Annotated in this window: 233 protein-coding genes, 2 tRNA genes, 1 other RNA gene and 1 pseudogene (1 of these 237 running past the window's edge); 119 read left to right on the top strand and 118 right to left on the bottom strand. The window is 65.7% G+C overall.

The window, feature by feature from the left end:
• Positions 1-12: 12 nt before the first annotated feature.
• Entirely contained in the window at positions 13-744 is a 732-nt protein-coding gene (locus tag Q8M85_RS08305; protein ID WP_305542775.1) for an SDR family NAD(P)-dependent oxidoreductase, read from the bottom strand.
• Between the two features lie 116 nt (positions 745-860).
• On the opposite strand from Q8M85_RS08305, the gene argB reads away from it, so the two are divergent.
• From argB to Q8M85_RS08275, 6 genes are all read left to right on the top strand, one after another.
• Positions 861-1,760 (top strand): acetylglutamate kinase, encoded by a 900-nt coding sequence (gene argB, locus Q8M85_RS08300; RefSeq protein ID WP_305542773.1) that lies wholly within the window; start codon positions 861-863, stop codon positions 1,758-1,760.
• Positions 1,761-1,925: 165 nt separating this feature from the next.
• A complete protein-coding gene (locus Q8M85_RS08295; RefSeq protein ID WP_305542771.1) occupies positions 1,926-2,717 on the top strand; it encodes a sterol desaturase family protein in 792 nt (263 codons plus the stop codon).
• Positions 2,657-3,343 carry a ferredoxin gene (locus Q8M85_RS08290; RefSeq protein WP_305542768.1) on the top strand — a complete coding sequence of 229 codons (687 nt, stop codon included), beginning with the start codon at positions 2,657-2,659 and terminating at the stop codon, positions 3,341-3,343. Before Q8M85_RS08295 ends, Q8M85_RS08290 begins: the two co-directional genes overlap by 61 nt.
• Positions 3,340-3,843, top strand: a complete 504-nt coding sequence (locus Q8M85_RS08285; protein WP_305542765.1) for a histidine phosphatase family protein — start codon at positions 3,340-3,342, stop codon at positions 3,841-3,843. Before Q8M85_RS08290 ends, Q8M85_RS08285 begins: the two co-directional genes overlap by 4 nt.
• Before the next feature lie 309 nt (positions 3,844-4,152).
• Positions 4,153-4,812, top strand: coding sequence for an SDR family NAD(P)-dependent oxidoreductase (locus Q8M85_RS08280; protein WP_305542762.1), 660 nt, complete (start codon positions 4,153-4,155; stop codon positions 4,810-4,812).
• Entirely contained in the window at positions 4,806-6,329 is a 1,524-nt protein-coding gene (locus tag Q8M85_RS08275; RefSeq protein ID WP_305542760.1) for a cryptochrome/photolyase family protein, read from the top strand. Before Q8M85_RS08280 ends, Q8M85_RS08275 begins: the two co-directional genes overlap by 7 nt.
• A gap of 151 nt (positions 6,330-6,480) precedes the next feature.
• On the opposite strand, the gene Q8M85_RS08270 is transcribed toward Q8M85_RS08275, so the two are convergent.
• Positions 6,481-7,173, bottom strand: coding sequence for a helix-turn-helix domain-containing protein (locus Q8M85_RS08270; protein WP_305542757.1), 693 nt, complete (start codon positions 7,171-7,173; stop codon positions 6,481-6,483).
• A gap of 126 nt (positions 7,174-7,299) precedes the next feature.
• Here Q8M85_RS08270 and Q8M85_RS08265 point away from each other — a divergent pair, with 126 nt between their 5' ends.
• Positions 7,300-8,448, top strand: a complete 1,149-nt coding sequence (locus Q8M85_RS08265) for an acyl-CoA dehydrogenase family protein (RefSeq protein ID WP_305542754.1) — start codon at positions 7,300-7,302, stop codon at positions 8,446-8,448.
• Between the two features lie 39 nt (positions 8,449-8,487).
• Here the strand turns inward: Q8M85_RS08265 and Q8M85_RS08260 are convergent, their stop codons facing one another.
• The gene (locus Q8M85_RS08260) at positions 8,488-9,387 is read right to left on the bottom strand and encodes an EamA family transporter (protein WP_305542751.1); all 900 of its coding nucleotides are present in this window, start codon (positions 9,385-9,387) and stop codon (positions 8,488-8,490) included.
• Positions 9,388-9,390: 3 nt separating this feature from the next.
• Positions 9,391-10,419, bottom strand: a complete 1,029-nt coding sequence (hemE, locus tag Q8M85_RS08255; protein WP_305542748.1) for a uroporphyrinogen decarboxylase — start codon at positions 10,417-10,419, stop codon at positions 9,391-9,393.
• A gap of 93 nt (positions 10,420-10,512) precedes the next feature.
• Here hemE and hemC point away from each other — a divergent pair, with 93 nt between their 5' ends.
• On the top strand, positions 10,513-11,451 hold the full coding sequence (gene hemC, locus Q8M85_RS08250) for a hydroxymethylbilane synthase (RefSeq protein ID WP_305542746.1): 939 nt from the start codon (positions 10,513-10,515) through the stop codon (positions 11,449-11,451).
• 340 nt (positions 11,452-11,791) lie between these two features.
• Positions 11,792-12,502 carry a serine/threonine protein phosphatase gene (locus tag Q8M85_RS08245; protein ID WP_305542743.1) on the top strand — a complete coding sequence of 237 codons (711 nt, stop codon included), beginning with the start codon at positions 11,792-11,794 and terminating at the stop codon, positions 12,500-12,502.
• A gap of 127 nt (positions 12,503-12,629) precedes the next feature.
• Here the strand turns inward: Q8M85_RS08245 and lpdA are convergent, their stop codons facing one another.
• The 13 genes and pseudogenes from lpdA to sucC form a co-directional block, all read right to left on the bottom strand.
• The gene (lpdA, locus tag Q8M85_RS08240; RefSeq protein WP_305542740.1) at positions 12,630-14,018 is read right to left on the bottom strand and encodes a dihydrolipoyl dehydrogenase; all 1,389 of its coding nucleotides are present in this window, start codon (positions 14,016-14,018) and stop codon (positions 12,630-12,632) included.
• 83 nt (positions 14,019-14,101) lie between these two features.
• Complete coding sequence (locus Q8M85_RS08235) at positions 14,102-14,497, bottom strand: MAPEG family protein (protein ID WP_305542737.1); 396 nt, start codon at positions 14,495-14,497, stop codon at positions 14,102-14,104.
• Complete coding sequence (locus Q8M85_RS08230) at positions 14,494-15,423, bottom strand: glycosyltransferase family 2 protein (RefSeq protein ID WP_305542734.1); 930 nt, start codon at positions 15,421-15,423, stop codon at positions 14,494-14,496. Before Q8M85_RS08230 ends, Q8M85_RS08235 begins: the two co-directional genes overlap by 4 nt.
• Positions 15,420-15,821 (bottom strand): hypothetical protein, encoded by a 402-nt coding sequence (locus Q8M85_RS08225; RefSeq protein ID WP_305542731.1) that lies wholly within the window; start codon positions 15,819-15,821, stop codon positions 15,420-15,422. Before Q8M85_RS08225 ends, Q8M85_RS08230 begins: the two co-directional genes overlap by 4 nt.
• A gap of 245 nt (positions 15,822-16,066) precedes the next feature.
• The gene (locus Q8M85_RS08220; RefSeq protein ID WP_305542729.1) at positions 16,067-16,528 is read right to left on the bottom strand and encodes a hypothetical protein; all 462 of its coding nucleotides are present in this window, start codon (positions 16,526-16,528) and stop codon (positions 16,067-16,069) included.
• A gap of 82 nt (positions 16,529-16,610) precedes the next feature.
• A pseudogene (gene odhB / locus Q8M85_RS08215) lies at positions 16,611-17,861 on the bottom strand (2-oxoglutarate dehydrogenase complex dihydrolipoyllysine-residue succinyltransferase); the annotation flags it as partial.
• A 21-nt stretch (positions 17,862-17,882) separates the two neighbouring features.
• Entirely contained in the window at positions 17,883-20,852 is a 2,970-nt protein-coding gene (locus Q8M85_RS08210; RefSeq protein WP_305542727.1) for a 2-oxoglutarate dehydrogenase E1 component, read from the bottom strand.
• 66 nt (positions 20,853-20,918) lie between these two features.
• A complete protein-coding gene (sucD, locus tag Q8M85_RS08205; RefSeq protein ID WP_305542724.1) occupies positions 20,919-21,803 on the bottom strand; it encodes a succinate--CoA ligase subunit alpha in 885 nt (294 codons plus the stop codon).
• Positions 21,804-21,821: 18 nt separating this feature from the next.
• Complete coding sequence (locus tag Q8M85_RS08200) at positions 21,822-22,304, bottom strand: hypothetical protein (protein ID WP_305542722.1); 483 nt, start codon at positions 22,302-22,304, stop codon at positions 21,822-21,824.
• A complete protein-coding gene (locus Q8M85_RS08195; protein ID WP_305542719.1) occupies positions 22,301-22,780 on the bottom strand; it encodes a hypothetical protein in 480 nt (159 codons plus the stop codon). The genes Q8M85_RS08200 and Q8M85_RS08195 overlap by 4 nt, the downstream gene beginning before the upstream one ends.
• A gap of 17 nt (positions 22,781-22,797) precedes the next feature.
• A complete protein-coding gene (locus tag Q8M85_RS08190; RefSeq protein ID WP_305542717.1) occupies positions 22,798-23,853 on the bottom strand; it encodes a hypothetical protein in 1,056 nt (351 codons plus the stop codon).
• A 4-nt stretch (positions 23,854-23,857) separates the two neighbouring features.
• Positions 23,858-24,439, bottom strand: a complete 582-nt coding sequence (locus Q8M85_RS08185) for a hypothetical protein (protein WP_305542714.1) — start codon at positions 24,437-24,439, stop codon at positions 23,858-23,860.
• Positions 24,440-24,447: 8 nt separating this feature from the next.
• The gene (gene sucC / locus Q8M85_RS08180; protein ID WP_305542711.1) at positions 24,448-25,641 is read right to left on the bottom strand and encodes an ADP-forming succinate--CoA ligase subunit beta; all 1,194 of its coding nucleotides are present in this window, start codon (positions 25,639-25,641) and stop codon (positions 24,448-24,450) included.
• 267 nt (positions 25,642-25,908) lie between these two features.
• On the opposite strand from sucC, the gene Q8M85_RS08175 reads away from it, so the two are divergent.
• Positions 25,909-27,231 (top strand): aspartate aminotransferase family protein, encoded by a 1,323-nt coding sequence (locus Q8M85_RS08175; RefSeq protein ID WP_305542708.1) that lies wholly within the window; start codon positions 25,909-25,911, stop codon positions 27,229-27,231.
• 139 nt (positions 27,232-27,370) lie between these two features.
• On the opposite strand, the gene Q8M85_RS08170 is transcribed toward Q8M85_RS08175, so the two are convergent.
• The 5 genes from Q8M85_RS08170 to mdh form a co-directional block, all read right to left on the bottom strand.
• Entirely contained in the window at positions 27,371-28,552 is a 1,182-nt protein-coding gene (locus Q8M85_RS08170) for a hypothetical protein (protein WP_305542705.1), read from the bottom strand.
• A gap of 66 nt (positions 28,553-28,618) precedes the next feature.
• Positions 28,619-29,155, bottom strand: a complete 537-nt coding sequence (locus Q8M85_RS08165) for a class I SAM-dependent methyltransferase (protein ID WP_305542702.1) — start codon at positions 29,153-29,155, stop codon at positions 28,619-28,621.
• Between the two features lie 125 nt (positions 29,156-29,280).
• Positions 29,281-29,460: a hypothetical protein gene (locus tag Q8M85_RS08160; RefSeq protein ID WP_305542700.1), complete on the bottom strand. Its 180-nt coding sequence runs from the start codon at positions 29,458-29,460 to the stop codon at positions 29,281-29,283.
• 262 nt (positions 29,461-29,722) lie between these two features.
• Positions 29,723-30,931 carry a hypothetical protein gene (locus tag Q8M85_RS08155; RefSeq protein WP_305542697.1) on the bottom strand — a complete coding sequence of 403 codons (1,209 nt, stop codon included), beginning with the start codon at positions 30,929-30,931 and terminating at the stop codon, positions 29,723-29,725.
• An 83-nt stretch (positions 30,932-31,014) separates the two neighbouring features.
• Positions 31,015-31,977 (bottom strand): malate dehydrogenase, encoded by a 963-nt coding sequence (gene mdh, locus Q8M85_RS08150; RefSeq protein WP_305542695.1) that lies wholly within the window; start codon positions 31,975-31,977, stop codon positions 31,015-31,017.
• 156 nt (positions 31,978-32,133) lie between these two features.
• On the opposite strand from mdh, the gene Q8M85_RS08145 reads away from it, so the two are divergent.
• Positions 32,134-32,883, top strand: a complete 750-nt coding sequence (locus tag Q8M85_RS08145) for a sulfite exporter TauE/SafE family protein (protein ID WP_305542692.1) — start codon at positions 32,134-32,136, stop codon at positions 32,881-32,883.
• Between the two features lie 147 nt (positions 32,884-33,030).
• Positions 33,031-33,285, top strand: coding sequence for an Ada metal-binding domain-containing protein (locus Q8M85_RS08140; RefSeq protein ID WP_305542690.1), 255 nt, complete (start codon positions 33,031-33,033; stop codon positions 33,283-33,285).
• Here the strand turns inward: Q8M85_RS08140 and Q8M85_RS08135 are convergent.
• Positions 33,237-33,548, bottom strand: a complete 312-nt coding sequence (locus tag Q8M85_RS08135; RefSeq protein ID WP_305542688.1) for a hypothetical protein — start codon at positions 33,546-33,548, stop codon at positions 33,237-33,239. The genes Q8M85_RS08140 and Q8M85_RS08135 overlap by 49 nt on opposite strands.
• Positions 33,549-33,744: 196 nt before the next feature.
• Here Q8M85_RS08135 and Q8M85_RS08130 point away from each other — a divergent pair, with 196 nt between their 5' ends.
• From Q8M85_RS08130 to Q8M85_RS08060, 15 genes are all read left to right on the top strand, one after another.
• A complete protein-coding gene (locus Q8M85_RS08130) occupies positions 33,745-34,602 on the top strand; it encodes a CoA ester lyase (RefSeq protein ID WP_305542685.1) in 858 nt (285 codons plus the stop codon).
• A gap of 39 nt (positions 34,603-34,641) precedes the next feature.
• Entirely contained in the window at positions 34,642-35,187 is a 546-nt protein-coding gene (locus Q8M85_RS08125; RefSeq protein ID WP_305542683.1) for an NnrU family protein, read from the top strand.
• 76 nt (positions 35,188-35,263) lie between these two features.
• On the top strand, positions 35,264-35,467 hold the full coding sequence (locus tag Q8M85_RS08120) for a DUF1737 domain-containing protein (RefSeq protein ID WP_305542680.1): 204 nt from the start codon (positions 35,264-35,266) through the stop codon (positions 35,465-35,467).
• On the top strand, positions 35,464-36,486 hold the full coding sequence (locus Q8M85_RS08115; RefSeq protein ID WP_305542677.1) for a MaoC family dehydratase: 1,023 nt from the start codon (positions 35,464-35,466) through the stop codon (positions 36,484-36,486). Before Q8M85_RS08120 ends, Q8M85_RS08115 begins: the two co-directional genes overlap by 4 nt.
• Before the next feature lie 76 nt (positions 36,487-36,562).
• Positions 36,563-36,973 carry a hypothetical protein gene (locus Q8M85_RS08110; protein WP_305542674.1) on the top strand — a complete coding sequence of 137 codons (411 nt, stop codon included), beginning with the start codon at positions 36,563-36,565 and terminating at the stop codon, positions 36,971-36,973.
• A gap of 227 nt (positions 36,974-37,200) precedes the next feature.
• Positions 37,201-37,608, top strand: coding sequence for a succinate dehydrogenase, cytochrome b556 subunit (gene sdhC, locus Q8M85_RS08105; RefSeq protein WP_305542672.1), 408 nt, complete (start codon positions 37,201-37,203; stop codon positions 37,606-37,608).
• Between the two features lie 8 nt (positions 37,609-37,616).
• Entirely contained in the window at positions 37,617-37,988 is a 372-nt protein-coding gene (locus tag Q8M85_RS08100; protein ID WP_305542669.1) for a succinate dehydrogenase, hydrophobic membrane anchor protein, read from the top strand.
• A 10-nt stretch (positions 37,989-37,998) separates the two neighbouring features.
• Positions 37,999-39,801, top strand: a complete 1,803-nt coding sequence (gene sdhA, locus Q8M85_RS08095; RefSeq protein ID WP_305542667.1) for a succinate dehydrogenase flavoprotein subunit — start codon at positions 37,999-38,001, stop codon at positions 39,799-39,801.
• Entirely contained in the window at positions 39,801-40,121 is a 321-nt protein-coding gene (locus Q8M85_RS08090) for a hypothetical protein (RefSeq protein WP_305542665.1), read from the top strand. The genes sdhA and Q8M85_RS08090 overlap by 1 nt, the downstream gene beginning before the upstream one ends.
• Positions 40,122-40,128: 7 nt before the next feature.
• On the top strand, positions 40,129-40,980 hold the full coding sequence (locus Q8M85_RS08085) for a hypothetical protein (protein ID WP_305542662.1): 852 nt from the start codon (positions 40,129-40,131) through the stop codon (positions 40,978-40,980).
• Between the two features lie 11 nt (positions 40,981-40,991).
• The gene (locus Q8M85_RS08080; protein ID WP_305542659.1) at positions 40,992-41,288 is read left to right on the top strand and encodes a hypothetical protein; all 297 of its coding nucleotides are present in this window, start codon (positions 40,992-40,994) and stop codon (positions 41,286-41,288) included.
• Positions 41,288-42,088 carry a methyltransferase domain-containing protein gene (locus Q8M85_RS08075; RefSeq protein WP_305542656.1) on the top strand — a complete coding sequence of 267 codons (801 nt, stop codon included), beginning with the start codon at positions 41,288-41,290 and terminating at the stop codon, positions 42,086-42,088. The genes Q8M85_RS08080 and Q8M85_RS08075 overlap by 1 nt, the downstream gene beginning before the upstream one ends.
• 4 nt (positions 42,089-42,092) lie before the next feature.
• A complete protein-coding gene (locus tag Q8M85_RS08070) occupies positions 42,093-42,869 on the top strand; it encodes a succinate dehydrogenase iron-sulfur subunit (RefSeq protein ID WP_305542653.1) in 777 nt (258 codons plus the stop codon).
• Entirely contained in the window at positions 42,862-43,152 is a 291-nt protein-coding gene (locus tag Q8M85_RS08065) for a hypothetical protein (protein WP_305542650.1), read from the top strand. Before Q8M85_RS08070 ends, Q8M85_RS08065 begins: the two co-directional genes overlap by 8 nt.
• A 274-nt stretch (positions 43,153-43,426) precedes the next feature.
• Positions 43,427-44,293 carry a DUF1989 domain-containing protein gene (locus Q8M85_RS08060; RefSeq protein ID WP_305542647.1) on the top strand — a complete coding sequence of 289 codons (867 nt, stop codon included), beginning with the start codon at positions 43,427-43,429 and terminating at the stop codon, positions 44,291-44,293.
• Here the strand turns inward: Q8M85_RS08060 and Q8M85_RS08055 are convergent.
• From Q8M85_RS08055 to deoD, 4 genes are all read right to left on the bottom strand, one after another.
• Positions 44,284-45,264 carry an aldo/keto reductase gene (locus Q8M85_RS08055; protein WP_305542644.1) on the bottom strand — a complete coding sequence of 327 codons (981 nt, stop codon included), beginning with the start codon at positions 45,262-45,264 and terminating at the stop codon, positions 44,284-44,286. The genes Q8M85_RS08060 and Q8M85_RS08055 overlap by 10 nt on opposite strands.
• 49 nt (positions 45,265-45,313) lie before the next feature.
• Positions 45,314-46,633 carry a serine hydroxymethyltransferase gene (gene glyA / locus Q8M85_RS08050; protein ID WP_305542641.1) on the bottom strand — a complete coding sequence of 440 codons (1,320 nt, stop codon included), beginning with the start codon at positions 46,631-46,633 and terminating at the stop codon, positions 45,314-45,316.
• A gap of 67 nt (positions 46,634-46,700) precedes the next feature.
• Positions 46,701-47,135 (bottom strand): rhodanese-like domain-containing protein, encoded by a 435-nt coding sequence (locus Q8M85_RS08045; protein WP_305542639.1) that lies wholly within the window; start codon positions 47,133-47,135, stop codon positions 46,701-46,703.
• Between the two features lie 62 nt (positions 47,136-47,197).
• Positions 47,198-47,902 (bottom strand): purine-nucleoside phosphorylase, encoded by a 705-nt coding sequence (deoD, locus tag Q8M85_RS08040; RefSeq protein WP_305542637.1) that lies wholly within the window; start codon positions 47,900-47,902, stop codon positions 47,198-47,200.
• A 145-nt stretch (positions 47,903-48,047) separates the two neighbouring features.
• Here deoD and Q8M85_RS08035 point away from each other — a divergent pair, with 145 nt between their 5' ends.
• Positions 48,048-48,800, top strand: a complete 753-nt coding sequence (locus Q8M85_RS08035) for a hypothetical protein (RefSeq protein WP_305542635.1) — start codon at positions 48,048-48,050, stop codon at positions 48,798-48,800.
• On the opposite strand, the gene Q8M85_RS08030 is transcribed toward Q8M85_RS08035, so the two are convergent.
• Positions 48,801-49,160 (bottom strand): DUF6455 family protein, encoded by a 360-nt coding sequence (locus tag Q8M85_RS08030; RefSeq protein ID WP_305542632.1) that lies wholly within the window; start codon positions 49,158-49,160, stop codon positions 48,801-48,803.
• 131 nt (positions 49,161-49,291) lie between these two features.
• The gene (locus Q8M85_RS08025) at positions 49,292-51,271 is read right to left on the bottom strand and encodes a methylmalonyl-CoA mutase family protein (RefSeq protein ID WP_305543017.1); all 1,980 of its coding nucleotides are present in this window, start codon (positions 51,269-51,271) and stop codon (positions 49,292-49,294) included.
• A 161-nt stretch (positions 51,272-51,432) separates the two neighbouring features.
• Here Q8M85_RS08025 and Q8M85_RS08020 point away from each other — a divergent pair, with 161 nt between their 5' ends.
• The 5 genes from Q8M85_RS08020 to Q8M85_RS08000 all read left to right on the top strand — a co-directional run bounded on the left by Q8M85_RS08020 (position 51,433) and on the right by Q8M85_RS08000 (position 56,386).
• The gene (locus Q8M85_RS08020; RefSeq protein ID WP_305542630.1) at positions 51,433-52,791 is read left to right on the top strand and encodes a 1-acyl-sn-glycerol-3-phosphate acyltransferase; all 1,359 of its coding nucleotides are present in this window, start codon (positions 51,433-51,435) and stop codon (positions 52,789-52,791) included.
• Between the two features lie 106 nt (positions 52,792-52,897).
• On the top strand, positions 52,898-54,205 hold the full coding sequence (gene ccrA / locus Q8M85_RS08015) for a crotonyl-CoA carboxylase/reductase (RefSeq protein ID WP_305542627.1): 1,308 nt from the start codon (positions 52,898-52,900) through the stop codon (positions 54,203-54,205).
• A gap of 129 nt (positions 54,206-54,334) precedes the next feature.
• Positions 54,335-54,523, top strand: coding sequence for a hypothetical protein (locus Q8M85_RS08010; RefSeq protein WP_305542624.1), 189 nt, complete (start codon positions 54,335-54,337; stop codon positions 54,521-54,523).
• Positions 54,524-54,561: 38 nt separating this feature from the next.
• Positions 54,562-56,094, top strand: a complete 1,533-nt coding sequence (locus Q8M85_RS08005; RefSeq protein ID WP_305542621.1) for an ATP-dependent RecD-like DNA helicase — start codon at positions 54,562-54,564, stop codon at positions 56,092-56,094.
• Between the two features lie 55 nt (positions 56,095-56,149).
• The gene (locus tag Q8M85_RS08000; RefSeq protein ID WP_295076664.1) at positions 56,150-56,386 is read left to right on the top strand and encodes an Lrp/AsnC ligand binding domain-containing protein; all 237 of its coding nucleotides are present in this window, start codon (positions 56,150-56,152) and stop codon (positions 56,384-56,386) included.
• 56 nt (positions 56,387-56,442) lie between these two features.
• Here Q8M85_RS08000 and Q8M85_RS07995 read toward each other — a convergent pair whose 3' ends face one another.
• From Q8M85_RS07995 to Q8M85_RS07985, 3 genes are all read right to left on the bottom strand, one after another.
• Positions 56,443-57,504, bottom strand: a complete 1,062-nt coding sequence (locus Q8M85_RS07995) for a quinone-dependent dihydroorotate dehydrogenase (RefSeq protein ID WP_305542615.1) — start codon at positions 57,502-57,504, stop codon at positions 56,443-56,445.
• Positions 57,501-57,839 carry a DUF952 domain-containing protein gene (locus tag Q8M85_RS07990; RefSeq protein WP_305542613.1) on the bottom strand — a complete coding sequence of 113 codons (339 nt, stop codon included), beginning with the start codon at positions 57,837-57,839 and terminating at the stop codon, positions 57,501-57,503. Before Q8M85_RS07990 ends, Q8M85_RS07995 begins: the two co-directional genes overlap by 4 nt.
• A gap of 146 nt (positions 57,840-57,985) precedes the next feature.
• On the bottom strand, positions 57,986-58,585 hold the full coding sequence (locus tag Q8M85_RS07985; protein ID WP_305542610.1) for a hypothetical protein: 600 nt from the start codon (positions 58,583-58,585) through the stop codon (positions 57,986-57,988).
• A 229-nt stretch (positions 58,586-58,814) separates the two neighbouring features.
• Here Q8M85_RS07985 and Q8M85_RS07980 point away from each other — a divergent pair, with 229 nt between their 5' ends.
• On the top strand, positions 58,815-60,314 hold the full coding sequence (locus tag Q8M85_RS07980) for a bifunctional UDP-sugar hydrolase/5'-nucleotidase (protein WP_305542607.1): 1,500 nt from the start codon (positions 58,815-58,817) through the stop codon (positions 60,312-60,314).
• Positions 60,315-60,410: 96 nt separating this feature from the next.
• On the opposite strand, the gene Q8M85_RS07975 is transcribed toward Q8M85_RS07980, so the two are convergent.
• Positions 60,411-60,761, bottom strand: coding sequence for a VOC family protein (locus Q8M85_RS07975; protein ID WP_305542604.1), 351 nt, complete (start codon positions 60,759-60,761; stop codon positions 60,411-60,413).
• 141 nt (positions 60,762-60,902) lie between these two features.
• On the opposite strand from Q8M85_RS07975, the gene Q8M85_RS07970 reads away from it, so the two are divergent.
• Entirely contained in the window at positions 60,903-61,559 is a 657-nt protein-coding gene (locus Q8M85_RS07970) for an SOS response-associated peptidase (RefSeq protein WP_305542601.1), read from the top strand.
• A 7-nt stretch (positions 61,560-61,566) separates the two neighbouring features.
• Here the strand turns inward: Q8M85_RS07970 and Q8M85_RS07965 are convergent, their stop codons facing one another.
• A complete protein-coding gene (locus Q8M85_RS07965; RefSeq protein ID WP_305542599.1) occupies positions 61,567-62,493 on the bottom strand; it encodes a helix-turn-helix domain-containing protein in 927 nt (308 codons plus the stop codon).
• A gap of 170 nt (positions 62,494-62,663) precedes the next feature.
• On the opposite strand from Q8M85_RS07965, the gene Q8M85_RS07960 reads away from it, so the two are divergent.
• The 6 genes from Q8M85_RS07960 (at position 62,664) to Q8M85_RS07935 (ending at position 71,489) form a co-directional block, all read left to right on the top strand.
• Positions 62,664-64,736 carry an ABC transporter substrate-binding protein gene (locus Q8M85_RS07960; protein WP_305542596.1) on the top strand — a complete coding sequence of 691 codons (2,073 nt, stop codon included), beginning with the start codon at positions 62,664-62,666 and terminating at the stop codon, positions 64,734-64,736.
• Positions 64,737-64,833: 97 nt separating this feature from the next.
• Positions 64,834-65,862 carry an ABC transporter permease gene (locus tag Q8M85_RS07955; RefSeq protein ID WP_305542594.1) on the top strand — a complete coding sequence of 343 codons (1,029 nt, stop codon included), beginning with the start codon at positions 64,834-64,836 and terminating at the stop codon, positions 65,860-65,862.
• Positions 65,859-66,983 carry an ABC transporter permease gene (locus Q8M85_RS07950; RefSeq protein WP_305542591.1) on the top strand — a complete coding sequence of 375 codons (1,125 nt, stop codon included), beginning with the start codon at positions 65,859-65,861 and terminating at the stop codon, positions 66,981-66,983. Before Q8M85_RS07955 ends, Q8M85_RS07950 begins: the two co-directional genes overlap by 4 nt.
• Before the next feature lie 7 nt (positions 66,984-66,990).
• Positions 66,991-68,601 carry an ABC transporter ATP-binding protein gene (locus Q8M85_RS07945; RefSeq protein ID WP_305542588.1) on the top strand — a complete coding sequence of 537 codons (1,611 nt, stop codon included), beginning with the start codon at positions 66,991-66,993 and terminating at the stop codon, positions 68,599-68,601.
• A gap of 10 nt (positions 68,602-68,611) precedes the next feature.
• On the top strand, positions 68,612-69,979 hold the full coding sequence (locus Q8M85_RS07940; RefSeq protein WP_305542585.1) for an alpha-glucosidase/alpha-galactosidase: 1,368 nt from the start codon (positions 68,612-68,614) through the stop codon (positions 69,977-69,979).
• A 4-nt stretch (positions 69,980-69,983) separates the two neighbouring features.
• Positions 69,984-71,489: a tryptophan halogenase family protein gene (locus Q8M85_RS07935; protein ID WP_305542582.1), complete on the top strand. Its 1,506-nt coding sequence runs from the start codon at positions 69,984-69,986 to the stop codon at positions 71,487-71,489.
• Between the two features lie 80 nt (positions 71,490-71,569).
• Here Q8M85_RS07935 and Q8M85_RS07930 read toward each other — a convergent pair whose 3' ends face one another.
• On the bottom strand, positions 71,570-72,436 hold the full coding sequence (locus Q8M85_RS07930; RefSeq protein ID WP_305542579.1) for an AraC family transcriptional regulator: 867 nt from the start codon (positions 72,434-72,436) through the stop codon (positions 71,570-71,572).
• Between the two features lie 83 nt (positions 72,437-72,519).
• Here Q8M85_RS07930 and Q8M85_RS07925 point away from each other — a divergent pair, with 83 nt between their 5' ends.
• On the top strand, positions 72,520-73,617 hold the full coding sequence (locus Q8M85_RS07925; protein ID WP_305542576.1) for a hypothetical protein: 1,098 nt from the start codon (positions 72,520-72,522) through the stop codon (positions 73,615-73,617).
• On the opposite strand, the gene Q8M85_RS07920 is transcribed toward Q8M85_RS07925, so the two are convergent.
• Entirely contained in the window at positions 73,518-73,850 is a 333-nt protein-coding gene (locus Q8M85_RS07920; RefSeq protein WP_305542574.1) for a transcriptional regulator, read from the bottom strand. The genes Q8M85_RS07925 and Q8M85_RS07920 overlap by 100 nt on opposite strands.
• 105 nt (positions 73,851-73,955) lie before the next feature.
• Positions 73,956-74,564, bottom strand: a complete 609-nt coding sequence (locus Q8M85_RS07915) for a TetR/AcrR family transcriptional regulator (protein ID WP_305542571.1) — start codon at positions 74,562-74,564, stop codon at positions 73,956-73,958.
• Positions 74,565-74,659: 95 nt separating this feature from the next.
• Here Q8M85_RS07915 and Q8M85_RS07910 point away from each other — a divergent pair, with 95 nt between their 5' ends.
• Complete coding sequence (locus tag Q8M85_RS07910; RefSeq protein ID WP_305542568.1) at positions 74,660-75,124, top strand: (2Fe-2S)-binding protein; 465 nt, start codon at positions 74,660-74,662, stop codon at positions 75,122-75,124.
• 1 nt (position 75,125) lies between these two features.
• Positions 75,126-77,372: a xanthine dehydrogenase family protein molybdopterin-binding subunit gene (locus Q8M85_RS07905; protein ID WP_305542565.1), complete on the top strand. Its 2,247-nt coding sequence runs from the start codon at positions 75,126-75,128 to the stop codon at positions 77,370-77,372.
• Here the strand turns inward: Q8M85_RS07905 and arsJ are convergent.
• Genes arsJ through Q8M85_RS07890 form a run of 3 tightly spaced genes read right to left on the bottom strand, consistent with a single transcriptional unit; the run spans position 77,365 to position 80,460 of the window.
• On the bottom strand, positions 77,365-78,612 hold the full coding sequence (gene arsJ, locus Q8M85_RS07900) for an organoarsenical effux MFS transporter ArsJ (RefSeq protein ID WP_371135214.1): 1,248 nt from the start codon (positions 78,610-78,612) through the stop codon (positions 77,365-77,367). The genes Q8M85_RS07905 and arsJ overlap by 8 nt on opposite strands.
• Positions 78,609-79,616 (bottom strand): ArsJ-associated glyceraldehyde-3-phosphate dehydrogenase, encoded by a 1,008-nt coding sequence (locus tag Q8M85_RS07895; protein ID WP_305542562.1) that lies wholly within the window; start codon positions 79,614-79,616, stop codon positions 78,609-78,611. The genes arsJ and Q8M85_RS07895 overlap by 4 nt, the downstream gene beginning before the upstream one ends.
• 4 nt (positions 79,617-79,620) lie before the next feature.
• Positions 79,621-80,460 carry a metalloregulator ArsR/SmtB family transcription factor gene (locus Q8M85_RS07890; RefSeq protein ID WP_305542559.1) on the bottom strand — a complete coding sequence of 280 codons (840 nt, stop codon included), beginning with the start codon at positions 80,458-80,460 and terminating at the stop codon, positions 79,621-79,623.
• 739 nt (positions 80,461-81,199) lie between these two features.
• Between Q8M85_RS07890 and Q8M85_RS07885 the strand changes: the two genes are divergently transcribed.
• The gene (locus tag Q8M85_RS07885; protein ID WP_305542556.1) at positions 81,200-81,634 is read left to right on the top strand and encodes a DUF2231 domain-containing protein; all 435 of its coding nucleotides are present in this window, start codon (positions 81,200-81,202) and stop codon (positions 81,632-81,634) included.
• 15 nt (positions 81,635-81,649) lie between these two features.
• Positions 81,650-83,206, top strand: a complete 1,557-nt coding sequence (locus tag Q8M85_RS07880) for a sorbosone dehydrogenase family protein (protein ID WP_305542553.1) — start codon at positions 81,650-81,652, stop codon at positions 83,204-83,206.
• Here Q8M85_RS07880 and Q8M85_RS07875 read toward each other — a convergent pair.
• The 3 genes from Q8M85_RS07875 to Q8M85_RS07865 are packed head-to-tail and all read right to left on the bottom strand — an operon-like array spanning position 83,203 to position 86,560.
• Complete coding sequence (locus Q8M85_RS07875) at positions 83,203-83,505, bottom strand: hypothetical protein (RefSeq protein WP_305542550.1); 303 nt, start codon at positions 83,503-83,505, stop codon at positions 83,203-83,205. The genes Q8M85_RS07880 and Q8M85_RS07875 overlap by 4 nt on opposite strands.
• Positions 83,502-86,003 carry a cbb3-type cytochrome c oxidase subunit I gene (locus tag Q8M85_RS07870; RefSeq protein ID WP_305542547.1) on the bottom strand — a complete coding sequence of 834 codons (2,502 nt, stop codon included), beginning with the start codon at positions 86,001-86,003 and terminating at the stop codon, positions 83,502-83,504. Before Q8M85_RS07870 ends, Q8M85_RS07875 begins: the two co-directional genes overlap by 4 nt.
• Complete coding sequence (locus Q8M85_RS07865) at positions 86,000-86,560, bottom strand: cytochrome c oxidase subunit II (protein WP_305542544.1); 561 nt, start codon at positions 86,558-86,560, stop codon at positions 86,000-86,002. The genes Q8M85_RS07870 and Q8M85_RS07865 overlap by 4 nt, the downstream gene beginning before the upstream one ends.
• 195 nt (positions 86,561-86,755) lie before the next feature.
• Here Q8M85_RS07865 and Q8M85_RS07860 point away from each other — a divergent pair, with 195 nt between their 5' ends.
• The gene (locus Q8M85_RS07860; RefSeq protein ID WP_371135220.1) at positions 86,756-87,223 is read left to right on the top strand and encodes a DUF2231 domain-containing protein; all 468 of its coding nucleotides are present in this window, start codon (positions 86,756-86,758) and stop codon (positions 87,221-87,223) included.
• On the opposite strand, the gene Q8M85_RS07855 is transcribed toward Q8M85_RS07860, so the two are convergent.
• Positions 87,193-87,702, bottom strand: coding sequence for a CopD family protein (locus Q8M85_RS07855; RefSeq protein ID WP_305542538.1), 510 nt, complete (start codon positions 87,700-87,702; stop codon positions 87,193-87,195). The two genes, Q8M85_RS07860 and Q8M85_RS07855, sit on opposite strands and share 31 nt — an antisense overlap.
• Positions 87,702-88,397: a cytochrome c oxidase assembly protein gene (locus Q8M85_RS07850; protein WP_305542535.1), complete on the bottom strand. Its 696-nt coding sequence runs from the start codon at positions 88,395-88,397 to the stop codon at positions 87,702-87,704. The genes Q8M85_RS07855 and Q8M85_RS07850 overlap by 1 nt, the downstream gene beginning before the upstream one ends.
• A 281-nt stretch (positions 88,398-88,678) precedes the next feature.
• Here Q8M85_RS07850 and Q8M85_RS07845 point away from each other — a divergent pair, with 281 nt between their 5' ends.
• From Q8M85_RS07845 to Q8M85_RS07835, 3 genes are all read left to right on the top strand, one after another.
• On the top strand, positions 88,679-91,117 hold the full coding sequence (locus Q8M85_RS07845) for a heavy metal translocating P-type ATPase (RefSeq protein ID WP_305542532.1): 2,439 nt from the start codon (positions 88,679-88,681) through the stop codon (positions 91,115-91,117).
• Complete coding sequence (gene cueR, locus Q8M85_RS07840) at positions 91,117-91,542, top strand: Cu(I)-responsive transcriptional regulator (protein ID WP_305543014.1); 426 nt, start codon at positions 91,117-91,119, stop codon at positions 91,540-91,542. The genes Q8M85_RS07845 and cueR overlap by 1 nt, the downstream gene beginning before the upstream one ends.
• Positions 91,543-91,654: 112 nt before the next feature.
• Complete coding sequence (locus tag Q8M85_RS07835) at positions 91,655-92,170, top strand: flavin reductase family protein (protein ID WP_305542530.1); 516 nt, start codon at positions 91,655-91,657, stop codon at positions 92,168-92,170.
• Positions 92,171-92,173: 3 nt separating this feature from the next.
• Here Q8M85_RS07835 and Q8M85_RS07830 read toward each other — a convergent pair whose 3' ends face one another.
• Positions 92,174-92,770 (bottom strand): GNAT family N-acetyltransferase, encoded by a 597-nt coding sequence (locus Q8M85_RS07830; RefSeq protein WP_305542527.1) that lies wholly within the window; start codon positions 92,768-92,770, stop codon positions 92,174-92,176.
• Positions 92,767-93,177, bottom strand: coding sequence for a ketosteroid isomerase-related protein (locus tag Q8M85_RS07825; RefSeq protein WP_305542524.1), 411 nt, complete (start codon positions 93,175-93,177; stop codon positions 92,767-92,769). Before Q8M85_RS07825 ends, Q8M85_RS07830 begins: the two co-directional genes overlap by 4 nt.
• Before the next feature lie 222 nt (positions 93,178-93,399).
• On the opposite strand from Q8M85_RS07825, the gene Q8M85_RS07820 reads away from it, so the two are divergent.
• On the top strand, positions 93,400-93,810 hold the full coding sequence (locus Q8M85_RS07820) for a hypothetical protein (protein ID WP_305542522.1): 411 nt from the start codon (positions 93,400-93,402) through the stop codon (positions 93,808-93,810).
• Positions 93,811-93,921: 111 nt separating this feature from the next.
• Here the strand turns inward: Q8M85_RS07820 and Q8M85_RS07815 are convergent, their stop codons facing one another.
• Both Q8M85_RS07815 and carB read right to left on the bottom strand, forming a co-directional pair.
• Positions 93,922-94,551 carry a hypothetical protein gene (locus tag Q8M85_RS07815; protein WP_305542519.1) on the bottom strand — a complete coding sequence of 210 codons (630 nt, stop codon included), beginning with the start codon at positions 94,549-94,551 and terminating at the stop codon, positions 93,922-93,924.
• Between the two features lie 68 nt (positions 94,552-94,619).
• Positions 94,620-97,949, bottom strand: coding sequence for a carbamoyl-phosphate synthase large subunit (gene carB, locus Q8M85_RS07810; protein ID WP_305542516.1), 3,330 nt, complete (start codon positions 97,947-97,949; stop codon positions 94,620-94,622).
• Between the two features lie 167 nt (positions 97,950-98,116).
• Here carB and Q8M85_RS07805 point away from each other — a divergent pair, with 167 nt between their 5' ends.
• The 5 genes from Q8M85_RS07805 to Q8M85_RS07785 all read left to right on the top strand — a co-directional run bounded on the left by Q8M85_RS07805 (position 98,117) and on the right by Q8M85_RS07785 (position 103,025).
• Positions 98,117-99,253 (top strand): aminodeoxychorismate synthase component I, encoded by a 1,137-nt coding sequence (locus tag Q8M85_RS07805; protein WP_305542513.1) that lies wholly within the window; start codon positions 98,117-98,119, stop codon positions 99,251-99,253.
• Positions 99,211-99,822: an aminotransferase class IV family protein gene (locus Q8M85_RS07800; RefSeq protein ID WP_371135213.1), complete on the top strand. Its 612-nt coding sequence runs from the start codon at positions 99,211-99,213 to the stop codon at positions 99,820-99,822. Before Q8M85_RS07805 ends, Q8M85_RS07800 begins: the two co-directional genes overlap by 43 nt.
• Before the next feature lie 147 nt (positions 99,823-99,969).
• A complete protein-coding gene (aspS, locus tag Q8M85_RS07795; protein WP_305543012.1) occupies positions 99,970-101,766 on the top strand; it encodes an aspartate--tRNA ligase in 1,797 nt (598 codons plus the stop codon).
• Positions 101,766-102,233, top strand: a complete 468-nt coding sequence (locus tag Q8M85_RS07790; RefSeq protein ID WP_305542507.1) for a DUF1993 family protein — start codon at positions 101,766-101,768, stop codon at positions 102,231-102,233. The genes aspS and Q8M85_RS07790 overlap by 1 nt, the downstream gene beginning before the upstream one ends.
• 63 nt (positions 102,234-102,296) lie before the next feature.
• Entirely contained in the window at positions 102,297-103,025 is a 729-nt protein-coding gene (locus tag Q8M85_RS07785; RefSeq protein WP_305542506.1) for a GNAT family N-acetyltransferase, read from the top strand.
• Here the strand turns inward: Q8M85_RS07785 and Q8M85_RS07780 are convergent.
• Positions 103,014-103,694 carry a response regulator gene (locus Q8M85_RS07780; RefSeq protein WP_305542505.1) on the bottom strand — a complete coding sequence of 227 codons (681 nt, stop codon included), beginning with the start codon at positions 103,692-103,694 and terminating at the stop codon, positions 103,014-103,016. The two genes, Q8M85_RS07785 and Q8M85_RS07780, sit on opposite strands and share 12 nt — an antisense overlap.
• A gap of 135 nt (positions 103,695-103,829) precedes the next feature.
• Here Q8M85_RS07780 and mce point away from each other — a divergent pair, with 135 nt between their 5' ends.
• Positions 103,830-104,234: a methylmalonyl-CoA epimerase gene (gene mce / locus Q8M85_RS07775; RefSeq protein ID WP_305542504.1), complete on the top strand. Its 405-nt coding sequence runs from the start codon at positions 103,830-103,832 to the stop codon at positions 104,232-104,234.
• Positions 104,231-104,500 carry a DUF1467 family protein gene (locus Q8M85_RS07770; protein WP_305542502.1) on the top strand — a complete coding sequence of 90 codons (270 nt, stop codon included), beginning with the start codon at positions 104,231-104,233 and terminating at the stop codon, positions 104,498-104,500. The genes mce and Q8M85_RS07770 overlap by 4 nt, the downstream gene beginning before the upstream one ends.
• Before the next feature lie 71 nt (positions 104,501-104,571).
• Here the strand turns inward: Q8M85_RS07770 and Q8M85_RS07765 are convergent, their stop codons facing one another.
• From Q8M85_RS07765 to Q8M85_RS07755, 3 genes are all read right to left on the bottom strand, one after another.
• Positions 104,572-105,264 (bottom strand): EI24 domain-containing protein, encoded by a 693-nt coding sequence (locus Q8M85_RS07765; RefSeq protein ID WP_305543009.1) that lies wholly within the window; start codon positions 105,262-105,264, stop codon positions 104,572-104,574.
• Positions 105,264-105,842, bottom strand: coding sequence for a nitroreductase (locus tag Q8M85_RS07760; protein ID WP_305542500.1), 579 nt, complete (start codon positions 105,840-105,842; stop codon positions 105,264-105,266). The genes Q8M85_RS07765 and Q8M85_RS07760 overlap by 1 nt, the downstream gene beginning before the upstream one ends.
• A gap of 181 nt (positions 105,843-106,023) precedes the next feature.
• Positions 106,024-107,127, bottom strand: coding sequence for a class II histone deacetylase (locus Q8M85_RS07755; RefSeq protein ID WP_305542497.1), 1,104 nt, complete (start codon positions 107,125-107,127; stop codon positions 106,024-106,026).
• A gap of 147 nt (positions 107,128-107,274) precedes the next feature.
• Here Q8M85_RS07755 and Q8M85_RS07750 point away from each other — a divergent pair, with 147 nt between their 5' ends.
• Positions 107,275-107,523, top strand: a complete 249-nt coding sequence (locus Q8M85_RS07750) for a DUF167 domain-containing protein (protein WP_305542494.1) — start codon at positions 107,275-107,277, stop codon at positions 107,521-107,523.
• A 6-nt stretch (positions 107,524-107,529) separates the two neighbouring features.
• Here Q8M85_RS07750 and Q8M85_RS07745 read toward each other — a convergent pair whose 3' ends face one another.
• A complete protein-coding gene (locus Q8M85_RS07745) occupies positions 107,530-107,772 on the bottom strand; it encodes a hypothetical protein (RefSeq protein WP_305542491.1) in 243 nt (80 codons plus the stop codon).
• 112 nt (positions 107,773-107,884) lie between these two features.
• On the opposite strand from Q8M85_RS07745, the gene Q8M85_RS07740 reads away from it, so the two are divergent.
• From Q8M85_RS07740 to Q8M85_RS07715, 6 genes are all read left to right on the top strand, one after another.
• Positions 107,885-108,592: a M48 family metallopeptidase gene (locus Q8M85_RS07740; protein ID WP_305542488.1), complete on the top strand. Its 708-nt coding sequence runs from the start codon at positions 107,885-107,887 to the stop codon at positions 108,590-108,592.
• A gap of 66 nt (positions 108,593-108,658) precedes the next feature.
• Positions 108,659-108,907, top strand: coding sequence for a DUF6455 family protein (locus Q8M85_RS07735; protein WP_305542485.1), 249 nt, complete (start codon positions 108,659-108,661; stop codon positions 108,905-108,907).
• 111 nt (positions 108,908-109,018) lie between these two features.
• Positions 109,019-109,381 carry a YigZ family protein gene (locus Q8M85_RS07730; RefSeq protein ID WP_305542482.1) on the top strand — a complete coding sequence of 121 codons (363 nt, stop codon included), beginning with the start codon at positions 109,019-109,021 and terminating at the stop codon, positions 109,379-109,381.
• 98 nt (positions 109,382-109,479) lie between these two features.
• The gene (locus Q8M85_RS07725) at positions 109,480-109,854 is read left to right on the top strand and encodes a hypothetical protein (protein WP_305542479.1); all 375 of its coding nucleotides are present in this window, start codon (positions 109,480-109,482) and stop codon (positions 109,852-109,854) included.
• Between the two features lie 69 nt (positions 109,855-109,923).
• Positions 109,924-110,286 carry a diacylglycerol kinase gene (locus Q8M85_RS07720; RefSeq protein WP_305542476.1) on the top strand — a complete coding sequence of 121 codons (363 nt, stop codon included), beginning with the start codon at positions 109,924-109,926 and terminating at the stop codon, positions 110,284-110,286.
• Between the two features lie 119 nt (positions 110,287-110,405).
• Positions 110,406-110,735 (top strand): PRC-barrel domain-containing protein, encoded by a 330-nt coding sequence (locus tag Q8M85_RS07715; RefSeq protein WP_305543006.1) that lies wholly within the window; start codon positions 110,406-110,408, stop codon positions 110,733-110,735.
• A gap of 6 nt (positions 110,736-110,741) precedes the next feature.
• Here the strand turns inward: Q8M85_RS07715 and Q8M85_RS07710 are convergent, their stop codons facing one another.
• Positions 110,742-111,131, bottom strand: coding sequence for a thiol-disulfide oxidoreductase DCC family protein (locus Q8M85_RS07710; RefSeq protein ID WP_305542474.1), 390 nt, complete (start codon positions 111,129-111,131; stop codon positions 110,742-110,744).
• 346 nt (positions 111,132-111,477) lie between these two features.
• Positions 111,478-112,857: a 30S ribosomal protein S12 methylthiotransferase RimO gene (rimO, locus tag Q8M85_RS07705; protein WP_305542471.1), complete on the bottom strand. Its 1,380-nt coding sequence runs from the start codon at positions 112,855-112,857 to the stop codon at positions 111,478-111,480.
• Between the two features lie 144 nt (positions 112,858-113,001).
• Here rimO and Q8M85_RS07700 point away from each other — a divergent pair, with 144 nt between their 5' ends.
• A complete protein-coding gene (locus tag Q8M85_RS07700; protein WP_305542468.1) occupies positions 113,002-115,008 on the top strand; it encodes an AsmA family protein in 2,007 nt (668 codons plus the stop codon).
• A gap of 56 nt (positions 115,009-115,064) precedes the next feature.
• Here the strand turns inward: Q8M85_RS07700 and Q8M85_RS07695 are convergent, their stop codons facing one another.
• The gene (locus Q8M85_RS07695; protein ID WP_305542465.1) at positions 115,065-115,670 is read right to left on the bottom strand and encodes a GcrA family cell cycle regulator; all 606 of its coding nucleotides are present in this window, start codon (positions 115,668-115,670) and stop codon (positions 115,065-115,067) included.
• Positions 115,671-116,113: 443 nt separating this feature from the next.
• On the opposite strand from Q8M85_RS07695, the gene Q8M85_RS07690 reads away from it, so the two are divergent.
• Positions 116,114-117,250, top strand: coding sequence for a serine hydrolase (locus Q8M85_RS07690; protein ID WP_305542462.1), 1,137 nt, complete (start codon positions 116,114-116,116; stop codon positions 117,248-117,250).
• Here Q8M85_RS07690 and Q8M85_RS07685 read toward each other — a convergent pair.
• On the bottom strand, positions 117,247-118,167 hold the full coding sequence (locus Q8M85_RS07685; RefSeq protein ID WP_305542459.1) for a Hint domain-containing protein: 921 nt from the start codon (positions 118,165-118,167) through the stop codon (positions 117,247-117,249). The genes Q8M85_RS07690 and Q8M85_RS07685 overlap by 4 nt on opposite strands.
• Positions 118,168-118,501: 334 nt before the next feature.
• Here Q8M85_RS07685 and Q8M85_RS07680 point away from each other — a divergent pair, with 334 nt between their 5' ends.
• A complete protein-coding gene (locus Q8M85_RS07680) occupies positions 118,502-119,692 on the top strand; it encodes an aspartate aminotransferase family protein (RefSeq protein WP_305542456.1) in 1,191 nt (396 codons plus the stop codon).
• Positions 119,693-119,772: 80 nt separating this feature from the next.
• Positions 119,773-120,699, top strand: a complete 927-nt coding sequence (gene argF, locus Q8M85_RS07675; RefSeq protein WP_305542453.1) for an ornithine carbamoyltransferase — start codon at positions 119,773-119,775, stop codon at positions 120,697-120,699.
• Positions 120,700-120,720: 21 nt separating this feature from the next.
• Here argF and Q8M85_RS07670 read toward each other — a convergent pair whose 3' ends face one another.
• Positions 120,721-121,869 carry a sterol desaturase family protein gene (locus Q8M85_RS07670; RefSeq protein ID WP_305542451.1) on the bottom strand — a complete coding sequence of 383 codons (1,149 nt, stop codon included), beginning with the start codon at positions 121,867-121,869 and terminating at the stop codon, positions 120,721-120,723.
• A gap of 244 nt (positions 121,870-122,113) precedes the next feature.
• On the opposite strand from Q8M85_RS07670, the gene Q8M85_RS07665 reads away from it, so the two are divergent.
• Together Q8M85_RS07665 and Q8M85_RS07660 are read left to right on the top strand one after the other, a co-directional pair.
• Positions 122,114-122,608: a DUF1993 family protein gene (locus Q8M85_RS07665; protein WP_305542448.1), complete on the top strand. Its 495-nt coding sequence runs from the start codon at positions 122,114-122,116 to the stop codon at positions 122,606-122,608.
• Positions 122,605-123,147 carry a cysteine hydrolase family protein gene (locus Q8M85_RS07660; protein ID WP_305542445.1) on the top strand — a complete coding sequence of 181 codons (543 nt, stop codon included), beginning with the start codon at positions 122,605-122,607 and terminating at the stop codon, positions 123,145-123,147. Before Q8M85_RS07665 ends, Q8M85_RS07660 begins: the two co-directional genes overlap by 4 nt.
• Before the next feature lie 347 nt (positions 123,148-123,494).
• Here the strand turns inward: Q8M85_RS07660 and Q8M85_RS07655 are convergent, their stop codons facing one another.
• Positions 123,495-124,694, bottom strand: a complete 1,200-nt coding sequence (locus Q8M85_RS07655) for an MFS transporter (RefSeq protein WP_305542442.1) — start codon at positions 124,692-124,694, stop codon at positions 123,495-123,497.
• A gap of 416 nt (positions 124,695-125,110) precedes the next feature.
• A complete protein-coding gene (gene hrpB / locus Q8M85_RS07650) occupies positions 125,111-127,639 on the bottom strand; it encodes an ATP-dependent helicase HrpB (protein WP_305542439.1) in 2,529 nt (842 codons plus the stop codon).
• Positions 127,640-127,897: 258 nt separating this feature from the next.
• Between hrpB and meaB the strand changes: the two genes are divergently transcribed.
• The 3 genes from meaB to rpmB all read left to right on the top strand — a co-directional run bounded on the left by meaB (position 127,898) and on the right by rpmB (position 130,274).
• Positions 127,898-128,875, top strand: a complete 978-nt coding sequence (meaB, locus tag Q8M85_RS07645; RefSeq protein WP_305542436.1) for a methylmalonyl Co-A mutase-associated GTPase MeaB — start codon at positions 127,898-127,900, stop codon at positions 128,873-128,875.
• Positions 128,872-129,678 carry an alpha/beta hydrolase gene (locus Q8M85_RS07640; protein ID WP_305542433.1) on the top strand — a complete coding sequence of 269 codons (807 nt, stop codon included), beginning with the start codon at positions 128,872-128,874 and terminating at the stop codon, positions 129,676-129,678. The genes meaB and Q8M85_RS07640 overlap by 4 nt, the downstream gene beginning before the upstream one ends.
• A gap of 308 nt (positions 129,679-129,986) precedes the next feature.
• Positions 129,987-130,274, top strand: a complete 288-nt coding sequence (gene rpmB, locus Q8M85_RS07635) for a 50S ribosomal protein L28 (protein WP_305542430.1) — start codon at positions 129,987-129,989, stop codon at positions 130,272-130,274.
• A gap of 290 nt (positions 130,275-130,564) precedes the next feature.
• Here rpmB and Q8M85_RS07630 read toward each other — a convergent pair whose 3' ends face one another.
• Together Q8M85_RS07630 and arr are read right to left on the bottom strand one after the other, a co-directional pair.
• Positions 130,565-130,873 (bottom strand): hypothetical protein, encoded by a 309-nt coding sequence (locus Q8M85_RS07630; RefSeq protein WP_305542428.1) that lies wholly within the window; start codon positions 130,871-130,873, stop codon positions 130,565-130,567.
• Positions 130,874-131,287: 414 nt separating this feature from the next.
• Positions 131,288-131,686, bottom strand: coding sequence for an NAD(+)--rifampin ADP-ribosyltransferase (gene arr / locus Q8M85_RS07625; protein WP_305542425.1), 399 nt, complete (start codon positions 131,684-131,686; stop codon positions 131,288-131,290).
• Positions 131,687-131,851: 165 nt separating this feature from the next.
• Here arr and lepA point away from each other — a divergent pair, with 165 nt between their 5' ends.
• On the top strand, positions 131,852-133,651 hold the full coding sequence (lepA, locus tag Q8M85_RS07620) for a translation elongation factor 4 (RefSeq protein ID WP_305542422.1): 1,800 nt from the start codon (positions 131,852-131,854) through the stop codon (positions 133,649-133,651).
• A gap of 131 nt (positions 133,652-133,782) precedes the next feature.
• On the opposite strand, the gene Q8M85_RS07615 is transcribed toward lepA, so the two are convergent.
• Together Q8M85_RS07615 and Q8M85_RS07610 are read right to left on the bottom strand one after the other, a co-directional pair.
• A complete protein-coding gene (locus Q8M85_RS07615) occupies positions 133,783-133,983 on the bottom strand; it encodes a hypothetical protein (RefSeq protein WP_305542420.1) in 201 nt (66 codons plus the stop codon).
• 131 nt (positions 133,984-134,114) lie between these two features.
• A complete protein-coding gene (locus Q8M85_RS07610) occupies positions 134,115-134,249 on the bottom strand; it encodes an entericidin A/B family lipoprotein (RefSeq protein WP_305542419.1) in 135 nt (44 codons plus the stop codon).
• Between the two features lie 182 nt (positions 134,250-134,431).
• Between Q8M85_RS07610 and Q8M85_RS07605 the strand changes: the two genes are divergently transcribed.
• The 4 genes from Q8M85_RS07605 to dtd are packed head-to-tail and all read left to right on the top strand — an operon-like array spanning position 134,432 to position 137,147.
• Entirely contained in the window at positions 134,432-134,725 is a 294-nt protein-coding gene (locus tag Q8M85_RS07605; protein ID WP_305542417.1) for a hypothetical protein, read from the top strand.
• 50 nt (positions 134,726-134,775) lie between these two features.
• Positions 134,776-135,741: a phosphoribosylaminoimidazolesuccinocarboxamide synthase gene (locus Q8M85_RS07600; RefSeq protein ID WP_305542415.1), complete on the top strand. Its 966-nt coding sequence runs from the start codon at positions 134,776-134,778 to the stop codon at positions 135,739-135,741.
• Between the two features lie 42 nt (positions 135,742-135,783).
• Positions 135,784-136,707: a carbohydrate kinase gene (locus tag Q8M85_RS07595; RefSeq protein WP_305542413.1), complete on the top strand. Its 924-nt coding sequence runs from the start codon at positions 135,784-135,786 to the stop codon at positions 136,705-136,707.
• A complete protein-coding gene (gene dtd, locus Q8M85_RS07590; protein ID WP_305542411.1) occupies positions 136,704-137,147 on the top strand; it encodes a D-aminoacyl-tRNA deacylase in 444 nt (147 codons plus the stop codon). Before Q8M85_RS07595 ends, dtd begins: the two co-directional genes overlap by 4 nt.
• Position 137,148: 1 nt before the next feature.
• Here the strand turns inward: dtd and Q8M85_RS07585 are convergent, their stop codons facing one another.
• The 5 genes from Q8M85_RS07585 to Q8M85_RS07565 all read right to left on the bottom strand — a co-directional run bounded on the left by Q8M85_RS07585 (position 137,149) and on the right by Q8M85_RS07565 (position 142,443).
• Positions 137,149-137,316, bottom strand: a complete 168-nt coding sequence (locus Q8M85_RS07585) for a hypothetical protein (protein WP_305542408.1) — start codon at positions 137,314-137,316, stop codon at positions 137,149-137,151.
• A gap of 174 nt (positions 137,317-137,490) precedes the next feature.
• Entirely contained in the window at positions 137,491-137,670 is a 180-nt protein-coding gene (locus Q8M85_RS07580) for a hypothetical protein (protein WP_305542406.1), read from the bottom strand.
• Positions 137,671-137,779: 109 nt separating this feature from the next.
• Positions 137,780-139,672 (bottom strand): acyl-CoA synthetase, encoded by a 1,893-nt coding sequence (locus Q8M85_RS07575; RefSeq protein WP_305542403.1) that lies wholly within the window; start codon positions 139,670-139,672, stop codon positions 137,780-137,782.
• A 109-nt stretch (positions 139,673-139,781) separates the two neighbouring features.
• Positions 139,782-140,585, bottom strand: a complete 804-nt coding sequence (locus tag Q8M85_RS07570) for a class I SAM-dependent methyltransferase (RefSeq protein ID WP_305542400.1) — start codon at positions 140,583-140,585, stop codon at positions 139,782-139,784.
• Between the two features lie 76 nt (positions 140,586-140,661).
• Positions 140,662-142,443, bottom strand: a complete 1,782-nt coding sequence (locus Q8M85_RS07565) for an ABC transporter transmembrane domain-containing protein (protein ID WP_305542397.1) — start codon at positions 142,441-142,443, stop codon at positions 140,662-140,664.
• 123 nt (positions 142,444-142,566) lie between these two features.
• Here Q8M85_RS07565 and Q8M85_RS07560 point away from each other — a divergent pair, with 123 nt between their 5' ends.
• The 5 genes from Q8M85_RS07560 (at position 142,567) to Q8M85_RS07540 (ending at position 147,198) form a co-directional block, all read left to right on the top strand.
• Positions 142,567-143,394 carry an alpha/beta fold hydrolase gene (locus Q8M85_RS07560; RefSeq protein WP_305542395.1) on the top strand — a complete coding sequence of 276 codons (828 nt, stop codon included), beginning with the start codon at positions 142,567-142,569 and terminating at the stop codon, positions 143,392-143,394.
• Positions 143,391-144,356, top strand: coding sequence for a threonine/serine dehydratase (locus tag Q8M85_RS07555; RefSeq protein ID WP_305542392.1), 966 nt, complete (start codon positions 143,391-143,393; stop codon positions 144,354-144,356). Before Q8M85_RS07560 ends, Q8M85_RS07555 begins: the two co-directional genes overlap by 4 nt.
• Positions 144,353-145,132, top strand: a complete 780-nt coding sequence (locus Q8M85_RS07550; RefSeq protein ID WP_305542389.1) for an alpha/beta fold hydrolase — start codon at positions 144,353-144,355, stop codon at positions 145,130-145,132. Before Q8M85_RS07555 ends, Q8M85_RS07550 begins: the two co-directional genes overlap by 4 nt.
• Positions 145,125-145,826, top strand: coding sequence for an alpha/beta fold hydrolase (locus Q8M85_RS07545; protein WP_305542386.1), 702 nt, complete (start codon positions 145,125-145,127; stop codon positions 145,824-145,826). Before Q8M85_RS07550 ends, Q8M85_RS07545 begins: the two co-directional genes overlap by 8 nt.
• A 133-nt stretch (positions 145,827-145,959) precedes the next feature.
• Complete coding sequence (locus tag Q8M85_RS07540; RefSeq protein ID WP_305542383.1) at positions 145,960-147,198, top strand: mandelate racemase/muconate lactonizing enzyme family protein; 1,239 nt, start codon at positions 145,960-145,962, stop codon at positions 147,196-147,198.
• A gap of 67 nt (positions 147,199-147,265) precedes the next feature.
• Here the strand turns inward: Q8M85_RS07540 and Q8M85_RS07535 are convergent.
• Both Q8M85_RS07535 and Q8M85_RS07530 read right to left on the bottom strand, forming a co-directional pair.
• Positions 147,266-147,342: transfer RNA gene (locus tag Q8M85_RS07535), tRNA-Arg, on the bottom strand.
• A 31-nt stretch (positions 147,343-147,373) separates the two neighbouring features.
• Positions 147,374-147,838: a GNAT family N-acetyltransferase gene (locus tag Q8M85_RS07530; protein ID WP_305542380.1), complete on the bottom strand. Its 465-nt coding sequence runs from the start codon at positions 147,836-147,838 to the stop codon at positions 147,374-147,376.
• A gap of 135 nt (positions 147,839-147,973) precedes the next feature.
• Between Q8M85_RS07530 and Q8M85_RS07525 the strand changes: the two genes are divergently transcribed.
• Positions 147,974-149,170 carry a hypothetical protein gene (locus Q8M85_RS07525; RefSeq protein WP_305542377.1) on the top strand — a complete coding sequence of 399 codons (1,197 nt, stop codon included), beginning with the start codon at positions 147,974-147,976 and terminating at the stop codon, positions 149,168-149,170.
• A gap of 3 nt (positions 149,171-149,173) precedes the next feature.
• Here the strand turns inward: Q8M85_RS07525 and Q8M85_RS07520 are convergent, their stop codons facing one another.
• Both Q8M85_RS07520 and Q8M85_RS07515 read right to left on the bottom strand, forming a co-directional pair.
• Positions 149,174-149,485, bottom strand: a complete 312-nt coding sequence (locus Q8M85_RS07520) for an ETC complex I subunit (protein ID WP_305542374.1) — start codon at positions 149,483-149,485, stop codon at positions 149,174-149,176.
• Positions 149,486-149,692: 207 nt separating this feature from the next.
• Positions 149,693-150,547: a bifunctional 2-polyprenyl-6-hydroxyphenol methylase/3-demethylubiquinol 3-O-methyltransferase UbiG gene (locus tag Q8M85_RS07515; protein ID WP_305542371.1), complete on the bottom strand. Its 855-nt coding sequence runs from the start codon at positions 150,545-150,547 to the stop codon at positions 149,693-149,695.
• 138 nt (positions 150,548-150,685) lie between these two features.
• Here Q8M85_RS07515 and uvrB point away from each other — a divergent pair, with 138 nt between their 5' ends.
• Positions 150,686-152,869, top strand: coding sequence for an excinuclease ABC subunit UvrB (uvrB, locus tag Q8M85_RS07510; protein ID WP_305542368.1), 2,184 nt, complete (start codon positions 150,686-150,688; stop codon positions 152,867-152,869).
• A gap of 38 nt (positions 152,870-152,907) precedes the next feature.
• On the opposite strand, the gene Q8M85_RS07505 is transcribed toward uvrB, so the two are convergent.
• From Q8M85_RS07505 to Q8M85_RS07495, 3 genes are all read right to left on the bottom strand, one after another.
• A complete protein-coding gene (locus tag Q8M85_RS07505) occupies positions 152,908-153,414 on the bottom strand; it encodes a transposase (RefSeq protein WP_305542365.1) in 507 nt (168 codons plus the stop codon).
• Positions 153,415-153,475: 61 nt separating this feature from the next.
• Positions 153,476-153,610, bottom strand: coding sequence for a hypothetical protein (locus Q8M85_RS07500; RefSeq protein ID WP_305542363.1), 135 nt, complete (start codon positions 153,608-153,610; stop codon positions 153,476-153,478).
• A gap of 3 nt (positions 153,611-153,613) precedes the next feature.
• Positions 153,614-153,760, bottom strand: coding sequence for a hypothetical protein (locus Q8M85_RS07495; RefSeq protein WP_305542361.1), 147 nt, complete (start codon positions 153,758-153,760; stop codon positions 153,614-153,616).
• Positions 153,761-153,876: 116 nt separating this feature from the next.
• Here Q8M85_RS07495 and Q8M85_RS07490 point away from each other — a divergent pair, with 116 nt between their 5' ends.
• Together Q8M85_RS07490 and Q8M85_RS07485 are read left to right on the top strand one after the other, a co-directional pair.
• Positions 153,877-154,617, top strand: coding sequence for a DUF72 domain-containing protein (locus Q8M85_RS07490; protein ID WP_305542358.1), 741 nt, complete (start codon positions 153,877-153,879; stop codon positions 154,615-154,617).
• A gap of 37 nt (positions 154,618-154,654) precedes the next feature.
• The gene (locus tag Q8M85_RS07485) at positions 154,655-155,077 is read left to right on the top strand and encodes a hypothetical protein (RefSeq protein WP_305542355.1); all 423 of its coding nucleotides are present in this window, start codon (positions 154,655-154,657) and stop codon (positions 155,075-155,077) included.
• A 4-nt stretch (positions 155,078-155,081) separates the two neighbouring features.
• On the opposite strand, the gene Q8M85_RS07480 is transcribed toward Q8M85_RS07485, so the two are convergent.
• The gene (locus tag Q8M85_RS07480) at positions 155,082-155,399 is read right to left on the bottom strand and encodes an antibiotic biosynthesis monooxygenase (protein WP_305542353.1); all 318 of its coding nucleotides are present in this window, start codon (positions 155,397-155,399) and stop codon (positions 155,082-155,084) included.
• 52 nt (positions 155,400-155,451) lie between these two features.
• On the opposite strand from Q8M85_RS07480, the gene Q8M85_RS07475 reads away from it, so the two are divergent.
• Positions 155,452-155,640 (top strand): hypothetical protein, encoded by a 189-nt coding sequence (locus Q8M85_RS07475; RefSeq protein WP_305542350.1) that lies wholly within the window; start codon positions 155,452-155,454, stop codon positions 155,638-155,640.
• Positions 155,641-155,652: 12 nt separating this feature from the next.
• Here the strand turns inward: Q8M85_RS07475 and Q8M85_RS07470 are convergent, their stop codons facing one another.
• The 6 genes from Q8M85_RS07470 to Q8M85_RS07445 form a co-directional block, all read right to left on the bottom strand.
• Complete coding sequence (locus Q8M85_RS07470; RefSeq protein WP_305542348.1) at positions 155,653-156,789, bottom strand: primosomal protein N' (replication factor Y) - superfamily II helicase; 1,137 nt, start codon at positions 156,787-156,789, stop codon at positions 155,653-155,655.
• 3 nt (positions 156,790-156,792) lie between these two features.
• Positions 156,793-157,893 carry an SPFH domain-containing protein gene (locus Q8M85_RS07465; RefSeq protein ID WP_305542345.1) on the bottom strand — a complete coding sequence of 367 codons (1,101 nt, stop codon included), beginning with the start codon at positions 157,891-157,893 and terminating at the stop codon, positions 156,793-156,795.
• A 22-nt stretch (positions 157,894-157,915) separates the two neighbouring features.
• On the bottom strand, positions 157,916-158,842 hold the full coding sequence (locus Q8M85_RS07460) for a DUF2927 domain-containing protein (RefSeq protein WP_305542342.1): 927 nt from the start codon (positions 158,840-158,842) through the stop codon (positions 157,916-157,918).
• Positions 158,843-158,851: 9 nt separating this feature from the next.
• Positions 158,852-160,024, bottom strand: a complete 1,173-nt coding sequence (locus Q8M85_RS07455; protein WP_305542339.1) for a toxic anion resistance protein — start codon at positions 160,022-160,024, stop codon at positions 158,852-158,854.
• A gap of 16 nt (positions 160,025-160,040) precedes the next feature.
• On the bottom strand, positions 160,041-160,904 hold the full coding sequence (locus Q8M85_RS07450; protein WP_305542336.1) for a 5-bromo-4-chloroindolyl phosphate hydrolysis family protein: 864 nt from the start codon (positions 160,902-160,904) through the stop codon (positions 160,041-160,043).
• A gap of 425 nt (positions 160,905-161,329) precedes the next feature.
• A complete protein-coding gene (locus Q8M85_RS07445) occupies positions 161,330-162,382 on the bottom strand; it encodes a pseudouridine synthase (protein WP_305542333.1) in 1,053 nt (350 codons plus the stop codon).
• 54 nt (positions 162,383-162,436) lie between these two features.
• Here Q8M85_RS07445 and Q8M85_RS07440 point away from each other — a divergent pair, with 54 nt between their 5' ends.
• The gene (locus Q8M85_RS07440; protein ID WP_305542330.1) at positions 162,437-162,901 is read left to right on the top strand and encodes a nucleoside deaminase; all 465 of its coding nucleotides are present in this window, start codon (positions 162,437-162,439) and stop codon (positions 162,899-162,901) included.
• A gap of 497 nt (positions 162,902-163,398) precedes the next feature.
• Here Q8M85_RS07440 and Q8M85_RS07435 read toward each other — a convergent pair whose 3' ends face one another.
• Complete coding sequence (locus Q8M85_RS07435; RefSeq protein WP_305542327.1) at positions 163,399-164,094, bottom strand: metal-dependent hydrolase; 696 nt, start codon at positions 164,092-164,094, stop codon at positions 163,399-163,401.
• Positions 164,095-164,150: 56 nt separating this feature from the next.
• Between Q8M85_RS07435 and Q8M85_RS07430 the strand changes: the two genes are divergently transcribed.
• The 10 genes from Q8M85_RS07430 (at position 164,151) to Q8M85_RS07385 (ending at position 170,871) form a co-directional block, all read left to right on the top strand.
• Positions 164,151-164,813, top strand: a complete 663-nt coding sequence (locus Q8M85_RS07430) for a ceramidase domain-containing protein (RefSeq protein ID WP_371135212.1) — start codon at positions 164,151-164,153, stop codon at positions 164,811-164,813.
• 27 nt (positions 164,814-164,840) lie between these two features.
• On the top strand, positions 164,841-165,128 hold the full coding sequence (gene gatC, locus Q8M85_RS07425) for an Asp-tRNA(Asn)/Glu-tRNA(Gln) amidotransferase subunit GatC (protein ID WP_294974160.1): 288 nt from the start codon (positions 164,841-164,843) through the stop codon (positions 165,126-165,128).
• Entirely contained in the window at positions 165,125-166,603 is a 1,479-nt protein-coding gene (gatA, locus tag Q8M85_RS07420) for an Asp-tRNA(Asn)/Glu-tRNA(Gln) amidotransferase subunit GatA (RefSeq protein WP_305542316.1), read from the top strand. Before gatC ends, gatA begins: the two co-directional genes overlap by 4 nt.
• 32 nt (positions 166,604-166,635) lie before the next feature.
• On the top strand, positions 166,636-167,394 hold the full coding sequence (locus Q8M85_RS07415; RefSeq protein WP_305542313.1) for a hypothetical protein: 759 nt from the start codon (positions 166,636-166,638) through the stop codon (positions 167,392-167,394).
• Complete coding sequence (locus Q8M85_RS07410) at positions 167,391-168,056, top strand: N-acetylmuramoyl-L-alanine amidase (protein WP_305542311.1); 666 nt, start codon at positions 167,391-167,393, stop codon at positions 168,054-168,056. Before Q8M85_RS07415 ends, Q8M85_RS07410 begins: the two co-directional genes overlap by 4 nt.
• A gap of 10 nt (positions 168,057-168,066) precedes the next feature.
• Positions 168,067-168,506: RNase P RNA component class A (gene rnpB, locus Q8M85_RS07405), an RNA gene on the top strand.
• A 104-nt stretch (positions 168,507-168,610) separates the two neighbouring features.
• Positions 168,611-169,213, top strand: a complete 603-nt coding sequence (locus Q8M85_RS07400) for a hypothetical protein (protein ID WP_305542309.1) — start codon at positions 168,611-168,613, stop codon at positions 169,211-169,213.
• Between the two features lie 100 nt (positions 169,214-169,313).
• Complete coding sequence (gene rpmG, locus Q8M85_RS07395; protein WP_135448918.1) at positions 169,314-169,481, top strand: 50S ribosomal protein L33; 168 nt, start codon at positions 169,314-169,316, stop codon at positions 169,479-169,481.
• Positions 169,482-169,620: 139 nt separating this feature from the next.
• A complete protein-coding gene (locus Q8M85_RS07390; RefSeq protein ID WP_305542303.1) occupies positions 169,621-170,316 on the top strand; it encodes a VIT family protein in 696 nt (231 codons plus the stop codon).
• Positions 170,317-170,355: 39 nt separating this feature from the next.
• On the top strand, positions 170,356-170,871 hold the full coding sequence (locus tag Q8M85_RS07385) for a GNAT family N-acetyltransferase (RefSeq protein ID WP_305542300.1): 516 nt from the start codon (positions 170,356-170,358) through the stop codon (positions 170,869-170,871).
• A gap of 67 nt (positions 170,872-170,938) precedes the next feature.
• Here Q8M85_RS07385 and Q8M85_RS07380 read toward each other — a convergent pair whose 3' ends face one another.
• Entirely contained in the window at positions 170,939-171,673 is a 735-nt protein-coding gene (locus Q8M85_RS07380; RefSeq protein ID WP_305542297.1) for a Bax inhibitor-1/YccA family protein, read from the bottom strand.
• A gap of 130 nt (positions 171,674-171,803) precedes the next feature.
• Positions 171,804-172,025 (bottom strand): DUF1127 domain-containing protein, encoded by a 222-nt coding sequence (locus Q8M85_RS07375; protein WP_305542294.1) that lies wholly within the window; start codon positions 172,023-172,025, stop codon positions 171,804-171,806.
• A gap of 124 nt (positions 172,026-172,149) precedes the next feature.
• Here Q8M85_RS07375 and Q8M85_RS07370 point away from each other — a divergent pair, with 124 nt between their 5' ends.
• Complete coding sequence (locus Q8M85_RS07370) at positions 172,150-173,001, top strand: LysR family transcriptional regulator (protein WP_305542291.1); 852 nt, start codon at positions 172,150-172,152, stop codon at positions 172,999-173,001.
• Here the strand turns inward: Q8M85_RS07370 and Q8M85_RS07365 are convergent.
• Entirely contained in the window at positions 172,989-173,960 is a 972-nt protein-coding gene (locus Q8M85_RS07365; protein ID WP_305542288.1) for an NADPH:quinone oxidoreductase family protein, read from the bottom strand. The two genes, Q8M85_RS07370 and Q8M85_RS07365, sit on opposite strands and share 13 nt — an antisense overlap.
• A 368-nt stretch (positions 173,961-174,328) precedes the next feature.
• Here Q8M85_RS07365 and Q8M85_RS07360 point away from each other — a divergent pair, with 368 nt between their 5' ends.
• The 5 genes from Q8M85_RS07360 (at position 174,329) to Q8M85_RS07340 (ending at position 178,051) form a co-directional block, all read left to right on the top strand.
• Positions 174,329-174,691, top strand: coding sequence for a helix-turn-helix domain-containing protein (locus Q8M85_RS07360; RefSeq protein WP_305542285.1), 363 nt, complete (start codon positions 174,329-174,331; stop codon positions 174,689-174,691).
• A gap of 87 nt (positions 174,692-174,778) precedes the next feature.
• Positions 174,779-175,576: an inositol monophosphatase family protein gene (locus Q8M85_RS07355; RefSeq protein WP_305542283.1), complete on the top strand. Its 798-nt coding sequence runs from the start codon at positions 174,779-174,781 to the stop codon at positions 175,574-175,576.
• A 131-nt stretch (positions 175,577-175,707) separates the two neighbouring features.
• A complete protein-coding gene (locus Q8M85_RS07350; protein ID WP_305542280.1) occupies positions 175,708-177,048 on the top strand; it encodes an 8-oxoguanine deaminase in 1,341 nt (446 codons plus the stop codon).
• A gap of 73 nt (positions 177,049-177,121) precedes the next feature.
• Positions 177,122-177,706 carry a hypothetical protein gene (locus tag Q8M85_RS07345; protein WP_305542277.1) on the top strand — a complete coding sequence of 195 codons (585 nt, stop codon included), beginning with the start codon at positions 177,122-177,124 and terminating at the stop codon, positions 177,704-177,706.
• Between the two features lie 27 nt (positions 177,707-177,733).
• Positions 177,734-178,051 carry a ribonuclease E inhibitor RraB gene (locus Q8M85_RS07340; protein ID WP_305542274.1) on the top strand — a complete coding sequence of 106 codons (318 nt, stop codon included), beginning with the start codon at positions 177,734-177,736 and terminating at the stop codon, positions 178,049-178,051.
• A gap of 257 nt (positions 178,052-178,308) precedes the next feature.
• On the opposite strand, the gene guaD is transcribed toward Q8M85_RS07340, so the two are convergent.
• Positions 178,309-179,589 carry a guanine deaminase gene (guaD, locus tag Q8M85_RS07335; protein WP_305542271.1) on the bottom strand — a complete coding sequence of 427 codons (1,281 nt, stop codon included), beginning with the start codon at positions 179,587-179,589 and terminating at the stop codon, positions 178,309-178,311.
• A 178-nt stretch (positions 179,590-179,767) separates the two neighbouring features.
• On the opposite strand from guaD, the gene mgtE reads away from it, so the two are divergent.
• Positions 179,768-181,135: a magnesium transporter gene (gene mgtE / locus Q8M85_RS07330; RefSeq protein WP_305542268.1), complete on the top strand. Its 1,368-nt coding sequence runs from the start codon at positions 179,768-179,770 to the stop codon at positions 181,133-181,135.
• The gene (locus Q8M85_RS07325) at positions 181,132-181,677 is read left to right on the top strand and encodes a 5-formyltetrahydrofolate cyclo-ligase (RefSeq protein WP_305542266.1); all 546 of its coding nucleotides are present in this window, start codon (positions 181,132-181,134) and stop codon (positions 181,675-181,677) included. Before mgtE ends, Q8M85_RS07325 begins: the two co-directional genes overlap by 4 nt.
• A gap of 36 nt (positions 181,678-181,713) precedes the next feature.
• On the opposite strand, the gene Q8M85_RS07320 is transcribed toward Q8M85_RS07325, so the two are convergent.
• From Q8M85_RS07320 to Q8M85_RS07260, 13 genes are all read right to left on the bottom strand, one after another.
• Entirely contained in the window at positions 181,714-183,030 is a 1,317-nt protein-coding gene (locus tag Q8M85_RS07320; protein ID WP_305542263.1) for an ATPase, read from the bottom strand.
• A 63-nt stretch (positions 183,031-183,093) separates the two neighbouring features.
• Complete coding sequence (locus Q8M85_RS07315; RefSeq protein WP_305542260.1) at positions 183,094-183,588, bottom strand: prepilin peptidase; 495 nt, start codon at positions 183,586-183,588, stop codon at positions 183,094-183,096.
• The gene (locus Q8M85_RS07310; protein WP_305542257.1) at positions 183,589-184,446 is read right to left on the bottom strand and encodes a lipopolysaccharide assembly protein LapB; all 858 of its coding nucleotides are present in this window, start codon (positions 184,444-184,446) and stop codon (positions 183,589-183,591) included.
• Positions 184,447-184,483: 37 nt separating this feature from the next.
• Positions 184,484-185,041, bottom strand: a complete 558-nt coding sequence (locus Q8M85_RS07305) for a tetratricopeptide repeat protein (RefSeq protein ID WP_371135211.1) — start codon at positions 185,039-185,041, stop codon at positions 184,484-184,486.
• A 13-nt stretch (positions 185,042-185,054) separates the two neighbouring features.
• Positions 185,055-186,038 (bottom strand): type II secretion system F family protein, encoded by a 984-nt coding sequence (locus Q8M85_RS07300; RefSeq protein WP_305542255.1) that lies wholly within the window; start codon positions 186,036-186,038, stop codon positions 185,055-185,057.
• A gap of 7 nt (positions 186,039-186,045) precedes the next feature.
• Entirely contained in the window at positions 186,046-187,014 is a 969-nt protein-coding gene (locus Q8M85_RS07295) for a type II secretion system F family protein (protein ID WP_305542252.1), read from the bottom strand.
• A gap of 5 nt (positions 187,015-187,019) precedes the next feature.
• Positions 187,020-188,462, bottom strand: a complete 1,443-nt coding sequence (locus tag Q8M85_RS07290) for a CpaF family protein (protein ID WP_305542249.1) — start codon at positions 188,460-188,462, stop codon at positions 187,020-187,022.
• A 17-nt stretch (positions 188,463-188,479) separates the two neighbouring features.
• Complete coding sequence (locus Q8M85_RS07285) at positions 188,480-189,739, bottom strand: AAA family ATPase (RefSeq protein WP_305542247.1); 1,260 nt, start codon at positions 189,737-189,739, stop codon at positions 188,480-188,482.
• Between the two features lie 243 nt (positions 189,740-189,982).
• Positions 189,983-190,636 (bottom strand): OmpA family protein, encoded by a 654-nt coding sequence (locus Q8M85_RS07280; RefSeq protein ID WP_305542245.1) that lies wholly within the window; start codon positions 190,634-190,636, stop codon positions 189,983-189,985.
• A 4-nt stretch (positions 190,637-190,640) separates the two neighbouring features.
• Entirely contained in the window at positions 190,641-192,005 is a 1,365-nt protein-coding gene (locus tag Q8M85_RS07275) for a type II and III secretion system protein family protein (RefSeq protein WP_305542242.1), read from the bottom strand.
• A 210-nt stretch (positions 192,006-192,215) separates the two neighbouring features.
• The gene (gene cpaB / locus Q8M85_RS07270) at positions 192,216-193,076 is read right to left on the bottom strand and encodes a Flp pilus assembly protein CpaB (RefSeq protein WP_305542238.1); all 861 of its coding nucleotides are present in this window, start codon (positions 193,074-193,076) and stop codon (positions 192,216-192,218) included.
• Between the two features lie 363 nt (positions 193,077-193,439).
• Positions 193,440-193,643: a Flp family type IVb pilin gene (locus Q8M85_RS07265; protein WP_305542235.1), complete on the bottom strand. Its 204-nt coding sequence runs from the start codon at positions 193,641-193,643 to the stop codon at positions 193,440-193,442.
• Positions 193,644-194,074: 431 nt separating this feature from the next.
• Positions 194,075-194,275, bottom strand: a complete 201-nt coding sequence (locus Q8M85_RS07260) for a hypothetical protein (RefSeq protein WP_305542232.1) — start codon at positions 194,273-194,275, stop codon at positions 194,075-194,077.
• 343 nt (positions 194,276-194,618) lie between these two features.
• Here Q8M85_RS07260 and Q8M85_RS07255 point away from each other — a divergent pair, with 343 nt between their 5' ends.
• Positions 194,619-195,479 (top strand): lytic transglycosylase domain-containing protein, encoded by an 861-nt coding sequence (locus tag Q8M85_RS07255; RefSeq protein WP_305542229.1) that lies wholly within the window; start codon positions 194,619-194,621, stop codon positions 195,477-195,479.
• Between the two features lie 4 nt (positions 195,480-195,483).
• On the opposite strand, the gene Q8M85_RS07250 is transcribed toward Q8M85_RS07255, so the two are convergent.
• Genes Q8M85_RS07250 through Q8M85_RS07240 form a run of 3 tightly spaced genes read right to left on the bottom strand, consistent with a single transcriptional unit; the run spans position 195,484 to position 197,106 of the window.
• The gene (locus tag Q8M85_RS07250; protein WP_305542226.1) at positions 195,484-195,771 is read right to left on the bottom strand and encodes a GNAT family N-acetyltransferase; all 288 of its coding nucleotides are present in this window, start codon (positions 195,769-195,771) and stop codon (positions 195,484-195,486) included.
• Positions 195,764-196,402: a CoA transferase subunit B gene (locus tag Q8M85_RS07245; protein WP_305542223.1), complete on the bottom strand. Its 639-nt coding sequence runs from the start codon at positions 196,400-196,402 to the stop codon at positions 195,764-195,766. Before Q8M85_RS07245 ends, Q8M85_RS07250 begins: the two co-directional genes overlap by 8 nt.
• The gene (locus tag Q8M85_RS07240) at positions 196,402-197,106 is read right to left on the bottom strand and encodes a CoA transferase subunit A (RefSeq protein ID WP_305542220.1); all 705 of its coding nucleotides are present in this window, start codon (positions 197,104-197,106) and stop codon (positions 196,402-196,404) included. Before Q8M85_RS07240 ends, Q8M85_RS07245 begins: the two co-directional genes overlap by 1 nt.
• A gap of 119 nt (positions 197,107-197,225) precedes the next feature.
• Between Q8M85_RS07240 and Q8M85_RS07235 the strand changes: the two genes are divergently transcribed.
• Positions 197,226-197,771, top strand: coding sequence for a LuxR C-terminal-related transcriptional regulator (locus Q8M85_RS07235; protein ID WP_305542217.1), 546 nt, complete (start codon positions 197,226-197,228; stop codon positions 197,769-197,771).
• Positions 197,772-197,796: 25 nt separating this feature from the next.
• On the opposite strand, the gene Q8M85_RS07230 is transcribed toward Q8M85_RS07235, so the two are convergent.
• Positions 197,797-198,831 carry a hypothetical protein gene (locus tag Q8M85_RS07230; RefSeq protein WP_305542214.1) on the bottom strand — a complete coding sequence of 345 codons (1,035 nt, stop codon included), beginning with the start codon at positions 198,829-198,831 and terminating at the stop codon, positions 197,797-197,799.
• A gap of 101 nt (positions 198,832-198,932) precedes the next feature.
• On the opposite strand from Q8M85_RS07230, the gene Q8M85_RS07225 reads away from it, so the two are divergent.
• Positions 198,933-199,018: transfer RNA gene (locus Q8M85_RS07225), tRNA-Leu, on the top strand.
• Positions 199,019-199,093: 75 nt separating this feature from the next.
• On the opposite strand, the gene Q8M85_RS07220 is transcribed toward Q8M85_RS07225, so the two are convergent.
• From Q8M85_RS07220 to katG, 4 genes are all read right to left on the bottom strand, one after another.
• Positions 199,094-199,471 (bottom strand): response regulator, encoded by a 378-nt coding sequence (locus Q8M85_RS07220; RefSeq protein WP_305542211.1) that lies wholly within the window; start codon positions 199,469-199,471, stop codon positions 199,094-199,096.
• Positions 199,468-200,292, bottom strand: a complete 825-nt coding sequence (locus Q8M85_RS07215; RefSeq protein ID WP_305542208.1) for an HWE histidine kinase domain-containing protein — start codon at positions 200,290-200,292, stop codon at positions 199,468-199,470. Before Q8M85_RS07215 ends, Q8M85_RS07220 begins: the two co-directional genes overlap by 4 nt.
• A complete protein-coding gene (locus Q8M85_RS07210) occupies positions 200,196-200,969 on the bottom strand; it encodes a GAF domain-containing protein (RefSeq protein ID WP_305542205.1) in 774 nt (257 codons plus the stop codon). Before Q8M85_RS07210 ends, Q8M85_RS07215 begins: the two co-directional genes overlap by 97 nt.
• 197 nt (positions 200,970-201,166) lie before the next feature.
• On the bottom strand, positions 201,167-203,335 hold the full coding sequence (katG, locus tag Q8M85_RS07205; RefSeq protein WP_305542202.1) for a catalase/peroxidase HPI: 2,169 nt from the start codon (positions 203,333-203,335) through the stop codon (positions 201,167-201,169).
• Between the two features lie 154 nt (positions 203,336-203,489).
• Here katG and Q8M85_RS07200 point away from each other — a divergent pair, with 154 nt between their 5' ends.
• On the top strand, positions 203,490-204,380 hold the full coding sequence (locus Q8M85_RS07200) for a hydrogen peroxide-inducible genes activator (RefSeq protein ID WP_305542200.1): 891 nt from the start codon (positions 203,490-203,492) through the stop codon (positions 204,378-204,380).
• A 76-nt stretch (positions 204,381-204,456) separates the two neighbouring features.
• Here the strand turns inward: Q8M85_RS07200 and Q8M85_RS07195 are convergent, their stop codons facing one another.
• Entirely contained in the window at positions 204,457-205,524 is a 1,068-nt protein-coding gene (locus Q8M85_RS07195) for a dipeptidase (protein ID WP_305542197.1), read from the bottom strand.
• A 120-nt stretch (positions 205,525-205,644) separates the two neighbouring features.
• Here Q8M85_RS07195 and Q8M85_RS07190 point away from each other — a divergent pair, with 120 nt between their 5' ends.
• From Q8M85_RS07190 to Q8M85_RS07175, 4 genes are all read left to right on the top strand, one after another.
• Positions 205,645-206,007 carry a hypothetical protein gene (locus Q8M85_RS07190; protein WP_305542194.1) on the top strand — a complete coding sequence of 121 codons (363 nt, stop codon included), beginning with the start codon at positions 205,645-205,647 and terminating at the stop codon, positions 206,005-206,007.
• Between the two features lie 111 nt (positions 206,008-206,118).
• The gene (locus Q8M85_RS07185; protein WP_305542191.1) at positions 206,119-206,610 is read left to right on the top strand and encodes a copper chaperone PCu(A)C; all 492 of its coding nucleotides are present in this window, start codon (positions 206,119-206,121) and stop codon (positions 206,608-206,610) included.
• A gap of 62 nt (positions 206,611-206,672) precedes the next feature.
• On the top strand, positions 206,673-207,173 hold the full coding sequence (locus Q8M85_RS07180) for a TrmO family methyltransferase (protein WP_305542188.1): 501 nt from the start codon (positions 206,673-206,675) through the stop codon (positions 207,171-207,173).
• Between the two features lie 65 nt (positions 207,174-207,238).
• Positions 207,239-208,447: an FAD-binding oxidoreductase gene (locus Q8M85_RS07175; protein WP_305542185.1), complete on the top strand. Its 1,209-nt coding sequence runs from the start codon at positions 207,239-207,241 to the stop codon at positions 208,445-208,447.
• 7 nt (positions 208,448-208,454) lie between these two features.
• On the opposite strand, the gene Q8M85_RS07170 is transcribed toward Q8M85_RS07175, so the two are convergent.
• The 6 genes from Q8M85_RS07170 to Q8M85_RS07145 all read right to left on the bottom strand — a co-directional run bounded on the left by Q8M85_RS07170 (position 208,455) and on the right by Q8M85_RS07145 (position 213,460).
• Entirely contained in the window at positions 208,455-208,610 is a 156-nt protein-coding gene (locus Q8M85_RS07170; protein WP_305542182.1) for a hypothetical protein, read from the bottom strand.
• Between the two features lie 429 nt (positions 208,611-209,039).
• The gene (metG, locus tag Q8M85_RS07165) at positions 209,040-210,758 is read right to left on the bottom strand and encodes a methionine--tRNA ligase (RefSeq protein ID WP_305542179.1); all 1,719 of its coding nucleotides are present in this window, start codon (positions 210,756-210,758) and stop codon (positions 209,040-209,042) included.
• A gap of 61 nt (positions 210,759-210,819) precedes the next feature.
• Positions 210,820-211,362, bottom strand: coding sequence for a cytochrome b (locus tag Q8M85_RS07160; protein WP_305542176.1), 543 nt, complete (start codon positions 211,360-211,362; stop codon positions 210,820-210,822).
• Position 211,363: 1 nt separating this feature from the next.
• The gene (locus Q8M85_RS07155; RefSeq protein WP_305542173.1) at positions 211,364-211,933 is read right to left on the bottom strand and encodes a YceI family protein; all 570 of its coding nucleotides are present in this window, start codon (positions 211,931-211,933) and stop codon (positions 211,364-211,366) included.
• Positions 211,934-212,000: 67 nt separating this feature from the next.
• Positions 212,001-212,753, bottom strand: a complete 753-nt coding sequence (locus Q8M85_RS07150) for an SDR family NAD(P)-dependent oxidoreductase (protein ID WP_305542170.1) — start codon at positions 212,751-212,753, stop codon at positions 212,001-212,003.
• Positions 212,754-212,824: 71 nt separating this feature from the next.
• A complete protein-coding gene (locus Q8M85_RS07145) occupies positions 212,825-213,460 on the bottom strand; it encodes an ImuA family protein (protein ID WP_305542167.1) in 636 nt (211 codons plus the stop codon).
• 99 nt (positions 213,461-213,559) lie between these two features.
• On the opposite strand from Q8M85_RS07145, the gene Q8M85_RS07140 reads away from it, so the two are divergent.
• From Q8M85_RS07140 to Q8M85_RS07130, 3 genes are read left to right on the top strand one after another with little or no spacing between them, the layout of a single operon-like run.
• On the top strand, positions 213,560-214,600 hold the full coding sequence (locus tag Q8M85_RS07140) for an aldo/keto reductase (protein ID WP_305542164.1): 1,041 nt from the start codon (positions 213,560-213,562) through the stop codon (positions 214,598-214,600).
• A 57-nt stretch (positions 214,601-214,657) separates the two neighbouring features.
• A complete protein-coding gene (locus Q8M85_RS07135) occupies positions 214,658-215,233 on the top strand; it encodes a hypothetical protein (protein ID WP_305542161.1) in 576 nt (191 codons plus the stop codon).
• Entirely contained in the window at positions 215,221-215,709 is a 489-nt protein-coding gene (locus Q8M85_RS07130; protein WP_305542158.1) for a lipocalin, read from the top strand. The genes Q8M85_RS07135 and Q8M85_RS07130 overlap by 13 nt, the downstream gene beginning before the upstream one ends.
• Before the next feature lie 90 nt (positions 215,710-215,799).
• Here the strand turns inward: Q8M85_RS07130 and Q8M85_RS07125 are convergent, their stop codons facing one another.
• Positions 215,800-216,346, bottom strand: partial view of a helix-turn-helix domain-containing protein gene (locus Q8M85_RS07125; protein ID WP_305543002.1) — the 3' portion only. Its footprint extends 311 nt past the window's final position; 547 of the gene's 858 nt are visible here — the last part of the coding sequence; its start codon lies beyond the right edge, outside the window — the gene reads right to left on this strand; it ends in the stop codon at positions 215,800-215,802.

Here is a 216,346-nt window from a genome sequence, read left to right as displayed (position 1 = left end):
TGAGCGACCCGGTCACACGTGCTGCGCGCCGTTGACCTCGATCTCGGCACCCGAGATGTAGCTGGACTGGTCGGAACAGAGAAACCAGATCGCATCGGCCACTTCCTTGGGCTGGCCAAGACGTCGCATCGGCAGTTGCTCGACGATCTTGTCCGTGCCGGGTGACAGGATCGCGGTCTCGACCTCTCCCGGTGCGATGGCATTGACCCGGACACCCAAGGGCCCGAAATCATGCGCCATTTCCCGGGTCAGCGCGGCAAGGGCAGCCTTGGAGGTTGCATAGGCCGCCCCGGCGAATGGGTGGACCCGGACCCCGGCGATGGAGGTGACATTGACGATGGAGCCTTTGGTGGCCGTCAGTTCATCCTTCAGGCCCCGGGCCAGGATGACGGGGGCGAAGAAGTTGACGTGGAAGACGTGCCCCCAGGTCCGCAGGTCCGTGGTCATGGTGTTCAGCCGCGCCCCGCCGGGGCCTTTGGGGCTGATTCCCGCATTGTTCACAAGGGCATGGATGCGGCCGCCGACCTTCTCCTTGATTGTCTCGATGGCGGCGATGGTCTTGTTGGGGTCGGCGAGGTCGATCTCGATGTGGTTCCCCTCGCCCCCCGGCCAGGGGCAGCGCGGATCGAAGGGTTGGCGCGAGCAGGTGAGGACCCGCCACCCCTCGGCTGAAAACCGCTTGACGGTGGCGTGGCCGATCCCACGGCTTGCGCCGGTCAGAACGAGGGTCTTCTGTTCGGACATTGCGGTCTCCTTTGCGCGGAAGGCTAACCTTCCCTGCGGGGAAGGCAAGGCTTGGCCGAATGGTCTTGGCGGGGGGGCGGAAAAGGCTTATGGGGCGCGAAAAGATGGAGGTCCCGATGAAGCAGCAGACCCTGACCGCCGAGGATGCGAAAACGACCGCCAAGATGCTGTCCGAGGCGCTGCCGTACCTGCAGCGGTTCGAAGGTGCGGTGGTCGTCGTGAAGTTCGGCGGCAACGCGATGGGTGACGACGCGGCGATGGCCGAGTTCGCCCGCGACATCGTGCTGATGAAGCAGGTCGGCGTGCATCCCGTCGTGGTTCATGGCGGCGGGCCGATGATCAACGAGATGCTTGAAAAGCTTGGGATAAAGTCGGAATTTGTCCGTGGCAAGCGGGTGACGGACAAGGCCACCGTGCAGGTGGTCGAGATGATCCTGTCGGGCCTTGTGAACAAGCGGATCGTGCAGGCGATCATGGATGCGGGCGGGCGTGCGGTAGGCATTTCGGGCAAGGACGACGACCTGATGGTGTGTGAGGCCGATGACCCCGAACTGGGCTATGTCGGCCGCCCGGTCGAGATGAACGTCCAGGTGCTGCGTGACCTTTACAACGCCGGGATCATTCCCGTGGTCGCTCCGGTGGCGACGGGGATGAAGGACAACGAGACCTTCAACGTGAACGGCGACACGGCGGCGGGGGCGATTGCCGGGGCGCTGCAGGCTGACCGCTTGCTTCTTCTGACCGACGTGCCGGGGGTGAAGAACGCGGCGGGCGAGGTGATGACCAACATCACGCCCGAAGAGATTCGCCAGTTGACCAAGGACGGGGTGATCTCGGGCGGGATGATCCCCAAGACCGAGACCGCTCTGATGGCGATCGAAGAGGGCACGCGGGCGGTGACGATCCTGGATGGCAAGGTGCCGAACGCCTGCCTGCTGGAACTGTTCACCGACCACGGTGCGGGCAGCCAGATCCGGGCAACCGAACCACGGGTGAAGCCGCACGCCCGGCGCTGAAAGCGGCCTTCTGGCGGTCTGTGGGTTAACGGACTGAAATTGCGTCGTTTTATCCATCTGGAAACCGTCTGGATTCCGTCTGGTTCCGGTATGGGTCGCCGTCTGGCTGCACCACCCGCTGCACCCCCTTAACCATTGCACGCGAATCGGGTGTAAGATCGGCGCATGGAGCATGAACTTCTCTGGCGTGGCGGGGTTTTCCTGGCGCTCTTCGCCCTTTTCGCGGGGCTGGAGGCGCTGGTGCCGCGACGGCCTCGCGCGTTGACGCGGACGCGGCGTTGGTCGACCAATCTGGCCATCACGGTCTTGAACACCCTGGCGTTGCGGGGCCTGGCCTTTCTGCTGCCCCTTCTTGCCATCGGGGCGGCAGTTGATGCCCAGGCGCAGGGCTGGGGCCTGCTGAACGGGCTGGACTGGCCCTGGTGGGTCGAACTGGTCATCGCGGTCCTGATCCTGGACCTGGCGATCTGGGCGCAGCATCTGGTGACGCACAAGGTGCCGCTCTTGTGGCGCTTTCACCGGGTCCACCATGCCGACCGCGACATGGACGTGACCACGGGGTTCCGCTTTCATCCGGTCGAGATCCTGGCCTCGATGGGGCTGAAGATCGGGCTGGTCTATGCGCTGGGGCCGTCGGCGCTGGCGGTGCTGGTGTTCGAGATATTGCTCAACGGGACGGCGTTGTTCAACCATTCGAACCTTGCGCTGCCGGGACCGCTGGACCGGGTGCTGCGCATGGTGCTGGTGACGCCCGACATGCACCGGGTGCACCATTCGGTGCATCGCGTGGAGCATGACAGCAATTACGGCTTCTGCCTGTCGGTTTGGGACCGGATTTTCCGCACCTATGTGCCAGAACCGAAGGCAGGACACGACGGCATGACCGTGGGGTTGGAATGGCAGGACGAAAAACCGGCGCGGCTGGGGTGGGTGCTGGGGCTTCCCTTCCGGCGCTAGAGGCGCTGCTGGCCGAGGCGCGGCTGGAGGTGCTGGGCGGCTTTGCCGTGGCCGAGGAGGAGGAAGGGTTTCCAACGGGGACGCGGACGCTGCTGATGCTGGGGCCGAAGGAGCCGGGGTTCTGGGCGCATCTTCAGGCGCAGCCGGAGTGGGGCGGGGAAGACCCGGTGGACCGCTGGTCGCGCCGGGTGATCGGGCGGATCGCCTGTGATCTGGGGGCCAAGGCTCTGTTTCCTTTCGGAGGGCCGCCGTATCACCCGTTCTACCAGTGGGCGCTGCGGACGGGGCGGGTCTGGGACAGCCCGGTGCGGCTTTTGGTCCACGCCGGGCAGGGGCTGATGGTCAGCTTTCGCGGGGCCCTGGCGTTGCGGGAGGAGGTCGAGGTGCCGTCTGCGGCGGCCCGGCCCTGCGATGGGTGCCCGGCGCCTTGCCTGACCGCCTGCCCGGCGGGGGCGCTGACCGGACAGGGTTATGACGTACCCGCCTGCCATGCCTGGTTGGACCGGCCGGAGGGGGTGGATTGCCTGGGCGGCGGCTGCCGTGTGCGCCGCGCTTGCCCGGTGTCGCAAAGCTATGCAAGACTGCCCGAACAGTCGGCCTATCACATGGGGCAATTCCACAGATGAAGCGGTTGATCCTGACGCGGCATGCGAAATCCTCATGGGACGATCCGCTGACCCCTGACCATGACCGGCCCCTGAACGACCGGGGCAAGGCCGCGGCGGCGGACCTGGGGCAATGGCTGGCCAGCCGCGACTATGTGCCGGGCGAGGTCTTCTGTTCCGACGCAGTCAGGACGCGGAAGACCTTTTCGGGGATCGCGCCGGCGCTGCCGGGGGCCCCGGTGCTGGAGCTGAAGCCGGCGCTGTATCATGCCGGGCCGGATGTGATGATGGCGGTGCTGCGTCATGCGAAGGCGGACGTGGTGATGATGATCGGGCACAACCCCGGGATCGCCGAGTTCGCGGCGCGGCTGGTCGCGCATCCGCCCGCGAACCCGGAGTTCGCCCGCTATCCGACCGGGGCGACGCTGGTGGCGGATTTCGATGTGACGGACTGGGCTGAGGTCGCTTTCGGAAGCGGGGTTGCCGTCGATTTCATCGTCCCGCGCGAGATTGTCATCTGACACCGTCCACGCGGGACGGGATATTCCTTCAAGCAAGATCAATGCGTTGCCCGCCCGCGTTTGCGCGGTCTTAACCGTTTTTCGTGCAGCGGGGAGCCGTCTCGGGGGGCATCCGCTGCGGCGGGGAAACGCGCCACTGGCGCCTTTCCTTGTCCGCCTTGCACCCCGCTCGGCGGCGCTGCCCCGGAAAACGGCCTGGAGACTGTTGCGGCGGAGATGTCGCAACCTCCGGCGGGGATATTTGCAGAAGGGAAAGCATGGCCGGGTGCAGGCCGGGCACTATCTGACGCCTTCGGCTTTGGAGGCGAGATGCGGGTATTGGTGGTAGGAGCGTCGGGCGGGATCGGTTCTGCCTTGGTCGAGGCGCTGCGGGGGCGGGGCGCGGTTGTCGGACTGTCGCGGTCGGGCGATGGGCTGGAGGTGACGGACGAGGCGTCGGTCGCGGCCGCGCTGGGCAGGCTGGACGGGGTGTTCGACCTGGTGATCGTGGCGACCGGGGCGCTGGTGCTGGGGGGCGTCGGGCCGGAGAAGTCGCTGAAGTCGGTGACGGCGGAGGGGCTGGCGGCGCAGTTCGCGGTCAATGCCATCGGGCCGGCGCTGGTGATGAAGCATGCGCTGCGGCTGATGCCGCGGGACCGGGTGGCGCGCCTTGCGGTGCTGTCGGCGCGGGTGGGGTCGATCGGGGATAACGCACTTGGCGGCTGGTATGGCTACCGCGCGGCGAAGGCGGCGCTGAACCAGCTGGTGCGGACGGCGGCCATCGAGGCGCGACGGACGCATCCGCAGTCGGTTCTGGTGGCGCTGCATCCGGGGACAGTGGAGACGGGGCTGGCGCCTGAGTTGCGGGCGGGGCATGCCTCGGTTTCGGCGGAGGTGGCGGCGGGGAACCTGCTTTCCGTGCTGGAGGGGCTGGGACCGGAGGCGACGGGCGGGTTCTTCGACTGGAAGGGCGAGGTCGTGCCGTGGTGAGGCTGGTTCTGGTGCTGGGGGACCAGCTGACGCCGGAGGTGGCGGCGTTGCGGGCGGCGGACCGCGCGCGGGACGTGGTGGTGATGGCCGAGGTGATGGGCGAGGGGACCAGCGTCCCGCACCATCCGCAGAAGATTGCGCTGATCCTTTCGGCGATGCGGACCTTCGCCGGGGGGCTGGCGGCGGACGGCTGGCGGGTGGCCTATTCGCGGCTGGACGACCCGGAGAATTCGCAGACGCTGGCGGGGGAGTTGCTGCGGCGGGCCTCGGAGTTCGGGGCGCAGGAGGTGCTGGCGACGAAGCCGGGCGAGTGGCGGGTGCTGCGGGACCTGGAGGCGTTGCCGTTGCCGGTGCGGGTGCTGGAGGATGACCGGTTCCTGTGCTCGGAAGCCGAGTTCGCGGCCTGGGCCGAAGGGCGCAAGCAGCTGCGGATGGAGTGGTTCTACCGCGAGATGCGGCGCAAGACCGGGTTGATGATGGAGGGCGATCAGCCTGCCGGGGGGCAGTGGAATTTCGACCATGACAACCGGAAACCGGCCCGGGCAGACTTGCTGCGGCCGCGCCCAAGGGACTTTGCCCCGGATGCGGTGGTCGAGGAGGTGCTGGCGCTGGTCGAGGCGCGGTTTTCCCATTTCGGGCGGTTGCGACCCTTTCGCTGGGCGACGGACCGTGACGGTGCGCTGGCGGCGCTGGCCGAGTTCGTGGCGGAGCGGTTGCCCCGGTTCGGCGAGGAGCAGGATGCGATGCTGGAGGGGGAAGCCTACATCAGCCATGCGGTGATCTCGCCCTATCTGAACCTCGGGCTCTTGGGGCCGATGGAGGTGTGCCTTGCCGTGGAGGCGGCATGGCGGGCGGGCAGGGTGCCGATCCAGGCGGCAGAGGGGTTCATCCGGCAGGTGATCGGCTGGCGGGAATATGTGCGGGGGATCTGGGCGCTGACCGGGCCGGACTATCTGGAGCGGAACGCCTTGGGGCACCGCAGGGCATTGCCGGGGGTCTATTGGGGGGCGGAGACGGGGATGGCCTGCATGAAGGCCGCCGTCGGGCAGACGCGGGACCTGGCCTATGCGCACCACATTCAGCGGCTGATGGTGACGGGGAATTTCGCGCTCTTGGCGGGGGTGGACCCGGCCAAGGTGCATGAGTGGTATCTGTCGGTCTATGTCGATGCCTTCGAATGGGTGGAGGCGCCGAATACGCTGGGGATGAGCCAGTTCGCGGATGGGGGGCTGCTGGGGTCGAAGCCCTATGTCTCCTCGGGGGCCTATATCGACCGGATGTCGGATCACTGCGGGGGGTGCGCCTACCGGGTGAAGGAGAAGGTCGGCCCGCGGGCCTGCCCGTTCAACCTGCTTTACTGGCACTTCCTGGACCGGCATCGGGAGCGGTTCAAGGTGAACCCGCGGATGGGGCAGATGTACCGGGTCTGGGATGGGATGGACGAGGGCCACCGGGAGGCGGTTCTGGCGGGGGCGGAGGCGGTGCTGGGGCGGCTGGACCGGGGCGAGGTGGTCTGAGTGTCCACGGTGGACAAAACCAGATAAAATAGCAATTTCAAGGGGTTGAATTTTCGCGTTAGGGTGGTGTTAACATCTTGATCTGGCGTGCATCGCGTGACTTTCGGCGCCGCTGGCCACCCAGGTCAGGCAGCCAAGGACGGATCGGTGATCAGGCGACGCGGCGTTCGGCTGGCGCGAAGACGCTGAGTTTCAGCCAGGCCTGCATCGCGCGGCCAAGGGCAGGGTCGCCGTCAAGCTGGACGCGGCCTGCACTGATCTCGGTCTTGAGCGGGGTCAGGCCCATCCAGATCGAGGTCATGGTCCTGAGCGAACTGGTTACCAGAAGGTCGACCTCGAATCCCGGGTCGACGTGGCAGAGGTCGACCTGCCCCGATTCGATGACCAGCCAGTAGTTGCGCTGGGTGGGTGCAAGCTCGGGGTACTGAAACTGTATCGTGCAGCGCCGCGGCGGCAGGGGATCGGTGCTGAGGTTGCGGCGCATGTCCCACATCAGGAGCGTGGGGTCGAGGTTGCGGAGCGAGAGCCGGGATTCGACCCAGCGTTGACCCCAGAAGCCGATGCCAAGGACGATGGGGCGAAGCTCTTCCCCGGCCTCGGTCAGATGGTATTCGAAAGTGCCCGCTGCGGTGGGAACGGTGCGGATGACGCCGGACAGTTCCAGTTCTTTCAGGCGTTTCGACAAGAGGGTCGGTGACATGCGCGGCAGGCCCCGGCGCAGGTCGTTGAAGCGGGTGGAGCCGCAGAGCATCTCGCGCAGAAGGACGACGGTCCAGCGCGAACAGAGGATCTCGGCGGCCATGGAAACGGGGCAGAACTGGCCGTAGCTGGATGTCTCGGACATGGCGGCCTCTCGGGTTTGATGAGGCAGGGTAACACCGGGGGGGCTGGCGACCTAGTACAGTTCGTGGACTGGTCGGGGGCGGTTAAAGGGAGGACGATGGGACATTCATTGAAAGGGAGTGTTACCATGACTTTGACAGCAGAAATCCGGGCGAGCGAGACCCGGGATGCCGTAACGATTGCCGAGGGTTTGTCGGAAAAGATTGCCGCAGGTGCCGAGCGGGCGGATGCCGAAGATCGGTTTGTCGCGGAAAACTATGCGCTCTTGAAGGAGGCCGGTCTGGTCGAGGCCGGGGTTCCGCAGGAGCTGGGCGGTGGCGGCGCGGACGTGCGCGAGTTGGCCGGGATGCTGCGCGTGCTGGGCCGGGCCTGCGGATCGACCGCGCTGGCCTTTGCGATGCACACGCATCAGGTGGCGATCCCGGCCTGGCGCTGGCGGCATCAGAAAGTGGCGGCGGTGGAGCCGCTTTTGAAGCGCATCGCGGCCGAACGGATCGTGCTTCTGTCCAGCGGCGGGTCGGACTGGATCAACGGCTCGGGCCTCGCCCGCAGGGTGGAGGGTGGTTTCCGGGTGTCGGGGCGCAAGATCTTTACCTCGGCGGCGGCGGCGGGGGATGTGTTCATGACCGGCGCGGTGCTGGAGGAGGACGGCGAGCGTCACGTCCTGCATTTCGGGGCCTCGATGAAGGCGCCGGAGGTGCGTATCCTGGACACCTGGCATACGCTGGGGATGCGGGGCACCGGGTCGCATGACGTGGTGCTGGACGAGTTGTTCGTGCCGGATGCCGGCGTGGCGCTGAAGCGCAAGTCGGGCGAATGGCATCCGCTGTTCCACACCATTGCGACCATCGCGTTTCCGCTGATCTATGCGGCCTATCTGGGGGTCGCGGACAGCGCCTGCCGGATCGCGCTGGACATGGCGAAGGAACGCCCCGTCACCCATGACATGCGGGGCATGGCCGGGCGGATGATGACCGAATTGCGCGGAGCCGAAATGGCGCTTGCGTCGATGCTGGCGGCGGTGGACCGCAACGCGCCCTCGGCCGAGACCGTCAACGAGGTGATGACGGGCAAGGTGCTGGGGGCGGACCACATGATCCGGGCCGTGGAACTGGCGATGGAGCTTGCCAGCGGGGCCGGGTTCTACCGATCAGCCGGGCTGGAGCGGCGGTTCCGCGACATCCAAGGTGCGCGCTATCACGCGATGCAGCGCGGGCCGCAGGCGCAGTATGCCGGGGCGATGGCGCTGGGAGAGTCGGTGGCGACGGTGTTCTGAAGGATCGGGCGGGACGGTCGTCAGGGCCGCCCCGTACCCCTAGGGCTGGCTGCGCAAGAGAAGACCAACGCCAAGCACGACCACCGCCATGCCAAGCATCTGGCGCGGGCCGAGGCGCTGGCGAAAGACGAAGCGCGCAACGGCCTGGGCGAAGATCACCTCGACAAGGGCAAGGGTGCGGACATTCGCGGCAGAGGTCAGCGAAAAGCCGATGAACCAGAACTGCGAGGCAAAGGCCCCCAGAAAACCCGCGCCGAGCGAGGGTCTCCAGGCGCGGAGCGAGGCGACAAGGGCGGTTCGGTCGAAGGCCAGCAGCCACAGGGCGAGGACCGTGGCTTGCAGCGCAAGGCCAAGGGCAAGGATCGTGGTCGCGCGGATCAGGAAATCACCTTCGGGCAGGGCGATGATGGCGCCGCGAAACCCGATGGCGGAGAGGCCGAAGAGCCCGCCCGCGAGCAGGCCGGTCAGGGCGGGCCGGCTGTCTCGCCACAGGACAGCCCCGGTGCCGGGTTTGACCGACATCAGGATCACCCCGGCGGTGGCGATTGCGATGGCCAGAAGCATGGGCGGGGTCAGCGGGTCCCCCAGCACGGCAGCGGCGATCAGGGCGACAAGAACGGGTTCGGTCTTGAGCCAGGCGGTCGTGACGGCGAAAGAGTGCGACTTCATGATGAAGAGCATCAGCGCCGTGGCGGCAATCTGCGACAGCGCACCGAGCACGGTGAAACCAAGGGCCTTGAGTGTGACGGCTGGCACGGGTTGGCCGTGCAGGCCCGCGACAAGGGCCAGGAATACCAGCGCGAAGGGCAGGCCGAACAGGAAGCGGACCTGCGTCGCGCCGATGGTGCCGATGGCCTGCGTCAGGCTGGCCTGGGTCGCGTTGCGGGCGGTCTGGGCCGCGGCGGCGATCAGGGTGGCAAGGACCCAGCCGAAGCCCACGCTTTACGTCCCGCGCACCGTGTCGATCATCAGTTGCACGTTGTCGGGGTGCGCCTCGGGCGTGATGCCGTGGCCAAGGTTGAAGATGTGGGGCCCCTTGGAGAAGGCGCGGACGACATGCTGGGTGGCGGCGATCAGCGCCTGGCCGCCGGTAACCATATGTTCGGGCGCGAGGTTGCCTTGCACGCAGCCGTCGATCTGGACGTTGGCGGCGGCCCATTCCGGGCTGACCGAGTTGTCGATCGCCACGCAATCGGCCCCGGTGCGGTGGGCAAAGCCGATGTAGCCCTGGCCTGCCTCACGCGGGAAGGCGATGACCGGGATGCCGGGGTGGCGGGCCTTGAGCGCCGAGATGATCTGCGCGGTGGGGGCCTCGGCGAAGTCGCGGAAGTCCTGGCCTTTCAGCGACCCGGCCCAGCTGTCGAACAGCTTGACCACCTCGGCCCCGGCGTCGATCTGGGCGGAGAGGTATTCGATGGTGGCTTCGGTGATCCGGTCGATCAGGGCCTGGAAGGTCGGGCGGTCCTGGGTTTTCAGGACATGGGCGGCGGCCTGGTCCTTGGAGCCTTTGCCAGCGATCATGTAGGTGGCGACGGTCCAGGGCGCGCCGGCAAAGCCGATGAGGGTGGTTTCCTTCGGCAGTTCGCGGGCAAGGATGCGGACGGTCTCATAGACCGGCGACAGGGTTTCGTGGATCGCCTCGGTCGGCTTCAGGTTTGCGACCTGGCCGGGGGTGTCGGTCGTCTCCATCCGGGGGCCTTCGCCGGTTTCGAACCAGAGTTTCGGGCCAAGGGCCTGCGGCAGAAGAAGAATGTCGGCGAACAGGATGGCCGCGTCAAAGCCGTAGCGGCGGATCGGCTGCAGCGTGACCTCGGCGGCGAGGTCTGGATTGTAGCAAAGTTTCAGGAAATCACCGGCCTTGGCGCGGGTCTCGCGGTATTCCGGCAGGTAGCGGCCAGCCTGGCGCATCATCCAGATCGGGGGGGTGGGCAGCACCTCGCCCTTGAGCGCGCGCAGGATTGTCTTGGTCATGTCTTGGCCTCTTTGCTTCGCGTCATGGGTCGGCTGTGGGCGCGATGTTGTCAAGAGTTGTCAGGCGCGCGTGACACGGGTAAGCCTTGGCGCATGAGCGATGATCTGCCCACCCCCGCCCGCCCGCTGAAGATCGGCACCCGTGGTTCCCCGCTGGCTTTGTGGCAGGCGCATGAGACGAGGGCCCGGCTGATGGCAGCGTTCAGCCTGCCCGAAGCGGCGTTCGAGGTCGTGGTGATCAAGGTCACCGGCGACCAGATCCAGGACAAGGCCTTGCGCGAGATCGGGGGGAAGGGCCTTTTTACCCGCGAGATCGAGGAGGCGCTTCTGGACGGGGGCATCGACATCGCGGTCCATTCGATGAAGGACATGCCGACGTTGCAGCCCGAGGGGCTGGTCTTGGACTGCTACCTTCGCCGCGCGGATGTGCGGGATGCGTTTGTCTCGCCCCGCTTCGGGTCGATTGCGGAGTTGCCGCAGGGGGCGACGGTCGGGTCGTCAAGCTTGCGGCGGCGGGCGCAACTGGCCTTGCGGCGGCCGGACCTGAAGCTGGTGGAGTTCCGGGGCAATGTGCAGACGCGGATGCGCAAGCTGGAGGAGCGGGTCGCGGATGCCACGTTCCTGGCGATGGCAGGGCTGACACGGCTGGGGATGGTCGAGGTTGCGCGGTCGGCCATCGCGCCCGACGAAATGCTGCCGGCGGTGGCGCAGGGCGCGATCGGGATCGAGCGGCGGTCGGCGGATGCCCGGGTCGCGGGGCTGCTGGCGGCGATCCACGATCACGAGACCGGGCTGCGGCTGGCGGCGGAGCGGTCGTTCCTGGCCACGCTGGACGGGTCTTGCGAGACGCCGATTGCCGGGCTGGCGATTGTCGAGGGGTCGGAGTTGTGGTTGCGGGGGGAAATCCTGCGGCCCGATGGCTCGGCTTCGGTGGCCGGTGAGCGGCGCGGGCTGGTTGCCGAGGGCGCGGCGATCGGGCGGGCGCTGGCCGAGGAGTTGCTGGACCGCGCGGGGCCCGGGTTCTTCGACTGACCCGGTAGCCCCCCACCCCGACCCCGCCCCCCCCTGCGGGGAGAGGGGAGGCACCTGGCGCGGACGGCGGGACGGTTGGCATCGGCTATGCCTGGCGCGTGAAGGGACTGCCCTTGGCGCGCGTACCTGAAAGGCATGCGAGCCGGGGACTGTTGGCAACTGGTGCCCGTGCCTGTGTCCGTGTCCGTGCCCGTGCCCGTGCCCGTGCCTGTGCCCGTGCCTGTGCCTGGGCCTGGGCCCGTGCCGGGGTACGGTTTCCCGCGCGGCGCTGCCGGGGCTTTTGCAAATCCGACATACTGGCGTTACAGGGACGCGTGTGACGCACCCTTTGCCTGATCCCATGCTTGCAGCAGCCCTTGACGCTGCGCTCGCCGAGCCGCCGCAGCGGGTGCGGGCGCTGGTGTTGCCCGATGGGCGGCGGTTCTGGTTGAAGCGGGTCGAACGGCTGTCGGGGCGGCTGCGCGTGCAGAAGGGAGATCCGGCGAAGGCTTTCGCGGCAGAGCGGCAGGGGCTGCAGGCGTTGTCGGATGCCGGGCTGGCGGTTGCGGCGGTGGTGGCGGAGGGCGCGGACTGGGTGCTGATGCCGGACGCGGGGCCGGTGCTGCCAGAGGTGGTGGCGGACCCCGGTCGGGGTGATGCGGAGAAGCTGCGGGCCTTTGCCGAGGCGGGGCGGGCACTGGGTCGGCTTCACTGGGCCGGGATGGCGCATGGCCGACCTGCGGTGCGGGACGTCTGCTGGGACGGGGTTCAGGCGCGGTTCATCGACCTGGAGCGGTTCCGGCGGGCGAAGCGGGCGGGGTTCTGGCAGGCGGCGGATGTGGTGATGTTCGCGCAGACGGCGTTCACCGCCTGGCCCGAGGATAACCGCTGGCTGGAGGCTGCGCTGGAGGCCTATGCGGTCTCGGCCCCCGAGGGGGCGTTGGCAGCGGTCCGGCGACTTGCGGTGTGGCTGGTTCCGGTCGAGTGGCTGGCGGCGGGGCTGTGGCGGTTGCGGCCGCAGAGCCGGGAGTTGCGGGCAGTGGGGCTGACTCTGGCGCGGTTGCGGCGGTAAGGACGGCTCGTCGTGCGACTGCGTCTTCTCCTCGCAGGGGGAGCGGCGGCTCGTCGGGGACTACGTGCCTCCTCGCTGGCCGTGGGCCTTGCGAGGAGAAGACGCAGTCGCACGACGAGCGGGGTCGTCAGGCGTGGATTGCGCCGTCGCCGCAGGCGAGCGCGGCTTCGCGCACCGCTTCGCTGTAGGTCGGGTGGGCGTGGCAGGTGAGGGCGAGGTCCTGCGCTGACGCCCCGAACTCCATCGCAACGCAAACCTCGTGGATCAGGTCGCCCGCTGCCGGGCCGATGATGTGGCAGCCCAGGATGCGGTCGGTGGTGGCGTCGGCGATCAGCTTCACGAAGCCTTCGGCCTGGAAGACGGCCTTGGCACGAGCATTGCCCATGAAGGGGAACTTGCCGACCTTGTAGGCGCGGCCTTCGGCTTTCAGCTGTTCCTCGGTCTGGCCGACGTTCGCGACCTCGGGCGTCGTGTAGATCACGCCGGGGATGACGCCGTAGTTCACGTGGCCATGCTTGCCCGACAGCACCTCGGCCACGGCCATGCCCTCATCCTCGGCCTTGTGGGCCAGCATGGGGCCGGCAATGGCATCGCCGATGGCGTAGAGGCCGGGGATGTTGGTCTGCCAGTGGGCGTCGGTCTTGATGGTGCCGCGGGGACCCATTTCGACGCCAAGCGCTTCGAGGCCGAGGCCTTGGGTGTAGGGTTTGCGTCCGGTGGCGACGAGGACGATGTCGGCGTCGATCTTCGCCTCGCTATCGTCCTTCTTCAGCTTGTAGGTGACGGTCGCGCCCTTCTTGCCCTTGGTCACCGACTGGACGGCGGCCCCAAGGACGAATTTCAGGCCCTGCTTGGTCAGGATGCGCTGGAAGGTCTTGGCGACCTCGGCGTCCATGCCGGGGGTGATGACGTCGAGGTATTCGACCACGGTGACCTGCGCGCCGAGGCGGGCGTAGACCGAGCCCATCTCCAGCCCGATCACGCCTGCGCCGATGACGACCATGCTTTTCGGCACGGATTTGAGGGTCAGCGCGCCGGTGGAGGTGACGACGGTTTCCTCGTCGATCTCGACGCCGTTGAGGGAGGAGGCTTCGGACCCGGTGGCGATGACGATGTTCTTTGCGGAGTGGACCTCGTCACCGACCTTGACCTGGCCCGGCGCAGGGATGGTGGCCCAGCCCTTGATCCAGGTGACCTTGTTCTTCTTGAACAGGAACTCGATCCCCTTGGTGTTGCCGGAGACGACGTCATCCTTGTAGGCCTGCATCTTCGTCCAGTCGACTTTCGGCGCGGCGCCGATCAGGCCCATCTTCTCGAAGTTCTCGTGGGTTTCGTGCAGCATGTGGGTGGCGTGGAGCATCGCCTTCGAGGGGATGCAGCCGACGTTGAGGCAGGTGCCGCCCAGGGTCTCGCGCCCTTCGACGCAGGCGACCCTCGCCCCGAGCTGCGCGGCGCGGATCGCGGCGACGTAACCGCCGGGGCCGGCGCCGATGATGATGGTGTCGAAATCTGCCATGGGTTTGGTCCTTTGGTCTGGCCGGGAAGCGGGGGTTTCACACCCCCGCACCCCCGTGGGATATTTTCAGACAGATGAAAGGGTCAGATGAGGCTGGCCACGATCATCGTCAGGGTTGCGAAGAAGCCTACGCTCCAGATGACCGAGCGCCAAGGGCGCCAGCCGAAGGCATAGGCGGGGATGTAGAGGACGCGTGCGCCGAGGTAGGCCCAGGCGGCGGTCTGGGTGACGGGGGTGGACTGGTTGCCGAGAGTCACGACGACAACGGCGAGGGTGAAGAGGATCAGCCCCTCGAAATGGTTGTTCATCGCGCGCTGGAGGCGGCCGGTCAGGGTGGAGAGCTGCTGGGACGGCGGGCGGTCGCGGGGGCTGGAGGTGTAGCCGGTGCCAAGCTCCAGGTTCGCGGGGATGGCGAAGAGGGTGAACTGGAGGGCCTGCAGGAGGCCCGCGAGGGCGAGGGCGGTCAGCTCGGGGGTCATGCGGTGGTCCTTGCGAGGGAGTCGCGGATCTGGAGGAACCAGCTGTGGCAGGCGGCTTCGGCTTCGGTGACGCCGGGAAGGGCGCGGAGGCGGGCAAGTTCGGTCTCGACCTCGGGCCAGCGCCTAAGGATGGAGCGGTCCTGGGTGTCGTTCCGATTGGCGCGGCGGTGCCAGGTGGAGCCGGGGACATACTTGTCCCATGCCGGGCCCATGCCGCGGCCACGAGCCTGTTTCATGTGGAAGCTGTCGGTGGAGCGGATGGCGTAGTGGTTCACCACGGTGCCGCCCCTGAGAGCTGCGTCGACGGGATGGTAGCGGGCGACCGGCTTGCCGAAGAGGGGGGCGGAGGACAGGGGCTCGCCCAGGGAGTTGACGGCAAGCGGGGTTTCGACGCGGGGGGCGGTGGGCATGTGGTCGGAGGCGCTGGCAAAGGCGCGGTGGCGGAAGAGGGACTTGAACTTGACGGTATCCGGGTCGGGGGCGGCTTCGCAGGTGGTGAAGGCCCGCAGCGTTTCACCCGGCCAGGTCTGGTGGCCGTTGTCGCCGAACATGCGCCAGGGGAGCGCGATGGTGTGGGCATCCTCGGCGCGCGCGATCACGTCCTGGACGGGGCCGGCGCCGGGGGCGACGTTCAGGAATTCGTCGGAGTCGAGGTGGGCGAGCCAGTCGGCGGGGCTTTTGGACAGGTGGGCCAAGGCGCGGGCAATGCCGTGTTTCTGTGGGGGTTCGCCGGGTGGGACCGGGTTCGGCAGGTGGTCGATCTGGCCGTGGGTGGCGAGAAGGTCGAGCAGGCGGTCGGAGCCGTCGTTGCAGTCGTTCGAGCAGATCACGATGGGGCCGAAGCCGATCACGCGGTGATAGGCCAGCCATTCGAGGAGGTGGATGCCCTCGTTCCGCATGCAGGACATCAGCGCGACGGGAATCATTCCAGGACGCCCACCAGTTTCAGGTCGAGGATGACGCGGTCGAAGGTGTCATAGGCGGTCAGCCAGTCGGGGTGGGTGTCGCACAGCCCCTTGACCTCGGCCCAGGTGGCGTCGTCGGCGGGCATCAGGGCCTGGGGGTCGGCGGCACTGGTGAAGGCCGCGACGGTTTCGGGGGGGACATTGTGGGCGGCGAGGATCGCGGTGGCCGAGGCGATGTCGGCCTGCCAGCCGGCAAGGATGCGGGCGTGGGTCTGGGGGTCGAGGGCGGAGCAGGTCAGGAAGACGCGATGCTCGGCGATGGCCTGGGAGAGGAGGATGTCGGCGGCGGGGGAGCCGGTGGGGATGACTTGGGCTGACAGGGGGGTGGTGAGGAAAGTGAGGGCTGCCACAAGAAGCAAGGAAAGCCCGTCCCGGGCTTGACCCGGGACCTTGGGCGTTGCGAGCGACGTCGGGCGAGACCCCGGCGCGGGGCTGGGGTGGGGGGGGCTGGGCGGATGGCCCCCCACCCCCAACCCCTGCCCACGAGGGGGAGGGGAGGCGCTTGTCGCGGCGGTCGGGAGGGGGTGGGGCATTTAAGGTCCGGGTTTGGGGGTGGCGTAGGGTGCGCTACAGCGCACCGCCGGATGGTGCGCTTTAGCGCACCCTACGGGTCAAGTGGCAACTTGGGCGAAGTAATGAAATCGCGAATCAGATGCCATGACCCTCGGTATTCGTCCAGTGCGGCGATGTTTCCTACCCGTGCGATTGCCCAGCCATCCGTGCGGCGAACGGAGAGGACGGATGCGATTGGGAGGACAAAGAATTCGGGATCGGCCTTGGTGGCTTGGCTTGGGCCCTTCTTTGGTCCTCGGTTAAGGCGGACATAGACCACAAAGTCGCAGTCAGCATTCTTGATCGGAAATTGTTGCCGTGCATCGGTGGCCCATCTGCTCTTGACTTGGACGCGAGCAGAGCGACCAGAAGTCGGATCAATTGCGAGCACGTCGTAACCTGCCGTGCGCGTATAGGCTTTGTGTGCAACAATTCCCTCAATGAGCAAGTGACCGCAGACAAGGAATTCTGCACCTTCCGCCTCCAGACTTGTATCTCGTCGTCCTACTGCCATGACTCTGCCAAATGACACCAGTTTGGCTGGGCACGCCCTACCCTACGCCGGTTTCGTATGGTGGGTTTTCAACCCACCATCCTCACAAATCCATCAGCAAACGCCGCGGGTCCTCCAGCGCCTCCTTGACCCGCACCAGGAACGTCACCGCGCCTTTGCCGTCCACGATCCGGTGGTCGTAGCTGAGCGCCAGGTACATCATCGGGCGGATGACGATCTGGCCGTTTACCACAACCGGGCGGTCCTGGATCTTGTGCATGCCGAGGATGCCGGACTGCGGGGGGTTGAGGATGGGGGACGACATCAGCGAGCCGTAGACGCCGCCGTTCGAGATCGTGAAGGAGCCGCCCTGCATCTCGGCCATCGAGAGTTTCCCGTCGCGGGCGCGGAGGCCAAGCTCGGCGATCTTCTTTTCGATGGCGGCGAAGCCCATCTGGTCGGCGTCGCGGACCACGGGGACCACAAGGCCCGAGGGGGTGCCGACGGCGACGCCCATGTGGACGTAGTTCTTGTAGACGACGTCCTGACCGTCGATCTCGGCGTTGACCTCGGGGACTTCCTTCAAGGCGTGGGTGCAGGCCTTGACGAAGAAGGACATGAAACCGAGTTTCACTCCGTGCTTCTTTTCAAACGCGTCCTTGTATTCGTTGCGCAGGCCCATGATGCCGGACATGTCGACCTCGTTGTAGGTCGTCAGCATCGCGGCGGTGTTCTGGGCGTCTTTCAGGCGGCGGGCGATGGTGGCGCGGAGGCGGGTCATCTTGACGCGTTCCTCACGCGCCGCGTCATCCGCCGGGACGGGGGCGCGGGGGACCGAGGCCGGGGCGGGTGCTGCGGCGGGGGCCGGGGCGGGCGCGGGGGCGGCGACCGCCTTGGCCACGTCTTCCTTCATCACGCGGCCATCGCGGCCAGTGCCCTTGACGGCATCGGCGGAAAGTCCGGCCTCGGCCATCGCCTTCTTGGCGGAGGGCGCGTTTTCCACGTCGGCGCGAGGGGTGACGTCTTCCGTCCCGGCACCGGGGGAGCCGACGGCGGCGGCGGCCTCGATCTTCGGGTCCTCGGTCTTGGGCTTTTGCGCCGGGGCGGCTGCGGCCGCACCCTCGGTCACGATGGCGAGGCGGGCGTTGGCGGCAACGGTGGTGCCTTCGGGGGCGATGATCTCGGTCAGGACGCCGGTCACCGGGGAGGGAACCTCGACCGAGACCTTGTCGGTTTCAAGCTCGCAGAGCATTTCGTCCTGCTTCACCGCATCGCCGGGTTTCTTGAACCAGGTCGAAACGGTGGCCTCGGACACGGATTCGCCAAGGGCGGGAACCATCACGTCAGTCATTTTCAGTCTCCGGTCTTTCCGAGGTCAGTTCAGGCCAAGGGCCTGGGCGACGAGTTGCTGCTGTTCGTACTTGTGGCGGGAGGCGAGGCCCGTGGCGGGCGAGGCCGAGGGCTTGCGTCCGGCGTAGGACATGCGGGTGGGCTTGGCCCTGACCTTGGTCAGGACGGTCTCGATCTCGGGCTCGATGAAGGACCAGGCACCCTGGTTCTTGGGCTCTTCCTGGCACCAGACGAAATCGGCTTTCGGGAAGCGGGACAGCTCTTGCGTGAGTGAGATTGTCGGGACCGGGTACAGTTGTTCGACGCGGAGGAGGTAGACATCCTCCAGCCCCTGTGCGTCGCGTTCGGCCAGAAGGTCGTAGTAGACCTTGCCGGAGCACAGGACGACGCGCTTGATCTTGTCGTCGGCCTTGAGCTTCGCGGTCGAGTTGCCCTTCTGCGCATCGTCCCAGAGGACGCGGTGGAAGGTCGAGCCGTCGGTGAAGTCCTCGGCCCGGCTGATCGCCATCGGGTGCCGCAGCAGCGACTTTGGCGTCATCAGGATCAAGGGCTTGCGGTAGGTGCGGTGCAGCTGGCGGCGCAGGATGTGGAAGTAGTTCGCCGGGGTCGTGCAGTTGGCGACGATCCAGTTATCCTCGGCGCAGAGTTGCAGGAACCGTTCGAGGCGGGCGGAGGAGTGTTCCGGGCCCTGGCCTTCGTAGCCGTGCGGCAAGAGCATGACGAGGCCCGACATCCGCAGCCATTTGGATTCGCCCGAGTTGATGAACTGGTCGATCATGATCTGCGCGCCGTTGGCGAAGTCGCCGAACTGGGCTTCCCAGAGGGTGAGCGCGTTCGGTTCTGACAGCGAATAGCCGTACTCAAACCCGAGAACGGCGTATTCCGAGAGCATCGAGTCGATCACCTCATACCGCGCTTGCCCCGGACGGATATGGTTCAGTGGGTAGTGGCGTTCCTCGGTGGTCTGGTCGATCCAGCCGGAGTGGCGCTGCGAGAAGGTGCCGCGGGTGCAGTCCTGGCCCGAGAGGCGGACCGGGAAGCCCTCGATCTGAAGGGAGCCGAAGGCCAGCGCCTCGGCGGTCGCCCAGTCGAAGCCTTGACCTTTTGCAAACATTTCCCGCTTGGCGTCCAGCTGACGGGCCACCGTCTTGTGCATATCGAACCCGTCGGGCACGCGGGTCAGGGCGGCGCCGACCTCGGCGAGGGTCTCGGCCTTGATCCAGGTTTCGCCGCGCTGGTAGTTGTTCAGGTCCTTGGTCTGCAGGTTCTTCCAGCGGCCATCCAGCCAGTCGGCCTTGTTCGGGAGGAAGGCCTTCCCGGCCTCGAACTCCTCGTTGAGGCGGGCCTGGAAGGCGGCCTTCATGTCCTCAATCTCGCCTTCGGGGATCAGGCCGTCGCGGACCAGGCGGTCGGTGTAAAGCTGAAGCGTGGTCTTCTGGCGCTTGATGCGGGTGTACATCGCCGGGTTGGTGAACATCGGCTCGTCGCCTTCGTTGTGACCGAAGCGGCGGTAGCAGAAGATGTCGATGACCACGTCCTTGTGGAACTTCTGCCGGAACTCGGTCGCCACACGGGCGGCGTGGACCACGGCTTCGGGGTCGTCGCCGTTGACGTGGAAAATCGGGGCTTCGACCATCAGGGCGATGTCCGTGGGATACGGCGAGGTGCGGCTGAAGGCGGGTGCCGTGGTGAAGCCGATCTGGTTGTTGACGATGATGTGGATGCAGCCGCCGGTGCGGTGACCCTTGATGCCTGAAAGCTGCAGACATTCCGCCACGACACCCTGGCCCGCAAAGGCCGCGTCGCCGTGCAGCAGGATCGGCAGGCAGGCGGTGCGGTCGGTGGTGTCATTGAGCTGGTCCTGCTTGGCGCGGACCTTGCCCAGGACAACCGGGTTCACGGCTTCCAGGTGGCTGGGGTTGGCGGTGAGGGAGAGGTGGACCTTGTTGCCATCGAACTCACGGTCCGAAGACGCGCCCAGGTGGTATTTCACGTCGCCGGAGCCATCCACATCCTCGGGTTTGTAGGAGCCGCCCTGGAATTCGTGGAAGATGGCGCGGTAGGGCTTCATCATCACGTTGGCGAGGACCGAGAGGCGGCCCCGGTGGGGCATGCCGATGATCACGTCCTTGACCCCCAGCGCGCCGCCGCGCTTGATGATCTGCTCCATCGCCGGGATCAGTGCCTCGCCGCCATCCAGGCCGAAACGTTTGGTGCCCATGTATTTGACGTGGAGGAACTTCTCATAGCCCTCGGCCTCGACCAGCTTGTTCAGGATCGCCTTGCGGCCTTCGCGGGTGAACTGGATTTCCTTGCCGTAGCCTTCGATCCGCTCCTTCAGCCAGGACGCCTGCTCGGGGTCGGAGATGTGCATGTACTGCAGCGCGAAGGTGCCGCAGTAGGTGCGCTTCAGGATGTCCAGGATTTCCCGCATGCTGGCGTGGGTCAGGCCCAGCACGTTGTCGATGAAGATCGGGCGGTCCATGTCGGCTTCGGTGAAGCCGTAGGAGGCAGGGTCAAGCTCGGGGTGGCTGCCGCGTTCGGTCATGCCCAGGGGGTCGAGGTCGGCGGCGAGGTGGCCGCGGATCCGGTAGGCGCGGATGATCATCAGCGCGCGGATGCTGTCGAGGACGGCGCGCTGGATCTGGTCGTCAGAGAGCGCGACGCCCTGTTCGGCGGCCTTGGCGGCGATCTTTGCGCCTGCGGCCTTGGCTTCCCTGGCCGGAGGCGGGGCGGCCCATTCGCCGGTCAGGGCGGCGGTCAAGTCATCCAACGGCTGCGGCGGCCAGTCGGCACGGGCCCATGATGGCCCCTGAGCGGCGCGCTTGGCATCAAGCTCACTGTCGCCGAGGGCCTTGAAGAACTCGGCCCATTGCGGGTCGACGCTGGCCGGGTCGGCGGCGTGGCGGGCGGCCAGCTGGTCGACGTAATCGGCATTGGCCCCGTCAAGGAAGGACGAGGCGGTGAAGGCGGCGGTGGGGGATTGGTCGGTCATGATCTGCGCTTCCTTGTGGGGCGGGGCGTCCCCCGCCGGGAAAAGAGAGTCGGGGTGAACCCCGACCTACGCCTTGATTGCTTTCAGAACGGCTTCGCCCAATCCCGCCGGGCTGTCGGCGACAACGATCCCGGCGCTGAGCATGGCCTGGATCTTCGACTCTGCGTCGCCCTTGCCACCGGCCACGATGGCGCCTGCGTGGCCCATGCGGCGGCCGGGGGGGGCGGTGCGGCCGGCGATGAAGCCTGCGGTGGGCTTCCAGCGGCCGCGCTTCTTTTCGTCGGCAAGGAACTGGGCGGCGTCTTCTTCGGCGGCGCCGCCGATCTCGCCGATCATGATGATCGAGTGGGTCTCGGGGTCGGCAAGGAACATCTCGAGCACGTCGATGTGTTCGGTGCCCTTGATCGGGTCGCCGCCGATACCCACTGCGGTGGACTGGCCAAGGCCGACGTCGGTGGTCTGTTTCACGGCCTCATAGGTAAGCGTGCCCGAGCGTGACACAACCCCGACCGAGCCCTTGGAGAAGATGCTGCCCGGCATGATGCCGATTTTACATTCGTCGGGGGTCAGGACGCCGGGGCAGTTCGGGCCGATCAGGCGGGACTTCGAATTGATGAGCGCGCGTTTGACCTTCATCATGTCGAGGACAGGGATGCCTTCGGTGATGCAGACGATCAGCGGGATTTCGGCGTCGATGGCCTCCAGGATGCTGTCTGCGGCGAAGGGCGGGGGCACGTAGATCGCGGTGGCGTTGGCTCCGGTTTTCTCGACGGCGTCATGGACGCTGTCGAAGACGGGAAGGCCGAGGTGTTCGGTCCCGCCCTTGCCGGGGGTCACGCCGCCGACCATCTGCGTGCCATAGGCGATGGCCTGTTCGGAGTGGAACGTGCCCTGGCTGCCGGTGAAGCCCTGGCAGATGACTTTGGTGGCTTTATTGACGAGAACGGCCATCGGGGCCTCCTTTGAAGGTCAGTTCGGGAGCGAGAACCGCAGCGCGGCCCCCGTGTCGGATGTGCAGAGAGGGTCGTTGCCGGGGCCGTTGAGCGTGGCGATGACCCCGTTGTCATAGGTGTAGGTCGTGCAGCCATCGGCATCGGTGCCGATGTCGGGTGGGATGTTGGCAAGGCCGAGAAGGGTGTCGCTGAAGGCGGTGGTCCCGGCTTCCGCGTCCTCGACCATGCAGAAGCCGGGGACGGTCCACATCATGACGGTCAGGTTTTCAGAAGCGTAGCCCCAGCTGCCCTCGTCCTCGGCTTTTGTCCAGCCCGCGCCGGTCAGCAGGGCATCGGCGGCGTCGGGGTCCCGCACGCCCAGATCACAGGCCAGCATCGCCCCGGCCAGCGCCGTATCGCGGGTGGAAAGCAGGTCTGCGGGATTGAACGCCATCTCGGCCCCTGCGGGCAGCGACGCGGCGAAGAGCGCAAGGGCGGGAAAGAGGGCGCGTTGCATCATTCGCTGGCCTCGAAAGTGAAGCGGACGCCGCTGTCGGTGTCCGAGCCGCAAGTCGGGTCGTTGCCGCCCGAAGTGATCGTCGCCTGCACGCCGGTGTCAAAATCCAGCCGGGTGCAGCCCATGTCGTCCCTGGAATAGTCGAACGGCGCGCCCTCCTCTCCGCCAAGGGAGGCGGCGAGGATTTCCGAGGCGGTGGCGCTGTCGACGGTCAGGCTTTCGACGTGGCAGAAGCTGCCGTCGTCGGCCATGTAGACCACGGTGCTTTCGCCTGTGCCGGGGTAGAAGTTGATGAGGCCCATGTCGCTGTCATCCTGGCGCGTCCAGAACAGGGTATCGAGCATCTCGCCGGTCAGGTCGGCATCGCCGCCGCCGGACATGCAGGCCATGTAGCCTTCGACCAGCTGATTGCGCGGATCGGCGTCCTGGGCCGCGGCGGGCGTGGCCAGGAGAAGCGCGAGGGCAAGGCGGGTGAGCATCGGTATTCCTTGGGACTTCAGGTGGGGGTGGCGGACGAGGTGGCATCAGGCGACTGCCCGACGCGGAAGGTCGGGTTCCGCCGCACCAGGTTGCGCAGGATGTAGGCGAGGTTGAGGGTGCTGCCGAGCAACCCGATGGGCAGGCCGCGCAATGAGGGGCTGTTGGGGAACAAGCGGAGCATGATGCGGGAAAGAGCACCGTCCTGGGTGATCCAGGCGGTCTGGTCGGCGGGCAGATCGGCGCGGTGCGTCTTGGCCCAGTGCCGGTGCAGGCTGAGCTGGCTTTGCAGCGCGGTGGCATCCGCCGAGCCCGTAGCATAACGCCAGGTCTTGCGGCCCTGCGCGTGGACAAAGCGTGGCTCGCCGTGGCTAAGGGTCGCGATGCGCTGGAACGCCCCGAAGTCTCCGGGAAGCATGTCATGGGCGATGTCGCGGCCGGTCTGCAGTGCCGCGACCGGGAGCTGGCCGAACTCATCCGAGCCAAGGAGGCCGCCAAGCACGTCCTGGTCGCCGACAATGAAGCGGCGGTCGGCGGTCTGGTAAAGGTCCGAGCGCAGGAAGGATTTCCAGCGGTCCAGAAGCGGCTGGTGCTGGGCGGTCACGCTCACGACGCAGGAGTTGACGGTATACCCAAGCTCACGCGCGATGGTGCGGCCGATCGAAAGGGTGCGGCCCCCGGTCCCGGCGTTGCGGCTGCGGAAGCCTTCCTGCGCGACGAGGATGGTGTCGTTTTGCAGGGCGTCAAAGTAGCCTGAAGGGTCGGCGGTCAGCATCAGATCGGCATCAAGCCAGGTGATGCGGGGGATCCCACGGGCCAGCATCTGTTCCAGCAGGTAAGGCTTGATGTTCCAGAACGTATCCTCGGCCCAGAGGTCGCGGTGCAGGACGACGTTGGGCTGGCAGCCCATCCAGTCCAACGCCTTTGCGCCAAGGTCGCGGGCGGGGAGGTGGAGACGAGACCCCGGCGCGGTGCGTTGCAGGCTGACGGCCAGCAGCATCAGCGCCGGCAGGTCCTGTTCGCGATCCTCGAAGGTCAGGAAGTCCATCTGCTTGGGTTCCAGGGCGCGCTGCATTGCTTCAGACCGCCCGAGGCCCGCCGTGGGCCGACTGGTAGGCGCGGATCAGCGCCTGGAGGTCCTCAAGTTCCAGCAGGAGACCCTGCGGGAAGATGCACAGCATGTCGCGCGGGCGCAGGTTTCCCCGCCGGGCATTGAGCCGCAGGATCGCATGGGGGCGCACCAGCCGCGCATCCTGTCGGTCAAGGAACAACCGCAGGCAGGCGCCCCGGCCATAGGTGCGGTCAATGCCTGTGACTTGGGGCCAGGGGACGGGAGGAACCGACTGTTCGGGCAATGCCACGCCTTCCGGCGCAAGAACCAGCGCGACAGTGTCGCCGCGCCGCAGGCGGCGAACGCCCACGACAGTCATCGCAAGCGCACCGACAATTCCGGTCAGCGCGATGCCACCGGGCAGACTGAAAAGGATACCCGTCACGACCTGGCCGGTCCTCCCGACTGCCCAAAGACCAATCGCCAGAAACACGCCACAGAAACTGGCCAGGACAAGGCCCACCACGATCACCCCGATATTGGCCGAAGCCCGGCGCACGATCTTGTGGCGCTGGGTCGTGTCCGGGGTCTGTGGGGCCGCGCTGCGCATGGTCGGGTTCAGCCCTTCACGGCCTTGACGATCTTCTCGGCGCCGTCCTTCAGGTCGTCCGCAGCGATCACGTTCAGACCGGATTTGCGGATGATGTCCTTGCCAAGCTCGACGTTCGTGCCCTCAAGCCGGACGACCAGTGGGACCTTGAGGCCGACCTCTTTCACCGCGGCGATCACGCCTTCGGCGATGATGTCGCAGCGCATGATGCCGCCGAAGATGTTGACGAGGATGCCTTTGACCTGCGGGTCGGAGGTGATGATCTTGAAGGCCTCGGTCACCTTTTCCTTGGTGGCACCGCCGCCGACGTCCAGGAAGTTGGCGGGCTCGGCCCCGTAAAGCTTGATGATGTCCATCGTGGCCATCGCCAACCCTGCGCCGTTGACCATGCAGCCGATCTCGCCATCCAGAGCGATGTAGTTCAGGTCGAACTTGGAGGCGGCGAGTTCCTTGGGGTCTTCCTCGGTCTCATCGCGCAGGGCGGCGATGTCGGGGTGGCGGTAGATCGCGTTGCCGTCAAAGCCCATCTTGGCGTCGAGAAGCTTGAGTGAGCCGTCCTTGAGGACGCAGAAGGGGTTGATCTCCAGCATGTCCATGTCCTTGTCGACGAAGAGCTGGTAGAGCTTCTTGACGATCTGGACGCATTGCTTGACCTGCGCGCCGGTCAGGCCAAGCGCGAAGGCGACGCGGCGGCCGTGGAAATCCTGCAAGCCGGTGGCGGGATCGACGGTGAAGGTGTGGATCAGTTCGGGCGTGTCGTGGGCGACGTCCTCGATGCTCATCCCGCCTTCGGTCGAGGCGACGATCGAGATTCGGGAGGTCTGACGGTCGATCAGGAGGGCAAGGTAGAATTCGCGGTCGATGTCGCTGCCGTCTTCGATGTAGATCCGGTTGACCTGCTTGCCAGCGGCGCCGGTCTGGACGGTGACGAGCGTGCGGCCCAGCATCTGACGGGCGAATTCGGCGGCTTCACCGACGCTGCGCGCAAGGCGGACGCCGCCCTTTTCGCCGGCTTCGGGTTCCTTGAAGTGGCCCTTGCCGCGGCCCCCGGCGTGAATCTGCGATTTGACCACCCAGAGCGGGCCGTCAAGTTCCCCGGCGGCGGTCTTGGCGTCTTCGGCCTTGAGGACGACGCGGCCGTCGCTGACCGGGATGCCGTAGCTGCGCAGAAGCTCTTTCGCCTGGTATTCGTGGATGTTCATCGGGAGCCCCTTCGCGGCCGGGATTGGTCAGCGGCGTTTTGGCACGGCTTGGCCGGTGATCCAAACGGCAAATGCCTGAAATGCGGTGGAAATGCCCGGAAAGTGAAAGATGTGATCACAGGATGGAAAAGTGTGATCACACGATGGAAAAGCGTGATCACATGATTGCGGTAACGCCAGATGCAGGGGCGACTCACCCCGTGGGTGGTCAGATTGACAAGGTTCGGGGGGATTGCGAAGGCTGTGCGACAGATGAAGGAGTCCGCCATGCCCCGCCCAAGCGCCAACGACATCACCCAGGACACGTTGCCGAAGATCAGCCACGGGCGGGGGGTCTATCTTTGGGATGTCTCGGGCAAGCAGTACATTGACGGGTCCGGCGGCCCGGCGGTGTTCTCGGTCGGGCACGGCGATCCTCGGGTGAACGCGGCGGTGGCGCGGCAGATGGAGAAGGTGGCCTATGGCTATCGGTATCTGTTTTCGAGCGATCCGCTGGAGCAGATGAGCGAGATGCTCCGTCAGGCGACGGGGCTGGCGGACATGGTCTATACGACCAGCGGCTCGGAGGCGGTGGAAAGCGCGGTCAAGATCGCGTTGCAGTATCATTACGACCGGGGCGAGCCGGGCCGGGTGAAGTTCATCGCGCGGCAGCGGTCGTGGCATGGCAACACGCTGATGGCGACGGCGCTGTCGGGGTTCGAGGACCGGCAGCGGGCCTTTGCGGGGGCCTTGCCGATGGTGGGGCGGGTCAGTGCGGCCAATGCCTATCGGCTGCCCGAGGGGGTGAGCCGGGAGGGGTTGGTCGCGCATCTGGCGGCGGAACTGGAGGCGGAGATCCTGCGGCTGGGACCGGAGACGGTGGCGGGGTTCATCTTCGAGCCGGTGGTGGGCGCGGCGGGCGGTGCGCTGCCTGCGCCGGAGGGTTATGGGCGCGCGGTGGCCGAGGTCTGCCGGCGGCACGGGGTGCTGGTGATCTGCGACGAGGTGATGTGCGGGTCGGGCCGGACCGGGGTCTGGCGGGCATCGGAAGAGGACGGGATCACGGCGGACATCATCACCGTGGCGAAGTCGCTGTCGGGCGGCTACCTGCCGCTGGGGGCGGCGGTCTACAGCCGTGAAATCGCCGATGTGATGGAGGCGGGGCATGGCGGACCGCTGACCGGGCACACCTATACCGGGCACACGGCGTGCCTCGCGGCGGGCGTGGCGGTGCAGAAGATCGTGGCGGAGGAGGACCTGCTGGCGCGTATCCGGGACAAGGGGCCGCGCTGGCGGTCGGACCTGCGGGCGCGAATGGCGCATATCCGCCAGGTCGGCGATGTGCGAGGGCGGGGCTATTTCATCGGGGTGGAACTGGTGGCGGACCCGGAGACGAAGGCCCCGTTCGACGCTGGCCTGGGGGTGAACGGGCGCATCCGCGCGGAAAGCCTGCGGCGCGGGCTGATCTGCTATCCTTCGGGCGGGCATGTCGACGGGGCGGCGGGAGACACGGTGATCCTGGCGCCGCCGTTCAACGCGACGGATGCGGAACTGGACGAGATCGCCGACAAGTTGGTGGCGACACTGGAGACGGTGATCCGCGGGCTTTGAACGCCGCGCGGGTTGGGGCGGTTTTCAGATTGAGCGCCTTGGCAGGCGCGAAGACCCTTTGTCTCGCCTTTCTGCGTGAAGGACGCAGAAAGGCTCGGGATTGCCTCCGGCGGGGATATTTGCGGACAGATGAAATGGCTCAGTTCAGGAAGACGGCAAACAGCATCGCGTCGCCCTGGACGAAATCCTCGAAGTCGCGCCAGGACTGCATCGACATCTGGGGTCCCTTCTCGGCGTAGGGCAGGAGGCCTTCGCCCTGGATGAAGGTGACAAGGTCGATGGCGGGCGGGTCCTCGAATGCCTTTTTCAGGTTGATCCCGGCTTCGGCCCCGAAGCGCCAGTGCGGGATCAGGACTTCGCCTTTCAGCAGCTGCTCGGCGTCGGCAAGGACGGCCTGCCAGCGGTCGCCAGTGCCGGGGGGCATGGTCAGGCCAAGGCCGGAGACCTGGGCGTCGTTCGGCACCCATTCCCCGGTGTTGTCCGTTTCGAGCGCGACCAGGGACCAGAAGCGGCGGTTCTCGGTGATCATCGACAGGAAATGGCCGTAGGCGTCCTGGGCGAGGGTCCTGTCGGGGGTGTTCGAGAGCGCATGGAGGACCATCGCCGCACGGTCGACCTGGCGGCCGAACATCATGTCCATCGCATTGTGCGGCGGCGTGTCGCCCCAGAGGGCGTAGATCGCGGTTGAACTGTCGAGGACGCGCTGGATCGCCGGTTCGGGGTCGTAGGCGAGTGCGGTGGAGGCGAAGCCGGAGAGGAAGTGGGTGTAGGCGGCAAGCCAGGCGGCGTCGGCGGTGTCGAAGGTGATCACCGGGTCCTCGACCCGGACGCCGAAGCCCCGACCGCCGCCGAGGGCCATGCCGGTGACTTCGGCCAGATCCTCGCCGGGTTCCCGGGTGCCGTTGGCGTTGATGTCGAACCAGAGGTCGGCGACGCGGATCGGCAGGGCGAAGGGCTTGTCGCCGAGCTGGATAAGGGCCGCGCGGGAGGCGTCCATGTCGGCGTCGAGGTTGCGGATCAGCGCGGTGAAGTCGGCGGCCTGGAAGGGGATGGCGTTCGGGTTTTCCGGGATCGGCAGGCGGAGGATCGGAAGCTCGGACCAGTCGGCCTTGACGCCGGTCTTCCACCTCAGTTGCAGGGCCTGCTCGACGCCGCCCAGGAAACGCAGACCCGCGAGGGCGAAAAGGTCTTCGTTGGTGGGTGCGGGGAGGGCGGCGAGGCGGGCCTCGGTCGGGGCAAGGCCGGCGCGGGCGATTTCCTCTGAGATCGTCTCGGCGGCGGCGGGGCTGGCGAGGATGAGGGCGAGAGCGAGGGTGCGCATGGGGGCCTCCTTTGGGTCAGGCAAGTGTGGCGCTGCGTCGTGGGCGGCGCAAGGTCGGGAAAGCCGTCAGGTGGCCGACCAGAGGACCTGGCCGCGGGGGAGAAGGGTGGGGAGTTTCGTCGGGGCGAAGCCAGCGGCGGCGATGGTCTGCGCGACCTGGGCCTCGGGGAGATGGTAGGGCGGGCGGTCGGGATGGGTGACGACGCCGTCGGGCTGGCGGGTGGAGGTGGCGGCGTCCGAGAGGAAGACCGTGAAAAGGACGGCGCGGAGGTTGGGGAAGGGGCGAAGGTTGGTGAGGGCGGTTTGCAGGGCTTGGTGGGGGAGGTGGGTGAAGACGCCGAAGGCGATGGCAAGCGTGATGGTGTCGGGGATGCCGGGGAAGGCGAAATGCGCGTCCTCGATCAGGTGGTCTTCGGGGAGTTGGGTCGGGTCGGGCAGTTCGGTGAGCCGCCCGTGCCGCATCAGGGCGAGGGAGGCGTCGGTGCCCCAGTAGTGCCCGGGCTTGAGAAACGGGACGGCCTTGTGGCCGAGGCGAAGGGCGCCGCAGCCGATGTCGAGGAGGTGGTCCTCGGGGGTCATTCCGGCGGAAAGGAGGGCCTGCATCTGGACGCGGCCCGTCTCGTCCCAGCGGCCGCCGACGATGTCGCGGTGGCGGCCCTTCGCGATGGCGTCGTCATAGAAGCCGGGGGCGAGGTAGGGGGAGGCCAGCCCTTTGGTTGGGGGGCTGGTCAGGCCTTGTCTTCCTTCTGCGCGGCCTTCTTTTCGGCGGCGGCCTTCATCCGGGCGAGGAGCTGTTCCTTGGTCTCGCGGGGCGGGGTGGTCGCCTTGGGCGCGCCCTTCTGGGCATGGTCGGGGCCGCGCAGGGTGTGGCGGGTGCCTTTGGGGTTGCCGGATTTCGAGTAGTCCATGAGGGTCCCTCCGGGGATCGGGTTTGGGGGGTGGATGCCGGATTCCGGGTGGCGGGGCAAGGGGGTGGATATGTGTCCACGGTGGACAAAGCCTGGGATGTGAAGGATTTCAATGGGTTGATAGTTTTCGTTAGGGTGGTGTTAAGGTTTGTCGGACCGTGCTTTCTGGCCACATGGGGGGCGACCCGGGTTTCCATGCAGCGGCAGAAGCGGCGCCGATGTGCCGGTTCCCGGCCGGGTGATGCACAGCGAGTGGCCGGGATCAGTTCAGGAACACCATCATCAGCCCGGCATCACCGCCCATCAGCGCCTCGAACTGGCGCAGGCTGGTGGCATCGACCACGGGACCCTGTTGCAGATAGGGAACGGCGGCCCAGCCTTGGAACCAGCCGGTGACCGACATCGGCGCGGGGTCGTCGAACATCCGGCCAAGGTTGATGCCCTGGCCTTCGGGGCCGCGCCAGTAGGGGAGGAGGAGGCGGCCCTGCAGCAGCGCCTCGCCATCTGCCAGGACGCCAAGCCAGGTGTCGCCGGTGCCGGGGGGCAAGGTGAAGCCAAGGGCGGAGGTCTGTTTGTCGTTCGGGACCCATTCGCGGTCGTTGTCGGTTTCCTGAGCGACGAGGGTCCAGAAGCGGCGGTTTTCGGTGATCATGGCCAGGAAATGCTCCTTGGCGGCCTTGGCGCGGGAGGCGTCGGGTTGCTGGTTCACCGCCCCTTCCAACATGGCGAAGGCGTCGAGGAACTGGCCGAAGGAGGCGTCGAAGTTGAAGTCGTCGGACGAGGGCTGCGCGACCTTCAGCGCCGCGCGCGAGGCGATGACGCGGTCGATGCTGGCGGCGGGGTCATAGGCGAGGATCGTGTTCGCCACGCCCGACATGACATGGGTGTAGGCGGTGAGCCAGGCGGCATCGGCGGCGTCGAAGCGGACGGTCAGCGGCGGGGTGGCGGGGTCGGGGGCCTGCCATTGCCAGCCCAGAAGCTGCGGGCCAAGGATGGTCAGCGCATCTTCCTCGGCCTCTCGCGCGCCGTTCTGGTTCACGTCGAACCAGAGGTCGGAGAAGGTGAGGTCAAGCCCGAACGGCTCACCCTCAGGCAGGATGGCGAGGGCGGTGCGGGCAGCGGCCATGTCGGCGTCGATGTCGGCGAAAAGCCGGGTGATGAGCGCGCCGTTGAAGGGTTCCGGTGTGGGGTTCGGCGGCACGGGCAGGCGCAGGAAGGGCAGGCCCAAAGTGTCGCCCGCGTTGCCGGTGACCTGATCGGCCCCGGTGCGCCATTGCAGTTGCAGCGCGCGTTCGACGGCGCCGAGGAAGTGCAGCCCGCCGATGGCGAAGATGTCTTCCAGCGCGGGTTCGGGCTGGGCCTTGAGGCGCGCGAGGGTGGGGGTGATGCCGTTTGCGCCGATTTCCTGCGACAGATCTTGCGCGGCGGCTGGGGTGGCGAGGATCATCAGGGCGAGGAAGGGGGCTTTCACGGGCTACCTTTCACTGGGACTGAAAACAGAATACGCAGCCGGGGGCTGCGCATTCAAGTTCAGGTATGTCGCACCGAAGGGTGTCAGGCGAGCGTCGGGTCGATGCCCTTGCAGGCGGCGACAAGGCCCTTCACCGCGTCGACGGACTTGTCGAACATGGTCTTTTCGGAAGCGTCGAGTTTCACCTCGACCACACGCTCGACCCCGCCGGCGCCGATGATGACCGGGACGCCGACATACATGCCGTCCAGCCCGTAGGCGCCCTTGACGTGGGCGGCGCAGGGCAGGAGGCGCTTCTGGTCCTTGAGGTAGGCTTCGGCCATTTCCACCGCGCTGGCGGCGGGGGCGTAGAAGGCCGAGCCGGTTTTCAGGAGGCCGACGATTTCCGCCCCGCCATCGCGGGTGCGCTGGACGATGGCGTCGAGTTTCTCTTGCGTGGTCCAGCCCATCGCCACCAGGTCGGGCAGCGGGATCCCGCCGACGGTGGAATAGCGGACGGAAGGAACCATCGTGTCGCCGTGGCCGCCAAGGACGAAGGCGGTGACGTCCTTCATCGAGACGTTGAATTCCAGCGACAGGAAGTGGCGGAAGCGGGCGGCGTCAAGGACACCGGCCATGCCTACCACCTTGTTGTGCGGCAGGCCCGAGAATTCGCGCAGCGCCCAGACCATCGCGTCCAGGGGGTTGGTGATGCAGATGACGAAGGCGTTCGGGCAGTTGGCCTTGATGCCTTCTCCCACGGACTTCATCACCTTGAGGTTGATGCCCAGAAGGTCGTCACGGCTCATCCCCGGTTTCCTCGGGACGCCTGCGGTGACGATGCAGACGTCGGCCCCTGCCAGGTCGGCGTAGGTGTTGGTGCCGCGAAGCGAGGCGTCAAAGCCTTCGACCGGGCCGGATTGCGCCAGGTCCAGCGCCTTGCCCTGCGGCGTGCCCTCGGCGATGTCGAACAGGACGACGTCGCCCAATTCCTTCAGCGCGAGCAGATGCGCAAGCGTGCCACCGATCTGACCGGCGCCGATGAGGGCGATCTTGGGTCTGGCCATGAGAGCCTCCTGTTGGGATGAATCGGGGGGAGGGGTAGCGGCTTATCGGGCGTCTGTCCAGTCTCGCGGCGGGTTTGGTATACCATTGTATGCGAAAAATTCCGGCTTTAAGGGCGGCCTGGAAGGGGTTAGCGGTAACGCCAGGCGGAGGACGCGATGGAAGAGATCGGATTCTGGGTGGCGGCGGTGGTGGCAGCGGCGCTGGTGGGGATGTCGAAGGGCGGTGTTCCGGTGGTGGGGATGCTGGGGGTGCCGGTCCTGGCGCTGGTGATCAACCCGGTGGTCGCGGCGGGGCTGTTGCTGCCGGTCTATGTCGTCTCGGACATCTTCGGGCTGTATGCCTACCGCCATGCCTGGGACGGGCGGGTGCTTGGGATCGTGGTGCCGGGGGCTGTGGTGGGGATCGCCATCGGCTGGGCCACGGCGAGCGTCGTGCCCGAGGCGGCGGTGACGCTGTTGGTGGGCGTCATCGGGCTTGCCTTCGCGCTGAACATCCTGTTGCGCAAGCCCGTGGTGGTGGAGCCGAAACGGGCCGAGGTCGCGCCTGGCCTGTTCTGGGGCGGGGTGGCGGGGTTCACGAGCTTTGTAAGCCATGCGGGCGCGCCGCCGTATCAGGTCTATACCCTGCCGCTGGGGATGACGAAGGCGGTCTTCGCGGGGACGACGACGATTGCCTTTGCCATCATCAATGCGGTGAAACTGATCCCCTATTACGCGCTGGGCCAGCTGAACCCCGGCAACCTGAAGGCGGCGGCGGTGCTGGCGCTGCCGGCGGTGATCGCGGTGTTCGCAGGCGTGCGGCTGGTGCAGCTGATGCCGGAAAAGCTGTTTTTCCGGCTGGTGGTCTGGGCGCTGGCGCTGATCTCGCTGAAGCTGATCTGGGACGGCGCGCGGGGGCTGATCTGACCCGGTTCCTGCGGGTTCGGCGCAGAGGCGGGTGATCATTCTGACGCGATGTGCGAGGGTTTGGCGTGGCCCTCCTCACCCTGGCCCTCTCCCACGATGGGGAGAGGGGACGCCCGGGGCCAGCGTGGCACGACATGGGAGACGCCGATGCAGCCGGATGCCGATGCGATTTATGACAGCCTTGCCGCGCGGGATGGTCGGTTCGGCGGCCAGTTCGTCTGCGTGAAGACGACGGGGATCTTCTGTCGGATGACCTGCCCGGCGCGGACACCGTTGCGGCAGAACGTGGAATTCCGGGGATCGGTCGAGGCCTGCCTTGCGGCGGGGTTCCGGGCCTGCAAGCGGTGCCGACCTTACGCAGGCTTGCCCGGGGCGGGACGTTCCTCGGTCACGGGTTCGTAGTTCGAGCCCGAGGCCATCAGGCACATGCGTCCGTCGGGCAGGGTCATGGTGATCGACCACGTCCCGGTCGCATCGGAGGCGTAAAGCTCCATCACTGCAGCCTGACCCGCGATACCGACGGCGCGGCGGGTTTCGTTGTATCGTTCGGCGAGGAGTGCTGTCACCGCCTCGCACGTGTCGCATTGCGGGGCGCCGTGGGCGATGTCGGCGGCGGCGAGCATGCCGGCGAGGCCGAAGGAGAGAGCGAACATCTGTTGGGTCATGGGCGGGCCTTTCCGGCGTTGGACTGCGCGACAGGCTGCCGGGATGGGGCTGACAGGCGGTTAACGGTCCGCGCGGAACGCTCTGCGCGAGGTGCGCTGCGGGCGCACGATCTTTCTGCGCTGCGGCGGATTTGGGCTTGCCGTTTGTGTCCGATCCGTGCTTTCAAGCGCAAGAATATTGCGCGGAGGTGAGTCGATGGATAAGAACGGGGCGCGTCCCTATCGGTCGGTTCTGTATATCCCCGCGTCGCGCGAACGGGCGCTGGAGAAAGCGCGGGAGTTGGCGGCGGATGCGATCATCTTTGATTTGGAGGATGCTGTCTCGCCCGAGGAGAAGGTCCGGGCGCGGGAGTTGCTGACCCGGGTGCTGGCCGAGGCAGACTATGGCGCACGGGCGCGGATCGTGCGGGTCAATGGGCTGGGGACCGAGTGGGTCGAGGGGGACCTGGCGGCGTTCGGGGCGCATCCGGGGGTGGATGCTGTGCTGGTGCCGAAGGTGAATTCCGGGGCGGACCTGGACGCGGTGGCCGGCAAGGCGAAGGCGCCGCTTTGGGCGATGCTGGAGACGGCGAAGGGGTGCCTGCATGCGGGCGCGATTGCGGCGCATCCCCGGCTGGAGGGGATGGTCATGGGGACCAACGACCTGGGCCGCGAGTTGGGCGCGCGGTTCCGCAGCGACCGGCTGCCGCTGCTGGCGGGGCTTGGCGCCTGCGTGCTGGCGGCGCGGGCGGAGGGCAAGGTCATCGTCGACGGGGTGTTCAACGCCTTCAAGGACGAGGCGGGCCTGCGGTTGGAGTGCGAACAGGGGCGGGACATGGGGTTCGATGGCAAGACGCTGATCCATCCGGCGCAGCTGGACATCGCCAACGAGGTCTTTGCGCCCAGCGAGGCGGATGTGGAACTGGCCCGCCGCCAGATCGCGGCCTATGCCGAGGCCCGCACGCGGGGCGAAGGCGTGGCGGTGGTGGATGGCCGGATCGTCGAGAACCTGCATGTGGCGATGGCCGAGGCGCTGATCGGCAAGGCCGAGGCGATTGCGGCGGGTGCGGTTTAGGGGCAGGGTGCGCGCCGATGAACCGGCTGGAGGCCTGCGATGACGTTGATTGTTCTGGGATTGGCACTGTGGTGGGCGGCGCATCTGTGGAAGCGGCTGGCTCCGGGCTCACGCGACGCGATGGGCAATGCGGGCAAGGGGCTGGTCACGGTGGGCGTGCTGGCGGGCGTGGTGCTGATGGTGATGGGCTACCGGGGGGTCGAGCACATCGACCTGTGGTATCCGCCGTCTTTCCTGACCCATGTGAACAACCTTCTGATGTTCTTTGCGGTCTATCTTTACGCGGCCTCGGGCATGAAGACGCGGATCACCCGGGTCATCCGGCATCCGCAGCTGACGGCGGTGAAGACCTGGGCCATCGGGCATTTGCTGGTCAACGGGGACCTGGCGTCGGTGATCCTGTTTGGCGGACTTCTGGCCTGGGCGGTCGTGGAGGTGATCCTGATCAACAAGGCGGTGCCGCGTGGGCCGCTGCCCGAGCCTGCTCCGATGGGCAAGGAGAGCGGCGCCGTGGTGGGGGCCGTCGTGGTTCTGGTCGCCATCATGCTGGTGCACAACTGGCTGGGAGTGCCGCCCTGGGGCTGAGGTCGATGGGGGGTTTCACACCCCCCAAACCCCCCGTGGGATATTTGGGCAAAGATGAAAATGGGGAGATGGAGACGTGAAGCTCTATCGGTTTCTGAGTGCGGATGACACCTCAGCCTTCTGTCACAAGGTGACGGCGGCGCTGAACAAGGGGTGGGAGCTGCATGGCGGACCCACCTATGCCTTCGACGCGGCCAATGGCGTGATGCGCTGCGGGCAGGCGGTGGTGAAGGAAGTGGCGGGCGACTACCACCCGGATGTGAAGCTGGGGGAGCTATGAAGACGAATCCGGGGCGGTTCTTCGAGGATTACACCCTGGGCGAGGTGATCCGTCATGCGGTGCCCCGGACCGTTGGGCAGGGCGAGCGGGCGCTGTATCATGCGCTTTATCCGGCGCGGGGGGCTGTCTATTCCTCGGACGAATTCGCGCGGTCGGTCGGGCTGCGGGCGTCGCCGCTGGATGATCTGGTGGCGTTTCACACGGTGTTCGGCAAGACGGTGCCGGATATCAGCCTGAACGCGGTGGCGAACCTTGGCTATGCCGAGGGGCGCTGGCTGCGGCCGGTCTGGCCGGGCGATACGCTGCGGTCGGAGAGCGAGGTGATCGGGCTGAAGGAGACCTCATCCGGGGCGACCGGGGTGGTCTGGGTGCGGACGCGCGGGCTGAACCAGCACGGGGATGTGGTGCTGGAGTATGTGCGCTGGGTGATGGTGCGCAAGCGGCGGCGCGAGGTGGTGGTGCCGGTTTCGGTGCCTGACCTGGCGCCGGTGGTCTCAGTGGGGGCGCTGGTGGTGCCGGAGGGGCTGGACTTTTCGCGCTATGACTTTGGCCTGGCGGGGGAGCCGCATCGCTGGGGGGACTACGCGGTGGGCGAGGTGATCGACCATGTCGACGCGGTGACCGTTGAGGAGGCCGAGCACATGCTGGCGACGCGGCTGTGGCAGAACACGTCGAAGGTGCATTTCGACGTCAGCCAGCGCGAGGATGGGCGGCGGCTGATCTACGGCGGGCATGTGATCTCTCTCGCCCGGGCGCTGTCGTTCAACGGGCTGGCCAATGCGCAGATGATCGTGGCGCTGAATGGGGGCGCGCATGCCAACCCCTGTTTCGCGGGCGATACGGTCAGGGCCTGGTCGGAGGTGCTGGACCGGGCGGAGACCGGGGTGCCGTCCGTCGGGGCGTTGCGGTTGCGGCTGGTGGCGACGAAGGGGGCGGCAGGGGCGTTGCGGGGGGCGGAGGGCAAGTATCTTCCCGAAGTGCTGCTGGATCTGGACTACTGGGCGCTGGTGCCGGTTTGACCCCAGCCGGTTTGACCCCAGCCGGATTGCGCGTAGGGTGCAGCCACGAACAGGTTTCAGAAACAGGGGATGAACCATGAAAGCGTTGATTGTTGCGGGTCTTGTGTCCTTGGCGCCGACGGTCGCCCTTTCGGAAGGGTGCGTCTTGGAAGGCGGCACGGTCGTCGCCAAGGTCGAGGCGATGAACCAGATGATGCTGAATCTGGACGTCGCGGGCTTTGTCGGCGCGATCAAGGACGAGATCGGTCTGGACCTTGGGGACAGCCTGTCGGGCGTTACGGATATCTACGCTGCGGGCTTTGACGGTTGCGAGACGATCGCGCAGCGCAGCGACCTGGGCGGGATGGTGCAGAACGTCGTGATGTTCAACGGCAAGGTCGGGCCGCTGTTCGGCTACTGGCTGGCGGTTCCGCAAGGCGACGGTCACCGCGTGATCTCGTTCACGCTGGACACCGATCTGGAGAAGGTGATGGGGAACCTGCGCTAGGAGGCGTTCGGGCTGCGGCCTGGTCCCTGCGCCTTGAGGCGTGGAATTGTGATCACGCCTGAAAAAATCGTGATCACAAACTAAAGAAATGCAGGATTGATAGCGGCAACATGCTGCAATTGCGGCATTCGCCGCGTGACACAGACGAAATCCGCGCTATTCAGAGACTGAACGACAGCCTGGCGCTGGCCCATTCGGACCCGCGCCGCCAGACGTGAGGACCAAACATGGCAGACGCAAAGCGGGACGCGCCCGTAGCCGGTTCCGGGGGGCGCCCGCTCTCGCCACACTTGCAGATCTATCGCTGGCAGGTGCCGATGCTGACCTCGATCCTGACGCGGATCACCGGGCAGGCGCTAATGGCGGGCGTGCTGCTGGCGGTCTGGTGGCTTTTGGCGGCGGCGACCTCGGACGCGTATTTCGCGACGGCGAACGCGGTGGCGACCAGCTGGTTCGGAGATCTGGTGTTCACCGGGTCGCTTTGGGCGGTGTGGTATCACTACCTGGCCGGTCTGCGGCATCTGTATTACGACGCGGGCAAGGGTCTGGACATCCCGACGGCGGAAAAGCTGGGCTGGGCGGTCATCATCGGGTCGGTGGTGCTGACTGTGATCACAATTCTTCTGGTTCAGTGAGGCTGCCCATGCGCTATTTGACCCCCCGCAAGCGAGCCGAAGGTCGTGGAGCCGCCCATCATGGCGCGGAACACCACTGGGCGATGACCGTGTCCTCGGTCGGGCTGGCCTTCCTGGTGCCGCTTTGGCTTTACATCTTCGGGAGTGCCCTGGGCGGGACCCGCGAGGCGGTGCTGGAGACCTTTGCACGCCCCCTCCCGGCAATCCTGACCGCGCTGGTGCTGGTCGTGGGGATGCGCCACTTCGCGATGGGCGCGACCACGATGATCGAGGATTATGCCCGGGGAACCAATCGCAAGCTGCTGATCATCTTCGTGATCGCGCTTTCCTGGGTGATCGCCGCGACGGGGCTTTTTGCCCTGGCTCGCATGGCCTTGTAAGGACCTGATGATGACTGCCTATCCGTACGAGACGCATGAGTATGACGTGGTCGTGGTGGGGGCTGGCGGTGCCGGTCTGCGCGCGACGCTGGGGATGGCCGAGCAGGGGTTGCGGACGGCCTGCGTGACGAAGGTCTTCCCGACGCGGTCGCACACGGTTGCGGCGCAGGGCGGCATCGCGGCCAGCCTTGGGAACATGGGGCCGGACCACTGGCAATGGCACATGTACGACACCGTCAAGGGGTCGGACTGGCTGGGCGACACCGACGCGATGGAATACCTGGCGCGGGAGGCTCCGAAGGCGGTCTACGAGCTGGAGCATTACGGGGTGCCGTTTTCCCGCACCGAAGAGGGCAAGATCTACCAGCGCCCGTTCGGCGGGCATACGACCGAGTTCGGGAATGGCCCGCCGGTGCAGCGGACCTGCGCGGCGGCGGACCGGACGGGGCATGCGATCCTGCATACGCTTTATGGGCAGTCGCTGAAGAACAACGCGGAGTTCTACATCGAGTATTTCGCGCTGGACCTGATCATCACCGATGGGGCCTGCACTGGCGTTGTTGCGTGGAAGCTGGACGACGGCACGATCCATGTCTTCAACGCGAAGATGGTCGTTCTGGCGACGGGGGGCTACGGGCGCGCCTATTTCAGCGCGACCTCGGCCCATACCTGCACCGGGGACGGTGGCGGGATGGTGGCGCGGGCCGGGTTGCCGCTGCAGGACATGGAGTTCGTGCAGTTCCACCCGACGGGGATTTACGGCTCGGGGTGCCTTATTACCGAAGGCGCGCGGGGTGAGGGCGGGTACTTGACCAACAGCGCGGGCGAGCGGTTCATGGAGCGGTATGCGCCGCACTACAAGGACCTGGCGCCGCGCGACTATGTCAGCCGCTGCATGACGATCGAAATTCGGGAAGGGCGGGGGGTGGGGGCCAATGGCGACCACATCCACCTGAACCTGTCGCACCTGCCGCGCGAGGCGCTGGAGTTGCGGCTGCCGGGGATCACCGAAAGCGCCCGGATCTTCGCTGGCGTTGATCTGCACAAAGAGCCGATCCCGGTGCTGCCGACCGTGCATTACAACATGGGCGGCATCCCGACGAACTATTGGGGTGAGGTGCTGAACCCTACGGCGGACAGCCCGGATGCGATCTTCCCGGGCCTGATGGCGGTGGGCGAGGCAGGGTGCGCCTCGGTGCACGGGGCGAACCGGCTGGGGTCGAATTCGTTGATCGACCTCGTGGTCTTCGGGCGCGCGGCGGCGATCCGGGCGGGGCAGGTGGTGGACCGTGCCTCCAGCGTTCCGGCGACGAACAAGGCCGAGGTCGACAAGGCGCTGGACCGCTTCGACGGGTTGCGCAACGCCAAGGGCGCGGTGCCGACGGCTGAGCTGCGGCTGGAGATGCAGCGCACGATGCAGGCCGATGCAGCGGTTTTCCGGGCCGAGGAAACTCTGGCGGCGGGCGAGCGGAAGATGACGGTGATTGCGGGCAAGATGGGTGACCTGCACGTCACCGACCGCAGCATGGTCTGGAACAGCGACCTGATGGAGACGCTGGAACTGACCAACCTGATGCCGAACGCGCTGGCAACGATCTATGGCGCCCATGCCCGGACCGAAAGCCGGGGGGCGCATGCGCATGAGGACCATCCGCAGCGCGACGACGTGAACTGGCGCAAACATTCGCTGGCCTGGGTGGACGGTGCATCCGTGACGCTTGACTACCGGGCGGTCCACACCGAGCCTCTGACGACCGAAGCCCAGGGCGGGATCGCATTGACCAAGATCGCGCCAGCAGAAAGGAAGTTCTGATGCGCGTCGTGGTTCTTGCCTTGATGTCCGGCCTTGTGCTGGCTGGTTGCGACCCCGCCGAGCTGGTCGACTCCACGTTGAAGCGGACAGCTCATTCGGTGGTCTTCCCGGTGGTCAACATCGACATGCCGGCCGAACCGGCGCGGTTGGCGACGAAGTGCATCCTGGAAGCGGCAAGCCAGGAGGAGTTGCAGCTTCTGGCCCGCGATGTGGGGGTCGAGGCAGGAACGGCGACCAAGGCCACGATCCGGCAGATCGCGGTGCGGCCGGCGGCTCAGGCCTGCTTTGCCGCCAGTGGCGTGCCGCCGGTAGTGGGCTGACCGCACGATGGCAATGGGGGCCGCAGCGGGAGTTTCGGGGAAGGGGCGTCTCAGGTCGGACCTGAGGATTGCCGTCGTCTTCTTCGGCATCACCCGGGCCTTGCGGCTGACCTTGCCCGCGATCACCGCGCAGCTGATTGACCCGGCGCGGGCGATTGCGCGCGAGGTCCGGCTGTTCGGGCATTTCTTCCGGCAGACCGGGATCAGCAATCCCAGATCCGGGGAAATTGGCGAACTGGACCCCGAGGAATACCGTTTGCTGAACCTGGACGCGGTCGAACTGGAGGAACCGGGGGCGTGTCTTGATCTGTATCCGATGGCCGAGATGCAGGCGCGGGGGGATATCTGGCGCGATGATTTCGCCTCGTTCCGCAACCTGGTGCATCAGCTTCATTCGCTTAAGCGGGCGACGATGCTGGCCGAAGGGTTTCAGCCGGACATCGTGATCTTTGCGCGGCCGGATCTTCTATATCATGACAGCGCGGCCGAGCATCTGGACATGCTGGCCCGCGCGCATCGGTCCTTTGTCCTGGTGCCTGACTGGTCGCAATGGTTCGGCCACAATGACCGCTTCGCCCTGGTCAAGGGGGCCGAGGGTGTCGCGGCCTATGGCAGGCGCGCGGACCGGATGGGGGAATACTGCGCGCGGGGCAAGCGGCTTCATTCCGAGCGGTTCCTGAAATACGCGCTGGGCGGGCAAAGGGTGCGGACGATGCACATGCGCGCCTCGCGCGTGCGCGCGAACGGCTTGCAGGTGCTGGAGGATTTCACCCCCGGCCGTGGCCCAATGGGCCGGCGCGAGTTGGTGGCGCCGGGCACGATCCGGCCGGAGGCGCCCGCGATGGCGAAAAGCGCATGAGGGAAAGCGGGATGAAACGGTTCGCAGTGCTGCTGATGGTTCCTGCACTTCTGGCCGCCTGTGGTCCGATGTCCCTGGCTCAGGCCGAACGGCAGTGCTTCGAGCGCGCGCGTCTGGCCAAGCAGCCGCGGGGCGAGGTGTCGGTCGGGGCCGGGACCGGCGGGCGCACCTCGGCGGGGCTGGAGCTGAACGTGAGTTCGGACTTCCTTCTGGGTCGTGACCCGGCGGCGGTCTATGAGACTTGCGTCATGCAGAAAGCGGGCGAGCCGCCAAGCCGTCCGCTTTACATGCGACCGGACTGGCGCTGATGGCGACGGACGGCATCCCCACGCCCGACCCCCGGCAGCTGCGCTTTGCCAAGGCGGCGCTGGAGCGGATCCGGCGTCGTCGGGTGCGGGAATACGAGGCGATGGTGGCGACAGGTTTTACCCGCACCTGCCCGGTCTGCGGCTATGAGGGAGAGTTTGCGCCGGTGGGCGAGCCTCCGCGTCTGGACGGGCTGTGCCCTCTGTGTCGTTCGCGGGAGCGGCACCGATTGTTCAAGCTGTGGATCGACCGGCGGGGCGGCATCTCCGCCGAGATGGCGGTCCTGCATTTCGCGCCTGAACCGATGTTCGAACCCCTATTGCGCGGTCAGGCCGGGACCTATGTCACTGCCGATTTCATGCGGACGAAAGTCGACCGCAAGCTGAACATCGAGGCGCTGGAGATCGAGGACTCAAGCTTTGACCTGATCATCGCGCATCAGATCCTTGAACACGTGGACCACCACAAGGCGCTGGCTGAATGCTTCCGCTGCCTGAGACCAGGCGGGCGAATGGTGGTGACGACTCCGCTGATCGAAAGCTGGGCCGTGACCTACCAGAACCCGGCACTGGCGACCCCGCGTGACCGGATGCTGCATTTCGGCCAGAAGGATCACCTGCGCTATTTCGGGCGCGACCTGAAGGACCACATGCGCGCGGCTGGATTCACGCTACATGAATTCGTGGCGGTGGAGCCTGATGTTTCCACCTATTCCCTCACCCGGGGCGAGACGCTGTTCGAGCTGACAAAGCCGGCGGCCGCTCCGAAGAAATCCGTCAAGACGAAGACCCGGAAAGGTTGACCTCATGGTCCAGTTCACGCTGCCCAAGAACTCGAAGATACGCACCGGCAAGACCTGGCCGAAGCCGGACGGCAAGAACGTGCGCAAGTTCCAGGTCTACCGCTGGAACCCCGATGACGGGGAAAACCCGCGCGTCGACACCTATTTCGTCGACATGGACCAGTGCGGGCCGATGGTCCTGGATGCGCTGATCAAGATCAAGACCGACATCGACCCGACGCTGACCTTCCGCCGGTCCTGCCGGGAAGGCATCTGCGGGTCCTGCGCGATGAACATCGACGGGATAAACACTTTGGCCTGCATCTACGGGCTGGACGAGATCAAGGGCGACGTGAAGATCTACCCCTTGCCGCATATGGCGGTGATCAAGGACCTGATCCCGGACCTGACGCATTTCTATGCTCAGCACGCCAGCATCATGCCCTGGCTGGAGACGAAGACCAACCGTCCGGCGAAGGAATGGAAGCAGTCGATCCAGGACCGCTCCAAGCTGGACGGCCTTTATGAATGTGTGATGTGCGCCTGCTGTTCGACGTCCTGCCCGTCCTACTGGTGGAACAGTGACCGCTACCTCGGCCCTGCCGCGCTCTTGCATGCCTACCGCTGGATCATCGATTCACGCGATGAGGCGACGGGGGAGCGGCTGGACGATCTGGAAGACCCGTTCAAGCTGTATCGCTGCCACACGATCATGAACTGCGCCAAGACCTGCCCCAAGGGGCTGAACCCGGCCAAGGCGATTGCCGAGATCAAAAAGATGATGGTCGAGCGGGTTGTCTGACCCGCTTGCCCTGCCTGACTTCGGCTCGGGAGACGAGTTCGCCCAGGTGATGACCGGGCTGGCGGCCAAGCTGCACGCGAAGAACCGGATCTGGATGGACGAATCCGGCTATGCCTGGCACGTGGCGCAACTGCTGGCGGCGCTGGGGGAAGAGTTTCGCGCGGCCCAGATCGACCCCGATGTGGTGGCGGACTTCGGGGATGCACACCACAGGGCGCGGCTGGACGATGCGGCACAGGTGGATGCGCTGCTGGCACGGCTCAGGGACCGGCTGGTGCGCTGATGCCGGTTCTGTTGCTGGTCCTGGTCGTGTCGGTGTTTCTGTATCTGTGGATCAGCCGGCGCAATTCGACGCTGACGCGAAATTGCCGCTGGCGACTGGACCGGAGCGTGGCGCCGGATCATTGGCACTGCGTTGCCTGCGGGGCTGTGGCGCGGGGCGAAGAGCCGCGGGATTGTCTGCGGGCGGAGCGGTAGGTGCCTTCGAAGGCTCCGGTCGGGTTTCTTCGAAGAAATCGGCGCTTGCGGCAGGCGTGGTTTCTGGCAAGCCTCGGCGCATGAAGCTGGACCGTCCCGAACACTCCGCCCCGCCAGACGCCGTCGCTCGCAAGGGCATCCGTCCCGTCATCTGCTACCCGGTCGAGGGGCTGCCGCGCCCGGACTTGGCGGCCTACCGCGCGGCGCGCGTGGGGTGGAGCCTGGTCCATGAGGTGCTGGTGCCGCCGCGTGAGGCGCGGACGTTCGAGGTCCCGGCAGGCTGGTTCTTTCGCATCGTCAGCGTCGAGGGGCCGCAGGTCGGCGACCTTAACCTCTTCGCGGCAGGCAACCTGGGGGAGCGGTTCTTCAGCGGCAAGACCCGGGCGCTGCACGGGACGCACCTGAGCACCGGCGACCGGATGTGGTCCTGTCTGCCCTATCTGCGGCCGATGGCGACGGTGACGGACGACACGCTGGACTGGTACGGGTTCGATGCCTTCGGCGGCTCGGTCCATGACGTGATCGGAACGCGCTGCGATCCTTACACGCATGCGCTGCTGTCGGGGGGTGACCAGTATCACCACTGCTGTCATTCCAACCTGACGCGGGCGGTGGCGGCGCAGTCTGGTCTGCCGCTGGATGCGGCGGAGCTGCATGTGCATGATGTGCTGAACGTCTTCATGTGCACCGGCTTTACCCGCGACACGGGGCAGTATTTCATGAAGGCGTCCCCGGTCCGTCCCGGCGATTACCTGGAGTTCATGGCCGAGATCGACCTGCTGGGCGCGCTGTCGGCCTGTCCGGGCGGCGATTGTTCGGCGGAACATTCGTCAGATGTGGCGGTCTGCCATCCCCTGCTGGTGCAGGTGTTCCGCCCCAATGCGCCCCCGGTCGGATGGCTGCCCGCAGGGCCGAACCTCTATGACCGGAGCCACGGTCAGGAGTAGCGTTCCACCGTAGCCGCCTGAAGGTCGTCGTAGCGGTCGCCCCAGGCCCAGCCGATGGGGAGAAGGCGGTCGATCTCGGCGCGGTCGTCGTCGGTGAGGTCGATCTCCGGGGCCATTGTCCAGGCGTTCAGGTGCTGGGCGGAGCGGGTGCCGGGGATCGGCAGGATGTGGGTGCCGCGGTCAAGGAGCCAGGCCAGAGCCAGAGCGGCAGGAGAGTAGCCTTGGGTCTGGGCGAAAGCGTGGAAGGCGTCCAGCCGGGCCTTGTTGCGCGGCCAGTTTTCGGGATGGAAGCGCGGGATGCGGGTGCGGAATTCACTGGGCTGGAAGGCGGCGGGGTCGGCCATCGGCGTCCCGAAGGCCCCGCGCGCAAGGGGGGAGAAGGGGACGAAGGCGACCCCAAGGCTGGCGCACCGCTGGATCAGGCCCAGTTCGGGCTGCCGCGTCCACAGCGAGTATTCGCTCTGAACCGCCATGACCGGGTGGACAGCGTGGCAGCGTTCCAGCGTGTAGGGGCCGACCTCGGACAGGCCGTAGCCCAGGATTTTGCCTTCTTCGTGAAGGCGTTGCATGGTGCCTGCCAGGTCTTCGGCCGGGACCAAGGGATCGTGGCGGTGGGCATAGAAGAGCGTGACGTGATCCACCCCGAGGCGTTTCAGCGAGCCTTCCAGTTCGGCGCGCATGTGTTCCGGTCGGTTGTCGATGCGGCGGGCGGGGTCTTCGGTGAAGGCGGCCTTGGTGGCGATGTGGGGGCGGTGGCCGCGCGTGCGAAGCCAGGTGCCGATGACGGTCTCGCTGACGCCCTTGCCATAGCCGTTGGCGGTGTCGAGGAAGGTGATCCCGGCGTCCCAGGCGGCGTCGAGGGTGCGGAGGCTTTCGGCTTCGGTCGTCGGCCCGAACATGCCGCCGAAGGACAGACAGCCAAGCCCGAGGGCCGAAACCATCGGGCCATGTCCAAGTTTCCGCTGTCGCATCGCCGTCTCCTGCCGTTTTGCGGGAGAAGACGGGACGGGGCGGGGATGGTCAAGCGGTCATGTAGTGCAGGCCCTGGAACCGGGCACGCAGGGCCTTGGTGCGCGGCGCGACGGTTTCGGGCGCGTTCGAGCGCAGGCCCTCGGCGATCAGGGCAGCGAGGGCCGGGGCGTCGGCGGGGGTGACACCGCGACGGACAAGTTCCGGCGTGCCGATGCGCAGGCCGTTCATGTCGCCGGGGACGTCGGGGATCGGCAGGCCGATGCCGCAGGCGAGGAAGCCCGCCCTGCGCAGGGTCTTGGAAGCGGTTTGTCCGCCGCCGAAAGCTGCGGCCTCGATGGCGAACTGGTGCGAGGTGGTGGCGCCTTTGTCGGCGGCGAAGACAGGGAGGCCGAGGTTGGCAAGTTCCTGCGCAAGGGCGCGGGCGAGGTCGGTCATCGCCTTGGCATAGGCCGCGCCGTAGTCGCGCCAGTCGAGAAGGGTGTAGGCAAGGGCGGCAGATTTCGCGGCGTCGAAGTTGGCGGTGAGGCCGGGGAAGGCGATGGCATCCAGGCGTTCGGCGATGGCGGCGTCGTTCGTCACGATCAGGCCACCAGCGGGGCCGCCGAGGGATTTGTAGGTGCTCATCGTCATCAGATGCGCGCCTTCTTTCAGCGGGTCCGGGAAGGTGCCGCCTGCGATCATCCCGCACTGGTGGGCGGCGTCAAAAAGGACCTTGGCCCCGACCTGATCGGCGATCTTGCGAACCTCGGCCACCGGATGCGGGAAAAGGTTCAGGCTGCCGCCAACGGTGATGATCTTGGGTCGGATGGCATGGGCGAGGTCGTGAAGGGCTGCCAGATCAAGGGTATAGCCGTCGGCGTCAATGGGGGCGGCGTGGGTGGTCAAGCCGTAAAGGCCCGCGCAACCTGCCGCATGGTGGGTGACGTGGCCGCCGATGGTACCGGGGGGAGCGATGATGCTGTCGCCGGGCTTGGCCAGCGCCATGAAGCCGTAGAGGTTGGCCAGTGCGCCGGATGCGACGCGGATTTCGGCGTATTTCGCGTGGAAGATTTCGGCGGCGAGTTCGGCGGCGATGACCTCGATCTCCTCGATGGCCTCCAGCCCCATTTCGTACTTGTCGCCGGGATAGCCGAGGGACGGACGCGAGCCGATGCCGGAGGCCAGCGCGGCCTCGGCCCGGGGGTTCATCACGTTGGTCGCGGGGTTGAGATTGAAGCAGTCCTGGTCGTGGATTTCGCGGTTCCGCGCGATCAGGGCATCAAGGCGGGCGGCGACCTTGGGCGTGGTCTGTCCCGCATCGGTGGCGAGGCGCTGGATGTAGGTCTCGCACGCGGCGGGGACCCAGGGGCGGGGGGCGAGATGGGGCATGGTCGACTCCGGTCAGGTCCAGAGAGGAAAGCCTTCCGCACCACGGGATGCAAGCTGGAAGCGCGGATCAATCGGCGACGACGGGAAGGCCACGGGCGACCCAACCAGGTCCGGCAGAGGAGCCGAGCATACCCTCGGAGACGTCCAGGACGCTGGTGAAGCCCGCGTCGGACAGGGCGCGGGCGGTGCGGGCCGACCGGCCGCCGCTGGCGCAGATAAGCGCGATCGCGCGGCTGCGGTCGCCGCCCGCCAGATCGGAAAGCCGGTCGAGAAAGTCGGGGCTGCGCAGGTCGATGCGGTGGGCGCCCTTCGGGCTGCCGGTCTGGTCCCATTCTTCGGGCTGGCGGATATCGACAAGGATGATCTCGTCTGCCTTGGCGCGCTGGAAGGCGGTTTCGGCGTCAAGTGTCGGGCTGGCGAGAGCTGGTTGCAGCAGGGTATAGCCCGTCCCGGCGGCAAGGACTGCAAGGGGAAGGACAAGCGCAAGGCGACGTGAAAGCATGGAGCGACCCCGTTGATTTGCGCGGAAGATAGCGAACGGCCCACCCCTGGCAAGGGGATGTCTCAGGCGAAGGCGGCCTCTAGCGCGATCTCGACCATCGCGCCGAAGCTGCGTTCGCGCTGGTCGGCGGGCAGCGCCTCGCCGGTGGTGATGTGGTCGGAGACGGTAAGGATCGCCAGCGCCCGCGCGCCGTGTCGGGCGGCGACCATGTAAAGCTCGGCCGCCTCCATCTCCACCCCAAGGCAGCCGTGGCGGAGGAGCTGGTCCGACAGGTCCGGGCGTTCGTCGTAGAAGGTGTCCGAGGAATAGATCCCGCCGACATGGACAGGTGTGCCCTTGGCGGTGGCGGCCGCGTAAGCCTTTGACAGAAGGTCGAAATCGGCGCAGGGGGCGAAGTTCAGCTCCTTGAAGATGGTGCGCGAGGGCGAACCCACGGTCGAGGCGGTCTGGGCAAGGATCACGTCGCGGACCTTGACATGGGTCGGCAGCGCACCGGCCGATCCGATGCGGACCAGGGTCTTGGCGCCATAGTCGCGGATCAGTTCGTTGGCATAGATCGACAGGGACGGCATCCCCATGCCTGAGCCGTGGATGGTGACGCGGTGACCGTTCCAGGTGCCGGTGTAGCCAAGCATCCCGCGAACCTCGTTCACCAGGACCGCGTCTTCCAGGAAGGTCTGCGCCGCCCAGCGGGCGCGGTAGGGGTCCCCCGGCAGAAGCACGGTTTCGGCGATGTCGCCCGGTCTGGCGCCGATGTGGAATGTCATCCTGTCCCCCTGTGGCACGGAACCCAAGCGCATGCGCCCGCATTAATGGGCCGCGCGTTCCGATCCCGCAAGGGTCGAAAAATCGGTTGGTGGGATCGGCCCGCCTGCGCTATCCCGAGAGGGCTGCCAGAAGGGGCCCTGCGGATTGGACTATGATGTCACGCTGATTGCCGGACACCGCGAGGGGCTGCTGGCCCGGACCCTGGAGTCCTTCGCCCGCGACGTCTTTCCGAACTTCAGCATCCGGCGGCTGATTGCCAATCTGGACCCGTTCATGGGCGACAGGACCGAGGGGGACCGCTGCGAGGCTCTGATCCGGCGGCATTTCCCCGAGGCGCTGATCTTCCGGCCCGAGACACCGGATTTCGCCTCGGCGGTGATGCGGGCCTGGGCAGCGACGACGGCACCGCGCGTCTTGCATCTGGAGGATGACTGGCTGGCGCTGGAGCCGATCGGACCGGACCGGATCGAGCCTTTGTTCGAGCCGGACGTGGGCGCGGTGACCTTCATGTGCATCAACAAGCACACGCGGGGGCTGTATCACCAGACCTCGCGCCGGGTGGTGAAGCAGGGGCGCCGGATCGTCGAGGATGGCCTGGTCAACGCCTTCTCGACCTCGCCCGGAGTGTTCGACGGCGACTTCCTGCGCGAGGCGGCGCGGCGGATGAAGCCGGGGCTGGACCCGGAGAAGCAGTTTTTCCGGCAGATCAACCCGGAGCTTGAGGCCCACGCCCTGCCAAGGCGCTGCATGTTCCTGCGCGGGACCACCCGGCGCGAGCTGATCGTCGACATCGGCCGCGAGGCGCGTGCGGCGCAGGGGCTGGTGAAGCTTTACGAAAACGGCGCCTCGGTCTGGCGGCAGGCCGAGGCTGCACCGCCAGAAGCCCCGGAGGCCTGATCAGGCCGCGTAGGTAGCAAGGTCGGCGAAGGCCTCGCGGTTGCCGCAGAAGGTCGCCTCGGTCGGCTGGGCCTGGTCGCCTTTGGCCAGAAGCCTAGCGCAGGCACCCCGGTCGGCACAGTGGCCGCAGGTCGACAGGATCTCGACCCAAAGGCCGTGGTCACGCTTGAGTTCGGTCTCGGGCAGGCCGAAGATCGCCCCCATCGCTGTCACGCGGTCGTTGATGTCGCGCGGCATGCGCAGGAAGTCGAGGACCTGATCGCGGGTCATGCCAAGGTCATCGAGGTCTCGGTCAGAGAGTGCGTTGACTTCTTGCACGTCATGCAGGCGGTCGATCAGGGCGCGAATACGGGCGAACATTTCAGGCTCCAAACAGGTGTCTGGACTCTGGATAGGCGCGGTTGTGGGCTGCCGCCTTGATTTGCGTCAAGTCCTGCAGCGCGCGGAAGTTCCCGGAGGCGAGCCCGGCGAGGGACTGGCCCGCGATCCCGTTATTCAGCCGCGACCGGAGCCGGGTCGGCCAGCGCCACAAGGTCCAGCATGATGCGGTTCAGCTGGAAGTCCTTGGGGGTGTAGACTCGGGCGACGCCCATCGCGGTGAGGGTTTTCGCATCGTCATCGGGAATGATGCCGCCCACGACGAGAGGCTGGGTCAGGCCGGCCTTCTGCATCAGGTCAAGCGTCTCGCGGATCAGGGCCACGTGGCTGCCGGAAAGAATGGAGAGGCCGATCACGTCCGGGCCTTTCTCGGCGGCGGCGGCGACGATCTCTTGCGGGGTCAGGCGGATGCCGTCGTAGCTGATCTCCATCCCGCAGTCGCGGGCGCGGGTAGCGATCTGTTCGGCCCCGTTGGAATGGCCGTCAAGGCCGGGCTTGCCGAGGAGAAGGCGGAGCGGGCGGCCAAGCTTGGTGGCGACGGCGGCCACGGCATCGCGGACGGTTTCCAGCCCTTCGGTGCGGTTCGAGGGGTGCTGGGAGACGCCGGTCGGGGCGCGGTATTCGCCGTAAAGCGCCCGCATCGCCCCGCCCCATTCGCCGGTTGTGACCCCGGCTTTGGCGCATTGGATCGAGGCGGGCATGATGTTCTCGCCGGTCTGGGCGGCCTGCCGCAGCGCGGCAAGGGCTTCGGCCACGCGTTGCGGATCGCGCTGCTTGCGCCAGCGGGCGAGGCGTTCGCACTGGTCGGCCTCGGCCTGCGGGTCGGCCTGCATGATCGCGCCTTCGCCGGTGGCGAGCGGGGACGGTTCGGTGGTGGTGAACTTGTTGACGCCCACGACAGTGGTGGCGCCGGTTTCGATCCGGGCGAGACGGTCCGCATTGGAATCGACCAAACGGGACTTCATGTAGGCGATGGCGGCGACGGCCCCACCCATCGCGTCGATCTGGGCGAGTTCTTCCAAGGCCTGGGCCTTGAGTTCGGCGACCTTGCGGTCGACGGCGGGGTTGCCGTCGAAGAGGTCGTCATATTCCAGAAGGTCGGTCTCGTAGGCCAGGATCTGCTGCATCCGCAGCGACCATTGCTGGTCGAAGGGGCGGGGCAGGCCGAGCGCCTCGTTCCAGGCCGGAAGCTGCACGGCGCGGGCGCGGGCGTTCTTGGACAAGGTGACGGCCAGCATCTCGATCAGGATGCGGTAGACGTTGTTTTCCGGCTGCTGCTCGGTCAGGCCCAGCGAGTTGACCTGGACCCCGTAGCGAAAGCGGCGGAATCGGGCGTCGGTGATGCCGTAGCGGGTTTCGAGAAGCTCGTCCCAAAGGGCGGTGAACGCGCGCATCTTGCAAAGCTCGGTCACGAAGCGGATGCCGGCATTTACAAAAAACGACATTCTGCCCGCCATTGCGGGGAAATCTGCGGGTGATACTTTCACTTTCAGATCATCAAGGACCGCGCAGGCGGTCGCGAGCGCGAAGGCCAGTTCCTGTTCCGGTGTGGCCCCGGCCTCTTGCAGGTGGTAGCTGCAGACGTTCATCGGGTTCCACTTTGGCAGGTTCTTGCCGGTGTAGGCGGCGACGTCGGTGATGAGGCGGAGGGATGGTTCCGGCGGCAGGATATAGGTGCCGCGGCTGAGGTATTCCTTGATGATGTCGTTCTGGACCGTGCCTTGCAGGGCCGCGACGTCGGCGCCCTGTTCCTCGGCTACGGCGATGTAGAGCGCCAGAAGCCAGGGGGCGGTGGCGTTGATCGTCATCGAGGTGTTCATCTGGTCAAGCGGGATGTCCTGGAAAAGCGTGCGCATGTCGCCGAGGTGGGCGACGGGGACGCCGACCTTTCCGACCTCGCCGCGCGAGCGGGGGTCGTCGGAGTCATAGCCGGTCTGGGTCGGCAGGTCGAAGGCGACGGACAGGCCGGTCTGACCCTTGGCAAGGTTGGTGCGGTAGAGCGCGTTCGAGGCAGCTGCGGTGGAATGGCCAGCGTAGGTGCGGAACAGCCAGGGTTTCTCGGTCATCGGAGCCTCACGAGTCGGGCGAGTAATAATATTGCGTCAAGGATGGCATATGGGAAAGATCATGCCAATGTCAATCGCTGCGCTGCGGCGATGCTCCTCGTGCGCCTTCGGCTTCTCGTCGCGGGGGAGGGCGACCGAGGAGTGACGAAGTCATCGACGAGGTTTTCGCTTTCGGGCAGGGTAGGCCCATGTTCGGCACGGTTGCGGTTCCCGTCTGGCTGTTGGGTCTGATCCTGGGCTTTGCCGCGATCAGCTTTTCCACGCATTTCCTGTTCCCATCGGTGCGTTGGTTCTTCAGGCGGCGGGCGGAGAAGGCCCTGTCGCGACTGAATGCGCGGCTGGACCGGAAGATCGACCTGTTCAAGCTGGCGCAGCGGTCGGACATGGTGGCGCGGCTGGCCTATGACCAAAAGGTCGTCGAGGCGGCGATGGTCCATGCGGCCGAGACGGGGGTGCCCGGCGAGGTCGCTTTCGAGGAGGCGCGGCGCTATGCCCGCGAGATCGTGCCGGGGTTTTCGGCCACGGTCTATTTCGGCTTCGGGACGCGGGCGGCGAAGTGGCTTTCGCGTCTCTTGTTCCGGGTGAGGGTCGGCAAGGTGGACCAGGCCTTGCGGACGATCGACCCCAGGGCGGCCGTGGTTTTCGTGATGAACCACCGGTCGAACATGGACTACGTGCTGGTGACCTGGCTGGTCGCGGATCGTTCGGCCGTGTCCTATGCGGTGGGCGAATGGGCGCGGGTCTGGCCCCTGTCGGCGCTGATCCGGTCGATGGGAGCCTATTTCATCCGGCGTGGCAGCCGGAACGCTTTGTACCGCAAGGTGCTGGCGCGCTATGTGCAGATGGCGACCGAGGAGGGGACGACCCAGGCAATCTTCCCGGAGGGTGGCCTTAGTCTGGACGGACGCGTGGGGCCGCCGAAGCTGGGGCTGATCAGCTACATCGTCGAGGGCTGGTCGCCCCATTCCCGGGATGTTGTCTTCGTGCCGGTGGGGCTGGCCTATGACCGGGTGCTGGAGGACCGGGTGCTGGTCGAGGCTGCGAAGGCGGGCACGCGGCGGTTCCGCAACCGGCCGGTCAGGGTGGCGTGGCTTGCGGCCCGGTTTCTCTGGGCGCGGTTCCGGGGCCGGACCAAGGGCTTCGGTACGGCTGCGGCGGGGTTTGGTGCCCCGGTGTCGCTGCGCGAGCATCTTGGGGCCGGCGGCACCGTCGAACATCTGGGAGAGCGACTGATGGCGGCGATTGCGGAGGTGGTTCCGGTGCTGCCGGTGCCGCTGGTGGCCCGGGCCCTGGGCGAGGGGGCGGCCAGCCGTGAGGAGCTGGGCGCACGGGTCGAGGCGATGGTTGGGCGGCTGCGCGCGGCAGGGGCGGTCTTGAAGCTGCCGCCGGTTGGCGGGGCAACGGTTCTGGACGAGGGGCTGGAGCCGCTGATCCGGCGCGGGCTGGTCAGCGCTGACCTGAAGCCGGTGGCCGGGACGCGGGAGTTATTGGAGTTCTATGCGGCCTCGGTGCCGAACATCCACGTTGCTGCGCCGCCGCAGACATAAAATTTCAAGAAACACCGATCATACTATTGCAAAGTTGCGCGCAAGAATATTATCTGCCCGTAACGGCGCGGCGATTCTGCGGCGCGGCATCAGGCTGGAGGCTCAGTTGGCTTTGGATACGCAAAATGCTCCCGTGATCTACGACGCGCCGAAAAAGGACCTGTACGAGGTGGGAGAGATGCCTCCGTTGGGGCACGTGCCGAAGCAGATGTATGCCTGGACGATCCGGCGCGAGCGGCACGGGGCGCCGGAAGCGGCAATGCTGCAAGAGGTCGTCGACACCTGGGCCATCGACAGCAACGAGGTGCTGGTTTTGGTGATGGCGGCGGGGGTGAATTACAATGGCGTCTGGGCGGGGCTTGGGCAACCGATCAGCCCGTTTGACGGCCACAAGCAGCCCTTCCACATTGCCGGGTCCGATGCGGCGGGGATCGTCTGGGCCGTGGGCGACAAGGTGAAGCGCTGGAAGGTCGGCGACGAGGTGGTGATCCACTGCAACCAGGACGACGGCGACGACGAAGAGTGCAATGGCGGCGACCCGATGTTCAGCCCGACACAGCGGATCTGGGGCTATGAGACCCCCGACGGGTCATTCAGCCAGTTCACCCGGGTGCAGGCGCAGCAGCTGATGCCGCGGCCGAAGCACCTGACCTGGGAGGAATCGGCTTGCTACACGCTGACGCTGGCGACGGCCTACCGGATGCTTTTCGGGCATGAGCCGCATGATCTGAAACCGGGGCAGAACGTGCTGGTCTGGGGGGCCTCGGGCGGCTTGGGCTCTTATGCGATCCAGCTGATCAACACGGCGGGCGCCAATGCGATCGGGGTGATCAGCGACGAATCGAAGCGCGATTTCGTCATGGGCCTGGGCGCCAAGGGCGTGATCAACCGCAACGAGTTCAAGTGCTGGGGGCAACTGCCGAAGGTCAACTCGGAGGAGTACAACACCTGGCTGAAAGAGGCGCGGCGCTTTGGCAAGGCGATCTGGGACATCACCGGCCGAAATGCTCAAGGTGGGGGCGTGAACGTCGACATGGTGTTCGAGCATCCGGGCGAGGCGACCTTCCCGGTCTCGTCGCTGGTCTGCAAGAAGGGCGGTATGGTGGTGATCTGCGCCGGAACCACCGGCTTCAACTGCACCTTCGACGTGCGCTACATGTGGATGCACCAGAAGCGCCTGCAGGGCAGCCACTTTGCGCATCTGAAGCAGGCGGCCAGTGCCAACAAGCTGATGGTCGAACGGCGGCTGGACCCCTGCATGTCCGAGGTCTTCCCCTGGGCCGAAATTCCGCGCGCGCATACGCTGATGTGGAAAAACCAGCACAAGCCCGGAAACATGGCCGTTCTGGTGCAAGCTCCGCGCACGGGGCTGCGGACTTTCGAGGACACGCTAGAGGCGAGCAAATTGCCTTAAAGGCAACCTTTAACAACCAATTCACCCATCGCCCGGATATCTGTGTTTAAGTGAGTCGCCGTGGGCTCTGGCGTCTGAAGTCAGGCACCGGGGACCCAAGGCGGCACAGATTTCTGGCCGAGGGATTTCATGCGCCACGACTGGGTCTTCGACGTTCTGTCGGATCTTCTTACCTACGCGACCCAGAACGGCTTGCCCCGCCTGGCGGCAAAGGTGACTGAGACCATTGATGAGGCGCGGCGCGAGATCGGCGCCACCGATGAGGGGCCGGACGAACCGCCACAGTCGCCTCCGTCGACGGGCCGACAGATGCACTGACCCTACCGCTTGCGTCTTGTACCGGCTAAGGTCGCAGGATGCAGGCCCCGGCACTGACCTTTTCCGACGACCAGGCCGAGGCTTATGACCGCCTCGCCGCCGCCTTTCTGGGTGCGGGGATCGATCTGGCCGAAGGGGTGCTGCAGCCCGCCGCCGAGGGCCGGACTTCGGTGCTGGCTGTGGTGGGCAAGGCCGGGTCCGGCAAGACCATGCTTCTGGCCGAGCTTTACCGGGGCCTGAAGGCAGCGGGGCTTGACGTCGTGTCCGGCGATTACGAGGGGAAGAAGCGCAAGGACCGGCGGACACTGGCCATTCTTGCGCCGACGAACAAGGCGGCGAGTGTACTGCGGTTGCGGGGCGTGCCGGCGACGACGATCCACCGCATCCTTTACACGCCGGTCTATGACCCGGAATACGAGAAGATCGCCGAATGGCTGGCGGGGACTGGGACAAGGCCGGTGGTCGACAACCTGGCAATTGCAGGGCTTACCGACCTTGCGCTGGACCGGGCGCATGCGTTTTATCAACAGGTCGCATCGATCCCTGGCGCGCTGGCATCGGCTGGGTTGAAGGGGTCGGATTTCATCAAGGGCTGGAAGCGGCGGGAAGAGCCGCTGGACGTGGGGTTTGTCGATGAATCCTCGATGCTGGACGAGCGGCAGTTCAATGACCTGCAGGAGATCTTTCCGACCCTCGTGCTGTTCGGCGATCCGGCACAGCTGGCCCCGGTTCAGTCGGACCGCATGATGTTCGACACCTTGCCGGAAACGCGCAAGCTGGTCCTGCATCGCATCCACCGGCAGACCCAGGACAACCCGATCCTGGACCTGGCCCATGCGCTGGCGGACGACAGGATCGGTTTTGAAGCGTTCGAGCGGCTGGTTGAGGAAACTTCGCGGAAGGATGACCGGGTGGTCTGGGCCGAACGGGTCGAGGCGGCGCTGATGGCGCGCTCGCCCGTGCTGGTCTGGCGCAACGCGACGCGTGTGCGGCTGATCCAGGCCTTCCGCAACGCCTATGGCGCGCCGGAGGATGCACTTCTGCCGGGCGAACCCTTGATCTGCGACGGGATCGAGCTGCCGTTGAAGCACCGGCAGAAGCGGATCGATCTGGAGGCGCGCGGCCTGATCAAGGGCGCGCAGGTCATCTATCTGGGCGAGGGGAGCCGCGACGGTTTTGCTCGATTGCATGTCGTGGGGGCGGAGGAGCCTCAGGTCAGTGCGGCGTCGATCATCAAGATCGAGAAGCCGGACGAGGAAGAGCCGTTCATCCCCCACGCAGCGCGGATGGGGGCGGCCTTTCTGCACGGGGCGGCGGTGACGATCCACAAGGCGCAGGGCTCGCAGTGGGACGAGGTGCAGGTCTTTGCGCCCGATCTGCAGGCGGCCGCCTTTTCGGGACGGTCCGAGGCGGGGGTGCCCCTTTGGAAGCGGCTGGCCTATGTCGCGATCACCCGGGCGCAGACGCGGCTTTTCTGGGTGGTGCGCAACAGGCTGGCGCGGCCGACCGAGCCCTTGTCCATCGAGGACCTGAAGCGGGAACCGGCTCTGTTGGCCCTGGGCGAGGAGTGAGGCTTTTCCTTGGGCTTCCGGCGGGCTAGAGTCGACGCCAAGAATGGAGGCCCCGATGGCTTTGGTTTTCGTCCAGTTCCGCTGCACCCCCGGCCAGACCTATGAGGTCGCCAATGCGATCTGGGACCGGGAAGTGGTGAGCGAGCTTTATTCGACCAGCGGCGACTATGACCTGATCGCCAAGGTCTATATCCCCGAGGATGCGGATACCGGGCACTACCTGTCGTCGAAGCTGTTCGACATTCCCGGCATCCAGCGCACGCTGACCACAATGACGTTCAAGGCGTTCTGAGGGGATGCCCCGGGGCGCTGCCCCGGACCCCGGGATATTTGAGCAAAGATGAAAGGTCAGAGCCAGGCGCTGCGGCCGGTGCCGACAGCAAGGCCGACTTTCGCGAAGCCATCGCGTGCGAGGAGGGCATCGAGCCCCCTGGCGAGGTCCGGCACCATCGAGATGCCGCCGTAGACCATTGCCGTGTAAAGCTGCACGGCAAAAGCTCCCGCGCGGATCTTCTGGTAGGCCTCTTCCGCCGAGCTGATCCCGCCCACACCGATCAGCGGCAGCTGGCCTTGGGACAGTTGCGACAGTTGGGCGAGCACTCGGGTAGACTTTTCGAACAATGGAGCGCCGGACAAGCCACCTGCTTCGCCCCGATTTGCAGAATTCAAACCTTCGCGCGAGATGGTGGTGTTGGTGGCAATGATGCCCGAGATGCGGCTGGTGAGCGCGACGTCGACGATATCCTCCAGGTCCGAGGTGGTCAGGTCGGGGGCAATCTTCAGGAAGACCGGGATCGGCCGGGTCAAGGCAGCACGCGTTTCCATCACCCGGTCGAGAAGTGCGAGCAGCGCCGCGCGGCCTTGCAGGTCACGCAGGCGCTCGGTGTTCGGGGAACTGACGTTGACCGTGGCGAAGTCCACGTAGGGGCCGCAGTGGGCAAGGACCGTGGCGAAATCGGCGGCGCGGTTCTGGGCTGTCTTGTTCGCGCCAAGATTCAGGCCGACCGGCACGGGGCCGCGGGTGCGGGCGGCAAGACGGGCACCGATCGCTTCCATCCCCTGGTTGTTGAAGCCGAAGCGGTTGATGGCCGCGCGGTCCTGGGTCAGGCGGAAGAGGCGGGGCCTGTCATTGCCGGGCTGGGCCAGGGGCGTCGCCGCGCCGACCTCGATGAAGCCGAAGCCCGCGCGGGACAGGGGGGCCAGGGCCTCGGCGTTCTTGTCGTAGCCAGCGGCCAGGCCGACGGGGTTGAGAAGGGGCATCCCGGCGAGTGTCGTGTGCAGACGCGGCAGGTCGACCGGGCCGCGCAGGGGGGCCAGACCCGACCGGAGTGCCAGAAGCGAAAGGCCATGCGCCCGCTCGGGGTCGATGCGGTGCAGGAGGGCCAGGCCGAGCCGTTCGACGGTGCTCACCAGAGCCCCTCGGGGAAGATGTGGCCGGTCGCACCAAGCGGGAGCGACTTGTCCCAGACGACCTCGTCGATCCGCAGGGGCCGATAGAGGTGTGGAAAAAGCTGTCCGCCGCGCGAGGGTTCCCATTTCAGCTGCGAGCCCAGCTTGTCGGGATCGAAGGCCACCAGCACAAGGTCGCTTTCGGTGGCGAACCATTTGGCAGCGGTTTCGGCCACCTGGGCGGCGGTGGAGAAGTGGATGTAGCCGTCGGCCAGGTCGATGGGAGCGCCGCGCGTCTCGCCGGCAGCGCGGAAGGCATCCCATTCGGGGCGTCGGAAGATCTTGAGGATCAGCATGGGGGGCGAATAGCGAAGCTTGGCTTGTCTGGCAATGGCCCGCCGTTGTCCGCCTACCGGGGGGCATATACGGTAACACGGCGCGCAAGGGGGCGCGCCGTGTCTGCTGTCAGGAGTCGCAGGCCACGGGGAGCCTGCACATCAGGTCAGTTGGACGGTCCGCCTCTTGGGTTTCCGGCGGGATTGCTGCCACCGGGGGTGCCATTCGGGCCACCGGGAGTGCCGTTCGGGCCACCGGGGGTGCCATTCGTGCCACCGGGGGCGCCATTCGGGCCACCAGGGGTGCCGTTCGGGCTACCGCCCGGACTGCTGCCAGGCGCGGTGTTCGGACCAGCTGTGTCGGCCGGATTGGAGGGGTCGTAGCGACCCGGGTCGTTCCCGTGACCGTTGTTGCCGTCGTCCAAGGGCTGCTCGGGTTGCGGAGTTGGCGTCGGCTCTGGCTGCGGTTCCGGTTCGGGCAGTGGCCCCGGACCGGGTTCCTCATAGGGTTCCGGGGTCGGCCCAAGCGGCGGCGGAAGGTCGGGATCGGCCACCAGGATCGGCTGTGGTTTCGGTGTCGCAAGCGGTTTCGTCGCTGTGTCGCGACGCTCGGGCTTTTGGACTTCCACCGAGCAGCCGGGAATGGCTATCCGGTAGACCGTCAGGTTGCGGATCTCGACATAATCGCAGTCGGGGACCGCACTTGTTTCAGCATTGGCACTAAAGGCAACCGTTACGAAAGCGCACACAAGCAGAGGGAGTTTCATGGCTATGCCTTTCGGAGTTTGTACTCTCTTCTTGCGCGCCTGGCATGTTTCTGGCGGGACCAGAACAAGGTTAACAGAAGATTAATTTGTGTCCTTAATGAGGGGCACTTACCACAGGTTGTATCTCGTCAAGATTGTGGCAGGTCTCTGCGCAGGGGGCCTTGTTCCTTTGACAGGAAGGTCGCCCCGGGCGCAGTCTTGGAGTGCACACCGTCACAGGAGACTCGCGATGCACATGATTTCGAGACTTGCGATTGCCGCTGCCCTGGTTGCAACGACCGCTGATGCCGAGACCGTCAAGCTGACCTTGCTGGGCGTGGGTGACGTCTACAACTTCGAAGAGGAAGACGGACGTGGCGGCTTTGCACGGCTGAACGCGGTCGCCAGGGCCGAACGCGCGGCCAATCCGAACACGCTGTATCTGTTCAACGGCGACATGCTGAGCCCGTCGCTCGCCTCGGGGTTCGACCAAGGGCAGAATACCGTCGATTTCACCAATCTGGTGCCCTTCGATCTGGCGGTGCCTGGAAACCATGAGTTCGACTTCGGGCCGGAAAACTTCATGGAGAAGATGCAGGCGTCGAAATACCCCTGGGCGGCGATCAACATCACAAACGACGACGGGTCGGCCATCGAAGGGCTGGGCGGCGTAATGGTGAAGGAGGTCGGAGGTCTGAAGGTCGCGCTGATTCCGGTGGCGCAGGATACTTCGCCCGAAGTGTCGTCCACGGGCAGCTTGAAGTTCCTGCCGACGGTGGAAACCGGGGTCGCAGCGGCCCAGAAGGCGCGCGAAGAGGGCGCGGATATCGTCGTGGGGGTGGTGCAGACCAACATGGAGAACGACCGGGCCCTGATGGCAAGCGGAGCGTTCGACGTGATCCTGTCGGGCGACGACCATTCCTATGCCACGGCCTATGACGGGCGCACGGCCTATGTCGAGACGTCGATTGACGGGCAGTTCCTGTCGCCCATCGATCTCATGGTCGAGGTGGAGGCAAAGGATGACGGAACGCGCCAGATCAGCTGGGTGCCTGCGTTCCGATTCATCGACACGGCGACGGTGACGCCGGACCCGGAGTCGGTGGCGATGGCCGATGCCCTGCGGGCGACGATGGATGAAAACCTGAACGTCGAGATCGGGACGGTCGAGGCCCCCCTGGACAGCCGCCGGAATGTCGTGCGCGCAGAGGAGGCGACGATGGGCAACCTGATCACCGACGCTTTGCGCGATGCGACTGGGGCCGACATCGCAATCATGAACGGGGGCGGTATCCGGGGCGACACGACCTATGAGGCAGGCCGCAAGCTGACGCGGCGCGACATCCTGACCGAGTTGCCGTTCGGCAATACCACGGTGGTGACGGAACTGCCGGGGTCCCAGGTGCTGCTGGCGCTGGAGAATGGCGTCTCCCAGGTCGAGAAGGGCGCAGGTCGGTTCGCGCAGGTTTCTGGCCTGACGTTTGCCTTTGATGCTTCGGCCCCTGCGGGATCGCGGGTCAGCGAGGTGATGGTGGGTGGCGCGCCCCTGGAGGCGGACAAGCTCTACAAGGTGGCGGTGAATGACTACATCGTCGGCGGTGGTGATGGCTATGCCAGCTTGGGCGGTGGTCGGATCATCACGGATGGGCCGACGGGGCAGCTCGTGGCCAATGACGTGATGGCCTATGTCGAGAAGCTGGGGACGGTGAAGGTTGCCGTCGAGGGCCGGATCAGGAAGCTGGGGCAATGAAGCTGGGGCAATAGCGCCAGGGACTGCTCGTCGCTTCCTTCGGTCGCTCCTCGCGGGCAGGCGTGCGAGGAGAAGCCGAAGGCGCACGACGAGGGGTCAGCGAACCACGGAGTGAAACGCAAGGTCCCGGTCTTCGTCATCCTTGAAGAACGCCATCCATTCCTCGGCCCCGTCTGGATGCCTGTGGATCATGTGCGGGGTGCCGGTCGTCCGGGCGCCCCGTTCGTTCAGTGCGATATGTGCGGCGGCGATGTCGGGGGTGGCGAGGTAGAGGATATCGGCTTCCTCGCGATTGCCGGTTTCCCGCAGCATCAGTCGGACAGGTCCGAGGTCAAAGAAGGCAAGGCCGGGGAAGGCATACAGTTCGGTCATGCCGAGGGTGTCGCGCCAGAAGGCGCGGGCTCGGTCCAGGTTTTCAACGCGCCGGGAGACTTGCGACAGCGGCATGGTGGCCTCCAATAAGGTCAGAATAGCGCGGAACGGTGCGTCGGTCATCTGTCCGAGCGACGGTGTCGGGCGATCGGCGGCACCGCGCGGCTTGCCGGCCCCTGACTTGGTCTTTGGCCGGGGATCGCCTATCTTTGCGCCATGTGCGGACGCTTCACCATCACCCACCCGAACGAGGCGCTGGCCGCGTTGTTCGACGCCGTGCCGGGGAACGATCTGCCGGCGGGGCCGAACTTCAACGTGTGCCCCACCAACCCGGTCGTGGTGGTCACCTCCGAGGGCGGGGTGCGGCGGCTGCGGGCGATGCGCTGGGGGTTCATCCCGTCGTGGTACAAGGCGCCGAACGACGGGCCGCTGATCATCAACGCGCGGTCCGACACGGTGGCGACCAAGCCCGCCTTCAAGGCCGCCGTCCGCGAGCGGCGCTGCATCGTCCCCGCGAGTGGCTTCTATGAATGGAGCGAGGGCGAGAAGGGCGCGCGGCTGCCCTGGTATTTCACCCGCGCGGACGGCCTGCCGATGGCGCTGGCGGGCGTCTGGCAGCGCTGGGGCGACATGGACACGGTGGCCATCGTGTCAACCGAGGCAGGGCCCGGCATGGCAGAGATCCATCACCGCGAGCCGGTCGTGCTGGAGCGCGCGGCTTGGCCGCTCTGGCTGGGCGAGGCCGGGCATGGGGCAGCGGTGCTGATGCGCGCGTCGGAGGCCGGAGTGCTGACCACGCCCTACCGGGTCGGCGTGGCGGTGAATTCGAATCGGGCGTCGGGTCCTGCATTGATCGAGCCGGTCGCAGCCTGACACCGGGTCAGCGCAGGTCCATCTGCACATAATGCTGCCGCAAGGCCGCGGGCGGCATGCCGTAATTGGTGCGGAACTGGGCGTAGAACTGGGTCAGGGAACTGAAGCCGCATTGCTCGGCCACGTCCGAGACCGCAATCGAACTTTCGACCAGCAGCGCCCGCGCCCGCATCAGGCGCATCCGGTTGATGAACATCTTCAACGGCACCTGCATCGTCCGGGAAAACAGCGTCAGGGCGTAGTTTTCGTGCAGGCCGGTAACCTGCGTCACCTGGGCGTTCAAGAGCGGCTTGTCGAGGTTCTCCAGCACGAAGCGGACCATGTCGATGACGTGCCGGACATGGGCGGAGCTGAGGTTCCGGTCGGTGCCGATTTCGTGCTGAGGCGGGCGGAGGAAGTCGAAGCCGGTGATGGAGGCGCGGCGGAAAAGGGCGTTCAGCTCCATCTTTACGATCTCGGCCCGCTCGAAATCGCCTGACCGGTAGTCGAAATACCAACGCTGCATCAACCCAGCGTCGCAAAGCGATTCGGGCAGCATCACCATTCCGCGCCCGATCATGGCGGCCTGCAACGCCATGATGTGGCGCATCTGCAGGAAGCTGTCGAGCGGCAGGTAGATGTTGGCGAGTTTGACCGGCTGGTCGTCTACCGGCTGGATGGCGGTCAACTGGTGCGGCACGCCGGCCCAGAAAAGGATCAGCCGGTTTTCGGGCAGGATCAGCCGAGTGCCGTCGATGTCGTAGGCCATTCGGAAATTTGCGGCGAAATTCAACTCGATATGCCCGTGCCAATGCGGCTGCGGCATCACCACAGGTTCAAAGATACGGATGCCGAAACGGCCAAAGGCGCGGAGCTGCGAATAGAAGTGCCGGTCATGGCTGGGGACCGGCATAGGGTTCCGGCGCGCGCGCGCACTGTCCTTGAGGTCGTCCATCCTCTTCCATCCAATCTTAGAAAACCGGAAAACAATCTGACAAACCGATATTGCTGAACGGCGCCCAATTCCGCAACCTTGGACTGTGCCGGTCAGGGGGGAGGATATCTCTGCCCGGCAGTCGCAGCATAACGATCAACCGACTACACGTGTTGGCCAAGGGAGGAAACATGACGTTCCAGGTCCGGCGCGCCGCGATTGCGGCGCTGTTGCTGGGGGTATCTGCAGGGGCAGTGCAGGCCGAGATGGCTGCACCGACCGCTCCGCCAGAGCCACCGAAATTCGAGGCGCAGACCGAACCGGTCTACGTGAACCGCGCGGACATCTTCGAGTTCAAGGCCCTGCCGGCCTATTCCGAACCGGCCTGGGTCACGGCGTTTGTCGATGCAGGCAAGCTGCCTGCCGTGGCCGAGCGCCTGCCGAAGGAACCGCTGGTCTACAAGACTGCGAACATGCCCGACGGCCCTGGCGTTTACGGCGACGTGATGCGCCATGTGATTGGCGGGCGGCCCGAGGGCTGGAACTTCTGGGCGGGCCAGTCCTATGGCTGGGGCGGCATCGACATTGGCCTGGTCGAGTGTCTGACGCGGACGGGTCCCTTGTTCACCGTCAACTCGACCGATCTGCAACCTTTGCCGAACCTGGCGAAAAGCTGGGAATGGTCCGAGGACGGCAAGACCCTGACGATCAAGCTGATCGAGGGCGCCAAGTGGTCGGACGGCGACGCCTTCGACGTCGAGGACATCGAGTTCTACTGGAACGACGTGATCATGGACGAGAACGTCACTCCGCTGATGGGGGCCAGCCCGGCGACCTACAACGATGCGACCTTTGCGGCGGTGGACCCCTACACCTTCACGCTGACCTTCGCTGACGCCTTCCCCGAGCAGGTGCTTTACGCGATGGCCTACGGCAACTTCTGCCCCGGCCCGGCCCACGTGCTGAAGCCGAAGCATCCGAAGCACGGCGGCGAAAGCTATGAGGCCTTCCTGAACGCCTTCCCGTCGGACTTCATGAACTTCCCGACGATGGGCGCCTGGGTTGTGGTGGAACACCGTCCCGATGACATCGTGGTGAAACGCCGCAACCCCTATTACTGGAAGGTCGACGAGACCGGCCAGCAGCTGCCCTACCTGGACGAGATGCATTTCCGGCTGTCGACCTGGGGTGACCGCGACGTGCAGGCCGTGGCGGGGACCGGCGACTTCTCGAACCTTGAGCAGCCTGAGAACTACGTCGAAAGCCTGAAGAAGGCCGCCGATCCGGCAAGCCCGGCGCGTCTGGCCTTCGGACCTAGGTCGATCGGGTATCAGATGTTCTTCAACCAGTCGGCGAACGGCTGGGGAGAACCTGACGCCCGGGCGCAAGCGGTGCGCGAGCTGAACCGGAACCTCGATTTCCGCAAGGCCGTCACTTACGGGATGGACCGGCAGCGGCTGGGCGACAGCCTGGTGAAGGGTCCGTTCACGGCGCCCTATGCCGGGGGTCTGCTGACCTCGACCTCGTTCTATGATCCAGCCTCGACTGTGTTCTACGGCTTCGACCAGGCCAGTGCGACAGCGGCACTGGCGGCTGCGGGGCTGACCGACACGGATGGGAACGGGGTCGTGAACCTGCCCGAGGGCGGCGATCTTACCGTGACGCTTCTGGTCAATGCCGACTATGCCACCGACAAGAACCTCGCCGAAGGTGTCGTCGCCATGATGTCTGACGTGGGCATCAAGGTCACGCTCAACAGCCTGACGGGCAAGGACTATGACAACGCCCGCGATGCTGGCGCATGGGACTGGCTTGTCCGGCGCAATGATCAGGAGTTCGTCTCTGTGGTGCAGGGAACCGAGCGTCTGGCACCCGTTGGACCGATGACCGCGGTCTGGCACCGTGCGAACGGCGCCGGCGAGATGGACCTGCTGCCCTACGAACAAGAGCTTGTCGACGCGATCAAAGCCTTTACCGGCAGCCGTGATCCGGCCGCCAAGATCGAGGCGATGAAGACCTGGCAGAAGACCTTCACCGAAAACGTGGCGGCCGTCGGCCTGACCGCCTATCCGGGGGCGCTGATCATCAACAAGCGCTTCGCCAACATCCCGGCAGGGGCTCCGATCTTCATGTACAACTGGGCCGAGGACAACATCATCCGGGAACGGGTGTTCGTGCCGGCGGACCAGCAGATCGGGGCTGAATTGCATCCGCAGACCTTGCCGGGGGCGCCCGGCTCGGCCGGGCCGGTCGCGGCGAACTAAGGGTTTCCTCCCGAAGTCCGGGGGCGGCAGACGACCGCCGCCCCCGGACACTTCAGACTTCACCCGTTCCTTCCCCTCCACTGGCAGGTGACCCGCGATGCTGGGCTTTCTTGGCGTCCGCCTGATGCAATCGGTGCCGGTCCTGATCGTGATGAGCTTCATCACCTTCATGATCATCCAGGCCCCGCCGGGCGACTATGGCGACTTCATCCGCACCAACATGATCGTCCAGGGCGGCGCCTCGCCCGAGGCCGCTTCCGCTGCAGCCGAACAATACCGCGAGAAGCACGGGCTGAATGATCCCCTGCTTTTGCAATACGGCTACTGGATCTGGGGTATCGTCTCGCGCGGCGACTTCGGCCAGTCCTATGCCTACAACAAGCCGGTGGCCGAGATCCTGGCGCAGCGCCTGCCGCCGACCATCGCTATCGCGCTGATCTGTCACTTGCTGGCGACCGTCATCGGCGTCGGCTTCGGCATCCTGGCCGCGACCCGGCAATACACCTGGGTCGACACGGTGCTGTCCTTCGTCTCGTTCATGGGCATGACGATCCCGCGCTTTCTTCTGGCGCTGATCATCCTGTACATCCTGGTCTTCAAGCTGAACGTGCAGGAGATCGGGTCGTTCTACTCCTCGCGCTATGGCGGGCAGCCCTATTGGCAGGGCTTCCTCGACTTCAACTGGGAGAAGCTGTGGAACCTGATCCAGCATGTCTGGCCGGTTATCGCGGTGGCGACCTTCGGGGGGCTGGCCTACAACATGCGAGTGATGCGGGCGAACCTTCTGGACACGCTGAACGCACAATACATCGAGACGGCGCGGGCCAAGGGCCTGGGCGAAGGCGCGGTGATCATGCGCCACGCGGTCCCCAATGCGCTGCATCCGCTGGTCGCCTATCAGGGCGTCGTCCTGCCCTACATGCTGACCGGGGAGATCGAAGTGGCGATCGTCTTCGGCCTGGCGACCATCGGCCCGGCGATCGTGGGGTCTATGGCGATCGGCGATGTCTACGTCACCGCCACGCTGATGCTGGTCCTGGGGGCGACGCTGATCATTGGCAACATCATCGCCGACCTGTTGCTGGCGCTGCTTGATCCGCGCATCCGGGTGGGGGGTGACAAATGACCCTGGTCCACGAAGGCGAGGCCGCAGACGGGCGGCTGTCCACCGTTTCCTCGACCTCGCAAAGCTATCGGGCGCTGGTCTGGCGGCGGTTCCGCAAGTCGGTACCGGGGATGCTGGGGCTGATCCTCGTTGCGATGCTGTTCACCATGTCGATCTTCGCCGAGTTCTTCGCGCCGCAGAACCCCAGGGCCAACGGCGCCTCCTTTGCGCCGCCGGACCAGATCAGCTTTTTCACCAAGGATGGCTTCACCCTCTGGCCGGTGGTCTATTCCATCAACGAAAGCGAGGAGCTGGACCCGATCACCTTCCAGCCTCTGATGGGTCCCGACCTTGACAATCCGCGCCCGCTTGCCTTTTTCGTCGACGGGTGGGAGTACAAGTACCTGGGCTTCATTCCGATGAACACGCATTTCATCGGGCTGTCGGACGGCACTCCGCTGCGGCTTCTGGGGACAGACAAGCTGGGCCGCGATATCCTGTCGCGTGGGATCATTGGCAGCCGGATCACGCTGGTCATCGCGCTGACCTCGATCACACTTATCACAATTACCGGCACGCTTCTGGGCATCACCTCGGGCTATATCGGCGGTCGCTTCGACATGTGGTTCCAGCGCTTTGTCGAGATCGTCCTCGCCTTCCCGCAGCTTCCCCTTTACCTGACGCTGACAACCCTGATCCCGGTCACCGCGCCGTCCCCGGTTTTCATAGCCTTCGTGATCCTTGTCATCGCGGGCCTTGGCTGGGCGCAGCTATCGCGGGAGGTCCGGTCGAAGACGATGTCGATGGCGCGGATCGATTACGTGCGGGCGGCGCAAGCCGTGGGCGCCTCGGACACCCGGATCGTGACGCGGCACATTCTGCCGAACGTGATGAGCCATGTGATCGTGTCGATCACGCTGGGTATTCCGGCCATCGTGCTGCTGGAGTCGTTCCTGGGTTATCTCGGCTTTGCCGTGAAGCCGCCGCTGATTTCCTGGGGGCTGATGTTGCAGGACGCCTCGACCTTTTCGGTCATCGGGTCCTATCCGTGGATCCTTTCGCCCGTCGGTTTCATCCTGCTCGCAGTCTTCGCCTTCAACGCGCTGGGCGACGGCTTGCGCGATGCCATTGATCCGTATTGAGGGTGCCATGAACGATATCGTCATCGAGGCCCGCAAGATCGGCGTCACCTTCAAGGTCGACGGGGGCAGTATCGAGGCCGTCAAGGACGTCTCCTTCACGCTGAGAAAGGGCCAGACAATCGCCTTGGTGGGCGAATCCGGCAGCGGGAAGTCGGTGACGGCCCGGGCGATCATGCGGCTACTGTCGAAGCGCGCCACGGTCAACCCGCAGACCGAAATCCTGTATGCGGGGCGCAACATGGCGACCTTGTCGCCGGTCGAGATGCGGCGGCTGCGCGGCAACCGGCTGTCGATGATCTTCCAGGAGCCGATGTCTTCTCTTAACCCGGTCTACACCATAGGCAACCAGATCGCCGAGGTCCTGCGCATCCACAACCGGATGTCCAGGGTCGAGGCGAAGGCAAAGGCGCTGGCGCTTCTCAAGGATGTGCAGATCCCCGAGCCAGAGGCGCGGCTGAACCAGTATCCGCACCAGCTGTCCGGCGGGCAGCGCCAGCGGGTGATGATCGCGATGGCACTGGCGAACAACCCGGACGTCCTGATCGCGGATGAGCCGACGACCGCGCTGGACGTGACGGTGCAGGCAGAAATCCTGAACCTTATCCGGGCGTTGAAAGACAAGACCGGCCTTGCGGTGATTTTGATCACCCATGACCTGACGGTCGTGCGACAGTTTGCCGACCATGTCTATGTCATGCAGCACGGCGAGGTGCAGGAGTCCGGCCCGACCGAGCAGATATTCTCTGCGCCGACCCATCCCTACACGAAGCGGCTTCTTGGGTCCGAGCCGAAGGGTCAGGCTGATCCGGCGCAGGTCGGGACGGAAACCGTGCTGGAAGGCCGCAACATCCGCGTGACCTACAACCTGCGCAAGGGGGGGGCCTTCCGGGGCACCTGGTCCAAGCTGCAAGCTGTGGACGGCCTTTCCTTGCAGCTGAAACGTGGCGAGACGCTGGGCTTGGTGGGAGAAAGCGGTAGCGGCAAGACGACCTTCGGCCAGGCACTTCTGCGGCTGAACTCGCTGACCGAGGGCGAGGTCGATTTCCTGGGCCACCGTATCGACGGGCTGGACCGCAAGGGCATGAACCCGTTCCGCAATCGGATGCAGATCGTGTTCCAGGACCCGTTCTCCAGCCTGAACCCCCGCATGTCGGTGCGCCAGATCATCGAGGAAGGCCTGATCGTCAACCAGCTTGGCCGCACGCGCGCCGACCGCGAGGAGCGCGTGAAACAGGCGCTGCGCGACGCGGGGCTGCCGGACACGATACTCTCCCGCTTCCCGCATGAGTTTTCCGGCGGCCAGCGCCAGCGCCTTGCAATCGCCCGCGCAATCGCGCTGGAGCCGGAGTTCATCCTGCTGGACGAACCGACCAGCGCGCTGGACCTGTCCGTCCAGGCCCAGATCATCGAGCTTCTGCGCGGATTGCAGCGCGAGAAGGCACTGAGTTACCTGTTCATCAGCCACGACCTGAAGGTCGTCAGGGCGCTCTGCCACCGAGTCATCGTCATGCAGAACGGCCGGATCGTCGAGCAGGGCCCGGTCGAGGCCGTACTGGAACGTCCGACCACCGACTACACCCGCCGCCTTGTGAAGGCGGCCTTCGAAATCGCAGCCTAAAGGAACGACCATGCCCACCCCCGTCATCACCTTCATCGGCGCCGGATCGGCCGTCTTCACCAAGAATATCGCCGGGGACATCCTGTCGCGCCCGGCGCTTGCGGGGGCGGAAATCCGGCTGATGGACATCAACCCCGAGCGGCTTGGGGAATCCGAGATCATCGTCGGCAAGCTGGCCCAGACGCTGGGCGGGAAAGCTTCGGTCAAGACCTACACCAGCCAGAAGCGCGCTCTGACCGGGGCGGATTTCGTCGTCTGCTGCTTCCAGGTCGGCGGCTACGACCCCTGCACGATCACCGACTTCGAGGTGCCAAAGAAGTTCGGCCTGCGCCAGACCATCGCTGACACGCTGGGGATCGGCGGCATCATGCGCGGTATTCGCACCGTTCCGCACCTGTGGTCGATCTGCGAGGACCTGCTGGAGGTCGCCCCCAACGCGATCATGCTGCAATACGTGAACCCGATGGCGATCAACACCTGGGCCATCGCGGCGAAATATCCGACGATCCGGCAGGTGGGCCTGTGCCACTCGGTTCAGGGGACGGCCTATGAACTGGCGCGTGACCTGGAGCTTCCGGTTGACGAGATCCGCTACCGCGCGGCCGGGATCAACCACATGGCCTTCTACCTGACCTTCGAGCACCGTCAGGCGGACGGCACCTACCGCAACCTTTACCCCGACCTGGTCAAGGGCTACCGCGAGGGGCGGTTCCCGAAGCCCAGCCACTGGAACCCGCGCTGCCCGAACAAGGTGCGCTACGAGATGCTGACCCGGCTGGGGTATTTCGTGACCGAGTCTTCCGAGCACTTTGCCGAGTATACCCCGTGGTTCATCAAGCGCGACCGGCCGGACCTGATCGAGAGGTTCGGCATCCCGCTGGACGAATATCCCAAGCGTTGCATCGAACAGATCGCGCGCTGGAAGAAGGAAGCCGAAGCGTTGAAGTCGGCGAACACGGTCGAGGTGAAGGAAAGCCACGAATACGCATCCGAGATCGTGAACTCGGTCGTGACGGGCGAGCCTTCGGTGATCTATGGCAACATCGGCAACCGCGGCTACATCCCGCAATTGCCCGAGGGGTGCGCCGTGGAAGTGCCGGTGCTGGTCGACAGCAGCGGTCTGCAGCCGACCATCGTGCATGACATCCCGCCACAGCTGATCGGGCTGATGCGGACCAACATCAACGTGCAGGACCTGACGGTGCAGGCGCTGCTGACCGAGAACCCCGAGCACATCTATCACGCCGCCATGCTGGACCCCCACACCGGGGCCGAACTGGACCTGGACCAGATCTGGGCGTTGACAACCGAACTGCTGGAGGCTCACGGCGACTGGCTGCCGGAATGGGCGCGGGTCCCGGTACGGAAGGCGGGCTAGGGTAATGTGGCCGCGTCGCATCTGCGTGGTGGGGGGCGGCACGGCCGGCTGGCTGGCCGCCATGATGCTGGGCGACAGCGCCCGGCGTGCGGGCCACGCTTGCGACATCACGGTCATCGAGTCCTCGAAGATCGGGACCATCGGGGTGGGGGAGGGCACCACCGCCGTCTTCCGCCAGATGCTTCAGCACTTCGGGCTGGACGAGGCCGAGTTCCTGGCCGCCACCGGGGCCACGATCAAGTTCGGCATCCGCCACCGCGACTGGCGGAGGAAGGGGCACAGCTACGACGGCCCCATCGACGACCCGCACCGGGTGGCCGGGTTCGACGTCAACGCGTTGGACGTCTACCAGGTGAGCCAGGGCGAAAGCGTGGGCGAGACGCATCTTTTCCAGCACCTTCTGAACGCCAACCGCAGCCCCTTTGCGATGGTCGGCGGGCGGCGGGTGCCGATCGGCCCCTATCACCACGCCTTCCACTTCGACCAGGCGCTTGCGGGGAAATGGCTGCGGTCGAAGGCCAAGGCCATCGCGACGATTGATGACCAGGTGCAAAGCGTCGACCGGCACCCCGAGACCGGGCACATCATTGCCCTGGGGCTGGAGGGCGGCACGAAGGTCGAGGCGGACCTCTATGTTGATTGCACCGGCTTCCGCCGCGCCCTCATCGGGCCGATGGGGGCTGGTTGGGTCAGCTACCGCGGCACCCTGCCGGTGAATCGGGCGATTCCGTTCTGGCTGGACATCCCGGAGGGCGAGGAGATCGAGCCCTGCACTCTGGCCTGGGCGCAAGGGGCGGGCTGGATGTGGAAGATCCCGACGCAGGGGCGCTATGGCTGCGGCTATGTGTTCTCGGACGCGCACGTGACCCCGGATCAGGCCAAGGCCGAGATCGAGGGGGTGCTGGGGCACCCGGTCGAGGTCAGGAACGACATCAGGATCGACGCGGGCCGTCTGGAGAAGCAGTGGATCGGAAACTGTGTGGCGCTTGGCCTGTCGTCAAGCTTCCTGGAACCTCTGGAGGCGACCTCGATCCACGGCACGGTCGTGCAGCTGATGCTTTTGTCCTCGGTGCTGTCCAACCCGGACGACCGGGCGCAGTCTGCCTTCAACGCTGCAGCTGCCCGGCAGGTCGACGATTTCCGTGACTTCATCCGGCTGCACTATGTCAGCGAACGCCGGGACACGGCCTTCTGGCAGGACGTGGCGGGGTCCCTGCCCGACCCGCTGGCCGAACGTCTTGCGCTTTGGCGGCAGAAGGTGCCGGGACCCGAGGACTTCCAGCCCTTCCCGATGGGCCTGCCACATACCGACCACCATCTGCATGTCCCCGTGCTGGACGGGCTGGGCCTGCTGAACCCCCAGGCCGCGAAGGACTGGCTGGCCGAGCGCCCGAAGCTGCGCGCCAATGCCCGCCGGTCGGCGCGGTCGCTTGCCACCGAATACCGGCTGGCCGCGCGGCAGGCGATCCCGCACCGGGCCTTTCTGCAAGGGCTGGACGAACCCGCCTGAACCGCTCGTCGTGCGCCTTCGGCTTCACCACGCGGGGGCGACACCGACGAGACGCCGAAGGCGCACGAGGAGGCGGCCGATCAGACCGCCTCGTCCCGCATGGCGCGGAAGTCCCTTGGGGATATCCCACGATGGCGGCGGAAGGCTTTTGCCAGGTAGTTCGCTTCGGCAAAGCCGGTGGCTTGAGCGATCTCGGCGATCTTCATCTCCGAGGCGGTGAGGAGACGCTCCACCCGGTCCATGCGTCGGGCGAAGACGTGGTCCGAGGGCGGGACCCCGACCTCGGCGGCGAAGCGGCGGACGAAATGCGCGCGGCTCAGACCCGCGAGCTGGGCGAGGGCATCGACCCGCAGGTCGCCGCCAAGGTTGGCCTCGACATGTGCGAGGACCCGGGTCAGCTCGGGCGCCAGTGCCGCCCGAGGCACGGCGCCCTCGCCTGCAAAGGCCGTATCATGCAGGACGGCAAGCGCCTGGTACCCCAGAACTGCGGCCTGCGCCGGGCTGAAAGATCCGGTCAGCAGCGCGTGACAGGCTTCGGCCAACCTCGCCTCGCCCTCCGGTCCCGGTTGCAACACCGGCCCCGCGACGGCAAGGACCTCGCGCGCCAACCGCAGCGCCTCGCGGCCGGAAAGGATGAACCAGAAGTACTCCCAATGGCCGCCCCGCTCTAGCCAGTAGCGATGCGCGTGGGGCATTGTCACCAGCATGGTTTGACCCATGTGCAGCCGGTATCGCGCGCCTAAGAAGTCCAGCCGACCCTCGCCCAGGATGGTATGCTGGACCACCAGGAAGGGTTCGGTTCCCCGCTTCAGCCCATCCCAGCTGTACAGCTCGTTCCGGCGCTGTTCGTAGCCCACCGCCTCGGCCAGGACACCCAGCAAAGGGACCGATCCGCGCGGAGAAAGACTGCGGATGTCATGGCCGTGGGCAAGAAGGTTGGACAGCATGAAATTACCCTAATTGGCACAAGATTTCTCTACACCGCCTGGCCCCGCTGGCCTAGCCTTTTCGCAACAGGGGAGGCTGCACCATGCCATTCAAGCTTTGCATCATCGGCGCGGGCAGTGTCGGGTTCACCCGCAAGCTCTGCTCGGACATCCTGTCGGTTCCCGAGTTCGAGGGGATCGAGATCGCGCTTACGGACATCAGCCAGACGAACCTGGACATGATCGCGCAGATCCTGCGCAAGATGGTTCAGGTCAGCGGGCTGAAGACCAAGATCACCGCCACGACCGACCGGCGCCGTGCGCTGGAGGGGGCAAAATACGTGATGAACACGGTTCGCATCGGCGGGGTGGAGGCCTTTGCGACCGACATTGCGATCCCGTTGAAATACGGCGTCGACCAATGCGTTGGCGACACGATCTGCGCGGGTGGCATCCTCTATGGCCAACGCGGGATCGCTGCCATGCTCGACTTCTGCAAGGATATCCGTGAGGTTGCCACCTCGGACCACCTCCTTCTCAACTACGCCAACCCGATGGCGATGATGACCTGGGCGGCCATCGACCACGGTGGGGTCAACACAGTGGGTCTCTGCCACGGCGTGCAGAACGGCCACCGGCAGATCGCTGCTGCGCTTGGGGTGCCGATGGATGAGGTCGACATCGTCTGCTCGGGGATCAACCACCAGACCTGGTACCTCGACATCCGCCACAAGGGTCGGAAGATCGAAAAGGACGAGCTTCTGGCCGCCTTCGAACGCCATCCAGTCTTCTCGCGTCAGGAAAAGGTGCGGATCGACGTGCTGCGGCGGTTCGGGTTCTACTCGACGGAATCGAACGGGCACCTCAGCGAATACCTGCCGTGGTACCGCAAGCGCCGGGAGGACATCCCGAACTGGATCAGCACCGACGACTGGATCCATGGCGAGACCGGCGGCTACCTGCGCCACACGCGGGAGACGCGGAACTGGTTCGAGACCGAATTCCCGACGTTGCTGGCCGAGGCAGACAAACCCTTGTCATCGTGGAAGCGGACTGACGAACACGCCAGCCACATCATCGAAGCGCTGGAGACTGGCCGCGCTTATCGCGGGCATTTCAACGTGAAGAACCGCGGCGTGATCGGGGTCGGTTCCTTGAAGGCGATGAGCATTTCCGTGAAGGTCGAGGCGCAAATCTTCTGACTGCCCTTGCGGCCCTTCTCGGACCGTGTCTGGACCAGCCCGGCGTCCACAAGGATCTGCATGTTGGACGAGACCGTCGACTGCGGCAGGTCCAGTTCGTCGGACACCTGGTTGACGTTGCGTGGCCCCTTGCGCGTCAAGTGCTCAAGGATGCGAACCCGGACTTCGCTGGCGAGACTGCGTAGGATGTCCGGCCGCTCAAGTGGGTCGACGACAAGAATCTGGTTGGTCATGTGAGCACGCGGTTCTACTGACCCGTTCCGTATCAGGAATGTGGATGCAAATAAAGCCAGTCATGTTCGACAGCATGGTGTGGACTGCACGTGGCATGGTGCCGCTTAACTGCTAAGCGCCTTGCCGAAGATCGCGGCCACGCGGGCCTGCGCCGCGCGGTAGTCGGCGAAGCCCGTGGCGAAGGCCTTGATCCCGAACTTCGTCGCCATCACCGTCCGTGCAATCTCGTCGGCGGTGGCGTTCAGGCCGGTCAGAGTCATCCTGCCCTCGGCAACGCCATGCCGTATCCAGTCGGCCAGGTGGCTTGTGATGCGGGCATAGGCCGCTTCGACCGCAGGCTGCGTGAATGGCGAGTTCGACGACAGAATCTCGTCGGCGTGAGGCGAATTCAGCATGGCTTCCACTGCGTCGCCGTCGATGGCGTGGAAGGCGGCCAGCAGGATCTCTGCCGGGGGGCCGGGGCGGGCCAGAACCCGCTCAACCGCCTTTTCCGAGCGTTCGAAATGGATGCGGACCAAGGCGTTGAAGATGTGGTCCTTGCCCTCGTAATGCAGATAAAGTGCTGGACGCGACATGCCCGCGACCTTGGCGATGTCGGCCATCGAGGTCCGGCGCAGCCCGTAGCGGGCAAAACATTCGAAGGCCGCGCGCAGGATTGCGGCTTCCTTCGGATCAATGGGCGGTTCAACTTCGGCTGTCACGGCGGGTGTCATGGCGCCAGTCTAGGGAAGCCTAGCCGATAGGTCAAACAGGCGTTGACACAATGACACATAAAGTCCAAAGTGTCAGGAACCAAGGGAGTCCATCGATGAGCTTTACCCTGTCAATCAACGGCGTCGCGCGCCAGGTCGATCTGCCGGACGATGTCCCGCTGCTGTGGGCGCTGCGCGATGGTCTTGGGCTGACAGGGACCAAGTTCGGCTGCGGTGTTGCGGCCTGCGGGGCCTGCACGGTGCTGATCGACGGCCAGGCGGTGCGGTCCTGCCAGGTGCCGCTTTCGGATGCCGTGGGAGAGATCACCACCATCGAAGGGCTGGGCCAACCCGGCGCACTTGCTCCGCTGCAGGCGGCCTGGGTCAAGCATCAGGTGGCGCAGTGCGGCTACTGTCAGTCGGGGCAGATCATGCAGGCGGCGGCGCTTCTGGCGCAGGTCCCCGAGCCGACGGATCAGGACATCGACGACGCCATGCAGGGCAACCTGTGCCGCTGCGGCACCTACCCCCGCATCCGGGCCGCGATCCTGGATGCTGCGCAGATCATGAAGGCAGGCTGACATGGCAAGCTGGAAGACCATCACCCGCCGCTCGTTCCTGGTCCTTGGCGCCGCTTTCGTCGGTGGGGCCGCCTTCGGGGCCTACAAGGTTGCCGAAGTGCCCGCGAATCCGCTGGTGCCTGGCCCGGACGGGATGCCGCTGAACCCCTGGGTCATCATCAATGCCGACGGCATCACGGTCATCGCCCCCCGCGCGGAAATGGGGCAGGGGATTTCGACGACGCTCGCTGCGCTGGTGGCCGAGGAGCTGGATGTGGACTGGGACCAGGTCCGCGTCCTGCACGGGCCTCCGGCGCAGGCCTATTACAACGCGGGATTCGTCGAGCGGATGTCGAACGAGCCGGACTACCGGCTGTCGCAGCAACCCAGATCACACAACGCGATCCTGGCAGCTGTGCCGAAGATATTCTCGATGCAGATGACCGGCGGTTCAACCGGGGCCATCGGCGGCTTCGTTCAGATGCGTCTGGCCGGTGCCGGAGCGCGTGAGGCCCTTAAGGCCGCGGCGGCAAAGCGGCTGGGCGTAGCACCAGACACGCTGCGGACAGAAGGCGGCAAGGTGATCGGGGCGCAGACCTTCACCTATGCCGAACTTGCGGCCGAGGCGGCGGACCTGGTGCCCGACGATGTGCCCCTGCGTGACCCCTCGACCTGGCGCTATGTCGGCAAGTCGATGCCGCGGCTGGACATGGTGGCGAAGTCGACGGGGACCGAGACCTTCGGGATCGACATTGTCCTGCCGGGGATGAAGTTCGCCACTGTCCGAATGAACCCGCGGCGCGGGGGGGCGATGACCAGCTTCGACCCGGCTGCGGCTCTGGCACTGCCAGGGGTGGAGCAGGTGGTCGGACTGGGCAATGGCATTGCCGTCATTGCCAGCAACACCTGGACGGCGCTTCAGGCGGCGCAACAGGTGGATGTCCAATGGGGCGAAGCGGACTATCCCGCCGACTCTGCCGCCATGTTGTCCCGGATCGAGGCGGCCTTCACCACCGACCCGGACTCGCGTTTGCGGGATGATGGGGATGTCGAGGCAGAGCTGGCCAAGGGCGACGTGATCGAGGCGGAATACCGCATCCCCTTCCTGGCACACGCGTCGATGGAGCCGCTGAATGCGACCGCCTGGGTCAAGGCCGACGGCTCGGTCGAGGTCTGGTGCGGCAACCAGGCCCCGATCATGACCCGCGATGCCATCGCGTCGGCTTTGCGGATCGGGTCGGACAAGGTGACGCTGCACACGCCGGTCATGGGCGGGGGCTTCGGGGGTCGCACCGATCCAGTTCCCGCCGTGCTGGCCGCCCGTGTGGCGGCGGCGATGCCCGACACGCCGGTCAAGCTGACCTACAGCCGCGAAGAGGACATGGGCCAGGACTTCTACCGTCCGGCTGCCATCGCCCGGCTGTCGGGGCGGATCGAGAGCGGCAAGGCCACCGCGCTGTGGGGGCGCACAGCGGCGCCGTCGGCCACGCGAAGCGCGCTGGCGCGGTTGATCGGTTTTGCGCCCCCCGGCCCGGACCGCGCGACGGTCGAGGGCGGTTTCGACCAGCCTTACGGGCTGCCGCATTACCGCTACGACGGCCATAGTGCCGATCTGGCCGTGCCCCTGGGCTTCTGGCGGTCGGTGGGCAATTCGATGAACGCCTTCTTCCTGGAAAGCTTCATCGACGAGTTGGCCCATGCTGCCAAGGCCGACCCGCTGGCCTTCAGGCTGGAGCTGATGCAGGACACCCACGCGCCCTCGGCCATGTTGCTGGAAACCGTGCGCGAGATGTCGGGATGGGAGAGCCTGAACCGGCCCGGTTTCGGGCGCGGCGTGGCGTTCTGCTATTCCTTTGGCACTCCGGTCGCGCAGGTGATGGAGGTCCAGGAGACCTCTGCAGGGATCAAACTGACCCGCGCCTGGATCGCCTGCGACCCCGGCCTTGCGATGGACCCGTCGATCGTCGAGGCGCAAATGATTGGCGCGATGGTCTATGGCCTGTCGGCCGCGGTGCAGGAAGAGATCACCTTTGCCGATCAGGCGGTCGTGCAGCAGAACTTCCCGGACCATGACGCGCTGCGGATGCACACCACGCCGCGCTTCGAGGTCCGGGTTCTGCAGAACAACGGCAGCTTCGGGCACATTGGCGGCGTGGGCGAGCCGGGGACGCCCCCTGCCGCTCCGGCCTTGGCGAATGCGCTTTTCGACCTGACCGGCACCCGCGCGCGCGAACTTCCGCTGAACAGGACCTTCGACTTCGCTACCTAGGAAGCAGCCGGCGCGCGGCCAACCAGCTGGCAGCCGCCATGACCCCAGCGGTCGCCAGGCAAAGCGGCAGCCCGCCAAGCTGGTAGCTGAGGCCGGAAAGCAGGGTCCCGACCAGACGGCCAGCGGCATTGGCCATATAGTAGAACCCCACGTCCCGCGTGATCCTTTCGGCCGACCCGAAGGCGAGGATCAGGTAGGAATGGACCGATGAGTTGATCGCGAAGACAAAGCCGAAGACCAGAAGACCGCCAATCAGCGTGGCCGTCAGCCAGGGAGCAGGCCCTTCGGCGGCCCATGCGGCCCCGGCCAGCAGGAAGGGGATCGGCACCAGCAGACCGGCCCAGCTGACCGCCTTCCGAACCGTTTCAGCCTCGGGTTGGCCCTTTGCGCCCAGAATTCGGGGGGCGGCGGCCTGCACAGCGCCATAGGCGATGATCCACAGCGCCAGGAACCCGCCAATCAGAAAGAATGCCTCCCGCCGTCCCTCGGCAGTGCCGTCAGACAGGACGGACTGGAAATAGACTGGGATGCCGACCACGAACCAGACGTCTCGTGCGCCGAACAGAAACAAGCGCGCCAGCGACAGCCGGTTGACGCGCGCGTCCTTGGACCGCCAGCCGCCCCAGGCTTCGTCCGCCTTCATCCGCCCGGGCAGGCCCGAGGGCAGGAACAGAACCACTGCGATCAGAATCGCCGCCAGCACGCCCGCCATCGCCCAGACTGCCGTCGTGAAACCAAGCAGGGCCAGCAGGGCCGCCCCCAGGAAGAACCCCAGCCCCTTGACCGCGTTCTTGGACCCTGTCAGCACGGCGACCCAGCGGAAAAGGCCCCCGGCCTCGGTCGGGGCCAGAAGCTTGACCGCCGACTTCGACGACATCTTTGCCAGATCCTTGGCGACGCCTGACACCCCCTGGACCGCCATGACGAAGGCGACCGAGGCTGCTATGCTCCACCCTGGGTCCAGCTGCGCCAGGGCGATCAGCGCGCCAATCTGCAGCGCAAGCCCGCCGTAAAGCGTGGCCGCCAGACCGAAGCGGGCGGCAAGCCAGCCTGCGCCCAGATTGGTGACGATGCCCGCGACCTCGTACAACAGGAACAGCCAGGCCAGCTGGATCGGCGCGAAGCCCAAGGCGTTGAAGTGCAGGAGTACCAGCATCCGCAAGGCGCCGTCCGACAACATGAAGGCCCAGTAGGCCGCCGTGACAGCCGCATAGGCACGCAGGGGGGGTGCGGCGCTCACAGCGATCCGGCCACCATGCGGGCAATGTCGGCCAGGCGGCAGGAATAGCCCCATTCGTTGTCATACCAGGCGTAGATCTTCACCTGCGTCCCGTTGACCACCATCGTGGACTGCGCATCGACGATGGCAGAGCGCGGGTCGTTGGTGAAATCCGACGAGACCAGGGCCCGCGTCTCGTACCCCAGGATGCCCTGCAGCGGACCGTCCGCCGCAGCGGCGAAAAGCGCGTTCACCTCTTCGGCTGTGGTGGACCGCTCCACCTCGAAAACGCAATCGGTCAGCGAGGCGTTGAGGAGAGGCACCCGGACCGCATGACCATTCAGCCGGCCTTTGAGTTCGGGATAGATCAGCGTGATCGCCGTGGCGCTGCCCGTCGTCGTCGGGATCAGGTTCAGCAGCGCCGACCGGGCGCGGCGCATGTCCTTGGCCGGGCGATCCACGATGGTCTGGGTGTTGGTCACGTCATGGATCGTGGTGATCGAGCCATGACGGATGCCCAGAGATTCATGGATCACCTTGACCACCGGCGCGAGGCAGTTCGTCGTGCAGGAGGCCGCCGTCACCAGCGCCTGACTGCCGTCGTAAAGGTGATGGTTCACCCCGTAGACCAGGTTCAGCGCACCGCCATCCTTGACGGGTGCGCTGACGACGACCTTCTTCACGCCCGCCGCATAATAGGGCGCGACCTTTGCGGCGGTCTTGAAGACGCCGGTGCAGTCGATCACCAGATCTATTTCTAGCTCGGCCAGAGGCATAGCCTCGATGGTCTTGTGATGGGTCAGACGGATCGTCTGGCCGTTCAGGACCAGCGCGTCTGGCGCAGCCGCCACCGAAGTCCGCCAGCGACCGTGGACCGAGTCGAACTCCATCAGAAGCGCGTGCTGTTCGGCATCCCCGACGGGATCGTTCAGGAGGACGATGTCCCCTCCGGCCCCCGTGTCGACAAGGTCACGCAGGACCAGCTTTCCGATCCGGCCAAGGCCATTCAGGGCAATGCGGGGCATGGAATCAGGCCTTTGCGTCTTGGTCGGTCGCGATGGCGTCGACATGGGATTGCAGCGAGAGCCGCGTCAGCGACTCGAAGGGCAATTCGACGAAGGCCATGATCCGGCGGCGCAGGGCGGCGTAGGTCCGGGCGAAGACCAGCGCCTTTTCCGCATCGGTGCCAGTGGCCTTCACCGGGTCGGGCAGCCCCCAGTGGCCGGTGATCGGCTGGCCGGGCCAGGGCGGGCACTCCTCGGCCGCAGAGGTGTCGCAGACGGTGAAAACGAAATCCATGACCGGAACGCCGGGCTGCTGGAATTCTGAGACATGCTTGGACCGCAGGCCCGTGATGTCGTGGCCGTTGCGCCGCAGCACATCCAGCGCGAAGGGGTTCAGCTCGCTTCCCGGTCGGGTGCCAGCGGAAAAGGCCTGGAACCGGCCTTTGCCCAGATCGCGCAAAAGTGCCTCGGCAAAGATCGATCGGGCAGAGTTGCCCGAGCAGATGAAGAGCACGTCGAAATCCGTGTCGCGCATGGCGGCGTCCTTCCGGGAGATGAGAAGTCGGGACAATAGGTCGGGTCGCCCCCGACCGACATCGAGGGCGAGGTAGCCGATCAACGCTTCGGTGGCGTCCAGATCGACGGCATAGAACAGCGACCGTCCCTGCCGACGCGCCGCCACCAGACCCACGCTGGTCAGATCGGCCAGGTGGTGGGACAGGGTGTTCTGCTTCAGAGCCAGAGCGGCGGCGATCTCGGTCGGCCGCACACCCTGCGGAGCGAAGCGCATCAGCAGCCGGAAGACGGCCAGGCGGCCGGGATGGCCGAGCGTGGCAAAGGCGTGGGAAGCGGACATCTGTTCCATATTTCCCGAATATTGGAAATCAAATTCGACGTCCAGTGAACCTTTCATGACGCTTTGAATTTGGCCTGGCATCCGCAAAGCCCCGAAAGTGGCCACGTGCGTCCCGATCACCAGCCGGGAGTACCGCTTGGCGCTGGCCGGATACCGGTGGTCGGTCAGGGTGATGACATTCATCCCTAGGCCCAGACCCCGAGGCTGGCGGCCAGAAGATGCACCTTCGGGCGCAACCGGGCAAAGGGCAGACGGGCCAGCCGTGCAAGACCTGCCCTAGGCGCCAAAGCCCATGCACCAAATGCCCGGTGCCTTCAGGATCCGGTGCGCGGCATCAGGTCCGGGGGCATCACTTAGAAGCTGCGGGTCAGGTTCAGAAGCTCCAACTTCAGATGGTCGGCGATCAAGTGGCTGGCAACGGGGCGAGGGCTAGGGGAACCTTCTGAACCAGTCGCGCCGATACCTGGATTTCGGGATGATCTGGACCGTCGCCGTCGTCACCGTGATCATCTCGGTCGGCTTCAATGTTCTGGCTGGCGGGCCGGACCCAGGGTTCTGAGAAGAATGGGAATGACCTCGCAGGAATAGGCGGGGCCCGGGGCCTAGCTCTGCTGACCGGGTGGCGCAATGGCAGTCCGGGACCATCCGCGCCGCACGGTGGACGAACGTGTGGCATCGAGTTTTCCGGGAACCAATTCCTGACGCACCGGGTTTGCCACCAGTGTCCTGCGAAAGTGAAGGGGTTCAGATGGCCGTGCGCAACCTATCCTATTCCGCTTCTCCGCCCTGGGTTTCGATTCCCGGTCAAGAGACACTTAGGTCGTTTGCGGCGGCGTTCTTCACGCTGACCTTGCTGACTGACTGGGCGTATACGCAAACCATGATCCTGATGTGGAAGGATTTTTCTTCCTGGCTTCTGCTTGCGGGCCTAGTTGCGGGCGGATTGGCCGTCCTTCTGTGGCTGATCGGCCTGCTGATCTATCGCAGGCAACCTGTCTGGTTGGTGGTCCTCCTGAACGCCGTCGTGCTGGCAGTGGCGTTCGTCAACAGCCTGGTTCACGCCGGAGACGGCTGGACTGCCATCATGCCGTGGGGCATCGGTCTGTCCCTGGTGACCTGCGTGCTGATGCTTGTCTCGGCAACCCTGCGCCGCACGGCGTTTCTGCCCATGCGGCGTGCCTGAGAGGAGTACTTCAGAATGAAATCCGCGACCCTTTCCCTGCGAGCTGTCCTGATGACCGGCATCGCACTGGCTGCCGTCGTTCCCGTGTCGGCCCAGGCACAGGATGGCGACTTCGACATCTCCAGCCAGATCGGGCCCGACCCGGTACTGCCAGAGCCCGTCTACAGCGATCTCTGGCCGGGGATGAATGTCGGCGAGGTCATCGGCTGGGAAGAGGGCGAAACCCCTCTGGTCCCGGATGGTCTGACGATCACGGCCTATGCGACCGATCTGGTGAACCCGCGAACCCTGCATACGCTGCCGAACGGGGACGTGCTTGTCGTGCAGTCGCGGGCCCCGGAGGGCAAGCCCAAGTTTCGCCCGAAGGACTATATTCGCGGCTGGATCATGAAGATGGCGGCGGGTGGCGGTTCGGGCCCGGCGCCCGAGAGCAACCTGATCACCCTGTTGCGGGACCGGAACCGCGACGGCATGGTGGACGAACGTCATGACCTTCTGACCGGGCTGAACTCGCCCTTCGGGGTGGCCTGGATTGACGACACGCTTTACGTGGCGATGGCCGACGGCGTGGTCAGCTATCCCTATGCCCTGGGCGACACCGAAATCACCACCGACCCGGTCCTGGTAACCCTGCTGTCCGGCGGCCCGTTGAACCACCACTGGACCAAGGACCTGGCTCTCGGCCCGGACGGGACCAAGCTTTATGCCTCGGTGGGGTCGAACTCGAACGCGGGTGAGAACTCGATGGAACTGGAACGGGGACGTGCCGCGATCTTCGAGATCGACCGCGAGACCGGGGCTTCGCGGATGTTCGCGTCGGGCCTGCGCAATCCGAACGGGCTGATCTTCCACCCCGAGACGGGCGTGCTGTGGGCCGTGATAAACGAAAGGGACGAGTTGGGGCCGAACCTGGTGCCGGACTACATGACCTCGGTCGTCGAGAATGGGTTTTACGGCTGGCCCTACAGCTATTACGGCCAGCATGTCGATGAACGGGTTCGCCCGGCGCGACCCGATCTGGTCGAGGCGGCAATCAAACCTGACTATGCCCTGTCCAGCCACGTGGCCGCCCTCGGGCTGGTTTTCACGCATGGCACGGCGATGCCAGAGGACTACGCCAGTGGCGCCTTCGTCGGGCAGCGCGGCAGCTGGAACCGGGAAGAGTTCAACGGCTACAAGGTGTCCTATGTGCCGTTCCGCGACGGGATGCCGGACGGCATGATGCAGGATGTTGTGACGGGGTTCCTTCTGCCGGATGAGGAACAGGTGCGCGGACGTCCGGTCGGTCTGGGGATCGACGGGACCGGGGCGCTGCTGATCGCCGATGACGCGGGCAACACGGTCTGGCGTGTCGCTGCGGCAGATGGCCGGATCACCGACGCCCCTGTCGAGACCGACCGCGTGGCGACCGATCCGGCGGCCGGACCCGCGGCGAACGATGGCACTGCGCCTGAAAGCCCGACCCCCGAGATCCCCGCACCCGAAAGCCCTGCAGAGGACGCGGCCCCGGAAGAGCCCGCCCCGGCAGTTCCGGCGGAACCCACCGCGCCGGACTCCGCACCCACCGACTAGCCGCAGACCGTGATGGTCAGCACCGGCAAGACAGTCCAGAGCGCGGCCGCCAAGGCTGCGGTGCCCAGGATCGTGGCGGCGGTCTGCACGAAGCGCGACTGCGACTGCAGGGCGAGAAGCGCCGCAAGAGCCAGTCCCTGGATCACCACGAAAACGGCCGCCCCGCCGATCAGCGCCAGGCGCGGTTCCAGTTCCTCGGGCCAGTGGCGCGAGCAGGTCAGGCCCTGCAGCGCGTAGATCGCGCTGAAGCCGATCAGCCAGATCGTGAAGGGCAGCGCCAGACGCAGGATATTTGTCATGCGAAGGTCCCCGGCAACCAGGCTGCGGCCAGGGCCACCAGCCCGGTCGCAGCGGTGAAATCGGCCCAGAGCGAGACGATGCGCGCCTCGCCGACCCGCAGGCCATGCCCGGAGATCCGGCGCAATGCGAGGTACCCCAGCATGATTACCGCCAGCGCGGCATGGAAGCCGACATGCCCCGCCAGAAGCCAGAGCGCGGCGTCGTAGGCATGCCCCGCGGGATCTTGTCGGGCCAGCATGACCGAGGCGGCAGCGGTGGCAAGGGACAGCGCCCCGAACAGGCTCAGGACCAGCGCCAGTGCGGTCCGATGGCCGGTCGCTACAGCGCGGGCGGCCAGACGCGGCCCGGCGGCAAGTGCGGCCGCTCCGCCCAGGGCGAGGAGGACCGGAAGCAGCGTGGGGACAAGGTAGGACGGCGGGGGCCAGTTCGGGGCGACCGTCCAGAGGAAGGCATAGCCGAACATCAGCGAGCCGAAATGCACGCCGTCCGCCACCAGCAGGAACAGCGAGCCCCACCAGCCGGGCGGGTCCGGGCTTTCGGCAGCGACCGGCAGGCGCGCTCCGTGACCGGCATCGACCAGCCCTTCGCTCTGGCGGGGGGCGGTGGTCCAGACCCAGACCAGAGCCACGATGACCACGCCCACCAGCGCCAGGGCCGACAGCCAGTAGGCCTGGACCAGCGGGGCCAGGAACGAGGTGCTGGTGACGACGGCGAGCAGGATGGGCAGGGCCGAATTCCCCGGCATGACGGCCACCTGCAACGGCTTGCCCGTCGTGGTGGTGACGATCAGTGCTTCCCGCCTGTTGCGGGAAGTGTCGGCAAGGTAGCCCTCGCCCCTGGCGATCCGCTGCGGCAGGTCGGGGTCATCGGTCAGCGGGTAACGGCCCCGGACGATGGGGATCGAGGCGAAACCGTAGGCAGGCGAAGGCATCGGCGCGGCCCATTCCAGCGTGGTCGCACCCCAGGGGTTCCGCTTGCCGCGCAGCCCGGAGAAGGTGGTGATCCCGATGTCCAGGATGACCAGGGCAAAGCCGATGGCCATGACGAAAGAGGCGGTCGAGGCGATGAGGTTCAGAAGCTCCCAACCCTGCCCCTCGTCATAGGTCCAGGTCCGCCGACGCTGGCCGAGAAGGCCGACCACATGCACCGCCAGGAAGGTGATGTGGAAGGCGGGAACGACCAGCCAGAAGGCCACCGCTCCCAGGCGGAAGTAATGGAAGCGTCCGGTCAGCAGCGGCTGGAAATAATAGACTGCCGCGATCATCGGGAAGACATAGCCGCCGATCAGCACGTAATGCAGGTGGGCAACGACGAAGTGGGTGTCGTGGACCTGCCAGTTGAAGGGCACGATGGCCAGCATGACTCCGGTCAGCCCGCCGATCACGAAGGTCGCGAAGAAGCCCAGCAGCCAGAGCATCGGCAGCTTCATCTGTACCCGACCCTTCCACAGCGTGCCGATCCAGGAAAAGATCATGATCGATGTCGGAACGGCAACCAGCGTCGAGGCGGCCGAGAAGAAGGCAAGGCCAAGGTGCGGGATGCCGGTGGTGAACATGTGATGGACCCAAAGCCCGAAGCTGAGGACCGCCAGCGACACTGCCGCCGCCACGACCCAGCCGTAGCCCAACAGCGTCGTCCGAGCCATCACCGGCAGGATGGTGGCGATCATCCCGGCGGCGGGCAGGAAGATGATGTAGACCTCCGGGTGGCCGAAAAGCCAGAAGAGGTGCTGCCACAGGAGCGGGTCGCCGCCGTTCTCGACCTGGAAGAAGGGCCATCCAAGGGCGCGCTCGGTTTCAAGCAGCAAGGAGCCCAGGATCATCGGCGGGAAGGCGGTCAGGATCATCACCGCGACGACCAGAATGTACCAGGCGAAGATCGGCATCCGCGACAGGCTCATCCCGGCGGCGCGATAGCGCAGGACGGTCACGACGATCTCGACCGCAGTGGCGATGGCAGAGACCTCGATCGAGGTGATGCCCAGAAGCCAGACGTCGGCCCCGATCCCCGGCGAAAAGGCGGCCGAGCTGAGCGGTGGATACATGAACCAGCCGCCGTCCGGGGACAGCCCCATCAGCATGGCGACGATCACCGCGCTGCCGCCGAAGATGTAGACCCAAAGCCCGTAAACCCCAAGCCGGGGAAAGGCGAGGTCGCGGGTTCCCAGCATCCCAGGCAAAAGCAGGACCGCCAGCGCCTCGAAGAAGGGGATGGCAAACAGGAACATCATCACGGTGCCATGCATCGTGAAGACCTGGTTGTAGGCCTCGGGTCCCATGAAGGCCGAGCCGGGCGTTGCCAGCTGCGCCCGGATCAGCATGGCAAGAAGGCCACCGATCACGAAGAACAGTGTCGCCACGGCCAGGAAAAGCCGCCCGACATCGTTGTTGTTGTTCGTGGTCAGCCAGCCCCGGAAGCGGGGGTCGGGCGACCAGATGCGTTCAAGCTGACGGTGCAGGCGCAGGGCCGTGCCGCGGCGGGGGGGCTTCTGGGTCATGGCGGCCCCTCTTGCAGGAAGCGGACCCAGGCCGCCGGGTCGTGCGCCTGGACGGTGAAGACATGACCGGCATAGCCCGCGCCGTTGAACTCGGCGGTCTGGCCGGAATAGGTGCCTGGTGCGGGGGCCTCGATCCGCAGCACATTCACATGGCCGGGCAGGGCGTCCAGCTTGCCCGCAAGGCGCGGCACCCAGAAGGAATGAACGACATCGCGGCTGGTGATCTGCACATCGACAGGTCGTCCGGCGGGGATGTGAAGCACACCGTCGGTCGCAAGGCCGGGTGCATCGGGATAGCCGAAGGTCCAGGCCCATTGCCGCGCCTCGGCGGTCACTGTCACCAGGTCGGGGGTGTCGCGGGGCAGCAGCCGTTCGCCCATCTGCAGCCCGTAGACTGTCAGCGCGGCCAACGTCGTGAGCGGGAAGGCCAGGCCCAAGGTCCAGAGCCACAGCCCCGTCCCCCTCTCGGAGTCGTCGGACTGCGCCGGCCGGCGTAGCAGGGCGGCGATCAATAGGGCAAGGACGAGCACCAGGATAGCAAGGCTGCCCGCCAGCATGATCCACCAGATTTCCGCGATGGCTGCTGCTGCCGGACCGGCCGGATGCAGGGTCGAGAGCCGATCCTGGCAACCGGCAAGCCCCTGAAGCGTTGCCCCGCAGGCCAGAAAGCGAAGGAGTCTCCGGTGACGCAGAAAATCGATCCGCCGCGCAAGGAGCCCGAACCAGACGAGGCCGCCTCGGTCAACGATCCGATTGCCAGCCATCCCGACTTCGACAAGACCGAAAGCCGGATGGCCATCCTGGGCCATCCGCTGCATGCCATGACTGTCGCCTTTCCGGTCGCGCTGACCTTCTGCGCCTTCGGGGCGGACCTGTTCTACTGGTGGTCGGGCGAGGAGCGCTGGGCCTGGGCGGCGCTTTGGGCCTGCGGCACGGCCTTCCTCTTCGGACTGCTGGCAGGGTTCACTGGCACGATGGAGCTTCTGATGGTGCCGGGCATCCGCATCCGCGCGGCCGCCTGGACGCATTTCGTCATCGCGGTCATGCTGCTGTCGCTTCTGGGGCTGAACTGGGGCTGGCGGCTGACCGGCTACGAGACTGCCGTGCTGCCTTGGGGGCTGCTGCTTTCCGGCTTTGCGGTCCTGGTGGTAAGTGCGACGGGTTGGCATGGCGGCAAACTGGTCTTCGATTATCGGTTGGGAACGTCGAAGGGCAACTGACGGTCCAAGGGCGCCGTCAGCCAGGCGGGGACCGGCAGTTCCTCCAGCTCGGGTTTCCCCAGAACCAGCATCAGGACACCAATTACCAGACCCAGGGTGACAAGGCCCGGCATCAACGCTGCGGGAGGGTCATGGCGGCCGTCGGTCTCGGCCACGGCAATGATCGTGTGTCCGACCCAGGCGTGGACGGCGACCAGCCCGGCCACCAGGACCAGCTTGCCGAACAGCCAGACTGTGAAGACGTCGCGCAGGTAGATCAGCATGGTGCCGGTTACGATGGCCAGGACAGCGGCGGGGGTGACGGCCCAGACATAGGTGAAGTGGGTGGCGCGGCGGATCTGGGCGAATTCGGACTGAATCATCCCGGGTTCGTGCCGCGCCAGCATCTGCGGCAAAGCAAAAAGTCCGGCGATCCACAGCGCCAGTAAGCCCAGGTGCAGGGCCTTGATGTGCGGGGTCAGTGCCTCGGCCCAACTCATCAGGCTGTCCCTGTTGCGCGCCAGGCGCGGCGGGCCAGCATCCCGCCCCAGACCGCATAAGGCAGCCCGGCCGGCATCCACATCACCAGACCGCCCAGCTGCTGATCGGCAAGCGGTGTCATGCCCCACATGAGCGGCGCGGACGCGTGGGCCGCATAGAGGCCATTGGGGGCAAGGGTCAGGATGGCGCCCAGCATCCCCATACCAAGATAGCCAAGAAAGACCCAGACGACCCCCGCACCAGCGGGTTGCGAAAAGACGGCGCGCCAGAACATCCAGGCCAAGGCCAGAAGGCTTGCCTGCATCACCCAGTACACCGCCATGTCCGAAAGGGCGGCGTCATAGGCGACTGGCAGATGCCACAGCCAGAGTGCCGCCGTCGCCAGAAGGAACGGCAGTCCTGCGCCGGTGCTCCTGCGCGACGGTCGGGCCAGTGCCAGAAGGGGGGCCGCGATGGCCACCAGCAGGACGTGGTGCACGACTCGCGCCGAGAAAAGCGCCGCGGACAAGGCGCAGAGGGGCGACAGGAAGGTTATCGTCAGCACGACAACGGCGGCATATCCCGGCCTGCTTCGACCCGACAGCAGCGCCAGACCTGCAATGACTGCAAGCGCCCAGGGGTCGAGGTTCCAGCGCAGCAAGATCTCTTCCGGTGCAGGCGCAGGGCCGCAGTAGATGCCTTCCCACCCGGTCATGCCGCGACCCGCGCGCCGAACCGCAGCCGATTATCAAGGGCGTGCCGTAGGCAGGACGTCGTTGGATATGACGGGCCCATGCGGGAAGTCCTTGTCCAGATCGTCGATCAACGCAGAAGCTTGCGGTCCGTTCCACGTCCAGACGACGGTCGCGTCCCGACCGAGAACGTCGTGGGCGGCAGTTTTCCAGGGCATGTGAAAAAAAGCCGTCAGGGGCTTGACCTTGCCATCATGGGAAGGTCCATATGAGGAAGGTCCCGACCATCAAGGAGGATCGGACCATGACTGCTCCACGCATTGAAACCACCCTCGCTCTGCCTATCACCGGCATGACCTGCGCCTCCTGCGCGGGGCGCGTCGAACGGGCGTTGAAGGCCGTGCCCGGCGTCAGTTCGGCTGCGGTCAACCTGGCGACCGAAACGGCCGAGATCACCGGCATCGCCCTGCCCGACGCGCTGATCGGCGCGGTCGAGAAGGCGGGCTACCATGTCCCCGTCACCGCCCGGGACCTGACGATCGAGGGCATGACCTGCGCCTCTTGCGTGGCCCGCGTGGAACGCGCGTTGAAGGCGGTGCCGGGGGTGACGCTGGCCAATGTGAACCTTGCCACCGAAAGCGCGCGGGTCGAGGGGGCGGTTGATCCCGCGGCCCTGATCCAGGCGGTCAAGGCCGTGGGATACGAGGCGCACGTCGCCTCGGCCCAGGACGCGGAGACTCCGGCCGAACGCCGCGAGCGCGAGGCCGAGGGGCTGACCCGCGACGTGATCCTAGCGGCCGTCCTGACCCTGCCGGTCTTCGTGCTGGAGATGGGCGCGCATCTGGTTCCGGCGTTTCACCACTTTATCATTGGGACCATCGGGCAGGGCGCAAGCTGGCTGATCCAGTTCCTGCTGACCACATTGGTCCTGGCCGGTCCCGGTCGGCGGTTCTTCGTCAAGGGTATCCCGGCGCTCGTGAAGGGCGCGCCCGACATGTCGTCGCTGGTCGCCATCGGGTCCGGCGCGGCCTGGGCCTACTCGACGCTGGCGACCTTCCTGCCGGGGCTGCTGCCGCCGGGTTCGGTCGTGGTCTATTTCGAGGCGGCGGCGGTGATCGTGACGCTGATCCTGCTGGGCCGCCTGCTGGAGGCGCGGGCCAAGGGCCGGTCGTCCAGGGCGATCGAGCGGCTGGTGGGCTTGCAGCCCTCTGTCGCGCACCTGCGGCGTGACGGACAGGTCCGCGACGTGCCGGTGGCCGAGGTGCGCACGGGCGACCTGCTGGAGCTTCGCCCCGGTGAACGGGTGCCGGTGGACGGCCGGGTGGCCGAGGGCGCAAGCTGGATCGACGAGTCGATGGTCACGGGCGAGCCGCTGCCGGTGGAAAAGCACGCCGGCGACCGGGTGATCGGCGGCACGGTGAACCAGACCGGCGCCTTGGTGATGGAGGCGGTCTCGGTCGGCGCGGACACCATGCTGTCGCGGATCATCCGCATGGTCGAGGCGGCGCAGGGCGGCAAGCTGCCGATTCAGGCGCTGGTCGACAAGGTGACGCTGTGGTTCGTACCTGCGGTGATGGGTCTGGCGGTGGCGACCTTCCTGGTCTGGCTGGTGTTCGGTCCGGCGCCATCCCTGCCGATGGCCCTGGTCAATGCCGTGGCGGTGCTGATCATCGCCTGCCCCTGCGCGATGGGGCTGGCGACCCCGGTGTCGATCCTGGTGGGGACGGGCCGGGGCGCCGAACTGGGGGTCCTGTTCCGCAAGGGCGAGGCCTTGCAGGCGCTGCAAGGCGTGCAGGTCGTGGCGTTCGACAAGACGGGAACCTTGACCGAGGGCAAGCCGGTGCTGACCAGCTTTCAGCCCGCGGAGGGCGAGACGAAGGAGAGCCTGCTGCCGGTGCTGGCGGCGGTCGAGGCGCAATCGGAGCATCCCGTCGCCCGCGCCATTGTCGTGGCGGCTGTGGGAATGACCCTGCCCGCGGTCGAGGGGTTCCTGGCAAAGCCCGGCCATGGCGTCTCGGCCCGGGTCGGCGGGGCAGAGATCGCCCTGGGTTCGGCCCGTGAGATGGGCAATCGTGGCGTGGATATCGCCGCCTTCCTGCCCGAGGCCGAGCGGCTGGCGGATCGGGGCGAAAGCCCGCTTTATGCGGCGCGGGATGGCAAGGCCGTGGCGCTGCTGGCAGTCGCCGACACGGTGAAGCCGACGACCCCGGCCGCGATTGCCGCGATGAAGGCGATGGGGCTGAAGCTGGCGATGATCTCGGGCGACAACGCCCGGACGGCGCGGGCCATCGCGCGGGATCTGGGCATCGACGAGGTGGTGGCGGAAGTGACACCCGAAGGCAAGGTCGAGGTGATCCGCAAGCTGAAGGCCGAGGGCGCGCTGGCGTTCGCCGGGGACGGGATCAACGACGCCCCCGCCCTGGCCGAGGCGGATGTGGGGATCGCGATGGGCACCGGCACCGACATCGCCATCGAGGCGGCGGATGTGGTGCTGGTCTCGGGGCGGTTACCCGCGCTGGCCGATGCCATCGGGCTTAGCCGCGCGACGATGCGGAACATCAAGCAGAACCTGTTCTGGGCCTTTGCCTACAACGCCGCCTTGATCCCGGTGGCGGCAGGGGTCCTTTATCCGACCTTCGGCATCCTTCTGTCGCCCGTGCTGGCCGCAGGGGCGATGGCGATGTCGTCGGTCTTCGTCCTGACCAACGCCCTGCGGCTGAAACGCTATGGAGCCCGCGCATGATGAACATCGGTGAAGCCGCAGCCGCCAGCGGCGTCTCGGCCAAGATGATCCGCTATTATGAGGAGACGGGACTGATCCCGCCGGCCGGGCGCACCGCGTCCGGCTATCGGACCTATGGCCCGAAGGAGGTGCAGATCCTGCGCTTTGTCCGACGGGCGCGGGATCTTGGGTTCCCGATGGAAAAGGTGGCGGACCTGCTGGCGCTCTGGCGGGACCGCAGCCGGGCCAGTGCGGACGTCAAAGAGCTTGCCGAAGCGCAGGTCGCTGCCCTTGAGCTTCGCATCCTTGAAATGCAGGCGATGAAGGCGAGCCTGGAACATCTGGTCCATTCCTGTGCCGGGGATGCCCGACCGGACTGCCCGATCCTGGACGATCTGGGGGGGCGTCCCGCGCGCGCGGTGCCAGCCCGCTCACGCTATTCCTGAGCGCAACAAAAACCCTTCAGGCCAAGGCGTCCGCCATTTTCACGGCGCGTTTATGGCTTACATGGTCAGAAGGGCCCTCGCGGCCACCAAAGTCCGAACGCCGGGATACCAGATGCCTGAACTTGCCGACCTCCGCGCTGCCTTCGTCGAAGGCATGAGCCGCGCGGCCACTTTTGTCGCTGTCGCCACCACGGATGGCGAGGGCGGACGTGCGGGCGTCACCGTGTCCTCGCTCACTTCGGTCTCGGCCGATGGCGAACATCCGTCGCTGCTGGTCTGCATCAACCGCCAATCCCCGGCGGCGACCGCGATCCTGCAGAACCGCGCCTTCTGCGCCAACCTTCTGGCCGAGGACCAACAAGAGATCGCGAACCTGTTTGCCGGACGCAGTGCCGCCGACCGGGCCGAGCGTTTCGAGCAGGTGACCTGGTCTGCCGGCGACGCGGGTCAGCCCTTGCTTGCCGGGGCCACGGCCAGTTTCGAATGTCGCCTCGCCACCGCCCTCTTGTGGGAGACGCACCATGTCATCATCGGTCGCGTCAATACGGTGCGGCTGTCGGGCAGCGGGTCGGCCCTGCTTTACGGGCAACGGGCTTACCGGCGGGCGATCCACCTGGACGTGAAGTAGGCGTCAGAGCTTCCGCATCCAGAACTGCAAGGGCTTCTCGGTGTCGGCGCTGTCGCCAAGGTCCTTCCAGCTGAACCTTGCCAGCACGCCCGGCAGCGTCTCGTACCCCCGCCCCCGCCAGAAGGCGTCGTTGGTTCGGGCGGCTGCGGGTCGGGCCGGGTGGTCGTCGGGCCGGATCACCGAGCAGAAGGCGACATGGGTGCGGCCCAGGGCGCGTGCATGGGCCTCCCGAAGGTCGATGAAGCGGTGCCCGAGGCCGAGACCGCGGTAGGGGCGAAGAAGGACGGACTCCGCCCCGTAAAGGATGCTCTCGGGCGGGATGCCAAGGTTGCGGAACGGTGCCGCGAACTCTGGCGCGTGGTCCTCCATCGGGGTCGAGGTCGAGGCGCCGATCAAATGGCCGTCGTGGAACGCCCCGACCAGAAGCGCGCCCGGGTTGTCGCGGTAGGTGGCGAGGTATTCGCGTTCGTATTCGTGGGAGCCGTCGTAGAGGTAGGGCCAGTCCCGGAAGACGGTGATCCGCAGCTGGGCGACGCCGTCGAGGGCGGCTTCGAGGTCGGGGCCGTTCAGGGCGCGGACGTCGATTTCGTCAAGGTTCATCGGCTGACCTGCTGGGTCCAGTCGTTCAGGTTGTAGAAGGTGGTGATGCGGCAGATGAGGCCGTCCCTGACCTCGAAGAACCCCCCGGCGGGGAGGATGTAGGTCTGGCCCTTCGCTTCGGGCAAGCCGGGGTCGGTCTTCAGGTAAACCCCGTGGACCACGAATTCGGCGGCCCCCCGGGTGCCGTCGTCGGTGGCGAAGATGGTGAGGTCGCGGAGTTGCTCCCGGTAGCTGACCCCCATGTGGCCGCAGAATTCGGCGAACTTCGCCTTCCCGATCCGGTGCCCGCCCTCGTTCACCCGATGCTCGATGTCGTCGGCGAGACAAGCGAGCATCCCCTCGGGGTCGCCCGCGTTGAAGGCGTCGTAGTAGCGGCGGATCAGGGAAAGGGTCGTCTCGCGGGTCATGGGGGTCTCCTTTGGGGCCGGAGAGTAGCGGGCCGGGGCGGGGTTTCCAAGCCGGAGGGGACGGATTGGGGACGGAAAGCGACCTTGGGGGGAGGGGTGTCCACGGTGGACAAAACGGAGTCTGGGAGGGATTTCAGTGGGTTGGATTTTCTCGTTAGGGGATTGTTAAGGATCGGGCGGCTATGCATTAGTGGCAGAAAGTTATGAACAGGGGATTCTCCCGTGCGGAATTTCGTGGTTGTGTGTTCCTTTGTGGCTTTGGTCGGATGCGTCGAAACGAGTGTGCAGCCGCTGACGCAGACATCGTTCAAGATCTCGACCGAAGCCGAGGATATGTGCGGTGCCAAGGGTACGCGGGAGATTGCCTTCCGTGAGGCAGCCATCGAAGTCATCAAGCGTGGCGCTGACCGCTTCATCGTCGTGGGGGATCAGTCCAGGGCGGAGATTACTGGCGGGATGTTCACCACATACGGTGGCTTCCAAACCTACGGGACGAACACGCAGGACATGGTTATCCAGATCATCCAGAAGGGTGATGCGCGGATGAGGGATGCCTTGTCGGCGCGCCAAACACTTGGCCCGGATTGGCAGGCGATTGTAGCCAAGGGTTCTGCGGACAGTTGTCTGTCATAAGTCTTGCGAAAGATCACAACCGGCGCGGGCGTTAGCGTTTCTGGAGGGGTGGCTGGAATAGGCGCTTGCACTGAGGACAGCCTAGCGCAAGCCAGGCACTAAATACCCAATCTAGATGGAGGTTGTATCTGCAGAGCCGGACTCGGTCGGGAGTCGGTCCGCTGGAGTGGTCGTGGCGTTAAGCCTAGCCTCTGGACGAAATTCGCGAATGATTTCTGCGAACAATTGTGCTGGGCTAAGTCGCGCATGGAGAAGCAGTCCGACAAAAGCTGATAAGACCAAGACAAAGCCAAAGGGCCCCATTGCCGTGCCGATGTCCGTCGCCCTGACGACGACTGAGCCCAGCACCAGAGCCCAAGACAACCCCGCGATGCCTCGCATTCCTCCCCACGAAAGAACAATCGCCGCAGCCAAGAGGTAGTTCGAAATTGTTCCCCCTACGGCAAGAGAAATCAGACTTGCAAACACTGAAGTGAAAAGTGCGAAGGACAGAAGGCCGAATACAGACGAACTCCAGCGTAAAATTCCACGCAAGTACAGCGGCAAGACAAAAGCTATTGCAATGGGTGCGGATATCAGTCCCGGCGCTAAGGAGCATTCGTCTGTAAAAAACAGCCACTTTGTACAGGTGAAAGTCATGAAGCCAATTGTTGCTGCAATGACTAAGCAAACTAACGACAAAAGCTTTCTTGTTGAGTGACTGAACTCACGCTCGTCTACCAAATGCTTATAAGGCATCATTCACCGCTTCAGATCGCGCGTGCGCTAAGAAACTTTGTCTGATGCTCAAAGCTAAGCTTGTCAACGACTCATCCCTGCAACGTCCGCACGCCATACCCCTCGCCCCGGGCCTTCATCGCGGCCACGGCGGCCACACTCGCCGCAGCGGTGGTGAAATACGGGATCTTGTCCATCAGCGCGACGCGGCGGATATCCCGGCTGTCGGACACCGCCTGCGTGCCCTCGGTCGTGTTCATCACCAGCGCGATGTCGTTGTTCTTCAGACGGTCGACGATGTTCGGGCGGCCTTCGTAGACCTTGGCGACGGCCTCGGACGGCACGTCCTGCGAGGCAAGCCACTTCGCAGTGCCCTTGGTGGCGACGATCACGAAGCCCATCGCAACAAGGTCGCGGGCGGCATCAGCCAGCGCCGGGGTCTTGTCCATGTCCTTGACCGACAGGAAGACGCGGCCTTCGGTCGGCAGGATCGTCCCGGCGCCCATCTGGGCCTTGAGGAAGGCCAGGGCGAAGGTGCGGTCCCAGCCCATCACTTCGCCGGTTGACCGCATTTCCGGGCCAAGGACCGGGTCGACGCCGGGGAAGCGGGCGAAGGGGAGGACGGCCTCCTTGACGGAGAACCACGGGGTGTTCGGGTCGGCCAGCGTCAGCGGGTCGGCGAGCGGCAGGTCGGTGTCGGGGCCGACGCCGGCGGGGTAGGGGGCGCGCATCGGGAAGGCCGAGAGCGGCTCACCAGCCATCAGGCGGGCGGCGATACTGGCGATGGCGGAGTCGGTGGCCTTGGCGACGAAGGGCACGGTGCGGCTGGCGCGTGGGTTCACTTCCAGGACGTAGATCACGCCGTCCTTGATCGCGAATTGCACGTTCATCAACCCGACGACGTTCAGGGCGAGGGCCATGATGACGGTCTGGCGTTTGAGTTCCTCGACGGTCTCGGCGGAGAGCTGGTGCGGCGGGAGGCAGCAGGCCGAGTCGCCGGAGTGGACGCCAGCCTCCTCGATATGTTCCATGATTCCAGCGACATGCACGGCTTTACCGTCGCTTAACGCATCGACGTCAACCTCGACGGCACCGGAGAGGTAGCTATCGAGGAGGACGGGCGAGTCGCCGGAGACCTGGACGGCGGTGGTGATGTAGCGTTCCAGCTGGGCGTCGTCGCGTATGATCTCCATCGCGCGGCCACCAAGGACGAAGGAGGGGCGGATGACGAGGGGGTAGCCGACATCCTGCGCGACGGTGAAGGCCTCATCGCGGCTGCGGGCGGTGCCGTTGTGCGGCTGCTTGAGGCCAAGCTTGTGGAGAAGCTGCTGGAACCGTTCGCGGTCTTCGGCAAGGTCGATGGCGTCGGGCGTGGTGCCGAGGATCGGGATGCCTTCGGCGTGGAGCGCGTTGGCGAGTTTGAGGGGCGTCTGGCCGCCGAACTGGACGATGACGCCGTGGAGAGTGCCGTTCTCCTGCTCGACCCGCAGGATTTCGAGGACGTGTTCCAGGGTCAGCGGCTCGAAATACAGGCGGTCGGAGGTGTCGTAGTCGGTGGAAACTGTCTCGGGGTTGCAGTTGACCATGATGGTCTCGTAGCCCGCGGCGGTGAGGGCGTAGCAGGCGTGGACGCAGCAGTAGTCGAATTCGATGCCTTGCCCGATGCGGTTCGGGCCGCCGCCGAGGATGACGACCTTCTTCGCCTTGGTGGGGCGGGATTCACATTCCACGTCGCCCATCGCGGGGTGTTCGTAGGTGGAATACATGTAGGGGGTCTGGGCCTCGAACTCGGCGGCGCAGGTGTCGATGCGCTTGAAGACGGCGGTGACGCCGAGGCGCTGACGGGCGCGGCGGACCTGCGCTTCGTCGCGGCCCGTGAGTTTGGCGAGGCGGGCGTCGGTGAAGCCCATCATCTTCAGCTTGCGCAGGGCTTCGGGGTTGGTGGGCAGGCCGTCCTTGCGGATGGTGGCCTCGGTGTCGATGATCTCGCGGATGCGGGACAGGAACCAGGGGTCGAAGGATGTGATCTGGTTGATCTCGTCGTTGGTCAGCCCGTGGCGCATGGCCTGGGCGATGACGCGCAGGCGGTCGGGGGTGGCCTGGCCGAGGGCCTTTACGATGGAGGCCTTGTCCGGCGCGCCCGGGATGTCGATTTCGTCAAAGCCCGTCAGTCCGGTTTCCAGCGACGCGAGGGCCTTTTGCAGCGACTCGTGGATGGTGCGGCCGATGGCCATCGCCTCGCCTACGGATTTCATCGCGGTGGTGAGGTTGGGTTCCGAGCCGGGGAATTTCTCGAAGGCGAAGCGGGGGATCTTGGTGACGACGTAGTCGATGGAAGGTTCAAAGCTGGCGGGCGTGACCTTGGTGATGTCGTTGTCGAGTTCATCCAGGGTGTAGCCGATGGCGAGTTTCGCAGCGATCTTGGCGATGGGGAAGCCGGTGGCCTTGGACGCCAGCGCGGAGGATCGCGACACGCGGGGGTTCATTTCGATCACGACCATGCGGCCATCGGCGGGGTTGATCGCCCATTGCACGTTCGAGCCGCCGGTTTCGACGCCGATCTCGCGCAGGACGGCGATGCTGCCGTTGCGCATGATCTGGTATTCCTTGTCGGTCAGGGTCAGGGCCGGGGCGACGGTGATGCTGTCGCCGGTGTGCACCCCCATCGGGTCGACGTTTTCGATCGAGCAGACGATGATGGCGTTGTCGGCGCGGTCGCGGACCACCTCCATCTCGTATTCCTTCCAGCCCAGCAGCGACTGGTCGACCAGCACCTGTGCGACCGGGGAGGCCTCAAGCCCCGAGCGGACAATCGCCTCATAGTCGTCGCGGTTGTAGGCGACGCCGCCGCCGGTGCCACCCAGGGTAAAGGCCGGGCGGATGATGGCGGGCAGGCCGACATATTCGATGGCGGCGACGGCTTCGGCGACACCGGCGGCGATGTCGTATTTGCCGTCGGCCTTCTTCGGTGCCGCGATGATGGTGGCCTTGGGGTTTTCCAGGCCGATCCGGTCCATCGCCTCACGGAACAGCTTGCGGTCCTCGGCCATCTCGATGGCCTCGCGCTTGGCCCCGATCAGTTCGACCCCGAACTGGTCCAGCACGCCCATGTCGGCCAGCGCCAGCGCCGTGTTCAGGCCGGTTTGCCCGCCCATCGTCGGCAAAAGCGCGTCGGGGCGTTCCTTTTCGATGATCTTGGCGACGACTTCGGGGGTGATCGGCTCGATGTAGGTCGCATCAGCAAGCCCCGGGTCGGTCATGATCGTCGCAGGGTTCGAGTTCACCAGGATGACCCGGTAGCCTTCTTCACGCAGGGCCTTGCAGGCCTGGGCGCCGGAGTAGTCGAACTCGCAGGCCTGGCCGATGACGATGGGGCCCGCGCCGATGATCATGATCGACTTTATATCGGTCCGCTTCGGCATCGTAGCCCCCACCTATTGCGCAAAATTGTGCGGGTTATAGACAGAAGCCGGACCGGCGCAAGGGGCAAACCGGCGGGTCGCAAACCCCCTTAAGCCTGTCGGGAAAGCCACTGGCGCGGGGTGCAGGATCGGCCTATCTCGGACGGCAGGACAGTAAGGGTGCGCGGGTGATCCTTCTTGAACATGGGCCAGACGGGGCACCGGCGCTTTTCGACGCGCCGCGCGAGGTCATTGCGGCCCATACGCAGAAAGACGTCGCGCCCGCCCTTGCCCGGGCCGAGGCGTTGCGGGCACAGGGGGCCTGGCTTGCAGGCTATGTCGCCTACGAGGCAGGCTATGCACTGGAGCCGAAGCTCGCCCGCCGGATGCCCCGCAAACGCCCCGGGCCGCTGCTGGCGCTGGGCGTCTATGACGCGCCCCGTCCGGCGGTCGAGGCGCTGGAGCGTGCGGCCCGGGATTCAGGTGCCACTCGCATGACCGCGCCCGCGCCGCTGGTCAGCCGCCGCGCCTATGGCTATGCGGCGCGCAAGGTTTTCGACTATATCGCGGCGGGTGACTGCTATCAGGTCAACCTGACCTTTCCCATGGCGGCGCACCTGGTTTCCGGGACCGCGTTGGGCCTTTATGGCGCGTTCCGTCGCACCGGAGCGGTGGGGCACGGCGCCTATGTCGACCTGGGCGTCGGACCCATCGTCGTTTCCCGCTCTCCTGAACTGTTCTTCATGGTTCAGGGCAGCAAGATCGTCACCCGTCCGATGAAGGGCACGCGGCCCCGCGGCAAGGATGCGGCCGAGGATGCCGCGATCATCGCGGATCTGCGCAGCGACGAGAAGGACCGCGCCGAGAACCTGATGATCGTGGACCTGCTGCGCAACGACATCTCGCGGCTGTCGAAGGTGGGAACGGTGCAGGTCCCGGCGCTGTATGCGATCGAAAGCTATGCGACGGTTCACCAGATGACCTCGACCGTTGAGGGGGTGCTGGACGGACCGGCGACCCTGCCGGGGCTGATGGCGGCGCTGTTTCCCTGCGGATCGGTGACCGGCGCGCCAAAGATCAGGGCGATGGAGATCATCCGCGAGGTCGAACCGGATGCCCGTGGCGTCTATTGCGGCGCGGTCGGCTGGATGTCTCCGCAGGGCGATGCGGATTTCTCAGTCGCGATCCGCACGCTGTCGGTTGACGGGGACCGGATCACGATGAACGTGGGCGGCGGGCTGACGCATGGCTCGACGGTCGATGGCGAATGGGAGGAGGCGCTGTGGAAGGCGCGCTTCGTGAATGCGGCGGTGAGCCGGGACTGAAGCTGATCGAGACGGTGCTGTGGGACGGTCGCGCCGCGCCGCGCTGGACCCTGCATGAGGCGCGGTTGCGGCGGTCGGCTGAACTGCTGGGCTGGCGGTGCCCCGGGGTGATGCCGGACGGCCCGGGTCATCCGGCGCGGCTGCGCCTGACGCTGGATCGGGACGCAAGCGTGGATTGGACGGTGGCCCCGCTGCCCCCTGCCAAGGCCGAATGGCGGGTCGGGCTGGCGCGCGCGCGGTTGCGCTCGGACGATCCCTGGCTGCGGGTCAAGTCGACGCGGCGCGAAGCCTATGACCGCGCGCGCGCGTCGCTGCCGGCGGGGGTGGACGAGGTGATCTTCCTCAACGAGCGCGGCGAGGTCTGCGACGGGTCGATCACCAGCGTCTTCTTCGACCGGGGGCAGGGACTGCGCACGCCGCCCCTGTCTTGCGGCCTTCTGCCGGGTGTGTTGCGCGCGGAACTCGGCTGCCCAGAAGAACTGCTGCGGGCCGAGGACCTGCCCGAGGTGCGGCTTTGGGTCGGCAACGCGCTGCGCGGCCTGATCCCCGCCGTTTTCATCTTTGGATAAATATCCCCGCCGGAGGCCCTTGCGACCAGGGTCGGCTGCCTCCGGCGGGGATATTTGGGCAAAGATGAAAGGGCGCGGGCTTGACTTCGGGCAGGGGGCAAGGTGTATCGGCGCGATGGAATTGAGGCCCTGGAAAGGGGAACCATGATGCACGCCTATCGCAGCCACACCTGTGCCGCGCTGAACAAGGAACATGTGGGGCAGTCTGTCCGCCTGTCGGGCTGGGTCCACCGTGTGCGGGACCATGGGGGCGTGCTGTTCATCGACCTGCGCGACCACTACGGGATAACCCAGGTCCTGTGCGACGGGGATTCGCCCGCCTTCCCGGCACTGGAGAAGGTGCGTAGCGAGTGGGTGATCCGGGTCGATGGCAGGGTGAAGGCGCGGGACGCGTCGCTGGTCAACGGCAAGATCCCGACCGGCGAGATCGAGGTCTATGTGACCGAGGTCGAGGTGCTGGGCGCCTCGGAAGAGCTGCCGCTGCCGGTCTTCGGCGATGCCGAATACCCTGAGGAAACGCGGCTGACCTACCGCTTCCTTGACCTGCGCCGTGACACGATGCACCAGAACATGATGCTGCGCTCGAACGTGGTGCGCTGGCTGCGCAACGCGATGTGGGACCAGGGCTTCACCGAGTTCCAGACGCCGATCATCACCGCCTCCAGCCCCGAGGGCGCGCGCGACTTCCTGGTGCCGTCGCGGCTGCATCCGGGCAAGTTCTATGCGTTGCCGCAGGCACCGCAGCAGTTCAAGCAGCTTATCCAGGTCGCGGGTTTCGACCGCTATTTCCAGATCGCCCCGTGTTTCCGGGATGAAGACCCGCGCGCGGACCGGTCGCCCACCGACTTTTACCAGCTGGACATCGAGATGTCCTTTGTCACCCAGGATGACGTCTTTGCCGCCGTCCAGCCGGTGTTGCAGGGTCTGTTCGAGGCGTTCGGGAAGGGGCGGAAGGTTCATGCGGACTGGCCGCGCATCGCCTATCGGGACTCGCTGAAGTGGTACGGCTCGGACAAGCCCGACCTGCGCAACCCGATCAAGATGCAGGACGTGTCGGAGCATTTCCGCGGTTCGGGCTTTGCGATCTTCGCCAGGCTGCTGGAGCAGGAAGGCAACGAGATCCGCGCCATTCCGGCACCCAAGGGGCCGTCGGGCGAACCCGTGGGCCGCAAGTTCTGCGACCGGATGAACGCCTTTGCGCAACAGCAGGGGCTGCCGGGGATGGGGTATATTTTCTGGCGTGAGGCCGAAGATGGGTCGGGCATGGAAGCCGCTGGCCCCCTGGCCAAGAACATCGGACCCGAGCGGACCGAGGCGATCCGGGTGCAGCTGGGCCTCGACAAGGGCGATGCGGCGTTCTTCCTTGGCGGCAAGCCGGAAACTTTCGAACCCATCGCCGGCCGGGCGCGGAACGTGATCGGCGAGGAATTGGGGCTGACCGACAAGGACAGCTTCCGCTTTGCCTGGATCGTCGATTTCCCGATGTACGAGAAGACCGACGAGGGGAAGATCGACTTCAGCCACAACCCCTTCTCGATGCCGCAGGGGGGCCTTGAGGCGCTGAACGGCGACCCGCTGGAGGTTTTGGGCTATCAGTATGACTTGGCCTGCAACGGCTATGAGGTGATCTCGGGCGCGATCCGCAACCACAAGCCCGAGATCATGTACAAGGCCTTCGAGGTGGCGGGCTATCCGGCGTCGGAAGTCGACAAGCGGTTCGGCGGAATGGTCAAGGCGTTCAAGTACGGGGCGCCTCCGCATGGCGGCTGCGCGGCTGGGATCGACCGGCTCGTGATGCTGCTGGCCGACACCCAGAACATCCGCGAAGTGATCATGTTCCCGATGAACCAGCGCGCCGAGGACCTGTTGATGGGCGCGCCGTCAGAGCCGATGAACGAACAGTTGCGCGAATTGCGCCTGCGCGTCTTGCCCAAGGAGGCGTGATGTACCAGGCCTCGGTCCCCGTCTTCCGGCACTACCTCGCCCGCGTGGCGGCGATGGCCGAGAAGGCGGGACCGGAGGCCCTGGCCGCGCGGATTGCCGACAGTTTTCCGGCCAGCCAGCAATTCGCCACGGCGGCGGGGTTCGCGTTGCGGATTGCCTGTCCTCTGGCCGGGCGCGAGGTGCCGGACCTGCCGCAGGCCCTGGGGCCGCGGCTTGCGGTGGCGCGGGCGATGCTGGGGGCGATGCAACCGGCCGATTTCGAGGGCGCCGAGACGCGGGTGATCCGCCACCAGGCAGGCTTTGCCGTGCTGGAGCAGACGGGGACAGAGTTCCTGCACCTTTACGGTCTGCCGAACTTCTTCTTTCACCTGACGATGGGCTATGCCGCCCTGCGCGCTGCCGGGGTGCCGCTTGGCAAGGCGGATTTCGACGGGTTCCATTCCTATCCTGCGGATTTCCACTTCTAGCCAGCGACTTGCCATGCCCCGCCGCCAAGCCTAGCGTGAGGCGGGGTCAGGGGAGGGCGCGCCATGTCCGATGCACGGCTGGGAGAGATCGTGTCAGGATGGACGCCGCCCCGGCGCCCGGACTTCCCGGCGCTGGAGGGCCACCTGGCAAGGCTGGAGCCGCTGGTGGCAGATACCCATGCCTTCGATCTGCACCAGGCGTTCCAGGGCCATGACAGCTTGTGGGACTACATGCCCTATGGCCCGTTCGCCTCGGGCTCGGCCTATCACCGTTGGGCGCGGGAGCGGGAGGCGGGCGAGGACCCGCGCTTTCTGGTGCTGCGCGACAGGGAAACGGGGCAGGCGGGCGGGATCGCGAGCTACCTGCGGATCGCGCCAGAGGCGGGGTCGATCGAGGTCGGGCACATCTGCATCGCTCCGCCAATGCAGCGGGGTGCGGCCTGGACGGAAGCCATGTTCCTGATGATGGACTGGGCGTTCAGGGCGGGCTACCGGCGATACGAGTGGAAGTGCAACGCGCTGAACCTTGCGTCGCGCCGGGCGGCGCAACGGCTGGGGTTCAGCTTTGAAGGGGTGTTCCGCAACCACCTGATCGTGAAGGGACGGAACCGCGATACGGCCTGGTTCAGTGTAATCGACAGCGAGTGGCCGGCGCTGGCCGAAGCCTATGCGGCCTGGCTGTCGCCCACGAATTTCGACGCGAAGGGACGGCAGAAAGAGCGTCTGTCCGACCTGACGCGGCTGGTGCGGGCGGCAAGCGATCCGGCGCTGGGCCCCGAGTCACGCCAGTGAACTGAGGGCGGCGAGCCGGTCCTCGATCATGCGGGCCAGTTTGGCGCGGTCGAAGGCGGTGTGGGTCTCTTCCACCGCCGCCGCAAGCGCCGTATCGCCCGCCGCGCGCGCGAGGCTGCGCAGGAAACCCTTGGCATAGACTGGATCGCCCGGTGCGGTGATCAGGCTGACGCCGCGCATAAGGTCATCGCGCAAGGCCAGCGGATCGCCCAGGGGGGCGGGGGCGTCATCCCCTTTCTCGACCGGACCCGCTCCGGTGGCAAGCTGGCGAATCAGCCGGACCAGCCCTGCTGCGGAGCCGAGCGGCTTTTCCAGAAACTCCGTCGCCCCGGCATCCAGCGCCGCCTCGCGCCCGTCGGGGTCGCCGGAAAGACCCAGGACGGGAAGCCCCTCGGATGCAAGCTCGGCGATCAGGTCTTCCCCCCTGCCATCGGGCAGGCCAAGGTCGACAATCGCCAGGTCCGGTCGGTGGAAGGCCAAGTGAAGCCTTGCTATTTCAAGGCTTTCCGCACGCCGAAGCCGTGCGCCTGCCCGCTGCAGGATCAGGCGCAGCGCGTCGCAGGTGAAGCGGCTGTCGTCAACGATCAACAGCGACAGGCCCTGCAGCGGCAGACGACCGGGCCCGTGCGAGGGAGGCTGGGGGATCATCGGATCGGGCGGAAATGGCATGAGCTACCTCGTCTTCTTCAGGCCGAGTGTCCTCAATCGCCGTAAAGTCCGGGTTAACGCCTGCGACCCAAAGCCCGCTTGCATGCCAGGGGGCCGGGTCGCATAAGCGGGTCGAGAGCTTGCAAGGGGACCCCCATGATCGGACGCCTGAACCACGTCGCCATCGCCGTGCCCGACCTTGAGGCGGCAGCGGCGCAATACCGCGCGACGCTGGGCGCCAAGGTCGGCGCGCCGCAGCCAGAGCCTGACCACGGGGTGACGGTGGTTTTCATCGAATTGCCGAACACCAAGATCGAGCTTCTTTATCCCCTGGGCGAAAACTCCCCCATCGCGGGCTTTCTGGAGAAGAACCCCTCGGGCGGCATCCACCATATCTGCTACGAGGTCGACGACATTCTGGCCGCGCGGGATCACCTGAAGGCGTCCGGCGCGCGGGTGCTGGGGTCGGGCGAGCCGAAGATCGGGGCGCATGGCAAGCCGGTGCTGTTCCTGCATCCCAAGGATTTCAACGGCTGTCTGGTGGAGCTGGAACAGGCATGACGATCACCGCGGCACTGGTTCTGTACTCGATCACCTGGTTCATGACGCTGTTCTGCGTACTGCCCTATCGCACGGTGTCGCAGGACGAGGCAAAGCACATTGTCCCCGGGACGCCGCCAGGTGCCCCGGCCGGTGAAGTGATGAAGCGCAAGGCCTGGATCACGACGCTGATCGCGACACCGATCTGGGCGGTGATCGCGGGGGTGATCCTGTCGGGCTGGATCACGATGGAAGATCTGGACTGGTTCGGCCGCATGACGCCCTGAGGCTGAGGCCGGGGACAAAATCCTTGAGTAAGGATTTTGACAAATTTCTTGCTCAAGAAATTTGGGTCGCGTTACCGCCCGGCGCTGGCAAGTTGATGATAAAGGTGCGTGAAGGTCGCAACCCCCAGAACTGGGATCACCAGGTTCAGGATCGGGACTGACAGCGGCGCCGCCATCAAGGTGCCCGCAGCCCAAAGCGTCCAGCGGTTGCGGCGGCGCATCGCCTTCACCTCGGACGGCGGCAGGCGGCGAAGTGCGACGAGAGTGAAGTACTCCCGCCCCAGCAGGAAACCGTTCAGCGCCCAGAAGGCCAGTGGGATCGACGGGCCGAGGAAGGGGTAGACGAACAGCGCGCCGATGTTCACCGCAAGTACCAGTCCCAGGAAGTTGACGGACTGGCGCAGCCCTTCGAAGAAACCGGGCGGCGTGGCGGGTGAGAGCTGCGGGTAGTGCCGGTCCTCGACGGCGTCGGCCACGTCCTCCAGGAACAATCCCGTGAAGGCCGTGGCGACGGGGACCATCAGGAAGACCGAAAGCCCGATCATGAACAGGACCGAGGTCCAGCCCAGAAGCGTGTCCATTCCGGTGACGGGGCCGATCACCGGCAAGTCGATCTGGTCGGGCGACAGCCACCAGACCAGTTGCAGGAACAGCGCGTAGACCGCGAAGAGCAGCGCGAGGGCGAGCAGGACACCCAGGATCGCGACGCGGCGGAAACGGCGGTCTCCCAGCTGGCCAACGGCCTTGAAGAAGGCGGCGAAGATCACGCCTCGACCCAGGTGACGATGCGGCTGAGATCCGGGCGCGGCCGGTCGGGTCCATCCTCGGGCGGGGTGGCAATGTGGATGACGCCGGCGACGTACTCGCCGTCAGTACAGCCAAAGGCGCGGGCGGCGAAGGTGGCGTCATGTGCGGTCCAGCCTGTCAGCCATGACGCACCCCAGCCCGCAGCCTCGGCGGAATTGACGATGCCAAGGCAGAGCGCGCCTGCGGACAGGAGTTGCTCTGTTGCCGGGATCTTGGGCGAGGCCTTGGGCGAGGCGATCACCACGACGGCGAGCTTGCCCAGATCGTACTGGCCGCGGCCCTTGGCGATCTTCTCGTCATCGCCTCCCTGTTCGCGGGCGCGCGCTTCGGCCAGGTCGGCCAGCCGCCGGAAAGCCGCGCCCTGAACCACGACCAGCCGCCAGGGTTCCAGCTTGCCATGATCGGGCACGCGGGTGGCGGCGGTCAGGATCTCTTCGACCTCGTCGCGGCTGGGGACCGGGAAGGAGAACAGCTTCGCGGGCCGCGATCGGCGGGACTTAAGGAAGACGAGGGCGGCGTCGTTGCGGGTGGGCATGTCGGACCTTCGGGCAGGATGTCGACCGGAAGGATAGGGGTTTCCACGGCTGCCCGCCAGAGCACCCGGAGACGTCAGCCCTCGACGGCCGAGCGGGCACGCGGTCGGCGGTTTCTGGGAGAATGACGTCCTCGCAGCGTTGGGTATGGACCAACGGCCGGGCCGGACGCCTGTTCCCGGCTCAGAGGCCCAGGGCGGTTGCCGCCTCGTCGATCCAACCCCGCACAAAGGCATCAAAGCGGGCGTCGGGCTGGCGTTTGGCGAGCGTTGCGGCAAGGGGGTCAGCTGCGGCGATGTCCGAGCCGCTGAGTTCCTCCAGAACGGCATGGCCGCAAAAGGGGACATAGACCTCGGAATAGCCGCCCTCATGGACAAGCGTCAGGCGGCCGTCGCACAGCGCGTCGGCTGCGTCCATCGCCATCCGGGTCAGGGCGCGGAACGTGTCGGCGGTACACAGCATCCGGCCCAGAGGATCGACAGCGGCGGCATCGAAGCCGCAGGCGACGATGATCGCGTCGGGCCTGAAGCGGGAAAGTGCGGGCAGGACCACGCGCTTCATCGCATAGAGATAGCTTGTGTGCCCGGTGCCGGGCGGCAGGGGCAGGTTCACGTTTGCGCTGCGGGCCTTCGGACCACCCGTCGCTTCCACCCCGCCAGTGTCGAGCGGATAGTTCCGCTCCTGATGCAGGCTGATCGTCAGGACATCGGGGTCGTCCCAGAAGATCGCCTCGGTTCCGTTGCCGTGATGGACGTCCCAGTCGATCACGGCGACGCTGCGGACCAGCCCTTCAGCCTGGGCAGCGCGGATGGCAATGGCGATGTTGTTCATCAGGCAGAAGCCGTTCGGAAAATCGGCGGTGCAATGGTGGCCGGGGGGACGCGACAGGGAATAGGCGTTGCGCACCTCGCCCGTCAGCACGGCCAGCAGGGCAGCCTTCGCCAGACCGGCCGACAGCGCCGCGATCTCGTAGCCGCCCGCTCCGAAAGGTGTGCGCAGACCAAGCTCGCCCCCGCCCGCGTCCGATGCTGCCTTGAAGGCCGAAAGATAGCTCTCGGGGTGGACGCGGAGAAGGTCCTGCCGCGTGGCAGGTTCGGCCCCGCGCATCGACAGATGGCGGGTCAGTCCCGTGACCTCGATCAGGTTGCGCAGGCGGCGCTTGGTCTCGGGGTTCTCCGGCAGACCGCCGGGCGTCGGTTGCACCAGGCCCGCGACGGGAAGCGTGAAGGCATAGTTGCCGCCGCCATGCCAGAAGCAGCGTTCGTCCCAGAAAAAGGCGGTGGTCATGGGCGTCTCCCTTTGGGTCAAGATTAGGGGCGGCGGGGGTGATTGGCCAGACGGTGCGGCCGGGCGCCAAGATCCTTCGAAGGATTTTGAAGATCTTTTGAAAAGATTTGCCTTGCCCCGACCCGCGCGCCCGGATTTCAAGGCGGCATGACCGAGCTTTCCCACCTGGCCCAACCCGGTGCCACAATCGCGATCCGTGTCACCCCGAACGCCCGCCGCGCGGGAGTGGAGCTCATCGACGGCCAGATCCGTATTGCCGTGACCGAGACGCCCGAGGCCGGCAAGGCGACCGAGGCCGCACGGGCGGCCTTGGCCAAGGCGATTGGGGTTGCGAAGACGCGCCTTACCCTGGTCCGCGGTGCGACGGCGCGCGACAAGCTGTTCCGACTGGATTAGCCCCGATTACGGGACCTTCCGCTCAAGCCGGTAGCTGCCCTCGGGCAAGTTCAGGGCAGCGGCAAGATCACGAAGCTGGGTCGTCGAGAAGGTGATGCGCAGTACCTCGTCGGTCTGGGGGTCGACCTGTTCAAGCGTGACGCAATCCTCGAAGGCATTGATCACGATGTCTTCCAGCAGGGGGGCATCCTCGCCCTCGTCGACCAGGGTGATGACCGTTGCGTCGAATTCGTGCTCGATGGTGAACATGACCGCAGGCTAACCCCAAGGCCGGGCCGCCGCAAGCATGACGCTTGCGTGAGCCGCCCTTTCCCCCGCCCGCCGATTTGCTACCCTTGCCAAAATCCGCTCGAGGTCCCCCATGCGTCTTCCCCTGCTTGCCGCCCTGCTTCTGGCCCTGGGCGGCTGTGTTGCGACCTATCCCGCGCCTCCGGCCCTGCCGCCCGCACCCGTCGGGCAGGTCCAGCCCGCCCGCGCGGCGGCGGAGAATTTCCTGACCGTGCTCAGCCGGGTCGAACCCGTGGCAGAAAGCTACTGCCGTCAGCGCAGCGTGGCAGCGAACTGCGACTTCCGCATCGTGGTGGATGACCGGCCGGGCCAGCCGCCGAACGCGTTCCAGACCCTGGACCGGACGGGTCGCCCAATCATCGGCTTCACTCTGGCGCTGATCGCGGATGCCCGGAACCCTGACGAGCTTGCCTTCGTCCTTGGCCACGAAGCAGCGCATCACATCGCGGGCCACATCCCCAAGCGCAATGATCAGGCGCTGTCGGGCGCGCTGCTTGCCGGAGTCCTCGCGCAGGCCAGCGGCCTGTCACCCGACGAGATCCGCGCCGCGCAGAACATGGGCGCCGAAGTCGCAGCGCGGAGCTATTCCAAGGAGTTCGAACTGGAAGCCGATGCCCTGGGCGCCGAGATCGCCTTCTTCGCGGGCTATGATCCGATACGCGGGTCCGGCTTTTTCGACCGGCTGCCCGACCCCGGCGACAAGTTCCTGGGCAGCCATCCCCCGAACGCGCAGCGCAAGGCGCTGGTCGAGGCGACAGTGCGGCGGTTGCGGGGCTCTTGATCTGGGTCAATGCGGACCGACGCGACCTTGGGCAGCATGGCTTGGTGTCGACCAGGAGGTTTTGCGATGATCGGGTATCCAGAGGCACCGAAGGCATGGTGGCTGACCCGCGGCATGGCGCGGATTTCCGGGGTGAACCTGCCGCGCGCCGTGGTTGAAGGTTGGCTGCAGCGCGATGAGCTTGAACATCTGATCACCCGCTGCGCCGCCTGCGGTCGTGGCGAGGAGTGTGAACGGTGGTTGGTCCGGTCCGGGCCAGCCCATGCGATGCCGGACTTCTGTCCGAACAAGGCCGGGATCGAGGCCCTGGGTTAAGGTCCGGCGCAGGAATTCACTCTGCGGCCTGCCGACGCGGACGTCGGGTGAACGGGGCGGTGGACCATCCCCTCTGGTCCGCTGCCCCATTTTTCCTTACGACGTCTGTCGATGATTGTTCTGGAAGACATCCTGCGGGACCGTGGGTCGCGTTATGCCGCCGCAGCTGGCAGGGTGCGGTCGAAGTCAGACATCGACACTTTTCTGACAACCCTTCGTGGCCGGCGCAAGTTCGGCAAGGCAACGCATCATTCCTGGGCGGCGCTTCTGGCCGACGGCGGCCCGCTGAAGCATGACGATGGCGAGGCCGGGGCGGGCGCGGTCATCCTGAAGATGCTGGAACGCGAGGCCGTGCCGGATTGCATCGTCGTGGTCACGCGATGGTATGGCGGAGTCAACCTGGGCGGCGACCGCTTCGCCCATATCGTGACCTGCACCCGTGCGGCTTTGGCGGCGTTGCGCGACCAGCGCTGATACATTCCAATCCCTGCATCAATTTCTTGGCCCCGCAGTGGGCGATCTGCTAATCTTCGACCACGGGCCAAAAGAGCCCGGTCAACGAGGGAACGGACATGAACATCTCGCGCGGGTTCCTGGTAATGGGTGCGGTCTACCTTGTGGTGGGCATTGTTCTGGGCTCCTACATGGGGGGCAGCGGCGATCACTCACTGGCGCCAGTCCATGCCCATATCAACCTGCTGGGCTTCACGCTGATGACCGTTTTCGGCATCGGTTACCGCTTTGTCCCGGCCTTGGCTGACGGTGCGCTGCCCAGGGTGCATTTCTGGCTGCACCAGGTGGGCGCACTGGGGCTTCTGGTCGGTCTTTTCCTGATGATGTCGGGCCGGGTGGCCGGGGAAGCGATCGGGCCGATCTTCCCGGTCCTTGAAGGCGCGATCCTTCTTGGGGCCGTGCTCTGGCTGGTGGGCATCCTGCGCCGGGGGTGAAACGGCTCTCCCTGGGTGCTTGGCGCATTGGGCATCCGGGGCTAACCTCCGGCGAAAACGGGGGGACACATGCGGGATATGTTGCGGGGCGAGGCGCGTCGGCTGGCAAATACGGTGATCTGGTCCTGGCAAGGCTTCCGCGCAGCCTGGGCCACGGAAAAGACTTTGCGGCAGTGGACCTTGGCCAATCTGATCTCCGCCGCGCTGGCCTGCACGCTGGACCTGACCCCCGGAGAACGTGCCCTGATCCTGGCGCTGGGCCTGTTGATCCTTGCGGCCGAACTGATCAACACCGCCGTCGAGGAAGTGGTGGACATGGTCTCGCCGGGCCCGGACCCGCGGGCGAAGAAGGCCAAGGACTGCGGCTCGGCCTGCGTGGCGCTTGCTGCCATCGCGGCGGGGGTGGCCTGGGGCGTGGTCCTGCTGGGCTAGGGAACAAACGCTGTCTGCGGCGGTTGTGTGGAAAACCCCCAATGCAGAGAGGCTTCCCCATGCAAGACGCCCCCTTCGCCGACCGTGTCCCCGCGTCCGGCCACAGCTCCACCTCCTCGATGGTCTCCAGCGCCGATGTGAACGGCACTTCGGTCTATAGCCCCAGCGGTGATCATCTGGGCCACATCGACCACCTGATGATCGACAAGGTTTCCGGCCAGATCGCCTATGCGGTCATGGGCTTCGGCGGTTTTCTCGGAATTGGCGAGGGCCACCATCCGGTGCCGTGGAAGAAGCTGAGCTATGACACCGATCTGGGCGGGTTCGTCACCGACATCACGCAAGAGCAACTGACCGGTGCCCCGGCATGGAGCGACGACTGGTATGACGACCGCGACTACCAGCGGCGCAACTACGACTACTATGGCGTCCCGCCCTACTGGGTGTGATCGTTGTCACGGGGTCCCGGCCGGATCGGTCGGGGCCTGCTTGCGTTGCCGACGCAGATGCGCCTTGTACAGAAGCGGCGCGGCTATGCGGTCATACAGGACATCGGTAAAGGGCCGGACCAAGGGCCAGTCCGTCACCCTGGCAAGCCAGCGCCACCGCGGCATCGCGGACCAGAGCGCGCGGAACGCGGGCATCCCTGACAGCACCCGTCCGTCCTGCCAGACATGCAACTGCCGGGCAGCACGGTCCGCCGTCAGCCCCCAATCTTCGGCCCGGTCGATCTTGTCGAAACGGATCGGCAGCCCCTCCGTCACAGAGCGGCGGCGATAGGCGTCGATCTCGAACCGGCAGACCGGGCAGGTTTCATTGTAAAGGACGCGGGTTTCCTGGGTCATGGGCCGAAGGTAGTCCGGCGTGGACCGGATGGAAGGCGTCAGGCTGCCGCAGAGATTGGAAACTAACTTGGGCTTCCAAGTGTTTCGATGACTTTCTCTGCCACCAGGACGCCGAAGACAGCAGAAAGGTTTCCGCTTTCGTCTTTTGTCATGCTGGCCATTTCGTTGACGGGTCGAAACTCAGCCAGATCAAGTGCCAAAGCCGCCAGTGCGTAAATGTGTGTTCCCAGCAGGTGCCGTGCGAACTGCTCGTCGAATGAATGGTCTGTGTTACCGATTTCTGGGTTGGTTACATGTCAGTAGATCGTGCGTCGAAAGATGCGCCAAACCCGCGGGCCGAGATCGCTCACACCAGCCGACCCCAGAGGTCATACTCCCCGGCCTCGTCCACCATGACCTGGACGAGGTCGCCGGGGGTCAGTGCCTCGAAGCCCTCGTCGATGAAGAGGTTGCCGTCGATCTCGGGCGCGTCGGCCTTGGTGCGGCAGGTGGCGCCGTCCTCGTCGACCTCGTCCACGATCACCTCTAGCACTTTTCCAACCTTTGCAGCCAGTTTCGCCCCGGAAATTGCTTGGGCCTTTTCCATAAAGCGATCAAACCGATCCTGCTTCACCTCGGCAGACACGTGGTCGGGCAAGTCGTTCGACCTTGCCCCTGCAACGTTCTCGTACTGGAAGCAGCCGACGCGATCGAGCTGCGCCTCGTCCAGCCAGTCGAGAAGGGTCTGAAACTCGGCCTCGGTCTCGCCGGGGTAGCCGACGATGAAGGTCGACCGCAGGGTCAGGTCCGGGGCAATGGCGCGCCAGGCGGCGATTTCGTCCAGGGTCCGCGCGGCGGCGGCGGGGCGGGCCATGCGCTTCAGCACCTCGGGGTGGGCGTGCTGGAAGGGGATGTCGAGATAGGGCAGCACAAGCCCCTCAGCCATCAGCGGGATCAGGTCGCGCACATGGGGGTAGGGGTAGACGTAGTGGAGCCGCACCCAGGCGCCAAGCTTGCCCATCTCGCGCGCGAGGTCGGTGACATGGGCGCGCACCTCGCCCCCCTTCCAGGGCGAGAGGTCGTGCTTGCGGTCGACACCGTAGGCGCTGGTGTCCTGCGAGATCACCAGCAGCTCTTTCACCCCGGCTTCGACCAGCTTTTCCGCCTCGCGCAGCACAGCATGGGCGGGGCGGCTGACCAGTCGCCCGCGCATGTCGGGGATGATGCAGAACTTGCACTTGTGGTTACAGCCTTCGGAAATCTTCAGATAGCTGTAGTGGCGCGGGGTCAGGCTGACGCCCGTCGCGGGCAGAAGGTCGATGAACGGGTCGGGCGCGGGGGGCACTGCGCTGTGGACGGCGTCCAGCACCGCCTCGTATTGATGCGGGCCGGTCACTGCCAGCACCTTGGGATGCGCGCCGGTGATATATTCGGGTTCCGCCCCCAGGCAGCCCGTCACGATCACCCGGCCGTTTTCTTGCAATGCCTCGCCAATGGCTTCCAGGCTTTCGGCCTTGGCGCTGTCAAGGAAACCGCAGGTGTTCACGATCACCGCGTCGGCCCCCTGGTAGTCGGGGCTGATCGCGTAGCCCTCGGCCCGCAGGCGCGTCAGAATCCGCTCGCTGTCCACAAGCGCCTTCGGGCAGCCAAGGCTGACCATGCCGATGGTCGGTTGGCCGGAACGCCGGGTATCTGGCACCAGGGCGCGGGCAAGGTCGGGGCGGAGGAGCGGCGGGTTCTCGGACATGGCTTCGCCCTATACTCTGCGCCGACCTCTGTGGAAAGCCCGCCCTCTCGGCCATTTGATGCCAGTCCGGTCCCCCCGACTTGGCATCCCGCCGCCGGGGGGCTTAGACTTCGGCAAAACAAGAAAATCTCCGAGGAGTTGAGCATGCGCTGGATCGTCCGGGTCGGGGTTACTCTGGCTGTGCTTCTGGTCCTGGGCCTGGGGCTTGGCGCGATGGTGCCGGCCGAGCGGGTGGCCCAAGCGGTTTCCTCGCAGTTCGAAGCGATGACCGGGCGCAAGCTGCAGTTGCAGGGCGAGGTCTCGCCCCGGCTCTGGCCCTCGCTGGGCGTCTCGACCGGGCCGGTCAGCATCGCCAATGCCGAATGGGCGGAGAGCGACCAGCCACTGTTTCAGGCGCAGGGCCTGTCGATCGACGTGAACTTCGGTGCGCTGTTCGGGGGCGAGGTGAAGATCCTCGGTCTGGCCGCCGACCGGCCCGAGATCAACCTGGAACGCAACGCCGAGGGCGAGGCGAACTGGGCCTTTGCCGCCGGAACCGGGGGCGGCGCAGGCTCGGTCCCGGCCCCGGCCACGGGCTTCACGCTGGACGAAGGCACCATCAGCGGCGGCACCATCCGCTATGTCGACCGCCAGTCGGGCCGCAAGATCGCGCTGGACGAGGTGGATGCGACCCTGTCGATCCCGGATTTCTCGGGTCCATTCGCACTGACGGCCAGGGGCCTCTCCGGTGGGCAGGCGGTGGCGCTGGATTTGTCGGGCGGGGTCTTCTCTGCCTTTGCGCTGGGCCGGGTGGTGCCGGTCACGGCGACACTGACGGCGGGCGGCACAAAGCTTAGTTTCGACGGTCGCGGGGGCTATGCGCCGGTGGTTGCCGAGGGCGCGCTTGTCGCTGACCTTGCCGATCTGCCAGCCCTGGGCGCGCTGACGGGATCAGAGCTGTCGCGCCCGCACCCCGGTCTGGGGCAGGACAAGCTGCAGATCACCGGCACCTTGACGCTGGACGGCACCGGCGCGGCCTTCCTGCGCGGGGCCGAGATCGTGGCTGACCAGAACCAGCTGAAGGGCGACCTCGATCTCCTGCCCAGGGAGGCGCGACCGCTGCTTAAAGGCACGCTGGCTGCGGGTCCCCTCGCAATCGGCACTGGCCCCGAGGGCGAGCTGGGCGGCGGCAAGGCCGGCGGGATGGAGGCCGCAGGCTGGCCCGAGGGCGAGATCGACGTTTCGGCGCTGGGCGCTCTGGACGCCGAGGTCGCACTGTCGGCACCCTCGATCGATCTGGGCGTGTTGAAACTGGGCCAGACCCGCGCGCTGGTGACGGTGGACCGCGCCCGCGCAGTGATCGACATCCGCGAGATGCAGGCCTACGACGGCCAGATCACGGGCGATTTCGTTGTGAACGGGCGCGGTGGGCTGTCGGTCGGCGGCAGGCTTGTCTTTGCCGGCCTGCAGACCCAGCCCCTGCTGACCGACCTTGCAGGCTGGGACCGGCTGGTCTCGACCGCCGATGTCGAGCTGGAGTTTCTTGGCGTGGGCAATTCCGTCGACGCGATCATGAAAAGCCTTGAAGGAAAGGGTGCGCTGGAACTGGCTCGGGGCGAGCTACGCGGGCTGGACATCGCCGGGATGCTGCGGACCCTGGACCCCGGTTTTGTCGGCGAAGGTCAGAAGACCGTGTTTGACGGCCTTGCCGGAACCTATTCGATTGCGCGGGGCGTACTGTCCAATAGCGACCTCAAGCTTGTCGCGCCCTATGTCACGGCCTCGGGGTCTGGCGAATTTGGCCTTGGTGAACGCAGGCTGAACTACCGGCTTCGCCCAACCGCGCTGGCGGCCGAGGATGGCAGCGGCGGGGTGATGGTGCCCTTGCTCATCACCGGACCCTGGGCTGACCCCAGCTTCCGGCTGGACCTGGAATCCATCGCCCGCGAGAAGATGGAGGCCGAGGCCAAGGCCGTGGCTGCGCGTCTGGAGGCCGAGGCCAAGGCCGCCGAAGCCGCCGCCAAGGCCGAGCTGGAGAGGCGCCTGCGCGAGGAACTGGGCGTCGAAGTCGCACCCGACAAAAGCCTGGGCGATGCGGCCAAGGACGCGGCGACGAAGGCGCTGGAAGACCAGGCCGTGAAGGCGCTGGAAGAGATCCTGAACGGGAACTGACCCAAAGAAAAAGCCGGTGCCCTGCGGCACCGGCTTTCACGTCCGTCCGGGCGGGCCTAACGGCGACGGTCGCGACGGGCGCTCATCGGCTGGAAGGCGACGCCGACATGGGCCTCGCAGTAAGGTTTGCCGGGCAGGCTGGGCAGGCCGCAGAACCAGAAATCGTCGGTTGCCGGGTCGCCAATCGGCCATTTGCAGGTCCGTTCCGTCAGCTCCATCAGCGTGAGCTTCCGCGCGCGCTTTTCCACTTCGCGGACAGACGCCAGTGCCTCTGGGCTGATCTCGTTCAGGCTGGGCTGCGGTGGCAGCGGCTGGCCGGCCGGGACAATCGCCTTGCGGACCGGAAGCGGCGTCACATTCGAGGCCGAAGCTGCCGGAGCGGCGGGCGCAGCCGCACGCGGCGCTTCGGCGCGAGGGGCGGCAGGTGCCGGGTCCGGTCGCGGCGCAGGCTCTGCCTTGGCGGCCTGGGCCGGAGCGGGGGCCGCTCCGCCCTCTTCCTCTTCGTCCTTGCCGCCAACCCGGTTCGACAGGCCAAGGCGATGGACCTTGCCGATCACCGCATTGCGGGTGACTCCACCCAGCTCCTTGGCGATCTGGCTGGCCGACTGGCCCTCGTTCCACATGCGCTTGAGCGTCTCGACACGCTCGTCCGTCCAGGACATCCCGATCTCCGCCTGTCTTGAATATCCGGGCATTGTATCCGTCCGGGGCAGGGGGCCGCAAGGGTGGCTCTTGCGATTGCGCGTTACGCCTCGGCTTCGCCCCATTCCACCATCACGACGCCTGTCGTCTCCTGCCCGCCCACCACCGCATAGGACCCCCGTCCAGGACCCCCGTCCGGGGCCCCGTGCAAGACCTTGGTCCGCCTCTGTCCGCCCCCAGGTCGCGCTGCAGCCCCTTCGGCGGCCTTCGTCGCAGACCGCGGCAATCAGCGCCGGGCGATCCCCTGGCGTCGGGCATCCCGTTTCGGGCATCCTCGTTCACGCCGGGCTTCTGCACGAAAAGCGCCCACAAGGTAACGCAGCCGTGCGCCGACGTCAGGCCCGCCTGACTTGCTCCCTCTCGGCCCGCCTCCCACTCTTTGTGTGATGCAGGAGTTCCCCCCATGCCGCTTACCACCCATCCGACCCCCGATCTTGCTGTCGGTCCCGACCGGCACCCGCACTGGAATTCGGCCCCCAACCGGCGGCAGGGCTTCCACAGCCTGCACCGGGTCGCCCGCTACACCCAGACCTTCCGCGCGGCCCGCGTCCTTGACCTGCGCCTGTCCGCCGACCTCTCGATCCCCCAGCGCGCCGATGTGTGCCGGCTGACCGCGCTGCCCTGGTTTTCCGCGATGGCGGTGACCGAGGGCAACCGCCTGCTCTACGAATCCTATGCCCCCGACTTCGCGCCAGACCAGCCACACGCGATCATGTCGATCTCCAAGCTGGTCGCGCACCTGATCCTGGGCCGCCTGTGGGAGGACGGGCGGATCGGCATGGATGAAACCCTGGGCGACATCCTGCCCCGGATCGGCCCAGGCTATCACGGCGCCACGGTGCAGGACGTTGCCAACATGAACGTCCATAACGCCTATGACGAGGATTACACCAACCCTGACACCACCGCCTTTCTGCATGAGGAGGCGATGGGCATGCGGCTGCCCAAGGGGCCGGAACCCGCGATCCGCGACTTGCTGGCGGCCATCGGCCTTGCGGAAGGGGCCAGCGACACCCGAAACCCGACGGGCACCAGTCTTTACAAAAGCGCCAACACCGATGTCCTGATGCTGGCCGCCGAGGCGCGCGGCGGGCGGCCGCTGCGGCTCTGGCTTGCTGACCTGGCGGATGCGGCGGGGATCGAGGGGGCCTTGCACATCGGGACCGACCGCCAGGGGATGCCAATCTTCAGTGGTGGGATCTGCCTGACCGCGCGGGACCTCTGCCGCTACGGCGCGCTGATCGCACGGAAGGGGCAGGGGGCGGATGGTCAGCCCTTCGGCTCTGCCGCCTTTCTGGAGTCCACACGTCGCGGCGGTGTCACGATGCCCGCCCCCCGCGCGCATCTGCGCTATTCCAACCAGACCAATACCGACGGCATCTGGGTTGGCCACGGCGGTTATGGCGGGCAGTACCTGGTGGCCAACCCTGAAACGGGCCGCGTCGCCTGCTTCCTGTCGGTCCTGCAGAATGAAGCCGGCTTCGACGCCGCCTATTACCCACCGATCATTCGGATGCTGGCCGCGGTCTGCGCCGGCTAAAGTCGAAGCGCCCGCGCTTCGGCGTTGCGCACGATGGGGAATGCCGCCCGCCGCCGCAGAAGCTCGGCCTCCGGGATCACTGCCTCGACCTCGGCCCGCTCTGCCGCAGTCAGGCCCGACAGCCCCATCTCGCCCGCATGAAAGCTTTCGGACAGCGCCCCTTCGGCCAAAAGCAGCTCGTGCCGGTCGCACAGCAGGACCACGTATTCGACACCCTCTGCGGGCAGGACCACCCGCGCCGCCTGGTCATCGACCAGCGCCTGAGCGGCGACAAGCACCCGGTCCTCGCCAAAATAGACCTCGGCCCGCCAGTCGTCGATCAGCATCCGCTGCTGCGGCGACACCACCAACGGCCGCGTGTTGCCCACGGTCCCTGCTGCAAATTCCACCGGCCGCAGCGCGGGATGGGCCAGCAGTTCCAGCGCCGAGACCCGCCGCCGCCCCACCCAGCGCAGCGGCCTCGAGCCATTGGCCAAAGTGGTCACCACGTCGCCCACAACCAAGGTCTCGACCGCGCGGGGTCTGTCCGGCGTGTCGATCAGCGTGCCTGCGACATAGGCCGCAACCGCCTCGGCCTGCACCTCTCCGGGCAGCAGGGCCGACTGCCAGCTTCCGGCCACTGCGACTGCCACGGGCTTCGGGCCGACCCTGACCAGATACAATCCCGTACGACCGGGAACCGGCTCGATGGCGACCCGCAGTCCTGCCGCATGGCTTGCCGTCGCAAGCGCCGCAGGCTCTGCCAGGGCCAGCCCCTCCGCCGTGACCTCAAGGATCAGGTCGAACCTCTTGGCTCCGGGGGCAAGCGCCGGGTCCTGGTCGGCCAGGCGAAGCGGCCAGCCCTGACCGGCGGCCGCCCGTGGCAGCAGCACATCGTCCAGCGCATAGACGCCGACAATGATGCGTTCCGCAACCATGCCCGCCCGAAATCTCCGGTGTTGCTGTCGCCCTGTTCCCGAGACCGTCGGCCCCTTCGTCCCCCAATCCTGCCTTGCCAGCCTTTACAGGTCATTTCCAGCGAAAACGCCAGTCAGTCACCCCCTCGAATCGGCTTTACCCACCGGCGACTTCCGGCTATCGCTCAGGCATGAAGACCGGGACCCTCCATATCTTCGCCGCGCGCCGACGCCGTAGCGTCTGACGCCGCATCCCGCTGTCCCCGGCGCCCCGCTCGCGTCATCCGCCTTCCCCTTCGTTGACTCCCGGCCAGCCGTCAGGCACCCATTGGCCTTCACCTGCAAGGACATGCCCATGATCCCGTCCGTTCTGCCGACCTACAACCGCGCGCCGCTTGCCTTCGTGAAGGGCGCGGGCAGCTGGCTCTGGACCGACGACGGCCGCCGATACCTCGACCTCGGCTCGGGGATCGCCGTGAACGCGCTGGGCCACGCGCATCCCGCGCTTGTGCAGGCGCTGACGGACCAGGCACAGAAGCTGTGGCACGTCTCTAACGTCTACACGATCCCCGAGCAGGAGCGGCTGGCGAAGCTACTGACCGAGTCCACTTTTGCCGACACGGTCTTCTTCACCAACTCCGGCACCGAAACCGCCGAGCTGGCGATCAAGATGGCGCGCAAGTTCCACCATGACGCCGGCCAGCCCGAAAGGATCGAGATCATCGCCTTCGAGGGCGCTTTCCACGGGCGGTCCACCGGGGCCATCGCGGCCGCCGGGTCCGAGAAGATGGTCAAGGGCTTCGGCCCCCTGATGCCCGGATTCAAGCATCTGAAATGGCCCACGTCCGACGCCGACCACGCCGCCATTCGTGCTGCGATCACCGACCAGACCTGCGCCGTCATTATTGAGCCGATCCAGGGCGAGGGCGGTATCCGCGTCGTCCCCGATCAGTGCCTGAAGGGGCTGCGCGACCTCTGCGACCAGACCGGCACGCTTCTCATCTTCGATGAGGTGCAATGTGGGATGGGCCGGACCGGCCGCCTTTTCGCGCATGAATGGGCGGGCGTCACCCCCGACATCATGATGGTCGCCAAGGGCATCGGCGGCGGCTTCCCCCTGGGCGCGGTCCTGGCCACCGAACACGCCGCTTCGGGCATGACCGCCGGAACCCACGGCTCGACCTACGGCGGCAATCCGCTCGGCTGCGCCGTCGGTGCCAAGGTCGTCGAACTCATCTCCGACCCCGCCTTCCTGGCCGAGGTTGCCCGCAAGGGTGCGCTGATGCGCCAGGGCCTTGAAAGCCTCGTCGCCCGCCACCCGCAGGTCTTCGAAGGCGTGCGGGGCGAGGGCCTGATGCTTGGCCTCAAGTGCAAGCCCGCCCCGACCGAGGTGGTCAAGGCCGGCTACGAGGCCGGTGTCCTCACCGTGGCCGCCGCAGATAATGTCCTGCGCCTTCTCCCGGCGCTCAACATCCCCGACGCCGACATCGCCGAGGCCCTCAACCGCCTCGACCAGGCCGCCACCCGCCTGGAACAACCCGCCTGAATTCATCTTTGCCCAAATATCCCGCGGGGTTCGGGGGCGGCGCAAGCCCCCGATCCCACGGGCCCAAAAAGCGAAACAAAATGAACCACTTCCTCGACATCCACAAGACCGACCCCGCCCAGCTTCGGGCCATGATCGACAGCGCCCAGGCGATGAAGACGGCGCGCAATGGCCGCCCCAAGGGCTCGCCCGATGACGAGACCCCGCTCAAGGGCCGGATGGTCGCGCTCATCTTCGAAAAACCATCGACCCGCACCCGCGTCTCCTTCGACGTGGGCGTCCGCCAGATGGGCGGCGAGACGATGGTCCTCTCCGGCAAGGAAATGCAGCTCGGTCACGGCGAGACCATCGCCGATACCGCGCGCGTCCTGTCGCGCTACGTCGACCTGATCATGATCCGCACCTTCGAGGAGGCGACCCTGCTGGAGATGGCCGAACACGCCACCGTGCCGGTCATCAACGGCCTGACGAACCGCACCCACCCCTGTCAGATCATGGCCGACATCATGACCTACGAGGAGCACCGCGGTCCCATCGCCGGCAAGAAGGTCGTCTGGTGCGGCGACGGCAACAACGTGGCGGCCAGCTTCCTGCACGCCGCCGGCCAGTTCGGCTTCGACTTCACCTTCACCGGGCCGGAAACGCTGGACCCCGAAGACAAGTTCGTCGCTTTCGCCCGCGACAGGGGAAGCAAGGTGACGATCCAGCGCGACCCTTTCACCGCTGTCGAAAGCGCCGACCTTGTCGTCACCGACACCTGGGTTTCGATGCATGACCCCGAATCCGCCAAGGAACGCCGCCACAACCAGCTGCGCCCCTACCAGGTGAACGAGCAGCTGATGTCCCGCGCCAGGCCCGACGCGCTTTTCATGCACTGCCTGCCCGCCCACCGCAACGACGAGGCGACCAGCGCGGTGATGGACGGTCCCCATTCGGTGATCTTCGACGAAGCCGAAAACCGCCTGCACGCCCAGAAAGCCATCATGCGCTGGTGCCTGGGGGTCTGACCCAAGGCCAACAGCCCGGGATCACCGCCGGAACGGCCAGGTCAACTGCCGCAGGAACTCGGGCGGGACCGGATCGCCAGCGATCCCGGTCTCGGGCGGCCAGTCGCGCTGGGGCAGGTGGAAGGTCCCGAACAGCCGGTCGATCCAGGGGAAATGCACGGCAAAGTTCCGGTCGATCGGCTCCACCGCGTGGTGCCAGTGATGAAAGCGCGGCAACACCAGTAGCTGGTTCAGGCCCGGCACGTCAAAGCGGATGTTCACGTGGTTCAGCGTCGCCTGCACCGCGATGATCACCAGCCAGATGTACAGTGCCTGCTGCGAAAAGCCGATCACCAGAAGCGGAGTCAGCGTCAACCCCCGGGTGACGATGATGTCCACCACATGCAGCCGCGACCCGGCAATCCAGTCCAGCTGCCGCGACGAATGGTGGATCGCATGGAACGGCCAGGCCCAGCGGATCCGGTGAAACCCCCGGTGGACCCAGTACTGCGCCAGATCGGCGACCAGCATCACACAGAAGACCTCGACGACCAGCGGCAGCCGGTCCGGGTTCAGGCCTGAAACCTGGGCGTGGACGGTCTGCGCCACCACTGTCGCTGGCAGGAGCGTGAAGAAGGTCATCAACTCGACCGCGATATGGCTGGACAGGAAATAGATCCCGTCCGTGGTCCATCCGGGACGGAAGATTCCCTGGTCCCGGTGCAGGGGCAGCGCGCGCTCCAGCGGCACGAAGATTAGCGCCAACAGGACGATGTTCAGGATGAACCAGTCGATGCCAACCCGGAACAGCGCGTCGCCACTCCCGACCTCGACATTGCTGCCACCGCCCAGGACCGCCGCCAAGCAGAAGACAAGGCCCGTCAGCCCCAGCCGTTTCGACGGGCGCAGAATCACGTTGATCGCCGAAAACAGATAGCCGGCCATGATCGCCAGCGCGAGAAGCGCGCGCATCGTCTCGACCGGATAGCGGGGGGCGGTTTCGGACAGCGTCAGCCACTGGGGAAAGTGGAACACCAGAACCGCCAGGAAGCTGCCGACCGACAGGAAAAGACCCAGCAGGCCAGAATACCAGCCGGTGCCAAAGTGCTTCGGCAGCCGGTCGCCCAGCAGGTCCTCGGCCACCTGGTCAAGCCAGGTCCGTTGCGATTCAGGTGGCTGGGTCTCGTTCATGGCACACCCGGGCAAGTTGCGGTACGCGAATGCGGGTCTTCTGCTCATCGCCAAATGATCCAGACTGTAGGCCCGGACCGTTTGGCGTTGCAAGTGGACTGATCCGTCAGATCCGTGGATCCGGAACCGGCCCGGTAGATGCCATACCAGCCCAATCCAACCAGCTTTCCAGTCTACCAGTACCGCCACTCGACGATTGCCGGCCGTCCGGCTAGGGTTTGCGGGATGCTTAAGGGAGCCCCAAATGCACCGTCGTTCCGTCGCCGTCTTCGACCGCTTTCTTTCCGCCCTCGCCACGATCCTCGACAAGGCCGACTCGCATTGCGAGGCGAAGAAGATCAAGCCCGAGGTGATCCTTGCGGCCCGGCTCTTCCCTGACATGTTTCCCTTCACCCGCCAAGTCCAGCTGGCCTGCGACTTCGCCGCCCGCGGCACCGCGAGGCTGGCGGGGCAAGAGCCGAAAGGCTTCCCCGACACCGAGACCAGCTTTGCCGAGCTGAAGGACCGCATAGCCGCAGCGCGCGGCTACATGGGCAGTTTCCAGGCCGCCGACTTCGCCCATGCCGACACCCGCGAGGTGCATTTCAAGGCTGGGGGCCGCGACATGGTGCTGAAGGGTGACGAGTTCCTGTCCTTCTACGCCCTGCCGCAGTTCTTCTTCCACATCACCACCGCCTACGACATCCTGCGCCACAACGGGATCGACCTTGGCAAGCGCGACTACATGGGTGCGCCATGAGAGCGGTCCTTGTCATCGACATGCAGCAGGGCATGGCCGACCGTATCCGCGAGGGCCGCCCCACCGCGACGCCGGATGCGCCCGACCGCATCGAAGCACTTTTGTCCCAGGCCCGCGCGACCGGCACGCCGGTGATCCATGTCCTGCATGACGACCCCCGCGTTGACTCCCCGTTCCGCAAGGGCTTGCCGGGGGCCGAGCCGATGCCCTGCGCCGTCCCCCAGGCCGGTGAGATGGTGGTGTGGAAACATGGCTCTTCGGCCTTCCACGGCACCGGCCTTGATGCCCATCTGAGGGGGCAGGGTATCACCGAGCTTGTGGTCGCCGGGGCGGTTGCCGCGTTCTGCGTGACCTCTACGGTCCGGCAGGCCTCGGACCTTGGCTACACGGTCCTTTTGCCGCAGGACGCCCTTCTGGGCTTCGACCTGCCCGCCCATGACGGAGGCCAGATCGACGCGGGCACCGTATTGCGGGTAACCCTGTCGCTTCTCGGGGCCGATTTCGCGACGCTGACGACGGTCGAGACGCTCGCGGCCTGAGGCGCCTGTGGGCGGGCGATTCGCCCGCCTGCGTCCGGGCCGGGTCTCGAAACACGCGCCGCCGCGCCGGTCCAGGTCAGGAGCCGGAGGTGCAGGCCTGACGTCCCGCCTCGGCTCCCCGCATCGCGGCAACGCAGCCGTCCAGACCGTCAAGCTCCTCCGCGTCGAAACCCGGTGTCAAAGCCCGGTGCCGAAGCTGGTGTAAGGGCCGGTGTCCCGGCCGGTGTCTCAGCTTATGTCAAAGATGGACCGGGGCAGGCTTCGCGCCCGCGAGCGGTTCGCCCCCGCGACCGGGGCCACTCCGGCCCACACCGAACCGGCCGCGGCGCAAAGCGCGGCAGCCAACCTTACGCCGGCTGCCCCTCTGCCGGGGTCAGCACTTTCGCGCCATCCGCATCCGCCGCCCGCATTGCCAGCAGTGCCACCAGGATCAGGATCAGCGACAGCCCGGCATAGGTGGGACGGAAACCCACATGCTCGGCCACGAAACCGATCGTCGACGGTGCGACAAGGATGCCGCAGTAGCCGACCATCGTGACGATAGAGATCGCGCTTGCCGCCGGCAGCCGCGGATGGTTCCCGGCAGCCGAGAACAGGATCGGCACCATGTTGGCGATCCCCAGGCCCGCAATGAAGAAGCTGACGATGACCATCCAGTCTTGCGTGGCCACCGCCCCGCCCATCATCCCCGCCGCCCCGAGCCAGCCCGAGATCCGCAATGTGCGCACCGCTCCGAACCGGTTCCTGACCGTATCGCCCAGAAAGCGCATCAGTGCCATCGCCCCGGCAAAGAACGCGAAGCCAAGGCCCGACACGAAGACATCCGATCCCAGTTCCTTCTGCATGTAGATCGCCGCCCAGTCGAGGATCGCGCCTTCTGGCACCATCGAGGCCAGCGCCAGGAAGCCCAAAAGCCAGACGTGGAAATCCTTCGGGAACAGCTTGGTCTTCGGTGTGGGCGCAGCATCAAGCACCACCGGCCTCGACTCTTCGGGCAAGAGGAAGGGCATCGCCGCAACGACGATCATCGCAACCAGGCCTGCAGTCAGCAGCGACTGCACCTCGGACCCCCAATGGGCGATGACCCAGGCCCCGGCCGAACCGCCGATGAAGCCGCCCAAGCTCCAGAACCCATGCGACGACGACATTATCGCCCGGTTCAGCCGCCGTTCGATCACCACGGCCTGTGCGTTCATCGCCACGTCCATGCAGCCCGCCATCGCGCCGAATATCGCCATGAACAGTGCAAGCAGCCACAGATTCGGCGAAAAGACGACCATCGGCAGCACCGGGATCAGCGCCAGAGAGAACAGCGACAGCACTCGACGCCCGCCATAAAGGCTGATCAACCGCCCGGCAAAGAGCATCGCCGAAACCGCGCCGAGGCCCAGGACCAGAATCAGAAGCCCCAACGCCGACTCGGTCACGTCGTGACGCGGCATCAGCAGCGGGATCTGCGGCGCCCAGGCACCCATGACGAAGCCGTTCGCCAGGAACATCGCCGCCACCGCCCACCGCGCGCGCCGCGCCTGCGTATCCACCTGCATCATCTGCCCCTGTGATTGTTAGCGCACGTCATATTCCACGCGCCAAGCCGGGGAAAGGCCGCAGCGATCAATCCGTGTTGCAAGCCTGAAAGGAAGGCCGGCCCCCAACCCGCAAAACGAAATCCGCCCGGACGACGCCGTCGACCCTTTCCCAGCCCGGACGCAGAACTGCAATCCAGTTGCCCAAGCCCGGCCAGGGCGGGGGTGTCGCCCGGAAACGGCACGGTCATCGGGACGGGCGAACAACTCTCCAGCCGCCAGTAAGGGAAAAAGCCGCAGAAGGCCGGGACTGGGGCAGCCAGGGGGACCGCGCCACGCAAGAACCGGGCCCGCCAACGCATCGGCGCCTTCCATCCGCAAGACCCAAGCGGGCACTCCGCGCCTCCTGCTCTGGTCGGGATCACTGCCCGACCGCCTCAGGTCCCCCGCGGCTTTGCTCGCAGTGTCGGTTCCGCCTGGGTCGGGTCCTCGGGCCAGGGGTGCCGCGGATAGGCCCCGCGCATGTCTTTGCGAACATCGGCGTAGGAGGTCGCCCAGAACCGGGGCAGGTCGGTCGTCACCTGCACGGGCGCGCGAGCGGGCGACAACAGCGTCACCCTGACCGGCATCCGCGCGGCACCCACCACCGGATGCACCGTTACCCCGAACATTTCCTGCAGCCGCACTTCGATCGCCGGCACTTCGCCCTGATAATCAATCGGGATCTTCCGCCCCAGCGGCGTCTCGAAACTGCCGGGCACCAGACGGTCCATTTCGGCCAGCCGGTCCCAGCCGAGCAGCCCCTGAATGGCCGGAACCAGGTCGAAGCCCCGGATATCCGCCTCGGTGCGCAGGCCCGCCAGATGCGGCAGAAGCCAGTCCTCGGCACTTGCCAGAAGATCGGCATCGTCCAGCCCCGGCCAGGTCTCGCCCCGCGCCAGTTGCGCCCGGGCCCGCAACCGCCGCGCGGCGGGCGACCAGGGCAGCCCCAGCAGGCGCACCCCGTCCAGCGCCGCACGCGCAACCGCTTCGGCCTCAGCGTCCCAATGCCGGTCGTCCAGCACCAGCGCCCCCAGCCGCTCTTGCCGCCGCGATACGACACGGCTCTCACGCCTGGACCATTCACAGACCTCGACCCAGGCGATGCGATCCCCGTAAAGCCCCCGCAGTTCGGCCTCGCTGATCGCAACCGCCTGCCGCACCGTGGCCTCCCGCGCATCGCCATCAAGATCCGTCGCCACGATCATCCGCGCCCCCGAGAGGCCAAGCCCCGCCGCCATCACGGCCCCCTTGCCCGACGACAGGACCCAGCGCGGCGCTTCGCCCTTCCGCCGCAGCCCGATCCGGTCCGGGTACGCCAGCGCCGCCATTTCCGCCAGGCTTGGGCCGGAAGTGCCGTCCCTTTCCATTTCGTTCCCAGAATGGGGAAGTGGCCGACCACCCGCAGGCCCATGACCATCGCCGCTATGCTTCAAGCCCGCCCGATGCAACGGCGATGGCGAAGCTCTGCCCCTTTCCAGCCGAAAGGCCGCCGCCGCCAGCCGCTTTGCTTCGGCCCGGACGCGTTCCACCACGCCACGGTCCGCCTGCGGTCCCGGTCGCGCCACGGCCTGCATCCGCAAGGCCAGGTCCGGCCCCGCCCCCCGCAGCGGATCGCGCTCGGCCAGCAAAGCGGCCAGGGTCGCCGCCTCGGGTCCCGCGACCGCAAGCATGTGCCCAAGCCGGGGATGCAACGGCAGCTCTGCCAGCACGCGTCCGTGGGCCGTGATATGGCCCTTCTCATCCAGCGCCCCCAACCCGATCAGCAGACTCCGCGCCTCGGCCAGGGGTCCTGCAGGCGGCGGCGTCAGGAAGGGAAGCTCCGTCCCGCCCCACAGCGCCAGTTCCAGCGCCAGGCCTGCCAGGTCCGCCACCTCGATCTCGGCTGGCGGGTAGGGCGCCAGGCCGCCCTCCTCCCCCTTCGTCCACAGCCGATAACACACTCCAGCAGCAACCCGCCCCGCCCGGCCCCGGCGCTGCTCGGCCTCGGCCTTTGTCACTCGCTCCGTCACCAGCCGGGACATGCCCGAGTTCGGGTCGAACCGCGCCCGCCGCGCCCGGCCCGCATCCACTACGACCCGGATATCCGGCAGCGTCAGCGAGGTTTCGGCAATGGACGTGGCCAACACCACCTTCCGCCCCTCGGCGGGGGCCAGAGCCGCCCGCTGCGCCGCAAAATCCATTGCCCCGAACAAGGTCCGCACCGCGACCCCCGGCAAGCCGCGCAACAGCCCTTCCACCCGCCGGATCTCGCCTTCGCCTGGCAGGAAGACCAGCACGCCGCCTTCCGTCTCTGTCAGCGCCGCCTTCACCGCCCCGGCCACCACACCCTCCAGCCGCTGCGAGGCCTCTGGCGGACGTGGCAACCAACGCGTTTCCACGGGATACGCCCGTCCCTCCGATGTCACCACCGGCGCGTTCCCCATCAGTGCCGCCACCGGCCCCGCATCCAGCGTTGCCGACATCACCAGAAGCTTCAGGTCCTCGCGCAGCGCCCCCCGCACCTCCAGGCACAAGGCGAGCCCAAGGTCCGCATTCAGCGACCGCTCATGGAATTCGTCGAAGATCACCAGCCCGACGCCCGCCAGCTCTGGATCCGACTGCAGCATCCGCGTCAGGATGCCCTCGGTTACCACCTCGATCCGCGTCGTGGCCGTGACCTTCGCCTCCCCCCGGATGCGGTAGCCGACCGTCCGCCCCACCGGCTCGCCCAAGGTCTCCGCCATCCGCTCGGCCGAAGCCCGCGCCGCCAGCCGCCGCGGCTCCAGCATCAGGATTCGGCCCCGAACCACCCCGCGCGTCAGCAGGTCCAGCGGCACCAGCGTCGTCTTTCCCGCCCCAGGAGGCGCCTGCAATACCGCCATCCCGCGCAAGGCCAACGCCTCGGCAAGGTCAGGCAACACATGGGATACCGGCAGTTCAAGCATCCCCCGCTTATCGCAAGGGTCCCCGGCCAAGACCAGACCCGGCCGCGCCCCTATTCCCTTTCACTTTTGCCCAAGTATCCCCGCCGGAGGCAATCCCGAGCCGATCTGTGCGTCCTTCACGCGCAGATCGGCGAGACAAAAGGCCTTCGCGCGGCACGCGCTCCATTCAAAACCGTCCCGACAAGCAGGTCGCTTGCCTACACTCCCCCTCGCCAAGCCCGGTTCCTTCCGGCAATAAGGCACAAACGAGGGGGGACAATGGACATCCAAGAACGCGCCCGCCTGATCCGCGCCGGGGACCGCCGGGCGCTTGCCCGCGCCATTACGCTGGTCGAAAGCGCCCGCCCCGACCACCGGGCCGAGGCGCTGGCGCTTCTTGACGCGCTTCGCTCGGGCCCGCAGGCGCTTCGCATCGGACTCTCCGGCACGCCGGGGGTGGGCAAGTCCACCTTCATCGAAACCTTCGGCCTGATGCTGACCGCAAAGGGCCTCAAGGTCGCTGTTCTTGCCGTCGACCCCTCCTCCTCCCGCTCCGGCGGCTCGATCCTTGGCGACAAGACCCGGATGGAGCGCCTGTCCCGCGACCCGAACGCCTTCATCCGCCCCTCGCCCAGCCAAAGCCAGCTTGGCGGCGTTGCCCGACGCACCCGCGAAGCCGTGGCCCTTTGTGAAGCGGCTGGCTTCGACATCGTCCTGATCGAAACCGTCGGTGTCGGCCAATCCGAAACCGTGGTCGCGGAACTTTCCGACCTCTTCGTCCTCCTCCTCGCCCCTGCCGGTGGTGACGAGCTGCAAGGCGTCAAGCGCGGCATCATGGAGATGGCCGACCTTATCCTCGTCAACAAGGCCGACGGCGATCTGAAAGCGGCCGCGATGCGCACCGTGGCCGACTACGCCGGGGCGCTCCACCTCCTTCGCCGCCGCCCGCAGGACCCCAAGGGCTTCCCGAAGGCGCTGCCCGTCTCCGCCCTTGCCGACGAGGGTCTGGCCCAGGCCTGGGACGAGATCCAGATCCTGACCGCCTGGCGCAAGGAGCACGGCCACTGGGACCGCACCCGCGCCACCCAGGCCCGCCACTGGTTCCAGGAAGAGGTCCGCCAGGGCCTTCTCGCCGCTCTGATGCGCGAGCCGCAGAAGGGCCTGATGACCAGCCTTGGCGACCGTGTCGCAGCCGGGGACCTGACGCCCGAGGCCGCCGCCACCCGGATGCTCGAACTTCTCGGTCGCGGGCGTTGAAGGGGGCTTACCCGACCGAAACCCTGTTTGACGGCGACCGACTGCGCGCGCGTCTCACCCGCCCGCTGGGCGGCGGCGCGGTCCTCTATGTCACCTTTCGTCAGCGGCTGGACGAGCCGGGCAGCTTCTCGGACGACCCGCCCGTCCGGCAGGCCCTGGCCTTGGGTCTGGCGCACCTGCACCTGCAATCGCGCTGGAACGACTGGTATCTGAACTCCGAGACCGCTGCGCTGGAAGCCGCGCTGCGCCGCCTGCGGCAAGACTTCGTTCAGGCGCGGGCGGTGGGCTACTCGATGGGCGGCTACGCGGCCCTGCGGTATGCGGCGGCGCTCGACCTGACGCAGGCGCTGGTGATCTCGCCGCAGTTCACTCTGGACCGGACGATCCTGCCCACGGAGCGCCGCTACCGGGAAGCGGCAGATTTCGACCGGGTGCTCGGCGACCTAGCCCGCCACGGCAAGCCCGACCTCTGCGGCGCCGTGGTCTTCGACCCCAGCCACCCGCTTGACCCGCTGCACGCCCGCCTGATCCGCCAGACCATGCCCGGAATGGCCCCGGCGCCCTGCATGTTCGGTGGCCATCCCGCCACGCAAGGACTCCGTGCCGGGGGCGGGTTTCGACAGCTCCAGGCGCTTGGCCTGAATGGAGCCCTGTCGGCCCCCGCCATCGTCCGGCTCCACCGAGGGCTTCGCACAACCTCCAGCCGCTACTGGCATTTCCGCGCCAAGGCCTGCCTTGCCCGCGGCAGGACCGCCGAGGCGGAACGCGCGCTCGCCCGCGCCGAAAGGCTTGCGGACGTGTAGGGTGGGCGATACCGCCCACCCTACACTGATGCGTCAAGATCAGCGCCAGCCCCAGGACCGGCAAAGCCGTCCCCGCCCAGTTGGTCAGCGCCACAGCCACGTCGATCAGCGACAGCCCAATGTGCCGCCGTCTCTGATCCGGTCCTGGCACGATTGCCGGGCTGGCCAACGCCGCGCCTGTCCGGCGCCTTTCCTCCCGCCTGACCGCTTGACGCCGCGCAGGATTCCCCTTACACGCCCTCAATCGAATTCGAGGGCTGGGGATTCCCCGCCTTCTCCCGCTTTTGACGAACCGAAGGAACACCAGAATGTCGCGCGTCTGCGAACTTACCGGCAAGGGGCCGATGTCGGGCAACACCGTCTCCCACGCCAACAACAAGTCCCGTCGTCGGTTCCTCCCGAACCTGAACGAAGTGACCCTGATCTCCGACGTGCTTGGTCAGTCGTTCAAGCTGCGTGTCACCGCTGCGGCGCTGCGCTCGGTCGACCACCGCGGGGGCCTTGATGCCTATCTGGCTAAGGCCAAGGACGATGAACTGTCGACCGCCGCGCAGAAGATCAAGAAGGACATCGCCAAGGCACAAGCCGCGGCCTGATCCCTTTGGCACCATCGAAAAGGCCCCGCCTTCGTCAGGAAGGCGGGGCCTTTCGCATTTGATCTGGACGATTTGGTCTGGACGGTGGGCAAATTGCCCACCCTACGCCTGCGCAATGCGGGCAAGCGGTCTGGACGGCGACACCTGCGAAAGGCGGGCGATCCGCCCTGCCTATGGATCATCCGGCGCGGTCGTCAGTGCAGGGGTGTCAAATCCTGTATTGATCACCTCACGCCCCACGTCCGCGCTGGAGCAGGGTGGGCGATCCGCCCACCGCCACCTGCCCAGGATCACCCGGCGCAATAGGCCTGGGCGGTCTGGCCGAAGCTCTTGTAGCGGTCCCAGAACGCATCGTCCGATTTGGATTGCGACACCCAGGTCGAGTGTGCGGCCTCTGGGTCCTTGAAGAATTTCGCCGCCCGCCGCTGGTCTCCGCCCGAAAGCGTCATGTCCGCTGCCTGCTGGATGCAGCCGCAGAGTGACCGGTTGCCACCCCGGTCCGAGGCCATGCAGGCCCGCTCGATCGGGCCGGCATTGGCCACACCGGACATAGCCGAAAAAGACACCGCCGCAACGGTCGCAAACAAGATGGATTTCATTTCGCTCTGCCTCATTCGCCGGGCATGTCGGGTTTACCCGTTCCAATGCCGGTCATTGTGTAAGCGGAATAATGCCAAGTCCAAGCAAAATTTTCAAGCCGTTTCAGATAGTTGCCGCTCTCAGCGGGATTCCGCAACACTTCGTGGGATTGTCCATGCCCCACCACAACATCGGGTATCTGGCTGGAACGGGGCGGGTTCCCCGATCCCGTCTTGCCCGTCCGCCGATTCATGTCCGACCCGCCCGATGCAAGCCGTGGTGCCTGACGTCTTGCAGCACAATCTTGCGGTAAGGGCAAAGACACCCATCAGCTTTCGGTCGCGAACAGGAGACGAGAAGTGAAACCCTCTGCCCGGCCGCTGCCCAAGGCCGCACAGGCGCTGCGGACGGACCTGGCCCGACGCATCGCCGGGTCATTCGATTGGTTCGATCCCCTCGGCCCGGGTTCTCGCCGAAAAGGCGCGCAAGGCGGCCAGCCGCTCGGTCGGTGTCCGAGCCCAGCCCGTGACCTCACCCAGAACCCGCAACGGCGCCTTCGTCCGGTAGGACCGCGTCGGATTGCCGGGGAACTTCTTGTCCGTGACGTTGGGATCGTCCTCAAATGCCGCCTCGGGCGCGACGACATAGACCCGTGCCTCGCCACCCTCGGCCGCAAGCTCTGCCGCCAGGACTGCGATCTCCAGGCGCGCGGTCATGTAGACCCACCCCGCCGGCCGCCCCGCGCCATAGTTCGACCTGTGCCCCGGCACGATCCGGTCGCCCTCGCACAGCGCCACTTTCGTCCCGTGAAAGAAATGCTCTGGTCCGTCCATCCCTGCCGCTCTCCTTCTGCCAAGGCTTGCAAGACTGCCGAAGACTGCGTCCGCTGCCCAGACTTGAACGGAATTCCCTTCTCCCCACATCAGTGCAAAGCGCCCGGGCTTTTCCCTTCCGCATAAGCCCTTCCCGCCTCCCGCGCCCTAAGCTATATGCGGCGCATGACCGAGCTTTCCCAGATCCGCAACTTCTCCATCGTGGCCCACATCGACCACGGCAAATCCACCCTCGCCGACCGGCTCATCCAGATGACCGGCACGGTGGCTGCGCGCGACATGAAGGCGCAGATGCTGGACTCGATGGATATCGAACGCGAACGCGGCATCACCATAAAGGCCAACACCGTTCGGATCGAATATCCGGCCAAGGACGGCAAGACCTACATCCTGAACCTGATCGACACCCCCGGCCACGTCGACTTCGCCTATGAAGTCAGCCGGTCGATGCGCGCCGTCGAAGGCTCGCTTCTGGTGGTGGACGCGTCGCAAGGCGTGGAAGCCCAGACGCTTGCCAACGTCTACCAGGCGCTCGACGCAGGCCATGAGATCGTGCCGGTCCTGAACAAGATCGACCTCCCCGCCGCCGAACCCGAACGCGTCCAGCAGCAGATCGAGGACGTCATCGGGCTCGACGCCTCGGACGCCATCATGATTTCGGCCAAGTCCGGCCTCGGCATCCCCGACGTGCTGGAGGCGATCGTCACCCGCCTGCCGCCTCCGAAAGGCGACCGCGAGGCCCCGCTGAAGGCCATGCTGGTCGACAGCTGGTACGACGCCTACCTCGGGGTCGTCGTGATGATCCGGGTGATGGACGGCACCATCCGCAAGGGCGACCGCGTCCGCATGATGCAGACCAACGCCGTCTACGGCATCGACAAGCTGGCGGTCCTGAAACCCCAGATGGTCGACATCCCCGAACTTGGCCCCGGCGAGATCGGCATCTTCACCGCCTCGATCAAGCAGGTCCGCGACACCCGCGTCGGCGACACCATCACCCACGAACGCAAAGGCTGCGCCGAGGCGCTTCCCGGCTTCAAACCCGCGCAACCCGTGGTCTTCTGCGGCCTTTTCCCCGTCGATGCGGCTGATTTCGAAAACCTCCGAGACGCCATCGAAAAGCTCTCGCTCAACGACGCCAGCTTCAGCTCCGAGATGGAAACCAGCGCGGCCCTCGGCTTCGGCTTCCGCTGCGGTTTCCTCGGCCTTCTGCACCTTGAAGTCATCCGTGACCGGCTGGAGCGCGAGTATAACCTTGACCTTATCACCACCGCCCCCTCGGTCGTCTTCCACGTCCACATGAAGGACGGCGAGGTGCGCGATCTGCACAACCCCGCCGACATGCCCGACCTGACCTACGTCGATCACATCGACGAGCCGCGGATCAAGGCAACCATCATGGTCCCTGACGAATACCTCGGCGACATCCTGAAGCTGTGCCAGGACCGCCGCGGCATCCAGCTGGACCTCAGCTACGCCGGCAACCGCGCGATGGTGGTCTATGACCTGCCCTTGGCCGAAGTGGTGTTCGACTTCTACGACCGGCTGAAATCGGTGACACAAGGCTACGCCAGCTTCGACTACACACTCTCGGAATACCGCGAGGACCATCTGGTCAAGATGTCGATCCTGGTGAACGACGAACCCGTCGACGCCCTGTCGATGATGGTCCACCGCGACCGGGCCGAGGCTCGGGGTCGATCGATGGTCGAAAAGCTGAAAGACCTGATCCCCCGCCACATGTTCAAGATCCCGATCCAGGCCGCCATCGGCGGCCGGGTGATCGCCCGCGAGACCCTCTCTGCCATGCGCAAGGACGTGACCGCGAAGTGCTACGGCGGCGACGCGACCCGGAAGAAGAAGCTGCTGGAGAAGCAGAAGGCCGGCAAGAAGAAGATGCGCCAGTTCGGCAAGGTCGAGATCCCGCAGGAAGCGTTCATCGCGGCGTTGAAGATGGATGGGTGAGGAAAGCGGGCCGTCTCTGTGCAACTGTGGGGACCGAGCAGTTGTTGATGGCGAAGTGGTTGGCGCGCTTGATCAGCATACGCGGCCCACTAACGCCTGACCCGGGAGTCCTTCAAACAGACTCTCCTTAATTACCTGCAAACCCCAAGGTCATCACAGAACACCCCTGCAGCCCCGCCGATCACTGCTCCGGTAATCGCGTTTCCGCCCGTCACGTCGGCGATCACCGCGCCACCTGCTGCACCCGCAAGGCCGCGCTCGGTGTCGGTGTTCAGGCACCCCGACAGGGCCACGGCGCAGGCCAGCAGGCCGAAAAGCTTCACAGTCTTCATCACATTACCCTCCAAGGTTGCGGCCCTGATCCTGCCCGCTCGCTGCGCGCTCTGCATCGGGGAACGCCGCAGACAGCGCCGGGTCGGCGGCGCTCCTCCCACCCGGCACACCGAAACCGGCGGTGATCTGCTTACATTTCGGACTGTGTCTCCTGCGCCTCGTCCTGGATCACCTCTCCGGCCGCCTCCAGATCGCGCCCGGCCCCCTGGACCGTCTCACAGGCGACAAGGCCCAACAGGGCGAGAAGTGCGATGGCTTTGGTCATGGGGTCAGTCCTTCTTTGCTGCTCCCTCCAACAACCCGCCAATCCGCGTCTCGTTCCCGTGGCTGCCACAGCAAGGTTGACGTTCGACGATCTGGCCGTGCGTATGGACGCAATCCATACCGCATCCATACCGAAGCCAGACGCTTAACCCCCTGTTAACCAACCTCTGCCACCCTGACCCGATGAAAGCCCTCATCCCCCTTGTGTTCCTCGCCGCCTGCGGTGCCTCCCCCGCGCCGGAGTTCTTCGGGGCCAGCCGCACCGATGTCACGCTAAATGGCAGGGATTACACGGTTTTCCAGAAAGGGGAGCGGGTCGAGGTCATCCGCCTTGGCTACGCCACCCGCGGCGAACATCAGGAAATCCGCGCCACGATGATCGAACTGATCCCGCGTGTCACGGGCTGCAAGCTCAGGGAGTCAACGTTAACCGGCGACAGTGGAGAAATGCGCGGCTCTCTGGACTGTCCGGCTTGACTTGAAGGCCTGAAAAGCCAAGAAGCAGGCACCAAAACCGGGGGCCTGCCATGCGCCAGATCGACCTTTCCCGCACCCTGCCGCACGCAAGGATTCCCGAACTTCCGAACCCCTATTTCGGCAAGGTCCGCGATTGCTACGATCTGCCCGACGGGACCCGGCTCCTGATCTCCTCCGACCGGATTTCGGCCTTCGACCAGATCCTTGCGGTCATTCCGTGGAAGGGCCAGGTCTTGACCCAACTTGCCCGCTACTGGTTTGAAAAGACAGAAGATATCGCCGCGAACCACGTCCTGTCCTACCCCGATCCGAACGTCGTCCTTGGCAAGAAACTGACCATCCTTCCGGTCGAAATCGTGGTCCGCGGCTACCTGGCCGGCACCACCTCCACCTCGATCCTGACGCAGTACAAGGCCGGGGCGCGCAGCATGTATGGCCACACTCTGCCCGACGGCCTGACGCCCAACCAGGCCCTGCCGCATGCCATCATCACGCCCACGTCAAAGGCCTTCGACGGTGGCCATGATGTGCCGCTGACGGCCGACCAGATCATCGACACCGGGCTGTTGACGAAATCCCAGTGGGACGAGGTTAGCCATAAGGCCCTTGCCCTCTTCGCCCGGGGTCAGGAAATGGCCGCCGAGCGTGGCTTGATCCTGGTCGACACGAAATATGAATTCGGCACCGACGCGGATGGCAACATCCTTCTTGCCGACGAAATCCACACGCCGGACTCCAGCCGCTACTGGATCGCTGATGGCTACGCGAAGGCCTTCGAAACTGGCGACCGTCCGCCCAGCTTTGACAAGGACGTGATCCGGTCGTGGGTCGTGGCGCGCTGTGATCCCTACAAGGATCAGATACCGGATATCCCATTGGAAATGATAGAGAAAACGGCAAGAATCTACATTGATGCCTTCGAGGCGATCACCGGCCAGCCCTTCGTTCCTGACACGTCGGGCGCGACCCCGCTGGACCGCGTCCGGGCCCACCTGACGCCGTTCTTCACGACCTGACCTGTTTGCGCTAACAGTAGCGAAACCCAAGGGGGGACGACCATGATTCTCAGCTGTGGCGAAGCGCTTATCGACATGCTGCCCAGGACCTCCACCGCAGGAGAGCCCTGCTTTGCCCCCTACGCCGGGGGGGCGGTCTTCAACACCGCCATCGCCTTGGGGCGCCTTGGCGCTCCGTCGGCGTTTTTCTCGGGCGTTTCCAATGACATGCTTGGAGAAATCCTGGCCGACACCCTAACAGCATCCAAAGTCGACACCCGCTATCTGGCGCGGTCGGACCGGCCGACCACGGTGGCCTTCGTCAAGCTGGTGAACGGCCAGGCCACCTATGCGTTCTACGACGAGGCGACGGCCGGGCGGATGCTGTCAATCGATCAACTGCCCGACCTTTCGGCGGACACTTCGACGCTGTTCTTCGGTGGGATCAGCCTGGTGAACGACCCCGCTGCCAGCACTTACGAGGCGCTGCAGGCGCGCGAAAGCAGCATGCGCGTCACCATGATCGACCCGAACATCCGCCCCGGGTTCATCGCGGGAAAAGAGGTCGAGTACCGTGCCCGGATCGAGAGGATGGTTGCGCGGGCGGATATCGTGAAGCTGTCGGACGAGGATCTGCACTGGCTGGAAGGGCAGGGTGACCTGACCAATCTGGCGCGCGGGATTCTGGCGAAGGGACCGAAGGTCGTTTTCGTTACAGAAGGCGCAAGCGGGGCGCGGGCAGTGACTTCAACGCAGGATATTTTCGTCGCTGCCCAAAAGGTTACAGTCGTCGATACCGTCGGCGCGGGGGATACGTTCAACGCCGGGGTCCTGGCCGCCCTGCATCAGGCGGGGGCGCTGAGCAAGGCCGGGGTCACCAGCCTTTCTGACGCCGCTCTCACGTCCGCGCTGACGCTTGGCACCCGCGCGGCGGCGGTCACCGTGTCTCGCGCGGGGGCCAATCCGCCCTGGATCGCTGAACTGTGAGAGCGGTCCTTCAAAGGGTCACCAAGGCCCAGGTCCATGTGGCTGGGGAACTTGTTGGCGAGACGGGAAAGGGCTTTCTGATCCTGATCTGTGCGATGGGCGGCGACACTGAAGTGCAGGCCGAAAAGCTGGCGGCCAAGGTCGCCAAGCTGCGCGTCTTCAAGGACGAGCCGGGCAAGATGAACCTGTCGATCCGCGACATTGGCGGCTCAGCCCTTGTGGTCAGCCAGTTCACCCTTGCGGCTGACCTGCGCGGCAACCGACCGGGTTTTTCCACCGCAGCACCTTCGGCAGAGGGCGAGAGGCTGTACCTGCACTTCAGTCAGGCCCTTGAAAACGAAGGCGTTCCTGTCGCGCATGGGCAGTTTGGCGCGGATATGGCGGTCAGCCTGGTAAACGACGGGCCGGTGACCATCTGGATGGACACCGACCAGCTTTAGCCTAGTTGAACGGATTGCTCGGGGTCGGGTCCGTGATCACTTCTCCGCACTCCACCAATGCGCCGATCGAGGCGCTGGAGCCGGCCAGTGAGTAGTTCTGCACGTCCGTCCCATCGGCATCCCGCAGGAACAGTCGGCTGCCACGGGCAACCTCGGTTATGAAGTTCACCCCTGCCTGGTCGTCGGGCAGGTAAAACAGGACCGAGTTCTGGTACAGTTCGGCACCCGTAAGGTTCCAGGGCGCGCGGCGGTCGATCTGGACGCCCAGATCGGCGGTCTGTCCCTCCCCGAAGGACCAGGCGCTTGAATAGAACTGCAGCTGGACCGCTCCATTCGGGAACGTTCATATCGAGAAACTTTCACCCGGCGCCGTCACCTCGGCCACGCAACCGATCGAGCCGTCATCCCAGCCGACGACCGAGACCTGCCAATGCTTGTGCGAAAACAGCACTTCGCTTTCCTGCGCGTTTGCTCCGCCCACAGACGCAGCGAACAATGCCGCCAGACTCCAACGAAAGTTCATATTCCGATCCCTTGAAACGATCCCTTCGCGCCTGTCTTCGCGCCACCGCGCGATTCAGGCAAATGAAACTTGCAGTCATCCGGGCGACAGTGTGCGCCCTGTTGCGGCTTCAGGCGACCCACTCCCACGGGTTCGAGAACTGGCCCAGCACCGACTGCACCGCCGCATCCTCGACCGGAGCGGCCTTCTGCAGCTGTGCGACCAGCCCGTGCTTCTTGTCCTCGACCACAGCGGCCACCCGGGCGGGGACCCCAGCCTCGGCCAGGGCCGCGTCGAAGGTCCGGGTGATCGCCATCCGGCGCAGGTCGGGCTTGAAGACCTTGCCCACGGCGGTCTTCGGCAATTCCGGCAGGATTTCCAGATGCTTGGGCAGTGCCGCCCGTTCACTGATGTGTTTCGTGGCATAGGCCATCAGGTCATCCACCGTAGCCGAGGACCCCTTGACCAGTTCGACATAGGCGCAAGGAAGTTCACCGGCATGGGCGTCGGGCTGCCCGATCGCGCCAACAAAACCCACCGCCTCGTGACCCATCAGGGCCTCTTCGATGATCGCCGGGTCGATATTGTGGCCGCCGCGGATGATCAGGTCCTTGGCCCGCCCGGTGATGTAGAGATAGCCGTCGGCGTCGATCCGGCCCAGGTCGCCTGTGCGCAGGAAGCTGCCCTCGGCGAAGAGTTCGCGGTTCTTGTCAGCCTCGGTATAGGTCGAGCCTTCAAAGACCCCGGGGTTCGAGATGCAGATCTCGCCCACCTCGTCGACGGCACATTCGCGGAACTCGGTAGCGCCCTGCTTGGTCAGGATGCGAACGTTGCAATAGGGGAACACGAGGCCGACCGAGCCGATCTTCTTTTCGCCCTCGGGCGGGTTGATCGAGACAAGGCAGGTCGCTTCGGTCAACCCGTAGCCTTCGATGATCTCGATCCCGGTTTCCTTCTTGAAGCGGTTGTAAAGCTCGACAGGGAGCGGCGACGAGCCCGAGAAGGCACTCCGCAGGCTGGAGATATCGGCATTGACCGGGCGCTGCATCAGGGCGGCAAGGGCAGTGGGCACGGTGATCATGTAGGTCACCTTGTAGCGTTCGATCAGCTTCCAGAAGTTGTCGAACACGCCCTCGCCGCGATAGCCCTGCGGGGTCGGAAAGACCACATGCGCGCCCGAGCCGATCATCGACATCAGGATCGGGTAGCAGGCAAAGACATGGAACAGCGGCAGCGGGCACATCACGACGTCCGTGGGCTTGAACAGCAGCGTCGAGCCAAGCCAGCCGTTGTAGACCATGCCGCTGACCTTGTGCTGCGCGACCTTGGGCATACCCGTGGTCCCGCCGGTGTGGAAATAGGCGGCAACCCGGTCCTCAAGCGTGTCCGCGAAGGTCAGCTTGTCCGCCGGCATCCGCGCAAGCTCGACGCTGAAGTCCTTGATATTCGCGGTATGCTGCGCCGGGTTCTTCGGGCGGACCCAGGGCACGATGATCTTCTTCAGGCCCGACAGGTAGGGGACGAGGTCCACCTCCAGCACGGTCTTGACGTTCGGCGCGAATTGCACCGCCTCGGAGACCTTCTGCGGCAGGTCGGTCTTGGGGAAGGCCTTCAGGGTGACGACGACCTTGGCATTGGTCTCGCGCAGGATGGCGCTGATCTTTTCCGGCTCAAGCAACGGGTTGATCGGGTTGACGATCCCGGCAACAGCCCCGCCCAGCAGGGTGACCGCCGTCTCCATCGCGTTCGGCATGATGAAGGCGACCACGTCTTTTTCGCCGACGCCCAGGCTGCGGAACAGGTTGGCGGCCTGGGTGACCTTGGCATGCAACTCGGCCCAGGTGAGGGTCTGCTTCTTGGTCTCCGGCCCCGACAGCAGCTGGTAGCTGATCGCCGGTCGGCCGCCGTGGGCGGCCTTGGCGCGGCTGAGGTATTCGTACATCGATCGTGCCTGGCCGCGGTCGGCCCAGGGCATTTCCGCTTCTATGGCCTTCAGGTCCGCAGCCGTGGCGAAAGTGGTCATGGTTTCCTCCCCTGATGCCCGCTTATCGCGCAGGCTTGGGACGAACATGGGGATCGAAAACGCATTTGTGAAGTCAGTTTGTCCCGACCCCTGCCGCCGGGACGTGACGTCAGGTTCGGGCCTGAAGGGCCCAGGCGCGAAGCGGCAACGTGATCGCGCCATCCGAGCCAGGGGTAAGGTCCGCAGCCAGCCGCTGCCGCAAGCGGTCGCGGATGTCCTCCGGCAGGGTGGCACAATAGCCTGGCGCGGGGCCAGCCCCCAGCGTGAAGGGCCGCCAGAAGTCTGCGAAGTCCGGGAACCTTGCCTCGTCCGTGATGGCCGTGACCGTTATGTCCCTGAAGCCCGCTGCACTGACCATCTCGGTCAGGCCCTCGGGCGTGCAGAATGGAAAGCGCCCGGTTTCGGTCAGGTCGGCTGCGCCCGGGTCAAGTGCGACGGCCGCCGTCCAGAAGGCCCGGATGAACCCGACACCGCCGCCCGGATAATCCCAGACGTAGACGGCCAGCCTGCCCCCTGGACGCAGGACCCGGTGCATCTCGGCCAGCGCCCGCGCCCGGTCCGGGATGAAGTTCAGGACCAGCCCCGCCGTCAGGATGTCTGCGCTGGCGTCGGCAAGGGGCAGCGCCTGCGCGTCGCCCGCAACGAAGCTGGCGCGCGGATCGGCGATGGCTGCCCGCGCGGTGGTCAGAAAGGCCGCCGAAGGCTCGACCGCAGTCAGGCGCGCAGGCGCGGCCCGGCTCAGGATCGCCGACGACAATGCGCCGGTGCCGCAGCCAACCTCGACCCAGTCCTGGCCGGGCCTTGCTGCGACAAGGTCGAGGAACCGATCGGCGATCCGGCGGCTCCAGCGACCCATGTAAAGCTCATAGCTGTTGCCCGAAGACCAGGCGTCGTGTCGGGCAGTGTCCACCATGACCAGCCCCCCGCTAGCGAAGACCCGAAGGATACGCGCGAATCGGCCAGGGACCGAGAGAAAACCCCAGGTCCGCCTAGACCCGGCCGTCGGTGAACTGAAGTCGGGCAAGCCGGGCGTAAAGGCCATCCTCGGCGACCAGCTGGTCATGCGTGCCAAGCGCCACGATCCGGCCCTGGTCGAACACGACAATCCGATCGGCACGCTTCACCGTCGCCAGCCGGTGCGCCACGACCAGCGTCGTCCGCCCCTCGGCGAGCTTTTCCACCGCTGCCTGCACCAGCCTTTCGCTTTCGGCATCCAGTGCGCTGGTGGCTTCGTCCAGCAGCAGGATCGGGGCGTCGCGCAGGATCGCCCGGGCAATGGCCACCCGCTGCTTCTGCCCGCCCGACAGCATCACGCCCCGTTCGCCAAGATAGCTGTCGTAGCCCTGCGGCAGGGTGGTCAGGAAGTCATGCGCGGCTGCGGCGCGGGCGGCGGCTTCGACTTCGGCGTCGGTGGCATCCAGACGGCCGAAGCGGATGTTCTCGCGCGCCGAGGTGGCGAAGATCACCGGGTCCTGCGGCACCAGAGCGATGGCTTGACGAAAATCGGCGCGCGCCATGTCGGGCAGGGCGATCCCGTCCAGGGTGATGCGTCCCGACTGCGGGTCATAGAAGCGCATCAGCAGTTGCAGGATCGTGGTCTTGCCAGCGCCCGAAGGGCCGACCAAGGCGACCGTCTCTCCCGGTTTCACATGCAGGCTGACCCCGTTCAGCGCCGAAGCCTCGGGCCGGGCCGGATAGCGGAAGGTCACGTCCTCGAAGGCGATCTCACCGCGCACCGGGCGGGGGAGGGCGATGGGACGCACCGGGTCCTGCACCGAATCTTCGGTGCCCAGCAGTTCCACGAGCCGTTCGGTCGCGCCGGCGGCCCGTTGTAACTCGCCCCAGATTTCCGACAGCGCCCCCACCGAACCCGCGACCATCACCGCATAGATCACGAACTGGATCAGCGCGCCGACCGACATCTGGTCCGCCCGCACGTCCCGCGCCCCGACCCACAGGACGCCCACAATCCCGGCGAAGGTCAGGAAGATCACGATCACCGTCATCACTGCCCGCGTCTTGATCCGCGTCTTGGCCGAGGCGAAACTTTTCTCGGTCACCTCGGCGAACTGGCCGCGCGTCGCACCCTCATGGGTGAAGGCCTGCACCGTCTGAACCGAGGACAGTGCCTCGGATGCCGACCCCGACGAGGCGGCGATCCAGTCCTGGTTCTCGCGCGACAGCGCCCGCAAGCGGCGGCCCAGGACCACGATCGGCACGATGATCGCGGGCACGATCAGCAGCACCAGCCCGGTCAGCTTGGCCGAGGTCAGGAACAAAAGCACCAACCCGCCCAGCAGAATCAACACGTTGCGTAGCGCGACCGAGACCGACGAGCCGATCACCGACAGGATCAGCGTGGTGTCTGTGGTGATGCGGCTGAGCACCTCGCCAGTCAGGATACGCTCGAAGAAGGCGGGCGACATGCCCAGCACCCGGTCGAACAGCGCGCGGCGGATGTCGGCCACCACGCGTTCGCCCAGCCGGGTCACAAGGTAATAGCGCAGGCCCGTCCCAACCGCGAGCAGGGCCGCGATGATCAGGGCCGCACCGAAATACTGGTCCAGAAGGGCGGCATTGGCATCGTTGAACCCGTCCACGACCCTGCGGACGGCCAAGGGCAGGATCAGGCTGACCGAGGCGGTCAGGATCAGCGCCATCAGCGCCAGCCCAAGCAGGCCCCGATAGGGCCAGAGGAACGGCACCAGCCCCCGCAGCGCGCCCACCTGTTTCGACTTTGGCCGATCCTCAACCGCTGATGTGTCTGCCATCCGACCTGCCTCACCACTACCGGGCATGGGTTTAGTCTGCCGGGGACGCAGGGACAAGCGCCGCGGGCCAAAGGCCGCAGACAGCCCCTTCCGCCGGCCCGCGCCGCGTGCCACCTTGAGGGGATGACCCAGATCTCCCGTTTTCGCGCCCCGGACGGCGCCTGGCTTGCCTACCGTGACGACGGCGCGGGCCTGCCGCTTCTGTGCCTGCCAGGACTGACCCGCAGCATGGCCGACTTCGACTACCTGGCACCGCATCTGCCGCCGCTGCGGCTGATCCGAATGGACTACCGCGGTCGCGGCGCCAGCGACTGGACCGGACCTGCCACCTACACGGTCGAGCAGGAGGGGCGCGATGCCCTGACTTTGCTCGACCATCTCGGCGTCGGCAGGGCTGCAATCCTTGGCACCTCGCGCGGGGGGCTGATCGGCATGGTGCTTGGTGCGGTGGCGCGGGACCGGGTGCTGGGCCTTTGCCTCAACGATGTGGGGCCCGAGATTGCCCGCGACGGGCTGACCCGCATCTTCGACTACGTCGGCCGCAACCCGGCTGGCCGCACCATCGAGGGCTATGCAGAGCGGCTGTCCCGCACCCCCGGTTTCCAGGGCGTGCCGATGTCGCGCTGGCTGGACGAGGCCCGGACGCTTGCCGTCGAGACGCCCGAGGGTCTGCGCATTCCCTACGACCCCGCCCTGCGCGACGCGTTCCTGGCCGCGTTCGACGGCCCGCTCGTCGACCTCTGGCCGCTGTTCGACGCCTTGGCCGGTCTGCCCCTGGCGCTGATCCGGGGCGCGAACTCGGACCTTCTCGCTCCCGAGACCGTGGCAAAGATGCACGCCCGCCGCCCCGACATGGGCTTTGCTGAAGTCCCCGGCCGCGCCCACATCCCCTTCCTGGACGAGCCCGAATCCGTGGCGCTGATCCTGGATTTCCTGAAGAGGCTGGCATGAACCCGGCAATGATCGAAGCCGCCGCCGTGCGAATGGCAGGCCATGTGCGCCAGACTCCGCTTCTGAACGCGCCGCTTCTGGACCGGATGGCCGGTCGAAGGGTTTTCGTCAAGGCCGAATGTCTGCAGGTGACGGGCAGCTTCAAGGCGCGCGGCGGCTGGTCCGCCGTCTCGGCCCTGTCACCCGATGCCCGGGCGCGCGGGGTGATCGCCTTCTCCTCCGGCAATCATGCGCAGGGCGTGGCCTATGCCGCCGCCGCCCACGGCGCGCCTTGCGTGATCCTGATGCCCTCGGACGCGCCCGCCGTAAAGATCTCCAACACCCGCGCCTATGGGGCCGAGGTGGTGCTTTACGACCGTGCCACCGAAGACCGTGATGCCATCGGCGCGCGGCTGTCGGAAGCGCGGGGCCTGACGCTGGTCAAGCCTTACGACGACCCGCAGGTCATCGCCGGGCAGGGGACCGTGGGACTGGAGCTTGCCCGTCAGGCCGCCGAGGTCGGCATCACCCATGCCCCCGTCTTTGTCTGCTGCGGCGGGGGCGGGCTCGCCTCTGGCATCGCCCTTGCGCTTCAGGCGCAAGCCCAAGGCCTTCAGGTCCGCACCGCCGAGCCGGAAGGCTTCGACGACATGGCCCGCTCGCTGGCATCTGGAACGCGGCAAAGAAACCCGGCCCTTAGCGGCTCGATCTGCGACGCGATCCTGACGCCCGTGCCGGGTGAATTGACCTTCCCGATCCTTACCCGCCTTGCCGGGCCAGGCGCGGTGGTCAGCGACGCGCACGCCCTGCGGGCGATGGTTCTGGCCTTCACTCACCTGCGCATTGTGCTGGAACCGGGCGGCGCGGTTGCGCTTGCCGCAGCGATTTTCGGCGAAGGCTTGCCTGACACGGTCATCGCCGTCGCCACCGGCGGCAACGTCGACCCCGTAACCTTCGCCACAGCGCTGGATCATTCTGCGTGACGCTGGTCTGGCTGGAGGACCTGCGGCTGAATGTTGGCCTCTCCGGCCCGGAGGGTGCGTCGCCAGTGGTGCTGATCCACGGACTGGGGTTGGACCTGCGGGTCTGGGATGCCCTGCGTCCTGCTATGCTGCGCCACCGAGTCCTCCGCCTGGACTTGCGCGGGCACGGATCCTCTGACGCGCCGCCCCCTCCCTATGGCATGGGCAGCCTGATCCGCGACGTTGAACGGCTGATGACCCATTTCGCGCTGAGGGATGCAGTCGTGGTCGGCCTGGGCGAGGGCGGACTTGTCGCGCAAGGGTTGGCGGTCAAGCGGCTGGACCTGGTGCGCGCCCTGGTGCTGACCGGCAGTGCGACGCGTTTCGGGAACCCCACGCTCTGGCAGGCCAGGCTGGCCCGCCTTGCCGAGCAGGGGCCTGACCTTGATGCGGAAACTGCAGCCCTTCTTGGCCCGCGCTGGCGGACCTCTCCAGCGCTGGACGCGGTCCGGGTCATGCTGTCCTGCACCCGCAGCGAGGGCTGGCAGGGCGTTGCCGCCGCCACCGCCACGGCGGATTTCTACCAGACCACCGCCACGCTGCGCCTGCCGACGCTGGTCCTCGCCGGGTCAGAGGATCGCAAATGCCCCGCCGACATGCAGCGCGAACTGGCGGATCTGGTCGCAGGCTCTAGCTTCCACATCCTGCGTGGCGGCAGCCATCTGCCGATGCTGACCCACCCCGAGGCCTTTGCCGAGGCGCTGACCACTTTCATGACCCGGATTGCCCATGCCTGAGCTGCTTCTGATCCACGGCACCTGCCACGGCGCCTGGTGCTTCGACCGCCTGCTGCCCGAACTGACGCAGCGCGGCATCCCCGCCCGCGCCATCGACCTGCCCGGCAGGGATGGCCGTCCTACGACCCTGGACGATTACGCTCAGACCATCCTGGCCGCCGCCGCACCGAATGCGATCCTCGTCGGCCATTCCGCTGGCGGCTATGCCATCACCGCAGCGGCCGAGGTCGCGCCCGACCGCTTCCGCGGCCTGATCTACCTTTGCGCCTATCTGCCCGCCGTCGGCCAAAGCCTTGCCGACATGCGCCGCGCCGGGCCGTCGCAACCGCTGATGCCTGCGATCCGCCTGGCCGGGGACAAGCAGAGTTTCACCATCGACCCTGCCCTTGCGCCCGCCGCTTTCTACCAGGATTGCCCGCCTGACCTGGCGAAATGGGCCACCGCGCGGTTGTGCCCGCAGCCGGTCACGCCGCAACAAACTCCGCTCTGGCCCAAACAGGCCGAAACCCTGCCGCGGCACTTTATCGTTTGCGAAACCGACCAGACCATCCCCCCGGACTACCAGCGCCAGATGGCCGCTCGCTTGCCGCAGGAGTGCCGCCACAGTCTGCCCTCTGGCCATTCGCCCTTCCTTGCCATGCCTGTCCAGTTGGCCGATCTGCTGGCGCGGCTGCGTCAGAGCATCCTGGAATAGCAGCTTTGCGTCAAACTCAGGTCGCTTTTCAACGACCGCGTTCAGCGATCCCTCACTAGCTTTCCCTGCACCAAGGTATCCTCGGGCGTTGGGCCTCACCCCACGCTCCTCGGCCAGACAAGGGGCGCGACGCATGAAACTCAAGGACCTCGAAATCTTCGTCGTCGCCCCGCCTTTCCCCGGCTGGGGCGGGCGCTACTGGATCTTCCCGAAGCTGACCACCGACACCGGTATCGTCGGCTACGGCGAATGTTACGCCTCGACCGTCGGTCCCAAGGCGATGCGCGCCGTCATCGAAGACGTGTTCGAGCGCCACATGCAGGGCGAGAACCCGGAAAACATCGAACTGATGTTCCGCCGTGCCTACTCCTCGGGCTTCACCCAGCGCCCGGACCCAACGGTGATGGGGGCCTTCTCGGGGCTGGAAATCGCCTGCTGGGACATCCTGGGCAAGGCGCGCAACCGGCCGGTCCACGCACTGCTGGGCGGCAAGATGAACGACCGCATCCGCAGCTACACCTACCTTTACCCCGAACCCGGCCAGGAATCGGCCGCGTTCTGGGTTGACCCCGACGCTGCCGCCGAAGCCGCCGTCCGCTTCATGAACCTTGGCTTCACCGCCGTCAAATTCGACCCCGCCGGTCCCTACACGATCCGCGGCGGGCATGAGCCCGCGATGTCCGACATCACCCGGAGCGTCGCCTTCTGCAAGGCGATCCGCGCCGCCGTGGGCGACCGCGTCGACCTTCTGTTCGGCACCCACGGCCAGTTCACCACCCCAGGCGCGATCCGCATGGGCCGCGAGTTGGAACCTTACAACCCGCTCTGGTACGAAGAGCCGATCCCGCCCGACAATCTCCTGGAATTCGCCGAGGTCGCAAAATCCGTCCGGGTCCCGTTGGCCACAGGTGAGCGGATGACGACGAAGGCCGAATTCGGCACCCTTCTTCGTGCCGGGGGCGTCAAGATCCTGCAACCCGCCTTGGGCCGGGTCGGCGGCATCTGGGAGGCCAAGAAGATCGCCGCAATGGCCGAAATCTTCAACGCCGAGATGGCGCCGCACCTTTACGCAGGCCCCGTGGAATGGGCGGCAAACGTCCATTTCGCCGCCTCGATCCCGAACCTTCTGATCGCCGAAACCATCGAAACCGGTGGGGCGTTCCACCAGAAACTGATCAAGAATTCGATCAAATGGGAAGACGGCTACATCATCCCGCCCGAAGCCCCGGGCCTTGGCATCGACTTCGACGAGGACGTTGCCCGCGCGCATCCCTTCACCGGAACGGGCCTGCACTTGCAGATGCAGGAAGCGCCCTGCGACTACCGCCACGGCAACCGCTTCGAGGGCGGTGCCCCGTCGACACCCACCTGACTGCCATCCGCGGCAGCGCCGTCCGAGGGGTTCGATGCCCCGAGGACGGCACTCTGTTCTGAAAAGATGGCGGGCCCAGAAGGACTCGAACCCTCAACCTCGGACTTAGAAGGTCCTTGCTCTATCCAGTTGAGCTATGAGCCCGCGCCCCCTGCTTTTGCGACACGGCAAAAGATCAGGCAAGCACCTTCGTCATGAAGACCGAGTTCGGGTCTGGCCCGTAACCCTCGAACGGGGCGCATTCGTCGAAGCCCGCCCGCGCATAAAGCGCCCGCGCCGCGACGAAGGTGGGCTGCACCCCGGTCTCCAGGCTCAGCCTGGAAAACCCGTCTGCCCGCGCAGTGGCGACCAGATGGTCAAGCATCGCCTTCGACAGCCCCCGCCCGCGCGCTTCGGTCAGGACATGCATCGATTTGATCTCGGCATGGGCAGCGTCTATCCGCTTGAACGCCCCCATCGCCAGGGCCTGCTCGCCGTCCCGCAGCACAAAAAACCGGATTCCCGGCGCAGCCAGCGCCGACTTGTCCATCATGTGAATCGACTCCGGCGGGGTATCTGCGTGCATGTCCGCGGTGTGTCGCTGGAACAGCAGCTCCAGATCCGGGGTCAGAGGGTGTTCTTCGGTGATCGTGATCGGCATCCTGGTTCCTCCGCGCCTTTCCTGCCCCGCAGCTGCCCGAGAGGCAAGCAAAACTCCGCTGTCCGGTTGGCGGCATGGTATTCCCCACTTCCAACGCTGGTCCGCTGTGCAACTCTGCCGAAAACGGAGGCCTGTATGCGTCCTTGTTTCTATGTCTTCCTGTTTGGCCTCCTGGGTACTTCGCTTGCTGCGGAAACGCGTCAGCACGGGAACCTGATCTTCGATCTCCCCAGGGGCTGGGTAAGCGGCGGAACACGTGACGGCATCCTGACTCTTCGGTCCGAGCTGCCGGGGGACGAGTGTGAGTTCTGCGCGATCCGTGTCACCCCGGGTACATTGACGGGTGGGCGGGTGGATACCTGGCTGAACCAGCAAACCAGGCGCTTCGTCGATCCCGACGAGACCGATCCGCCAAAGATCACGCAGATCGTGGCGCCCGAGGTCTTCAACCTGAAGGGTCGACCCGGCGCCATCCTGGGCCAGACCGTCGACGGCGATCTTCAGATCCTGTTCGCCGTGCAGCTTTTCGGCCGAATGGAACTGGTCGCCTTCACCGCGCCGGCCTCTGACCCCGAAGACATCCCTCCGGCCATGACCGTCTTCCAACGAGATGTCGTCCCCATGCTTGAAAGTGCGCGGTTCGTCTCGGAAGGGGCTGAACCGCTGATGCCGCCACCGGAGCCGGGCAACCTGAAGGGCGTCTGGTGGGGTACGTCAACGTGGTGGACGATAGGGATCGACGGGATGATGACCATGCAGATCGACCACCACTGGCTGACCTTCCATCCCGACGGCACCTTCTACGACGGCACCGCTCCGACCGGCACCGCGCCTTTCGCCCAGGCGGAGTTGTTGGCCCAGGGCGACATGGATTGGGGCAGTTACAGGTTGAAGGGCGACAGCCTCATGCTGCACTACGCCTCGGGCGAGGTCGAAAGCTATGAGGTCACCGACGACACGTTCCACAAGGGTGATCGCCGGATGGATCCCATCGACCTGCTGGCCGATGGCGCGAAAATCAACGGAGTTATTTCGACCATCTTCGCCTCTGGTTTCACGCCGGGACTCGGCATGTCGGGCGGCGTGACGCGAATGACCGACACCACCTATCGCCCCGATGGAACCTGGGTCTATGGTGCCTACGCCGGGGCCTCGGCCACGTTCGACAATGGCAGCGGGTTCGCGAGCGGCTCGGAGCACTCCGAATCCGGGCGCTATTTGGTGAAGCATGGTTTGGTGGTGCTTTCCGACGAAGAGGGCAGCTTTGTCCGGTCGGACTACATCTTCAAGGCCGGAGACACGATCTGGATCGGATCGGACATCCTGAAATAGCGGTCAGTGCGTCCAGGCACCCTTGCGGTCGGTGGCGAAATTCTCGCCATAGCCGCGGGCGCGGATGATCGGCTTGCGCGGCTTCGGCTCGACCAGGTCATACGCGATGCCATTCTCGGCCGCATAAGCTTCGGCAGCCTCGCGGGTTTCGAACTTCAGCCGCACTTGGCTCTGGGTGTCGCTGGATGAGGTCCAGCCCATCAACGGGTCCACCTCACGTTCGGAAGCCGGAGCAAACTCCAGCACCCACTGGTGGGTCTTGGCAGAGCCGGACTGCATGGCGGTCTTGGCGGGCTGGTAAATGCGGGCGCGCATGGGAATCCTCCGAACGTGTCCCGTATATCTCAATGCTTTGGGGAAAGCGCAAGCGTTTGAAAGGACTGTCGGCCGGCGTCTGGGAGTGTGGGGTGGGGTAGGGTCGACGCCGACCGACAGCTTCAGTTGCTGCTTGCCAGATCAGTCTTGCGCAAGTTGCGAGTCAAATCAACCTAAAGTTGTGCGCCTGAGGCAGAATCTTGCGGATCAATCCTGCCGCAGCCGGATGATCCGATAGCTGTTGTAACGCCGGAACGCTTCAGATGTGCGGCTGGCGCCGGTCAGGCGCTGCATCAGGTTCTCGCGCCGCTTTCGCGACAGGAAAAGACCGATGGCTTTGCCCAGTGCCCAGTGCGCGGTGGGCCGCTTGCCGCGAATCTCGTCCGAAATGCGTGTGACTCCATGCCCCAGGACGTGAAACAGCCGCTGCTCCAAGTCGATCGACGGGGCCACGGCTTCGGTGATCTCCTCCTCGGCATCGACCGTGAAGGCCGAACCGTCCACTGCGGCCCGGAACGCCGCCAGCGGATGACCGCCGCCGGGCTGCGGTCCGTGGACATGGCGTCCCTGATAGGCCTCGGTTCGAAAGCAGTCGGCGATCAGCACCTGGCCGCCGGGCACCAGAAGCTGCGCACATTTCGGCAAGCTTTCGGCAAGGGGAATATACTGGAAGCTTTCCGAAAACAGACACAGGTCAAAGGGACCCTGCCCCGGGAACGCCTCGAAGGTGCATTCGTGGACCGTGGCACCCTTCGCCGTCTCGCGGCAGCGCGCCGCAAGGAACGGGGAGGGGACGACGATCTCGACACGGTGACCAAGGGCCAGCAGTTTCTTCGCCGTCTCGCCGGCGCCCCCACCAATGTCCAGGATGCGCAGCGGGCCTTCAGGCAGGTAACCGAAAAGCTTCGCCGTATAGGCGTCCTGCGCCGCTCGCAGGTTGCCCGCCGTCACCTCCAGCCCGGACCAAAGCCCGTAGTGCAGGTTCTCGGCCCCGGTCAGCCAGCGGATGAACGCCAGCCCCACATCCAGCCCCACGGCCTGCGTGTCGATCTTGTCAGCCATCTGTCACCTCTGGCGGCGAGCCTTAGCCGCTTGGGCCACTTTCGGCAACGGTTTCGCCCGCTGGTGCCGGATCACCGCTTGAACTGGAACAAAAACGGATCAAATCTGTCTCTTCTCCGACTCCCCGAGAGGCGCGCAATGCCGCACAACAACTTCAACGCCCTGACCGAGCGGCCGGACGTGCTGACCAAGCCCAAGCTGGAAGGCGGGCGCCGCTTCATTCTGTCCACGCCCTTCCAGCCCGCCGGTGACCAGCCAACCGCGATCAAGGAACTGACGACCGGCGTACTGGCGGGCGACCGTGATCAGGTGCTGCTGGGCGCGACGGGGACCGGCAAGACCTTCACGATGGCCAAGGTGATCGAGGAGACCCAGCGCCCGGCGATCATCCTGGCTCCCAACAAGACGCTGGCGGCCCAACTCTACGGAGAATTCAAGGGCTTCTTCCCCGAGAACGCTGTCGAATACTTCGTCAGCTACTACGACTACTACCAGCCGGAAGCCTATGTCGCGCGGACCGACACCTATATCGAGAAGGAATCCCAGATCAACGAACAGATCGACCGGATGCGCCACTCGGCCACCCGGGCTCTGCTGGAACGCGACGACGTGATCATCGTGGCCTCCGTCTCTTGCATCTACGGTATCGGCAGCGTCGAGACCTATTCGGCGATGACGCAGGATCTGGTCGTGGGTCAGCTTTACGACCAGCGCAAGGTGATGGCGGAACTGGTGGCCCAGCAATACCGGCGCCTGGAAGCGGCCTTCCAGCGCGGAGCCTTTCGTGTGCGGGGAGATTCCCTGGAAATCTGGCCTGCCCACCTGGAAGACCGGGCCTGGCGGTTCAGCTTCTTCGGCGAGGAACTGGAATCGATCACCGAATTCGACCCGCTGACCGGCGCCAAGACCGACAGTTTCAAGCAGATCCGCATCTACGCCAACAGCCACTACGTCACCCCGCGTCCGACGCTGGCGCAGGCAACCAAGGGCATCAAGGACGAGTTGTTCCACCGCCTGAAGCAGCTGACCAGTGAGGGCAAGCTGCTGGAAGCGCAGCGCCTGGAGCAGCGCACGAACTTCGACCTCGAAATGCTTGAAGCCACGGGCAGTTGCGCCGGGATCGAGAACTATTCGCGCTACCTGACCGGCCGGGCGCCGGGGGAACCGCCGCCGACGCTGTTCGAATTCATCCCCGATAACGCCATTGTTTTCGCGGACGAATCCCACGTCTCGGTCCCGCAGATCGGCGGCATGTACAAGGGCGACTTCCGGCGCAAGATGACGCTGGCCGAGCACGGCTTCCGTCTGCCCAGTTGCATGGACAACCGCCCCCTGAAGTTCGAGGAATGGGACGCGATGCGCCCGCAATCCGTCTTCGTCTCGGCCACCCCCGCGGCGTGGGAGATGGAGCAGACCGGCGGCGTCTTCACCGAACAGGTCATCCGCCCGACCGGCCTGATCGACCCCCAAGTCGAAATCCGCCCGGTCGAGATGCAGGTCGACGACCTTCTCGACGAGATCCGCAAGGTGGCGGCCCGGGGCCTACGGACCCTGGCCACCGTCCTGACCAAGCGGATGGCCGAGGACCTGACCGATTACCTGCACGAACAGGGCATCCGGGTGCGCTACATGCACTCGGACATCGACACGATAGAACGCATTGAAATCCTTCGGGATTTACGCCTTGGGGCCTTTGATGTGCTGGTCGGGATCAACCTTTTGCGCGAAGGGCTCGATATTCCAGAATGTGGACTGGTTGCCATCCTGGACGCCGACAAGGAAGGTTTCCTGCGGTCCGAGACCTCGCTGATCCAGACCATTGGCCGGGCCGCGCGGAACTCGGAAGGTCGGGTGATCATGTATGCCGACCGGATGACAGGGTCGATGGAACGCGCCATCGGCGAGACCAACCGCCGCCGCGAAAAGCAGATCGCCTACAACGTCAAGCACGGGATCACACCCGAAACGATCCAGAAGAACGTCGAGGATGTTCTGTTCGGAACTTGGGTTGGCGATACCGACCAGGCGCGGATCACGACGAAGATAGACAAACCGATGGTCGGCAAGAACCTTGCCGCCCACCTCGACGCGCTGCGCCTGCAGATGCGCAAGGCGGCCGAGAACCTGGAGTTCGAGGAAGCCGCCCGCCTGCGCGACGAGGTCAAGCGGCTGGAGGCCGTGGAACTGGCCGTAGCTGATGATCCGTTTGCCCGGCAGGAGGTGATCGAAGAGGCGGTGGAAGAGGCGGTGAAGATGGCCGGACGGTCTACTGCAGGCCGGGCGGGCCAGCGCGGTGGAAAGCGGTCGCGACGAGGTCGGTAAGGCGCCGGGATGACTGGAGGGTGGGCGAATCACCCACCCTACGCCACCGCCTGTAGGGTGGGCGATTCGCCCACCTTCGCCCGCAGATCGCGGTGAATTGTGGAAAAGGGCCACTCCTCGGGTCGGGTGACCAGCCCATGCCGCACCGGGTCGGTCAGGCAGTAGGCGATGGCGCGACGCTCTTCTTCGGCATCGCGGAGCATGTGCTCCCAAAACCGCCTCTGCCAAAGTCCGGCTTCCCTCTTGCCCGCTATGCTGCGGGACTGCGTCCCGCGCAGCCCCGACGCATGTGTGAAACGTCCCTTTATCTTCTGCCAGCGGCGCGAGAAATCGGCATCCCCTGGCGGCAGGGTCCAGACGGCATGAATATGGTCAGGCAGGATCACCATCGCCTCGCAGCGGATGGGCTGCTCAGTCGTTGTCACCCGATACGCCTCGCGCAAGAGGTCGATGTGGTCGACCAGCGCGGCACCGCCGCGCTCTGCCAGGTTAACGGTAAAGAAATACGTCGCACCGGGAACGCGCAGGCGGCGATAGTTCGACATGGGGATTGCCTCTGAAGGTTTGGTCCAGGCGTAGGGTGGGCGATGTCGCCCACCCTGCGGGTCACTCGATAAGGACGAGATCTTCGTCCTCGTTGGCGCGGTGCAAGGTGCGGCAGGTGACCACCTCGCTTTCCCTGTCGTCCCAATAGCGCGGGTCGGCCAGCACGGCTGCGGGCAGGCGGTCCTTGTTGAACACCCATCACTTCGGGCGCTTGACGGTGATCTCGAACCGGTTCGACTGCAGCCGTGCGCCGGGCTTCAGGAACCCGTCCCGCAGGGCATCCGCCCGGTCCTGCAACTGCCGGATCTCGGCTTTCAGTCGCGCGAATTCGTCCACCGGGTCCATCGGCACCTCCGCTCTTTCCGGCAGTCTCGCCGCAAGGAATTTCGTCTCGGTTAACGCGTCAGGGAACAGGTCGCGCCCACCAGCGTTGACCCGGGAAACGCAGCGCAGGAGACCTCATGCCTCACCCCATCCGCACCGGAGTCGGCGGCTGGACCTTCGATCCCTGGCGCGGGACCTTCTTCCCGGACGATCTGCGCCAAGCCGACGAGTTGCGCTTTGCCGCCCGCGCGCTGACCGCGATCGAGGTCAACGGCACCTTCTACCGCACCCAGGTCCCCGCCACTTTCCGCAAGTGGGCACGCCATGCGCCCGAGAGTTTTGTCTTCACTTTGAAGGCCCCGCGCTATGTTTCGACCCGCCGGAAGCTCGCAGAGACGGGCGATCAGGTCCGTCGGTTCCTGGGGTCTGGGCTGGAGGAACTGGGGCCGAAGCTTGGCCCGATCAACTGGCAGCTTCCGCCGAACAGGGTTTTTGACTGCGCTGACTTGGCGGGGTTCCTGGATCTTCTGCCCGACAGCCTCAACGGACTGCCCCTGCGCCACGCCATCGAGGCCCGTCACGACAGCTTCCGATCCCCCGCCTTTGTGGCGCTCCTGTCCGACCGCAAGATCGCCATTGTCCGGGCGACGGACGGCCCCTATCCCGAAATCGACGCTCACACGGCGCCTTTCGCCTACCTCCGCCTGATGGGCACGCGTGAGGGCGAGCCTATGGGCTACCCGCAGGATGAGCTTGACCGCTGGCCTGGTCGCCTGCGCCGGATCGCCAAGGAGCGCGAGGTCTTCGCCTTTGTCATCTCGGGCCACAAGGTCGCGAATCCGGTCGCCGCGCAGGCCCTCTTGCAACGGCTGGCTTGACGCGGCACCGTTGCGGTCCATTTCCCCGACCATGCGCATGCTGATCGCCCTTGTTCTTCTTGCCGCCCCTGCCTCTGCCTGGGAGTTCACCGCGACTCCGGTCTGCACGATCACGCACGAGACGCCCGATCTCGCCCTACGCATCACCTTCGACCCTGCGCAACCGCAGCCCTATGCCATCGCTCTGACCCGGACGAGTCCCTGGGAAAAGACCGATAGCTTCGGCCTCCGCTTCGAGGGACCTGCAGCACTGACAATCGGCACCGGGAGGCACGAGCTTTCCGCCGACAAGATGACATTGACCGTCACGGACACGGGATTTGGCAATGTCCTGGACGGGCTGGCCTACAACGCCTTTGCCACGGCGCTGGCCGGTACGACCGAAGTTCCCTTCGATCTGACCGGCGCGCGCCCGGTTGTCGAGGCGTTCCGAGCCTGCGATGTTCTGCCTTCGGCCTGAGGCGTCAAAAGACCCCCGTCACCTCGTACATCACCGGCTCGAAGCCCCGGCAAAGCTCGTTGATCTTGCGGTTCCGCTCCCGCATCTCGGGGGTCCGCAGCATCGCCTGGTAGTCCTCGCGCCGCTGCCATTGGCTGTAGTTGCAGATCCGCGTCCGTGCGTCGTTCATGTGCAGACCTGCCGCGATGAAGCCGTGCTGGTGGCTGATGCAGTCGCGGTAGGCGGCCTCCAGTGCCTCGACAAGGTCGAAGGCCATTGCTGGCGTCGTCTCGAAGGTGGTGATGACGGTTTGTCCTTGGAAATCCTTGACAATCTGCGGCATGTCGGTCCTCCCTCTTTCGCGATCAGGATGCCACGAACGGGGATGAAGAACCATGAAGTTTCTCGATCCGAATGATCGCTTCTTCCGCCATGCCTGGGTGCGGTGGCTGACGGTTCTCATGCCCATCGGCTGGGGCTTGTTCGAGCTTCTCTACGTCGGCTCGCCGTTCTGGGGGATACTGTTCCTTGCCACCGGGGGCTATGCCGGATGGATGCTGTTCTTCCAGCGCGATAAGGGCTGAGCCGGAGGTTGATCAGTCCATCCACTCGGGCTGGTCAAGGCCCAGGGCCTGCGGGTCGGACAGATAGACCGCCCCCAGCGCGATGACGGCCACCAGCAGCACCGCAAAGGCAATCTTCCACACCGACCACGGGCGCTCGCCCTGCACCTCGCCGGTCTGGCCGTTCACCAGAAAACGGTAGCTTTTGCCGTTGTACTTGTAGGCCGCCATCCAGACCGGCAAGAGGATGTGCTTGAAGGTCTCGTCCGACCAGGCGGTGTCCACGTCATTGACCCGCTGCTCGTCGCCGCCAATGTCGCGGCGCACGTCCTGAAGGATCACAGCGGACATGCGCTGGCGTGCCTCGTCATGGCCGTCCGCCAGGCCAACCGTATAGCCCTCGGCCTGAAAGCCGGCCAGGTATTCAGGCCCATAGGGCACCAGCGCGCCCATGTCCCAGGGCGTCAACTCGTTGCCAAGTCGCGCGGGCAGGCTGCGCGAGGCCATGATCAGAACGTCATCGAAATCCCGCGCCACGCGGCCCGAAGCCGGATACCAGCGCGTGTGGCGGACCTGTTCCTGCCGGGTCTGCATCCGGCCGTTGACCCGGACCTGAACTGTCCGCGTCTCATAGTAATACTCGCCGCGCTGGCCCGTGTAGCGGCTGGCGGTATCGGCGTCGAACGTCCAGAACGGGACATAGACACCATTCATCGCGCGCCCCTTGCGGGCGTACTCCAGCAGCGTGTTCGGCGCGAACCACAGGCTGCCCATCCAGGCGGTCATCGCCTTGCGCGCCTCTCCCTCCGTCAGGACGAAGGGGATCAGCGCCTGCGGCTTGATGTGGCGCGTTGTCCCGGTGTCCAGCACCACGGGCGTTGCACAGAACGGACATTCGGTCGCGTGGGTCGCGCCGGTGATTTCCACCTGCGCGCCGCAGTTCGGGCAGGATGTCGTCCGCACCTCGACCATGTCGCGGTCGGCAAGGTCGTCCTGCAATCCCTTTGCAAGATCAAGCTCCTGCAGCGCCCGCGCCTTGGTCCGGGGAGCCTTTGCGGGGATGTCCTGCACATGTCCGCAGTGGTCGCAGACCAGCCGCGTCTGGCCCGGCGCGAAGCGCAGTTGCGCCCCGCATTGTTCGCAGGGCCAGCGATATTCGTCCTGCGGCATGGGTCAGGGTTTCGGCGGGGGTGGAGGCACCTGGTCCAGAAGCCGCGCCAGATCCGTCTCGGCGGCCATCTTCCAGCCGTCCTGTCCGGCGGTCCAGACCATCGTCGCGCGGGTCAACCGGCCCTCGGCAGCGGCCGTCGCCAGATCGCCCTCACCGAACGGTCCCGAGGTGGACCCATCCACCGCCAGATGCCACACCTTCGCCGCCGGCGGCGGGGGGGGCGGCGGCGGTGGCGAAGCCGCCACACCAGGCTGCCCACCCCAAGGCCCCATGTTCTGCGCCATTGACGCACCCATCCCCATGCCCATCCCGGCCCCCATTGCCGATCCCATCGCACTGCCGGGCTGTGACATGCTCTCGGCGGCGTTGTACTGCATGTAGCGGTTCAGGTCGCCCACCACGCCCATCGAGGTGCGCTTGTCCAGGGCCTTCTCGACGTCTTCCGGCAGGCTGATGTTCTCGATGTAGAATTCCGGGATCGAAATCCCGTACTCCCCCACCTGCGGCGCAATGGCGTTGGCAATGATTTTGCCCAGGTCCGCCAGGTTCGCGGCCATGTCCAGGACCGGGATTCCCGACTTTGCCAGAACCTGACTGACGGATTGCACGATTATGTTGCGGATCTGGAAGCTGATCTCGTCCGCCGTGAACTCGCCATCGGTGCCAACGATCTCGGTCATGAACTTGCCGGGATCGGTCACCCGCATCGAATAGGTCCCGAAGGCGCGCAGGCGCACGGGGCCGAACTCGGGGTCTCGGGCCATGATCGGGTTCTTGGTGCCCCACTTCTGGTCGTTGAACCGGGTGGTGTTGACGAAGTAGACCTCGGACTTGAAGGGCGACTGGAACCCGTGATCCCAGTGCTGCAACGTGGTCAGGATCGGCATGTTGTTGGTCTCAAGCATGTAGAGACCAGGCTGGAACACATCCGCCAGCTGCCCCTCATGGATGAAGACCGCCGCCTGGCCTTCGCGCACCGTCAGCTTGGCGCCCATCTTGATTGCCTGACCCCGGCGGTCAAACCGCCAGACCATCGTGTCGCGCGTATCGTCGAGCCACGAGATAACGTCGATGAATTCGCCTTTGAGGAAATCGAAGACCATTTGGCCACCCTCCGTTTGGGGACTAACTTTCGCCGCCGACCAACCGGCGTGCAAGGGATTGAACAATCGGCCGGGCTTCCTCGGCGGTCATGCCGGGGCGTAGCTCGGGGCTGTAAAGGATGCGCAGCATCAACTCGTCCTGGTCGGTCAGCAGGGCAAATTCCTCGTCATCGTTGAAGATCGACGGGCGCGCGCGGGGCGAATCGTTCGGCAGGCCAAGGCCTTGCGCGATTTCCTCGTGGAAGCAGGACAGGCGCAGAAGGTCGGGGTTTTCGGCCCGGATGACCGCAACGGCGTTACGGTGCAGGTGGCTTTCCGATCCCGATATTGCAAAGACACTGCAATAGGTCGTCTGGCCCATCTGCGTCACCGCCTGGATCACGTCGGGGGCGATGCCGATCCGCAGGCTTTGCAGATCCGGCCCCAGCGCGACGCGCTCGTCCTCGGAGACGATATAGACCCAGAAGTTCGGTGCCGCATCCGTCAGGCCGATCGGGTGGCCGGTGATCTGGGACAGCCGGGCCAGGTAACTGGCGATCCGCGCCCGGTCGGTGGCCTGCCTGTCCGCAGGCACCGAGGCTCCGAAGCGGATCGCAACGCGCACCGGGTCGCGCCAGCGAGTCAGGGGCGATGCGGTCTCGGTCCGCGAGATCCCGCCACGTCCACGGGTAAACTCCTGATACAGCGCGATGCGTAGGAAATTCTCGGTCAGCCGATCTGCGCTGACCGGGATCTCCGCGCCCGGGTCGGTGCGCAGCATCCCCTCGCGCAAGAGCGCCTGCTGGACCTGGGCGTAGTAGGCTGCAGCCGCCACGCTTTTCGCGGTGGGTTCGGGCGGTGCCACCGGCACCACCACGGGCGGCGGCACGGGCGCGGGCGTGCCAATGCAGCCGGTCAAAGCCAGACAGGCGGCCCCGGTCAGAAGGAACTTTATCCGCACCCGCCCCATGTCGTCCTTTCAGGCCGTTGCCGACGGAGCGGTCTGCCGCGCCTTGGCCGAGGCCAGCGTGTCACGCAGTTCGGCCTCCATCTTCACCAGTTCGGCCTCGGCTGTTGCGCGACGCGCCTTGCCCTCGTCGGCGATGGCCAGGCTTTCGTTGATCGTGGCGATCAGCGTGGCGTTGGCCGCCTTGATCGTTTCGATGTCGAAGACGCCACGCTCCATCTCTTCGCGCACCACCTTGTTGGCTTCCTGCAGGTTCTCGGCATTGGCCTTCAACAGCTCGTTGGTCAGGTCATTGGCATCGCGCACCGCTTCGGCGGCTTCCTTCGACCGCTGGATCGTCACCGCCTGGGCCAACTGCGTCTCCCACAGCGGCACGGTATTGACCAAGGTCGAGTTTATCTTGGTGACCAGCGACTTGTCATTCTCCTGCACAAGCCGGATCGACGGCAGCGACTGCATCGTCACCTGCCGCGTCAGCCGCAGGTCATGCACCCGACGCTCCAGATCGTCCCGCGCCGCCCGCAGGTCGCGCAACTCCTGAGCCTTCATCACTTGATCCGCTTCGGGGGCCGCCGCAACCTCGGCCTCCTTGGCCGGGATCACGGTCGCCTCCACCTCGGCCAGCTTCGCCTCACCCGCCGCAATGTAGAGGGCCAGCTCGTTGTAGAAGCTCAGGGTCTTTTCATACAGGACATCCAGGCTTTTGATATCCTTGAGCAAAGTGTGCTCGTGCGTCAGCAGTTCGGACGTGATCTTGTCGATCTGACCCTGCACATCCTCGTACTGCGCGACGAATTCGGCAAACGGCGCCGCCCGACCCAAAAGCTTTTCCCACCAGCTAGCATCGCGCCGCAGGTCCAGCTCATCGACCGCAAAGCCGCGGATCGTGGTGACGATCTTGCGCAGGGAATCCCCCGCCGGCCCCACGTCCTTGTTCTTGACGTCCTGCAACATCGCCTGGCTGATCACCTGCAACTCGGCCTGCGCGGAGGACCCGAAGGCGATGATCGACTGGGTGTTCGACAGGTCCACCTCGGACATGCGTTTCTTGATTGCCTCGGCCTTGTCCGCCGGAGCGGCCTCCAGCGGGACGACCTCTGCCATCGGTTCGGGCAGGATCACGGCAGTCACCTTCTCGACCTCGGTCAGGAAGGCCTGGGCATCGGCTTGGACGGTCGTGGACATGGGTATCCCCCTGGGTTCAATGGTCAAGCTTCAGACGGTCGCGGAGCACGGCGATTTCCACGTCCAGATCGGTGCGGTTGTTCGAAAGAAAAGCCGTCGTCTTCTGCGCGAAGGTGGTCTCAAGATCGGTCAGCAGCGTCTCGTAATCTGCCCGCGCCCCGGCGTCGCGGGTCTGGGCATAGTGATCGGCAAATTTGACAGTCGCATCACGGGCGCCCATCAAATAGACCGACAGATACTTTCGCGCCGCGGTCAGGTCGCCCGGATCGCCCTCGATCGTGCGGAACAGGCCCCGGGCCACGCCTGCGAACTGCGCGACCCGCCGTTCCAGACTGCGGTCCTTGGCTCGCAGGATCGCATCCTGCATTGCGCCCAGATGCGCCTCGCCCTCCTCGACCGCCTTTGCGACGCGGCCGGTCTGGAAGGCATCAATCCCCTCCATGCCCTTGTCGGCCATCGGGTCCAGTCCGAAGGCTCCCAGATGCAGGCCCCCGCCGACCAAAGCGTAAAGCACCGGATAAACAAGGCCCTGGTCCGCGATCACGCCGCCTACGGCAAGTGCCGCGCCGGTCGCCACGGCCCCTGCCGCCTTGCGTGGGAAGGCCGGGCGCCGCGCCAGCTTGCGGGCGTTGAAGGCGGCTTCGGCCACCATCCCCTCCCGCGTCAGCCAGGCGGCCAGGACGATCAGCCCCCCTGCGAGCAGGCCCAGCAGCATCTCGCGCGGGCCATCACCGAAGGCGGGAAACAGGAACAGGAAGGCGGTCAGGAACAGCACCGTCGTGCGCCATTTTCCCGCCACCTTCGGCGCGGCAGGCGGCGTTGCCACCGGGCCCGCAGACCCGCCACCCGGAGAATACTTGCCACCGAAACGCTCGGCCATCACGCGCCTCCCGACCAGGCGACATAGGCCACCAGAAAGACCAGAAGCACCAACGAGAGCGTCCGAATTCCGCCGCCCGACATGCCTCACGCTCCCCTTGCTGCCGCTTTGCCCGACCTTAGCCGAAGCCCCCGGCCCATGCCAGTCACGGCACGGGTCAATAGGCGGCAATCTTCATCCCACCCGTGCGGATGGTTCACCCTTTGCAACGGCCATCTGGCCGCACGGTTCCCGCACCGGGAAGGACCGCCGCAGCACTGGTCCGGGCGCGACCCACCCGCACCGAAACCACCAGCAGGAGGGCGGGCCCCGGCTGGACCTGAAACATGGTGGCGTTGGCGGCCAAGTCTCACCGGTGTCCGCCCCAGGCCCCCTCGTGCCGATCCGCCCGGCTGGACGCGGGGACTAGAGGCGAAAGGCCAAATCTAGCCCTTCTTCGGGCCGCCTGACCGCGGCCCGGACCTGGGCATGGGGCCCGGCGGTCGGGAGGAGCGCCCTGTGGCAGGCCGGTCGCCCTTGCTGGCCGGTGCGCGCGTTGCCTTCTGCCAGGTGTCCGACAGCTGCTTCAGCCCTTCGCCCGGCTTCAGCGTCCGGGTCGCAGGCTTTGCCCGGTCCTCGCCCGGCCCCGGGGCGCGAGTGCCCGTCTTGCCGGGTCTGGGGGCCAGCTTGCGGACAGGCTTCGGGGCTTCTTCCGGGTCTGCCAGACCCAGTTGCTCCCGCAGCACGCGGGGTTTCAGCTCTTCGACCTCGCCGGGTTGCAGCTCGTTCAGGCGAAAGGGGCCGTAGGAAATGCGGATCAGCCGGTTAACGGTCAGGCCGATGTGGTTCATCGCCCGCCGGATCTCGCGGTTCTTGCCCTCGCGCAGGCCTACGGTCAGCCAGGCGTTGGCCCCCTGGTGACGGTCGATCTTGACCTCCATCGGCTGGAAGCGGTCGCCGTCGACGGTGATCCCCTTCCGCAAGGGTTCGATCTCGGGCTCGGTCGGGTTGCCCTTGACCCGCACCCGGTACTTGCGCAGCCAGCCGGTCGATGGCAGTTCAAGCTTGCGCTTCAGCTCGCCATCGTTGGTGAGAAGGAGGAGACCCTCGGAGTTCAGGTCAAGCCGCCCGATCGACATCACACGGGGCATGTCCTCGGGCAGGTGGTCGAAGACGGTGTCGCGGCCTTTTTCGTCCGAGGCGGAGGTCACAAGGCCCTCGGGCTTGTAGTATAGCCACAGACGCGGCGGTTCGGGCTGGCCGACCGGCTCGCCCCGGACGGTGATCTTGTCCTTCGGCGTCACGTTCAGCGCGGGGGAGGTGATGGTCTTGCCGTTGACCTTGACCTCGCCCAGTTCGATCAGCCTTTCCGCCTCGCGGCGTGAGGCGATGCCGGCGCGGGACAGGACCTTGGCGATGCGCTCGCCTTCCGGGGTGTCGGCCGCCGAGGCGTCTTTGGCCGCAGTCTTCGGGGCGGGGGGCTTTTCTTTTCCGGGCATGGCCATCATCCTTCGGGCCTTGGTGGCCGGGGGCGGCAGGATAGTGATGCGGGCATGAAAGAGCAACGCGAAGGGTTCCGGTCGTTCATGGGGCTGGCCTTGGAAGAGGCACAGGCGGCTGCTGCACGCGGCGAAGTGCCGGTGGGCGCGGTGGTCGTGCTGGGCGAGCGGGTGCTGGCCCAGGCGGGAAACCGGACGCGTGAGTTGTCGGACCCCACCGCCCATGCCGAGATGCTTGCGATCCGCGCGGCTTGTGCGGCCCTCGGTTCGGAACGGCTGGTCGGCTGCGATCTTTACGTGACGCTGGAGCCCTGCCCGATGTGTGCCGCGGCGATTTCGGCGGCGCGGGTGGGGCGGCTATACTACGGGGCGGCGGATCCGAAATCGGGCGGGGTCGCCGTGGGCGCGCGGGTCTTCAGCCACGCGCAGTGCCACCACGTGCCCGAGGTCTATGACGGGATCGGGGCGGGGGCGGCGGAAACGCTGCTGAAGGCGTTCTTTGCGGGCAGGCGCGGATAGTGTCCACGGTGGACAATCGTGGATGGTCCAGGGATTACAACGGCTTGCTTGCGGGTGTTAAGGATTTGGCAAGACTTGACCGGGGGGGCCTTCCGGTCGAGACCCCGTCCCATCCCACGCCATGAATAGGGGGAAGGGAGCGTCCGCCGGGGCCAGGCCGTGCGAGATGCGCACCGCCTGCGCTGCCCTGACGCCATCGCCCGACAAAGAGAGTGGGCAGCCGGAGCCTTCCCTGCGGCGTTCTGCTCAACGGCGTGGACTGGAAATGAGGCGCCTTCGGCGGGGCTATCTGCCCCGGCATGGAAGCGATCCGTCGCGCCCCGGACCCAAGTCGGATGCCTCCGGCGGGGATACTTGGACAAAGATGAAACGGGGGGAGCCTTGCGGACGCTGGTCGCCGGTTCTTCGGGTGATCCTGCTTGACAATGGGTAAATGTCCACCGTCAAGCCATTGATTTTGTGAACACCTCGGACCCCGTCCAGTGTGGACAGCCGGCCTAGATTCGGATCGGATCAAGGACGTCATGCTCGATAACCTCGATCCCCGGCGGCAGGCCCGCACGCAGGGCGGTCGCATCCTGGGCAAGGATCGGGAAGGTCTTGTAGTGGCAGGGGATCACCCAGCGGAAGTTGAACCACTTTCGCGCGGCCCAGGCAGCGCGCTCCATGTCCATCGTGTAGTGTCCGCCACAGGCCAGGATGCCGATGTCGGGCTGGTGATACTCGGCCATCCAGGCCATGTCGGCCATGATGTCGGTGTCGCCGGACAGGTAGATCGTGTGGCCTTCGCCGGCGATCATGAAGCCAGCGGCGTCACCTGCGGGCAGAAGGCCCTGGTCTGCGAAGTCGATCGAGGCGGAATGGACGGCGTGGACCATCGTCACCTTGGCGCCATTCAGGTTCAGTGTGCCACCCTTGCCGAAGCCGACGGTTTCGACGCCCTGGCCGTTCAGCCATTCGGACAATTCGTGGATGCAGTGGACCTTGATCCCCAGCTTCTTGGCCAGCCGCCCCGCGTCGGAGGCGTGGTCGCCGTGGGCGTGGGTCAGAAGGATATGGGTCGCGCCGGACACCGCCTCATCCTCGCGCCCGGCGGGGAAGAGGGGGTTTCCGGTCAGCCAGGGGTCGACGAGGAGAATGGCGTCTTCGATTTCGATGCGAAAGCCGGAATGGCCAAGCCACGTGATCTGCATGCGTGTTCCTTCACTATATGTCCGGGAGGCGCATACCATCTAGGACTGACGGCAGGATGACAACCATGTTCAACCCCATCGACGCCTATTGCGAGCGGACGAGTGCTGCCTACTGGGCCGAGCCGGTCAACGCGGTGACGAACCTGGCCTTCCTGCTGGCGGCCTGGGTGATGTGGCGGCGGACGGCAGGGCTGCCGCTGGGCCGGGCGCTGAGCGGGGTGCTGGCGGCGATCGGGGTGGGGTCGTGGCTCTTCCACACCCATGCCAACGGGCTTACGGCGGCGCTGGATGTGGCACCGATCCTGGGCTTCATCCTGATCTACATCTTTGCGGCCACGCGGGATTTCCTGGGCTTGGGCGGCTGGCGTCCCTGGGTGGCGGTACTGGCCTTCCTTCCTTATGCCGCGCTGATGGTTCCGGTCTTCGCGGCCATGATGCCGGTCCTGGGGGCCTCGGCCGCCTATGCGCCGGTGCCGCTGGTGATCCTGATCTATGCAGCGGTGCTGTGGCAGCGGGCACCCGCGACGGCCCGGGGGATGGCGCTGGGCGCGGTGATCCTGGTGGTCAGCCTGGCCTTCCGCACGCTGGACGGGCCGGTCTGCGATACCCTGCCGCTGGGGACGCATTTCCTGTGGCACATCCTGAACGCGCTGATGCTGGGCTGGATGATCGAGGTCTGGCGGCGCCACATGCTTGCGGGGCGGGGCGCGGGCCGCTAAACGAGGCCAAACCTCTAGGAGAGCCCGATGGCGATTGACATCGATACCGCCCGCAAGGTGGCAAAGCTGGCCCGCATCCGGGTCGAGGAAGCCGATCTGCCGAAGCTGGCGGGTCAGCTTTCCGGCATCCTTGGCTTCATGGAAGAGCTGAACGAGGTCGATGTGACCGGGGTCGAGCCGATGACCAGCGTCACGCCGATGCGGCTGAAGCGTCGCGCCGATGTGGTGACGGATGGCAACATCCAGGCCCAGGTGCTGAAGAACGCGCCGGACGCGCGTGAGGGGTTCTTTGCGGTGCCGAAGGTGGTGGAATGAGCGCGAACAGCTGGACCATCGCGGCGGCGCGGGATGCGTTGCAGAAGGGCGAGATCTCGGCGGTCGATCTGACGATGTCCTGTCTGACCGCAATCGACGCGGGCGATACGCTGAACGCATTCGTCCACAAGACGCCCGAGATTGCGTTGGAGCAGGCGCGCGCGGCGGATGCTCGGCTGGCTTCGGGAGAGGCCCCGGCGATGTGCGGGATCCCGCTGGGGATCAAGGACCTGTTCTGCACCAAGGGGGTGCCGTCGCAGGCCGCGTCGAACATCCTGAAAGGCTTCAAGCCGGAGTATGAGTCCACCGTCACCGCAAAGCTGTTCGAGGCGGGCGCGGTCATGCTGGGCAAGCTGAACATGGACGAATTCGCGATGGGCTCGTCGAACGAGACCTCGGCCTATGGCAATGCGGTGAACCCGTGGAAGGTCGATGACCGGAAGCTGACGCCGGGCGGGTCCTCGGGTGGCTCGGCGGCGGCGGTGGCGGCGGATCTGTGTCTGGCGGCGACGGGGACGGACACCGGCGGGTCGATCCGGCAGCCGGCCGCGTTCACCGGGATCGTCGGGATCAAGCCGACCTATGGCCGGGTTTCGCGGTGGGGCATCGTGGCGTTCGCCTCGTCCTTGGATCAGGCGGGGCCGATGACCAAATCGGTCCGCGATGCGGCGATCATGTTGCAGGCGATGTGCGGGCATGACCCGAAGGATTCGACGTCAGCCGATATTCCGGTGCCGGATTTCGAGGCCGCGCTGACCGGGGACATCCGGGGCCGCGTCATCGGCATCCCCAAGGAATACCGGATGGACGGGATGCCGGAGGAGATCGAGGCCTTGTGGGCGAAAGGCATCGAGATGCTGCGCGACGCGGGGGCCGAGGTGCGGGATATTTCCCTGCCGCATACCAAATACGCGCTGCCGGCCTATTATGTGATCGCGCCTGCCGAGGCGTCGTCGAACCTCGCGCGGTACGACGGGGTGCGCTATGGGCATCGGGCCAAGCTGGCGCAGGGCGATGGCATCACCGAGATGTACGAAAAGACCCGGGCCGAGGGCTTCGGGGTGGAAGTCCAACGCCGGATCATGGTCGGGACCTATGTGCTGTCGGCAGGGTTCTACGACGCCTACTACAACCGCGCGCGGAAGGTGCGGGCGCTGATCAAGCGCGACTTCGAGACGGTGTTCGCGGGCGGGGTGGATGCGATCCTGACCCCTGCAACTCCGTCCGCGGCTTTCGGGCTGGGCGAGATGGCGGATGCGGATCCGGTCCAGATGTATCTGAACGACGTCTTCACTGTGACGGTGAACCTGGCGGGCCTGCCGGGGATCGCGGTGCCGGTGGGGCTGGACGCGCAGGGCCTGCCCTTGGGGCTGCAGCTGATCGGGCGGCCCTGGGACGAGGCAGAGTTGCTGAATTACGCACATGTGTTGGAAAGCCGCGCCGGGTTTGTGGTCAAACCGGCGAAATGGTGGTAATGGGCCGCAAAACATACCCATCGAGGCAGTGAATGAGCCGTACCTTTCTTCCCGCCGCTGGCGCAGCTCTTGCTGCCCTTCTGGTGGCCGCCTGCACGCCGACGACCACCGAGACCGGCCCCGGTGTGGGTTTCCAGGACTATGGCAGCTATGTTCGGGGCGCCGCTCCGGGCCCTGCGGGCACGCCGGTGACGGTGCCGCCGCCGGGTGGGGCGTTCGACCCCGCTGCGGCAGCGGCGGCGATCGACCGGGCGCAGGGTGTGGCGCCGATGGCCACAGCCTCGGTCACGCCGACCCCGCTGCCGACCCCGGTCACACCGATCATGGCGGGCAGCGCGGATCGACCCAGGGGGGGAGCCCCTGCCGGGATCAAGGAAGAATCGGGCGAGGTCGCGCCGAACAACACGGGCATTTCGGACGAGCAGGACTTCAACGCCGTCGCGGCGCGCGAGACCATCGAAAGCGACGCCGAGCGGATCGCACGGAACCGGGCGGAATATGTGGTGGTCCAGCCGAAGGACCTGCCATCGCGGCCGGGCGATACCGGGCCGAACATCGTGGAATTCGCGCTGGCCACCAAGCATGCCCCGGGCGTCCAGATGTTCAAGCGCTCTGGCATCGGCATCCGCGATGTGAACTCGGCCTGCGCGAAATACGCGTCGCCCGACCAGGCACAGCAGGACTTCCTGGCCAAGGGCGGCCCTGAGCGTGACCGGATGGGCGTCGACCCGGATGGCGACGGCTTCGCCTGCGCCTGGGACCCGCGCCCGTTCCGCACCGCCCTGCAGTGAGTCTGACGCATCCCTCGCCGAACTTTGGCGAGAGGCGGGGCAGGGGCCGGATCGAGCTGGTCGTCCTGCACTACACCGCCATGCCCTCTTGCGCCGCGGCGCTGGAGCGGCTGTGCGACCCTGAGGCCGAGGTTTCGGCGCATTACCTGATCGACGCTGACGGCACGGTCCTTTCCCTGGTGGAGGAAGCCGCCCGCGCGTGGCACGCGGGGGCGGGGGAATGGGCTGGCGCGGGGGATGTCAATTCCCGGTCCATCGGGATCGAACTTGCCAATACCGGGCGCGAACCCTTTGCCGAGCCGCAGATGGCCGCGTTGGAGCGGCTGCTGGCGGGCCTTCTGGATCGCCACGCACTGTCGCCCGAAGCCGTGATCGGCCACAGCGACATGGCGCCCGACCGCAAGGGCGACCCCGGCCCGCGCTTTGACTGGCGGCGGCTGGCTGTGCAGGGACTGGCGATCTGGCCTGAGCCTGCAGAGCCTGGCGACTTTCTGGCCGACCTTCGTTTGTTCGGCTACCCGGACGCCGCGCCGGAGACGCTGCTTTCAGCCTTCCGACAGAGGTTTCGGCCCTGGGCCTGCGCGCCCTTTGACGACACCGACCGGGCGCTGGCAGCTGGGTTGCGGCGCTTTGCTGTTGACGGACGGTCCAGCGATGCCTAACTGACCCCGCGCGGAGGGCTGGATGACCGCGGGCCCCGGACTTGATCCGGGGTTCGAGGAAAGTCCGGACTCCCGTTGGCAAGGGTGCCGGGTAACGCCCGGCGGGGGTAACCCCAGGGAAAGCGCCACAGAGAAGAGACTGCCACGACCCGCAAGGTTCACCTTCGGCAAAGCGTGGTAACGGTGAAACGGTGGGGTAAAAGCCCACCGCGGGACTGGCAACAGGACCGGCACGGCAAGCCCCACCCGGAGCAATGCCAAATAGGGGCCTCGCGGCAGGTCAGGTCTCGGATTTCGGTCCGGGATACCGCTCGCCAGGGATGCCAACGCCCGAGAGGCCCGGGTTGGCAGCTTGACCGCCGTGGTAACACGGTCGGCAGAGGAATGGTCATCCAGCCTCGGGTCACGGCCCGGGGGGGACAGAATCCGGCTTACAGGCTCTCCGCGCAATCGCTTCACGATCCCGTGCCGTTGACGTGGGTCAAGGCATGCCGCCCGTTTCGGGCGCTTTCTGTCTGCATGGGGCGTTTCCGCCCCGCAACAGGAGGCTTGCGATGTTCAAGTTGATCGGTGTCGTTGCTGTCGTGGGACTTGGTGCGGCCACTCCGCTGCTGGCCCAGGGGCAGTCGGGCTGGGGCACGGGCTGGGGTTGGGGTCAGGGACCGGGCTGGGATATGGGCCAGGGCTGGGGTCCGGGTCAGGGCTGGGGCATGGGTCCCGGATATGGTGCGGGCCCCGGATATGGCGGGGGACCCGGCTGGGGGATGGGGCCAGGTGGCGGCATGGCTGGCGGCATGGGTCAGGGACGCGGAATGATGATGGGCAGCCTTGACGCCGACCAGAGCGGCGACATCTCGGCCGAGGAGGCTGCCGCCCACGCCGAAGCGATGTTCGCCCTGATGGACGGCAATGCCGATGGTACCCTGGAAGCAGGCGAGTTCGGCGCGGGCCGCATGGGCATGATGAGCCCCTGGGGCATGATGCCAGGCATGCAAGAGCGCCATGCCGCGCGCTTTGCCGGCAAGGACGGCGACGGGGACGGCAAGGTCACGATGGCCGAATTCCTGGCCGCCGAGAAGGCGCAGTACGATGCCGCCGATGCTGATGGCGACGGCAAGGTGACCCCCTGGGAGCTGCGCGCCGCCATGTGGGAATAACCCGCCCGATTGCGGTTGACTCTGCCACGAAGACGGATAAAAGGCGGGCTTCAAGGATTTCACCGGGGGATACGGATTCCCCGATGCAGAGGAAACGACCATGGCAAAGCCCGCCACCATCAAGATCCGCCTGAACTCGACCGCGGGCACCGGCCACTTCTACGTGACCAAGAAGAACGCCCGTACGATGACCGAAAAGATGGTCATCAAGAAGTACGACCCCGTCAAGCGGGAGCATGTCGAATACAAGGAAGGCAAGATCAAGTAAGATCTGCCTTTGTTCCAGGATAGGGGGCCGTGTCCGATGGGGCGCGGCCCTTTTCCTTTGTCGGTAAGCCGGCGCTGACGGCGTTTTCCTTGACCCCTGCGCGTTGCGGCGCGAGGAGGGGGCAGCAATGGAGGCCGTCATGGAACGAAATCACCGGGAAGAGCACTATGTCGCGCGTGTGGGCTGGCTGCGGGCCGCTGTGCTGGGGGCCAACGACGGGATCGTCTCGACCGCCTCGCTGATCGTCGGCGTCGCGGCGGCCTCGGGCCGGGCCGAAGTGCTGATCGCGGGGGCCGCGGGACTGGCGGCCGGGGCGCTGTCGATGGCGGCAGGGGAATATGTCAGCGTCTCGTCGCAGTCGGACACCGAGGCGGCGGACATCACGCGAGAGCGGGCCGAGATCGCCGCCGACCCCGAAGAGGAGTTGCGGGCGCTGGCCGGCATCTACGAGGACCGGGGCGTCCCGCCGGCACTCGCGCGGCAGGTGGCCGAGGCGCTGCACGCCAAGGACCCGTTGGCGGCGCATGTGCGCGACGAGCTGGGGATCTTCGAGCATACCGAGGCGCGACCACTGCTGGCCGCCGGGGCCTCGGCCCTGACCTTTGCGGTGGGGGCCGCACTTCCCTTGGCGGCAGCGGCGCTGGCGCCCGAGCCGCAGCTGTCGCTCTGGGTGACAAGCTTGTCGCTGGTGTTCCTCGCGCTTCTGGGGGCGGTGGGTGCGCGCGCCGGGGGCGCAGGCATCTCGCGTGCGGTCCTGCGTGTCACCTTCTGGGGCGCGGTGGCGATGGCGGTGACGTGGGCCGTGGGCCGGGTTTTCGGGGCAGTGATGGTCTAGCCCTTTCCTTTCCGGCGCAATGCTCCATCATCTCGTCGCATGGCCCAGACACTCACGCTTCGCCGCGCTGCTCCGTCCGATCTGGCCGGGATCGACCGGCTTTTGATGCGCAGCTATCCCCGCCTGCTGGCGGCGGACTATCCGCCCTCGACCCTGGTGCTGGCGGTGCCCCGCTTTGCGCGCGCGCAGCCCGAGTTGCTGGCCTCGGGCCGCTACTTCGTGGCCGAGGACGCGCAGGGCCGTATCCTGGCGGCGGGAGGCTGGTCGCGGCACAGCCCCTCCGGCGGGCCGGTTGCCGAAATGACGGGGCATGTGCGCCATGTGGCGACCGATCCCGACGTGGTGCGGCAGGGCCTGGGGCGGATGGTGATGGAGCGGGTGATGCAGGAGGCGCGCGAGGCGGGGGTGCGCTGGCTTGACTGCCTGTCGACCCGCACAGCGGTTCCGTTCTATCGGTCGCTGAAATTCCGCGCCTTGAACGCGCAAGAGCTGGTCCTCGGGCCGGGGATCGCCTTTCCGGTGATGCGGATGGTGGCCGACCTTACCCGAGATTAGCGGCACAAAAGAGAAGGGCCGGTCTTGCGACCGGCCCTTTGGCTTCGTGGTGCCTGCGGTGCCTGAGCTATTCGCGGTTGCCCATGAATTGCAGCAGGAACATGAACATGTTGATGAAGTTCAGGTAGAGGTTCAGCGCGCCCATGATCGCGGACTTGCCAAGCCATTCCTGATCCATCGACTGCGCATGAGCGATGTAGTCCGTCTTGATGCGCTGGGTGTCGAAGGCGGTCAGGCCTGCGAAGATCAAGAGACCGATCACCGAGATCGCGAAGGCCAGGGCGCCGGAGCCCAGGAACATGTTCACGATCATGGCGACGATCAGGCCGATCAGACCCATCATCAGGAAGGTGCCCATGCCGCTGAGATCACGCTTGGTGATGTAGCCGTACAGCGACAGGCCCGCGAAGGCGATCGATGTCACGAGGAAGGTCTGCGCAACCGAGACGCCGGTGAAGGCCTTGAAGATCCAGGCGATCGACAGACCCATCGCGGCGGCGAAGACGTAGAAGAACAGCTGCGCGCCAGCCGCCGAAAGCCGGTTGATCAGCGCACCGAAGGCGAAGACCAGCGCCAGGGGCGCGAACATCGCGACCCAGCCAAGGATCGTCATCCCGCCTTCGGGGGTGCGGAAGATCGACAGAAGCGCGTCGGACGTGCCGACGGCCCAGGCGACACCGAACGTCACCATCATTGCCACGGACATCAGTCCGTAGACCTTGTTCATGTGGGCGCGAAGCCCTTCGTCGATCTGCGCGCGGGCACCAACGCCTGCGCTGCGGACCGTATCAAACTGAGCCATAGAAGCCTCCGATGTTGTCCCTAAGGGCAACGCCGGGGGGACCGGCGCGACCTCGTGCACAGAATATTGGGAACCCTATACAGCATTTCAAGCGTCTTGACCGCAGAGAAGTGGCGAAAATGTAAAGGTTTCAGCCCTTCCAGTGCATTGGCGCGTCCCAGGCAGGCAGATGGGCCTCGGATTCGGCCTGCTCGCGGGTCAGGCCGATGTCGCGCAGGATATGGTCGTCCAGCCGACCAAGCGAGCGGCGCGACCGCGCAAGGGCTTGGGCGGCCAGAAGGCGGGCCGGCAACCGGGCCAAGGCGCTGGAGCGGAGGATGGCGAATGGGAGGGCAAGGCGGAGGGTCGGCATGTTGGTCTCCTTCATCTTCTCTGGTGATGGGACAATGCGGTTGCATCAGGATGCTTGAACAATGCGCCTTTCCGGTGCATGATGGAAACGAATGATTGTTGGATCATCCATCAGGATCTGTGATATGCCCCGGAACCTTGACCTTGCCTCGCTGCGTTCGTTCGTCACGGTCGCCGATGTCGGCGGCGTCACGCGGGCGGCGGGTTATCTGAACCTCACGCAATCTGCGGTCTCGATGCAGATCAAGCGGCTGGAAGAATCGCTGGGGATGACCTTGTTCCTGCGCGCGGCCCGCAAGCTGGCTCTGTCGCCAGAGGGCGAGCAGCTTCTGTCCTACGGCAAGCGCATGCTGGCCCTGAACGACGAGGCGCTGTCACAACTGGCGTCGACCTGCTGCCAGGGCGAAATCCGGCTGGGGGTGCCGCATGACGTGGTCTATCCGGCGATTCCCGGCATCCTGCGCCGGATGGCCCAGGCCTATCCGCGGGTTCGGATCAACCTTGTCTCGTCCTTCACCATCCTGATGAAGCAGGACTATGCCCGCGGTGCCTTGGACGTGATGCTGACGACCGAAGACGCGCCCGACTCAGGCGCCGAAGTGCTGTCGACGCGCCAACTGGTCTGGGTCGGCGCCCCCGACGGCAACGCCTGGCAGCGGCGGCCGCTGCGGCTGGGCTTCAAGGACACCTGCATCTTCCGTCCCCGCGCGCAGGCCGCGCTGGAGGCTGCGGGTATTCCGTGGGAAATGGCCACGGGCGGCGAAAGCGAGCAGGCCGTCGAGGCGACGGTCGCGGCGGACTTGGCCGTGTCGGTACGGATGGCCAGCAGTATTCCCGAGGGGATGGGTGTGATCGGGGGCGAGAACCAGTTGCCGCCGGTCGGAGACATGAAGCTGGCGCTTTACCGCGGCAGTCGCCGGTCGGACGAGGCGCTGGACCTGCTGGTCAGCGAATTGCGCTGTGCCTACGGCTCCTGACCGACGCGGATGACCACTTTGCCGGTGGCCTTGCGGTCCCGCAGCAGGGCAAGGCCGTCAAGGAACGCCTCGAAGGGCAGGACGTGGCTGACATGGGGCCGGATCAGCCCTTCGGCCCGCCACCGCAGAAGTTCAGCCATGCTGGCCGCCACCCGTTCGGGTGCGTGTGCCTCGTAGCCGCCGTACCAGAAGCCGGAGACTGTCAGGTTCTTGACCAGAAGAATGTTGGCGGGGATCTGCGGCACCTCGCCCGAGGCGAACCCGATGGCCAGAAGCCGACCGTCCGGCTTGCACGCGCGCAGTGCCGCGTCGAAGGCCGGACCACCCACCGCATCATAGACGACATCCAGCCCGCCCTCGGCCTTGAGCCGCTCTTTCAGATCCGGCGCTTCGCTGTCTATCAGCACATCGGCCCCTGCCACGCGCGCTACCGCGAGGCGAGCTTCGCCCCGCGCCGAGGCAATGACCCGCGCGCCAAGCCGCTTGCCGATCTCGACCGCCGTCAGGCCGACGCCCCCCGCCGCGCCGGTGACCAGTAGCGTCTCGCCCGGCTGCAACCGCGCCTTGTAGGTCAGGGCAAGATGGGACGTGCCGTAGGCGATGGGGAAGCCTGCGGCCTCGGTGAAGCTCATGACCGCAGGGAGGGGGCTTACCCGGACGGCGGGCAGGCAAATGCGGTCGGCCAGGGCGCCTGCAGGGCAGGTCGCAAGCACCGCGGTTCCGGGAGCAGGGCCAATAGTGTCGGGTCCAAGGCTTTCGATCACACCGGCCACTTCCATGCCGGGGACGAAGGGCGCGACCTGTCGGACCTGGTATTTCCCCTGAATCGCCAGCATATCCGCGAAGTTGAGCCCGACTGCTTCCACCCTCAGGACAAGTTCGCCTTTAACGGGTATTGGCGCGTCAATGTCGGTCAGGATAGGGTTGCTACCGAATTCAAGGACTTGCCAAGCGCGCATATAAGCCCCCTTAGGCCGGCGTTGTTTCTACTACCTACAGTGTAGGCGTTTTATCCTGTGTACAGTTTCTTGCAACGCAATGATCAAATTTTTCGCAAAATGCAACGACCCGCTGGAAGCCTATGCAAAATGCAACGCGAAATGCGATACCACTATAGGGCGAGTGATGATTCGGCTCTGCTGCTCTCGCGGGCAGGTCAGGACAACCGCACCGTGTGTTATACACCTGTGCAATTGGGCATGTCCAAAAGGACAGGTTTTGGCGCGCTGCAGATTTTTTTCGTTAACTTCTTCCGGTCCCGACAGATTGGCACGAAACTTGCTTATACAACACTGAGGGGAACGGACACACGTTTTTGGAGTATAGAATGAAACATCCCGTAGACGCCCACGTCGGCAAGCGCATCCGTCACCGCCGCTGGATGGTGGGCATGACCCAGCAGCAACTGGCCGACAAGGTGGGCATCAAGTTCCAGCAGATTCAGAAGTACGAGACCGGCATGAACCGCGTCAGCGCCTCCCGCCTTTGGGATGTGGCCGATGCGCTGGGCGTGTCCATCTCGTTCTTCTTCGAAGGCCTGGGTGAAGGTCAGGTCGCCGCCGGTTACGCTTATGCCGACATGATGTCGGACAAGGAAGCACTGGAACTGGTCCGTTCCTACTACGCCATCCCCGAGGCGCAGCGCCGTCGGCTGTTCGATCTGGCCCGTGTTCTATCCGAAGCGGCCTGAAAGCTGCCTTGACCTCGTCCCCCTGGGCGTTTAGCGCGCCCTTGGGGCGGACCCCCAGGTGCGGTCCGGCAGGCCATGAGGGACAGGATGCGGGTAACCGAGGGTTTGGCGTCCGAGCTGATCGCAACGGCGCATGAATTGGCGGATGTGGCGCGGGTCGCCACGTTGTCGTACTTCCGGTCGCGGGATCTTGCGGCCGAGACCAAGGAAACCGAACGCTTCGACCCGGTTACAGCCGCCGATCGCTTGTCCGAAGAGCGTATGCGCGAAGTCCTTGCCCGGCGCCGTCCCCATGACGGTATCCTGGGTGAGGAATTCGGCGCGCGTGACGGAACCTCGGGCCTGACTTGGGTGCTGGATCCGATTGACGGCACCCGCGGCTATCTGTCCGGCACGCCGACCTGGGGTGTGCTGATCTCGGTCCGGGATGCCGAGGGGGTGCTTTACGGCATCATCGACCAGCCCTACATCCGCGAACGGTTCGAAGGCGGCCTGGGCCGAGCCCGTGTTGTCGGACCAATGGGCGAAGCGGCGCTGTCTGTTCGTGCTGCACGACCGCTGTCGCAAGCGATTGTCTTTTCCACCTTCCCCGAGGTTGGCACCGCTGACGAAGCTGTGGCGTTCCGGCGCGTGGCTGCGGGTGCCAAACTGGTGCGCTATGGCACCGACTGCTACGCCTATGCGCTGATCGCAGCGGGCCAGATCGACCTGGTGATCGAGGCGGGGCTGCAGGCCTACGACGTACAGGCCCCCATCGCAGTGATCGAGGCGGCGGGCGGGATCGTGACCGACTGGCAAGGCCGTCCTGCCCTGGAGGGCGGGCAGATCCTGGCGGCGGCCAGTCGCGAGGTGCATGCCGAGGCGCTGGCGCTGCTGAACGACTGAGGCCGCTTCCCGAGGGAACCCTAACCCGCTATACTTCGACCGCCGCGCGTGTCCTTTTCCCTTCTGACGGGCGGCCCCTGGCGAAGATTCGGGGGGCATCGTGCCGGGCCGAAGGGTGCAAAGGTGCACCCATGTCCGATACCCTGATCCGAAACGCCGATGTCCTGGTCACGATGAACCCCCGCCGCGCGGAAATTGTGCGCGGCGACGTCTACATCCGGGACGGGGTGATCCTTGCCGCCGGGACTGGCCTTCCCGCCGCCGAGGCCGAGGTGATCGACGCGACCGGCTGCGTGGTGACGCCCGGCCTTATCAACACGCACCACCATCTTTACCAGACCCTGACCCGCGCGGTGCCGGGGGGACAGGACGCCTTGCTCTTTGGGTGGCTCAAGACGCTGTATCCGATCTGGGCCAAGTTCGGGCCCGAGGAGATGTTCACCTCGGCTCAGGTCGGGCTGGCGGAACTGGCGCTGTCGGGCTGCACGCTGACCTCGGACCATCTGTATCTTTATCCGAACGGTGCCCGGCTGGACGACACCATCGCGGCAGCACGTGAGGTGGGGCTGCGGTTTCATCCGACGCGGGGAGCGATGAGCATCGGCGAAAGTGCCGGAGGCCTGCCGCCGGACAGCCTGGTGGAAAGGGAAGCGGCGATTCTGGAGGACATGATCCGCGTGGTCGACGCCTTCCACGATCCGAAGCCGGGGGCGATGGTGCGGGTGGGCCTTGCGCCCTGTTCGCCGTTTTCGGTCAGCCGCGAGTTGATGCGGGATGCGGCGCTCTTGGCACGCGACAAGCGGGTGATGCTGCACACCCATCTGGCCGAGAACGACGAGGACGTTGCCTACTCCCTTGCCCAGTTCGGCTGCCGCCCTGGCCAGTACGCCGAGGAGCTGGGTTGGACCGGGCCAGACGTCTGGCACGCGCATTGCGTCAAGCTGGAAGGTTCGGAAATTGAACTATTCAGCCGCTCTCGGACCGGTGTTGCCCATTGTCCATGTTCGAATTGTAGACTCGGATCGGGCATCGCCCCGGTCCGCGGGATGCGGGATGCGGGGGTGAAAGTGGGGCTTGGGGTCGATGGCTCAGCCTCGAACGATGCGGGCAACCTGGTCTCGGAAGCGCGGATGGCGATGCTGTTGCAAAGGGTGGCGCGGGGGGCCGACGCGATGAGTGCACGCGAAGTGCTGGAGATAGCAACCCTGGGTGGGGCAGAGGTGCTTGGCCGGGACGACCTGGGACAGATCATGCCTGGCAAGCGGGCGGATCTGGCGATCTGGGATCTGCGCGGGGTCGAGGCAGCGGGAAGCTGGGACCCGGTCGCGGCGCTGGTGCTGTGCGGCCCGAAGCGGGTGCGGCATCTGTTCGTCGAGGGACGGCAGGTGGTGCGGGAGGGCCAGATGGCAACGCTGGACCTGCCCCGGGTGCTGGAACGTCAGCGGGACCTTGCCGCGCGCCTGGCCCGATAGCGTCCGGTTTTCCCGCCCTTTCCCGTCCGCCCGGAAGGCGGCATGGTCCTGGGGTCATCAACCGGAGACCCCCATGCGCCGCTTTGCTGCCCTGACGCTGACGCTTGCTTTCGCCATGCAGGTCCAGGCCCAGACCGTGCTTTCCGAGGCGAGCGGCAACTGGGCAGGGGCGTCGAAGCAGGGGTTCCATTTCCTTGCCCGTCTGGTCCAGAACGACGACACGGCGCGGCTGATGATCTGGGGCGGAGCATTGGACGGCGTGCCCACGGGCGAGGGTGACCCGGAGTTCGACAATAGGGTCATGGAATTGTCGGCCTTTGCCACTCGGCAGGCATTGGAGGTCGTGGAAACGTCGGATGGGTCGATCCTGCAGGTGGTGGTCGAGTTCGCCGACGAGGATGCCGAGGGCCGGTCGGTCACGCAGCTTCAGTACATCGACAACCAGTATACGGTGGTGGGCTACTATCACAGGTCGAAGTTCTACAATCCGGGTGGCGACCCTTTCACCAGGGAATGTGAGGTCGATCTGTGGAAGATGACCTCGACCGAAGACGGGGTGACGCGGGAACTGGAGCCAGTGGGGTTCGAGGCGCTGAATGCGTCGGACTGGACCTGGGGCTCGGCTTTCGACCGGGGCTTCTGCAGCCGGACCGAGTAGGGTAGAAGGCGGGCAGGGAGACCCGTCATGGACCACAACTTCGAAGCCCAGCGTCGCGAGACCTTTGACACCTTCCGGCAGTCCAAGGGGATCAGCCTGCCAAAGATGGCGGTGGTCGAATATGCCTTCTTCATCGAGGAGACGGATGCCTCGTGGCCAGCGCTGGAACGGGCGCTGCGGATGGAGGGGTTCCAGACCCGGCGGTTGAAGGATGGCGAGACGCTGGTGGCTTCGATCGGGCCGATTGCGGTGACGGCGGAGGAGATCTGGAAGTATGAGCGGATCTCGACGACGGTCGCCCTGAAGCATGATTTCTACCCAGACGGCTGGGAGCTGGCGGAGTAATCGTCCACGCAGGACGATATTCTGCGTTCAATGAAATCAGCGGTTTGGCCGGCGCCGTTCAGGGGGTCTTTACCATGTTCACGCAGAGCCGGTGTGGGCGGTGGCCCTATTCGTCGGGCTTAAGCGCGGGTTGGATCGGCTTTCGGATGGGGTGCTGACGCACAAGGCTTTTGTCTCGCCGCTTTGCGTGAAGGACGCAAAGCGGCTCGGGCCGCGCCTCCGGCGGGGATATTTGTGCAAAGCTGAAACGGAGAAGATCAGGCAGCGAGGCGTTTGCCGCCGACCCAGACTTCGGCGATGGCGCGGTCGTCGCCCATCATGATTGTGGGGAAGAGCTGTTGCCAGAGGTCCGTCGCCCGGCGGGTGGCTTGCTCGATGGCGGGAGTGGAGGCAAGGTCGATGACGATCAGGTCGGCCTCCATGCCCGGGGCGAGGTTGCCGATCTTGTCGTCACAGTGCAGCGCGCGGGCTGACCCTTGTGTGGCGAGCCACCAGAGCTGCGCGGGGTGAAGGGACTGACCACGCAGCTGGGCGACCTCATATGCAGCCGCCATCGTTGGGAGCATCGAGAAGTTGGAGCCGCCGCCGGTGTCGGTGGCGAGGCCGACGCGGAGCTGGGCGGCCAGCTGCATGTCGAAGAGGCCGGAGCCGATGAAGGTGTTCGAGGTCGGGCAGTGGACGAGAGAGGCCCCGGCCTCGACCAGGCGGGCGCGCTCGCGGTCGGTCAGGTGGATGGCGTGGCCATAGACGGCACCTTCGCGCAGGAGGCCTTGCGCTTCGTAGGTGTCGAGGTAGTCGCGCGACTGGGGGTATAGGTCGCGAACCCAGGCGATCTCGTCGGTCTGTTCAGACAGGTGGGTCTGCATCAGGCAGTCGGGGTATTCGCGCCAGAGCGCCCCCAGGGCGGCGAGTTGTTCCGGCGTGGATGTGGGCGAGAAGCGGGGGGTGATGACGTAGGACAGGCGGTCCTGGCCGTGCCACTTTTCCAGCAGCGCCTTGCTGTCGTCGTAGGCGGATTGCGGGGTGTCGCGCAGGCCCTGCGGCGCGTTGCGGTCCATGCAGGTCTTGCCCGCGAAAAGGCGCATGCCGCGCGCCTGGGCGGCGGTGAAGATCGCGTCGACCGAGGCAGGGTGGATCGTGGCGTAGGAGCAGACGGTGGTGGTGCCGCGGGCGAGGACAAGGCCGAGATAGCGGTTCGCGATCTCGGCTGCATAGGCGGGGTCGGAGAAGCGCATCTCCTCTGGGAAGGTGTAGGTGTTCAGCCAGTCGATCAGCCGCTTGCCCCAGGAGGCGATGATGGCGGTCTGGGGATAGTGGACATGGGCGTCGATGAAGCCTGCAGACACCAGTCTGGACCCGTGGTCATGGACGCGCGCCATTGGGTAGCGGGCGCGAAGGTCGGCAGCCTCGCCCACGGCGGCGATGCGACCGGCCTCCACCGCGATGGCGCCATGCGTCAGGACGCGGGCGGCCGAGAGGCCTTCAGCGAACGGGTCGGCGCTGTAGCTGAGGACTTGGCCCAGGATCAGATCGGTCATCATGCGGCACCCCTTGAACCGTTGCAGCGTAGAGGGTTTCGGCCCGCCGGTAAATTTTCTACTGCGGATGGTGACTTGAAACTGTTTCGCAAAAGCGCGAAGGCGCAGGGGCGGACGACGAAACTTTGCCGTCCTGCGGAAAGCGACCTAAGGTCAGCGGCAAGGCAGGGAGGGGCGCATGGCGGATACCAGGGTCAGGACGACGCCGGAAGTTCATGCCGAGCTGCTGGAGGCGGCACTGGACGCAGCCCGCGCGGGTGATGCGGCCCGGGTCGAGGCGCTGCTGGGCCCGGTCCACCCGGCCGACATTGCCGACCTTCTGGAGCAGGTCAACGGTTCCGACCGCGAGGCACTGCTGGCGATGGGCTCGGCGGTCATCGACGGCGAGGTTCTGTCGGAAATCAGCGATGCGATCCGCGAGGAAGTGCTGGACGCGCTGCCCGATCACGTCGTCGCGGACGCGCTGCGTGAGCTTGATTCGGACGACCTGGTCGACATTGTCGAGGACCTGGAAGCCGAGGACCAGGGGCGTCTTCTGGGCGCGATGGATGCGGCGGACCGGGTGGCGGTTGAGCAGGCGCTGGCCTGGCCGGAATATTCCGCCGGACGTCTGATGCAGCGCGAGCTGGTGGTGGCGCCAGAGCACTGGACCGTCGGCGAAGCCATTGATTTCCTGCGGGGAGCGGAACATCTGCCGGATCAGTTCTACCATGTGATCCTGGTCGATCCACGGATGACTCCGGTGGGATATGTGACCCTGGGACGGGTGTTGTCCTCGGCGCGGGATGTCGGGCTGAAGACGATCGCCGAGGAGAGTTTCCGCACCGTGGCGGCGACCGACGAAGAGGCGGACGTCGCCTATATCTTCAACCAGTATCACCTGATTTCCTGCCCTGTGGTCGATGGCTCGGGGCGTCTGGTGGGGGTGATCACCATCGACGATGCGATGAACGTGCTGGACGAGGAGCACGAGGAAGACATGCTGCGTCTGGCGGGCGTGGGCGACGAGGCCGATGTCAGCGACGGTCCGCTGGAGACGGTGCGGCAGCGGCTGCCGTGGCTGGTGGTGAACCTCTTCACGGCGTCGTTGTCGGCGCTGGTGATCACCCAGTTCGAGGCGACGATTGCGCAGATCGTGGCGCTGGCGGCGCTGATGCCGATCGTGGCGTCGACCGGCGGGATCGCGGGGACGCAGTCGCTGGCAGTGGCCGTGCGGGCGCTGGCGACGCGGGACCTGACGCGGGCGAACGCGGGGCGGGTGGTGCGGCGCGAGCTTCTGGCGGGGCTGATGAACGGGATAAGCCTGGCGCTGATCCTGGGGGTGGCGGGGGTGCTGATCTTTGGCGACTGGCATCTGGGGCTGGTTCTGGGGCTGGCGATGATCGTGAACCAGATCGTGGCGGCCTTGGGCGGCGTGCTGGTGCCTCTGACGCTGGAACGGATGGGGCTGGACCCGGCGCTGGCCAGCGGGACTTTCGTGACCACGCTGACGGATGTGATGGGGTTCTTTGCCTTTCTGGGGCTGGCGACGGTGATGCTGACATGACTGATGTGAAGATTGCCGCGCGGGCCGCTGCCTTTGCCGAGCGGGCCAGGGCTTTTGCGGCAGGGCAGGGGCAGGCGGCCGAGATCCTGGCGGATTACCTTGCGGGGCAGAAGGGTCGCGTGCTTGCGGGCTACATGCCGATGCGGACCGAGATCGACCCCTTGCCCGCGATGGCGGCGCATCAGGGGCCGGTGGGCGTGCCGGTGATCCTGGAGAAGGCGGCTCCGCTGCGGTTCCGGGAGTGGTCGCCTGGCTGCCCTATGGTCGAGGGCGCGTTCAAGGCGCTGATCCCCGAGGAGGGGGCCTGGGTCGAGCCAGAGGTGCTGATTGTGCCGATGCTGGCGTACGACGCGCGGGGATACCGGCTGGGCTATGGTGGAGGGTTCTACGACCGGACGCTCGAGGGCCTGCGGGCGCGGGGATCAGTGCTGGCGGTGGGCTTTGCGTTCGCGGCGCAGGAGGTGGCTGAGGTGCCGACGGACGCGTTTGACCAGCGGCTGGATGCGGTTGTCACGGAAAAGGGCGTCACGATTTTCGCATGACGCCCAAGATTCTTGAGTAGGAATTTGGCCCCCGGATCAGTGGGCGATGTCTTCCTGGCGGACGAACATGTTGCCCCAGGCGCGGTCGATCAACTCGGGCGTCATCTGGTAGGGGATGTTCTCGAACTCGCAGACCGCGATCATCTGGTCGATCAGGTAGACCGGCTGATAGTTCGCGTAGTTGTTGGCGATGGTCGGGAACTTGACCTTCATCAGGTGCATCAGCGCCACTTCGTCCAGCGGCATCTTCTTCTTGCGCGCGACCATGGCGAAGATCTTCAGGAAGTTTTCCTGCGACGGGCCGTCGATCTTGATCTTGAAGAAGATACGCCGCAGGGCCGCGCCGTCGAAGATCTGGTTGGGGTGGAAGTTGGTCGAGAAGATGACCAGCGTGTCGAAGGGCACGGTGAACTTTTCGCCCGATTGCAAAGCCAGGATGTCGCGGGATTCCTCCAGCGGCACGATCCAGCGGTTGACGATCTTTTGCGGCGGTTCGGCCTGACGGCCAAGGTCGTCGATGATGAAGATGCCGCCGGTGGCTTTCAGCTGCAGCGGCGCCTGGTAGGTGCGCGCCGTGGGGTTGTAGTTCAGGTCCAGCATGTCGAGCGACAGTTCACCGCCGGTGATGACCGAAGGGCGTTCGCAATAGACGTAGCGGTTGTCGAAGCGGTTCGACGTGCGGCGCAAGGAGTTTGGGTCATCCACCGCGGATTCGGCGGCGGAGTGGACGATGGGGTCATAGACGCTGATGATCTGCCCGGAATATTCAATGGCGCGGGGGACATAGACCTTGTCGCCGAGAGCCGCACGGATGCCGTGGGAGATCGAGGACTTACCGTTTCCCGGGGGGCCGTAAAGCAGGATCGAGCGGCCCGAAGTCACAGCGGGGCCCAGGTTGTCGATCAGGTCGGGCGGCAGGATCAGGTGGCCCATGCCGGACATCAGTTGATCACGGTTCAGGCGGATATCACGGACCGACTGGCGCTTGATCTGCACCGAATACTGGTCCAGCGGCACCGGCATCGCGCCGTAGTATTCGGACTGCGACAGGGCGTCCAAAGCGCGGGCCTTGCCGGCGTCGGTCAGTTCATAGCCCATCTCGCCACCAGCGGTGGCGTGCATGGTGCCAGTCGCGGTCAGAAGCTTCTGCGTGCGCGCGAGATCCACCAGTTCCTGCGTCAGCGGGACCGGCAGGCTGATCGCCTTGGACAAGGCAGAGACCTGGTCCTGGTTGGTGCGGAACATCGTCTTGAGAAGGATGTCCCGCATCATGATGGTGGACAGCCCCGTGTCGGCCAGCGAACGGGGAGAGGGCGGCGGTTGGACGCCGGACACCGGTGCTTCTGCGTTCATAGGGCAAGCTCCGTGGACAATCGTAGCGAACTGCTTCGATTTGAGTCGTAAACGCGACTTGTGTCAGCCCTGTGGCCAGATGGCGGCAAGAAGATAGAAGACCACGATGCTGGACAGCGACAGCCCGAACGGAAAGAAGCGCCGTCGGTTCCAGCTTTCCCAGTCCGGTGTCGCGTTGCGAACGAAGGACAGGCTTCGCAGAATTCGGTGCAGGATCAAGGACCCGATCATGGAAATGAAGGTGATCAGGAGAATCTCACCGATGTTGCCGCCGACGAAAAGGCCCGACATCGCGGCACTGTACTTGGCGTCGCCGGCCCCGAAGGTGCCGGTCAGGTAAAGCAGGAAGCCCGCCACAAAGACCACGGCCATGATCGCAAAGCCCCAGAGCCAGGACTCCCACGGCACCAGATACCAGCCGATCAGCGGCCAGACTGCCGCCATTGCAATGACGGCGGTATTGGGGATCTTCATCCGCTTCAGGTCCGAGACGGCCGCCCAGATCGCAATGGGCAGCACCGGGACGAGAAGGATCAGCGCATCGTTCGGTTCAAGCATTTACATCTTCACATTGGCATCAAGGGCTTCAAGGCTGCGGACGGCGGCTTCGAAGTGCTTCGGATGGGTTTCGATCGCCTGGTTCAGCAGGCCCTTGCCGACCGAAACGTCGCCCTGCTTGATCGCCGCAAGGCCCATCGAATACAGAAGCTCGGCCCGTTCGATCTGGCTCATCCGCACGACTGGCAGATCGTATTTGCGCTGGGCTGCGCGGGCGAGGACCAGATTGTTCTTGGCGGTAAAGAGCGCGGGATCGTAAGTTAGCGCCTCCATGAACAGCTTTTCCGCGCCGGCATGTTCACCGCGCGTCAGTTTGGAGAAGCCCCAGTTGTTCAGGACACCGGCCGGAGTCGTGGTCAGCCCGGTTGCGATCTCGTAGAAGCTGTCGGCCTTCTTCCAGTTCCTGTCGCTGTCGGCGACCATCGCCTCAAGCCGGTAGCGGTCGAAGCTTTCGTGGGTCGGCGGGATCTTGTTCAACTCGGCTTTGGCTTCGGGCCACTTGTTCGAGCGGATCAACGCATCGGCCAGCATCACCCTGTCTTCCGGCGTGGCGTCCGGATGGTCCACGGCGGTGCGCCAGACCTGGGCGGCCTCGGTCGGCTTCTGCGCGCGCACCAGAGACCGGCCCAGACCGCGCATCAAGTCGATCCGGTCGGGGTTCTGTTCAAGAGTGCGGGTGAAATATCCGACCGCTTCAGCGGGGTCAGCAACCGTCAGCATAACGTCGTTGAGGTTCGTCTCGTCGATGACGTTGACGTCCTTGAGGGCCCGCTGCACCTGTGCGTCAGAGTTGTTCTGACAGGCAGACAGGGCAACCGTGCTGCCAAGGCACAGCAAGGCAATTACCGGATGGCGCATCTTAAGCGTCCTTTTTGTTGACTGCTCAGGGCACCGCCTAGAGATCGGACAGGAGAACGAACTTGCCTTTTTCCTGCCGGACGAGACGGAACCCGCCTTTTTCTTGTTCTTGTTCGGGATCATACACATTCGCCTCGCTCTGGGCGATAGCGAGCATCAGATTTTCGCGGATCGAGTCCGTTTCGCCACTATCCAGCGCAAAGGCCTTCTGAAAGAGAACGCGTGCCTCACCCGACTTGCCCTGTTCCATCAGGACGACGCCAAGGTTGTTGATCGCCGGCACGAAGTTCGGGTCAAGTTCAAGCGCGCGGTTCAGGATATTCTCGGCCTGGCCCAACCGGCCGAGCGCAAGATTGGCCGACCCGATTGCGGACAGGACATCGGCGTTTACGCCGGTCTCGCCGGCGCCGCGGAGATAGGCCTTGAGTGCCAGTTCGTGCTCACCCGCCTCCATCAGCCGGTGGCCGACGGTCATGCCGTCGACGCCGTCACCGCGGGCATCCACGCCAAAGGGGCTGTTCCTGGAAACACTACCGGCCGGCGTGCAGCCAGCCAGCAGAAGGGCGCAGACGGTCAATATCGCCGCGTGGCGCAAATCGTTTCCCGTTTCACAGGCTGCTTGACAGCTCGGCCATCATTGTCACCATTCCGTAGACGGAAGGCCCGATGAGAATGACCAGAAGCGGCGGAACTGTAAACAGCATAGTGCCAAGGGTCAGCTTCGTCGGCAACATGTTGGCCTTCTCTTCCGCGCGCATGATGCGCTTGTCGCGCATGTCGGCCGAGTAGACCCGCAAGGCATCGGCAATCGAGGTGCCGAAGGTCGCGGACTGGATGATCGTGGTCACGAACGAAGCGACGTCGGGGACGCCCACGCGTTCGGCCATGTCCTTAAGGACGGAGATGCGTTCCTTGCCGGCCTTGACCTCTTGCGCGACAAGGTCGAATTCGTCTGCAAGGGCGGGGTAACCGGCGCGGCTTTCACGGCCGACGCGGATGATCGACTGGTCGAGCGACTGGCCAGCCTCGACGCAGACGAGCATCAGGTCAAGAGCGTCGGGAAAGCCCTGGATGATCTCGGTCTTGCGCTTTTCGACCCGCTTGTTCACCCAGTAGCGCGGGATGTAGTAGCCGATGGCGCAGGGCAAGAGGCTGTGCAGCATGAGGTCCATGCCGGACATTTCCTGCGACATGGACTTGATCAGCGCAACGATCAGGCCGCCGATCAGGAACAGGATCGCCAGCAGGAACTGGACCGCATGGAACATGCGCACCGCGTTCTTGCCAGTGTAGCCCGCGCGCAGCATGTTCAGCTTGGCGGCCGACAGCTCTTCCTTTTTCTGCGGTTCAAGGAACTGGGCGAACTTCTCAAGCTTGTCGAGACGGTCGGCCTTGCGCAGCCCCTTCTTCTTTTCGTTGATCGTCTTGGGAACCTGGTCCTTCAGCTCGCGAAAGCGGTCGCGCTTGCGTTTCATCACCACCGGCAGGGCCAGCAGGATCAGCAACAGGCCCAAGAGACCCACCGCCAGAAGTGGCGCCATCGGACCGAAGCGTTCGGTCAGTCCGGTCATGAAGTTGGGAAGGAAGTCCATGTTCGACCTACACTTTGATGTTGGTCATCACCTTCATGTAGATGATGTTGATGATGAGGAAGGTAATGACGAAAAGGGCCGCGGGGATGTAGGCGGTCGTCTCCTTGACTTCGTCATAGTAGTCGGGCTGGACCACGTTGATCATGACCAGCGCGGCGATGGGGAAGCCGGAAAGGAACATGCCGGACCATTTCGCCTCGGCCGTGATGGCGCGGACTCGGCGGAACAGCTTGAAGCGCGCGCGGACCACCTTGGCGAGACCTTCAAGAATTTCGGCGAGGTTGCCGCCGGACTGCTGCTGGATCGAGACGGCGACGGCAAGAAACCGAAGGTCCTGGCTGTCCATCCGTTCGGCAAAGGCCTTGAGCGATTCAGACACGTCGCGGCCATAGGCGGCCTCGTCGGAGATCACGCCGAATTCGGAGCCCAGCGGGTCCGGGATTTCCTTGGCAACGATGCCGATGGCGGTCGAGAAGGGATGGCCGACACGCAAGGAGCGGACCATCAGTTCGATCGAGTCGGGCAACTGCTCTTCCAGCAGGTTCATCCGCTTTTTCGCGGTGCTGTTGACCCAGTAGAAGACCCCGCCGACCCCCATCGCGATGCCAAGGGCAACGCGCAGGCCGGTCTCGGCAGCGGTGAAGACCGACAGGAGGAGGAAGGCAAAGACCGAAAGACCCGCCATGATCCCGATCAGGGCCTGGGGCGAGAAGGCGATGTTGGCCCGCTGGGCCTTCTTGGCCAGCATCGAGTAGAGCGGGATGTTCTTCGCGTTCAGATGCTGGTTCATCTCCTTGCGAAGCTGTTCCAGGACCTGTTCACGGTTCGCGTTCTTTTCCAGAAGCGTGAGCCGCCGGCTGACCCGGCTGTTCAGGCTGATGGATTTTCCGAATACGATCAGATAGATACCGTTGACGATCACGACGACCGCCACGAAGATCATGATGTAGATAAGGGGTGCTGCGCTGATTTCCATGGCGGTCAGATGATCGGTTCGTAGATGGAAGCCGGCAGGTCGAAGCCCCACTGGCGGAAGCGGTCGGAATAGGCCGAGCGGATGCCGGTCGCGTTGAACCGGCCGATGATCTTGCCCGAAGGCTCGACCCCCAGTCGTTCGAAGCGGAAGACTTCCTGCATCGAGATGACCTCGCCTTCCATGCCGGTGATCTCGGTCACCGAGGTCATGCGGCGCGTCCCGTCCTGCAGGCGGCTGGCCTGAACGATCAGGTTGACGGCCGAGGCGATCTGGCTGCGCATGGCTTTCAGCGGCATCTCGATCCCGGACATGGCGACCATGTTCTCAAGACGGCTGACGGCGTCGCGCGGGTTGTTGGCGTGGATCGTGGTCATCGAGCCATCGTGGCCCGTGTTCATCGCCTGCAGCATGTCGATGACCTCTTCACCCCGGGTTTCCCCCACGATGATGCGGTCGGGACGCATACGCAGTGCGTTGCGCAAGCAATCCCGCTGGGTGACGGCGCCCTTGCCTTCCACGTTCGCCGGGCGGCTTTCCATCCGGCCGACGTGGACCTGCTGCAGCTGAAGTTCGGCGGTGTCCTCGATGGTCAGGACGCGTTCGTGGTTGTCGATGAAGGACGACAGTGCGTTGAGCGTGGTGGTCTTGCCCGAACCCGTACCACCCGAGACGATGATGTTCAGCCGGCAGGACACGGCGGCCTGGAGATAGGCGGCCATTTCCTCGGTAAAGGCGCCGAAACGGACGAGATCCTCGACCTTCAGCTTGTCCTTCTTGAATTTACGGATCGAGACGAGCGAGCCGTCCACTGCAATCGGCGGGATCATGCAGTTGAAACGGCTGCCGTCCTGAAGACGGGCGTCGCAATAGGGGTTCGATTCATCGACCCGGCGGCCCACGGCGGACACAATCTTGTCGATGATGCGCAGAAGGTGGCGTTCGTCGCGGAAGGTGACGTCGGAAAGTTCGAGCTTGCCCGCGCGTTCGATGAAGATGCGCTTCGGCCCGTTCACCAGGATGTCGTTGATCGTGTCGTCCTTCAGAAGCGGCTCGAGCGGGCCAAGGCCCATGACCTCGTCATACAGCTCTTGCGTCAGGGCGAGACGGTCATCCTTGTTGAGGGCGACCGACATCTCGTCCAGCGCTTCGGTGGCCAGAGAGGTGATTTCAGTGCGCAGCTGCTGCTCGCTGGCCGATTCAAGTGCCGAGAGGTTCAGGTCCTCGAGAAGACGCTTGTGGATCTCGACCTTGAGTTCGGTGAGGCGCTCTTTGCGCTTCTTTTCCCGGTCGGCGGCGACGGCCTCGGCAGGCGGACGCTGCTGGACCGGCGGCGGGGCGGCCGGAGCGCGGGCAGCGGTCGCGGCGGTCGCAGCCGAAGCCGCAACTGGCGCAGCGCTCTGGACGGGGCGGGCACCGGGCGGCGTATCTTTCTTGAAGCGGCTAAACACTGGTTATTCCCCTTGGATCAGGCCTTGGCGGTTTCAGCGGCTTTGTTCAGGTCGTACAAGGACTTGGCAAGCTTCTGCAGTTCCTTGCGCAGCGGGTTCTTCGCCGCGCTTTCAGCAATCGGCAGGCCGTGGTCGTTGGCCTGGGTCACCTGTTCCCCCCCATCGGGCAGTTGCACCTCGATGGCGATGTCCAGGCTTTCGGCCATGCGCTTGACGCGGGCCTTGGCGGAAAGGTCGGTGAACTTGGGCGCGCGGTTCAGCACATAGCGCACCTTGTCGTGCGGCAGGGCTTCGGCCTTCAGCGCGCGGACAAAGCGCAGGATGTTCTGTGCCGAACGCAGGTCCAACTCCAACAGCGCGAAGTAGACATGGGCGCGGGTCAACACGGCTTCGGTCCAGGCAACCACGGCGCTGGGCATGTCGACGATGACGAAGTCGAAGTTGGCCTGCGCGGTGTCCAGGATACGACCGACGTCTTCGGGTGTGACCATTTCCAGCGGCAACATGTCGGCCGGGGCGGTAAAGACGTGCAGCTTTTCGTTGAAGGTCAGCATCGACTTGATCAGCGAGTCCGCGTCCACCGAGGCGGTGTCGGTCAGGATTTCCAGCACGGCTTCCTTGCGGGGCAGGTCGAGATAGGTCGCGACCGAGCCGAATTGCAGGTCGAAGTCGATCACGCACACCCGCATGCCTTCGGAGTCGGGGGTCACCGCGAGTTCCCAGGCCAGGTTCGCGGCGAAGGTGGTGGCGCCGACGCCGCCCGCCATGCCATGCACAGGCAGGATCACGCCGTTGCGGTCGCCCTTGGCCTTGAAGACCGGGTTGAAGAGGCCCGTATCCGGGTCGTAGCCATCCGGCATCACCGGCGCGGGTTTGCGCAGACGCTCGATCGCGTCGTGCAGCGCGCCTTCGGGCAGCGGATAGGGCACGAAGTCGTCAGCGCCCAACTTCAGCATCTGGTGCAGGACGGAAGGGCTGACCTGGTTGGCGATGAGCAGGACCTTGATCTTCTTGGCCTTGGCGGCCTTGATCACGTCGTTCATCTTCGACAGTTCGGATTCATCTTCGCTGTCGACTGCGATGGCGACGAACTGCATGCCGGTGCTGTCGGGCTGCTTGAGGAACACGAGGGCATCCTCGAAGTTGAGGTCCCCCCAGGCTTCGCCCAGCTCTTGCTCCATGTCGTCGATCAGAAGATCGAATCGCTGCACATCCCGCGAAATCGTGCAGGCGAGGATCGGCGCCGGATCGCTTTGTACAGTGGCTTTGCTCGTCATCTCGCGTTGCGTCCTTTTGGTGCAGGGCGTTTGTCTTTGGATTTCAAGGTCTTGACCGGATATCGTCGGATCGGTCGCGCCTTGGGAAATCAGACCCCCAAACTCATCCTATGGTTTGGACCTTGTTCAAGAATGGTGGCGATAATTGGGCTAAAAGAGCCTGTTTCTGGGATTATCACTATTCTGGAAACGAAGAGGCCGGGCGCAAGGCCCGGCCTCTGATCTTTGCTGAAAGGCGGAGGATCAGCCGCCGCCGGCACCTGCGTCAGCGCGTTCGCCAAGATGCTCACGCGTGCCGCTGATGATGTAGTCGCGCCAGATGATCTCGGCGTACTTGCCGTTCAGGACCAGCGGGTGGCTGCCGACAAAGCCCGAAACCTCGGTCACCGTGCGACGGTTGCGCACTTCGGGGTTCTGGGTCTGCACGATCGGCTGCGTCTCGCCATAGGAAACCACCGCCTCGAGCCGCGACCGGCTGATGCCGAGCGAGCTGAGATAGGCCACGGCGGCCTGGGCCCGGCGGAGGCCGAGACGCTGGTTGTAGCTGTTGGAGCCGACCTTGTCCGTGTGTCCGAAGACGCGGAAGCGAACCTCGGGGAACTGGCGGATGAAGTCGGCCTGCTTCTTCAGGATCGCACGGGCATCGCCCGACAGCTCGGCACTGTTGAAGGCGAAGTTGATCGTGTCGGGCACTTCGGCCGCGAAGCGTTCGGCCAGCGCCACGGTGTACGAGATCTCACCCGTCTGGATGAGCGTGTTGTTCATCGTGGCGTTGCCGAACTGGCCCTTGTCGACTTCGGAGCCAAGTTCGCGGTCCCATGAGGTGGCGTAGTCACCACAGGCGGTCAACGCGAGGAGGGCAGAGGCTGCAAGCAGCTTGGGAAGCATGCGGGTCATCTCCTTACTCCATCACATAGCCGTAGGACGAGCTGAAGTCCTGCCGGGCAACTTCGGCCGCCGCACCCTTCTTGGGGCTGGTGGCCACTTCGCCGAACAGGAACAGCTCGCGTTCGGTCGGGATGCGGACCCGGTCAGTCGGCAGCGCCAGAGCCGCGCCCGCCACCGGATTGACGAGGTGCGGAGTGACAATGATGACCAACTCGCTTTGTTCGCGCCGGTAGTTCGCACTGCGGAACAGCGCGCCCAGGATCGGAATGTCCGCCGCCCACGGCAGTTGGGTCAGGTCGTTGCGGAAGTCGTCTTGCAGAAGGCCCGCAATCGCGAAGCTTTGTCCGTCCCGCATCTCGACCGTCGTGGATGTCTCGCGGCGTTTGAAGGCGGCGATACTGAAGCCTTGGTCGATGGAGAAACCATTCGCCGGGTCAAGTGACGAAACCGCAGCGTCGATGGTCAGGTTGATGATATCCTGATCCACGACCACCGGGGTGAAGTTCAGTTCCACACCGAAGGGTTTGAATTCGACGGTGATCGTGTCGTTGTCCTGCGCCACCGGCACCGGATATTCGCCACCGGCAAGGAACTTGGCTTCCTGGCCCGACAGCGCGGTCAAGTTCGGCTCGGCCAGTGTGCGGACCATGCCCTTGGTTTCCAACGCTTCCAGCAGAACCTGGAAGGACAAATCCCCGACACCGAAACTGACGCCCACGCCACCGAAGGCGTTCGACAGTCCGCCGCCACCACCAATGACGCCACTGCCGCTGCTTCCAGAGCCGGTGAGAGTCAAACCGCCGCCAAGCGCCTTGCTGACCGTCCGGTTCATTTCGGCGAAGCGGACTTTCAGCATGACCTGCTGCGTCCCGCCCACCACCATCAGGTTCGAGACCCGATCCGGCGCGTAGCGGTTGGCGAGGTCGAGCGCCCGGTCCATCTTGGCGGTCGAGGAGACCTGACCGGACAGCACGATCCCGTCGTTGGCGGTCCGAACCTCGATGTTTTCACCGGGGATGATCTGCTGGAGACGCTCCTTGAATTCGGCGATGTCGGGCGTGACGTGCACGTCGACGTTCGAGATCAGTTGCCCCTCAGGCGACAATAGCGTGAGCGTCGTACGCCCGGGTGCCTTGCCAAGAACGTAGATGGAGCGGTCGGACAGCGTCGAGATATCAGCGATGCCCGGGTTCGCGATCGAGAGTTCCGCGAAGGGAACGTCACTTTCGACGACAACGGCCCGGTTCATCGGAACGTTGAGTGCTTCGGAAGCCTGGCCCTGCAAAACGCGCAGGACTTCGGCGGAGACCGGCGTCAGCGCCGTCGATGCGAGAGCCGCACCAATGTACGCTGCAGTCAGAAGTCGTTTCATGTTCATGTGATCTGCCCTTTCGACCACGCCTCGTTTGGGTCTTGAACGCCCTTATGTCCGGGGAGAATGACCCAGTGCCGCTTTTTTTGCAATAATCAATGCTTTGGGGGAAGTTGTTGATGTGGATAAACTGCAACAGGTCGCAACGGATTGAAAAAAGAACGGGGCGCGGCCCCAGATAATGTGGCCGCGCCCCGATGCCTTGTGGATGGCAGTTCAGTCCTTGCAGGGGATCACAACATCGGTGTCGACCAGGACCCCGCCGCTGCGCTGCTTGGCGTAGCACACTTTCTGTTCGATCACCGGAGCCACAACCTCGGGGGCGACCTCGACGATGCCAAGCAGGGACTTGGTGTCGGTCTCGATCGTGCCTTCGACCATCTCGGTGGCGTCGAGCGCCAGCGACAGCGTCAGTTCGCCCGTCGCCTGCGCCTGTGCCAGACGGGCCACCTGCTCGGGCGTTGCTGCGACCGTTACCGTCTGAGCAACAGTGTCCGTGGTGATCTGGCCTTCGTTCAGCGCGTTGTCGACGGCGATGACCTGAACGGCGTTTTCGATCTGGCGCGTGATCCGGCCCTCATAGCCCGGCACGTTGCCGGTCCACAGGATGTCGATGAAGTCGTCCGGCTTCACGAAGTTCGACACACCCGAATCCATGCCCACGCGGATTGCGAAGGCGCGCTTGCCCTTTTCCAGCTTGGAGGTGAGGCTGGCCAGCTGCCCCGGCTCGGTCACCCGGCTGGTGAGAACAGGCTCGAACGCCACGGTCGAGCGCATGATGTAGCGCGGGCCATCGGCATTTGGCGGGAATAGGGTGTCCTTGTCGCGGAAGATCTCTTTCGGCAGCGACTTCTCGGGCCAGTAGATCAGCTGGACATCCCCTTCCGCAAGCGCATCGCCGTAGCCCTTGGCCTTGGCGAAGACATAGACCTCGACCAGCTTGCCGGCCTTGGCGTTGAAAGACCGCTCTTGCTGCAGCGCGGTTTCCAGGTCCGACATGTAGCCCTGGATCATGTAGACGGCCACACCGGCCAGCCCCATGCCGACCAGGAGGACCAATGCAAATACTGCTCTCATTTCTACCCTCTACTTGCTGGGAGCGGCCCTAGGTCTGACTGTGGCGGCCCGGCGCTGCTTCTAGTGTGCTGGGGGCGCCCCTTGCAAGCTTGCGGGCGGGGAGCCCCGAATCGGTGAATGGATCGGTCGTGACTGCCGGGAACAGGGCGGAAAGCTGCTGCGCCCTATGTCCTGCACCCGCGACGGGCGATCCGTGACGGCTGCAGCTTGGCTGGGGAATGCGGCGAAAGTTTAACGGATGTCGGGCTACAATCTTGCAGTCGGGGGGTAACTGTTTCCCGAACCGGCGAGGCACGGTTCCTGAAATTGGAAGGGCCGCGCCTCTGCTGAGGCGCGGCCCGAAGAACGTGCGACCTGGGCTTATTAGCAGGTTGCGGCGTTGTTCTGTTCCATGCAGGCTTGGGCATCTGCGAGTTCGGTGCTGATCGCTTCAGCCAGGTTCGAGACGGCCGGGCGAACCCAGTTGAAGATCAGCAGGCCAAGGCCCACGACAGCGGCGGTCAGAACGACCCAGTCCACGGTCACGGCGCCGGATTCGTCTTTCAGGAAGGCGGAAAAGTTGGTCATGGTCATGTCCCTTCTAAGGTGTTCCCTGTGTCAACCGGTGCGATCTGGCGACTGCCGTGTTCGGTCGGTATGGGAGCATCTGGCCCGACAATCGTGGCAGGAGTTTGGACGGCTTGGGTTATTTCTGGGCCGAGCGTCTGTGGCTTCTGAAAATCGTTCAAGTTATTGATAATTAATGAAATAAATCTTGAATGGCGATCGGGCGGATCACGTTCTTTGCAACTCTGCGGCGAAAGCGGGGTGATCCGGTGGCTTTCGTGGCAAAAGGCGTGAAGTTACCGGCAGGCGTTGATGTCCCATCCTGGATGCAGGGTCTTCGCCCGTCAGGTCGATGCCGAAGGTCCAACCTGCCGGTCAAGACCCGGGGCGCAAAATGCAACTGGCCGCGCTTCTTTCGAAGCGCGGCCAGAGCAGACTATCCGAGATAGTTATTAGCAGTTGGTGCCGTTGCTCGACATGCAGGTCTGAGCGTCGGTCAGCTCGGTGTTGATCGCCTGTGCCAGGTTCGACACGGCCGGGCGGACCCAGTTGAAGATCAGGAGGCCGAGGCCCACGACGGCGGCGGTCAGGACCACCCAGTCAACGGTCACGGCGCCGGCTTCGTCTTTCAGGAAAGCGGAGAAATTGGTCATGGTCTTGTCCCTTTCTAAGGTGCTCATCATTCACTCAACCGCTTCGATCTGGCCTTCGCTGCGCCTTCGTCGTTCGGTATGGACATATATAGCCCCTGAAACGTGGCAGCAGTTTGGACGACATCTGGAGATTTTCGGTTGCCCCCCAAAATCCGCGAAAATATGGGCAAGCTTCTGAATTTACACGAAACAAATTTTAGGAATCTGTTCACCCTTCCATGCTAGGCCGTGGTTTTCCGGTCAATTCTGGCGAAATTGCCATGATTGTACGGCGAAAGTGCTGGCTAGGGTTGTGCGAACCTGCGATTCTTCCCGCAAAACAACGAGGCGAGCAGGCCCCGACATGATGAGCAGAACCTACTGGACCGCAGCGATTCTCTGCGCGGCCCTTCCCCAGGCGTCCTTGGCAGAGACCAGCTTCAAGCGGGTCAAGGTCGGCGAAAGCCTGCCCGGCAAGCGGATCACCGTGCAGATCGACCCCGAGGAACAGGCACGCTACATAGCGGCGCTGCCGAAGGTCGATCCGAACCCCGATCACGGGCTGAAAGAGCCGAAGGTGGCGGACAAGTCCGTCGGCCCGGTGGGCGAGCCCGGGCCAGCCCCGGCTTCGTCCTACGCCTGGTTCTGGGACAAGGTCCCGGCGGGGATCGGCGGGGCGGCGGACCGTTTCGACGTGGCGCTGGCTTCGCTGTCGCAGGGGCCAGATGGGACGGGTGTCAGGGCGCCGCGGCTGCAGACCATGCAGGACATGGCGGACGCCTATGGCAAGGACATCCTGCGCGCCACGCTGGACACCAATGTCTCGCCCGCGCTGGTGCTGGCGGTGATCGGGATCGAAAGCGCGGGGCGGTCGGATGCGATCAGCCATGCCGGAGCGGTCGGGCTGATGCAGCTGATCCCGGCGACGGCCGAACGCTTTGGGGTCAGCGACAGCAAGGACCCGGTGCAGAACATCAAGGGCGGGGTCGCCTATCTGGACTGGCTCTTGGAAGAGTTCGACAACGATCCGGTCATGGTGCTTGCCGCCTACAATGCGGGCGAGGGCGCGGTGCGCAAGAACAGCGGCGTGCCGCCCTATGCCGAAACGCGGGATTATGTGCCGAAGGTGCTGGCGGCCTGGCAGGTGGCGCAGGGGCTTTGCGTCAGCCCGCCGATGCTGGTGACCGACCCATGCGTCTTCCGCACCGACATCGCGGGGCTGTAGAGGGTTAGACGAAGACGTCGGCCCAGTCGGGGTGTTTCTTGCGGGTGGCGTTCACGAAGGGGCACAGGGGGACGACCTTGAAGCCGTCCCTCCGGGCCGCGGCCACCAACGCCTCGACCAGAGCCAGACCCGCCCCCGTGCCCCGGAAGCTGTCCGGGACGCCGGTGTGGTCGGCGATGATCAGGGTCGGCGTCGTGATGGAATAGGTCAGTTCCGCCTCTTCCTCGCCGCGGCGGATCACGAAGCGGCCCTTGGTCGCTCCGTGCTCGCGGGTGACGAGATGGTCAGACAAGGGTGGCCTCGGTCGCGGCGCGCACTTCGGCCTCGGTCACGCCGGGGGCACATTCCACCAGCTTCAGCCCACCCGGGACGACGTCCAGCACGCAAAGGTTGGTGATGATGCGGTTGACCACGGCCTTGCCGGTCAGCGGCAGGGTGCAGGCTTTCAGCACTTTGGACTCGCCGTGCTTCGAGGTGTGGTCCATCACGACGACGACGCGGCCGACCCCGGCCACCAGGTCCATCGCGCCGCCCATGCCCTTGACGAGCTTGCCGGGGATCATCCAGTTTGCAAGATCGCCGTTCTCGGCCACCTCCATCGCGCCCAGGATCGCCATCGCGATCTTGCCGCCGCGGATCATGGCGAAGCTTTGGGCAGAGTCGAAATAGGCGGTCTGCGGCAGTTCGGTGATGGTCTGCTTGCCCGCGTTGATCAGGTCGGGGTCCTCTTCGCCCTCGAACGGGAAGGGACCCATCCCAAGCATCCCGTTTTCGGACTGCAGGGTGACGCTGATGCCCTTTGGGATGTAGTTAGACACCAGCGTCGGGATGCCGATGCCAAGGTTCACGTAGGTCCCGTCCTGCAATTCCTGCGCGGCGCGGGCGGCCATGCCGTTGCGGTCCCATCCTTTGGTCTCGCTCATCACACAGCCTCCTTCTTGCGGACGGTCCGCTGTTCGATGCGCTTTTCGTGCGTTCCGGTGACGATCCGGTGGACGTAGATCCCCGGCAGGTGGATCGTGTCGGGGTCGAGGCTGCCCAGCGGCACGATTTCCTCGACCTCCACCACACAGGTCTTGCCGCAGGTGGCGGCGGGAACGTTGAAGTTGCGCGCGGTCTTGCGGAAGACGAGGTTCCCCGAGGGGTCCGCCTTCCAGGCCTTCACGATTGCAAGGTCGGCGACGATGCCGCGTTCCAGGATGTAGGTGCGGCCGTCGAAGTCGTGGTGTTCCTTGCCCTCGGCGATGACAGTGCCGACGCCGGTCGCGGTGTAGAAGCCGGGGATGCCCGCGCCGCCCGCCCGCATCCGTTCGGCCAGCGTGCCTTGCGGGTTGAATTCAAGCTCCAGCTCTCCGCTGAGATACTGGCGCATGAATTCGGCGTTCTCGCCCACGTAGGACGAGATCATCTTCTTGACCTGCCGCGTCTCCAGCAAAACGCCCAGGCCAAAGCCGTCGACGCCCGCGTTGTTCGAGGCGACGGTCAGGTTCTTGGTGCCGGCGTCGCGGATGGCGGCAATCAGAAGTTCGGGGATGCCGCAGAGGCCGAAGCCGCCGGACGCGATCAGCATGCCGTCATGCAGAAGCCCGTCGAGGGCCGCAGCGGCGCTGGGATAGACTTTGTTCATCGGTGTTCTCCCTCCGGTTCCGCGGCTGGGGCGGGAACATCGGACCGGGCTGATCCTGAAAGATTGCGCGCGGACCTGCCATCCGTAAGAATACGTATATGGCTACGTAGGGAGGGCGGATGCGTGACTATGAGAAGCTGGCGTTCCAGCATGCGCCGGACGCGACGCTGATCCTGGCGGACCGGGTGATCCTGCGGGCCAGCTTGCGGGTCGAGGCGGTGTTCGGCTGGACCCCGCGCGAGGTGGAGGGGCAGTCGATCCGTATCCTGTATCCGGGTCAGACGGATTACGAGCTGATCGGCGAACGCGCACGCAAGGCGATGCAGGGGGCGGCGGTCTACCGCGACGAACGCTTCATGCGGCGGAAGGACGGGCAAGTTCTGTGGATGGAGGGACATGGCTCCGCGTTGGACCGGGAAGACCCGCAGCGGCTGGCCGTCTGGACGTACCGGCCTTTGGAATCGGAAGGACCTGCGGGCGCGCTGACCCCGACCGAGCGGCGGATCGCGCGCTATCTGGTGAACGGGTTCACCTCGAAGGAAATCGCGCTGGCGGTGGGGTCGTCCCCGCGGACAGTCGAGGTGCATCGGGCGAACATGATCCGCAAGATGGGGGTCAGGAACAGTTTCGAGCTGGTCAGCCGGTTGCTGGCAGGGGTTGGCTGATGGTCATGCTGCGGCGCGCTTCCCCTTAGCCTTCGCCCAGCATCCCCCAATGCAGAAAGGCGGTGGCGTTGTGCTGGATGTAGTCGATCTGAACTTTCCGCGCGTCGTCGCCTTTCCAGAACTGTCCATCCGCATACCAGTCAAGCTGCAGGGCCAGGTTCTGGCCCGCATGGACGCGGATGCGGTCCAGAAGGTCCGAAGACAACACGCCTGGATGATCGCGGGCCAAGAGAAGCACGCGGGTCAGCGCCTCGGTCCGGCAGGCGATTGCAGTGGATTGGCGGCGTGCGCGGTAGTGGGTGTCGCCAAGGATCGCTTCCATCAGCCCGGTCAGATAGGCCGAGCCCAGTGCCTCGGGCACTACCCCGCGCGCGACGGCTTCGCAGGCGGCATAGGCCATCCAGTGGCTTTGCTGGGCAAAGCCATAGCCCTTGCGCATCAATGAGGTGGTGACGCGGGTGAGGTCGTCGGTGGTGGGGCCGGATACGAGGAGGCCGAAGATCGCCTCGCCGGTATAATAGTCCGAGCGGAAGCCCAGCACCTCGCCGGTGTCGAAATCGCGCTTGTGGCGAAAGTCGTCGCCCTCGATCTCGTCCAGGGCATAGGTGCGCATCCGGGACATGGTCTCGGGCGGGGGATGGGGCAGGGTCATGGGCGCCAGGGTCAGCGTTTGAACATCGTTGACTTCAGCCAGGGCCAGCAGGCCGAGGCCAAGGCCGCCAAGCTTGACCGCACCATTGCCGACCAGACCAAGGCTGGGCCGATCAGGTGCCGACCAGGGCGGCGGGGCGAGTTTGCGCCCAAGGTAGCCCGTCGCCCGGCCGATGGCGTCCAGAAGATCGGGATCGGCCCGGCCTGGCAGCGTGTTCGTGGCACGGGCCATGAACCAGAGCGTCCCGCAATGGCGCAGGAGGTTGTAGCCGTCATGTGCGGCGGCGATGTCCCCCGCGTCGTGCGCATAGATGAAGCGGCCCGTGTCCAGCACGATCCGGGCCAGATGCGCCAGTGCGGCTGTCACCACGTCTTCGCTGCGGGGCAGGGTCTGGGGCGAGCTGCGCATCGGGCCTCCGTCGGCTTCGCGGCAGGCTAGTCCGCAAGGTCGGGTCATGGCAAGGAGCGGTCTTTTCCCGGCGCACGGCAAAGGCTAAGGTCCGCCCGGCTGCCCGCGTGGTGAAATGGTAGACACTGGGGACTTAAAATCCCTTGGCCGCAAGGCCGTGCCGGTTCGAGCCCGGCCGCGGGTACCAGCTTGGTCTGACCGCATGCCGGACAGTTCCCCGGTGGCAAATGCTCTCAGAAGTCGGCCCGAGCAATTGGCCCAATCATTTGGGCGGAATGGATGCCTCGACCATAGACAGAGCGAGCTGCTGTTCGATTTCTTCCCAGGAATAGGGCTTCGACACGGTTCGCACCCCGAACCTTTCGGTTCGGGCGTTCACCCCGTATCCGGTGGTAAAGACGAACGGTATGCGTCGCTGCTGCAGATCTTCGGCCACCGGATCGCTCCACTGGCCATTCAGGTTCATGTCCAGAAGCGCCGCATCGACAGGGTCCTCCTGCAACAGCTGCATCGCTGCGGGCACCGTCGCGGCGGGGCCTACGACGACGGCTCCACTGTCCTGAAGCATGTCGCACAGCACGGTGGCAATCAGGAACTCGTCCTCCACGACGAGAATCCGGCGGCCCGCTAGAACGCTCATACATTCATCCCTTCGATCGCGGCTTCGATGCGGCACTGCAGGCCGTCCGGTTGAAAATCCAGCTTGGCGACGCCGTTCAACTCGGCGGACAGACCCATTTCCAGCATCAGGGTCCCGAACCCCCGGCGCAAGGGGGCGACGACGGGCGGACCGCCACGCTCTTGCCAGAGGATTTCAAGGCTGTGACTGGAGGGGAGCCGCCACTGTAGCGAGACCGTTCCCTGGTCGACGGAAAGTGCGCCGTATTTCATCGCGTTGGTCTGCAGCTCATGCAGCGCAAGCGCGATGGCCAGGGCTTGCTTCGGCTTCAAGAGAAACGGCGGGCCGTCCGTGACGATCCGGTCCTGGTTGGCGGAAAGTTCGCCCAGCACTTCGCGTGCCAGTTCATGCATGGGCGTGGCTTCCCAGTTCACGCCCGACAGGATGTCATGGGCCCTGGCCAGAACACCGAGCCGCCCAAGGAAGGTATTTACCGGGGGCGCGTTGCGGTCGGACTTGAAGGTCTGGTGGGCGATCGCTTGCACTACAGCGAGGGTATTCTTCACCCGGTGGTTCAGTTCGGCCAGCATCAGCTCACGCTGTCGGGCGACGCTTTCCTGTTCGGTGATGTCGACATTCACGCCGATCATGCCCAGGAAGCGCCCATCGCAGGCATATCTTGGCCGCGCCTCGGTCTGCAGGATGCGCCAGTCGCCCGACACATTGGCGTAGCGGCCGCGCAGGGTTACGGGGCGGTTCTGCGCGATCGCCTCGGCCATCTGCGACAGCACATGGTCAAAGTCATCGGGGTGGATGGTGGCCGAATAATCGAACCCGTCCAACCCATCTTCGGCACGCCCCAGAAATCTCGCGCAAGCTTGTTGAGCTGTTCGCAATGCCCGGTGGGATCGCTCATCCAGATCATGATCGGCGCTTCTTCGGTCATCTGGCGAAAGCGGGCTTCGGACACGCGCAGGTCTGACAGCGCGGCCTCGCGCGCGGCCTCGGCGCGGGTCCGTCCGATGCTGAACCCAAGTTGTCGGGCGATGGTGACGGCCAATGTTTGCGATTGCGGCTGGAAGCTCTGGCGGCGGCTGTAATAGGTCATGAACTTGCCGATGACACGGCCTTCAAGGGTGATCGGCACGAACCCCAGACTGACGATCCCCTCGCCCGCGATCACCGCCTTTATCCAGTCGGGTTCATCGGTTTCGACGATGTTCTCGACAAATATCGGTGCCGGGTCCCTGTCACCCGGCTTCCACGGCGTATGCCCGGCAAGTTGCGTACGGTAGGTGTCGGACAAGCCACGCCAGGCGACGAACTGCATGGTTCCAGCCGCATCGAACAGCAGGATCGACGCCCTGTCGCAGTGCAGTGTGCCGGTGATGACATCCAGCGCAGAGGCATAGATGTCGTCGGCAGAGCGGGCGTGGTAAATTGCGTCGGTGAACTCGTAAAGGGCGCGGAGGTCTTCCTCAGTCGAAAGACCCCTGACTGACCGATCATGCCCCGTCATCCATTCCCCCGTTCCCCCCTTGGTGTCAGTCGCCCAGCACCGCTTGGCGGCAAAACGCACAGGGGGGCCGAGTGGTTCCATGCACAGGAATAATTCTTTCCACCGAGTCGGTCGAGAGGTGGGGCAGGACCGACCACGGGAAATGGCGAACCGCCCGGACCGCAAGGGTCCGGGCGTCCTTGGTGCCCGGCGCGCGATCAGGCGCGCAGGTCGAAGCGGTCGGCTTCCATCACCTTGACCCAGGCCGAGACGAAGTCGCAGACGAACTTCTCGCGGTTGTCGTCCTGGGCATAGACCTCGGCATAGGCGCGCAGGATCGAGTTCGAGCCGAACACCAGATCCGCGCGGGTCGCCGTCCACTTGACCGCGCCGGTCTTGCGGTCGGTGAGGTCGTAGGCGTTGGTTCCCTTCGGCACCCACTTCAGCGCCATGTCCGTGAGGCCGGTGAAGAAGTCGGTGGTCAGCGCGCCGACGCGGTCGGTGAAGACCCCGTGCTTGGTCCCGCCGTGGTTGGTGCCGATCACCCGCATCCCGCCGATCAGGCAGGTCATCTCATGCGCGGTCAGGCCCATGAGCTGCGCGCGGTCGAGAAGCAGTTCCTCGGCCGAAACGGCATAGTCCTTCTTCATCCAGTTGCGGAAGCCATCAGCGACCGGCTCCAGCACCGAGAAGCTTTCAGCGTCGGTGTCCGCGTCGGTCGCATCGCCGCGACCGGCGTGGAAGGGGACCGTGACGTCAACGCCAGCAGCTTTCGCCGCGTGCTCGACACCGACGTTCCCGGCCAGCACGATCACATCGGCCAGCGAGGCCCCGGCTTCCTTGGCGATGGGGTTCAGCACCGACAACACGCGCGACAGGCGGGCGGGTTCGTTGCCTTCCCAGTCCTTCTGCGGGGCCAGACGGATGCGGGCGCCGTTGGCACCGCCCCGGTTGTCCGAGCCACGGAAGGTGCGGGCCGAATCCCAGGCCGTCGCGACCATGTCCGAGACCGAGAGGCCGGAAGCAGCGATCCTGGCCTTCACGGCGTCGACGTTCCACGAGGTCGAACCGACGGGAACCGGGTCCTGCCAGATCAGGTCTTCCTGCGGCACCCACGGCCCCAAGTAACGCACCTTCGGCCCCATGTCGCGGTGGGTCAGCTTGAACCAGGCGCGGGCGAAGGCGTCGCTGAACGCGGCCTGATCCTTGGCGAAGCGTTCGGAAATTTCGCGGTAGATCGGGTCGACCTTCATCGCCATGTCGGCGTCGGTCATCATCGGCATCACGCGGATCGACGGGTCCTCGACATCGACCGGCATATCCTCGGGCGCGATGTTGATCGGCTGCCACTGGAAGGCCCCCGCAGGGGATTTCACCAGTTCCCAGTCGTACTTGAGCAGCAGGTGGAAATAGCCGCCGTCCCACTTCGTCGGGTTGGCGGTCCAGGCGCCTTCCAGCCCCGAGGTGATGGTGTCGCGGCCCACGGAACGGGCGGAGTGGACCATCCAGCCAAGGCCGCCTTCTTCCAGCGCCGCGCCTTCGGGTTCGGCCCCGATGCGGGCGGCGTCGTTGTTGCCATGTGCCTTGCCGACCGTGTGGCCGCCAGCGGTCAGCGCGACGGTCTCCTCGTCATCCATCGCCATGCGGGCGAAGGTTTCGCGGACGTCCATCGCGGTGCGGGCGGGGTCGGGCTGGCCGTCAACCCCTTGCGGGTTCACGTAGATCAGACCCATGACCACGGCGGCCAGCGGGTTTTCCAGCGACGTGCGGTCTTCCTTGGTCGGATAGCGCTGGTCGGTCAGCCATTCCTTCTCGGAGCCCCAGTAGACGTCCTTTTCGGGATGCCAGATGTCCTCGCGGCCAAAGCCGAAGCCGAAGGTCTTGAGGCCCATCGATTCGTAGGCGACGGTCCCGGCCAGAACCATCAGGTCGGCCCAGGACAGGCGGTTGCCGTATTTCTTCTTCAGCGGCCACAGAAGGCGGCGGGCCTTGTCGAGGTTGGCGTTGTCGGGCCAGGAATTCAGCGGCGCGAAGCGGTGGTTGCCGGTCCCGGCGCCACCGCGTCCGTCGGCCATCCGGTAGGTTCCGGCGGCATGCCAGGACATGCGGATGAAGAGGCCGCCGTAATGTCCCCAGTCGGCCGGCCACCAGTCCTGGCTGTCGGTCATAAGGGCGATCAGGTCACGCTTCACCGAATCAAAGTCGAGCTTTTTCACTTCCTCACGGTAGTTGAAACCCGTCAGCGGATTCACCTTGGTGTCGTGCTGGTGCAGGATGTCGAGGTTCAGCGACTTGGGCCACCAGTCCATTACCGAAGTGTCGGTCGTGGTGATCGCCCCATGCATCACGGGGCATTTGCCCGTGCGTCCAACGTCATTGCCGTCCATCTTGCTCTCCCTGAACTGCATCCAAAAAAACGCTCCAAACGCCCGGTCCCGGTACCGGAGGGCGACTCGGATGCGTCATATCGTGGGTTATCGGTAGCACCCTCGGGCGATAATAGGAATTTTCATTTTCCTATCGCCGCGATATGCAGAGCCTATGACAAAGATCACCGTCAAGCATCTGCGGTATTTCGACGCGCTGGCCCGAAACCGGCACTTTGGCCGGGCGGCGGAGGCCTCGTCGATCTCGCAACCGGCGCTGTCGCTGCAGGTGAAGGAGCTTGAAGACATCCTGGGTGCGCCGCTGGTCGAACGGGGGGCGCGGCAGATCAGCCTGACCACGCTGGGCGAGGAATTCGCGCTGCGGGCGCGGGACGTGCTGCGGGCGGTGGACGAACTGGGGGCGCTGGCGCGGGCCTCGACGGGGCCGCTGTCTGGGCGACTGCGGCTGGGGGTGATCCCGACCGTGGCGCCCTATCTGCTGCCGCGTCTGATGCGCGCTTTGTCGGGACGGTTCCCCGACCTGGACCTGCGCCCGCGCGAGGCGGTGACGCCGAAGCTGCTGCGCGACCTGGGCGAGGGGCGGCTGGACCTGGCGCTGCTGGCGTTGCCGGCCGGAGCGCCCTCGCTGGTGGAGCATCCACTGCTGGAGGAGGAGTTCCTGCTGGTGCGGCCCGAGCGGGCGGCAGATCACCCGGTTCCGGCGCTGGAGGAGTTGCGGAAGATGCAGCTTCTGCTGCTGGAGGAAGGCCACTGCTTCCGGGATCAGGCGATTGCGGTCTGCAAGCTGTCGCCGGGGCTGACGGGCGACATCATGGAAGGCTCTTCGCTGGCGACACTGGTCCAGATGGTTGGGGCCGGGATCGGGGTGACACTGATCCCCGAGATGGCCGCGACAGTGGAGGGCCGTGCGGCCCCGGTCGTGCTGCACCGCCTGCGCGAGCCGCGTCCGTCGCGGACAATCGGCATGGTCTGGCGGCGGTCGAACCCGCTGTCCGACCGCTTTGTCGATCTGGCGGAGGGATTGCGCGTCGCACTTGCAGCGTAACCTCCTCGTGCGACTTCGTCTTCTCGTCGGAGCGGACCCCAGCGAGGAGTGACGAAGTCATCGACGAGCGGCCCGGTCAGGCCCCCCAGGTGCGTTCCAGAAGCCGCAGCCAGTTGCCATGTGCGATCTTGTGGATCAGTGTCTCGCCCAAGCCCATTTCCCGCATCGCGGCGATGAGGACCGGCAGACCTTCGACCCCTCCGATGTCCCGCGGCGTTGTCGCCCCGTCATAGTCCGAGCCAAGGCCAACACCGTCCTCGCCGGCCAGTTTCAGCAGGTGTTCGATATGGTGCATGACCGGATCAAGCGTCATCTCGGGGCTTTCGCGGCCATCCGGGCGCAGGAAGCAGGTGGCGAAGTTCAGGCCGACCATGCCGCCGGTCTCGCCGATGGCGCGCAGCTGGCGGTCCGAAAGGTTGCGGCTGGACGGTGTCACGGCATGGGCGTTGGAATGGGTGGCGACCAATGGGGCATCCGACAGCTTCGCCACGTCCCAGAATCCGGTCTCGTTCAGGTGGCTGAGGTCAATCATGATCTTCAGCGCGTTACATTCGCGCACGAGCGCCTTGCCAATGTCGGTCAGCCCCGGCCCGGTGTCGCTGGTCGATGGGAAACGGAACGGGACGCCGTGGCCAAAGATCGTCGGGCGACTCCAGACCGGCCCAAGCGAGCGCAGGCCCATCGCGTGATAGAGGTGGAGCGCGTCGAGGTTCGGGCCAATAGGCTCGGCTCCCTCGAAGTGCAGAACCCCAGCGACCGCACCCGCCGCAATTGCGGCGCGGATATCCGCGGCCGAGCGGCACCAGCGGAAGCGGCCACCCGAGACGCGCTCCATCCACAATAGGTGTCCCAGCATCTCGACCGCGACGGGCTGGGCCGCCCCGTGGTCGATCAACGCCGGAAGCTGCAGGTCGTAGGGCGGGTTGTCCATCAGGTCGTGATAGGCGGCGACGTCTTTGGTCTCGGGCGAGGGGATGTAGATCGCGAAGATTCCGCCCGCGAAGCCCGACGACTGCATCCGGGGAAGGTCAAGGTGCCCGGCCCCTTCGCCCTTCAGCCAGAGTTGTGCGCGGCTCTCGCCCGCGGCGGCGATCTTCAGGACGATGTCGTTGTGGCCGTCGAAGACAGGGACGAGGTCGGGCATCTTGGTAATCCGGGTGACTTGGGTTGCTGCCCCACTCTTTTCCCGACGCCCTGCCAAGGCAAGCCACCTGCGCCGCTTTGCCCGGTTGACCACGTCTTTTGCCCGGCCTAAGCCAGCACGATGCTGGTTCTCGTCGCTCAGCTTCGCCGGATGGTGCTTCTGGCCCTTCTCACCCTGTCGCTGGTCGCGACCGGGTTCGCGCATCGCATGCCCGATGCCGATGACCAGACCGTTGCGGCAATGCTTGCGGCCGGGGCCTCGGTCGCGGACATTTGCGGCACGGCGGGCGACGGCTCACGCCATGCCGATCCGCTGTGCCAGGCCTGCCAGATCGCGGGCGGCGCGGATTTGCCGCAGTTTTCGGGCCCGGTCCGTCCGGCAGCGCTACAGCTCTTGGCCGAGGTGACGGCTCCACGCGAAAACGTAAGGGCGGCTCGGGTCCTGGACCTGGCGCGGGCGCCGCAGGGGCCGCCGGTCGGCTGATCGCGGCCGCGTGCCCTTCTGGGTGCCGCTGCAGACCTCTCCGGCACCATTGGCCCGCCCGGTGCGGCGGATCACTCCCAACCCCTGCATGTCCCCCGAAAGGACCTGACCATGAAACGACTTATTGCATTTGCCACCGCCCTTTTGCTTGCTGCGCCGACCCTGGCGCACGAAATCATCGCGGGCGATCTTCAGATCATCCATCCCCACATCCCCCAGCCTGCGGCCACGGCGAAGACGGCCGGGGGCTACATGGCCATCGTCAACACCGGGTCCGAGGCAGACCGTCTGATAGGGGTGGACTCAGCCATCGCGGCCAAGTCCGAGGTGCATGAAAGCAAGGTCGACGCGAACGGCGTCGGCACGATGACCCATATCGAGGCGCTGGAGATTCCGGCCGGCGGGACCGTCAATCTGGAGCGGGGCGGGTATCATGTCATGTTCATGGGCCTGACCGGGCCCCTGATCGAGGGCGAGATGCACAAGGCCACGCTGATCTTCGAGAAGGCAGGCCCGGTGGAGATCGAGTTCCAGGTCGATCCGGCGATGGGCATGGCGGAAATGGATCACTCGACGATGGATCACGGCACCGCCAACGACTGATCTTGCATCGGGGCCTTCGGCGCATCAGCATGCCGCGACGCCAGAGGCCGGAGGCCCCCTGCATGACCGAGGCTTCCAACGGGAAAACCGTCCGTCCGGGCGAGGCCGCGCTGAGCTTCGACCCTGCCCGGATCGCTGACGATGCGCATCTGCGCTTCATCGGGCGGCTGCGGAGTCCCTGGTCGCAGGGCAATTGCCCGAAAAACCTGCGCGAGGCACGCGAGGCTGGCGGCAAGTTCGAGGCCGAGGTCGACCTGCCGTTCCGGCCAGGCCTGCTGGGGCTTGCGGCGGGGCAGGCCGTGATCCTGCTGTACTGGACCGGGCGGGCGCGGCGCGACATGATCGTGCTGAACCCGCCGCACCGCGCGGGCCCGACCGGAGTGTTCGCCCTGCGCGCGCCCGCCCGCCCGAACCCGATCGCAGTGGGCGTGGTCCGGCTGCGGGAGATCGACCGGGAAGCGGGCCTGCTGACCTTTGATGCGCTAGACGCCTTCGACGGCACGCCGCTTCTGGACATCAAGCCCTGGCTGCCCTCTGTCGATGTGCCGCCGCCGCAGGACTAGACCCCGCATTTACCCGGTCGGGAAGCTGCGCTACACCTGCGGCGCGCGCTTCAGGCAGGACGGAAATGCAGGGATTTCAGACGGAACCGGGTCACGGCAACTATGACGTGGTGATCATCGGCGGGGCGATCATGGGATCGTCGACAGCCTGGTGGCTGACGCAGATGGGCTTCAAGGGCCGGGTCCTGGTGATCGAGCGCGACCCGTCCTACGAGAAGGCCGCGACGACGCTGAGTTTCTCGTGCATCCGCCAGCAGTTCTCGACCGAGTTGAACATCCGCATCTCGCAGTTCGGGGCCGATTTCGTGCAGTCGCTGCGGCAGCGGATGGGGGGCGATCCGCGGGTGCCAGAGCTGAAGATCCAGAATTTCGGCTACCTTTACCTTGCGGACGGGGAAGATTTCGCCAGCGTCCTGCGCGCCAACCAGAAGGTGCAGGCGGCAGCGGGGGCGGGGACGCGGATTCTGACCCCGGACGAGATGCGGGCCGAGTTCCCGTTCATGGTGGTGGATGACCTGGTGCTGGGCAGCCTGAACACGCAGGACGAAGGCTACTTCGATGGTTCGACCGTCTTCGACTGGTTCCGACGCAAGGCCCGCGAGGCAGGGGTGGAATATGTCGCGGACGAGGTGATGGGGCTGGATGTCTCGGGGTCGCGGGTCTCGGGCGTTCGGCTGAAATCGGGCCGGACGGTCGGCTGTGGAACCGTGGTGAACGCAGCCGGGACCCGGGGGGCGAGGGTGGCGGCGATGGCTGGGATAACCATCCCGGTCGAGCCCCGGAAACGGTTCAACTGGGTGATCCAGGCGGCCGAGCCACTGGACCGGCCCTTGCCGCTGGTCATTGATCCGTCAGGGGTCTTCGCCAGGGAAGTGGGCGGAGGGACCTACATGGCTGGGGGCCATGCCGATGTCGACCCGGCGGTGGACTTCGATGATTTTGCGATGGACAACGATCTGCGGCTGGAGAAGATCTGGCCGACACTTGCCACCCGCATCCCGGCCTTCGAGGCGGTGAAGGTGATCAGCGAATGGGCCGGTCAGTACGATTACAACGTCCTGGACCAGAACGCGATCACCGGGCCACATCCCGAAATCGGCAACTTCCTGTTCCTGAACGGCTTTTCAGGCCACGGGCTGCAGCAGTCACCCGCAATGGGGCGGGCGACCGCCGAGATGATCGCGCATGGAGCCTACCAGACGCTGGACATGACCGAATTCCACTACGAGCGTATCGCCGAGGGGCGCGCGCTTGTGGAAGGGGCGATCATCTGAAGCGCGGTCAGTCGGACGCAATCAGGGCGGTCGGTGACTGAACAGAGATCAGGTCCTTGGGCGCGAATACGAATACCAGCACTCCACCATACACGGCAAGGAACAGGGCGACGGCAGCATAGGTTCTGAAGGGGCGGCTACGCGATTGCAGAACTTGGGTCATCTCGCGAGTTCTCCTGACATGGCAGCAAGTCGGGGGCAGCGACTCGGGTTTGATGGGCAGACACTACCATTGATATGCGTGGCGTGGCTCCCCAAGATTTCAGGATTGGCGGAATTTTGTTCCGCGGGTCCGCCGAAGTCGCAAAAATCCGCCCGACGCGGGGGTGTTTCTGCGGCTGCAAACGAACCTTTTTCCGCTGCGCGGCGAACGGACCAGCGCAGCTGCTGCGCGCGATTCGTCTCGGGGAACCGTCTTCCCGCAACTGCATGCAAACGCTGTGTTTCCGAAACGGAACCAGTGTCACACTGTCGAAGGACAGGCCCCGGGCAGACGGATGGCAGTGGCCCGCAAATCCTGGGCCGGGCGTGACGATCGAAGGCCGGTCCCCAGCCGCAGGATTCTGCACCTGCACGAATGGCGGAAAGTTGCCTAGGCTCTCACGCCGGAGAAGCGGCTCTGCCAATCAGCGCGCTCTTCGTCGGTGATCTTGCGGAACAGGTTCTCGGGCACCTGGAAGCGGTGACCAGCGGAGAGGGTCCGCATCGCGGCGGAGATGTCGGCCGGCCAGGTCCAGTCGACCGAGCCGACAGCCTTCATCATCGTGGCCGACGCATCGGGGATAAAGGGGGCCGACAGGATCGCGTAGACCCGGATCAGGTTAAGGGCGAGACGAACGATGGCCTGCGCCTGCTCGGGGTCAGTCTTGACCACCGACCAAGGGGCGGCGGATTGCAGGTATTCGTTACCGATGACCCAGATCGCGCGCAGCTCGGCGGCAGCCTTGCGGACCTCCATCTGTTGCATCAAGGCCGTGTAGTCGGTGATGCGCGCGCCGAGATCGGCGATGAGGGCGGTCTCCAGCGGGCCGAAGGTTCCACCGGCGGGGACGTCATTGCCGAACTTGGACACGGCGAACTTGGTCACGCGGGAGACGAGGTTGCCGAGGACGTCGGCGAGGTCCTTGTTCACTGAGGTCTGGAAATTCTCCCAGGTGAACTCGCTATCGCTCGATTCCGGGGCGTGCGACAAAAGCCACCAGCGCCAGTAGTCGGCGGGCAGGATCGACAGGGCCTGGTCCATGAACACGCCCCGGCCCTGGCTGGTCGAGAACTGGCCGCCGTCATAGTTGAGGTAGTTGAAGGACTTGAGGTAGTCGACCAGCTTCCACGGTTCCCCGGACCCCAGGATCGTGGCGGGGAACGAAAGGGTGTGGAAGGGCACGTTGTCCTTGCCCATGAACTGATAGTAGGTGACGTCGGACGCTCCCTTGTCGGTGCGCCACCAGCGTTCCCAGTCGGCGTCGGTCTTGCCGTTGGCGTCGGCCCATTCGGCGGTGCAGGCGATGTATTCGATGGGGGCGTCGAACCAGACGTAGAAGACCTTGCCCTCCATCCCCGGCCAGGGCTGGTCGCCCTTCTTGACCGGGATGCCCCAGTAAAGGTCGCGGGTGATGCCCCGGTCCTGCAACCCGTCGCCGTCGTTCAGCCATTTCTTCGCGATCGAGGTGGTCAGGATCGGCCAGTCCTTCTTGGAGTCGATCCAGGCTTCCAGCTTGTCGCGCAGGGCGCGCTGCTTGAGGTAGAGGTGCTTGGTTTCCCGGACTTCGAGGTTGGTCGAGCCCGAGATGGACGAGCGCGGATTGATCAGGTCAGTCGGGTCCAGCTGCTTGGTGCAGTTCTCGCATTGGTCGCCACGGGCGGATTCGTAGCCACAGTTCGGGCAGGTGCCGGTGATGTAACGGTCGGGCAGGAAGCGGTTGTCGTCGATCGAGAAGACCTGCTTTTCGCTGACTTCCTCGATCAACCCGTTTTCGGCCAGCTTGCCCGCGAAATGCTGGGTCAGCCGGTGGTTCCGTTGGCTGGACGACCGCCCGAAATGGTCGAAGGACAGGCGGAAGCCGCGCGCGATCTCGGCCTGGACGGCGTGCATCTCGGCACAGTAGGCCTCGACCGGCTTGCCCGCCTTGGCGGCCGCAAGTTCGGCGGGGGTGCCGTGTTCGTCGGTGGCGCAGATGAACATGACCTCATGCCCCATCGCGCGGTTGAAGCGGGCGAAGAGGTCGGCGGGCAGCTGCGACCCGACGAGGTTCCCAAGGTGCTTGATCCCGTTGATGTAGGGAATGGCCGAGGTGATGAGGATGCGTGCCATGTCTGCGCCTTCCGTGAGTCCGGCGATTGCTTAGCCCAAGCGCGGGGAAAGGGCTAGCCGCCTAAGCCTTGCCGCGGATCATCCGGGTGAGAGTCCCGTCCCCCTCCATCTCGCGCTTGAAGGCGGCAAGCATGTGGATGGTGAGAAGGCCGATGAAGACCTTGGTCAGACTGTCATGCAGGCGGAACCAGAAGGCCTCACCAACTTCGGAGGCATCGACCAGGGGCGGAACCGTCCAGCGGTCGGCGATCATCACGTCGATGCCGGTGGCTGAACTGCCGGCCCAGCCGGTCAGGGGAATGGCAATCAGAAGGGCGTAGATCGCCCAATGCGCGGCGCGGGCGGCCCAGAAGGCGGCGTTCCGGGGGCCAAAAGGGAGGGGCGGTGGGCTGACGATGTGCCAGGCGATGCGGGCGAGGATCAGGGCAAGGACGGCGAAGCCGATGGTCTTGTGCAGGCCGTAAAGCCAGAGGTTCGACAGCCCAGGTTCCATGTCGCTGATGCGCAGGCCAAGGGAGAGCTGGGCGATGACGAGGAGCATCATGGTCCAGTGGATGACGCGGGTGACGAGGCCGAACGCGTCGGGACCGTTGCGGAGGGCCATCTCAACCCTGCGCGTCGATGCGGGCGGTGATCAGGATGCGGACCTCGTCGCCCACCATGTCGGCCCATCCGGTCGCCCCGAAGTCGGAGCGGTTGACGCGGCCCGAAAGCGTGATGGTCAGGTGGTCGAGGTCATCGGGCGCGCTGCCCTTTGGGCGGAAGATCTGGGCCTTGAGGGTGACTTCCTTCGTGACGCCCCGGATGGTTAGGTTGCCGGTGACCCGGGCCGCGTCGCCCTCACCCCTGACCGATGTGCTGGTGAAGGTCATCCGGGGATGGCCCCTGGCGTCCAGCACCTTGGGACCTTTCAGCGCCTGGGCGGCAAAGGGGAAGCTGGCCTTTGCCCCGGTCACGTCGAGGGCCACGTCGATGGTGCAGTTCGCGACATTGGCGAAGTCGAGGCCGAGGTCGGCTTTTTCCAGCGGGAAGGACCCGGTGATGAGGTCCGGGCCAAAGTCGGTCTCGAAGGCGACGGTCGAGTTGGCCGTGTCGATCCTGTAGGCGACGGTTCCGGCTTGCGGGGCAGAGGCCATGCCGAGGACGAGCAGGGTGGCGAGGACGAGGCGTCGCATGGGGCCCTCCGGTTGGCTGCGGTGATGCTAGCACCCGGAGGGCAGAGGTCAAAGTCAAGCCGTCGTGCTATTGCGCGCAGTAGCCGCCGTCGACCAGGTGGTAGGAGCCGGTGATAAAGCTTGCCCGGTCCGACAGCAGGTATTGCGTAAGGTCCGCGACCTCTTCGGACCGGCCGAGGCGACCGATGGGGTGCGCACCGATCAGTGCCTCCTTGGCGCCGGGGGGCAGGTTGCCGAGAAGCGGCGTGTCGATGAAGGCCGGGCCGATGGCGTTCACACGGATGCCCTTGGCGGAATATTCCAGCGCGGCCGCGCGGGTCAGGCCCAGAAGCGCGTGCTTGGCGGCGGTGTAGGCCGAGGCATTGGCAAAGCCGACCGAGCCGAGGATCGAGGCGATGTTGACGATTGAGCCCCCGCCCGCGTCCAGCATCGTCGGGATGGCGTAGCGCATGCCATAGAAGACAGAGTTCAGGTTCACGTCCATCACCCGGTGCCAGCCTTCGATGGTGTATTCGCCGGTGGGCAGCATCGGCCCGCTGATTCCGGCATTGTTGACCAGAAGATGCAGGCCGCCACCCCAGTCGGCGGCCTCGGCTACCAGGCGTTCGACGGTGGGGGCGTCGGCCACGTCGCCGCCGGTGGCACGGGCCTCACCGCCGGTCTGGACGATGGCCTCGGCCACGCGGGCGGCGGCATCGCGGTTCAGGTCCTGAACCAGAACCTTTGCGCCGCTTGCGGCCAGACCTGTGGCGATGGCGGCGCCGATGCCGGAGCCCGCGCCGGTGACAAGGGCTGTCTTGCCGTGGAAGGTGATCTCCATCTTCGTCTCCTTGCTCTGGGGTCCTGGAAGCAAGTCACAGGTGGGCGAGGGGTTCCATGATCGAAGTCAAGTCAGAGGTCGGGCAGGGCGCGGGGTTCAAGCTCTTCGTCTTGGCGCCGGATGCGCAGAGACCAGCTGGCGGGGGGCAGAAGGCGGGCGCGCAGGCGGGTAAGGGTGAAGCTGTCCTCGTCCGACCACAGCAGCGCCCGGCTGGGGGCAGGGGCCATGTGCCAGCGGCTTTCCACCCCCTGCGCGCCGCCCTGGCCCGGCAGGAGGATCAGGCCCAGGGGTGGGGTGGCTGTGTCACGGCGCGCGGTCTCGGCCCCCGTCTCGGCCGCCAGGTGCAGGCGGCGGGTGGGGGTCAGGGCGGGGGGCGCGAGAAGCTCGGCGATGACAAGCGGGGCCGCGCCAGAGCGGAGCGATTCCTCGGCGGCCCAGAGAAGACCATCGTCGCGCTGCGCCTGGACGACGATCAGGCGCGACGGGTCGGCGAGGGACTGCAGGCCCGCTGCGTTCAGCCGTTCTGTGGCCCAGCCGGGGCGAATCCAGATCACCGGGCCGTGGCCTTTGGCCATGATCCGTGCGGCCAGCATCAGACGCGATGGGCCGCACAGTTCATGCACTCGACCCCGGTGCAGGGTCAGGCCCCCGGCCAGCGGTTGCTGCGGCTCGGCGCGGCGGCTTTGGTGGTGGATCGGCAGACTCATGCGGAAAAGCTAGCGTGTTCGCACAATGTTCTCAAGCGTGGGTCTTTGCCCTGTCACGGAACCGGCCTAGCTTTGCCGGCAACCAGAAGGAGTTTCCCGATGCAGACCCTGACCCTTGGCAAGACCGGCCTGACCGTTTCCGAGCTGTGCCTTGGCACGATGACCTGGGGAACCCAGAACACCGAAGCCGAGGGCCATGCCCAGGCCGACATGGCGGTGGAGGCGGGCGTGACGTTCTGGGACACGGCCGAAATGTATCCGGTCAACCCGGTCCGCGCGGAAACCGCCGGGCGGACCGAAGAGATCATCGGGACCTGGCTCGCCTCACGTGGGGGGCGGGACCGGATCGTGCTTGCGACCAAGGTGGCGGGCAAGGGGCCGATCCTGCGGCCGGGCGAAGTGACAACGGGGGCGGTGATGCGGGCTGCGGTCGATGCCAGCCTGAAGCGACTGCAGACGGACTACATCGACCTTTACCAGCTGCACTGGCCGAACCGCGGGAGCTACCACTTCCGCCAGATGTGGCGCTATCAGCCGCCGAAGCTGGACCGGGCGGCCGAGACCGCGAACATGACCGACATCCTGACTACGGCGCAGGCGTTGGTGACCGAAGGCAAGATCCGCGCCATCGGCTTGTCGAACGAAAGCGTCTGGGGGGCAGCGCGCTGGCTGCATCTGGCCGACACGCTGGGCCTGCCCCGCATGGCGACGGTGCAGAACGAATATTCGCTTCTGTGCCGCCAGTTCGACACCGACTGGGCCGAGCTTTCGGTGATCGAGGACATGCCGCTGCTGGCCTTCTCGCCCCTGGCGACCGGGCTTCTCAGCGGCAAGTATGCGGGCGACGTGATCCCCGAAGGTTCGCGCCGCAGCCTGAACCCGGATCTTTCGGGGCGGGTAACGGCGCAGGTCTTCCCGGCGGTGGCGGCCTATCTGGGGGTGGCGGCGCGACACGGCCTTGATCCCTGCCAGATGGCGATCGCCTTCTGCCGGACGCGGCCCTTCCCGACGATCCCGATCATCGGGGCAACGACGCTGGGGCAGTTGCGCACCAACATCGGCGCGGCGGGGGTCACATTGTCGTCAGAAGTGCTGGAGGACATAGCGGAAACCCACCGGGCCTACCCCGCGCCCTATTGACGGGACTTGCGGCGCGGGGCGGATCAAGGCAGGTGTTGGCGCGAACCGGAGAGCCTCATGCCCCGCAAGCCGTGCCGTCTGACCCTTGTCGCCGTGCTTCTGTGTGCCACGGGATTTCTGGCCGCCTGTCAGACTGGTGGCCTGGGCGCTGCGGGCAAATCGCCGGACAGTGTCACCACCAACGCGGTGGTGGGTGACCCCATCGAGGTGACAGCCCTGGATGCACCACCAGGCGAAGCGGTCGCTCCTGGTGCTGCGGAAACTGCCAAGGCTGCAGGGACCGAAACCGCCGCCCCGCAAGCCGCTTCGGCGGCTGCGGCCGCGTCAGCGCCAGCAGAGGTCGCAGCGAACCCGGCGCCGCAGCCCGACCTGGCCCAGACGCCGGTGACGCCGAAGTCGGAACAGCAGCTGGCGTGCGAGAAAAGGAAGGGCCGCTGGGCGCGGGTCGGCAAGGGCGAGGGGCGGGCCTGCGTCTTCCAGACACGGGACTCGGGCAAACGCTGCGAGCGGGAAAGCCAGTGCGACAGCCTCTGCCTTGCGCGCTCGGGAACCTGCGCGCCGTTCAAGCCGATGTACGGCTGCAACGAGATCCTGCAGGACAACGGTGCGCGGGTGACCCTGTGTCTCGAATAGCTTTGGCGCTGGCCCTTCTGCTGGCGGGTTGCTCGGCGAAAGTCCCGGCACCGCCGGCCTTTCGGGCCGCGGGTGACCCGATCTGGTCGGCTGCGGCCTTCCAGCCCGCGCAAGTCGCGGGGACCTGGCGTCAGGTGGCGGATTTTCGCACGGCGGGGGCTTGTGACGCGGGCTTAGTCGAGATCACTCCGACGTCCGAAGGACTTCAGCTGCGCGGGACACTGTGCCTGGCAGGGAAAGCCGAAGCGGTTTCGGGCACTGCGCCCTTGATTGGGCCGGGACGGCTGCGGGTGCAGGGAGAGGACTGGTGGGTGATCTGGGTCGACGTGGGCTATCGCACGCTGGCCATCGGCACGCCGTCCGGCCGGTTCGGGATCATCCTGGACCGAGGCGCGATCCCGGCGGACCGGCTGAATGCGGCACGGGAGATCTTCGATTTCAACGGCTACAGGACAGAGGCGCTTATGGCGCTTTGAGCCGCCGCTCGTCGATGACTTCGTCACACCTCGCTTGCCTTGGCCTGTAGCCCCCTTTGCGACGAGAAGACGAAGTCGCACAAGCAGCGGTCAGCGGACCCGGGCGAGTAGTGTTTCCAGATGCGCGACCATGTCACGCGCGCCAACTTCCGCCTCGCGGACCAGAAGGTCGAAGTGCTGGGTGATCGTTTCCACGCGGGCGCTGTCGCGAAAGGCGAGGTAGTGACGGCCAAGATAGATCACCGCAAGCAGGGGCCCGAAGATGGTGACCGGGGCGGAAAAGAGCTTCCTTGCGTCAAAAAGGCAAAGGCGCAGCGAGGGGTAGAGTTGTTCGCACAACGTCATCAGGTGATGCAACTGGGCGCGGCGGATGTCGGCGCTTAGGCCATCGTAATAGCCCGATGCGGTGGCGAAGGCGGCAAGCTCGTGCATCGGCAGCGCGATCTCGTAATCGGACCCTGCGCCACGCATCCAGCGCAGACGGTCCTCGAAAGCCCCGATCGCCTGTTCGGCGGTGCGACCGAGTTGCGGCTCGTATTCCCATTCCACCACGGCGCGGGTCTTCAGCATGTCGGGTAGGGTCGCCGGGACATGGCGGATCTTGTAGCCTGCCGCCTCCTGGTGCCAGCCGAAGATG

The sequence above is a fragment of the Tabrizicola sp. genome, assembly GCF_030694085.1.
In the GTDB taxonomy this organism is placed as follows: Bacteria; Pseudomonadota; Alphaproteobacteria; order Rhodobacterales; family Rhodobacteraceae; genus Tabrizicola.
The sequence above is the reverse complement of the archived record's forward strand: the minus strand, read 5'-3'. Positions and strand labels throughout refer to the sequence as shown.

Excerpts from the sequence above, each read along its gene's own strand:
- Q8M85_RS08305 (WP_305542775.1), bottom strand. The coding sequence starts at position 744 with ATGTCCGAACAGAAGACCCTCGTTCTGACCGGCGCAAGCCGTGGGATC.
- argB (WP_305542773.1), top strand. The coding sequence starts at position 861 with ATGAAGCAGCAGACCCTGACCGCCGAGGATGCGAAAACGACCGCCAAG.
- Q8M85_RS08295 (WP_305542771.1), top strand. The coding sequence starts at position 1,926 with ATGGAGCATGAACTTCTCTGGCGTGGCGGGGTTTTCCTGGCGCTCTTC.
- Q8M85_RS08290 (WP_305542768.1), top strand. The coding sequence starts at position 2,657 with ATGGCAGGACGAAAAACCGGCGCGGCTGGGGTGGGTGCTGGGGCTTCC.
- Q8M85_RS08285 (WP_305542765.1), top strand. The coding sequence starts at position 3,340 with ATGAAGCGGTTGATCCTGACGCGGCATGCGAAATCCTCATGGGACGAT.
- Q8M85_RS08280 (WP_305542762.1), top strand. The coding sequence starts at position 4,153 with ATGCGGGTATTGGTGGTAGGAGCGTCGGGCGGGATCGGTTCTGCCTTG.
- Q8M85_RS08270 (WP_305542757.1), bottom strand. The coding sequence starts at position 7,173 with ATGTCCGAGACATCCAGCTACGGCCAGTTCTGCCCCGTTTCCATGGCC.
- Q8M85_RS08265 (WP_305542754.1), top strand. The coding sequence starts at position 7,300 with ATGACTTTGACAGCAGAAATCCGGGCGAGCGAGACCCGGGATGCCGTA.
- hemE (WP_305542748.1), bottom strand. The coding sequence starts at position 10,419 with ATGACCAAGACAATCCTGCGCGCGCTCAAGGGCGAGGTGCTGCCCACC.
- hemC (WP_305542746.1), top strand. The coding sequence starts at position 10,513 with ATGAGCGATGATCTGCCCACCCCCGCCCGCCCGCTGAAGATCGGCACC.
- Q8M85_RS08245 (WP_305542743.1), top strand. The coding sequence starts at position 11,792 with ATGCTTGCAGCAGCCCTTGACGCTGCGCTCGCCGAGCCGCCGCAGCGG.
- lpdA (WP_305542740.1), bottom strand. The coding sequence starts at position 14,018 with ATGGCAGATTTCGACACCATCATCATCGGCGCCGGCCCCGGCGGTTAC.
- Q8M85_RS08235 (WP_305542737.1), bottom strand. The coding sequence starts at position 14,497 with ATGACCCCCGAGCTGACCGCCCTCGCCCTCGCGGGCCTCCTGCAGGCC.
- Q8M85_RS08230 (WP_305542734.1), bottom strand. The coding sequence starts at position 15,423 with ATGATTCCCGTCGCGCTGATGTCCTGCATGCGGAACGAGGGCATCCAC.
- Q8M85_RS08220 (WP_305542729.1), bottom strand. The coding sequence starts at position 16,528 with ATGGCAGTAGGACGACGAGATACAAGTCTGGAGGCGGAAGGTGCAGAA.
- Q8M85_RS08210 (WP_305542727.1), bottom strand. The coding sequence starts at position 20,852 with ATGACCGACCAATCCCCCACCGCCGCCTTCACCGCCTCGTCCTTCCTT.
- sucD (WP_305542724.1), bottom strand. The coding sequence starts at position 21,803 with ATGGCCGTTCTCGTCAATAAAGCCACCAAAGTCATCTGCCAGGGCTTC.
- Q8M85_RS08200 (WP_305542722.1), bottom strand. The coding sequence starts at position 22,304 with ATGATGCAACGCGCCCTCTTTCCCGCCCTTGCGCTCTTCGCCGCGTCG.
- Q8M85_RS08195 (WP_305542719.1), bottom strand. The coding sequence starts at position 22,780 with ATGCTCACCCGCCTTGCCCTCGCGCTTCTCCTGGCCACGCCCGCCGCG.
- Q8M85_RS08190 (WP_305542717.1), bottom strand. The coding sequence starts at position 23,853 with ATGCAGCGCGCCCTGGAACCCAAGCAGATGGACTTCCTGACCTTCGAG.
- Q8M85_RS08185 (WP_305542714.1), bottom strand. The coding sequence starts at position 24,439 with ATGCGCAGCGCGGCCCCACAGACCCCGGACACGACCCAGCGCCACAAG.
- sucC (WP_305542711.1), bottom strand. The coding sequence starts at position 25,641 with ATGAACATCCACGAATACCAGGCGAAAGAGCTTCTGCGCAGCTACGGC.
- Q8M85_RS08175 (WP_305542708.1), top strand. The coding sequence starts at position 25,909 with ATGCCCCGCCCAAGCGCCAACGACATCACCCAGGACACGTTGCCGAAG.
- Q8M85_RS08170 (WP_305542705.1), bottom strand. The coding sequence starts at position 28,552 with ATGCGCACCCTCGCTCTCGCCCTCATCCTCGCCAGCCCCGCCGCCGCC.
- Q8M85_RS08165 (WP_305542702.1), bottom strand. The coding sequence starts at position 29,155 with ATGCAGGCCCTCCTTTCCGCCGGAATGACCCCCGAGGACCACCTCCTC.
- Q8M85_RS08160 (WP_305542700.1), bottom strand. The coding sequence starts at position 29,460 with ATGGACTACTCGAAATCCGGCAACCCCAAAGGCACCCGCCACACCCTG.
- mdh (WP_305542695.1), bottom strand. The coding sequence starts at position 31,977 with ATGGCCAGACCCAAGATCGCCCTCATCGGCGCCGGTCAGATCGGTGGC.
- Q8M85_RS08145 (WP_305542692.1), top strand. The coding sequence starts at position 32,134 with ATGGAAGAGATCGGATTCTGGGTGGCGGCGGTGGTGGCAGCGGCGCTG.
- Q8M85_RS08140 (WP_305542690.1), top strand. The coding sequence starts at position 33,031 with ATGCAGCCGGATGCCGATGCGATTTATGACAGCCTTGCCGCGCGGGAT.
- Q8M85_RS08135 (WP_305542688.1), bottom strand. The coding sequence starts at position 33,548 with ATGACCCAACAGATGTTCGCTCTCTCCTTCGGCCTCGCCGGCATGCTC.
- Q8M85_RS08130 (WP_305542685.1), top strand. The coding sequence starts at position 33,745 with ATGGATAAGAACGGGGCGCGTCCCTATCGGTCGGTTCTGTATATCCCC.
- Q8M85_RS08125 (WP_305542683.1), top strand. The coding sequence starts at position 34,642 with ATGACGTTGATTGTTCTGGGATTGGCACTGTGGTGGGCGGCGCATCTG.
- Q8M85_RS08115 (WP_305542677.1), top strand. The coding sequence starts at position 35,464 with ATGAAGACGAATCCGGGGCGGTTCTTCGAGGATTACACCCTGGGCGAG.
- Q8M85_RS08110 (WP_305542674.1), top strand. The coding sequence starts at position 36,563 with ATGAAAGCGTTGATTGTTGCGGGTCTTGTGTCCTTGGCGCCGACGGTC.
- sdhC (WP_305542672.1), top strand. The coding sequence starts at position 37,201 with ATGGCAGACGCAAAGCGGGACGCGCCCGTAGCCGGTTCCGGGGGGCGC.
- Q8M85_RS08100 (WP_305542669.1), top strand. The coding sequence starts at position 37,617 with ATGCGCTATTTGACCCCCCGCAAGCGAGCCGAAGGTCGTGGAGCCGCC.
- sdhA (WP_305542667.1), top strand. The coding sequence starts at position 37,999 with ATGACTGCCTATCCGTACGAGACGCATGAGTATGACGTGGTCGTGGTG.
- Q8M85_RS08090 (WP_305542665.1), top strand. The coding sequence starts at position 39,801 with ATGCGCGTCGTGGTTCTTGCCTTGATGTCCGGCCTTGTGCTGGCTGGT.
- Q8M85_RS08085 (WP_305542662.1), top strand. The coding sequence starts at position 40,129 with ATGGCAATGGGGGCCGCAGCGGGAGTTTCGGGGAAGGGGCGTCTCAGG.
- Q8M85_RS08080 (WP_305542659.1), top strand. The coding sequence starts at position 40,992 with ATGAAACGGTTCGCAGTGCTGCTGATGGTTCCTGCACTTCTGGCCGCC.
- Q8M85_RS08075 (WP_305542656.1), top strand. The coding sequence starts at position 41,288 with ATGGCGACGGACGGCATCCCCACGCCCGACCCCCGGCAGCTGCGCTTT.
- Q8M85_RS08070 (WP_305542653.1), top strand. The coding sequence starts at position 42,093 with ATGGTCCAGTTCACGCTGCCCAAGAACTCGAAGATACGCACCGGCAAG.
- Q8M85_RS08060 (WP_305542647.1), top strand. The coding sequence starts at position 43,427 with ATGAAGCTGGACCGTCCCGAACACTCCGCCCCGCCAGACGCCGTCGCT.
- Q8M85_RS08055 (WP_305542644.1), bottom strand. The coding sequence starts at position 45,264 with ATGCGACAGCGGAAACTTGGACATGGCCCGATGGTTTCGGCCCTCGGG.
- glyA (WP_305542641.1), bottom strand. The coding sequence starts at position 46,633 with ATGCCCCATCTCGCCCCCCGCCCCTGGGTCCCCGCCGCGTGCGAGACC.
- Q8M85_RS08045 (WP_305542639.1), bottom strand. The coding sequence starts at position 47,135 with ATGCTTTCACGTCGCCTTGCGCTTGTCCTTCCCCTTGCAGTCCTTGCC.
- deoD (WP_305542637.1), bottom strand. The coding sequence starts at position 47,902 with ATGACATTCCACATCGGCGCCAGACCGGGCGACATCGCCGAAACCGTG.
- Q8M85_RS08030 (WP_305542632.1), bottom strand. The coding sequence starts at position 49,160 with ATGTTCGCCCGTATTCGCGCCCTGATCGACCGCCTGCATGACGTGCAA.
- Q8M85_RS08020 (WP_305542630.1), top strand. The coding sequence starts at position 51,433 with ATGTTCGGCACGGTTGCGGTTCCCGTCTGGCTGTTGGGTCTGATCCTG.
- Q8M85_RS08010 (WP_305542624.1), top strand. The coding sequence starts at position 54,335 with ATGCGCCACGACTGGGTCTTCGACGTTCTGTCGGATCTTCTTACCTAC.
- Q8M85_RS08005 (WP_305542621.1), top strand. The coding sequence starts at position 54,562 with ATGCAGGCCCCGGCACTGACCTTTTCCGACGACCAGGCCGAGGCTTAT.
- Q8M85_RS08000 (WP_295076664.1), top strand. The coding sequence starts at position 56,150 with ATGGCTTTGGTTTTCGTCCAGTTCCGCTGCACCCCCGGCCAGACCTAT.
- Q8M85_RS07990 (WP_305542613.1), bottom strand. The coding sequence starts at position 57,839 with ATGCTGATCCTCAAGATCTTCCGACGCCCCGAATGGGATGCCTTCCGC.
- Q8M85_RS07985 (WP_305542610.1), bottom strand. The coding sequence starts at position 58,585 with ATGAAACTCCCTCTGCTTGTGTGCGCTTTCGTAACGGTTGCCTTTAGT.
- Q8M85_RS07980 (WP_305542607.1), top strand. The coding sequence starts at position 58,815 with ATGCACATGATTTCGAGACTTGCGATTGCCGCTGCCCTGGTTGCAACG.
- Q8M85_RS07975 (WP_305542604.1), bottom strand. The coding sequence starts at position 60,761 with ATGCCGCTGTCGCAAGTCTCCCGGCGCGTTGAAAACCTGGACCGAGCC.
- Q8M85_RS07970 (WP_305542601.1), top strand. The coding sequence starts at position 60,903 with ATGTGCGGACGCTTCACCATCACCCACCCGAACGAGGCGCTGGCCGCG.
- Q8M85_RS07965 (WP_305542599.1), bottom strand. The coding sequence starts at position 62,493 with ATGGACGACCTCAAGGACAGTGCGCGCGCGCGCCGGAACCCTATGCCG.
- Q8M85_RS07960 (WP_305542596.1), top strand. The coding sequence starts at position 62,664 with ATGACGTTCCAGGTCCGGCGCGCCGCGATTGCGGCGCTGTTGCTGGGG.
- Q8M85_RS07955 (WP_305542594.1), top strand. The coding sequence starts at position 64,834 with ATGCTGGGCTTTCTTGGCGTCCGCCTGATGCAATCGGTGCCGGTCCTG.
- Q8M85_RS07950 (WP_305542591.1), top strand. The coding sequence starts at position 65,859 with ATGACCCTGGTCCACGAAGGCGAGGCCGCAGACGGGCGGCTGTCCACC.
- Q8M85_RS07945 (WP_305542588.1), top strand. The coding sequence starts at position 66,991 with ATGAACGATATCGTCATCGAGGCCCGCAAGATCGGCGTCACCTTCAAG.
- Q8M85_RS07940 (WP_305542585.1), top strand. The coding sequence starts at position 68,612 with ATGCCCACCCCCGTCATCACCTTCATCGGCGCCGGATCGGCCGTCTTC.
- Q8M85_RS07935 (WP_305542582.1), top strand. The coding sequence starts at position 69,984 with ATGTGGCCGCGTCGCATCTGCGTGGTGGGGGGCGGCACGGCCGGCTGG.
- Q8M85_RS07930 (WP_305542579.1), bottom strand. The coding sequence starts at position 72,436 with ATGCTGTCCAACCTTCTTGCCCACGGCCATGACATCCGCAGTCTTTCT.
- Q8M85_RS07925 (WP_305542576.1), top strand. The coding sequence starts at position 72,520 with ATGCCATTCAAGCTTTGCATCATCGGCGCGGGCAGTGTCGGGTTCACC.
- Q8M85_RS07920 (WP_305542574.1), bottom strand. The coding sequence starts at position 73,850 with ATGACCAACCAGATTCTTGTCGTCGACCCACTTGAGCGGCCGGACATC.
- Q8M85_RS07915 (WP_305542571.1), bottom strand. The coding sequence starts at position 74,564 with ATGACACCCGCCGTGACAGCCGAAGTTGAACCGCCCATTGATCCGAAG.
- Q8M85_RS07910 (WP_305542568.1), top strand. The coding sequence starts at position 74,660 with ATGAGCTTTACCCTGTCAATCAACGGCGTCGCGCGCCAGGTCGATCTG.
- Q8M85_RS07905 (WP_305542565.1), top strand. The coding sequence starts at position 75,126 with ATGGCAAGCTGGAAGACCATCACCCGCCGCTCGTTCCTGGTCCTTGGC.
- Q8M85_RS07895 (WP_305542562.1), bottom strand. The coding sequence starts at position 79,616 with ATGCCCCGCATTGCCCTGAATGGCCTTGGCCGGATCGGAAAGCTGGTC.
- Q8M85_RS07890 (WP_305542559.1), bottom strand. The coding sequence starts at position 80,460 with ATGGAACAGATGTCCGCTTCCCACGCCTTTGCCACGCTCGGCCATCCC.
- Q8M85_RS07885 (WP_305542556.1), top strand. The coding sequence starts at position 81,200 with ATGGCCGTGCGCAACCTATCCTATTCCGCTTCTCCGCCCTGGGTTTCG.
- Q8M85_RS07880 (WP_305542553.1), top strand. The coding sequence starts at position 81,650 with ATGAAATCCGCGACCCTTTCCCTGCGAGCTGTCCTGATGACCGGCATC.
- Q8M85_RS07875 (WP_305542550.1), bottom strand. The coding sequence starts at position 83,505 with ATGACAAATATCCTGCGTCTGGCGCTGCCCTTCACGATCTGGCTGATC.
- Q8M85_RS07870 (WP_305542547.1), bottom strand. The coding sequence starts at position 86,003 with ATGACCCAGAAGCCCCCCCGCCGCGGCACGGCCCTGCGCCTGCACCGT.
- Q8M85_RS07865 (WP_305542544.1), bottom strand. The coding sequence starts at position 86,560 with ATGCTGGCGGGCAGCCTTGCTATCCTGGTGCTCGTCCTTGCCCTATTG.
- Q8M85_RS07855 (WP_305542538.1), bottom strand. The coding sequence starts at position 87,702 with ATGAGTTGGGCCGAGGCACTGACCCCGCACATCAAGGCCCTGCACCTG.
- Q8M85_RS07850 (WP_305542535.1), bottom strand. The coding sequence starts at position 88,397 with ATGACCGGGTGGGAAGGCATCTACTGCGGCCCTGCGCCTGCACCGGAA.
- Q8M85_RS07845 (WP_305542532.1), top strand. The coding sequence starts at position 88,679 with ATGACTGCTCCACGCATTGAAACCACCCTCGCTCTGCCTATCACCGGC.
- cueR (WP_305543014.1), top strand. The coding sequence starts at position 91,117 with ATGAACATCGGTGAAGCCGCAGCCGCCAGCGGCGTCTCGGCCAAGATG.
- Q8M85_RS07835 (WP_305542530.1), top strand. The coding sequence starts at position 91,655 with ATGCCTGAACTTGCCGACCTCCGCGCTGCCTTCGTCGAAGGCATGAGC.
- Q8M85_RS07830 (WP_305542527.1), bottom strand. The coding sequence starts at position 92,770 with ATGAACCTTGACGAAATCGACGTCCGCGCCCTGAACGGCCCCGACCTC.
- Q8M85_RS07825 (WP_305542524.1), bottom strand. The coding sequence starts at position 93,177 with ATGACCCGCGAGACGACCCTTTCCCTGATCCGCCGCTACTACGACGCC.
- Q8M85_RS07815 (WP_305542519.1), bottom strand. The coding sequence starts at position 94,551 with ATGATGCCTTATAAGCATTTGGTAGACGAGCGTGAGTTCAGTCACTCA.
- carB (WP_305542516.1), bottom strand. The coding sequence starts at position 97,949 with ATGCCGAAGCGGACCGATATAAAGTCGATCATGATCATCGGCGCGGGC.
- aspS (WP_305543012.1), top strand. The coding sequence starts at position 99,970 with ATGCACGCCTATCGCAGCCACACCTGTGCCGCGCTGAACAAGGAACAT.
- Q8M85_RS07790 (WP_305542507.1), top strand. The coding sequence starts at position 101,766 with ATGTACCAGGCCTCGGTCCCCGTCTTCCGGCACTACCTCGCCCGCGTG.
- Q8M85_RS07785 (WP_305542506.1), top strand. The coding sequence starts at position 102,297 with ATGTCCGATGCACGGCTGGGAGAGATCGTGTCAGGATGGACGCCGCCC.
- Q8M85_RS07780 (WP_305542505.1), bottom strand. The coding sequence starts at position 103,694 with ATGCCATTTCCGCCCGATCCGATGATCCCCCAGCCTCCCTCGCACGGG.
- mce (WP_305542504.1), top strand. The coding sequence starts at position 103,830 with ATGATCGGACGCCTGAACCACGTCGCCATCGCCGTGCCCGACCTTGAG.
- Q8M85_RS07770 (WP_305542502.1), top strand. The coding sequence starts at position 104,231 with ATGACGATCACCGCGGCACTGGTTCTGTACTCGATCACCTGGTTCATG.
- Q8M85_RS07760 (WP_305542500.1), bottom strand. The coding sequence starts at position 105,842 with ATGCCCACCCGCAACGACGCCGCCCTCGTCTTCCTTAAGTCCCGCCGA.
- Q8M85_RS07755 (WP_305542497.1), bottom strand. The coding sequence starts at position 107,127 with ATGACCACCGCCTTTTTCTGGGACGAACGCTGCTTCTGGCATGGCGGC.
- Q8M85_RS07750 (WP_305542494.1), top strand. The coding sequence starts at position 107,275 with ATGACCGAGCTTTCCCACCTGGCCCAACCCGGTGCCACAATCGCGATC.
- Q8M85_RS07745 (WP_305542491.1), bottom strand. The coding sequence starts at position 107,772 with ATGTTCACCATCGAGCACGAATTCGACGCAACGGTCATCACCCTGGTC.
- Q8M85_RS07740 (WP_305542488.1), top strand. The coding sequence starts at position 107,885 with ATGCGTCTTCCCCTGCTTGCCGCCCTGCTTCTGGCCCTGGGCGGCTGT.
- Q8M85_RS07735 (WP_305542485.1), top strand. The coding sequence starts at position 108,659 with ATGATCGGGTATCCAGAGGCACCGAAGGCATGGTGGCTGACCCGCGGC.
- Q8M85_RS07730 (WP_305542482.1), top strand. The coding sequence starts at position 109,019 with ATGATTGTTCTGGAAGACATCCTGCGGGACCGTGGGTCGCGTTATGCC.
- Q8M85_RS07725 (WP_305542479.1), top strand. The coding sequence starts at position 109,480 with ATGAACATCTCGCGCGGGTTCCTGGTAATGGGTGCGGTCTACCTTGTG.
- Q8M85_RS07720 (WP_305542476.1), top strand. The coding sequence starts at position 109,924 with ATGCGGGATATGTTGCGGGGCGAGGCGCGTCGGCTGGCAAATACGGTG.
- Q8M85_RS07715 (WP_305543006.1), top strand. The coding sequence starts at position 110,406 with ATGGTCTCCAGCGCCGATGTGAACGGCACTTCGGTCTATAGCCCCAGC.
- Q8M85_RS07710 (WP_305542474.1), bottom strand. The coding sequence starts at position 111,131 with ATGACCCAGGAAACCCGCGTCCTTTACAATGAAACCTGCCCGGTCTGC.
- rimO (WP_305542471.1), bottom strand. The coding sequence starts at position 112,857 with ATGTCCGAGAACCCGCCGCTCCTCCGCCCCGACCTTGCCCGCGCCCTG.
- Q8M85_RS07700 (WP_305542468.1), top strand. The coding sequence starts at position 113,002 with ATGCGCTGGATCGTCCGGGTCGGGGTTACTCTGGCTGTGCTTCTGGTC.
- Q8M85_RS07695 (WP_305542465.1), bottom strand. The coding sequence starts at position 115,670 with ATGTCCTGGACGGACGAGCGTGTCGAGACGCTCAAGCGCATGTGGAAC.
- Q8M85_RS07690 (WP_305542462.1), top strand. The coding sequence starts at position 116,114 with ATGCCGCTTACCACCCATCCGACCCCCGATCTTGCTGTCGGTCCCGAC.
- Q8M85_RS07685 (WP_305542459.1), bottom strand. The coding sequence starts at position 118,167 with ATGGTTGCGGAACGCATCATTGTCGGCGTCTATGCGCTGGACGATGTG.
- Q8M85_RS07680 (WP_305542456.1), top strand. The coding sequence starts at position 118,502 with ATGATCCCGTCCGTTCTGCCGACCTACAACCGCGCGCCGCTTGCCTTC.
- argF (WP_305542453.1), top strand. The coding sequence starts at position 119,773 with ATGAACCACTTCCTCGACATCCACAAGACCGACCCCGCCCAGCTTCGG.
- Q8M85_RS07670 (WP_305542451.1), bottom strand. The coding sequence starts at position 121,869 with ATGAACGAGACCCAGCCACCTGAATCGCAACGGACCTGGCTTGACCAG.
- Q8M85_RS07665 (WP_305542448.1), top strand. The coding sequence starts at position 122,114 with ATGCACCGTCGTTCCGTCGCCGTCTTCGACCGCTTTCTTTCCGCCCTC.
- Q8M85_RS07660 (WP_305542445.1), top strand. The coding sequence starts at position 122,605 with ATGAGAGCGGTCCTTGTCATCGACATGCAGCAGGGCATGGCCGACCGT.
- Q8M85_RS07655 (WP_305542442.1), bottom strand. The coding sequence starts at position 124,694 with ATGCAGGTGGATACGCAGGCGCGGCGCGCGCGGTGGGCGGTGGCGGCG.
- hrpB (WP_305542439.1), bottom strand. The coding sequence starts at position 127,639 with ATGCTTGAACTGCCGGTATCCCATGTGTTGCCTGACCTTGCCGAGGCG.
- meaB (WP_305542436.1), top strand. The coding sequence starts at position 127,898 with ATGGACATCCAAGAACGCGCCCGCCTGATCCGCGCCGGGGACCGCCGG.
- rpmB (WP_305542430.1), top strand. The coding sequence starts at position 129,987 with ATGTCGCGCGTCTGCGAACTTACCGGCAAGGGGCCGATGTCGGGCAAC.
- Q8M85_RS07630 (WP_305542428.1), bottom strand. The coding sequence starts at position 130,873 with ATGAAATCCATCTTGTTTGCGACCGTTGCGGCGGTGTCTTTTTCGGCT.
- arr (WP_305542425.1), bottom strand. The coding sequence starts at position 131,686 with ATGGACGGACCAGAGCATTTCTTTCACGGGACGAAAGTGGCGCTGTGC.
- lepA (WP_305542422.1), top strand. The coding sequence starts at position 131,852 with ATGACCGAGCTTTCCCAGATCCGCAACTTCTCCATCGTGGCCCACATC.
- Q8M85_RS07615 (WP_305542420.1), bottom strand. The coding sequence starts at position 133,983 with ATGAAGACTGTGAAGCTTTTCGGCCTGCTGGCCTGCGCCGTGGCCCTG.
- Q8M85_RS07610 (WP_305542419.1), bottom strand. The coding sequence starts at position 134,249 with ATGACCAAAGCCATCGCACTTCTCGCCCTGTTGGGCCTTGTCGCCTGT.
- Q8M85_RS07605 (WP_305542417.1), top strand. The coding sequence starts at position 134,432 with ATGAAAGCCCTCATCCCCCTTGTGTTCCTCGCCGCCTGCGGTGCCTCC.
- Q8M85_RS07600 (WP_305542415.1), top strand. The coding sequence starts at position 134,776 with ATGCGCCAGATCGACCTTTCCCGCACCCTGCCGCACGCAAGGATTCCC.
- Q8M85_RS07595 (WP_305542413.1), top strand. The coding sequence starts at position 135,784 with ATGATTCTCAGCTGTGGCGAAGCGCTTATCGACATGCTGCCCAGGACC.
- Q8M85_RS07580 (WP_305542406.1), bottom strand. The coding sequence starts at position 137,670 with ATGAACTTTCGTTGGAGTCTGGCGGCATTGTTCGCTGCGTCTGTGGGC.
- Q8M85_RS07575 (WP_305542403.1), bottom strand. The coding sequence starts at position 139,672 with ATGACCACTTTCGCCACGGCTGCGGACCTGAAGGCCATAGAAGCGGAA.
- Q8M85_RS07570 (WP_305542400.1), bottom strand. The coding sequence starts at position 140,585 with ATGGTGGACACTGCCCGACACGACGCCTGGTCTTCGGGCAACAGCTAT.
- Q8M85_RS07565 (WP_305542397.1), bottom strand. The coding sequence starts at position 142,443 with ATGGCAGACACATCAGCGGTTGAGGATCGGCCAAAGTCGAAACAGGTG.
- Q8M85_RS07560 (WP_305542395.1), top strand. The coding sequence starts at position 142,567 with ATGACCCAGATCTCCCGTTTTCGCGCCCCGGACGGCGCCTGGCTTGCC.
- Q8M85_RS07555 (WP_305542392.1), top strand. The coding sequence starts at position 143,391 with ATGAACCCGGCAATGATCGAAGCCGCCGCCGTGCGAATGGCAGGCCAT.
- Q8M85_RS07545 (WP_305542386.1), top strand. The coding sequence starts at position 145,125 with ATGCCTGAGCTGCTTCTGATCCACGGCACCTGCCACGGCGCCTGGTGC.
- Q8M85_RS07540 (WP_305542383.1), top strand. The coding sequence starts at position 145,960 with ATGAAACTCAAGGACCTCGAAATCTTCGTCGTCGCCCCGCCTTTCCCC.
- Q8M85_RS07530 (WP_305542380.1), bottom strand. The coding sequence starts at position 147,838 with ATGCCGATCACGATCACCGAAGAACACCCTCTGACCCCGGATCTGGAG.
- Q8M85_RS07525 (WP_305542377.1), top strand. The coding sequence starts at position 147,974 with ATGCGTCCTTGTTTCTATGTCTTCCTGTTTGGCCTCCTGGGTACTTCG.
- Q8M85_RS07520 (WP_305542374.1), bottom strand. The coding sequence starts at position 149,485 with ATGCGCGCCCGCATTTACCAGCCCGCCAAGACCGCCATGCAGTCCGGC.
- Q8M85_RS07515 (WP_305542371.1), bottom strand. The coding sequence starts at position 150,547 with ATGGCTGACAAGATCGACACGCAGGCCGTGGGGCTGGATGTGGGGCTG.
- uvrB (WP_305542368.1), top strand. The coding sequence starts at position 150,686 with ATGCCGCACAACAACTTCAACGCCCTGACCGAGCGGCCGGACGTGCTG.
- Q8M85_RS07505 (WP_305542365.1), bottom strand. The coding sequence starts at position 153,414 with ATGTCGAACTATCGCCGCCTGCGCGTTCCCGGTGCGACGTATTTCTTT.
- Q8M85_RS07495 (WP_305542361.1), bottom strand. The coding sequence starts at position 153,760 with ATGGACCCGGTGGACGAATTCGCGCGACTGAAAGCCGAGATCCGGCAG.
- Q8M85_RS07490 (WP_305542358.1), top strand. The coding sequence starts at position 153,877 with ATGCCTCACCCCATCCGCACCGGAGTCGGCGGCTGGACCTTCGATCCC.
- Q8M85_RS07485 (WP_305542355.1), top strand. The coding sequence starts at position 154,655 with ATGCTGATCGCCCTTGTTCTTCTTGCCGCCCCTGCCTCTGCCTGGGAG.
- Q8M85_RS07480 (WP_305542353.1), bottom strand. The coding sequence starts at position 155,399 with ATGCCGCAGATTGTCAAGGATTTCCAAGGACAAACCGTCATCACCACC.
- Q8M85_RS07475 (WP_305542350.1), top strand. The coding sequence starts at position 155,452 with ATGAAGTTTCTCGATCCGAATGATCGCTTCTTCCGCCATGCCTGGGTG.
- Q8M85_RS07470 (WP_305542348.1), bottom strand. The coding sequence starts at position 156,789 with ATGCCGCAGGACGAATATCGCTGGCCCTGCGAACAATGCGGGGCGCAA.
- Q8M85_RS07465 (WP_305542345.1), bottom strand. The coding sequence starts at position 157,893 with ATGGTCTTCGATTTCCTCAAAGGCGAATTCATCGACGTTATCTCGTGG.
- Q8M85_RS07460 (WP_305542342.1), bottom strand. The coding sequence starts at position 158,842 with ATGGGGCGGGTGCGGATAAAGTTCCTTCTGACCGGGGCCGCCTGTCTG.
- Q8M85_RS07455 (WP_305542339.1), bottom strand. The coding sequence starts at position 160,024 with ATGTCCACGACCGTCCAAGCCGATGCCCAGGCCTTCCTGACCGAGGTC.
- Q8M85_RS07450 (WP_305542336.1), bottom strand. The coding sequence starts at position 160,904 with ATGGCCGAGCGTTTCGGTGGCAAGTATTCTCCGGGTGGCGGGTCTGCG.
- Q8M85_RS07445 (WP_305542333.1), bottom strand. The coding sequence starts at position 162,382 with ATGCCCGGAAAAGAAAAGCCCCCCGCCCCGAAGACTGCGGCCAAAGAC.
- Q8M85_RS07440 (WP_305542330.1), top strand. The coding sequence starts at position 162,437 with ATGAAAGAGCAACGCGAAGGGTTCCGGTCGTTCATGGGGCTGGCCTTG.
- Q8M85_RS07435 (WP_305542327.1), bottom strand. The coding sequence starts at position 164,094 with ATGCAGATCACGTGGCTTGGCCATTCCGGCTTTCGCATCGAAATCGAA.
- Q8M85_RS07430 (WP_371135212.1), top strand. The coding sequence starts at position 164,151 with ATGACAACCATGTTCAACCCCATCGACGCCTATTGCGAGCGGACGAGT.
- gatC (WP_294974160.1), top strand. The coding sequence starts at position 164,841 with ATGGCGATTGACATCGATACCGCCCGCAAGGTGGCAAAGCTGGCCCGC.
- gatA (WP_305542316.1), top strand. The coding sequence starts at position 165,125 with ATGAGCGCGAACAGCTGGACCATCGCGGCGGCGCGGGATGCGTTGCAG.
- Q8M85_RS07415 (WP_305542313.1), top strand. The coding sequence starts at position 166,636 with ATGAGCCGTACCTTTCTTCCCGCCGCTGGCGCAGCTCTTGCTGCCCTT.
- Q8M85_RS07400 (WP_305542309.1), top strand. The coding sequence starts at position 168,611 with ATGTTCAAGTTGATCGGTGTCGTTGCTGTCGTGGGACTTGGTGCGGCC.
- rpmG (WP_135448918.1), top strand. The coding sequence starts at position 169,314 with ATGGCAAAGCCCGCCACCATCAAGATCCGCCTGAACTCGACCGCGGGC.
- Q8M85_RS07390 (WP_305542303.1), top strand. The coding sequence starts at position 169,621 with ATGGAACGAAATCACCGGGAAGAGCACTATGTCGCGCGTGTGGGCTGG.
- Q8M85_RS07385 (WP_305542300.1), top strand. The coding sequence starts at position 170,356 with ATGGCCCAGACACTCACGCTTCGCCGCGCTGCTCCGTCCGATCTGGCC.
- Q8M85_RS07380 (WP_305542297.1), bottom strand. The coding sequence starts at position 171,673 with ATGGCTCAGTTTGATACGGTCCGCAGCGCAGGCGTTGGTGCCCGCGCG.
- Q8M85_RS07375 (WP_305542294.1), bottom strand. The coding sequence starts at position 172,025 with ATGCCGACCCTCCGCCTTGCCCTCCCATTCGCCATCCTCCGCTCCAGC.
- Q8M85_RS07370 (WP_305542291.1), top strand. The coding sequence starts at position 172,150 with ATGCCCCGGAACCTTGACCTTGCCTCGCTGCGTTCGTTCGTCACGGTC.
- Q8M85_RS07365 (WP_305542288.1), bottom strand. The coding sequence starts at position 173,960 with ATGCGCGCTTGGCAAGTCCTTGAATTCGGTAGCAACCCTATCCTGACC.
- Q8M85_RS07360 (WP_305542285.1), top strand. The coding sequence starts at position 174,329 with ATGAAACATCCCGTAGACGCCCACGTCGGCAAGCGCATCCGTCACCGC.
- Q8M85_RS07355 (WP_305542283.1), top strand. The coding sequence starts at position 174,779 with ATGCGGGTAACCGAGGGTTTGGCGTCCGAGCTGATCGCAACGGCGCAT.
- Q8M85_RS07350 (WP_305542280.1), top strand. The coding sequence starts at position 175,708 with ATGTCCGATACCCTGATCCGAAACGCCGATGTCCTGGTCACGATGAAC.
- Q8M85_RS07345 (WP_305542277.1), top strand. The coding sequence starts at position 177,122 with ATGCGCCGCTTTGCTGCCCTGACGCTGACGCTTGCTTTCGCCATGCAG.
- Q8M85_RS07340 (WP_305542274.1), top strand. The coding sequence starts at position 177,734 with ATGGACCACAACTTCGAAGCCCAGCGTCGCGAGACCTTTGACACCTTC.
- guaD (WP_305542271.1), bottom strand. The coding sequence starts at position 179,589 with ATGACCGATCTGATCCTGGGCCAAGTCCTCAGCTACAGCGCCGACCCG.
- mgtE (WP_305542268.1), top strand. The coding sequence starts at position 179,768 with ATGGCGGATACCAGGGTCAGGACGACGCCGGAAGTTCATGCCGAGCTG.
- Q8M85_RS07325 (WP_305542266.1), top strand. The coding sequence starts at position 181,132 with ATGACTGATGTGAAGATTGCCGCGCGGGCCGCTGCCTTTGCCGAGCGG.
- Q8M85_RS07320 (WP_305542263.1), bottom strand. The coding sequence starts at position 183,030 with ATGAACGCAGAAGCACCGGTGTCCGGCGTCCAACCGCCGCCCTCTCCC.
- Q8M85_RS07315 (WP_305542260.1), bottom strand. The coding sequence starts at position 183,588 with ATGCTTGAACCGAACGATGCGCTGATCCTTCTCGTCCCGGTGCTGCCC.
- Q8M85_RS07310 (WP_305542257.1), bottom strand. The coding sequence starts at position 184,446 with ATGCGCCATCCGGTAATTGCCTTGCTGTGCCTTGGCAGCACGGTTGCC.
- Q8M85_RS07300 (WP_305542255.1), bottom strand. The coding sequence starts at position 186,038 with ATGGACTTCCTTCCCAACTTCATGACCGGACTGACCGAACGCTTCGGT.
- Q8M85_RS07295 (WP_305542252.1), bottom strand. The coding sequence starts at position 187,014 with ATGGAAATCAGCGCAGCACCCCTTATCTACATCATGATCTTCGTGGCG.
- Q8M85_RS07285 (WP_305542247.1), bottom strand. The coding sequence starts at position 189,739 with ATGACGAGCAAAGCCACTGTACAAAGCGATCCGGCGCCGATCCTCGCC.
- Q8M85_RS07280 (WP_305542245.1), bottom strand. The coding sequence starts at position 190,636 with ATGACCCGCATGCTTCCCAAGCTGCTTGCAGCCTCTGCCCTCCTCGCG.
- Q8M85_RS07275 (WP_305542242.1), bottom strand. The coding sequence starts at position 192,005 with ATGAACATGAAACGACTTCTGACTGCAGCGTACATTGGTGCGGCTCTC.
- cpaB (WP_305542238.1), bottom strand. The coding sequence starts at position 193,076 with ATGAGAGCAGTATTTGCATTGGTCCTCCTGGTCGGCATGGGGCTGGCC.
- Q8M85_RS07265 (WP_305542235.1), bottom strand. The coding sequence starts at position 193,643 with ATGACCAACTTTTCCGCCTTCCTGAAAGACGAATCCGGCGCCGTGACC.
- Q8M85_RS07260 (WP_305542232.1), bottom strand. The coding sequence starts at position 194,275 with ATGACCAATTTCTCCGCTTTCCTGAAAGACGAAGCCGGCGCCGTGACC.
- Q8M85_RS07255 (WP_305542229.1), top strand. The coding sequence starts at position 194,619 with ATGATGAGCAGAACCTACTGGACCGCAGCGATTCTCTGCGCGGCCCTT.
- Q8M85_RS07245 (WP_305542223.1), bottom strand. The coding sequence starts at position 196,402 with ATGAGCGAGACCAAAGGATGGGACCGCAACGGCATGGCCGCCCGCGCC.
- Q8M85_RS07240 (WP_305542220.1), bottom strand. The coding sequence starts at position 197,106 with ATGAACAAAGTCTATCCCAGCGCCGCTGCGGCCCTCGACGGGCTTCTG.
- Q8M85_RS07235 (WP_305542217.1), top strand. The coding sequence starts at position 197,226 with ATGCGTGACTATGAGAAGCTGGCGTTCCAGCATGCGCCGGACGCGACG.
- Q8M85_RS07230 (WP_305542214.1), bottom strand. The coding sequence starts at position 198,831 with ATGCGCAGCTCGCCCCAGACCCTGCCCCGCAGCGAAGACGTGGTGACA.
- Q8M85_RS07220 (WP_305542211.1), bottom strand. The coding sequence starts at position 199,471 with ATGAGCGTTCTAGCGGGCCGCCGGATTCTCGTCGTGGAGGACGAGTTC.
- Q8M85_RS07210 (WP_305542205.1), bottom strand. The coding sequence starts at position 200,969 with ATGACGGGGCATGATCGGTCAGTCAGGGGTCTTTCGACTGAGGAAGAC.
- katG (WP_305542202.1), bottom strand. The coding sequence starts at position 203,335 with ATGGACGGCAATGACGTTGGACGCACGGGCAAATGCCCCGTGATGCAT.
- Q8M85_RS07200 (WP_305542200.1), top strand. The coding sequence starts at position 203,490 with ATGACAAAGATCACCGTCAAGCATCTGCGGTATTTCGACGCGCTGGCC.
- Q8M85_RS07195 (WP_305542197.1), bottom strand. The coding sequence starts at position 205,524 with ATGCCCGACCTCGTCCCTGTCTTCGACGGCCACAACGACATCGTCCTG.
- Q8M85_RS07190 (WP_305542194.1), top strand. The coding sequence starts at position 205,645 with ATGCTGGTTCTCGTCGCTCAGCTTCGCCGGATGGTGCTTCTGGCCCTT.
- Q8M85_RS07185 (WP_305542191.1), top strand. The coding sequence starts at position 206,119 with ATGAAACGACTTATTGCATTTGCCACCGCCCTTTTGCTTGCTGCGCCG.
- Q8M85_RS07180 (WP_305542188.1), top strand. The coding sequence starts at position 206,673 with ATGACCGAGGCTTCCAACGGGAAAACCGTCCGTCCGGGCGAGGCCGCG.
- Q8M85_RS07175 (WP_305542185.1), top strand. The coding sequence starts at position 207,239 with ATGCAGGGATTTCAGACGGAACCGGGTCACGGCAACTATGACGTGGTG.
- Q8M85_RS07170 (WP_305542182.1), bottom strand. The coding sequence starts at position 208,610 with ATGACCCAAGTTCTGCAATCGCGTAGCCGCCCCTTCAGAACCTATGCT.
- metG (WP_305542179.1), bottom strand. The coding sequence starts at position 210,758 with ATGGCACGCATCCTCATCACCTCGGCCATTCCCTACATCAACGGGATC.
- Q8M85_RS07160 (WP_305542176.1), bottom strand. The coding sequence starts at position 211,362 with ATGGCCCTCCGCAACGGTCCCGACGCGTTCGGCCTCGTCACCCGCGTC.
- Q8M85_RS07155 (WP_305542173.1), bottom strand. The coding sequence starts at position 211,933 with ATGCGACGCCTCGTCCTCGCCACCCTGCTCGTCCTCGGCATGGCCTCT.
- Q8M85_RS07150 (WP_305542170.1), bottom strand. The coding sequence starts at position 212,753 with ATGGAGATCACCTTCCACGGCAAGACAGCCCTTGTCACCGGCGCGGGC.
- Q8M85_RS07145 (WP_305542167.1), bottom strand. The coding sequence starts at position 213,460 with ATGAGTCTGCCGATCCACCACCAAAGCCGCCGCGCCGAGCCGCAGCAA.
- Q8M85_RS07140 (WP_305542164.1), top strand. The coding sequence starts at position 213,560 with ATGCAGACCCTGACCCTTGGCAAGACCGGCCTGACCGTTTCCGAGCTG.
- Q8M85_RS07135 (WP_305542161.1), top strand. The coding sequence starts at position 214,658 with ATGCCCCGCAAGCCGTGCCGTCTGACCCTTGTCGCCGTGCTTCTGTGT.